Source organism: Pseudoalteromonas caenipelagi (assembly GCF_013140855.1).
Taxonomy (GTDB): Bacteria; Pseudomonadota; Gammaproteobacteria; order Enterobacterales; family Alteromonadaceae; genus Pseudoalteromonas; species Pseudoalteromonas caenipelagi.
In genome coordinates this window covers 115,344-346,029 of record NZ_JABBPG010000002.1, presented here as the reverse complement: position 1 = coordinate 346,029, position 230,686 = coordinate 115,344, and the positions used below count along the sequence as shown (strand labels likewise).

General features: G+C 41.4%; 215 protein-coding genes, 1 other RNA gene and 1 pseudogene (2 of these 217 only partly in view). 92 read left to right on the top strand and 125 right to left on the bottom strand.

Annotated elements, in window-relative coordinates:
* The 3 genes in view from HG263_RS06260 to HG263_RS06250 are tightly spaced (each overlapping or abutting the next) and all read left to right on the top strand, a layout consistent with a single transcriptional unit that may run on beyond the window.
* A protein-coding gene (locus tag HG263_RS06260) for a PqiA/YebS family transporter subunit (RefSeq protein ID WP_171625219.1) crosses the window boundary here: on the top strand, positions 1-225 show its end. It extends 984 nt beyond the left edge of the window; the window shows 225 of its 1,209 coding nt (coding positions 985-1,209); its start codon lies off the left edge, out of view; it ends in the stop codon at positions 223-225.
* On the top strand, positions 218-1,873 hold the full coding sequence (gene pqiB / locus HG263_RS06255; RefSeq protein ID WP_171625218.1) for an intermembrane transport protein PqiB: 1,656 nt from the start codon (positions 218-220) through the stop codon (positions 1,871-1,873). The genes HG263_RS06260 and pqiB overlap by 8 nt, the downstream gene beginning before the upstream one ends.
* The gene (locus tag HG263_RS06250; RefSeq protein WP_171625217.1) at positions 1,874-2,497 is read left to right on the top strand and encodes a PqiC family protein; all 624 of its coding nucleotides are present in this window, start codon (positions 1,874-1,876) and stop codon (positions 2,495-2,497) included.
* Here the strand turns inward: HG263_RS06250 and HG263_RS06245 are convergent.
* Both HG263_RS06245 and HG263_RS06240 read right to left on the bottom strand, forming a co-directional pair.
* A complete protein-coding gene (locus HG263_RS06245) occupies positions 2,463-2,969 on the bottom strand; it encodes a GNAT family N-acetyltransferase (protein ID WP_171625216.1) in 507 nt (168 codons plus the stop codon). The two genes, HG263_RS06250 and HG263_RS06245, sit on opposite strands and share 35 nt — an antisense overlap.
* A gap of 60 nt (positions 2,970-3,029) precedes the next feature.
* Positions 3,030-5,912, bottom strand: a complete 2,883-nt coding sequence (locus HG263_RS06240; RefSeq protein ID WP_171625215.1) for an insulinase family protein — start codon at positions 5,910-5,912, stop codon at positions 3,030-3,032.
* Positions 5,913-6,025: 113 nt separating this feature from the next.
* Here HG263_RS06240 and HG263_RS06235 point away from each other — a divergent pair, with 113 nt between their 5' ends.
* The 3 genes from HG263_RS06235 (at position 6,026) to ushA (ending at position 8,390) form a co-directional block, all read left to right on the top strand.
* Complete coding sequence (locus HG263_RS06235) at positions 6,026-6,451, top strand: MAPEG family protein (protein ID WP_171625214.1); 426 nt, start codon at positions 6,026-6,028, stop codon at positions 6,449-6,451.
* 100 nt (positions 6,452-6,551) lie between these two features.
* Entirely contained in the window at positions 6,552-6,737 is a 186-nt protein-coding gene (locus tag HG263_RS06230; RefSeq protein ID WP_171625213.1) for a hypothetical protein, read from the top strand.
* Positions 6,738-6,809: 72 nt separating this feature from the next.
* A complete protein-coding gene (gene ushA / locus HG263_RS06225) occupies positions 6,810-8,390 on the top strand; it encodes a bifunctional UDP-sugar hydrolase/5'-nucleotidase UshA (protein ID WP_171625212.1) in 1,581 nt (526 codons plus the stop codon).
* 133 nt (positions 8,391-8,523) lie between these two features.
* Here ushA and HG263_RS06220 read toward each other — a convergent pair whose 3' ends face one another.
* On the bottom strand, positions 8,524-9,450 hold the full coding sequence (locus HG263_RS06220) for a hypothetical protein (protein WP_171625211.1): 927 nt from the start codon (positions 9,448-9,450) through the stop codon (positions 8,524-8,526).
* A complete protein-coding gene (locus tag HG263_RS06215; protein ID WP_216628373.1) occupies positions 9,440-10,105 on the bottom strand; it encodes a PhnD/SsuA/transferrin family substrate-binding protein in 666 nt (221 codons plus the stop codon). The genes HG263_RS06220 and HG263_RS06215 overlap by 11 nt, the downstream gene beginning before the upstream one ends.
* Positions 10,106-10,559: 454 nt before the next feature.
* On the opposite strand from HG263_RS06215, the gene HG263_RS06210 reads away from it, so the two are divergent.
* The 7 genes from HG263_RS06210 (at position 10,560) to HG263_RS06180 (ending at position 21,899) form a co-directional block, all read left to right on the top strand.
* A complete protein-coding gene (locus HG263_RS06210; protein ID WP_171625210.1) occupies positions 10,560-11,420 on the top strand; it encodes a S1/P1 nuclease in 861 nt (286 codons plus the stop codon).
* Positions 11,421-11,449: 29 nt separating this feature from the next.
* On the top strand, positions 11,450-14,551 hold the full coding sequence (locus HG263_RS06205) for a TonB-dependent receptor (protein WP_171625209.1): 3,102 nt from the start codon (positions 11,450-11,452) through the stop codon (positions 14,549-14,551).
* Positions 14,552-14,741: 190 nt separating this feature from the next.
* Positions 14,742-17,954, top strand: coding sequence for a TonB-dependent receptor (locus tag HG263_RS06200; RefSeq protein WP_171625208.1), 3,213 nt, complete (start codon positions 14,742-14,744; stop codon positions 17,952-17,954).
* Between the two features lie 305 nt (positions 17,955-18,259).
* Positions 18,260-19,189 (top strand): Fic family protein, encoded by a 930-nt coding sequence (locus HG263_RS06195; protein ID WP_171625207.1) that lies wholly within the window; start codon positions 18,260-18,262, stop codon positions 19,187-19,189.
* 8 nt (positions 19,190-19,197) lie between these two features.
* Positions 19,198-19,902 carry a phospholipase A2 family protein gene (locus HG263_RS06190; RefSeq protein WP_171625206.1) on the top strand — a complete coding sequence of 235 codons (705 nt, stop codon included), beginning with the start codon at positions 19,198-19,200 and terminating at the stop codon, positions 19,900-19,902.
* A gap of 72 nt (positions 19,903-19,974) precedes the next feature.
* Entirely contained in the window at positions 19,975-21,459 is a 1,485-nt protein-coding gene (locus HG263_RS06185) for a hypothetical protein (protein WP_171625205.1), read from the top strand.
* Between the two features lie 2 nt (positions 21,460-21,461).
* Entirely contained in the window at positions 21,462-21,899 is a 438-nt protein-coding gene (locus tag HG263_RS06180; protein ID WP_171625204.1) for a hypothetical protein, read from the top strand.
* 51 nt (positions 21,900-21,950) lie between these two features.
* Here HG263_RS06180 and HG263_RS06175 read toward each other — a convergent pair whose 3' ends face one another.
* Complete coding sequence (locus HG263_RS06175; RefSeq protein WP_343043958.1) at positions 21,951-22,394, bottom strand: MarR family winged helix-turn-helix transcriptional regulator; 444 nt, start codon at positions 22,392-22,394, stop codon at positions 21,951-21,953.
* Between the two features lie 118 nt (positions 22,395-22,512).
* Between HG263_RS06175 and hmgA the strand changes: the two genes are divergently transcribed.
* A complete protein-coding gene (gene hmgA / locus HG263_RS06170; RefSeq protein ID WP_171625203.1) occupies positions 22,513-23,808 on the top strand; it encodes a homogentisate 1,2-dioxygenase in 1,296 nt (431 codons plus the stop codon).
* A gap of 68 nt (positions 23,809-23,876) precedes the next feature.
* A complete protein-coding gene (gene maiA, locus HG263_RS06165) occupies positions 23,877-24,503 on the top strand; it encodes a maleylacetoacetate isomerase (RefSeq protein ID WP_171625202.1) in 627 nt (208 codons plus the stop codon).
* 2 nt (positions 24,504-24,505) lie between these two features.
* On the opposite strand, the gene HG263_RS06160 is transcribed toward maiA, so the two are convergent.
* Complete coding sequence (locus tag HG263_RS06160; RefSeq protein ID WP_171625201.1) at positions 24,506-24,736, bottom strand: TIGR02647 family protein; 231 nt, start codon at positions 24,734-24,736, stop codon at positions 24,506-24,508.
* Between the two features lie 96 nt (positions 24,737-24,832).
* Between HG263_RS06160 and HG263_RS06155 the strand changes: the two genes are divergently transcribed.
* The gene (locus HG263_RS06155; protein WP_171625200.1) at positions 24,833-25,123 is read left to right on the top strand and encodes a DUF1496 domain-containing protein; all 291 of its coding nucleotides are present in this window, start codon (positions 24,833-24,835) and stop codon (positions 25,121-25,123) included.
* Positions 25,124-25,147: 24 nt separating this feature from the next.
* Positions 25,148-25,393: a VF530 family protein gene (locus HG263_RS06150; protein WP_171625199.1), complete on the top strand. Its 246-nt coding sequence runs from the start codon at positions 25,148-25,150 to the stop codon at positions 25,391-25,393.
* A gap of 18 nt (positions 25,394-25,411) precedes the next feature.
* On the opposite strand, the gene HG263_RS06145 is transcribed toward HG263_RS06150, so the two are convergent.
* The 3 genes from HG263_RS06145 to HG263_RS06135 all read right to left on the bottom strand — a co-directional run bounded on the left by HG263_RS06145 (position 25,412) and on the right by HG263_RS06135 (position 28,431).
* Positions 25,412-26,107 carry a substrate-binding periplasmic protein gene (locus HG263_RS06145; RefSeq protein ID WP_171625198.1) on the bottom strand — a complete coding sequence of 232 codons (696 nt, stop codon included), beginning with the start codon at positions 26,105-26,107 and terminating at the stop codon, positions 25,412-25,414.
* Between the two features lie 122 nt (positions 26,108-26,229).
* Positions 26,230-27,342, bottom strand: coding sequence for an arginase family protein (locus HG263_RS06140; RefSeq protein WP_171625197.1), 1,113 nt, complete (start codon positions 27,340-27,342; stop codon positions 26,230-26,232).
* 309 nt (positions 27,343-27,651) lie between these two features.
* The gene (locus HG263_RS06135; RefSeq protein WP_171625196.1) at positions 27,652-28,431 is read right to left on the bottom strand and encodes a DUF2189 domain-containing protein; all 780 of its coding nucleotides are present in this window, start codon (positions 28,429-28,431) and stop codon (positions 27,652-27,654) included.
* Positions 28,432-28,586: 155 nt separating this feature from the next.
* Here HG263_RS06135 and udp point away from each other — a divergent pair, with 155 nt between their 5' ends.
* A complete protein-coding gene (gene udp, locus HG263_RS06130; RefSeq protein ID WP_171625195.1) occupies positions 28,587-29,339 on the top strand; it encodes a uridine phosphorylase in 753 nt (250 codons plus the stop codon).
* A 68-nt stretch (positions 29,340-29,407) separates the two neighbouring features.
* Here the strand turns inward: udp and cdd are convergent, their stop codons facing one another.
* The 3 genes from cdd to ppc all read right to left on the bottom strand — a co-directional run bounded on the left by cdd (position 29,408) and on the right by ppc (position 33,592).
* Positions 29,408-30,274, bottom strand: coding sequence for a cytidine deaminase (gene cdd / locus HG263_RS06125; RefSeq protein WP_171625194.1), 867 nt, complete (start codon positions 30,272-30,274; stop codon positions 29,408-29,410).
* A 44-nt stretch (positions 30,275-30,318) separates the two neighbouring features.
* Entirely contained in the window at positions 30,319-30,687 is a 369-nt protein-coding gene (locus tag HG263_RS06120) for a hypothetical protein (RefSeq protein ID WP_171625193.1), read from the bottom strand.
* 271 nt (positions 30,688-30,958) lie between these two features.
* Complete coding sequence (ppc, locus tag HG263_RS06115; protein ID WP_171625192.1) at positions 30,959-33,592, bottom strand: phosphoenolpyruvate carboxylase; 2,634 nt, start codon at positions 33,590-33,592, stop codon at positions 30,959-30,961.
* A 120-nt stretch (positions 33,593-33,712) separates the two neighbouring features.
* Here ppc and HG263_RS06110 point away from each other — a divergent pair, with 120 nt between their 5' ends.
* The 4 genes from HG263_RS06110 (at position 33,713) to HG263_RS06095 (ending at position 36,422) form a co-directional block, all read left to right on the top strand.
* A complete protein-coding gene (locus tag HG263_RS06110; protein ID WP_171625191.1) occupies positions 33,713-34,096 on the top strand; it encodes a thiol-disulfide oxidoreductase DCC family protein in 384 nt (127 codons plus the stop codon).
* A complete protein-coding gene (locus HG263_RS06105; protein WP_171625190.1) occupies positions 34,089-34,811 on the top strand; it encodes an SDR family NAD(P)-dependent oxidoreductase in 723 nt (240 codons plus the stop codon). The genes HG263_RS06110 and HG263_RS06105 overlap by 8 nt, the downstream gene beginning before the upstream one ends.
* A gap of 31 nt (positions 34,812-34,842) precedes the next feature.
* On the top strand, positions 34,843-35,493 hold the full coding sequence (locus HG263_RS06100; protein WP_171625189.1) for a flavin reductase family protein: 651 nt from the start codon (positions 34,843-34,845) through the stop codon (positions 35,491-35,493).
* 191 nt (positions 35,494-35,684) lie between these two features.
* Positions 35,685-36,422, top strand: a complete 738-nt coding sequence (locus HG263_RS06095) for a tetratricopeptide repeat protein (protein WP_171625188.1) — start codon at positions 35,685-35,687, stop codon at positions 36,420-36,422.
* A 433-nt stretch (positions 36,423-36,855) separates the two neighbouring features.
* Here the strand turns inward: HG263_RS06095 and HG263_RS06090 are convergent, their stop codons facing one another.
* The 16 genes from HG263_RS06090 to HG263_RS06015 form a co-directional block, all read right to left on the bottom strand.
* The gene (locus tag HG263_RS06090) at positions 36,856-38,259 is read right to left on the bottom strand and encodes an aldehyde dehydrogenase family protein (RefSeq protein WP_171625187.1); all 1,404 of its coding nucleotides are present in this window, start codon (positions 38,257-38,259) and stop codon (positions 36,856-36,858) included.
* A gap of 89 nt (positions 38,260-38,348) precedes the next feature.
* Positions 38,349-39,797, bottom strand: coding sequence for an SLC13 family permease (locus tag HG263_RS06085; RefSeq protein ID WP_171625186.1), 1,449 nt, complete (start codon positions 39,795-39,797; stop codon positions 38,349-38,351).
* Positions 39,798-39,954: 157 nt separating this feature from the next.
* Positions 39,955-41,814 (bottom strand): M28 family metallopeptidase, encoded by a 1,860-nt coding sequence (locus HG263_RS06080; RefSeq protein ID WP_171625185.1) that lies wholly within the window; start codon positions 41,812-41,814, stop codon positions 39,955-39,957.
* A gap of 62 nt (positions 41,815-41,876) precedes the next feature.
* The gene (locus tag HG263_RS06075) at positions 41,877-44,069 is read right to left on the bottom strand and encodes a M4 family metallopeptidase (RefSeq protein ID WP_171625184.1); all 2,193 of its coding nucleotides are present in this window, start codon (positions 44,067-44,069) and stop codon (positions 41,877-41,879) included.
* A 524-nt stretch (positions 44,070-44,593) separates the two neighbouring features.
* Positions 44,594-45,700, bottom strand: coding sequence for a DUF1513 domain-containing protein (locus HG263_RS06070; RefSeq protein ID WP_171625183.1), 1,107 nt, complete (start codon positions 45,698-45,700; stop codon positions 44,594-44,596).
* 2 nt (positions 45,701-45,702) lie between these two features.
* Positions 45,703-46,896 (bottom strand): imelysin family protein, encoded by a 1,194-nt coding sequence (locus tag HG263_RS06065; RefSeq protein ID WP_171625182.1) that lies wholly within the window; start codon positions 46,894-46,896, stop codon positions 45,703-45,705.
* A 17-nt stretch (positions 46,897-46,913) separates the two neighbouring features.
* A complete protein-coding gene (locus HG263_RS06060) occupies positions 46,914-48,365 on the bottom strand; it encodes a di-heme oxidoreductase family protein (protein ID WP_171625181.1) in 1,452 nt (483 codons plus the stop codon).
* Entirely contained in the window at positions 48,365-50,110 is a 1,746-nt protein-coding gene (locus HG263_RS06055; protein WP_246239894.1) for a di-heme oxidoreductase family protein, read from the bottom strand. The genes HG263_RS06060 and HG263_RS06055 overlap by 1 nt, the downstream gene beginning before the upstream one ends.
* Before the next feature lie 30 nt (positions 50,111-50,140).
* Positions 50,141-51,577: an imelysin family protein gene (locus HG263_RS06050; RefSeq protein WP_171625180.1), complete on the bottom strand. Its 1,437-nt coding sequence runs from the start codon at positions 51,575-51,577 to the stop codon at positions 50,141-50,143.
* Between the two features lie 306 nt (positions 51,578-51,883).
* The gene (locus HG263_RS06045) at positions 51,884-53,893 is read right to left on the bottom strand and encodes a TonB-dependent receptor plug domain-containing protein (protein WP_171625179.1); all 2,010 of its coding nucleotides are present in this window, start codon (positions 53,891-53,893) and stop codon (positions 51,884-51,886) included.
* Between the two features lie 131 nt (positions 53,894-54,024).
* Positions 54,025-54,288: a CBU_0592 family membrane protein gene (locus HG263_RS06040; protein WP_171625631.1), complete on the bottom strand. Its 264-nt coding sequence runs from the start codon at positions 54,286-54,288 to the stop codon at positions 54,025-54,027.
* A 154-nt stretch (positions 54,289-54,442) separates the two neighbouring features.
* On the bottom strand, positions 54,443-54,694 hold the full coding sequence (locus HG263_RS06035; RefSeq protein ID WP_171625178.1) for a hypothetical protein: 252 nt from the start codon (positions 54,692-54,694) through the stop codon (positions 54,443-54,445).
* Between the two features lie 6 nt (positions 54,695-54,700).
* The gene (locus HG263_RS06030) at positions 54,701-55,105 is read right to left on the bottom strand and encodes a DUF1761 domain-containing protein (RefSeq protein WP_171625177.1); all 405 of its coding nucleotides are present in this window, start codon (positions 55,103-55,105) and stop codon (positions 54,701-54,703) included.
* 151 nt (positions 55,106-55,256) lie between these two features.
* Positions 55,257-55,787, bottom strand: coding sequence for a response regulator transcription factor (locus tag HG263_RS06025; protein WP_171625176.1), 531 nt, complete (start codon positions 55,785-55,787; stop codon positions 55,257-55,259).
* Positions 55,784-57,016 (bottom strand): sensor histidine kinase, encoded by a 1,233-nt coding sequence (locus tag HG263_RS06020; protein ID WP_171625175.1) that lies wholly within the window; start codon positions 57,014-57,016, stop codon positions 55,784-55,786. Before HG263_RS06020 ends, HG263_RS06025 begins: the two co-directional genes overlap by 4 nt.
* 83 nt (positions 57,017-57,099) lie before the next feature.
* On the bottom strand, positions 57,100-57,501 hold the full coding sequence (locus HG263_RS06015) for a nuclear transport factor 2 family protein (RefSeq protein WP_171625174.1): 402 nt from the start codon (positions 57,499-57,501) through the stop codon (positions 57,100-57,102).
* Positions 57,502-57,644: 143 nt separating this feature from the next.
* Here HG263_RS06015 and HG263_RS06010 point away from each other — a divergent pair, with 143 nt between their 5' ends.
* On the top strand, positions 57,645-58,709 hold the full coding sequence (locus HG263_RS06010; RefSeq protein ID WP_171625173.1) for a ketoacyl-ACP synthase III: 1,065 nt from the start codon (positions 57,645-57,647) through the stop codon (positions 58,707-58,709).
* A gap of 66 nt (positions 58,710-58,775) precedes the next feature.
* Entirely contained in the window at positions 58,776-60,242 is a 1,467-nt protein-coding gene (locus tag HG263_RS06005; RefSeq protein WP_171625172.1) for an aminoacyl-histidine dipeptidase, read from the top strand.
* A 191-nt stretch (positions 60,243-60,433) separates the two neighbouring features.
* Here the strand turns inward: HG263_RS06005 and HG263_RS06000 are convergent, their stop codons facing one another.
* Both HG263_RS06000 and HG263_RS05995 read right to left on the bottom strand, forming a co-directional pair.
* Entirely contained in the window at positions 60,434-61,801 is a 1,368-nt protein-coding gene (locus tag HG263_RS06000) for a leucyl aminopeptidase family protein (protein WP_171625630.1), read from the bottom strand.
* A gap of 63 nt (positions 61,802-61,864) precedes the next feature.
* A complete protein-coding gene (locus HG263_RS05995; RefSeq protein WP_171625171.1) occupies positions 61,865-62,230 on the bottom strand; it encodes a hypothetical protein in 366 nt (121 codons plus the stop codon).
* Between the two features lie 90 nt (positions 62,231-62,320).
* Here HG263_RS05995 and HG263_RS05990 point away from each other — a divergent pair, with 90 nt between their 5' ends.
* The 3 genes from HG263_RS05990 to HG263_RS05980 all read left to right on the top strand — a co-directional run bounded on the left by HG263_RS05990 (position 62,321) and on the right by HG263_RS05980 (position 66,943).
* A complete protein-coding gene (locus HG263_RS05990) occupies positions 62,321-62,482 on the top strand; it encodes an oxidoreductase-like domain-containing protein (protein ID WP_171625170.1) in 162 nt (53 codons plus the stop codon).
* A 260-nt stretch (positions 62,483-62,742) separates the two neighbouring features.
* Positions 62,743-65,370 (top strand): TonB-dependent receptor plug domain-containing protein, encoded by a 2,628-nt coding sequence (locus tag HG263_RS05985; protein WP_171625169.1) that lies wholly within the window; start codon positions 62,743-62,745, stop codon positions 65,368-65,370.
* A 97-nt stretch (positions 65,371-65,467) separates the two neighbouring features.
* Positions 65,468-66,943, top strand: coding sequence for a tetratricopeptide repeat-containing sulfotransferase family protein (locus HG263_RS05980; RefSeq protein WP_171625168.1), 1,476 nt, complete (start codon positions 65,468-65,470; stop codon positions 66,941-66,943).
* Here the strand turns inward: HG263_RS05980 and HG263_RS05975 are convergent.
* Entirely contained in the window at positions 66,891-67,805 is a 915-nt protein-coding gene (locus HG263_RS05975; RefSeq protein ID WP_171625167.1) for an alpha/beta fold hydrolase, read from the bottom strand. The two genes, HG263_RS05980 and HG263_RS05975, sit on opposite strands and share 53 nt — an antisense overlap.
* A 129-nt stretch (positions 67,806-67,934) precedes the next feature.
* On the opposite strand from HG263_RS05975, the gene rlmF reads away from it, so the two are divergent.
* Positions 67,935-68,789 (top strand): 23S rRNA (adenine(1618)-N(6))-methyltransferase RlmF, encoded by an 855-nt coding sequence (gene rlmF / locus HG263_RS05970; RefSeq protein WP_171625166.1) that lies wholly within the window; start codon positions 67,935-67,937, stop codon positions 68,787-68,789.
* A gap of 65 nt (positions 68,790-68,854) precedes the next feature.
* Here the strand turns inward: rlmF and HG263_RS05965 are convergent, their stop codons facing one another.
* From HG263_RS05965 to HG263_RS05945, 5 genes are all read right to left on the bottom strand, one after another.
* The gene (locus tag HG263_RS05965) at positions 68,855-69,763 is read right to left on the bottom strand and encodes a DUF808 domain-containing protein (protein WP_171625165.1); all 909 of its coding nucleotides are present in this window, start codon (positions 69,761-69,763) and stop codon (positions 68,855-68,857) included.
* Positions 69,764-69,819: 56 nt separating this feature from the next.
* Entirely contained in the window at positions 69,820-70,416 is a 597-nt protein-coding gene (locus HG263_RS05960) for a thymidine kinase (RefSeq protein WP_171625164.1), read from the bottom strand.
* 60 nt (positions 70,417-70,476) lie between these two features.
* Complete coding sequence (locus tag HG263_RS05955; protein ID WP_171625163.1) at positions 70,477-71,220, bottom strand: substrate-binding periplasmic protein; 744 nt, start codon at positions 71,218-71,220, stop codon at positions 70,477-70,479.
* 110 nt (positions 71,221-71,330) lie between these two features.
* A complete protein-coding gene (locus HG263_RS05950; protein ID WP_171625162.1) occupies positions 71,331-71,795 on the bottom strand; it encodes a methylated-DNA--[protein]-cysteine S-methyltransferase in 465 nt (154 codons plus the stop codon).
* A complete protein-coding gene (locus HG263_RS05945) occupies positions 71,792-73,156 on the bottom strand; it encodes a DNA-3-methyladenine glycosylase 2 family protein (protein ID WP_171625161.1) in 1,365 nt (454 codons plus the stop codon). Before HG263_RS05945 ends, HG263_RS05950 begins: the two co-directional genes overlap by 4 nt.
* 177 nt (positions 73,157-73,333) lie before the next feature.
* Between HG263_RS05945 and HG263_RS05940 the strand changes: the two genes are divergently transcribed.
* The 5 genes from HG263_RS05940 to bfr (HG263_RS05920) all read left to right on the top strand — a co-directional run bounded on the left by HG263_RS05940 (position 73,334) and on the right by bfr (HG263_RS05920) (position 79,298).
* A complete protein-coding gene (locus HG263_RS05940; RefSeq protein WP_171625160.1) occupies positions 73,334-73,681 on the top strand; it encodes a hypothetical protein in 348 nt (115 codons plus the stop codon).
* 133 nt (positions 73,682-73,814) lie between these two features.
* Entirely contained in the window at positions 73,815-74,966 is a 1,152-nt protein-coding gene (locus HG263_RS05935) for an efflux RND transporter periplasmic adaptor subunit (RefSeq protein ID WP_171625159.1), read from the top strand.
* Between the two features lie 14 nt (positions 74,967-74,980).
* A complete protein-coding gene (locus HG263_RS05930; protein WP_171625158.1) occupies positions 74,981-78,112 on the top strand; it encodes an efflux RND transporter permease subunit in 3,132 nt (1,043 codons plus the stop codon).
* A 240-nt stretch (positions 78,113-78,352) separates the two neighbouring features.
* Positions 78,353-78,820, top strand: coding sequence for a bacterioferritin (gene bfr, locus HG263_RS05925; protein ID WP_171625157.1), 468 nt, complete (start codon positions 78,353-78,355; stop codon positions 78,818-78,820).
* 13 nt (positions 78,821-78,833) lie between these two features.
* Positions 78,834-79,298 (top strand): bacterioferritin, encoded by a 465-nt coding sequence (bfr, locus tag HG263_RS05920; protein WP_171625156.1) that lies wholly within the window; start codon positions 78,834-78,836, stop codon positions 79,296-79,298.
* A 59-nt stretch (positions 79,299-79,357) separates the two neighbouring features.
* Here bfr (HG263_RS05920) and HG263_RS05915 read toward each other — a convergent pair whose 3' ends face one another.
* On the bottom strand, positions 79,358-79,552 hold the full coding sequence (locus tag HG263_RS05915; protein WP_171625155.1) for a bacterioferritin-associated ferredoxin: 195 nt from the start codon (positions 79,550-79,552) through the stop codon (positions 79,358-79,360).
* A gap of 403 nt (positions 79,553-79,955) precedes the next feature.
* On the opposite strand from HG263_RS05915, the gene HG263_RS05910 reads away from it, so the two are divergent.
* Positions 79,956-84,464, top strand: coding sequence for an EAL domain-containing protein (locus tag HG263_RS05910; RefSeq protein WP_171625154.1), 4,509 nt, complete (start codon positions 79,956-79,958; stop codon positions 84,462-84,464).
* Here HG263_RS05910 and HG263_RS05905 read toward each other — a convergent pair.
* From HG263_RS05905 to HG263_RS05895, 3 genes are all read right to left on the bottom strand, one after another.
* On the bottom strand, positions 84,461-87,157 hold the full coding sequence (locus HG263_RS05905) for a hybrid sensor histidine kinase/response regulator (protein WP_246239893.1): 2,697 nt from the start codon (positions 87,155-87,157) through the stop codon (positions 84,461-84,463). The two genes, HG263_RS05910 and HG263_RS05905, sit on opposite strands and share 4 nt — an antisense overlap.
* Before the next feature lie 250 nt (positions 87,158-87,407).
* The gene (locus tag HG263_RS05900) at positions 87,408-88,298 is read right to left on the bottom strand and encodes a cation diffusion facilitator family transporter (RefSeq protein WP_171625153.1); all 891 of its coding nucleotides are present in this window, start codon (positions 88,296-88,298) and stop codon (positions 87,408-87,410) included.
* A 134-nt stretch (positions 88,299-88,432) separates the two neighbouring features.
* Positions 88,433-88,912 (bottom strand): GAF domain-containing protein, encoded by a 480-nt coding sequence (locus tag HG263_RS05895; RefSeq protein ID WP_171625152.1) that lies wholly within the window; start codon positions 88,910-88,912, stop codon positions 88,433-88,435.
* A gap of 82 nt (positions 88,913-88,994) precedes the next feature.
* Here HG263_RS05895 and HG263_RS05890 point away from each other — a divergent pair, with 82 nt between their 5' ends.
* From HG263_RS05890 to HG263_RS05865, 6 genes are all read left to right on the top strand, one after another.
* Positions 88,995-93,800, top strand: a complete 4,806-nt coding sequence (locus HG263_RS05890; protein ID WP_171625151.1) for an ATP-binding protein — start codon at positions 88,995-88,997, stop codon at positions 93,798-93,800.
* A 47-nt stretch (positions 93,801-93,847) separates the two neighbouring features.
* Positions 93,848-95,071, top strand: coding sequence for an EAL domain-containing response regulator (locus tag HG263_RS05885; RefSeq protein ID WP_171625150.1), 1,224 nt, complete (start codon positions 93,848-93,850; stop codon positions 95,069-95,071).
* Positions 95,072-95,198: 127 nt separating this feature from the next.
* Complete coding sequence (locus tag HG263_RS05880) at positions 95,199-96,443, top strand: response regulator (RefSeq protein ID WP_171625149.1); 1,245 nt, start codon at positions 95,199-95,201, stop codon at positions 96,441-96,443.
* 33 nt (positions 96,444-96,476) lie between these two features.
* Positions 96,477-99,134: a PAS domain-containing hybrid sensor histidine kinase/response regulator gene (locus HG263_RS05875; protein ID WP_171625148.1), complete on the top strand. Its 2,658-nt coding sequence runs from the start codon at positions 96,477-96,479 to the stop codon at positions 99,132-99,134.
* A complete protein-coding gene (locus HG263_RS05870) occupies positions 99,124-99,474 on the top strand; it encodes an Hpt domain-containing protein (RefSeq protein WP_171625147.1) in 351 nt (116 codons plus the stop codon). Before HG263_RS05875 ends, HG263_RS05870 begins: the two co-directional genes overlap by 11 nt.
* A gap of 157 nt (positions 99,475-99,631) precedes the next feature.
* A complete protein-coding gene (locus HG263_RS05865; RefSeq protein ID WP_171625146.1) occupies positions 99,632-100,507 on the top strand; it encodes an AraC family transcriptional regulator in 876 nt (291 codons plus the stop codon).
* 215 nt (positions 100,508-100,722) lie between these two features.
* Here the strand turns inward: HG263_RS05865 and HG263_RS05860 are convergent, their stop codons facing one another.
* Positions 100,723-102,126: a YfcC family protein gene (locus HG263_RS05860; RefSeq protein WP_171625145.1), complete on the bottom strand. Its 1,404-nt coding sequence runs from the start codon at positions 102,124-102,126 to the stop codon at positions 100,723-100,725.
* Between the two features lie 454 nt (positions 102,127-102,580).
* Here HG263_RS05860 and HG263_RS05855 point away from each other — a divergent pair, with 454 nt between their 5' ends.
* Both HG263_RS05855 and HG263_RS05850 read left to right on the top strand, forming a co-directional pair.
* Positions 102,581-103,366 (top strand): hypothetical protein, encoded by a 786-nt coding sequence (locus HG263_RS05855; RefSeq protein WP_171625144.1) that lies wholly within the window; start codon positions 102,581-102,583, stop codon positions 103,364-103,366.
* A gap of 431 nt (positions 103,367-103,797) precedes the next feature.
* A complete protein-coding gene (locus HG263_RS05850) occupies positions 103,798-104,355 on the top strand; it encodes a TFIIB-type zinc ribbon-containing protein (protein WP_171625143.1) in 558 nt (185 codons plus the stop codon).
* A 57-nt stretch (positions 104,356-104,412) separates the two neighbouring features.
* Here the strand turns inward: HG263_RS05850 and HG263_RS22660 are convergent, their stop codons facing one another.
* The 3 genes from HG263_RS22660 to HG263_RS05835 form a co-directional block, all read right to left on the bottom strand.
* A complete protein-coding gene (locus tag HG263_RS22660) occupies positions 104,413-105,642 on the bottom strand; it encodes an NERD domain-containing protein (RefSeq protein ID WP_171625142.1) in 1,230 nt (409 codons plus the stop codon).
* Between the two features lie 126 nt (positions 105,643-105,768).
* A complete protein-coding gene (locus tag HG263_RS05840; RefSeq protein WP_171625141.1) occupies positions 105,769-106,752 on the bottom strand; it encodes a WD40 repeat domain-containing protein in 984 nt (327 codons plus the stop codon).
* A gap of 15 nt (positions 106,753-106,767) precedes the next feature.
* The gene (locus tag HG263_RS05835) at positions 106,768-107,757 is read right to left on the bottom strand and encodes a WD40 repeat domain-containing protein (protein ID WP_171625140.1); all 990 of its coding nucleotides are present in this window, start codon (positions 107,755-107,757) and stop codon (positions 106,768-106,770) included.
* 238 nt (positions 107,758-107,995) lie between these two features.
* Between HG263_RS05835 and HG263_RS05830 the strand changes: the two genes are divergently transcribed.
* A complete protein-coding gene (locus HG263_RS05830) occupies positions 107,996-108,478 on the top strand; it encodes a DUF1842 domain-containing protein (RefSeq protein ID WP_171625139.1) in 483 nt (160 codons plus the stop codon).
* A 40-nt stretch (positions 108,479-108,518) separates the two neighbouring features.
* Here HG263_RS05830 and HG263_RS05825 read toward each other — a convergent pair whose 3' ends face one another.
* Positions 108,519-109,397 (bottom strand): LysR substrate-binding domain-containing protein, encoded by an 879-nt coding sequence (locus tag HG263_RS05825; protein ID WP_171625138.1) that lies wholly within the window; start codon positions 109,395-109,397, stop codon positions 108,519-108,521.
* Positions 109,398-109,513: 116 nt separating this feature from the next.
* Here HG263_RS05825 and HG263_RS05820 point away from each other — a divergent pair, with 116 nt between their 5' ends.
* Positions 109,514-109,819, top strand: a complete 306-nt coding sequence (locus HG263_RS05820) for a hypothetical protein (RefSeq protein WP_171625137.1) — start codon at positions 109,514-109,516, stop codon at positions 109,817-109,819.
* 76 nt (positions 109,820-109,895) lie between these two features.
* On the opposite strand, the gene HG263_RS05815 is transcribed toward HG263_RS05820, so the two are convergent.
* Both HG263_RS05815 and HG263_RS05810 read right to left on the bottom strand, forming a co-directional pair.
* Positions 109,896-110,981: a hypothetical protein gene (locus HG263_RS05815; RefSeq protein ID WP_171625136.1), complete on the bottom strand. Its 1,086-nt coding sequence runs from the start codon at positions 110,979-110,981 to the stop codon at positions 109,896-109,898.
* 46 nt (positions 110,982-111,027) lie between these two features.
* Positions 111,028-112,401, bottom strand: a complete 1,374-nt coding sequence (locus HG263_RS05810) for a pyridoxal phosphate-dependent decarboxylase family protein (RefSeq protein WP_171625135.1) — start codon at positions 112,399-112,401, stop codon at positions 111,028-111,030.
* Positions 112,402-112,492: 91 nt separating this feature from the next.
* Between HG263_RS05810 and HG263_RS05805 the strand changes: the two genes are divergently transcribed.
* Both HG263_RS05805 and HG263_RS05800 read left to right on the top strand, forming a co-directional pair.
* A complete protein-coding gene (locus tag HG263_RS05805) occupies positions 112,493-113,893 on the top strand; it encodes an aminotransferase-like domain-containing protein (RefSeq protein WP_171625134.1) in 1,401 nt (466 codons plus the stop codon).
* A 74-nt stretch (positions 113,894-113,967) separates the two neighbouring features.
* Complete coding sequence (locus HG263_RS05800) at positions 113,968-115,344, top strand: MATE family efflux transporter (RefSeq protein ID WP_171625133.1); 1,377 nt, start codon at positions 113,968-113,970, stop codon at positions 115,342-115,344.
* Positions 115,345-115,399: 55 nt separating this feature from the next.
* On the opposite strand, the gene HG263_RS05795 is transcribed toward HG263_RS05800, so the two are convergent.
* Both HG263_RS05795 and HG263_RS05790 read right to left on the bottom strand, forming a co-directional pair.
* On the bottom strand, positions 115,400-116,380 hold the full coding sequence (locus HG263_RS05795) for an LNS2 domain-containing protein (protein WP_171625132.1): 981 nt from the start codon (positions 116,378-116,380) through the stop codon (positions 115,400-115,402).
* Between the two features lie 441 nt (positions 116,381-116,821).
* Entirely contained in the window at positions 116,822-118,219 is a 1,398-nt protein-coding gene (locus HG263_RS05790) for a hypothetical protein (protein WP_171625131.1), read from the bottom strand.
* Between the two features lie 286 nt (positions 118,220-118,505).
* Between HG263_RS05790 and dgt the strand changes: the two genes are divergently transcribed.
* On the top strand, positions 118,506-119,984 hold the full coding sequence (gene dgt, locus HG263_RS05785; RefSeq protein ID WP_171625130.1) for a dGTPase: 1,479 nt from the start codon (positions 118,506-118,508) through the stop codon (positions 119,982-119,984).
* 35 nt (positions 119,985-120,019) lie between these two features.
* On the opposite strand, the gene HG263_RS05780 is transcribed toward dgt, so the two are convergent.
* The 3 genes from HG263_RS05780 to HG263_RS05770 all read right to left on the bottom strand — a co-directional run bounded on the left by HG263_RS05780 (position 120,020) and on the right by HG263_RS05770 (position 123,272).
* Positions 120,020-121,195: a hypothetical protein gene (locus HG263_RS05780; RefSeq protein WP_171625129.1), complete on the bottom strand. Its 1,176-nt coding sequence runs from the start codon at positions 121,193-121,195 to the stop codon at positions 120,020-120,022.
* Positions 121,196-121,706: 511 nt separating this feature from the next.
* Positions 121,707-122,915, bottom strand: coding sequence for a cellulase family glycosylhydrolase (locus HG263_RS05775; protein ID WP_171625128.1), 1,209 nt, complete (start codon positions 122,913-122,915; stop codon positions 121,707-121,709).
* Positions 122,916-123,017: 102 nt separating this feature from the next.
* Positions 123,018-123,272, bottom strand: a complete 255-nt coding sequence (locus HG263_RS05770) for a hypothetical protein (protein WP_171625127.1) — start codon at positions 123,270-123,272, stop codon at positions 123,018-123,020.
* A gap of 983 nt (positions 123,273-124,255) precedes the next feature.
* Between HG263_RS05770 and nudB the strand changes: the two genes are divergently transcribed.
* Positions 124,256-124,687 carry a dihydroneopterin triphosphate diphosphatase gene (nudB, locus tag HG263_RS05765; protein WP_171625126.1) on the top strand — a complete coding sequence of 144 codons (432 nt, stop codon included), beginning with the start codon at positions 124,256-124,258 and terminating at the stop codon, positions 124,685-124,687.
* A gap of 449 nt (positions 124,688-125,136) precedes the next feature.
* Here the strand turns inward: nudB and HG263_RS05760 are convergent, their stop codons facing one another.
* Positions 125,137-127,203, bottom strand: coding sequence for a M13 family metallopeptidase (locus HG263_RS05760; protein ID WP_171625125.1), 2,067 nt, complete (start codon positions 127,201-127,203; stop codon positions 125,137-125,139).
* A gap of 347 nt (positions 127,204-127,550) precedes the next feature.
* Between HG263_RS05760 and HG263_RS05755 the strand changes: the two genes are divergently transcribed.
* The 5 genes from HG263_RS05755 (at position 127,551) to HG263_RS05735 (ending at position 130,775) form a co-directional block, all read left to right on the top strand.
* A complete protein-coding gene (locus HG263_RS05755; RefSeq protein WP_171625124.1) occupies positions 127,551-127,733 on the top strand; it encodes a hypothetical protein in 183 nt (60 codons plus the stop codon).
* A 130-nt stretch (positions 127,734-127,863) separates the two neighbouring features.
* On the top strand, positions 127,864-128,817 hold the full coding sequence (locus tag HG263_RS05750; protein WP_171625123.1) for an SPFH domain-containing protein: 954 nt from the start codon (positions 127,864-127,866) through the stop codon (positions 128,815-128,817).
* Positions 128,818-128,821: 4 nt separating this feature from the next.
* On the top strand, positions 128,822-129,274 hold the full coding sequence (locus tag HG263_RS05745) for an NfeD family protein (RefSeq protein WP_171625120.1): 453 nt from the start codon (positions 128,822-128,824) through the stop codon (positions 129,272-129,274).
* Positions 129,275-130,037: 763 nt separating this feature from the next.
* Positions 130,038-130,196, top strand: a complete 159-nt coding sequence (locus HG263_RS05740) for a hypothetical protein (RefSeq protein ID WP_171625119.1) — start codon at positions 130,038-130,040, stop codon at positions 130,194-130,196.
* A gap of 18 nt (positions 130,197-130,214) precedes the next feature.
* The gene (locus HG263_RS05735; RefSeq protein ID WP_171625118.1) at positions 130,215-130,775 is read left to right on the top strand and encodes a hypothetical protein; all 561 of its coding nucleotides are present in this window, start codon (positions 130,215-130,217) and stop codon (positions 130,773-130,775) included.
* A 97-nt stretch (positions 130,776-130,872) separates the two neighbouring features.
* Here HG263_RS05735 and HG263_RS05730 read toward each other — a convergent pair whose 3' ends face one another.
* The 3 genes from HG263_RS05730 to HG263_RS05720 all read right to left on the bottom strand — a co-directional run bounded on the left by HG263_RS05730 (position 130,873) and on the right by HG263_RS05720 (position 135,242).
* A complete protein-coding gene (locus tag HG263_RS05730; protein WP_171625117.1) occupies positions 130,873-132,273 on the bottom strand; it encodes a YHYH protein in 1,401 nt (466 codons plus the stop codon).
* A gap of 250 nt (positions 132,274-132,523) precedes the next feature.
* Complete coding sequence (locus tag HG263_RS05725) at positions 132,524-133,594, bottom strand: SGNH/GDSL hydrolase family protein (RefSeq protein ID WP_171625116.1); 1,071 nt, start codon at positions 133,592-133,594, stop codon at positions 132,524-132,526.
* A 187-nt stretch (positions 133,595-133,781) separates the two neighbouring features.
* Positions 133,782-135,242, bottom strand: coding sequence for an alpha/beta hydrolase (locus HG263_RS05720; protein ID WP_171625115.1), 1,461 nt, complete (start codon positions 135,240-135,242; stop codon positions 133,782-133,784).
* Positions 135,243-135,388: 146 nt separating this feature from the next.
* On the opposite strand from HG263_RS05720, the gene HG263_RS05715 reads away from it, so the two are divergent.
* Positions 135,389-136,951, top strand: coding sequence for a LytTR family transcriptional regulator DNA-binding domain-containing protein (locus HG263_RS05715; protein WP_171625114.1), 1,563 nt, complete (start codon positions 135,389-135,391; stop codon positions 136,949-136,951).
* Positions 136,952-137,249: 298 nt separating this feature from the next.
* On the opposite strand, the gene ahpF is transcribed toward HG263_RS05715, so the two are convergent.
* Together ahpF and ahpC are read right to left on the bottom strand one after the other, a co-directional pair.
* A complete protein-coding gene (gene ahpF / locus HG263_RS05710) occupies positions 137,250-138,824 on the bottom strand; it encodes an alkyl hydroperoxide reductase subunit F (protein ID WP_171625113.1) in 1,575 nt (524 codons plus the stop codon).
* A 67-nt stretch (positions 138,825-138,891) separates the two neighbouring features.
* Positions 138,892-139,461 carry an alkyl hydroperoxide reductase subunit C gene (gene ahpC / locus HG263_RS05705; RefSeq protein ID WP_171625112.1) on the bottom strand — a complete coding sequence of 190 codons (570 nt, stop codon included), beginning with the start codon at positions 139,459-139,461 and terminating at the stop codon, positions 138,892-138,894.
* Positions 139,462-139,720: 259 nt separating this feature from the next.
* Between ahpC and HG263_RS05700 the strand changes: the two genes are divergently transcribed.
* The 4 genes from HG263_RS05700 to HG263_RS05685 all read left to right on the top strand — a co-directional run bounded on the left by HG263_RS05700 (position 139,721) and on the right by HG263_RS05685 (position 143,002).
* Entirely contained in the window at positions 139,721-140,146 is a 426-nt protein-coding gene (locus HG263_RS05700; protein WP_171625111.1) for a DUF3429 domain-containing protein, read from the top strand.
* 89 nt (positions 140,147-140,235) lie between these two features.
* On the top strand, positions 140,236-141,051 hold the full coding sequence (locus HG263_RS05695; protein WP_171625110.1) for a GGDEF domain-containing protein: 816 nt from the start codon (positions 140,236-140,238) through the stop codon (positions 141,049-141,051).
* Between the two features lie 92 nt (positions 141,052-141,143).
* A complete protein-coding gene (locus HG263_RS05690) occupies positions 141,144-141,944 on the top strand; it encodes a class I SAM-dependent methyltransferase (RefSeq protein WP_171625109.1) in 801 nt (266 codons plus the stop codon).
* A 203-nt stretch (positions 141,945-142,147) separates the two neighbouring features.
* On the top strand, positions 142,148-143,002 hold the full coding sequence (locus HG263_RS05685) for an EamA family transporter (RefSeq protein WP_171625108.1): 855 nt from the start codon (positions 142,148-142,150) through the stop codon (positions 143,000-143,002).
* A gap of 170 nt (positions 143,003-143,172) precedes the next feature.
* Here HG263_RS05685 and HG263_RS05680 read toward each other — a convergent pair whose 3' ends face one another.
* The 3 genes from HG263_RS05680 to HG263_RS05670 are packed head-to-tail and all read right to left on the bottom strand — an operon-like array spanning position 143,173 to position 147,122.
* Positions 143,173-144,132, bottom strand: a complete 960-nt coding sequence (locus HG263_RS05680; protein ID WP_171625107.1) for a S41 family peptidase — start codon at positions 144,130-144,132, stop codon at positions 143,173-143,175.
* A 47-nt stretch (positions 144,133-144,179) separates the two neighbouring features.
* Complete coding sequence (locus HG263_RS05675) at positions 144,180-144,590, bottom strand: hypothetical protein (protein ID WP_171625106.1); 411 nt, start codon at positions 144,588-144,590, stop codon at positions 144,180-144,182.
* A 3-nt stretch (positions 144,591-144,593) separates the two neighbouring features.
* Entirely contained in the window at positions 144,594-147,122 is a 2,529-nt protein-coding gene (locus HG263_RS05670; protein ID WP_171625105.1) for a S9 family peptidase, read from the bottom strand.
* 299 nt (positions 147,123-147,421) lie between these two features.
* Between HG263_RS05670 and HG263_RS05665 the strand changes: the two genes are divergently transcribed.
* Both HG263_RS05665 and HG263_RS05660 read left to right on the top strand, forming a co-directional pair.
* Entirely contained in the window at positions 147,422-148,657 is a 1,236-nt protein-coding gene (locus HG263_RS05665; RefSeq protein ID WP_343043957.1) for a glycosyltransferase, read from the top strand.
* Positions 148,658-148,778: 121 nt separating this feature from the next.
* The gene (locus tag HG263_RS05660) at positions 148,779-150,005 is read left to right on the top strand and encodes a threonine/serine exporter family protein (RefSeq protein WP_171625104.1); all 1,227 of its coding nucleotides are present in this window, start codon (positions 148,779-148,781) and stop codon (positions 150,003-150,005) included.
* A 19-nt stretch (positions 150,006-150,024) separates the two neighbouring features.
* Here HG263_RS05660 and HG263_RS05655 read toward each other — a convergent pair whose 3' ends face one another.
* From HG263_RS05655 to HG263_RS05640, 4 genes are all read right to left on the bottom strand, one after another.
* Positions 150,025-151,038: a M48 family metallopeptidase gene (locus HG263_RS05655; RefSeq protein WP_171625103.1), complete on the bottom strand. Its 1,014-nt coding sequence runs from the start codon at positions 151,036-151,038 to the stop codon at positions 150,025-150,027.
* A gap of 1 nt (position 151,039) precedes the next feature.
* Positions 151,040-152,104: a YjgN family protein gene (locus tag HG263_RS05650; RefSeq protein ID WP_171625102.1), complete on the bottom strand. Its 1,065-nt coding sequence runs from the start codon at positions 152,102-152,104 to the stop codon at positions 151,040-151,042.
* A 118-nt stretch (positions 152,105-152,222) separates the two neighbouring features.
* Entirely contained in the window at positions 152,223-152,849 is a 627-nt protein-coding gene (locus HG263_RS05645) for a response regulator (protein ID WP_216628372.1), read from the bottom strand.
* Positions 152,830-153,975 (bottom strand): sensor histidine kinase, encoded by a 1,146-nt coding sequence (locus tag HG263_RS05640; protein ID WP_171625101.1) that lies wholly within the window; start codon positions 153,973-153,975, stop codon positions 152,830-152,832. The genes HG263_RS05645 and HG263_RS05640 overlap by 20 nt, the downstream gene beginning before the upstream one ends.
* A gap of 167 nt (positions 153,976-154,142) precedes the next feature.
* Between HG263_RS05640 and HG263_RS05635 the strand changes: the two genes are divergently transcribed.
* Positions 154,143-155,288 carry an acyltransferase family protein gene (locus tag HG263_RS05635; RefSeq protein WP_171625100.1) on the top strand — a complete coding sequence of 382 codons (1,146 nt, stop codon included), beginning with the start codon at positions 154,143-154,145 and terminating at the stop codon, positions 155,286-155,288.
* Positions 155,289-155,341: 53 nt separating this feature from the next.
* Here the strand turns inward: HG263_RS05635 and HG263_RS05630 are convergent, their stop codons facing one another.
* The 6 genes from HG263_RS05630 to HG263_RS05605 form a co-directional block, all read right to left on the bottom strand.
* Positions 155,342-155,800, bottom strand: a complete 459-nt coding sequence (locus HG263_RS05630) for a helix-turn-helix domain-containing protein (RefSeq protein WP_171625099.1) — start codon at positions 155,798-155,800, stop codon at positions 155,342-155,344.
* Positions 155,801-156,074: 274 nt separating this feature from the next.
* On the bottom strand, positions 156,075-156,464 hold the full coding sequence (locus HG263_RS05625) for a hypothetical protein (protein ID WP_171625098.1): 390 nt from the start codon (positions 156,462-156,464) through the stop codon (positions 156,075-156,077).
* Positions 156,457-159,270 carry a tandem-95 repeat protein gene (locus HG263_RS05620; RefSeq protein WP_171625097.1) on the bottom strand — a complete coding sequence of 938 codons (2,814 nt, stop codon included), beginning with the start codon at positions 159,268-159,270 and terminating at the stop codon, positions 156,457-156,459. The genes HG263_RS05625 and HG263_RS05620 overlap by 8 nt, the downstream gene beginning before the upstream one ends.
* A 167-nt stretch (positions 159,271-159,437) precedes the next feature.
* Positions 159,438-160,940, bottom strand: coding sequence for a trehalase family glycosidase (locus HG263_RS05615; protein WP_171625096.1), 1,503 nt, complete (start codon positions 160,938-160,940; stop codon positions 159,438-159,440).
* Between the two features lie 9 nt (positions 160,941-160,949).
* Entirely contained in the window at positions 160,950-162,212 is a 1,263-nt protein-coding gene (locus tag HG263_RS05610) for an MFS transporter (RefSeq protein WP_171625095.1), read from the bottom strand.
* Between the two features lie 108 nt (positions 162,213-162,320).
* Complete coding sequence (locus tag HG263_RS05605; RefSeq protein ID WP_171625094.1) at positions 162,321-163,328, bottom strand: substrate-binding domain-containing protein; 1,008 nt, start codon at positions 163,326-163,328, stop codon at positions 162,321-162,323.
* Between the two features lie 301 nt (positions 163,329-163,629).
* On the opposite strand from HG263_RS05605, the gene HG263_RS05600 reads away from it, so the two are divergent.
* The 4 genes from HG263_RS05600 (at position 163,630) to HG263_RS05585 (ending at position 167,298) form a co-directional block, all read left to right on the top strand.
* Positions 163,630-165,879 (top strand): TonB-dependent receptor, encoded by a 2,250-nt coding sequence (locus HG263_RS05600; RefSeq protein WP_171625093.1) that lies wholly within the window; start codon positions 163,630-163,632, stop codon positions 165,877-165,879.
* Positions 165,880-166,001: 122 nt separating this feature from the next.
* Positions 166,002-166,499, top strand: coding sequence for an MgtC/SapB family protein (locus tag HG263_RS05595; protein ID WP_171625092.1), 498 nt, complete (start codon positions 166,002-166,004; stop codon positions 166,497-166,499).
* The gene (soxR, locus tag HG263_RS05590; protein WP_171625091.1) at positions 166,486-166,953 is read left to right on the top strand and encodes a redox-sensitive transcriptional activator SoxR; all 468 of its coding nucleotides are present in this window, start codon (positions 166,486-166,488) and stop codon (positions 166,951-166,953) included. The genes HG263_RS05595 and soxR overlap by 14 nt, the downstream gene beginning before the upstream one ends.
* 150 nt (positions 166,954-167,103) lie before the next feature.
* Positions 167,104-167,298, top strand: a complete 195-nt coding sequence (locus HG263_RS05585; protein WP_171625090.1) for a damage-inducible protein J — start codon at positions 167,104-167,106, stop codon at positions 167,296-167,298.
* 143 nt (positions 167,299-167,441) lie between these two features.
* Here HG263_RS05585 and HG263_RS05580 read toward each other — a convergent pair whose 3' ends face one another.
* On the bottom strand, positions 167,442-167,852 hold the full coding sequence (locus tag HG263_RS05580) for a hypothetical protein (protein ID WP_171625089.1): 411 nt from the start codon (positions 167,850-167,852) through the stop codon (positions 167,442-167,444).
* Between the two features lie 201 nt (positions 167,853-168,053).
* On the opposite strand from HG263_RS05580, the gene HG263_RS05575 reads away from it, so the two are divergent.
* Complete coding sequence (locus HG263_RS05575) at positions 168,054-170,219, top strand: cation:dicarboxylate symporter family transporter (protein ID WP_171625088.1); 2,166 nt, start codon at positions 168,054-168,056, stop codon at positions 170,217-170,219.
* On the opposite strand, the gene HG263_RS22655 is transcribed toward HG263_RS05575, so the two are convergent.
* The 7 genes from HG263_RS22655 to HG263_RS05540 all read right to left on the bottom strand — a co-directional run bounded on the left by HG263_RS22655 (position 170,208) and on the right by HG263_RS05540 (position 176,626).
* Positions 170,208-170,591, bottom strand: a complete 384-nt coding sequence (locus HG263_RS22655) for a DUF1294 domain-containing protein (protein ID WP_171625087.1) — start codon at positions 170,589-170,591, stop codon at positions 170,208-170,210. The genes HG263_RS05575 and HG263_RS22655 overlap by 12 nt on opposite strands.
* A 76-nt stretch (positions 170,592-170,667) precedes the next feature.
* A complete protein-coding gene (locus tag HG263_RS05565; RefSeq protein WP_343043956.1) occupies positions 170,668-171,759 on the bottom strand; it encodes a tetratricopeptide repeat protein in 1,092 nt (363 codons plus the stop codon).
* The gene (locus HG263_RS22650; RefSeq protein WP_171625086.1) at positions 171,759-173,918 is read right to left on the bottom strand and encodes an exonuclease domain-containing protein; all 2,160 of its coding nucleotides are present in this window, start codon (positions 173,916-173,918) and stop codon (positions 171,759-171,761) included. Before HG263_RS22650 ends, HG263_RS05565 begins: the two co-directional genes overlap by 1 nt.
* A gap of 159 nt (positions 173,919-174,077) precedes the next feature.
* Positions 174,078-174,416: a hypothetical protein gene (locus tag HG263_RS05555; protein WP_171625085.1), complete on the bottom strand. Its 339-nt coding sequence runs from the start codon at positions 174,414-174,416 to the stop codon at positions 174,078-174,080.
* 14 nt (positions 174,417-174,430) lie between these two features.
* Positions 174,431-175,234 carry a hypothetical protein gene (locus tag HG263_RS05550; RefSeq protein WP_171625084.1) on the bottom strand — a complete coding sequence of 268 codons (804 nt, stop codon included), beginning with the start codon at positions 175,232-175,234 and terminating at the stop codon, positions 174,431-174,433.
* Between the two features lie 8 nt (positions 175,235-175,242).
* The gene (locus tag HG263_RS05545; protein ID WP_171625083.1) at positions 175,243-175,791 is read right to left on the bottom strand and encodes a phage tail-collar fiber domain-containing protein; all 549 of its coding nucleotides are present in this window, start codon (positions 175,789-175,791) and stop codon (positions 175,243-175,245) included.
* Complete coding sequence (locus HG263_RS05540) at positions 175,784-176,626, bottom strand: phage tail protein I (protein ID WP_171625082.1); 843 nt, start codon at positions 176,624-176,626, stop codon at positions 175,784-175,786. Before HG263_RS05540 ends, HG263_RS05545 begins: the two co-directional genes overlap by 8 nt.
* 111 nt (positions 176,627-176,737) lie before the next feature.
* On the opposite strand from HG263_RS05540, the gene HG263_RS05535 reads away from it, so the two are divergent.
* From HG263_RS05535 to HG263_RS05520, 4 genes are all read left to right on the top strand, one after another.
* Positions 176,738-177,142 (top strand): hypothetical protein, encoded by a 405-nt coding sequence (locus HG263_RS05535; protein WP_171625081.1) that lies wholly within the window; start codon positions 176,738-176,740, stop codon positions 177,140-177,142.
* A gap of 66 nt (positions 177,143-177,208) precedes the next feature.
* The gene (locus HG263_RS05530) at positions 177,209-180,937 is read left to right on the top strand and encodes a phage tail tape measure protein (protein ID WP_171625080.1); all 3,729 of its coding nucleotides are present in this window, start codon (positions 177,209-177,211) and stop codon (positions 180,935-180,937) included.
* A gap of 150 nt (positions 180,938-181,087) precedes the next feature.
* Complete coding sequence (locus HG263_RS05525; RefSeq protein ID WP_171625079.1) at positions 181,088-181,675, top strand: recombinase family protein; 588 nt, start codon at positions 181,088-181,090, stop codon at positions 181,673-181,675.
* Between the two features lie 8 nt (positions 181,676-181,683).
* On the top strand, positions 181,684-182,361 hold the full coding sequence (locus HG263_RS05520; protein ID WP_171625078.1) for a potassium channel family protein: 678 nt from the start codon (positions 181,684-181,686) through the stop codon (positions 182,359-182,361).
* Here HG263_RS05520 and HG263_RS05515 read toward each other — a convergent pair.
* From HG263_RS05515 to HG263_RS05500, 4 genes are all read right to left on the bottom strand, one after another.
* Positions 182,358-182,540, bottom strand: a complete 183-nt coding sequence (locus HG263_RS05515; RefSeq protein WP_171625077.1) for a hypothetical protein — start codon at positions 182,538-182,540, stop codon at positions 182,358-182,360. The genes HG263_RS05520 and HG263_RS05515 overlap by 4 nt on opposite strands.
* A gap of 377 nt (positions 182,541-182,917) precedes the next feature.
* The gene (locus HG263_RS05510) at positions 182,918-183,457 is read right to left on the bottom strand and encodes a hypothetical protein (RefSeq protein ID WP_171625076.1); all 540 of its coding nucleotides are present in this window, start codon (positions 183,455-183,457) and stop codon (positions 182,918-182,920) included.
* A 64-nt stretch (positions 183,458-183,521) separates the two neighbouring features.
* A complete protein-coding gene (locus HG263_RS05505; protein ID WP_171625075.1) occupies positions 183,522-183,668 on the bottom strand; it encodes a hypothetical protein in 147 nt (48 codons plus the stop codon).
* A gap of 38 nt (positions 183,669-183,706) precedes the next feature.
* Positions 183,707-183,988 carry a helix-turn-helix domain-containing protein gene (locus HG263_RS05500; protein ID WP_171625074.1) on the bottom strand — a complete coding sequence of 94 codons (282 nt, stop codon included), beginning with the start codon at positions 183,986-183,988 and terminating at the stop codon, positions 183,707-183,709.
* Positions 183,989-184,185: 197 nt separating this feature from the next.
* On the opposite strand from HG263_RS05500, the gene HG263_RS05495 reads away from it, so the two are divergent.
* Positions 184,186-184,374: a hypothetical protein gene (locus tag HG263_RS05495; RefSeq protein ID WP_171625073.1), complete on the top strand. Its 189-nt coding sequence runs from the start codon at positions 184,186-184,188 to the stop codon at positions 184,372-184,374.
* A 47-nt stretch (positions 184,375-184,421) separates the two neighbouring features.
* Here the strand turns inward: HG263_RS05495 and HG263_RS05490 are convergent, their stop codons facing one another.
* The 18 genes from HG263_RS05490 to HG263_RS05405 form a co-directional block, all read right to left on the bottom strand.
* Positions 184,422-185,678: a PIN-like domain-containing protein gene (locus tag HG263_RS05490; RefSeq protein WP_171625072.1), complete on the bottom strand. Its 1,257-nt coding sequence runs from the start codon at positions 185,676-185,678 to the stop codon at positions 184,422-184,424.
* A gap of 114 nt (positions 185,679-185,792) precedes the next feature.
* Positions 185,793-186,023, bottom strand: coding sequence for a hypothetical protein (locus HG263_RS05485; RefSeq protein WP_171625071.1), 231 nt, complete (start codon positions 186,021-186,023; stop codon positions 185,793-185,795).
* A 13-nt stretch (positions 186,024-186,036) separates the two neighbouring features.
* Positions 186,037-187,347: a phage head morphogenesis protein gene (locus HG263_RS05480; protein WP_171625070.1), complete on the bottom strand. Its 1,311-nt coding sequence runs from the start codon at positions 187,345-187,347 to the stop codon at positions 186,037-186,039.
* Positions 187,347-188,429 (bottom strand): phage portal protein family protein, encoded by a 1,083-nt coding sequence (locus HG263_RS05475; RefSeq protein WP_171625069.1) that lies wholly within the window; start codon positions 188,427-188,429, stop codon positions 187,347-187,349. Before HG263_RS05475 ends, HG263_RS05480 begins: the two co-directional genes overlap by 1 nt.
* Positions 188,395-188,802, bottom strand: coding sequence for a hypothetical protein (locus HG263_RS05470; protein WP_171625068.1), 408 nt, complete (start codon positions 188,800-188,802; stop codon positions 188,395-188,397). Before HG263_RS05470 ends, HG263_RS05475 begins: the two co-directional genes overlap by 35 nt.
* Complete coding sequence (locus tag HG263_RS05465) at positions 188,799-189,824, bottom strand: major capsid protein (RefSeq protein WP_171625067.1); 1,026 nt, start codon at positions 189,822-189,824, stop codon at positions 188,799-188,801. The genes HG263_RS05470 and HG263_RS05465 overlap by 4 nt, the downstream gene beginning before the upstream one ends.
* A 12-nt stretch (positions 189,825-189,836) precedes the next feature.
* Positions 189,837-190,061 (bottom strand): hypothetical protein, encoded by a 225-nt coding sequence (locus HG263_RS05460; RefSeq protein ID WP_171625066.1) that lies wholly within the window; start codon positions 190,059-190,061, stop codon positions 189,837-189,839.
* Between the two features lie 28 nt (positions 190,062-190,089).
* A complete protein-coding gene (locus HG263_RS05455) occupies positions 190,090-190,431 on the bottom strand; it encodes a hypothetical protein (RefSeq protein ID WP_171625065.1) in 342 nt (113 codons plus the stop codon).
* A gap of 6 nt (positions 190,432-190,437) precedes the next feature.
* Positions 190,438-191,358, bottom strand: a complete 921-nt coding sequence (locus HG263_RS05450; protein WP_171625064.1) for a hypothetical protein — start codon at positions 191,356-191,358, stop codon at positions 190,438-190,440.
* The gene (locus HG263_RS05445) at positions 191,358-191,840 is read right to left on the bottom strand and encodes a phage major tail tube protein (RefSeq protein ID WP_171625063.1); all 483 of its coding nucleotides are present in this window, start codon (positions 191,838-191,840) and stop codon (positions 191,358-191,360) included. Before HG263_RS05445 ends, HG263_RS05450 begins: the two co-directional genes overlap by 1 nt.
* Position 191,841: 1 nt before the next feature.
* Positions 191,842-193,023: a phage tail sheath protein gene (locus tag HG263_RS05440; protein ID WP_171625062.1), complete on the bottom strand. Its 1,182-nt coding sequence runs from the start codon at positions 193,021-193,023 to the stop codon at positions 191,842-191,844.
* 74 nt (positions 193,024-193,097) lie between these two features.
* Positions 193,098-193,433: a GPW/gp25 family protein gene (locus HG263_RS05435; protein WP_171625061.1), complete on the bottom strand. Its 336-nt coding sequence runs from the start codon at positions 193,431-193,433 to the stop codon at positions 193,098-193,100.
* 101 nt (positions 193,434-193,534) lie between these two features.
* Positions 193,535-194,149: a phage baseplate assembly protein V gene (locus HG263_RS05430; protein WP_171625060.1), complete on the bottom strand. Its 615-nt coding sequence runs from the start codon at positions 194,147-194,149 to the stop codon at positions 193,535-193,537.
* Positions 194,149-195,756, bottom strand: coding sequence for a phage terminase large subunit (gene terL / locus HG263_RS05425; protein WP_171625059.1), 1,608 nt, complete (start codon positions 195,754-195,756; stop codon positions 194,149-194,151). Before terL ends, HG263_RS05430 begins: the two co-directional genes overlap by 1 nt.
* Before the next feature lie 2 nt (positions 195,757-195,758).
* On the bottom strand, positions 195,759-196,280 hold the full coding sequence (locus tag HG263_RS05420; protein ID WP_171625058.1) for a phage protein Gp27 family protein: 522 nt from the start codon (positions 196,278-196,280) through the stop codon (positions 195,759-195,761).
* A gap of 3 nt (positions 196,281-196,283) precedes the next feature.
* The gene (locus HG263_RS05415) at positions 196,284-196,505 is read right to left on the bottom strand and encodes a hypothetical protein (protein ID WP_171625057.1); all 222 of its coding nucleotides are present in this window, start codon (positions 196,503-196,505) and stop codon (positions 196,284-196,286) included.
* The gene (locus HG263_RS05410; protein ID WP_171625056.1) at positions 196,502-196,657 is read right to left on the bottom strand and encodes a hypothetical protein; all 156 of its coding nucleotides are present in this window, start codon (positions 196,655-196,657) and stop codon (positions 196,502-196,504) included. Before HG263_RS05410 ends, HG263_RS05415 begins: the two co-directional genes overlap by 4 nt.
* Positions 196,650-197,159: a glycoside hydrolase family protein gene (locus HG263_RS05405; RefSeq protein ID WP_171625055.1), complete on the bottom strand. Its 510-nt coding sequence runs from the start codon at positions 197,157-197,159 to the stop codon at positions 196,650-196,652. Before HG263_RS05405 ends, HG263_RS05410 begins: the two co-directional genes overlap by 8 nt.
* 121 nt (positions 197,160-197,280) lie before the next feature.
* Here HG263_RS05405 and HG263_RS05400 point away from each other — a divergent pair, with 121 nt between their 5' ends.
* From HG263_RS05400 to HG263_RS05370, 7 genes are read left to right on the top strand one after another with little or no spacing between them, the layout of a single operon-like run.
* Positions 197,281-197,898: a phage virion morphogenesis protein gene (locus HG263_RS05400; protein WP_171625054.1), complete on the top strand. Its 618-nt coding sequence runs from the start codon at positions 197,281-197,283 to the stop codon at positions 197,896-197,898.
* Positions 197,895-198,635, top strand: coding sequence for a DNA-methyltransferase (locus tag HG263_RS05395; RefSeq protein WP_171625053.1), 741 nt, complete (start codon positions 197,895-197,897; stop codon positions 198,633-198,635). Before HG263_RS05400 ends, HG263_RS05395 begins: the two co-directional genes overlap by 4 nt.
* Entirely contained in the window at positions 198,632-199,165 is a 534-nt protein-coding gene (locus HG263_RS05390; protein ID WP_171625052.1) for a hypothetical protein, read from the top strand. The genes HG263_RS05395 and HG263_RS05390 overlap by 4 nt, the downstream gene beginning before the upstream one ends.
* 4 nt (positions 199,166-199,169) lie before the next feature.
* Positions 199,170-199,544, top strand: coding sequence for a phage tail protein (locus tag HG263_RS05385; protein ID WP_171625051.1), 375 nt, complete (start codon positions 199,170-199,172; stop codon positions 199,542-199,544).
* Complete coding sequence (locus HG263_RS05380) at positions 199,541-199,765, top strand: tail protein X (RefSeq protein WP_171625050.1); 225 nt, start codon at positions 199,541-199,543, stop codon at positions 199,763-199,765. The genes HG263_RS05385 and HG263_RS05380 overlap by 4 nt, the downstream gene beginning before the upstream one ends.
* Entirely contained in the window at positions 199,753-200,733 is a 981-nt protein-coding gene (locus HG263_RS05375; protein ID WP_171625049.1) for a phage late control D family protein, read from the top strand. Before HG263_RS05380 ends, HG263_RS05375 begins: the two co-directional genes overlap by 13 nt.
* A 3-nt stretch (positions 200,734-200,736) precedes the next feature.
* Entirely contained in the window at positions 200,737-201,861 is a 1,125-nt protein-coding gene (locus HG263_RS05370; protein WP_171625048.1) for a baseplate J/gp47 family protein, read from the top strand.
* On the opposite strand, the gene HG263_RS05365 is transcribed toward HG263_RS05370, so the two are convergent.
* On the bottom strand, positions 201,862-202,122 hold the full coding sequence (locus HG263_RS05365; protein ID WP_171625047.1) for a hypothetical protein: 261 nt from the start codon (positions 202,120-202,122) through the stop codon (positions 201,862-201,864).
* Between the two features lie 131 nt (positions 202,123-202,253).
* Between HG263_RS05365 and HG263_RS05360 the strand changes: the two genes are divergently transcribed.
* Positions 202,254-202,757, top strand: a complete 504-nt coding sequence (locus HG263_RS05360) for a hypothetical protein (protein ID WP_171625046.1) — start codon at positions 202,254-202,256, stop codon at positions 202,755-202,757.
* A gap of 196 nt (positions 202,758-202,953) precedes the next feature.
* Here HG263_RS05360 and HG263_RS05355 read toward each other — a convergent pair whose 3' ends face one another.
* From HG263_RS05355 to HG263_RS05305, 11 genes and pseudogenes are all read right to left on the bottom strand, one after another.
* Complete coding sequence (locus tag HG263_RS05355; RefSeq protein WP_171625045.1) at positions 202,954-203,202, bottom strand: hypothetical protein; 249 nt, start codon at positions 203,200-203,202, stop codon at positions 202,954-202,956.
* The gene (locus tag HG263_RS05350; protein WP_171625044.1) at positions 203,190-203,543 is read right to left on the bottom strand and encodes a hypothetical protein; all 354 of its coding nucleotides are present in this window, start codon (positions 203,541-203,543) and stop codon (positions 203,190-203,192) included. The genes HG263_RS05355 and HG263_RS05350 overlap by 13 nt, the downstream gene beginning before the upstream one ends.
* A complete protein-coding gene (locus tag HG263_RS05345; RefSeq protein WP_171625043.1) occupies positions 203,540-203,977 on the bottom strand; it encodes a phage protein GemA/Gp16 family protein in 438 nt (145 codons plus the stop codon). Before HG263_RS05345 ends, HG263_RS05350 begins: the two co-directional genes overlap by 4 nt.
* 52 nt (positions 203,978-204,029) lie before the next feature.
* The gene (locus HG263_RS05340) at positions 204,030-204,305 is read right to left on the bottom strand and encodes an HU family DNA-binding protein (protein ID WP_171625042.1); all 276 of its coding nucleotides are present in this window, start codon (positions 204,303-204,305) and stop codon (positions 204,030-204,032) included.
* Positions 204,302-204,574, bottom strand: a complete 273-nt coding sequence (locus HG263_RS05335) for a hypothetical protein (RefSeq protein ID WP_171625041.1) — start codon at positions 204,572-204,574, stop codon at positions 204,302-204,304. Before HG263_RS05335 ends, HG263_RS05340 begins: the two co-directional genes overlap by 4 nt.
* A 16-nt stretch (positions 204,575-204,590) precedes the next feature.
* Positions 204,591-205,055, bottom strand: coding sequence for a hypothetical protein (locus HG263_RS05330; RefSeq protein WP_171625040.1), 465 nt, complete (start codon positions 205,053-205,055; stop codon positions 204,591-204,593).
* A gap of 16 nt (positions 205,056-205,071) precedes the next feature.
* Positions 205,072-205,139, bottom strand: an RNA gene (locus HG263_RS05325) — hammerhead ribozyme type II.
* 80 nt (positions 205,140-205,219) lie between these two features.
* A pseudogene (locus HG263_RS22755) lies at positions 205,220-205,411 on the bottom strand (HU family DNA-binding protein); the annotation flags it as partial.
* An 11-nt stretch (positions 205,412-205,422) separates the two neighbouring features.
* Positions 205,423-206,133, bottom strand: coding sequence for an AAA family ATPase (locus HG263_RS05315; protein WP_171625039.1), 711 nt, complete (start codon positions 206,131-206,133; stop codon positions 205,423-205,425).
* A gap of 9 nt (positions 206,134-206,142) precedes the next feature.
* Positions 206,143-208,239, bottom strand: a complete 2,097-nt coding sequence (locus tag HG263_RS05310) for a Mu transposase C-terminal domain-containing protein (protein WP_171625038.1) — start codon at positions 208,237-208,239, stop codon at positions 206,143-206,145.
* 2 nt (positions 208,240-208,241) lie between these two features.
* A complete protein-coding gene (locus tag HG263_RS05305) occupies positions 208,242-208,463 on the bottom strand; it encodes a hypothetical protein (protein ID WP_171625037.1) in 222 nt (73 codons plus the stop codon).
* Between the two features lie 172 nt (positions 208,464-208,635).
* Between HG263_RS05305 and HG263_RS05300 the strand changes: the two genes are divergently transcribed.
* Positions 208,636-209,241 carry a LexA family transcriptional regulator gene (locus HG263_RS05300; protein WP_171625036.1) on the top strand — a complete coding sequence of 202 codons (606 nt, stop codon included), beginning with the start codon at positions 208,636-208,638 and terminating at the stop codon, positions 209,239-209,241.
* A gap of 246 nt (positions 209,242-209,487) precedes the next feature.
* On the opposite strand, the gene HG263_RS05295 is transcribed toward HG263_RS05300, so the two are convergent.
* From HG263_RS05295 to HG263_RS05280, 4 genes are all read right to left on the bottom strand, one after another.
* Entirely contained in the window at positions 209,488-212,802 is a 3,315-nt protein-coding gene (locus tag HG263_RS05295; RefSeq protein WP_171625035.1) for a PAS domain-containing hybrid sensor histidine kinase/response regulator, read from the bottom strand.
* Positions 212,799-213,986, bottom strand: a complete 1,188-nt coding sequence (locus HG263_RS05290; protein ID WP_343043967.1) for an ABC transporter substrate-binding protein — start codon at positions 213,984-213,986, stop codon at positions 212,799-212,801. The genes HG263_RS05295 and HG263_RS05290 overlap by 4 nt, the downstream gene beginning before the upstream one ends.
* 189 nt (positions 213,987-214,175) lie before the next feature.
* The gene (locus tag HG263_RS05285; protein ID WP_171625033.1) at positions 214,176-215,027 is read right to left on the bottom strand and encodes an alpha/beta hydrolase; all 852 of its coding nucleotides are present in this window, start codon (positions 215,025-215,027) and stop codon (positions 214,176-214,178) included.
* On the bottom strand, positions 215,017-215,616 hold the full coding sequence (locus HG263_RS05280) for a TetR/AcrR family transcriptional regulator (RefSeq protein WP_171625032.1): 600 nt from the start codon (positions 215,614-215,616) through the stop codon (positions 215,017-215,019). The genes HG263_RS05285 and HG263_RS05280 overlap by 11 nt, the downstream gene beginning before the upstream one ends.
* A gap of 313 nt (positions 215,617-215,929) precedes the next feature.
* On the opposite strand from HG263_RS05280, the gene bla reads away from it, so the two are divergent.
* Positions 215,930-216,646 (top strand): subclass B1 metallo-beta-lactamase, encoded by a 717-nt coding sequence (bla, locus tag HG263_RS05275; protein WP_171625031.1) that lies wholly within the window; start codon positions 215,930-215,932, stop codon positions 216,644-216,646.
* 65 nt (positions 216,647-216,711) lie between these two features.
* Here bla and bfr (HG263_RS05270) read toward each other — a convergent pair whose 3' ends face one another.
* The 3 genes from bfr (HG263_RS05270) to norR form a co-directional block, all read right to left on the bottom strand.
* A complete protein-coding gene (gene bfr, locus HG263_RS05270) occupies positions 216,712-217,197 on the bottom strand; it encodes a bacterioferritin (protein ID WP_171625030.1) in 486 nt (161 codons plus the stop codon).
* A 3-nt stretch (positions 217,198-217,200) separates the two neighbouring features.
* Positions 217,201-217,671: a bacterioferritin gene (bfr, locus tag HG263_RS05265; RefSeq protein ID WP_171625029.1), complete on the bottom strand. Its 471-nt coding sequence runs from the start codon at positions 217,669-217,671 to the stop codon at positions 217,201-217,203.
* Positions 217,672-218,143: 472 nt separating this feature from the next.
* Positions 218,144-219,721, bottom strand: a complete 1,578-nt coding sequence (gene norR, locus HG263_RS05260) for a nitric oxide reductase transcriptional regulator NorR (protein WP_171625028.1) — start codon at positions 219,719-219,721, stop codon at positions 218,144-218,146.
* Between the two features lie 145 nt (positions 219,722-219,866).
* Here norR and HG263_RS05255 point away from each other — a divergent pair, with 145 nt between their 5' ends.
* From HG263_RS05255 to HG263_RS05230, 6 genes are all read left to right on the top strand, one after another.
* Positions 219,867-220,091 carry a hypothetical protein gene (locus HG263_RS05255; protein WP_171625027.1) on the top strand — a complete coding sequence of 75 codons (225 nt, stop codon included), beginning with the start codon at positions 219,867-219,869 and terminating at the stop codon, positions 220,089-220,091.
* Positions 220,091-221,308 (top strand): NnrS family protein, encoded by a 1,218-nt coding sequence (locus HG263_RS05250; protein WP_171625026.1) that lies wholly within the window; start codon positions 220,091-220,093, stop codon positions 221,306-221,308. The genes HG263_RS05255 and HG263_RS05250 overlap by 1 nt, the downstream gene beginning before the upstream one ends.
* Before the next feature lie 20 nt (positions 221,309-221,328).
* Positions 221,329-222,492: an NO-inducible flavohemoprotein gene (hmpA, locus tag HG263_RS05245; RefSeq protein WP_171625025.1), complete on the top strand. Its 1,164-nt coding sequence runs from the start codon at positions 221,329-221,331 to the stop codon at positions 222,490-222,492.
* Positions 222,493-222,817: 325 nt separating this feature from the next.
* Entirely contained in the window at positions 222,818-223,132 is a 315-nt protein-coding gene (locus tag HG263_RS05240; protein WP_171625024.1) for an immunity protein CdiI family protein, read from the top strand.
* Between the two features lie 97 nt (positions 223,133-223,229).
* Positions 223,230-223,646 carry a hypothetical protein gene (locus tag HG263_RS05235; protein WP_171625023.1) on the top strand — a complete coding sequence of 139 codons (417 nt, stop codon included), beginning with the start codon at positions 223,230-223,232 and terminating at the stop codon, positions 223,644-223,646.
* Between the two features lie 1,163 nt (positions 223,647-224,809).
* On the top strand, positions 224,810-225,139 hold the full coding sequence (locus HG263_RS05230; RefSeq protein WP_171625022.1) for a helix-turn-helix transcriptional regulator: 330 nt from the start codon (positions 224,810-224,812) through the stop codon (positions 225,137-225,139).
* A 48-nt stretch (positions 225,140-225,187) separates the two neighbouring features.
* Here the strand turns inward: HG263_RS05230 and HG263_RS05225 are convergent, their stop codons facing one another.
* From HG263_RS05225 to HG263_RS05215, 3 genes are read right to left on the bottom strand one after another with little or no spacing between them, the layout of a single operon-like run.
* Positions 225,188-225,829 carry a TVP38/TMEM64 family protein gene (locus tag HG263_RS05225; RefSeq protein ID WP_171625021.1) on the bottom strand — a complete coding sequence of 214 codons (642 nt, stop codon included), beginning with the start codon at positions 225,827-225,829 and terminating at the stop codon, positions 225,188-225,190.
* Positions 225,830-225,867: 38 nt separating this feature from the next.
* Positions 225,868-226,314: a DUF2141 domain-containing protein gene (locus HG263_RS05220; RefSeq protein WP_171625020.1), complete on the bottom strand. Its 447-nt coding sequence runs from the start codon at positions 226,312-226,314 to the stop codon at positions 225,868-225,870.
* Between the two features lie 2 nt (positions 226,315-226,316).
* The gene (locus HG263_RS05215; RefSeq protein WP_171625019.1) at positions 226,317-227,051 is read right to left on the bottom strand and encodes an SDR family NAD(P)-dependent oxidoreductase; all 735 of its coding nucleotides are present in this window, start codon (positions 227,049-227,051) and stop codon (positions 226,317-226,319) included.
* A gap of 135 nt (positions 227,052-227,186) precedes the next feature.
* On the opposite strand from HG263_RS05215, the gene HG263_RS05210 reads away from it, so the two are divergent.
* From HG263_RS05210 to HG263_RS05200, 3 genes are all read left to right on the top strand, one after another.
* Complete coding sequence (locus tag HG263_RS05210) at positions 227,187-227,714, top strand: cyclic nucleotide-binding domain-containing protein (RefSeq protein ID WP_171625018.1); 528 nt, start codon at positions 227,187-227,189, stop codon at positions 227,712-227,714.
* 367 nt (positions 227,715-228,081) lie between these two features.
* The gene (locus tag HG263_RS05205) at positions 228,082-228,258 is read left to right on the top strand and encodes a hypothetical protein (RefSeq protein WP_171625017.1); all 177 of its coding nucleotides are present in this window, start codon (positions 228,082-228,084) and stop codon (positions 228,256-228,258) included.
* Positions 228,259-228,385: 127 nt separating this feature from the next.
* Complete coding sequence (locus HG263_RS05200) at positions 228,386-229,228, top strand: DUF3626 domain-containing protein (RefSeq protein ID WP_171625016.1); 843 nt, start codon at positions 228,386-228,388, stop codon at positions 229,226-229,228.
* Positions 229,229-229,257: 29 nt separating this feature from the next.
* On the opposite strand, the gene HG263_RS22750 is transcribed toward HG263_RS05200, so the two are convergent.
* On the bottom strand, positions 229,258-229,401 hold the full coding sequence (locus tag HG263_RS22750) for a transposase (protein ID WP_369334497.1): 144 nt from the start codon (positions 229,399-229,401) through the stop codon (positions 229,258-229,260).
* A 264-nt stretch (positions 229,402-229,665) separates the two neighbouring features.
* The gene (locus tag HG263_RS05190; protein ID WP_171625015.1) at positions 229,666-229,824 is read right to left on the bottom strand and encodes a YqaE/Pmp3 family membrane protein; all 159 of its coding nucleotides are present in this window, start codon (positions 229,822-229,824) and stop codon (positions 229,666-229,668) included.
* Positions 229,825-229,943: 119 nt separating this feature from the next.
* On the opposite strand from HG263_RS05190, the gene HG263_RS05185 reads away from it, so the two are divergent.
* Together HG263_RS05185 and HG263_RS05180 are read left to right on the top strand one after the other, a co-directional pair.
* Positions 229,944-230,402: an MgtC/SapB family protein gene (locus HG263_RS05185; protein WP_171625014.1), complete on the top strand. Its 459-nt coding sequence runs from the start codon at positions 229,944-229,946 to the stop codon at positions 230,400-230,402.
* Between the two features lie 38 nt (positions 230,403-230,440).
* Positions 230,441-230,686: the 5' end (the start) of a DUF2254 domain-containing protein gene (locus HG263_RS05180; RefSeq protein WP_171625013.1), read on the top strand. It continues 1,107 nt past the right edge of the window; the window shows 246 of its 1,353 coding nt (coding positions 1-246); the start codon lies at positions 230,441-230,443; its stop codon lies off the right edge, out of view.

Sequence of the window (230,686 nt, the reverse complement as noted above, 5' to 3'; positions counted from 1 at the left end):
CGAGCCAGTCAGTTATACCGATGGCTTGAATGGATGGGAAAGTGGTCGATGATCGATGTATTTGTCGTTATTATATTAGTATCTTTGGTGCAACTGGGCTCAGTATTAACGGTAGAACCACAAATTGGCATCGTGTTTTTCGCCACAATGGTGTTGTGCCAAATGATGGCCGTACATAGCTTCGATCCACGTATTTTATGGGACAAATTAAAAACTAATGAATGACCATGCTTATATAGAATCCAAGCCTAAATTTTCAGTGATTTGGTTCGTTCCCATCATCGCTTTGTTTGTAACTGCGTGGATGCTTTACCAACATCAACTCAACCAAGGTCACACGATTTTTATAAAAATGACCAACGCAGATGGCATAGTCGCGGGTAAAACAGAAGTACGAGTGCGCAGTGTTAAAATTGGTACTATCCAATCACTGCGTCTACAAATCGACCAAAACGCCGTGATTGCAAAAGTACAAATCGACAATATGTACGCTTCTTTGCTCACAGATGATGCAAAAATTTGGGTCGTAAAGCCTCGTATAGATGAGTCTGGGATATCAGGTATGAATACGCTACTTTCTGGTGTGTATCTAGAGCTTGAACCTGGTAGCAGCAAAATTAAATCTTCTTTATTTACCTTACAAGACGAGCCAGCCCTGATCGGCACAGATATTAAAGGAAAACGATTCAAACTCAAATCGCGTCATGCTGAGGTATTGGACGTTGGGACTGGCATTTACTTTAGAAACTTCAAAGTTGGTCAAATAGAATCAGCCAACTTCAATACCGATAATTTGGCGATGGAATATGGTATTTTTGTTTTCTCTCCATACGATGAATTGATTTCCAATAACATGATCTTTTGGGTGTCCTCAGGTGTGTCTGTTAACTTATCAACCGAAGGTATCCAAGTTTCAACAGGTAGTCTTTCTAAGTTGATCAAAGGAGGGATTTCCGCAGACTACCCTCCTAATCAAGAGCCAAATGCAGAAGCAATTCAAAATACAGGCTTTACACTTCATGAAAACTTTTCAGTCGCGCTTGAACAACGTTTTGATGATTTTGATTTTTTCCTTATCGAATTTGAACAATCTGTTAGAGGGCTTAGCACTGGTGCACCAGTAGAATACAGGGGTATGCGTATTGGTACTGTTGAGCAAGCACCAGCTCAGTTGCAGCATGATGGCCAACCTCTTTATTTTCAACAAGGTAGTACTTCTATACCGGTTCTTATCCGTATCGAATACGGTCGGATCTTTGAAAATAGTCAGCTTGCCAGAGAATATTGGCAAAAAAATATAGAAAAATGGATTAGAAATGGATTGAGAGCATCGCTAAAAAGTGGCAATATGTTAACAGGTGCGGTTTATATAGAGTTAGACTTCTACCCTGAAGCACCACAGGCCAGTGTGACAACAGCCTTGCTATACCCGACACTACCTAGTGTCTCAAGCGGCTTTACAGCACTGTCTGAGCAGGTTACTAAATTGTTAAACAAAATTAACAGCCTGCCACTAAATAATACATTGATACAACTTGACGGAACGTTGGAACAATATAGGCAAATGGCAATGGAAATGAATCAATTAGTTAGCTCTTTTAACCAAAGCGGTACGGCAAATAAAGTGAACGAAAACTTAGATGATATCAGCACAACGCTGACACAGCTTACCTCTAGCTTAAAACAATTTGAAAAAACCCTAACACATTACCAGCAGGACTCTTCTATGGTGGAACAATTGACCGACACCCTAGAAGAACTCGAAAGTTTGTCGAATACGTTAAAGCCTTTTGCTAAAAGTTTGAACGAACAACCAAATATGCTTATTTTTAATAAAAGCAATATTGCTGATCCAGAGCCTAGGAAAAAATAAATGCGTATTATTGGGGGTTGTTTAATCGCTTTGCTTCTTGTAGCTTGCAGCACAGCAAGCCACAATGAGAACAATTACTACACGTTTTCTATTCCACTTGCGCAAAAACACAGTAGCCAAGCTAAAGACAGTAACTTGGTTCTTATGCTTGACCAAGTGAAAGTTGTAGGCGTGGGTGATCAACAAGGCATAGTGCAACTACTGGAACAAAATAGAGTCTCTGTAGCGCAAAGCCACTTTTGGGCTGAACACCCCCGCTATATGCTTAGTAAAACGCTGTTAACCACACTACAGAACGACTTACCACAGTGGCACGTTATGAACGCCAATGCCCCAGCACCAATACTAACTCCTTTAGTGGTCAGTGTTGAGGTGAGTGATCTAGCAGGCCATTATCAAAGTGGTGCACTTATTAGTGGTCACTGGTTTATCTATCAACAAACAGAGCAAGGTAGAGAGTTACTTACTTACAAGCCATTCAGCCTCTCTACTGAGCTAAATGATAATGGCTTTACTGCGTTAGTTGAAGCGCTGCAAATGTCCTGGCTAAATTTAGCGCAGCAAATTGTGTTAGAACTCAATCAATATACTAAAAGTCCAAACGATAAAGATTCGATTCTTTAAGAGACGGATCCAACACTACTTTGGACTGATACATTAACCCAACAGCATTGAGAAGTTTAATACTTGGTTGATTATCTGGTGATGTAATGGCCAAAATTGAACTGAGCTCAAGCTTATCTTTGGCAAAGTTGAGTAACGATGAAATAGCTTCTCGTGCGTAACCTTGCCCCGTAAACTCATCAAGAAACGCGTAACCAATATCAGGCACATTGAAAATTGGTCGCTGATAGAAACCTGCTATCCCGATCGCAGTGCCATCTTTAAGCGTTACAATGTAGGGCGCTTTTTCACCTAATTCATAAGCGTCAAAAAACGCCCCTTTAATATAATTACACGCATCTTCCATTGAACGGATCTGCTTATCCGCTATATTGTCTATAAAACTACGTTGATTGAGTAAAGTAAAAATAAAGTCGCTGTCATTTAGCGTTGCCTTGCGAATATATAACCTTGGAGTTGTCAGTATGCTCATCTATCAGCCTTATTTTATTAGACCCAGCATGCACATAACGAGTACATGCTGGTCTTTTATTTATTTTTGGAATGTAATACGTTGATAAAAGTCCTTAACTGACGAAAGCCTCATTTGATTTGGTAGCTGAGCAAAGGGTTTGTCTTTAAACTTTTGACCGCGCATTTGTACGTTCAACCTAGCCGCCTTAGCATTGAGCATCGTTTGGCGGTAATAGTTTTGTACATCCGCTAAAGTAAGCGTCTCAAGCCCAGCTATCAGCAGCTCTTTAGAGTCAAAATTAAAGTTTTCCTTATACCAATCGTTAATTAGGGGGGTTATTTCGTCACCCAGATTTTTTGGCGTTTCTTTTAACGATACCATGACAGCATTTTTCAATTGTAAAAATGATTCATTCGATAATTCGTCTAGCACCTTTGCGTACTGTTGCTTATAGTCATCAAAACGCGCTTGTATAGCCTGAACATCCTTTACTGGCGTTTGAATATAAATTCCAATTCCAGAATAATCACCGATGGTCGCTGTGGTAGCGCCGACCATATACGCTAGCTGTTCTTCTGTGCGTAACGTTTCAAATATATGATTCCTTAAATGTCTGGCCAGCACACTCGCTGCAGCTTTTTGTGCAAACCCTGGTATAGGATGTACAGCTACATCTATCACAGCAGCATCAGCTAATTCGGTGTCTTCTTGCAATACATAAGTCTCACCTTCTTTTGGAAGCCAATATTGTACTTTTGCGTACTCGGTTAGCTTTTTCCTTTTTGGTAAAGCTTGCCTAACAGCAGTTGCGATACCGAGTAAGTCGCCTTGATTGTAGTTGCCAAAAGCAAATACTCTGATCTGATTATGAGTTAACAACTGTTCTTGAATTGCATAAAACTCTTTCAACGACATCTTTTGTGCTGAATCAATTAAGGAATTCGGATCATAGTTACCTGATTTAACTAACTTACTATATTTGCCAAATACTTGATGCATTGGTAATTGTTGCCCTTGGTTGATAACAGCACGGCGATATCTATCAACAGCTTGCTGAAACTCGACCTCGCTAACTTCAACTCTTAAACCATTCAGCGCTTGTGCAAGCAACAAAGGTTGTTTGTCTGTGAAGCCTGAAACGTTGAGCACTAAACCCACATTTTGCAACAAATTTAGGCTCATCCCACCGATAACCGCTTCTGTTTGCAGTTTACTTTGCGCAATAGCAAACAGATCGGTCCAAAGTGAGTACGCAACTTTTGTGTTTATATCTGAAATGACATCTGGGGCATTTATATAGATGTCTAAACTACCTTTAGGTTGATGTGTGAAACGCTCACTAGGCGCATGCCAAATAGAGAGCCCTGATTCGTCATATACTTTTTGTACACCTTTTTGCGCCTGCTCCGGGTTAGTCTTGATAGCAAAGCTTTCGGGTAATAACTTGTTTACGCTTGGTAATTGCAACGCAAATTGACTAGGTGATTGCCAACTGACAATTTCTTCTGCAGGTATACCTGTTATTTTGTATTCACCATCGTAGAACTGTAGCTCGCTATCTGCCGGTTCATCTTTGCCAATATACCAAACACGTAAATGCTCACTACTAAGCTGTGTGAGCACTTTTTCAATTGCGCTTTTATCAAATTTTGAGTAGTAATATGGCGCATTAATGACATTTTTTATTGGATAGTCTTGCATGCGCGCTGCTAAGTTACTGACGTATCCAAATTCATCCCCTTTTTCTAAAAACAAAAATTGATTATTTAAGGATGTACGAATTTCATCGAAGTATTTGCTATCAATCCCTTCTCGTTTTATTAAATCGATATATTGCATAACCGTTGCAACAATAAGCTCTCTGTTTTTTAACCCCTTATCAGTTAAGTCTATATCGACTAGTAGACTCCCATAATTTCCATATATGTTTGGCGAAGCGTGTGCTGTAAGCTGCGAAATTAACCCTTGTTCTTTCAATACTTGTGCTGGGCTACCTTGCATTTCGTTGCTTAGCAAATAGGTAATAAAGTAATTTGGTTTTAAAGCAAATTGGTGTTGATTATTCTCTATTGTAAAATCAAGCTTTAACTGTTTAACATCTTCATTTGATTTGTAGTGGACCCGTTTTTTGGCGAGTTTTGAAAAATCTATTTTTGCTTTTATTTTAGGCTTCTCAATATTTTTGTTTTCTATTGTCGCAAAATGCTTCTTTGCCTTATTTGCCATCTGCGCAATTGATTCGTTTGAAATCATTGCTACTTTCATTATGTTAGCGCTGTAATACTTTTTATAAAATGCAACTGTTTCCTTATGCAAATTACTATTAGGTTTATCACTTAGTGTTTGAGTATTACCAATCATAAAGCGGTTGGCAGGATGTCCACCTAGCATTTTTCTCGCTAGTCTAAATTGGCCAGAATAGTCGGACTCTTTTCTCATCGACCACTCTGCGTTTACAGCATTTTTTTCTTTATCTGCATATTGGGGATATAACATAGGGCCTTTGAAGAAATCAGAAAAACGTTCTAACGCCTCGTCATACGCATCATTATTCACTTTAAACATATAGTTTGTGATGTTTGTCCAAGTGTAAGCATTGTGCATACCACCATTTTCACTCATGAAATCCGAATAACCATTGGTATCTGGAAAGCGCTCAGTCCCTAAAAACAGCATATGTTCAAGATAATGCGCTAAGCCTTGCTGTGTAATTGGGTCTTGCAAAAAACCTACACCAACACTCAACGCCGCAGCTGACTTTTCAACACTTGGATCAGAAACTAAAATAACCTCAATACCGTTATCTAACGTCATTGTAAGATAGTTTCGATTATCATTTGGGCTGGCAACAAGTTTTTCGCTTACAAGTGAAATTGCACCGAGATTAGCATTTCTATCAGCACTGGTACATGCTGTTCCAAACAGCAAACTTAATACACTTATTATTAATAGCTTTTTCATTATTATTCCAATTGAAATTTGCTTATTAGGTACAATCATCTTTACTATAAGTAAAATTTGCAACCTTTATCATATTTTGATTGTAACACTCTGTAAACCTAGGACAATATACTATGCATATCACCCCCAACCTACTCGTTATTATCGCTATGTTCGTTCAAACTATGCTAACTTTTGCGGTAATGATCATTATGGGTAGAAGACGTTTTGCTGCCGCTCGCCACGGCCAACTTAAAAAAGATGACTTTAAAACAATGCAACTTAGCCATGCACCAGAGCCTGTATTGTTAGCAAGCAGGAACTTCGAAAATCAATTTGAAATTCCAGTACTATTCTTTGTTGTCAGTTTACTCGCCTTACAGCTAAATAATACTGGATGGATATTTGCTGTGTGTGCCATTTTGTTTGCTTTTTCACGGATCCTTCATAGCTTTGCGCATATCACTGGTAATCATGTAATGACACGTTTTAGACTATTTTTAGTCGGTTGTGGCCTGCTTTTTGCTCAGTGGATTACGCTACTGGTTACATTTATATAACCAAATGACATTAAAAAGGTTAGTTATGTAACATTTTAATCTTTCATTAACCGTACATTTTGCTAGCATGTATCGCCAATAAACATAGGGGACACAAACAATGAATAACGAAATGCCAATATGTGATTTTGGACTACATGCAGGGGAACCGTATACTAAATTGCCTGCTAGTTTTTTAAATTGGATGGTCGAAATAAACCACGATAAGTCGCAATTTGCCAAAAAAGAACTCCTTCGCCGTGAAGATGCGGTGCTTTCGGCATGTAACAACACTAAAAATTCATAATTTTACCTATTTCTCTTTAGAGTTTTTAGTTTAAAATAGGCGCATAGTTAGTTTTACCTATGTATGGTCTATATGCGCATTATTTTTACGGTACTTTTTTGTACCCTGCTTTCATCTTGTCAGCTTACACCTTCTAATTCACCCCATTATCTAACCGTGTTACACACCAATGACAACCATGGTCGCTTTTGGCACAACGAAAAAGGCGAATATGGGATGGCAGCACGTAAAACTTTAATCGACAGACTCCGCTCAGAAGCTCAACAGCAAGGACATGTGGTATTACTGCTATCGGGTGGCGACATCAACACCGGTATTCCAGAATCTGACTTGCAGTTTGCGGAGCCAGATTTTAAAGGTATGAGTTTACTTGGCTATGATGCAATGGCAATTGGTAATCATGAGTTTGACAACCCATTAGCTGTTCTAGATAAACAGCAAGCTTGGGCAAATTTCCCACTGCTATCAGCTAATATCTTCCATGAGAAAGACAACAGCCATGCGTATCAACCCTACACGATAATCAACAAACAAGGTCTTTCAATTGCGGTGATCGGTTTAACAACGACAGATACAGCTAAAATTGCAAATCCAGAGTATTTGGGAGACCTTGTCTTTGCAGAACCCACAAAAATCTTACCCTCAGTTGTTGAGTCTATCAAAGCGACTTACGCTGTTGATGTTGTAATAGCTGTAACACATATGGGCCATTATCATGATGCCAACTTCGGTATCAACGCGCCTGGCGATGTTACACTTGCAAGAACTATCGCCCCCAATACCATTGACATGATCATCGGTGGTCACTCGCAAGAACCAGTGTGCGTTGACGAGCAAGGAAATGAAGATACACAATTTTCGCCAGGCAAAGCATGTAAACCAGATCAACAAAATGGTGTATGGATCATGCAAGCACATGAATGGGGGAAGTATGTTGGTAAGGCAGAGTTTAAAATAGAGAACGGTAAAAAATCTTTGTTAAGCTATGAACTCATTCCAGTTAATTTAAAAGACCAAAATGGTGAATACGTAAATGAGTATATTCAGCCAGACCAGAAACTCGTTGATTTCTTAGCACCCTATCAGACATATGGCGAGCAAAAGCTAAAAGGTAGTGTTGGCTATGTAGACAGCTACCTTGATGGAAAGCGCTCAACGGTACGCTTTAAACAGAGCAAATTAGGTACTTTGATTATAAAAGCACAAATGGAAGCTGTTAACGCTGATTTTGGTTTGATCAGTGGTGGTGGCATTCGCCACAGTATTGAAGCCGGTGACGTAAGCTATAAAGATATATTGAAGGTACACCCTTTTAAAAATCGTATAACTGCAATGAATTGGAAAGGCTCTGACCTATACGACTATTTAAACACCGTTGCACGCTTCCCACCAGATTCAGGTGCTTACATGCAATATTATGGCCTTTCGTTTGATTTCATCGACGGCAAGATTAGCAATGTGACGATAAACAATAAGCCATTAGATAAAAATGCGAGCTATCGAATGAGTATTAATAGTTACAATGCAGCCGGTGGAGATGGCTACCCCAATCTGACAAGCTTAGTAGGATTTGAACCAACAAATGCAACGGATGCACAAGCTCTGAAAGATTATTTGCAAAAGCACTCGCCCATTAAAGTAGGATTACTATAATTTTAAAAGAGGCCATTGTGCCTCTTTTTATGTTTATATCCAATATCCACCTGTTTTAGATACAAGCAAAGCTTAGTAAGCTTTTAATTACTCATTATGAGAGGGGCTATCAATAATATTGAGATAATGAATGTTACCGTCCAATCACGTGCACGTCTTCAAAGCAAATATTTGATAACCCATAACTATGCAATTTAGAGCGAGAGCCCTCTCCATAAGCTTTTGGAGGGTAGTACTTTGACTTCAATTCTGGATGCTCTGTAAATACTTCATCTAACGCAGCACGGATCTCGCTTAGTGTCTTCTCTAAGCTATTTGAGAAGTTAGGCTTCTTTCTAACGGTATGACCAAGCACAGTCAAACGCTCAAAGTACCTGTTTGCAATGGCTATCAACTCTTCAGGTACATCTTTATTTGGATTAAGTACAATCTCTGAATTGCCATCACAAAACTCTACCAACGCAATATAAAAGCACAGTGGTTTATTTGCCAACTGAATGTGTTGCTCCTGATTTGAACTTAAGTAGATACACTTAGTATTCAAATCAAGTACTAATTTTGGCTTTTCAGCTTCAGGCTTCGTTGTCAGTGCTACTTTACTTTGAAAATTAAAAGTATAGGCCCTAAGATACATACCCCACGCTACAAATGCTAACAAAACCGGGATACAGTAACTGATAGCATCATGTGCTCTATTAACACGATAAGTAATGGCTGTTTTTTTATGAGCAGCCTCAAGAATTAGCTTATCTTTTACAGCGCTATTTTGCTGTGGTTCTGCACTGCTAATATCCAGTAAAACAACACGCGAATTGCTGGCTTTGAGCAGGTCGTTTATTTCATCAATATACTTCGTAACTTTTTGCTGATCGCCACTGTAATTGAATAACGGCTCCGCAATAGGTAACATTTCTAAATCTAATGCGACGCGCGTTGCTAGCTGACTTAAGTCATATTTTGCATCACGCTCAACGATATTACTTTGAGACCAGAAAAATAATATCAAAAACAATGCAACAAATAATGTTAAGCTAATGAACATCTGCAGTTTAGTTTTCACTTTCATCACCCCCAATAAACTTGTAAGGTGCACTATCACATTGCCAGTAATGTCTTAGCTTGTTGAAATAGCTCGACTGAACATCATTCACCACATCACTTATTGAAACTTGCAATGCACAAGCCAAGTCAGTATTTTCGTCGGCCATTTTTATATACCATTTACTGCCACTCACATTATCTGCAATTGCCGTGATGTAATTTTTAGAAAATCTTTGTTGATCTTGTTCTTGCCAATAAGACGCAATGATATCCACTTCGCCTTTAGAAAGCAGCTCTCGCAATGCGCTATGAGAACTGGCATACACAATTTGTAAAGCCGACAAGTCAATGTCTAGCTGCTTAAAAACTTGCTTAGGTAAAATATGCGCAGAACGGCTTGTGGGGTAGTCAACCAAGCCAATTGTTTTATCCAAAAAGTAAGCTTTGTTTATTCGAGGCTTCTCACGTGCAGAAATAAAAAACGCGGTATAACTTGGATAACCGATCAGAGGCATATAATTTTGTGTAGACTCTGCCATCATCGCTTCCATAACATTGTCTTTGCTTAAAATCACATCCGCTATCCCTTTTGCTAAGAACTCAATCTGCTCCGCAAGACTTCCACCCCAATATATTTCAATGGAACCATATTGCTTTGCTATAACTCGGTTCATACAAAGAGATTGCTCTAATTTTGCAGCAAGACTTTTTACAGGAACGTGCACTCTAAACACTGCCAAACTGGATGAATCCGAGGTTTTACATGTATACGAATATGAGCCCACTGGTGAAAGCTTATTTAATTCGCTGTTAACAAGCATGCTCGGCAAAAACCAGTTAGCGACTAATAAGAGTAATAGCACCACAAGAAACGTATATTTTTTATTCAGAATGAAGATTTTGTTCAAAACTTAAATATTCTTAGCTTACAGACAACGCCATTACAACAAGTTCTCTTACTTATTACAATAGGTAATTTTACTTATAGCCAGTAACTACTTGTAAATTAAACTTTATTAACAAGAAATTATGAATACCTTTGACTCCTTTTGTTTTCTTGAAAAACACGGACAATTGACCTTATTGAAATAGCGAATTTTTATCGCATTCTGCTCAGAGTAAAAAGACATGTTAACGAAAAAATTATCTCTTTTAGTAATCGCAGCAGCGGTTGTAACTTCATCGCAAGCCATGGCTTGGGGCGCAAATGGTCATCGCATCGTTGGCGAGTTAGCATCTCAACATCTTACCCCTAACACCCAAAAAGCATTAACTCCCTTATTGGAAGGTGAATCCCTCGCACAAGTTTCAACGTGGGCTGATGAAATGCGCTCGGACAGCAGTACATTTTGGAGAAAAAAGTCGTCAAAGTGGCATTACATCAATGTATCAGATGCTGAGAACATGGATAAACATGTTCATCACAATGTATCTTCCAAAGAACAGGTAAAGAATATTCTCGACGGCATCTATTATGGCATCAATGTACTGAAGTCTGATAAATCTTCTGTCGACGAAAAGCGCTTTGCTCTTCGCTTCTTAGTTCACCTTGTCGGCGACAGTCATCAACCATTTCATGCTGGAAGGGCTGACGACCACGGTGGTAACAAAATTAAAGTGACGTTTTTTGGCGACAGCACAAACCTGCATAGTACTTGGGATACTCGTTTAATTGAGAGCGAGCGTTTATCTTACACTGAGTTTACAAATTTCATAAAAACATCAAATAACGCTATTATAGAAGACTATCTAAACAGCGAACCGGCAGACTGGTTACTTGAATCTCATTATATTTCTGAAAAAATTTATAACTTAAATGAAACTGACATAAGTTACGGGTACATTTACAAATATATGCCAACAGTTAAGACTCGCTTACAGCAAGGGGGCATTAGACTGGCTGGCTTATTAAATCAAATTTTTGATAAAAACGCGCAGCCACTCAAAGAAGCGCTCAAGACTTCTAAAACTGCGACATTAAATAACTAGTAAGTTCTAAAATTACGGGAAACAACATAATGAAAACTCTTTTGCGCAAAACTTCGCTATCGCTGGCGATTGCAGCTAGCTTAGCGGCAAGTGGTGCAGCATTTGCAAACGACACAGCGTCAAGCCTAAAAGGTCAAGTAGTTGGCCCTATGGGTAACCCTGCTGCAGGCACGAAAGTTACTATTATCCATACCCCTTCTGGCTCAGTTAAAACAGCTGTAGTTAACGAAAGTGGTGTTTTCTCAGCAAAAGGCTTGCGTGTCGGTGGTCCTTACCAAATTATTGTAGATTCAGACAAATTTGAAGATACGATGCTTGAAGATATTTACCTTACGTTAGGTAAAACCTATCCAGTATCTGTTCAGCTAAAGTCACAACAAAGTATTGAGCAAATCGTAGTTACGGGTCGCGCTGTCACTGCTCAAACGGGTGGAACAGGCCCTGCAACACATTTTTCTCTAGCAGATCTTCAAGATAAGCCAGCAATTAACCGTGATATCAAAGACATTGTACGTACCGACCCGCGAATTTATATTGACGAAAGTGACGCTGGTGCAATTCAATGTGCTGGTGGTAACCCTCGCTTCAACAGCTTAACTGTTGATGGCATGCGCATGAACGACAACTTCGGCCTCAATAGTAACGGTTATCCAACTGAACGTATCCCGTTTTCTTTTGACTCTATTGCTCAAGTTGCCGTTGAGCTAGCCCCATTTGATGTGCAATACGGCGGTTTTACGTCATGTAACATCAACGCGGTAACAAAGTCTGGTACTAACGACTTAACAGGTGGCGTGTTTTTCGACTACACCAACGATTCGCTCGTGGGTGACAAAATCGATGGTGAATCACAGCCGACTGGTAACTATAACGAAAAACGTTATGGCTATAACTTTGGCATGCCTCTGATCAAAGATACTTTATTCCTATTTACGAGCTATGAGAAGCTTGAAGGCTCGCAAATATTCGCATATACCCCATACGCAAATGGTAAGATCAGTAAAGCTTCGATTGATGAAATCACGGCGATTGCAAAGGATGTATATGGTTATGACGCTGGCTCTATGGTACCTAGCATGCCAGTTGAAGATGAAAAAATTCTTGTGAAACTGGATTGGAATATCAACGATGATCACAGAGCAAGCTTCGTATACAACTACAATGATGGTTTTTCACTAAATCAGTCGGACGCCGATTCAGACGAACTCGCATTATCAAATCACGTCTTTGAGCGTGGCGCTGAGCTGCAGTCTTTTGTAACATCTATATACTCTGATTGGAGCGATGTATTTACAACTGAAGTACGTCTTGGCTACTCTGAACTAGATAACCGTCAAATATCTTTAGATAGGGCGTCTGGATTCGGTGAATTCCAAGTCAATGTTGATGATGTAACTGTTTACATCGGGCCTGATGACTCGCGTCAAGCTAACAAATTGAAGTACGACAACCTATCTCTTAAGCTCGCAGGTACCTACTACCTTGACGACCATGAGCTTTATTTTGGCTACGAGCGTGAAGAACTGGATGTGTTCAATATGTTCGTTCAGCACAACGAAGGCGAATTCCGCTTTAATAGTATTGAAGATTTACGCAATGGCGCAGCAGCACGTGTGTATTACGGCAACGCGACATCTCATACACCTGAAGATGCTGCAGCTGAATTTAAATATGCATTAAACACTTTGTATTTCCAAGATAAGTTTGATTTGATTGACTATGACATCACAATCACAGCAGGCTTACGCTACGACTGGTATACGAGCAACGACGTGCCTGCAAACAACGCAAACTTTAAGAAGCGTTATGGTTTTTCTAACCAGCAGAACTTAGATGGCGTTGACTTGTTACAGCCGCGCTTAGGCATCAACTGGGTATTTAACGACCAGCTAGAGCTGCGCGGTGGTATCGGCCTGTATTCTGGTGGTAACCCGAACGTGTGGATCTCGAACAGCTACTCAAATGATGGTATTCGTAATATTCAGACTGATTTAAAAAATCTTCAACTGTTAGGGCCTGATGCAGTAGCTTTTGTTGATAACGGCAAACCAGGTTTCGCTATTCCTACAAACCTGTATAACACCGTGAGCTCTGGTGGCGTAGACGACAGTACAAACGTAACAGATCCTAACTTTGAAATTCCTTCGGAGTGGAAACTGTCGTTAGGTGCAACCTATGTAACTGAATCAGACTATGTATTTACAGCTGATTACCTTTACACAGACAAACAAGACTCTGCCCTTGTTAGAAACCTTGCACTCTCATCAAAAGAATCCGCACCTGATAGACGCCCTATCTACAACGATTCTGTACACCCTAGTGAATCTGACTTAATGCTAACGAACGTTCAAGGTGATGACGGCTATAGCCACGTATTATCATTTGGCATGAACAAGTCATATGATAATGGTATTGACCTTGCTCTGTCTTATGCTTACACAGTAGCAAAAGACGTGCACCCAATGGGTAGCTCAGTTGCTTTCTCTAACTTCCACGGCATTGCAACAGCTGATCCGCAAAATCCAGGTGTTTCTACTTCTGATTACGAAATACCACACCGTGCAACTATGTCACTGTCTTATAAAACTGAACTGTTTGATGGCTTAGATACTAAGTTCAGCTTATTCGGTCAAGCAAGTGTGACTAACCCTTATTCTTATACCTTCGCAGGTAAACGCAGTAGCTTGTTTGGTTATGCCGACAATAACCGCGACCTCTTATATGTACCGGACGTGGATGCTGTTAATGTTGTATACGGTGAAGACTTTGATAAATCAGCATTTGACGCTTGGGTAGAACGTGAAGGTTTGAAACGCGGTTATATTCAAGGTCGTAACTCACAAGAGGGTGAATGGTGGGTGACATTTGATTTAAAAGTTGAGCAAGAGTTTGGTGGCTTTGCAGAAGGTCACAAAGGCTCAGCGTTCTTCGTGATTAAAAACGTTGGCAATCTACTTAATGACGATTGGGGCACATTGAACAAAGGCAACTATATGCAAAATGCCGTGACAGCTTCAATCAACGATAACGGTCAATATGTATTTGAAAGGTTCAACAACCCATCGGGTACTGACTTTGAGATTAAGCCATCGCTATACGAAATCCGCTTTGGTGTTAAATATAACTTCTAAGCAGTAACTCCTATCGATTGATTTTAAAATACAGCAAACACGGTTAGCCCCTGAAAAGGTGCTAACCGTGTTTTGATGTAACTTTGGCGGTAGGAACACAAATTTTTGCTAAATGAGACTGAACACAGAGACAGCCATTTAGCTTTATTTACTTAAATTGAAACAACCTAAACACACGGGAAACAACACAATGAGAAACGTTCGCTTAACTAAAGTAGCTGGCGCTTTAGCATTAGCTCTTGGCGTATCGGCAAGCGCATTCGCGGCTGACACATCATCGGCAATGCGTGGTAAAATTACGACGCCAACTGGAGAAGCAGCTGCTAACGTTAAAGTTACTGTTATTCACGAGCCTACAGGCACAATTAGCACATTTACAACAAACGAGTCTGGTGCATTCATCGCTAAAGGTCTTCGTGTTGGTGGTCCTTACCGAGTAGTGCTTGATTCTGACAAATATTCAGATGCACAGCTTGATAATATTTTCTTAGACCTTGGCGATACACACCGTATTGTTAACCAGCTTGAGCCTCTACAACAAGTAGAAAAAATTGAAGTAACTGGTTACAAAATCGTTCAACAAGCCGGTGGTTCAAACAGTGTATTTGGCGCTGAAACCATTGAAAATGCACCAAGCTTTAACAACGATATTAAAGATGTGGCTCGTATCAACCCATTAGCAAGCATTAATGGTGATGGCGAACTAACCATTGCGGGTAACAACCCACGTAGTAACAACTTAACTGTTGATGGTATCGGCCAAAACGATGACTTCGGCCTGTCAAAAGGTGGTTACCCGACAGTACAACCTCCAGTAGCACTAGATGCCATTGAGCAGATTTCTGTAGACGCTTCACCTTTCTCTGCTAAAAAAGGTAATTTTGGCGGTGGTACTATCAATGCTGTAACTAAGTCAGGTTCTAACGAATATACCTTCACTGGCTTTTATGAGCACAGCTCACCAAGTCTTGGTGGCAAAGTTGAAAATATAGAGCAAGTTTTTAATGATCGCGATCCTGTATTAGATGAAGACGGACACAGAACTTATGATTCTAAGAAAGTAGAAACTGAAGTCACTGAAAAGCGTTTAGGCTTTAGTACAGGCGGCGCAATTATTAAAGACGAGCTTTTCTACTTCGTTAACTATAACGCTTGGAGAAAAGAAAAAGAGCTTGGCTATGGTTTTTCAGGTTCTGGTGCAGAAAAAGAGTTTGTTGCTAGCCAAGAAGATTATAATGCCTTACTTACAACGTTAAACGACGTTTACGGCATTCAAGATACCGTTGGTGGTAACCCTGATGACAGCAGTGACAGCATTCTTGTTAAGTTAAGTTGGAACATCAATGATGCACACCGTGCTGATTTCACTTACCAGTGGCAAAATGAAGAAGAAGTTAGAGATTATCAGGAAGATGATAATGTAACGGTGCAAATGCAGTCAAGCCTGTATACCATGACCACTAAGTTCAACAACTTTGCTACAAAGGTTTACTCAGATTGGTCTGATGACTTTACCACTGAGTTTGGTCTAGCGTATAAAGATGTAAGTAACACTAGTGTGACTAATTCCGATCTGGGTGAAATCAATGTTTACCTAGATGGCGGCCGTGGTCCAGGTTTCCAACTTGGTGCAACTGAGTTCCGCCACAATAACGTAGGTGAAACAGAAACACTTGAACTTACGTTCGATGCAACCTACCTTTTAGGTGATCACGAACTAGGTTTTGGTGCTCAGTACAAAGACTTACGTTTATATAACCTATTCGCCGAAAACTCTCGTGGTTCATGGACATTTGCAAGTTTAGAAGACTTTGCAAATAAAAAGCTACATGTTGACCGTGATAACTACCAATTCACTTACGGTAATGCATATACCAACAACGCAAACGATATGGCTTATGATTCAACACGTAACCAACTTGCGCTTTATGTTGAAGATAAGTTCTACCCTACCGATGATTTAGAAGTAACTGCAGGTCTTCGTTATGAGCGTTTGTCTTCAAGCGACGAAGCTAAACTTAACCAGAACTTTTTAAATACTTACGGCTACACTAACCAAGAAAACCTAGATGGGTTAGACATTATCCTTCCGCGTATCGGCTTTAAGTACTATGCATCTGAATCACTAACCATTAACGGTGGTATTGGTCGTTTCCAAGGTGGTATTCCAAACATTTGGTATAACGCCCCTTTCCAAAATGATGGAATTACCTACGTAACTGCACCACAAAATGCAATTAATGATTACTTTACGGGTGTCGAGCAAGTAGACATTACGCGTGTACCAGATGAAATTAAGAATTCATTAGTACAAGGTGCTGGTAGTACAAACTATACCGATCCTAACTTTGAGCTGCCTTCAAGTATTCGTGCGCAACTTGGCTTTGAATATGAATTCGATTCAGAGCTACTAGGTGACGGCTTCAAATGGACAGCTGAACTTGCTTATCACAAAAAAGAGAACGAAGCGGTATGGCGTAACACTGCTATCAAACCTGTTGGCACCAGTGCCACTGGCCGTACTATCTACGAAAGCATCTACGAAGGTGACTTAAAAGATAACTTCGATATCATGATGACTAACTCAAAAGAGAATGGTCGTTCTGTTATCTTCAGTACCTCTCTTGCAAAAGAATGGGATAACGGTCTATACGTTTCAGCAAGCTACACGCATCAAGATGTTGAAGACGTAAACCCTGGTAGCTCGTCACGTGCACAAAGTAATTACCAATACGCAACAGTACACAGCCGTAACCAAGACCTTGTTGGTCGTGGTCATTACGAAGTTGAGCATAACTTTAAAATTAGCATGAGCTATAAAACAGAGTTCTTTGACGGTTATGCATCTAAGTTCAATGTATTCTTCGAACGCCGTTCAGGTCGTCCATTTAGCTACACAATGGGATTATACCGTGATGGAGATTTAGGTGATACTCGTGATTTCAATGGTGGTTCTGCCTATTTAGCTTACATTCCATCTGGTGCCGATGATACCAATGTAAACTGGGCAGAGTCACAGTTATCTTGGGCAGAACTTGAAACCTTATTAAACCGCGCAGGTATCTCTGCACGCGGCCAATTACTTGACCGTAATACCGCTACTCAGCCTTGGGTTACAACTATGGATGTAAGCTTTAAGCAAGAAATCCCTGGTTTCTACAAAGGACACAAGGGCGAGTTCTATGTAATGGTTGAAAACTTTGCAAACTTGTTGAACAGTGATTGGGGCATTGAGAAGAAACTTTCTTTCTCTGACCAAGCACTATATGACTTTGGTGGCCTTGACGATGATGGTAAACTAATCATCGAGCCTCGCTATAATGGCGCAGATGTTCGTAACTACACTGAGATCAGTGAAGCATCAGCGTGGAGAGCGAAGATTGGTATTCGTTACACGTTCTAATATCAATTTAATTAGTGTATAAATTAAAAAGGCCAACATCATGTTGGCCTTTTTTATACTACATTCCTTCATCACCTAAACATCACTCGCGTAGCATGCTCATTTTAGACAATATAAGAATAGCTGAAGTTTTGTTCACATTAGCATACATAAAATCATTTATATTTAGAGCACTTCTAAGTAGGTATAAAATCTTGAGTAGGAAGCGACAAGCATTAATTAAAACAATTTAGACACTTTAAATTCACATTTTACTTCCATTTCATATTAATTTAGGTACAATGCTTTTAATTAGGAGGTTAAATATGAATGGATTAAATTTTTTGAATTTTTTTTCTCGGTATTTATGCGGGGATATAGCGATGAGAGAAGCAAGTAAAATAACATGGAAACAAATTAAGCTAAACTCTCTATTTAAAGAAACCTCCTCGCTTACAGAAAAATTAAATAACAGCAAGCTTTCATATGAAAAAGCTGTAATTAAAGCTTCCACTATTGGAAAAGTAGATTTATATTTATTAAAAATGTTAAATCGAAATTTAAATAATCATCGAAGCGGTATAGTTAGAGATTGCCATATTACAGCTGGCGGTACATTACTGAAGCCAATGTATATCGCTCCTTCGCCAGATAAAGTTATAAATTTAATTAGCCAATTGTTAGATGATATAGAGAAATTATCTGGGTTTGAAAAGAAATTCTATTTATATTCACAGATAATCAATATACACCCGTTCTATGATGGCAATGGAAGAACTGCTAGAGCAATTTTTGATTCAACCTACATTGAAGGTGGTGAGTTCCTAAATCCATATTTTATTTATCATATATTTGGAGAGTCTAAGCGCCACTTTTTAACCACTCATTCTAAAAGAGTGTTTACAAGTCGTACATACAGAGATGACCTAGCCTATGTAGAAAGCTCTTTTAACTCGATAATTGAAACTATAAGGGAAAAAAGATTAAGGATAGAAGAAGAGTTAACACCGAGCTATAACATGCATGAGATAGATTTCTTTTTCAACAGACCCTTATTTGATGAAGGAGAATTAATATGCTTGTTGAAATCCAGAGAAAGAGCAATTGACTTTCTTAATATAAATTTAAATTCAAAGAACTTAAAAATAAAAAAATACAACGTAAAAAGTGGAGAAAAATTATTCTTTGAATTTAAGTGCACAATGAATTTTTATAACGAGGCAGAAGCCATTTTATTTAATAGGAAAGGAAGTTAAGGAAAAATATGAAAAGCAAATTATTTTTTGGTTCAATTTTGCTCAGTGGTTTATTAGTCAATTTAGACGATGTAGCGATTGATAATGTAATTGAGGACAGCGATTATACATATCAGCGCTCTCTTTCTGCCGTTTTTACGATATCCACTGCAAAAGCAAGCAATATAGAAGTTATAACTGTAACGGGAAACAGAATTCCAGCGTATACTTACCGACCGGAATTAACGAGGATCGCAACAAATCTAGCTTACACATACCTTGATGACCCAAGAATAGCATCAAGATACCCTAGTTTAGAAATTGCGTACAGAGATGCAGGATGTGACGCTCTACCCGGCGAAAAACCCGTTGGATGTAATCCTACAGAGGCTAGAGCTTCTTTGTTACCTAATGGCTGCTCTTCGTTTGGTGTTGGCGCTGGCTGGGATGGCTATTTTAAATCATCTTGCAACAAACATGATCTTTGTTATGGCTATGCGTCTTCCAATCAAACTGACTGTGACAACATGTTTTTTAGAGAGATGGAAATACAATGCTTAAATGCCCCTCCAAGAAATACTTCAACGCGCTTATGTAACCATAATGCGAATTTGTATCGTACCGCTGTTCGAAGCCTAGGCCACTCGTTCTTCAAAGACGCTCAATTAGATAGAGCATGTGTAAACTGGGATGAAGAATACAGAAGTTTTGCGTGCCCTGATTACCCAAATTAGACTTTAATTTCTATATATCAATTAAAACACTTACTATGGGCACTATTAAGTGCTCACTTTAATGAGAACCCCATGAAATACATTATTTTTTTTATAGTCATGCTTCAATCACAATTGGTATACGCAATTAATAGCTGCACAGAGTCACTTTTCATAGGCTATGATTTTAGCAGCAGTCTTAGTAGGGATGAATCTATATACCCTTTACACTTAAAAGATTTAGAGGATAAAAATATTGAAAATATAGATATTGATTCTGATCAAAACTTAATTCAACAACTAGGTATTGAAGATTATATTAAGCAGTCTTTAACTGGAAGTATATCTTCTAATTTTTCAATGTTTGGTCAAAAAATAAGTTTGCTAGATATAGCACTTGCTAACGATGCAAAATGGGATACTGTCAAATATATAGTTCACAAAGGAATTACACCCAGTTACACAGGGTGGATGATCGCAAGCATGACTTTGGACGATGAAAAGCTACTAGAATTAGCAACCTTTTTTCCAAGTGAAATCATTGGTTTTGACCAAAATGAACCATACAGCTTTAACAATCTCCTAATTAAATACCACAGATTCAATGTTATTGATAAACTAAATAAAATGGGAGCCATTAATAATGAATTATTTTACAAAGGCAAACTTATAGATTTAGATGCTTTTAGCATATTAGAAAAGGCAAAAATTTCAGATTATATAAATTTAGAAAAATACATAGAAAAAGCTAAGTTGCTAGAAAAAAGAGAAGAAGAAATAGAATATACAAAACGCGATTTTATTTCAAAATTTTCGCATCACAGACTTGTAGAGATATGTATTGCCAATGAAAAATCTGCACCGTTATTGGATAGTGCATTTGTAGTTAATAAAGATAAATTTATTGATTTTATCAAGGAAGCTGGTATAACCTTAACAAGCCCATTAGAAGCTGCACTTCGGGTTATTGATAAACCTCGTTACCAAGAATATTTTTCTCACTTAAAAACAGAACAAAAATTCAAGAATAAGAGAGTTGTCTTTTTAAAGCCTGGCGAAAATTTTGAGATGGATTCGAAAAATAACGACCTCAAAAAAAACAATCCAGATGAAATAGTAATTGATGCATATGGACTCACTCGCTTAGAGTACACTTATTTTACAGCTCCTAACCAACCAGACTTAAACTCACCCAATTTTCGTTTAGATGTTTTCGCGAAAAACTTCGAGAGATTGTATTCCACCTCATTGAAAGATAGGATGATAAATGATGCCTCATTTCGAAAAATCAAGCTTCATGGAAAAAACTTCTCTTTCTATGCTGCAATATATGTCGACGATTCAGATATACTAAGAATGATAATTAACAACTTCGGCCAGCCCTCATCTGATTATGGTTACAATTTTGAAGAGAAACTAATTAATATCATGTGCTTTTCTTCACGAGGTAGTGAGGATAAAAAACTTCTCAACAGTTTAAAGAAATCGGGTGTTCTTTTTGATTTTTCAAAAGTTCGCACAGATGTTAGAAAAGAAAGTGAGAAGTGTAATAACTTTAAAGCTAAAATTAGGGAGTGAGTATGAATTACTACGGAAATAAAGCAGCATATATTTTATTGTTACTTTCAATTACTTTTGTTATAGCTCTTGATTTTTCATTAATTCCGATTATGGGTGATGGCATTAATTACTCCAGAACCTCTGAGTTGATAGTTATTAGTATGCCGTATCTATTTAACTGTGCAGGGGCTATGTGCTTAGCGATGATTCTGGCAGGCAGATTGAGAGCCGCTAATTGTGGTTATGAACCATATATTAATTGCTGTTCTACCATTAGCATTACCTATTCTTTTGTAGTGTCCACTATCTTTGCTTTTGGACTAAGAGGTAAAATTAAAGGGTTTTCGCTTGATAGTTTTTGGTATGACTACGCACCACTAAGCAGCTTGTATTTTAACTTTTTAATTTTTACTGTACTGTATTTCGTATTTAGGCTTAGTAAAACACGCCCGCAATGATTACTTATGGGCTGGCATATTAAACGCAGCCCAATAAACGTAAATTTGACTCTATTGTTTATCTACTTGAAGTTCTATTTTGTCCATCACGCTTCTCAGCAGTGTTCGCTCATCATTAGACAATTCCACTAAGAGCGCCTCTTCCCACTTAAGTGCTTTTGGAGACAGTTGTGCATATAGTGCTTCCCCCTGTGTGGTTAAGCTCAGCAACTTAGCACGCTTGTCGTTGGGATCTGCACACAGCTCAATCAGCTGTTTGTCTGTTAGTTGTTTCACGGCACGCGACATGGTCGATTTATCTATTTCCGCTAGATCACATAAACGCTTTGCTGAACAGGTTTTTTGCTGAGCTAGATGTGCAATCACACGCCACTGGGGTACCGTCAACCCCGCTTCTTCAAAGTACACGCTTGAAAATGCCATACTCACTTTATTCGCCAGCTTAACAAGTCGATATGGTAGAAATTCGTCTATTTTTAGCAACACCTTGCTCACGCCCTGTACTCCTCTAATACATCCGTAAAAAATTATATACAAAAAGAATAGTTAAAGACACTTGATAATGCTCTCACATGAGAGTATCTTAGTTGCATCTACTAAGGAGTCAAAAACTATGAGCAACGAATTTCAATACCTAACAGGCTTTGGTAACGAGTTTGAAACTGAAGCATTACCTGGCGCACTACCTATTGGCCAGTTTTCTCCACAAAAAGTAAAATATGATCTGTATGCAGAACAATATAATACAACTGCCTTTACAGCGCCGCGTGCAGACAACCGCAGAAACTGGTTTTACCGTATTCGCCCATCGGTAGTACAAGGTGACTACCAAGCGATGGACAATGGCTTATTACGCACAGCACCGATTACTGAAGTACCAACGCCACCAACTATGCTACGTTGGAACCCAATTGAAATTCCAGCCGAAAAAACAGATTTCATTGATGGCTTAGTCACTATGGCAGCGAACGGTAGTGCCAATGGTCAAGCGGGTATTGGTATTCATGTATATGTTGCTAATGCTTCAATGGAAGGCCGCTACTTCTACAATGCTGATGGTGAGTTTTTATTTGTACCTCAACAAGGTGAGTTAGTGCTTCACACAGAGTGCGGTAAATTAGCACTGCGTCCTGGTGAAATTGCTGTTATTCCTCGTGGCATTAAATTCTCTGTTGAGCTTATCAGTGATCAAGTACGTGGTTACATTTGCGAAAACTACGGTCATCCGCTTATTCTTCCTGAACGTGGTCCTGTTGGTGCGAATGGCTACACTAACGAGCGTGATTTCCAATATCCAGTTGCTGCATTTGAAGACAAAGAAGGCGATTTTGAATTAGTTTCTAAATTTAACGGTAACTTATTCCGTTGTGATATTGGTCACTCACCACTTGATGTGGTTGCATGGACTGGTAATAGCGCACCTTATAAATACGATTTAGCACGCTTTAACGTAATGAATACAGTAAGCTTTGACCACCCAGATCCGTCAATCTTTACTGTACTCACTTCTCCTTCTGGCACGGCGGGCGTGGCAAACGTTGATTTTGTTATTTTCCCACCACGTTGGATGGTAGCAGAAGATACATTCCGTCCACCTTACTATCACCGTAATATCATGAGTGAGTTCATGGGCTTAATTGAAGGCGTATACGATGCAAAAGAGCATGGTTTTGTACCTGGTGGCATGAGCTTGCACAACTGTATGTCTCCACACGGTCCTGAAGCTGATGTATTTGAAAAAGCATCAAACGCCGAGCTTGAGCCGCAACGCTACGAAAACACACTCGCGTTTATGTTTGAATCTCGTTATGTCATTTCGCCAACTAAATATGCACTTGAAGGTAAAGAGCGTCAGCAAAATTACCTTGATTGCTGGAAAGGCATTAGAAAATACTACAAAGGCGCGTAACATAACGCTTAGCCAAAATAGATTGGGCACTCTTATGAGTGCCTTTTGTCGTGATTAAGGAACAACTAATGAAACTGTATACTTATTTTCGCTCATCCGCAGCATACCGCGTGCGTATCGCACTTAATCTTAAAAACATTCCACACGAATTAATTGGTGTTAACTTGCTTAAATCAGAGCAACAAGGAGAAGGTTACACCAGTAAGAACCCACAAGGCTTACTACCTGCGCTTGAAACTGAGCAAGGTGTATTGGCACAATCTCTTGCCATTTTAGAATGGTTAGAAGAAACCCATACAGACACCCAACTGTTGCCAAATGATCCATGGCAAAAAGCACAAGTGCGCAATTTCTGCTACGCAATTGCTTGTGACATTCACCCCATTGATAACTTGCGTGTGCTTAAATACTTAAGCCAAGAACTTAATGTTGACGATGAACAGAAAAATACTTGGTATTGTCATTGGGTAATTGAAGGGTTTAAAAAGCTTGAAGCTATGCTTGGTGACTCACCATTTTGCTTTGGCGAAACACCAACTCTTGCAGATGTATGTTTAGTACCACAGGTGTTTAACGCATTACGTTTTAAAGTTGATATGACGCCGTTCCCTAAAATTGCCGCTATTTACGAGCGTTGTAATCAACTGCCAGCCTTTAGTGATGCTGCGCCAGAGAATCAACCTGACGCACAATAATGTCATTGCAACGCGCAATGAACTTGGTCTAAATGAGAGATCAAGTCTAGGCCCAGATCGGTAAGGTAACCACCATCTGGGCTATCAATAATCCCCTTATCAAACAGCCTCTGCGCTGCGTCGATTAAGCTTTGTTCAGCATCTCTATGTAATTTTATACCCTGATGCATGCTGCTCCTTGGAAACTTAGCCAATAATGTCAGTTCTGCCATCATATTTTGATCAAACGCCATTGCGATCCCCTTCTTTTGTTTTTATCTTGTTATAGTTACTCATGCAAAGCGCATAATTGCTTTATTTAAAGATTAGCCAACTCTGGGAGTTCTGCCATGAAATCACGTGTTTATATCGCTTTAAGTGTTTTATTAATAACAGCAAGTTATTCTTTTGCTGTTGATTCGAATCATGGAAAAGTCACATTACTTGAGACACCACACCGAGTTTGTTGGTATCAAGGTGCCCAATATAGCGAAGGAGCTTTAATCAAACAGTTTGATTTACTCTTTATATGCAGCCACAAATATAGTAACCAACCGCAGAGTCAATTAGTGTGGTTAAAGGCAAATAAGGAAGGCCAACCTATTAGGCTAGACCCAGTTAAGACAATCAGGGTAAACTAAGGGTTTTGTAATCAGAGTGCTTTCATGACGCAACAGCAGCCAAACAACCCGTTACATGGTATAAAACTAGAAGACATCATTATTAAACTTGAGCAAGAACTTGGCTGGCAAGCAATGGGTAAAGCTATTAATATTCGCTGTTTTACCCATGATCCGAGTGTAAAGTCGAGTTTAAAGTTCTTACGAAAAACGCCTTGGGCACGAGAGAAGGTTGAACAGCTTTATATTGACACCTTTCATGGATTTGTGTGGCCATCAATTAAAAAGTAGCCACATACCTCAAAAGCCTTATTGGTACAAAGCTCTATATGCTTCAATAATTTTGTTTTTTGTTCGCGGTGCTAGCTCCTTGTTACACGCAAAGTAGAGCTTTGCACCAGAGTTAGGCAATGTGTACTTTTTTTCTAACAATGTGGTCATGCGTTCTGTTTTGCTTTTGTGCTCAAATTGCACATCGCTGAGAATAACTAGGTCTATAAACCCCTTTCTGGTCGCCAATAGCTCAAAAACATTGTCAAAACTTGAGATCATAATTAAGTGTCTGTCTTCTTCAAAGCCGCGTTCTTTGAGGTATAAATGACTAAAGTTCTGTCTAATGACCGCTGTTTTGTAGTTCAATGCGTCATCTAACTTTTTGATATTGTAACTTTTATCACGTAAACCATAAAAGGAAGTTGAAAAACTGCTGATAGGAAACAACCAATCAAATAGTTTTTCTCTAGAGTCTGAACGCGCGATAGAAAAAATGCAGCTATTGGGGTTTCTTTGCGCCGCATTGTAGGAAACAGACCACTGGTTAACACTCAATACATAGTCGATATTAGCCTTATTCAAAACGGCTTTGATTTTTTCCACCGCCGAGCCAACTAAAACCCCCTCTTTGTTGGTGTATTGAAAATCAGGAAACTCCTCTGTCATGACATTGAGCGAATTTGCCTCAGATATAAAGCATACAAAGCTCAAAACCACTAACCATAATCGCATTCAGTAACTACCTGTAACCATGTGAACTACAAAAAATATAGCGCACTTACATTCGTTATAACAGAAATCAAACAAAAACGGCCACTTGATTAAGCAGCCGTTTTTAGAATTACCACCAATGCTTAAGAGTTATTGATAGCATCAAGCAAGAATGCCGACAATTTAGCCCCTTCACGTAAGGTGGTTTCTGAACTTGTCTGTCCAACCAATGAACTATCCGTGAAAGGCGCTATTTCCATCATATCAGCGGCTGTAATAGGAAACTCTTTGCGTAGCGCTTTTAATATCGTCATCGCCTCATCAGGCGTCATACCATTGCCCTCAGGAGTACCTGTTGCAGATGCGAACTCTTCATCTAGTGCATCAATATCAAAACTGACATACAGCTCATCGACTTTATCCGCTTTTAATTGCGCAATAACTTGCGCCGCAATAGTGTCAGCACCTTGCTCACGAATTTCATGTGCCCAGTGCTGTTTTACGCCAAATGTAGATTCCCAGTGTGCTTTATCTTTACCACTGGAGCGAATACCGAACTGAATAAGGTGGTGAGGTGCAGGTAAAAATTCAAGGATATGTGTACACCAAGAGCCAAAGCACAAATCGATACCTAAACGCTCAACCAACAAGTCTGTGTGCGCATCAAAATGAATAATCGCTGTGCGTTTACCCGCATCGCGTTTAGCTTTTAAATATGATTTAGTTAACGGGTAGCTAATTGAGTGATCACCACCAATACCAAATATACCTTTATCTGGATATTGCTGATAAAAGCCATCGCAGACATCTTCCGTAATAGACAAAGGTGATACGTAATACTCACTATTTTCATTTTGGTAAAGCGCTTTTTGGCAATTACTAATAGTCGCTTCGTTTAAATACTTGTCATGGAGTAGATGTGGAATAACACGAACATCACCTAAATCAAAAGCACTCACTTGTGGCTGCTGCTCTATGAGTGTTGAACGCAAAAATAACGGTCCCCAGTTTGCGCCTCTTAAAATACCACCACCACAGTCAGAGCTGATCCCCAAAATTGCGGCTTTATAGTCACTATGTTCAATATTTGCCAATGATGCTTTCCAAAGCGCATCAACACCTTCAGTTTGACCATATAATTTGCTTCTTAAGGCCTCTTTTCTTTCTTTGGCGGTATTAACAGTAAATACACCATCTCCAGGTGGACACAAACAGTGCTCAAGTTTTTGTATAAATTGTTGTTTTGTATTCGCCATTTGAAGCCTCCAAAGATAACGATCTTGCATATTAATGCGCTTGGCAATTTTTTACTTGCCCTATTATTCAACCCTGCAAATTCTTTGGCTAATGACCAGCCTATTTGATTAGAGTGCCGAAAGATGAAAAATAAATCTTTTATATACAGCACCTTAATTACAAAACATAAGTAATAAGGTGTTACCAGCGCAGTGATAAGTTCACACTTTAGGGAGGTATAACATTGTGATGAGTAATGTCAACCACGGCGTACTGGGAAGGCCATCAACGCCGTGGTTTAATATTCATAACTAATGAATAGTTAAAGGCTATTCGTAATTTCGTGGTTTTTTAGTTTTAATGATTGCAATATAACCATGCCAACTTGCGTAACTCAGTAGTGGCATAATAACAATAAATCCTGCGGTACCGGTTAAAAACCCAATTAGTACTAAAAGTACTATCAAGGCACACCATACTAACATTGCACCTACATTAGATTTGACGGCATGCATAGAGCTGATCACGGCGGTCATAATATCAACTCGGCGCTCCATCATGATTTGTGGCGTAAATGCTGAAATAGCAAATACCGACGCCATTAGTACTCCACCAACTAAAGTGCCCAATGTTAAAAAGGCTGACAACTGCTCAAACGTTGGATCTGCCACATTTGGGTATAAGGCGTGGATCAGTGCGGCTAAACGCATCCAAATAATCATAATAACCATAAGTAGAATAGCGAATCCCCACTCTCCTGCAGGGTTTCTAAACATAGATTTTAGACTGTGCCTGAATGTAGGTTTATGCCCTTTCTCGAGCTCCCAAGCAACATCATACAGACCTGCCGCAAACGCTGGGCCAATCAGTGCAAAAGCAACCGCTGCGGGTAAAATAACAAGATGTGTTCCCGACTGATACACCAACCACATAATAGTGGCGGGAATAATGGTAAAAATTAGGCCATAGATTAAACTCAACATTGGCGCCCTTGTCATATCTTTTAAGGCAAGCGCAAGCCAGTGAAAAGCAGCAAAAGTACCAATTTTATTACTTTCAAAGCAACGGGCAAATTCTGTATGTTTATCAATCGATGGAGATGCTGGCATAATAAGTCCTCTTATATTGCTACACTTAAGGTTTAGAAGATCAACCTTAAAGATGCAAGTAAGCACTTAATTGCAACCATAAAATCGGACATCTGTCCTGTACTTTAAGGCCAGTAATAACAAACATTACGCTTTAGATAAAAATAAGGTTTACTATGGATAAGGTATTTCATTTAGGGCTAGATAAACAGGCACTTAATGGCGCAACTCTGGCAATTGTACCGGGCGACCCTGAACGCGCAAAACGTATCGCACACAAACTAAGCGACCCTATCTGTTTAGCACAAACTCGTGAGTTTCATGTTTACAGAGCCACGCTAAACAGCCAATCTGTGGTAATTTGTTCGACAGGTATCGGTGGCCCATCAACTTCCATAGCGGTTGAAGAATTAGCGCAATTAGGCGTACGTACCTTCTTACGTGTTGGTACAACAGGTGCAATACAGCCTCATATCAATGAGGGGGATGTTTTGGTCAGTACAGCATCAGTTAGGCTTGATGGCGCAAGTCAACATTTTGCCCCTTTAAGCTACCCTGCTGTCTCAGACTTTCATTGTACACAAGCGATGGTTAACGCATGTGAAGCATTAAATATTACTCATCATATTGGCATAACCGCTTCTAGTGATACGTTTTATCCTGGCCAAGAGCGTTACGATACCTATTCTGGTTATGTGAACAAAGCATTCCAAGGTAGCTGTGCTGAATGGCAAAAATTAAACGTAATGAACTATGAAATGGAATCAGCCACTTTATTTACAATGTGCGCTGCGTTGGGTTTAAAAGCGGCTTGCGTAGCGGGTGTTTTGGTAAACAGAACTCGTCAGGAGATCCCTACCGTTGACCATGCAAAAGTAGAGCACGATTCAGTTGCAGTGGTGATCAAAGCAGCCGAGTTGCTTCTCTAATCATTATTGTACACTTAAGGCCTCTATGTTTAGAGGCCATCTAAATACGCTGTTAAAATGGGGCTATATTACACATATTTAGCTGTTATATACTCAACCTGCAAATCAAGGCCATAACTGTCTAAAACAGCTTCAGCAACCGCCTTCTGATTCTCAAACCCCTCACTTTGTACCAAAGTAATACGGCTAACCTCAGCCTGCTCTAAGGTCAATCCCGCCAAAGCAAGTTGACTGAGTGCGCTTTGCATAGGAGATAAACTTGGGCTGTAGGCTGCATTTTCAGCGTAACGACCGTAAAAGCGACCACTAGAAACCGTACATATTTCTACCGCAGAGATGTTTTTAGAATAAGGTGCGTAGGCGCTTTGTAGGTGAAATTTCAGCGACTCACTTATCTCGCTAGACAGACTTGTAATTTGCGCTTCACTGCTTGCGAGTAAGCGCTCAGAGTTGTCTAACTCCTGCGGCCCAAATGCACTTGGCAACAACGTGCTAAGCTGAGTATTGAGACTTGGCAACATTATATTTAGTGCTTGTGCAGTTGATAACTCATTCATAAATTGCCGACAATAACCACATGGCGCGTCTGTAATTGCCATTGCACTTATTTCTTTAGCACCATTTAACCATGCATTGTTTATTGCTGATTGTTCGGCGTGGACGACTAAACTTAAAGCTTGATGAGAAAACTCTAGATTTGCCCCTAAATAAGCATCACCACTGATTTTATCATATGCAACAGCACCAACATTAAAATGAGAAATAGGTGCTTGCGAAAACGTGGCTGCAACAGGAAGTAAGGCTTTAAGTAGCGATTCCAAATTGCAATCTAGTTGCTTTCGTAAGTCGCTTAATTGGGCTTTAGAAAAATGACCGCGTGAAAGTTTGGCGTGCTCTTGTAATTGTTTTATTTGTTGCGGATTAAATACTGCCATTACGAAAATATGATTGATTATTGGCAGGACAGTGTAAGCAGAATCTACAAATTACACAACCATTGCTTTGCAGTTTTAAAGCATTCAAAATTTTCAGCATTAACGTTGTAACGCTTAGCTTTTTGTAAAATCAAATCGTGCATGTAACCTTCAAAGCCAACCACTCTTGCAATAGTAAAATCGCGCATGTAGTGTGCTACTTTTGGCATAAAGTCCACAATGTCAATAGCAGCAAAACGATGTTCCACCTCGCTCAAATCAATCAAAATTTTAGAGCTGTTGTGTGCTTTCGCGTAGTCATTAGCGATTCGATACACGCTCACAACATCGTCAGCGCTAATGCAACCACGCAACGTCATTAAAATTAGCGATGTTGTATCATCATAAGTGATACTTGTAGATAGTGTTGACATTGGACCTCAATTACAGCGACAGCGAATTCAAAACAGAAATTCGCCCATAAATCGACCTACTGGTATTACCAGCTGATCGATTCTTAAGTAAATGAGAACCGATGTCAATAAATTTAATCAAAAACACTTGTTTTAGTAGAATCAAACAATACTTAAGGATTAGTTTAAGTTCATTTTACGCAATCTAGCGCACAGCCCATTTGATAAGTTGTGCTAAACGAGCAACAAAAGATGGCAAAAAGGCTGATACTCTACATCAGGTCGCTAACCGCTATCCAGTATTACGCATACCCGCTGCAATGCCTGTCATTGTGATCATTAACGCATTATCAATGTCGTCACTGTGTCCTGAGCGAGCGCGATTCAGTAACTCAACCTGTAGTACGTTGAGTGGATCTGTGTAAGGGTTTCGCAAAGCAATTGACTCTTTTATCCAAGGCTGCGCCGACAGTAATGTGGAGTCAGGCGCTAAACGTTGCACTAAATCTCGAGCTTGGTTAAGCTCTTCTCTCAACTTTTTACCCAGTGGTTTATAGTCGTCCTCTACCAAACCTTGCTCATAGTGTTCGCTGAGCCAGCTATCCGCTTTGCAAAATACCATCTCTAACATTTCTAGCCTTGTTCTAAAGAAAGGCCATTGTTCGCTCATATGTTTCAGTGTTTGCTCCGAATAGGCTTCTACCGCAGCTTTTAATCCTTGTAATGCACCTAACCAAGCAGGCAACATGAGGCGGTTTTGGCTCCATGCAAAAATCCAAGGGATAGCACGTAAGCTCTCAACACCACCATTAGGGTTACGTTTAGCGGGTCTGGAGCCTAGCGGCAATTTTGCCAATTCAACTTCGGGTGTCGCCATTCTAAAATACGGCACAAACTGCGGATCTTCGCGCACAATACTACGGTAGTGCTCACAAGAGGCACTGCTGATTAACTCCATCACTTCTTGCCAGCTGCTCTGTGGTTGCGGTGGAGGCAACAAATTGCTCTCTATAATTGCACCACTGTAAATTGCTAAGCTTTGCACAGCGACTTTGGGTAAACCAAATTTAAAACGGATCATCTCGCCCTGCTCTGTGACCCGTAATCCATTTTTAAGAGAGCCAGGTGGTTGTGAGCGTAAAGCTTGCGCTGCTGGCGCGCCGCCTCGGCCAATAGTACCGCCTCTGCCATGGAATAAAATAAGTTCTATGTCTTGCTGCTCACAAATATCCACCAGCTTTTCCATCGCACTGTATTGTGCCCAACCTGCAGCCATCATCCCCGCATCCTTTGCAGAATCAGAGTAACCAATCATGACAAATTGCTTGCGATTAATATGCTGTCGATACCAAGATTGCGCAAACAGCTCTGTCATTACTTGTGCGCTATGATTTAAGTCATCTAGGGTTTCAAACAAGGGTGCTACAGGGAGTTTAAACTTACAGCCACTCTCTTGTAGCAGTAACTCAACCGCCAGTACATCTGATGCGTTTTGAGCCATTGAGATGATATATATCCCTAAAGCGTGCTCATCCTGTTCCGCTATAACTGCAAAAGTATCTAATACTTCTTTTACGTTGCTGCTAGGCTGCCAATGTTTGGGTATTAAAGGCCTACGAGAATTTAACTCGGCTAATAAAAATGCTTGTTTGTCTTGTTCTGACCAGTCAGCATACTTGCCAAGGCCTAAATACCCAGTTAACTCACTGAATACCTCTGTATGACGCGCCGAGTCCTGACGGATATCCAACTTACATAAATTAATACCAAAGCAATTTAAACGACGGATCACATCCAAAAGTAGCCCATTTGCAATGACTTCCATGTTTACCTTACATAAAGACCGATAGATGAGCTCTAGAGGTGCTTTTAACTGCGAAACATGGGTAATTTTGTCTTGTTTTTTGGTTGGTTCATTTTTTATTTTATGCTCTAGAGCAAAAATTGTTTCACTCACTTGAGACTTTAGTAGCTTTAATAAGTAACGATATGGTTCACTTTGCTCACCAATTTGCTCTTTAAGCTCATCACTTGCGCAATGCATTGATAACTCTGCACTGAGCTTATCTAAGTCTTTATAATACAAATCAAGTGCCATCCAGCGACCATGATCTAGCACAGTTTGAGTAATTTGCGCCGTCACAAATGGGTTTCCATCTCTGTCACCCCCCATCCATGAAGTGAAAGTGATGGGTGAAAAGTCATCAGGCAACTTCAGAGCGAGAATTTCCTCGCTGTAGCTGTGAAATTGGCGAATAAACTCAGGTACTGCATGCCAGAGGCTATTTTCTATAACTGCGAATCCCCACTTTGCTTCATCCAACGGCGTTGGACGCTTATCGCGGATATCATTGGTATGCCACGCTTGACAGATTAACTGCTCAATTCTATCTAATAGATAGGCTTGATGATGTTCATCTAATATATGTAATTCAAGTGCTTCTAGGCACTCACTTAACTCTACATGTTTGCTTATGATAGTACGTCTGGTTACCTCAGTGGGGTGTGCAGTAAGTACCAAATCCATCTTCAAGTTAGCAATTACCTGTGCGACTTGATTTAGATTCAACGACCCTTTATCAACGTTCGTTTTTAGCTGTGTTAGAGTGTTTTTTAATGTGCTAAGCATGCCATCAGGCGCGCCTTGCTTTGATATAGTGTGAAACTGCTCAGCAACATTAGCTAAGTTTAGAAAATGGTTAAATGCACGAGCTACTGGCAGTAATTCCTCATCAGTCAAACCATGAAGCGTGTCTATGAGTAATGCTCTGTCTTGCTCATTGCCATTACGCGAGGATTTAGACAACTTGCGAATTTGCTCAACTTTATCAAGCACTTTTTGGCCTTGGGCCTGCTGTATCGTTTTTCCTAGCAGTTCACCCAACATGCTTACGTTAGTGCGTAACGTTTGATATTGCTCAGTCATAATGCATCCTTTGTCGAGATTTTATACTACTCACTATACCGAGATTAATTCGATTTACGAGCGATCTATTTTTACCTGTTGACCGTAACCTACTGTATCAAAATTAAAGTTATACGTGACATGAAAATATTTTATGATAGCCGCTGCCCCCTGTGCGTAGCTGAAATGACAAACTTAAAGTCTCACGACACACTTAACCAAATTATCCTCGTTGACTTACATAGTGATAATTTCGCTCTTGAAAACCCTGACATTGATAGAGAAAAAGCGCTTAAAATACTACACCTACAAGACTCACAAGGTGTCGTTTTGCTCGGTTTAGATGCCACCTACCAAGCCTGGAAAACTGTTGGTAAGCACCGCTGGTTGAAATTATTACGTGTAATGCCAATACGCTGGTTTGCAGACAAAGGCTATTTGCTTTTTGCTAGAAATCGCATGGCAGTATCAAAACTATTCATGCGCAAGCAATGTACATCTCAAAGGTGCAATACCAATGAGTAAAAATGCCATCATCGTAATAGGGGCCAACGGCGCGATTGCCCAAGCCTTTATAAAAGAGCAAAGAGCCAGATATCCCAACCATCCGCTAATTACCATTAGCCGAGGCAACATGCCGCTGCTAGACGATTACCACACTCACATTGAGTGCGACTACTCTGAGGCGCAAATTAACCTTGTTGCAGAAAACATAAAAGCGTCTATTCAATTATCGCAAAGTATCAGCATATTCAATGGTCAGCTCCACAATGGACAGTTTGGTCCTGAAAAGCGGCTTGAAGACATCAACGAGCGCTATCTAACTTGGCTGTTAAAAACAAATACCATCACGCCTATGCTTTGGCTCAAGGCTATTGGTCAGCACTTAACGCATCAGAGCGCTTGTGTGATCACTGTCTTGAGCGCAAGAGTGGCGAGTATTGATGATAACGTGTTAGGCGGTTGGTATAGCTACCGAGCCAGTAAAGCCGCCTTAAACATGGCAGTAAAGACTGCCTCAATCGAGCTTGCAAGACGTGCCAAGCACTGTAAATGTGTGCTGTTTCACCCCGGTACAACTGACAGTCCACTTTCCAAACCATTTCAAAACAACGTGCCAGAAGGAAAGCTATTTCCTCCATCATTTGTCGCTCAACAACTCAGTAATTTAATTGACTCAAGAGAGCATAATACTCTGGTGGACTATATTGACTGGCAAGGTAACAGAATTAACTGGTGATATTAGGTAATTACTCAAAGGCAAAGCTAATATGCATTTTACAAAACAAGATATAGAAAACTTAGATAAACAAACTAGAGTACACTTCATCAATTCGCTGTCAGGGTTTAAAAGTGCCAACCTAATAGGTAGTGTTGATAATCAAGGACAAGAAAATTTGGCGATTGTGAGCTCAGTATTCCACTTAGGTGCACACCCCCCTTTAGTCGGTATGATAATCAGACCACATTCGGTACCTAGACATACTTTAGAGAATATCCTTCAAACTGGGCATTACACCATCAACCATATTAATGCCGATATTGTTGAAAAAGCCCACCAAACATCAGCACGGTATAACAAAGATGTTTCTGAATTTACGGCTGTGGGCTTAACCCCTCACTACAACGCCAACTGTATCGCTCCGTTTGTGAAAGAAAGTAAGTTAAAGATGGCCCTAGCACTTAGAAGCACTCAAACCATAGAACTCAACCAAACTGAGCTAGTCATTGGAGAGATAACAGATGTTTATCTAGAAGACGATAAAGCTTATTGCCAAGATGGCTTTCTAGACTTAGAGAAGCTAAATACAGTTGCTATTAGTGGCCTTGATAGATACCACACGACTTCGGGTTTAACACGCCTAAGCTACGCAAAACCTAATACAACGTTACAAACACTCAATGTTACCTCCTTAAAATAAAGTCTGAGAAAACAATTAGCGACACTGTTTCTGAGCGATTTAACTTATAAAAGCGAAAGAGCCATTCTTTTCTTGCACTTAGTTTACTAATAATGGTCCAATGTAATACATTCACTGTATTGTTTGCTTTATCTTTGTGATTCAGTAAATTATTACAAAAACTGACATTGTCAAATAATAGGAGACGTAACATGTGGCAAAACAAACTTAGAGTTGCCCTGTGTGTCGGTATATTGGCATGGGCATTACCAAGTAACGCGGGTCTTGAACAAGGAATTGAGGCTGCAAACAAAGGTAAGTTTGAAGTCGCGTTGAAAGAGTTCAGATATTTAGCTGATATGGGTTACGGCCCTGGTATATATGAACTGGCAAAAATGTATGAAGGTGGCTATGGCGTACCTAAGGACCTAAGGAAGGCAGCTGAGCTATTTCAAGATGCGGTGAATACGGGTGTTGCTGACGCTATGTTCTCTTTGGCTGTTATGTACGAACAAGGCAAAGGTGTTAAACAAGATAAGCAACGTGCTGTTGAACTATATACGCGCGCTGCAAAGAAAAACCTTGCGGCAGCGCAGTTTAACTTAGGTGTTATGTATACCAATGGTGATGGTGTAATAAAAGATTATCATGCTGCGATGGACTGGTATGAAAAAGCAGCCGCCAGTAATTATACATTGGCGCAGTTTAATCTTGCCTTGATGTACTATCAGGGTCTGGGTGTGAGTAAGAATATTGAAAAGTCTTTTATTTGGAACACGATTGCAGAATATAATGGTAGTCAGCAAGCGGCTAAAAGCCGTCAGCTTGATGAACAGCAGCTTTCTCCCTCTCAAATAGAGCAAGCCACTGAAAAGGCGACCGAAATATACTACAAAATTCAAGAGCGCAAATATATTCCGGAAGTAAGACCACGCCAAGCAGTTTACTAAACACACGTATAAGTCAAATTAGCTCATACCAACCTAGCACGCTATGCACAAAGCGCAGGTGCTCAAGTTGATATGAGCTAATCGTCATCAAACAAAATTAGTGTCATTACGAGTTAAGACTCTATCCTTCTATACCCAAATAGAGTTGAACGCTTGAATGACTTTACTAACGACAGTAGCTAGGTGGGTTTTCATTCCATACCCAGCGTCTTCTTGCTTCCTACACACATCGATTTGGATAATCGGTATAATAATGACATATAGTCACAGGATAACTTTGCTCAACCGAGCAGTTTTTACATAATATGTATAGTTCGTGTCCATTTATTATACTTTCGTCTTAATCAAAAAATTTATTAAGATAGTTAGATCAGCTCAAGCTTAACGTCATTACCAACTGAAGGGTAAGCGATAAAACTAATTGTAAGTTCGCTCACTTCAACATGAGCTTTTTAACAAAATGAGTAAGTATCTTAGATTGCTTAAGCATCAAATGGGTACGAAGTCTGGTTTTTTTGTCGCTATGCAATATGCTCTTAGCATGACTTAATGACACAAATCCCTCTTTCCCATGATACTGTCCCATCCCTGAATACCCTACTCCACCAAAGGGAATATCTTCTACCGTAACTTGCATGACCACTTCATTAATAGCCAAAGTGCCAGTACGTAGCGTTTTACTTACCTTTTCAATTAATGATGATTCATCGCTAAATAAGTAAGTTGCTAAAGGCCTTTCATGCAACTCAATATACTGTATAGCTTCTTCTACATTATCAACCACCACAATTGGCAGAATTGGTCCAAAAATTTCATTTTGCATTACTTCCATTGCTGCACTTGGGTTTATCACCAGATGAAGCCCCATACGTTGATCTGGGCATTGCTCTGGTAATGACGGCCAAATCGTTGCGCCCTTCGCTTTTGCATCAACTAATATATCTTGCAATCGAGAGAATTGCTTTTGGTTAATAATACTAGATATTTTTTCGTCGCTTTCTTGCTGCGGGTAATTTGCTGTATATTGCGCTTTTAACTCTTTAATTAGCGACTCAGACTGTTGCTTTGTGACTAACACGTAATCTGGGGCAACACATATTTGGCCGCAGTTTAGCAGCTTACCAAATAGAATTGTTTTGGCTGTGTGCTTAATATGCGCATCATCGGCAACAATAACGGGCGACTTACCTCCCAATTCAAGCGTTACTGGCACTAAGTTTTTGGCAGCCGCAGCCATTACTTTTTTGCCAATCTCGGTCGCACCTGTAAAAAATAAGTGATCAAATTTCAATTGCGAAAAAGCATCAGCCACATGGTGATCTCCTTCCACTATCACACAGTGCTCTGTAAGCTCTGCAAACAGCTTTTTAATCACCTGGTTAACTTTGGGTGTGAACTCGCTCAACTTGAGCATCACTCTATTACCAGCAGCAAATGCCGTTGCTACTGGCAAAAGTGCCAGCTGTATCGGATAATTCCAAGGAGAGATAACACCCACAACCCCTTTAGGCACATACTGCACAGTCGCTTTAGATGGCCATAACATGATACCAGTACGACGTTTTTGTGGTTTCATCCAAGATTTAAGGTTGGAGCACATATAATCCAGTGCGCTCACTGTAGGAATTATATCGCCAAATACAGAATCAAATTCTGTGCGACCGTTAAAGTCGTCGTTTGCGGCCATAACCAATTCATCTTTATTAGCCACGAGCGCTTTTTTAAGGCTTTTAAGCAATTTAATTCTTGCCTGCAAATCTTGATAAGGCTGATCTGAATAAGCCATTTGCAATGCCATGAGCTGCTTATTCAATTCTGAAATCGATTCTACCTGCATTGAATACGTATCCTTTTAAGTCGTTGGACCACTATATCAAGTGATAGCTACAACGAAAAGCTGTCGATAATGAGTATTTTCTTTGCGCTTTAATAGCCAAATAACCAAGCGCCCACAGTCAAAGTTAATGCCGTGATCAATAAAATGGCAATAATATTCATAGCAAAACCGGCTTTAATCATGTCTTTTATTTTTAGCTCCCCGGAGCCAAAAACAATCGCATTGGGCGGCGTTGCAACCGGCATCATAAACGCGCAACTTGCCGCAATTGCTGCTGGAATAACCCAAATGAGCGGCGTACCTGCAACTTGTTCAGCGATTGGGCCAAGCAAAGGCAAAAAGCCTGCCGCTGTCGCTGTATTACTCGTCAGCTCGGTTAGAAAGCAAATCAATGCAGAGACTAGCAATACGCCTACAATGATTGGGACTAATGATGCGCCCGCCAATGAATTTGCCACATAATCAGCAAGCCCAGAGCCTTTTATTTGCGATGCTAAAGTTAGTCCGCCACCAAATAAGAGTAATATTCCCCAAGGAAGCTTCTGGGCAGACTCCCAATCCATAATGCGCTGTTTACTCTGCCCAGAAGGCAAAACAAACAACATCAATGCTGCCACAATCGCAATGCCTGTATCGGTAATATCTAAGCCACTCCAAGTTGATAGGTAAGGGCGTAATATCCAGCTGACAGCAGCAAAGACAAACACTGCGAACACGTTTTTTTCTGCCACTGACATGTCACCCAGAGCACTCAATTGCCCTTTAAAAAGACTCTCTAGATCAGCATCACAAGATGTCGTTTTTACCTTAAAAGCGAACCGCGTTAACCATATCCAACAAAGCACTATCATTAATACACTAAATGGCACAGCCAATACCATCCACTGGGCAAAGCCAATTTTTATTTGGTAGTTTTCCCATAAATAAGCTGCCATGAGAGCATTGGGAGCCGTGCCAATGATTGTGCCAACTCCACCGATACTGGCACTGTAAGCAATCGCTAAAAGTAGTGCTTTGCCATAATTATCGCAATCACTGCCGTTGTCTCGCAGCACATGGATCACCGATAGCGCAATCGGCAACATCATCAAAGTTGTTGCGGTATTGTTTATCCACATGGATAAAAAGCCACTTACCAACATCATAGCTAATATTTGCACTTTGGCATTATTGCCACAACGCAGCATGGTATGCAGAGCGATACGCCGGTGCAGTTGCCACCTTTCCATAGCAATTGAAATTAAAAAGCCGCCTAAGAATAAAAATATTAATGGATGGGCATATAAACTTGTTGCAGACTTAATATCATTGATGCCCGCTAAGGGGACCGCGATAATTGGCACCAATGAAGTAACTGGGATAGGGACGACCTCGCTAGCCCACCAAATCGCCAGCCAAATTGCCAACCCTGCGGTACTCCATGCCTCTGGCGATAACCCTTTAGGTGCGTCAGTTAAGCAAGTGAGTAAAAATAAGCAAGGTGCTAAAAAAAGTAATAGTGTATTTGAATCTAAATTATTATTGGTTTTTTCGTTCATATAAATCGCCAAAGTGTTAAGCCTTGGCATAAAGGTAAACTAACATTTTGCATAGAGTATGAAGGAGAGCGTAAGCGACAACAAGAGTAAAGGTAAATAAATCGTTAAGTAGGGTTAGCACATCGGCCACTACCCTACTTAACAGACCATGAGCAGATTATTGTGCGTTAATGGTCAATGTTACACCACTGCTAGTGTTATAACCCTTAAGGCCAATATACCAAGTCCCCTCTGCGGGAGCATCAAAGCTACAAGTCTCTGAATTACCATTTTTGTAAGGGCGACAGTCATACACTGTATCCGATACTGGGGTTGCATGTTTAACATACAAGTCTACATCTCCCGTACCACCAGATATCGTCACCGATAGGTTAGAATATCCCGCTACTAAGCTTTGCTCAAAGTTGAGCCAAGCGCCACGGTTTACACTTAAGTTATTTTCTTGGCGATTAATCGGCGTAGGACCATCGCCCGCTGCTTGATAACTCCCCGTAAGACTAACACCACTTATTTGATTCCAAGCTTCTACCATTACATGGTAAGTCCCCACTTGCACATTTGAGATATCACAACGCTCATTGCTGGTAGAGGTGGTACTTTTGCAATCATAACTTTGCAAAGTTGGCTTTGAGCCGAACTTAACATAAAGGTCGGCATCTCCAGTGCCACCAGCTGTAACAAAGTTTAACGCCGTGCTATTGGCAGGTACTTCAAGCGTATAGAATAGCTGTTGTTTTGACGCACCAGATATACCTGTTTTAGCCACTCCGTTTTCTAATTTATTATCCGGTTCTGGGTCAACCGTACCTGCATCCTTTGCTAGTTCCGCTAAATATGTAACCGCCAATTTTGCAAACTTACTAGAGTGATTTGCATCAAACTCAGTATCATTGATGGTGTGTATTTTTCTGTTTATATCAGACATTGAAGATTCAAACGGCATAGATGCTGCGTAGCCTTGCTGATACCAAGAGGCATGATCTGAGCAACCATAACCACACTGATCATACCCATAGCTTATCGATGGCAGGTAGGTATCAATCAGCTGACCTAAAAACTGGTTTTGCGCACTATTGGTATAGTCGGTCATCATTACAATATCTTGCGTGCTACCGTTTCGACCTGACATATCAAATTGCACCATACCAACTACATTTTTATTCTGTGATTTATAGTCTTGTGCAATCGCTTTTGAGCCTCTTAAACCGACTTCTTCCGCAGCATATCCCATAATCTGAATAGTGCGCTTAGGTTTAAAATTAGTTGCAACAATTGCCCGTAATGCTTCAGTCATTACGGCAATACCTGAAGCATTATCATCGGCACCGGGTGCCCTACCTGAACTTGGGTTTGACGAATTGATAGAGTCTAAGTGACCGCCTAGCACCACAATTTCATCCGCTTTCTCATTGCCTGGAATTGTCACAATCACCGATGATTGAGACCAGCTGTGATTGTAATACTCTACTGTAATGTCGCTTCGAGAAGCACTGAGTTGTTCCCAGTGACCTTTTATCCATTGCGATGCATCCACACCTGTTTGCTGTGTGTAGTATCGGTTATGAAATCCAGTAAGCGTATTAACCGTGTTGGTTAAGTTATTAGCAGAAATTTGCCCTAGTAGAGCGTTTACTCTGTCTGGATTATCAATGGTATAGTCAACAAGAAGCGGTGTGATGGTACCTTGGTCAACCTCAGCTAACTGAGCTAAATATTGCTGGGCCTCTTGGTAAGAGCTGTGCGCAACAAACCCCCCACAGCGGTGATAGTTATCGTGCATAAACGCACTTAGCTCACCAACCATACCTTGATTTACTTGCATTAAATCTGCATTAAGTAGGCCACTTGCTTGAGTATTAACCGATAGACCACTCATCATATTTTTTAATTGGTAATGCTTAGCCGCATGTGGGTCTATTGTTACCCAAATTTTCTCATCGTCTAGCATATCCGCTTTTGCCACAAAGCCAGCGATCAGGCTGGCTCCAACTAAGGGCAATGTTATTGCTTTATACATGTTGCTTTCCTTTACTGTTGCATAAGAAAGGGAGCAAAGCTGCTCCCTTATCACTGTGTGGATTAATTTGCTTTGATATTAAGCGTTACACCACTTGCAGCGTTGTAGCCACGTAGGTCGATATGCCAAGTGCCTGCTTGAGGATTAGCGATAGTACAAGTTTCGTTGTTGCCGTTTTTGTATGGACGACACTGATAAGTCGAAGTGGTCGATTCTGAACCAAAGTTCACGTACAGATCCGCATCCCCTGTGCCACCAGAAATAGTCACATCTAATGACGAGTAGCCAGCGCTCAAGTCTTGCGTAAAGCGAGCCCAATCACTGCGTGCCACTGATATATTTGACTCTGTGCGATCAATTGGTGTTGGACCGCCCGTATCCGTTGAGAAGCTACCTGTTAGTGTTACACCTGAAATTTGGTTCCACGCTTCCACCATTACAAAGTAAGTACCAGCTTGCACGTTGCTAATTGCACAGTTCTCAGTAGAAGTTGAGCTTGTGCTCTTACAATCAAATGTATCAAGCGAAGGACGAGCACCAAACTTAACATACAAGTCAGCATCACCTGTGCCACCTGACGTTGCGAAGTTCAAGTTAGTCGCACCAGCTGGTACATTTAAAACAAAGAACTGCTGCTCTTTTGACGCACCAGATATCCCTGTACGAGGTACTCCGTTGAAGATTTCTTCATCAGTAACCGGACCACCACAGTTACCACCTGGACTTGCATTTGAGTTAACTCCAACAGCAGCAAGTGCAGCTTTAACATCATCGGTATCAAAACCTAGCGCACATGCAGCATCGATTGCACCGTTACCTGCTAAATCCCAGTTAGTATTTGCTGTCCAAAACTCTTGGTTTGCCTTAGCCATAACCAAAAACGCTTTTTTAGTATCCCATCCCGCTGTAGTAGCAAGGTTATAGAATGCCTTATTGAATACACCAGAACTGTGGTGAACATCCATGCCCGAAGTATAGTCAGCTTGATTATCAATTGAGCGACCGTCCTGCGTAGGGTTGTTCATATAACGAAGTGCACCTTGAGACTTAAATATTTCTTGGCCAACTAACCAATCGTTTGTGCCCTTCATGTAAAACTCTGCTGCCTCACCAGACATATCTGAGAACGCTTCGTTCAAACCGCCTGATTTACCACTGTACACAAGTCCAGAGTTTTGTTCAGTGAAACCATGACTCACCTCATGCGCAGAAACATCTAAGCTTACTAGCGGATAAAATCTGTCTTTACCATCACCAAAAGTCATGGCGCTGCCATCCCAAAATGCATTTTCATAGTTGTTGCTATAGTGAACTCGCATTTTTAGCTGGAACGACAAAGGTGCTGTACCTAACCAATCGTTATACATATCAAATACAACGTTACCGAAGTAGTGTGCATCGTTTAATGGGGCATAAGCACCGTTAATTTCTTTAACCGTATTTTCTGGACATGTAAAGCTATATGCAGTTGAGCCAGATGTACCATGGTTTAAGTTAATCGTTTTCACATTGGTGTTATTCATAGTACAGGTGTTACCTGACTGACTCACATTCAAATAACCGAAATCGGTGCCATATACGTAGCGACCAGTTTTTTGGTTTCCGCCTGGGCCTGTTCCATCAGCGTGTTGGAGGTTTTCGTAACTGAGCAGTAGCTCACCGGTATGTGCATCTATGATTTGATATGGGCGTGATGGATTGTCGCCATACACAACGTACTGTACCTCATAGGCTAAGTACGCCTTTTTGTTTTTTTTGTTAACCCATACAACCAACTTTGACGTTTCATTATGCTTTTTAAGCTTGTCGCCCTTGGCATTTAAGGCCTTCATTCCATGCGCTTGTTCAGCACGTGCTATTGCCATATCTTTATCTAATGTAGGCGTCACAGAGTATAAGTCAGCAGCAATATCAAACACGGCTGCACCGTGCGCAAATTTCAACTGGTCATTCTTATCAAATGATAAAATCACAGTGTCACCGACTACAGGCACACCTTTATACATCTGCTGATAACGACGCGTCACATCACCGTTAGGTTGCTTGAACTCTTTAAGCAAAACCAACTCATTGTCCGCGCTTAAGCCCACGATATCACGAGGCTTAGCTGAAAGAACCGATACAGCTTGTGAGTTAACCGCTGTATTAATGGTTAGATTTTGATTTAAAAATTGCTTGTTTGCAGCAGCTGCAGTGCCCATATGAGCTAAAGCTAATGCTGAAAGTGTGGCTAAAGTGATATTTGATAATTTCACGTTTACGCTCCAAATTGTTGTTTATGTTGTATCCGTCAGTTGTGCTGACTTTCATAGCAAAGATGTCCTATTACATAGCTCTTCGCTAAATCCAGCTTAGTTGAGTGGATAAAAAAAACGCAACATAAATTAACAAAAAATACACATCAACTTGAAAAATAATATAACTATAAAAAACATAATGTTAAAAAATCAAAAAGATGAAAATAGCTATACAACCCTTGAATTTGTAAAGAACTAGTTACAAATATTAACAAAAAACATAAACTGAACTAGCAAGCCAATGCACACAAGGAATAAATAAACCCTCATAAGTAAATATTTGGAATTAAAAATTTACACATAGCAACTCCAATGGTTCAATGTGACTGGGTCGTTACTTAAATATGGTGGGTACAAATGTAACAACGTAAAGTTTTGAGGACGATAATAGTGCAAGGTTATAATTGTCTGTTATAAAAAAGCGCAGTTAACCTAAAGAAATTCGGTTAACTGCGCTTTTTTATATGACCAATTTAATGTTTTTAGATATTGATCATATGGTTATCCCAGTGCAGCGCATGATTAATTTGTTGCTTTTTGGCATAAAGTGCGCCATTGCCTGTACTCGATATAAACGTATCTTTAAGGGGGGCAATCCCAGCGCAATCGATCTTAGTCTCGATGTGTTGCAGTGTTTTGCTACGCCTATTCCAGTGCCCAACCACCCCACCTCTTGGTGATGTAACCGCCAAGGTGTTTCCGTCATGAGAAACTGCCAAACTTGCGATGTACTGTTTAAATGAGCGCCACTGAGTATCATTGGCAGTTAACGCCTCCAACTGAGACCCTCTATTGTGTGAAAACACCAACGGCTGGATATGGTGTGCCGGCCCCTGATACTGACAGCCTACATAGACGGTATCATCGCCAGACAAACATAAGTGACGAGTACTCAGTTGATGATCTGGTGGCATCACTTGCTCAACAACTTGACCCGTCCCTATATCAATATAACTCAGGTTTGGTTTCATGGTGTCAATATTTAGCTTTGTTCTAGGGCTGGCAGGGTGCGTATGAATGCCACCATTAGCAACCACAAGCGTATCTTGATGCTTCAACATTGCCAACTGATGAGGACCAATTCCACCGCTATTAAATCGCGCTTCAACTTTATAGTCTCTGGTGTTTCTAACTACCACTAATCCCTGATACGCTTGGTAAGAATCATCAAAACGATTCTCAGTTGTGTATAACCGTTTGCCATCTGAACTTAAAACCCCATGGCCAAAAAAATGATGATTATCACCACTGTCAATTTGCAGCTTGATTTTCTTTGCTTTTATATCAATCACGTACATTGTGCGTCCGGGACGCCTAGAAAAAGCTAAAAGTGAATGGTCATGCGGCACATAACATAAGTCATGTGCTCGGCTTTCAATACTAACCGAGCCTAATACGTTACCATTTTGATCAAACCAGCCAACAAAGTGCTTACCTTGATTGTCAGTGTAAGCACTTGCAAATAGGTCTGGCGCATGCACGCTGCAACTACTCAAGGCGGGAGTGATACAAATGCTCGCACTGATAGCAAGTAAACTTTTGCAAAACCGTCTTCGAGACATTGTGTTGGTATATGCATTTGGTAACACAATTAATCTCCGTCGTTGGTATTAAACCCAGGAGCTAACCCGGTGATCTGTACGAAATCACTACTCATTAAGCTGCGTAAGTTTGCTATAGCTGTTGTCAGTGCTCTAAGCTGGGCACGGCCTTCATTCGTGGCAATCAACTCTTTCATTGGTTTGTATTGCGTTGTGTCAAGTGCATCATATACTGCTTTGAAATGTAAGCTAATTTCTGTATTTACGTCCTCCCTTTGATTCACTTGCACTAAATAATCATCAAAGCCAAAGCCCTCTGAACCTAGATATAGTTTTTCAAGAGCCTCAACATTGGCTTTGATATTGTTCACAGAAGTTTGACTGAAAACACTTTCGACCAACTCAATTTTACCCGGTATTTCAAGCCCTAATGGATCGTTAATCTTGTTATCTCTAACAATCTCTAGATACTCAAACCAGATAGTCAAAAGCTTTTCCAGTGCTTGCTTTTTACTTGAAAACGAACCGTTTCCTGCTTTGAAAGCATTACCGTAGTCAGCTTGCCATGCATTAATACTGTTGATTACCATAGTATCGACATTTTCAGCTATCGAACTTAGATACGCACAACGTTTAGTAAAATCAGTAGAGCCAATAAGTGGCATATCGGTATTGTAAATAATGTACTCATAAGCAGGTAAACCTTGTACTTGGTGCTTTAAAGCCGCAACACCCTGCGAAAAGTCAGTCTGCTCAACCAGTAAGCTTTCAACATCACTAGCAAGTTTGTCAGCCGATATAGGCCAGAACTGAATTCTGGAATAGTGGAAAGTCTCTGCAATCGGCCCCAATTTTATAGTGCGCGCTTGTTGCCATGCTAAGTTGGTCTTTTCCCATGCAGTTTGTAACAAAGCCAAGCTATTTTGGTCACGCTGTTCATCAGCACAAAACGCGATTGTTTGCGCCTGTAACGCAATTGCCTGCTCGTGAACGTGTTGATAAGTTGGAGTAATAACAGCATCAACCAAATTCGTGGTTAATTTTTCGTAGCCCTGCTCTGCGGTGAGTTTATCTTGCGTGCTAGAGTTGTCACCAGTGTTGTTATTGTTCTGCTGATTATTATTCTGTTGATTATTATCAACCTGTTTAGCATCAGAACTACCGCCGCCGCAACCACTTAATGATGTGGCGCTCATGATGGCAACACAAGCCAATAAAATTGCTGTTTTATTTGTATTTAACATAATCATTCTCATCAAGCTTAGATCTGTTTTAGAAAATAAATGACCGCACTACGCTGTTTGGCTGATAAGGTCATAAAGTGTTGTTTTATCTGTAGCGCTTCACCGCCATGCCATAGAATTGCTTCTTCCAAAGTGCGTGCTCTACCATCATGTAAATAGGCTTCAAACCCTTGTACGCGTTTTTGTAAACCCACACCCCATAGCGGCGGTGTACGCCACTGATTACCAGATGCGAGATTCTCAATCCCTTGGTCAGCAAGCTCTGCACCCATATCGTGTAGCGCGAAATCAGAATAAGGATAGATCTGCTGTCCTTGTAAGGCTGCAATGGGATAGTCAGACCGAGTCTTGTAGGTTGGTGTGTGACAGCTATTACAGCGCAATTGATAAAACAAAGTCCGTCCTTGTTGAGCTCGCTCACTGGTTAAATCTCGCGCTTTGGGCACGGCTAAGGTTTTATTCATGTAAACAGTTAAGTCGTGAAGCTTTTTGGGGATATCGAGCGTCCCTTGAGGGTCTACACTGGCAGCCTTGCGACACATCAGCTGCACATCCGTACAGACTTCTTCTGGGAAGATTAGATTAGTAATGCCAATATCATTAACAAACGCACCAGCTACTTGCTGCTCTAATGTGGCATGTAGTCCTTTAAAGCCAAAACGTCCGATTTGTCGTTGACCTGTTTGAGCATTTATGACCATATTGTATTGAGTTTTTATGCCATCTCCGTTGAGATCTTCAAGATCTTGTTGAGACAATAGATCTTGCTCACTGATCGCATCAATTAACCCCATACCATAAATTGCCGGCGCATAGCGCGCCGATAAAACGGTGTTTATCTCAAGCTTTCCGTAACCTAATTGCTCAAGATGATAGATAGGCTTTCTTAAGCTATATGCAGAACCATCTGGATATGTCCCATTGAGTATCTGGTACTCAACCCGCACCTTGCCCTCACCTATAACAGGCTTGGTAAGTTTGTGATGCGATAGCCGTATCGCATTGGGCTGCAATTGACCTCCATAGTGCTTATCAACGCCAACACCATCACTTTTTAGTAACCGAAACAGCAGTGCCGAAGATGCGAGTTCACCACTGCGATTCAATCGCCCTCTACCACCATCGTTATGACAAGCTTTACAAGAACGGGCATTAAATAACGGCCCTAACCCATCCCTATCGCTGGTGATAGCAGGTGATGCAACCCAAGGATCTCTGAAAAATGAAAAGCCATCCCAGAAATCTAATTGCTCAATGGTAGGAATATTACCAGCGGGATGGATAAACGTTCTTTTCACCATTCGACTTGCCGTAGCCTGGCCTCCAGGTAGCAATTCCAGCTCAGAAAAAACAGGAATTGCTGCTCTTGGTGATTGCACTGAATTAAACTCCAGAGCATTTTGTGGTGCACTGTAAAGCGTTGTTGCACAAGCTAGTAGCACAACAACTAACCGGTGTAGTAGATACATTAGAGCGAGCCTAAAAACGCTAACAATGCTGAACGCTGCACTTTATCCATATTGATAAATGCTTGCTGCGATGCTTTAGCTTCGCCGTCATGCCATAAAATAGCTTCTTGAATTGTCCTTGCTCTACCATCATGTAAAAATGTCGCTTTTGGGTTAACAGTTTGTACTAAACCAAGGCCCCACAATGCTGGCGTTTTCCATTCGGTTCCTGTTGCATCTCCTTCTGGGCGTCCATCGGCTAATCCTTCACAGCGTTGCACATAAATACATTGCTGGCCTTGTGTACATGATTGGCCATCAGCAAGCTCTTTAGTTACGCGACATGAGCCGCCCATATCATGTAGTAGCAAGTCAGTATAAGGATAGATAACTTGTTGTTCTAAAGCGGTAATATTGGTTCTTGACTCAGAAAGGCCAACCAAATCTACATCGCCTAATACACTGCCAGGCGCAACCCCTGTCTTATGACGAGGTACGTGACAAGCGTGGCATTTAGCAGCATAAAATTGCTCACGTCCTACCAAAATGTCCGCTTGCCAAGTTTGCGTACTGGCTTCAAATCCACGACGTTTAGGTACTGCGAGTGTACGGTTGTAAAACTCGACTTGTGCTAAATCAACATTGTTTAAATCAACACCATCGTGATGCTTATTATTTTCTAGCGCAGCCTGTGCAATACAAGCCTCTTGTGCTTCAGTGCAAGGTTCATCGGGGTTAATTGTATTTGTTATCCCCATATCCCCGCGATAAGCACCAGATATCTGTTGCAACACAGAGCCAGTAACTGCTTTTTGCCCAAAACGTGCTATTTGGCGCTCGCCAGTTACAGGGTGAGTGGTAAATGCTGCGCGTCCAGAGATCCCATCTTTATCATTGTCATTCGGATCCTCATACGCAAGCAAAGATTGTTGTGGAATGCTTTCAAGTAAACCAGAGCCATAAACATGAGGCGTTACGCGAGGAGAAAATTGTACATTTTCCATAAACTCACCATACGCTAAGTCTTTAATTTTATAGATAGGCTTACGTAGCTCATAGCTTTGACCATCGGCAAAAGAGCCAGTAATCGTCTCATATTCAACCCACGTATATGCCTCTGCATACGCAAGTCCTTCATCTAACGCACCGCGGTATTTGGCTAAGACTGCTGTGCTTTGTCCCTCTACAGTACCAAATACCTGTATTTGGTCCCCATAAATTGGATCAACATTGCCTAAGTTGTCTCCAACGCGCAAAAACATACTCATCATGGGCTCATCGATACTCGCAGGCACTTGACCTCGGCCATCTTTAATATGGCAACCTTGACAGCTGGTGTTATTAAACAGCGGACCCTGACCATCATGGTTACCACGGAATGTATGGTCACCAGCTTTGAATACGGCATCTAGTTGCGGTGTCTCGACAATCGCAGGTATGGCTTTGCTATAAGCGTTATTATCGATGATATTGGTTGTTGCTAAACCGGCACTGAGATGTTCGCTGTCATCCGGTTTATTGGTTAGTAAAGGATCCAAGCCATCTTCTACTGAGATGTTAAAAGCATGCGTGTCATTTGACACCTGCTCGCCGTTATCACTTGCATTGTTTTGGTTTTGATTATCCGAATCACTTTGTGAGCTGCCGCCACAAGCGCTTAAACTTGATAATGCTAAAAGTATAAATAGTTTATTAAATGAGTGTGTCACTTCAGTGCCCCTGCATCCGAGCATGCATCTATGCTCAGAAACTGAAATGGCTGGCATTGAGCCAGCCTAAATGTGTTATATAAATGGTTAAATATTTTCGTCAGTATCTTGTTTTAAATCTTCAGCTGATACGCCTAATGCATCGATCGCTTGCTGGATGAGATCAGTTTGCTCTGCTAAAGCGGTTATCGCAGCGTAGATATGAGCTTGATTCGCCGCCTTTTGGATCTGCACGTCAAACGACATACCTGCCTTCGCTGTTTCATCAATAACAAGTACTTTTTCCATGGTGGTATCAAGGGCCGCTTTTAGCTTTAATGCAAGCTCTTCATGGCCTTTAGTGATCAACAAATTGTGGATGCTAGGCCCGCTTTGTTCTAAACCATTCGCACGGGTGTAAAGGCCTAAATAGGTATTACGAATACCTTTTGCATTTAGGAAAATATCTCTGTGGGTATTATCAGAGAAGCATGAGTGCTCATCTTCTTGGCTGTCGGTACGCACCGCAATACTCATACGCTCGCCTGCCAATTCGCCAAAGCTCAGACGTCCCATACTTTCAAGCATTGCGCCTAAATTAGCAGCACTATCGTCTGCTTTTGTATATTCCTGATAATAGAAACCGGTTTCTGGGTGCCATGCATCAACGACCGATTGCAAATCTTCTACTAGTAATGCTGCTGCCGCTTTTAAGTAATCAGCACGACGCTGGCAGATTTCATCAGAAGAACCTTGCTCGCCCGACGTACAAGTACGGCCGTTTGCTTCGCTGCTTGGTATATTATTTGCTGTGTAATAATCGGTAACTGGACGGTGACCCGCTGTATAGTCACGTTGTGCAGTGTAGGTTAAATCGGCATTTAGATCTTGACCCCACAATAAAAACTCAATGGCATGATAACCCGAAGTGACGTTTGCTTCCTCTCCGTCCAATTCAAATTTTTCACGAATCAAATCAGCGGTGATCTGAGGAAAAGTAAAGCTGTCTTGAATAATGTTACCACCAGCTTGATAAACAGTAGCGTTGCCACGTGCTTCGTTACCGTCCATATCTTGCGTGTAATCAATCAGTGCTTCCGCCAATGGCCAAGCGTTTATTGCGCCTTCTGGACCCTGACCATCTTGCAACATCCAATTACCTTGCTCGTCTTTTGTTAAGGCATCAATGGGGCCTTCACGAAAACGAAATACTTCGCTTTGTCCATAAGACTCACGGGCACTTAACCAAGCTTCCTTAGCAAGCATAAAGTTTGCTTCGCTAGGCGTTGCAACAAATGTATCAATGGTTTCTTTTAACGCCTTGGCACTGGTTAAAGCATCAGAATAAACTGCAAAAGCATAGTCAGCATTTGCTATAACCACATTTTCAACAGTCGCAGCTGGGTGTACAACCACAGTTTGTTCATCTGGTGTCTGACCATTACCTTGATCAACAGGTGCTGCAACTTTGTTGTTATTGCCGCCACAAGCAGCTAAAACGCCAACACATACGAGCGAGAGTGCAATAGTTTTTATGTTTTTCACAGTAATCCCAATTTTTGTAAGGTTATTATAGCGATGCGAATATTAGCGAATAACAATGATGCATTCAATAACTATTTTCATTTAGATTTGTATACCCAAAAAGAACCCACCTGTGGATGACGTAAAAGCACACTGCGTAAAAACGATCAAGCCATTGATTTTTAAATTAATATTTTCAATATTATGATTTTAATAATAAATAAGCCGTCGTATTACCACAGTTCTTACTTAGTCAAAGCTAAGCTGGTACGCGCTTTTAAAAAGAGGAAGGTCACAATTAGTGAATGTTAGATTACATTTTAATGGTTAAAACTTTTGCACATACTGAAGTTGGATACTTCTACCTGAGCCTGGTATTTTCCCATCACTCATACGCGGCTCAAATATCACATAGTGTTTATCGAGTAAGTTCTTTATTTTCAGAGCAATAGATTTAGAATGGCCCAGACGCCATGACACACTTGCTCCCAATAGGCTGTAAGCTCGTTGGTCATAATTGTCCAAAACCGCGGGCTCAGGAGACTGAACAAATACACTGTCTCGCCATAGCGCATTGATGCTAATTTGTAACTTGTCCATATTATGTGTCACTGAAGCGGATGCAAAGCGCTTAAAACTCGGGTTAAAAGGTTCATCTAGTAGATGGGTATAAGCAAGTTCCATCCAAGTGCGATTCGTTACATTAAATTTGCCGTTTAGTTCATAGCCTTGCATATTGGTGTTGAAGATATTTGAAAATGTAAAGCGCCTTTGTTCAACGGGCAATTGTCTCGTATCAATCGGCACGAGATTAATAAAGTCTTTCAGTTGGTTATCAAATAGTACCAGGTCCAATTCCCAGCCAGTGTATTTACTATGCCAAACTAACTCTGTTGTTTTTACGTACTCTGAAGTCAAATTAGGGTTACCAACAGTGACATCGTCATTAGAATTTAACTCATTACTTACTGGGGTGCGAAACGATTCCCCATATTGCACTTTGACGGTATTGTGCTCTGAAAGCGCATAAGTTGCGGCTACTCGAGGTGATAATTTACTATCGATATCCTTAACATCGTCATATCTTGCACCAACAAATACTGTCGCTTGACTTGTAACTGAGTATTTTAGCTGTCCATAAACAGCTGTTGAGTCAAAAGATTGCAGCAGCGTATTAAACGGTTGATGCGGTTTAACGGTAATGATCCCATTTTGATAGAACTCTTCACCTAAATACACATCGCCGCGATTAAAATCATAATAACTACTATTTATACCAGCCTCAGACTGTTCTTCTTCAGAATATTCAATACCGAAATTAAGTGCTATCGAGCCATTAACTTGGTACGCACCATCAAGGTTAAACGTTAAATCTTTAGACTGCCAATCGGGCCCCACAAAGAAGTCATGTTCAAGTCCTAATTCTTCAGCTGAGGCAATTAAACCAGCCGAATAAATATCATGTTGGATATATTTGACCGTTGTATTCAAATTCCAAAGCTCGTTACGCAGTAATTCATAACCAATCGATACTGCACTATTTTGGCTTTTATGCTTATTCTCATCAGACCAACCCGCTAAATTAACAAATCCATTAAGCTGAGTTTGGTTATGCCACATTGAAAAACTTAAGTCCTGCCATCGCCCGCCTATCTCGATAAAGTAGCTGGCAAGTGGGTCTTTAACACCTTGAGTATATCTCTCGCCTTGCTGGCCTTGCCATGACACATTGCCATAAACGTTTAAATCATTTGCCAGTGGCTTGTTGAAGCTAGCAGCAGCTTGCGTAAATCCATGCTCCCCAACTCCGATACTGACCTGATTATGCTCTTTCAAGGTAACGATATTCATCACGCCCAAAAATGCATTGCTACCATAAAGCGCAGAACCTGGACCTCGAATAAACTCAACCTTATCGATGATATCTACTGAAATATGAGGCGTGTATACCGAAGCTTTACCAAAAGATGACTCATTTAATCGGTGACCATTTAACATCACGAGCACATTACCACTATCTAAGAATACACCGCGAGTATGTTCTTTTGGCACAGCCCCAACCCAATCGCCTCTCGTTGATTGAAAGCCTGGCACATAATTCATCAAGTCATAGACATTGTTTACGCCAAGCAGTGATATATGCTGACGGTTGAATACAGTGATGCTAGAGGGAACACTCGCTCTGGTTTCTTCTGTCTTGGTAGCTAAGTTAATGTTTACGTCTAAGAGTTCTTCAAAAGATAGGGAAAAGAGATCAGGTTCGGTCTTCGCATGGCATGTGCTAGAGATCAGCCACGTAGCGAGCAATATTGTTATTTTTTTTTGAATATTTATCATAGTTCAGCCAAGCTACATGTACTGGCTGAAACCAGATTATAAATATGACAACAGCACAGCGACCTTCACATTATATTAATAATACAAATGATCAGCAGCCGTGCAAGCTTTTAAGTGTAATTTATTGAAATTTATGTAGCTACGGGGCTTTGTTTAGCTTTTACGTACTTAACTAAGCCAATGATCGAGGCCGCTATCCAAAATAATTCGATAACAAAGCTAGCTAGGTTAAAGTTGTAACATAGGCTAATCAGCAATAGAATTGCGCCACTGAGATTCATTAAGTTATAGGTTAAACTTTCTGGCGCGGCTTTTCCTAACTGAAGCATAAAAAATGCACCAACTACCAAACCAGTTCCGCTCATACCTATTACATCAAAAAGAATGTCAATCATGTTTTTGTCCATTACAAATGCCAAAATTGGCTTATTGCTCACCCAAACATACTGGCCCATTCCATGGGGAGGGTGACTTTCAATCGTTGAAACAGCACAAACGGCTGTCATATTATCAGGTGCGTACCTCTGAAACAGGATATTTGTCCGCTATTTACTTAAACCTAACTTTGCCGCCAACAAATTTAATTGCAGGTGCTCCACGTATCAAGGTTGAACGCCCAAACTCTTGTTCACAAGACGGGCAATGGCAGTTGTTATTTGTGTGGTTTTTAACGATACGTTCTATAAAGCACTTTACCAATGCTCCTTTACCGCCTTTGCGATATTTGAAAAGAGCAGCACTACAGCCAGCACAGTAAATATCTACCGTCCGTACAGGCCCCTTTTTATTTGGTTTAGCCATTACATACTACCCTGTAATACTTAATACCGAAGCCATTAAAATAAACTGGCAAGTGTGGTATCCCCCATTGATAAAAAATAAAGTAAGTGGTCTTTGCTCAAAAATGTAGCTGATTCCCAAAGTCGGTGTTACCAGTCCTGCACCTATCGAGGCCCCTAAAGCAACGGCGTCCGATAGAAGCGGATCTTTGCCCAATAAGGCAGCCAAAATAGAAGCCGCTAGCAAAGCCAAAATAAATGCTCCACCATAAATAAGTTTAGGGTCGCTTTGCTGTAGGTCTACCTCTGTCAAACCACAGCACTCCATCCACCTGTGACCAAATAGCCAAGGAGAGTACCATATACCGCCAAGCATAAATGATGATAATGCTGCCAGCAGCACTGCCCAATAATTTAAATCGAAAGTCAGCATATAAAAGTCTTTTCAATATTTTAATTTAAATTTAGGCAATAGTTGAACCTTGAGCAAACTTCCCTAAATATTTCCTAAAATAGAAAATTCTAGCGCTAAATACAGCAAGACAAAATATCAAATCTTTTCGCAATTTGTCTAACTGAGGCGTTCATTTAAGTACTGGCCTTTTTTGAAGTTTGCGCTGCAAAGTGCGCCTGTGCATGTTTAGTTGTCGTGCTGTTTGAGATACATTCCCTTCATTGACTTTGAGAACTTGTTGAATATGTTCCCATTCCACTCGCTCTGCAGACATCGTATCGGTGTTTAACGTTGCTTCATTCATAGCGTTTTGGCCAAGTAGCGTTTGTACGATTAAACGTGTGTCTGCAGGTTTTGATAAATAATCATCAGCACCAAGCTTAACAGCCTCTACAGCTGTCGCTATGCTTGCAAAGCCAGTCAATAACACCAAGCGACAGGTTGGTAAATAAGCGCGTATATCAGCAATGAACTTCAGCCCTGAAATCCCATTTAAGTTCATATCTAGTAATACATAGCTAGGCTGTAGTTGCTGGCATTGTTGTAATATTTCACTCACTTCGTGCACTACAGATGGCTCAAAATTATGTTTCGCTAGTCTTCTTGCTAAAGTATTTGCAAACGCGATGTCATCTTCAATGATTAGTAATTTCTTAGTCATATTGTAATCTTCATTAAAGGCAACATAATTGTTGTTGTAGCACCACATTGAGGGTTATTTTCAATCGTCATTTTTCCTTGCAAGCGCTCAAGTGTCGCGTTAGATAAAACCAGCGCCATACCTAAACCATGTTCACTAGGCACTATATCGTGGCCTAACTTAACCAATTTATGTGGTTCAATTCCCGAGCCTAAATCACTAATGGTTAATATCCAAACATGATTTTGTGAGCAACTCTTTATCTCTATTTTAGTTTGCGATGTCTGCTCATTGGCTCTTGCTGCATTCGCAACCACGTTAAGCAAAGCAGGTATTAACAATGGGTCTGCACAGATAAGGTCTTGCTGATTACTCACCTCTAGTATTATTGATTGAGAGCTAAACTGCATGGCGGCAAGGCTTTTCAACTCACTTAATAAATCACCTATTTTTAACGGCGCTTGAGATGGTGTGTGCTTCAAGTATTCGGTTTGCGCTCGAAAGCCCTCTAACTGCTCCTTGCATTGAGTTAAAGCTACTTGTATATCTTGCCATGCTGGATGTTGAGGGTGTTCTTCTTGAACTTCCTCTAGCAACAAGCCCAAGGTTGCAATTGGCGTTGCCAATTGATGAGTCGCTTGCGCCGCAGCCGCCCCTAATGCAAGGAGTTGCTCGTTTTTAAGTTGCTTTTCTCTTGCTTTGGCAAGCTTTATTTCCCTCTGCTGTAGTTGCTTGGCTAACGCCATCACAACAAAGACTATCACCAGTACACTAAATACAAAGTTAACTAACATGCCAGCAAAGTGCTGAGTCATATTCATATGATGCACATGCTCACTGGGCATTTGCCAAAACAAGTAGCCATAGCTTGCGATTGCACTAACAGCTATAACTATCACAAAATGTTTTGGTAAAGTAACCGCACCGATGACAATGGGTAACAATAGTAATGATACAAATGCATTACTCGCACCGCCTGAAAGAGACAAGATAATGGTTAAAAATATTACATCAGCGAGTAGCTGCAGGAGCATGCCAGTGTGGGCTGCCTCATAAGTATTTCGATATGCGTAAACACTAACGAGCTGAAATGCCGACTCAACAGCAATAACTAAAAGTACAGGGAACAAATTGAGATCTTTGTAAAATACAAAAGACCCTGCAAGTACCATCAGTAATTGCACAACTATTGCTATGGTTCTTAATAACAATAAACGGCCAATAGCGGAATTAGGAGAGAAAACAAACATCGCGACTGCTATTAATTCAAAGCGCCTAATCTAACTTATTACACTCAAATAACAAGAGTAACTGTGGTTTTTTATGATTTGGATCAGTCATCCAAAGACAGTTTAAACTCGGCACATGGCGTACCTTGATGAAACACCAATCTCCATAAGTCATGTTCAAAACGCCATAAAGACATTCGAACAGAATAGTTAAGTTGACACTTCACACTTCGACGATAAGCCGCATGGTAAGTTAACTGCACAAGTTGCTCACTGAGCATACGACCTTTAAAAGCTTGATTATAAAACTGTGGTACTTTTTCATCGGGTAAGCGCGAAATAACATGCTTTTTGTCAAAGGTCAGGCCATTAGCCGATATTTCGTAAAAGTCATCACTGAGTAGCTTATCAAGCATATCACATGACTGACGAACACTAGGCTCAAGCAGTTGACGCTCTTGCTCTATAAGATGATCAAGTAATTCCGATCTAATTTTGTTGCTCATAATACCTTACAGATCAATGTGTACCATTAACATGAGTCTAGTCTACACTGAAGCCTGTAGGCAATATCAGCTGGTGATCACCTTCGATATTTGCTATAAATGCCCAAAATTGACCTCTGGTCAGACAAGAATAAGAGAGCCGCATGATTTACGCAAAAATTACAGGCTGGGGAAAGTGTATTCCACCAGCCAAAATATCTAATGACGAACTGAGTCAAATTGTTGATACTAATGATGAATGGATTAGCAGTCGAACAGGTATAAAGGAACGACGAGTAAGCCATGCCTCAACAGCTGATTTAGCGACGGTAGCAAGCAAGCATGCACTCGCATGCGCTGGATTAACTGGTGAAGATATTGACTTGGTCTTGTTAGCTACCTGTACTCCATCAACCATGGTTGCGAACACCGCATCTCTTGTGCAAAAAAATATCGGTGCAACTGGCGCAGCTGCATGTGATACCAATGCAGCGTGCTCAGGTTTTTTGTACGCACTACAAAATGCAACCGCACAAATTAAAGCTGGTATGATTAAACGCGCTGTCGTCGTTGCCGCAGAGCGTATGACTTGGTATGTCAACTGGGCTAAAAGAGACAGTGCTGTGTTATTTGGTGACGGCGCCGGTGCAGTTGTGTTAGAAGCAAGTGAAGAGCCATGCGGTTTGCTAGGTACCAAAACTGGCTGTGATAGTGGTGATAGAGACATTCTGCATATTGCCAATTACGGAACTGATATGAATAAATATCAGCCGACTGGACCTTCTGATCTGTTATTTGAAGGGAGAGAAATCTTCAAACGCGCCGTTAAAGGTATGAGCGAAGCGTGCGATGATGTACTTGCTCAAGCTAATTTACGCCTTGGTGATATCGATGTATTAGTACCACATCAAGCCAATCTACGTATTATCCAAGCCATTCAACAGCGTCTTGATATTCAAGACGATAAAGTTATGGTTAATATTGATAAATATGGTAATACGTCTGCTGCAACGATTGCGATTGCACTTTGTGAAGCAGTAGAAAACGGACTGATTAAGCCTAACAGTAACATTATGTCAGCGGCATTTGGTGCTGGTTTAACGTGGGCGGCAAGCTATATAAAATGGGGAGACCGAGTCACTCCTATAGGGCAAAGCGACGCTGCATTAGCACCTTGCACACAAACCGGGCTTGAGCTTATTGCACCCGCAGTTAAGGCATGCCAATAAAGCGGTCGCCATAGTCCCTACTTGAATGGTAAAATTTCATTTATTCATTCAAGTAGGGAAAACACCTTGTTTAAACCACATACTGAAATTAGCCAATTAGAACCAAAAGCAATTTGGCAATTTTTTGATCAAATCTGTGCTATTCCACATCCATCCAAACACGAACACGCGTTAGCTCAATTCATTGTCGATTGGGCGACAAATCAAGGCCTTGAAGTACGCCGCGATCCAACTGGCAACGTGTTCATAAAAAAGCATGCCACGACTGGGATGGAAAATAGAAAAACAGTCGTACTACAAGCACATATCGACATGGTTCCACAAAAAAATGACGATACCGCTCATGATTTTACGCGTGATCCTATCAAGCCATATATAGACGGACAATGGGTTACCGCCACAGGCACAACGCTGGGTGCTGATAATGGTATTGGTATGGCGTCATGTTTGGCTGTGCTCGCTGCTGACGATATCCCTCATGGTCCCCTTGAAGTTCTGCTCACCATCGATGAAGAAGCCGGCATGACTGGCGCATTTGGCCTGGAGGAAGGTTGGCTAAATGGTGACATTTTGCTCAACACAGACTCAGAGCAAGAAGGCGAAATTTATATGGGTTGTGCAGGTGGTGTAGATGCAAGCATTAAGCTCAGCGTTGAGCGCCAACCACTGACCGATATGAGTGTTTTTGAAATTGCATTAAAAGGACTAAAAGGCGGTCACTCTGGTGTAGATATACATACAGGTCGTGCAAACGCAAACAAGTTACTGGCGCGCTTTTTACAACATCATGTCTCCGATGTTAACTGGCACCTTATCACTATTAAAGGCGGTTCATTACGTAACGCAATCCCTCGCGAAGCTTATGCCAACATTGCTTTACCCAGCTCAGAATTAGCTCATTTTGAGAGTCAGCTAAAAGCATTTGAGACATTGTTAAAAGAAGAGCTAAAGTCAATCGAAACTAACTTATGCTTAAGCATGAAAAAAGATAGTTCGCAGCTCGAGCCAATGATAAAAGCATCACAAAACAGACTTCTAGCATTGATTAATGCATGCCCAAATGGCGTAGTGCGCATGAGTGATGATATTGCAGGTGTGGTTGAAACTTCACTAAACGTTGGCGTAATTGAAAGCTCAGATGAGTATGTAGAGATCCTCTGTTTAGTACGTTCTTTGATTGATTCAGGAAGAGAAGATGTCACAGGCACTTTGCGGTCACTGGCATCATTAGCGGGTGCTGAGATTGAACTATCGGGTGCATATCCAGGTTGGAAGCCCGATCCCGATTCGCAAATACTGCATATATTCCGCGATGTATACGAAGATATTTACGGTAAAAAGCCTGACATTATGGTGATCCATGCAGGACTTGAATGTGGATTATTCAAAAATCCTTATCCACATATGGATATGATTTCATTTGGCCCAACCATTAAATTTCCTCACTCTCCTGATGAGAAAGTAAAAATTGATACCGTTGGATTATATTGGCAACAGATGAAAGCCATCTTGGCAAACATTCCGAGCAAATAATTAAAAAAGCGGGTTATCGTAAACCCGCTCATAGTTAAAAATGCGAGTTGTTTAAGATACATAGATTCTGAAACAAGTTCAGAATGACGAAACGAGTTCAGAAAGACGACGGTGCTCCAATATACACATGTCGTCTTCCTTACGTATGTCAGACTCTGTTAACGAACTGCATTACTCATCTTTAATATGTGTTATTTAGAGTAACGATTAGCTAGATAGTTAAACGTTGCTCGCAAACCTAAGCCCTCACCGCCCGCGGGGCGACCAGGTAACGAACGGACATTCCATGCCATGACGTCAAAATGCACCCATGGCGTTTGCTCAGGCTCTACGAACTCTTTGAGATAAAGCGCTGCGGTGATGGCTCCACCAAATGGCGTTGAGCCACAGTTTGCAATATCTGCCACATCACTTTTAAATAAATCCTTATACTGATCGAACAAAGGAAGCTGCCATACAGGGTCTTGTGTATTTAAGCCTTGTTCAATTAATCCGGCTGCAACCGCTGTGTCCGTGCTAAAAAAGCCCGGTAACTCAGTGCCTAATGCGACACGACATGCACCTGTTAACGTAGCAAAATCAACTAATAAGTCTGGCGATTCGCTTTGCGCCTCTGTCAGCGCATCACATAATACCAAACGCCCCTCTGCATCCGTATTGTCAATCTCTACTGTAATTCCTTTGCGAGTTTTTATAACATCGCCAGGTCTAAATGCATTGCGTGACACTGCATTTTCAACAGCAGGAACTAATACACGTAAACGCACCGGTAAGTTTGCCGCCATTACCATTTGTGCAAGACCAATCACGTGTGCAGCTCCACCCATGTCCTTTTTCATGTTTCGCATACCAGAGGCAGGTTTTAAGTCTAATCCCCCTGAGTCGAAACACACGCCCTTACCCACCAAAGTAAGTTTTGGGTGTTTTTCATCACCCCATGTTAGGTCTAAGAGCCTAGGTTTGTTATCACTTGCCCTACCAACCATATGAATTGTTGGATAATTTTGTTCTAGAAGCTCATCACCGATATATTCAGAAAATTCACCGCTAAAACGCTCAGCCAACTCATTCATTGTCTCAGCTAAGTGCTGAGGCATCATGTCAGCGGCAGGCGTATTAACCAAATCTCGAACTAAGTAAATGGCTTCAGCACTGCGCTCCACGCGCGCCAACATAGCACCATCAGCTATTGCTAGCTGAGATTCAATTTTAGCCATCGATTTATAGGCTGAGAACTGATACGCCCCTAATGCAAAACTTAACGCCTGCTGTTCAACAAATTCTTCACTACCTTGAATTTGATAAACACCTTTTGGTAATTGTTTAGCAAGCTCACCCGCTAACCACATCGAATCAAGCGAATCAACTAAGCACACCACTGCTGTTAATTCGTCACCATTTTCATGGGGAATAAAAAAGTTCTTTGTATTGGTTGATTTAAGTGCTCCAACAAAGGACTGTGTGAGAGCTGATTGAGTTTTCAGCCAATCATCAAGCTGAGATTTTAAAACGAAGTGAATAGGTATGCCAGTGCTGGCTTGAACAAGTAATCCGCGCATCATAATTTGTCTCGTACTTTAAAAGTCTAATTTAAGAATAACAAGTTACGAGCTTTAAATCACTTATTTACGCGAAGCTTTACTGTTAGGAGAGAACGAACTAGGTAACACATCAACGCCCACCCACTGCCCCAATTTTACAATCAAGGGGATGGTAATAGGTGCAAATGGCAATAATGCAAAAACTCCCAGACCTAAACCTTTAAGCAAATCAAAAAATTGTTTATTTGCTACTTTTAACTCACTCTTATGCGCTCTTCCTGAGCTATATCTTTTATAGATATCTAGCATTTCTTTGGTTTCTTGCTTTTCCTGAGACAAAGCCAGCTTTAGCTCTATCATTGCACGTCGCAATCTGATTTGCTGTCTTCTTTTCGATATTTTGGCCACCCTTATAGGCGCCTTGTGAACTACTCTTATCAGCCTCATGCAATACCACTATCCAAATAGGTTATATCCGAGTTTAGCAAATTTTCTTTTAATGGTACTATGTGATTTTAGTCTTAATTATTTACAAATATGACAGAGTCACCAGCACAGCCAGTTACTGAACCACAAAAACCACAATCAGATGAATGCTGTGGAGGTGGTAGTTGTTGCCCCTGTGTTTGGGACACATACCGAGCCGCAAGAAAAGAGTGGTTAAAATACCAACAAACCACCGACAAGGCGGACAAATAACAACCAAACAGTTTGAATTAAAAATTTAATTTTCCTCTATTTACACCGCGTTTTTTAGCTGTAATTTACAGTTAACCCTCAGATTTTTCGAAAACTTATTTAAAAATTTGCCTTTATTTAAATCACTGCTACGGTTATAACGGGTGCAAAGAATGTTTGCATCACAAGTTAATGATATGTATATATAAGTTGCAATAAAAAGCAAACATGAGTTTTGTTTAAAAGCTTATGACAACAAAAAATCAAACTGGGGAAACAGGATGAAACTACAATTAAACGCGATTAGTCGTGCAATTACTTATGCTATCGCTTCAACTGCATCTGTTGGTTTATTTTCTACAACCGTAATGGCTGAAGAAAGTGGTGCCAAAAAAGAAAAGATTGAAAAAATAGCGGTCGTTGGTTCGCGTGCAGCACCTCGCTCAGTAGGCGACTCACCAGTACCGGTCGACATCATCGGCGGTGAAGAATTGAGTAAAGCAGGCGGTGATGACATGCTAGAGCTTTTAAAAGGATCAGTACCATCACTTAACGTACACCAAAACCCTATCAGCGACGCGGCTTCATTAGTGCGCCCTGCTAACCTTCGTGGTTTACCTGCTGACAGTACGTTAATCTTACTTAACGGTAAACGTCGTCACCGTTCGTCTGTTATTGCTTTCCTAGGTGGTGGTATCAATGACGGTGCGCAAGGCCCTGATATCTCAGTTATTCCAAGCATCGCTTTAAAGCAAGTAGAAGTATTACGAGACGGTGCTGCCGCTCAGTACGGTTCTGATGCTATCGCTGGTGTAATCAACTTTGTATTAAAAGATGCGTCAGAAGGCGGAAGCTTCTCTGTTAAGCAAGGCCAATTCTTTGAAGGTGATGGCGATACAACCACATTCGAAGGTAACGTAGGCTTACCATTTTCGGACGATGGCTTTGCTAACCTGAGCTTCCAGTATAAAAATGCTGATCCAACAAGTCGCAGCGTGCAACGCCCTGACGCTCAAAAATTTACTGAACTAGGTATTGAAGGCGTTAGAAACCCTGCTCAAGTCTGGGGTGCACCAGAGATCAAAGACGATATCACTTTATTTGGTAATGTTGGCTTAGATTTATCAAATAGCTCTCAGTTCTATATGTTCGGTAATTATTCAGAACGCGACGTTGAAGGTGGTTTCTACTATCGTAATCCAGAAACTCGCCCTGGTGTATATGCAAATCCACTTAAACTTGTAGACACCAACAATGACGGCGTCATCAATGATAAAGATGATGATAGCCACCGTCAGTGGCTGGTAGCCGATTTAACATCAGATGGCACGGGCGGTTGTCCTGAAGTGATTTTCCCGATTGGCGAACACTTAGTAAACCAGCCTGGTTATCAAGATGTGATGAATAACCAAAATTGCTTTGCATTCAATAAAATGCTGCCAGCAGGATTTACGCCAACATTTGGTGGTAACATTACCGATACATCATTGACAATTGGTACTAAAGGCGAGATTGAAGATGGTTTTATGAAAGGTGCCTATTATGACTTAAGCGGTTCTGTCGGTCGCAATGAGTCACGCTACTTTATGACAAACACAATCAATGCGTCATTAGGCCCAGATACACCAATGGAGTTCAGTCCAGGTAAGTACATTCAACTTGAGAAAAACTTCAACGCGGACATCTCTAAAGGTTACGACTTTGACCTAGCCTATGATGTAAACGTTGCCGCTGGTTTAGAATGGCACGAAGAAACCTTTGAAGTCATTGCGGGCGATGAAGCGTCGTTCATAGCCGGTCCATTAACATCTCTTGGGTTTGGCATCGGCTCAAATGGTTTCCCAGGCTTTAAACCTTCAGCAGCAGGTGAATTTACACGTCGCAACTACGCTGCTTACGTTGATGTTGAAACGCCATTTACAGAAGAGTTTTTAATGGGTTGGGCGTTACGCTTCGAAGATTACGATTCATTTGGTTCAACAACCAACTATAAGGTCACTGCGCAATTCCAAGCAACGGATGACTTATCATTCCGTGGCTCAGTCAGCACTGGTTTCCGCGCACCAACCGTTGGGCAAGCCAACGTAAGTAACGTTCAAACCAACTTAAGCAGTGGTGTATTGGTTGACTCTGCATTATTACCACCAACAAACCCTGTATCTCAAATTTTAGGTGGTAGTGAACTACAGCCTGAAGAGTCAGATAGCTACACGTTTGGTGCGGTTTATCAATCAGGTGATTTGTTCATGACGATTGATTACTACAACATTCAAGTAGAAGACCGTATTAGTCAATCCGATAAGATTGACCTTACAGCGGCTCAAAAAGCAGCGCTTAAAGCCGATGGTGTACCTAATGTTGATAGCATCGCACAGGTAAGTTTCTTTACTAATGACTTTGATACAACCACGCAAGGTGTTGACGTAGTTGCAAACTACTCAATGGACATGCTTGGTGGTTACTCGACTTTTGCATTTGCTTATAACTGGAATGAAACAGAAGTTGATAAATTCTCAGCAATCACAGGTGATTTCAAGGTTAAGCGTTTAGAAAAAGACTTACCACAACACCGCGCGACACTAACGTGGACGCAGCAGTGGGAAGATTTCACAGGCTTTGTACGTTATAACTACTTTGGTGAATATCAAGGTGTACACGTAGATTACGATGCAACTGCTATCATGGCTGATCCATCAGTAACATTTGATGCAGAGTTAACGTATTTTGCTACCGAGAACATCAGCCTAACTCTTGGTGCCAACAACATTTTCGATCAAGAAGCTGAAAAACTTGATTTCCAAAAAGGTACTGGTATTCCTAACAACAATTGGGGTGGTAAATACTATGAGACGTCTCCGTATGGTATCAACGGTGGCTTCTACTATGTGAAGGCAACATACACCTTCTAACTTTTTACTGTAACCCAGCAGTAAAGGCGAAATGGCATTGGCTATTTCGCCTTTTTGTTTTTATCATTTAGATACCAGAAGTAAACGATCCCATCGAATGTTATTAATAGATAGAGCCAACGAATTAATGGATGAACATAGACTCAGAGAAGCTGAGTTTATGTTTAAGGCCGTACTAAAAGAAAATAATCGCAACGGTGCAGCACTATTTGGTTTAGGCCGATTATGTATACGCCTAGAAGATTACGATAGCGCTATATATTACTTACGTAGAGCCTGTGAAAACCTTCCTAAACAACTAGAGCCTTTGTTCACTCTCGCTCATTGCTTTATCCAAGTTGGCTCACCAGTTGACGCTAAAACAGTGTTAGAGTACACCCTAAACGTTGCACAACACAGTGCTCGAGCGCATTATGAACTTGGTCAGTTTTATTTAGACTATGGCTTTATAAGCCAAGCAAAAACTGTTTTTTCACAAGGTATCACCTGTCAAAATGAAGAAGTCACGCCCTATATTTTTCGAGAACTTGTACAACTTGCATCCACTCATAGCTTATCCAGTTTCATAACTCCTTTAGAGAAATTACTTGAAGAATACGACGACAAAGGGTTAAACATTGTGACCTATTATGCACTTGGAAAGTGCCATCATCGCCTTGGGCACTACGACCAAGCGTTTGAATATTTCAAGCTCGCCAATAGCACGCAGTTACAATATTGTGATTTCAGGACCAAAGATATGTTGCCGTTGTTTGAGCAAATAAAACAACACTTCGATAGCGCTTTCTTTGAAAAGGCAACTGATCGTGTAACAACCACGTTCATTCCAACATTTATTATTGGTTTACCTAGAACCGGCTCTACATTGCTTGAGCAAATGCTGGTGCAGCACAGTTGCATAGGGTCTATCGGCGAGAATACTGCGCTAAGTGATACAATAGTGCCTTATTTGATAAAGCGCTCCGAAGCGCCGTTTCCGTACTGTTTTTCTAACCTAAGTACCTCAGCGTCAGATTATTGCCGAAGCTTATATATTGATGAAATTAAAAAGCATCGAGTTCCTGACGAAGTCGTCATTAACAAGTTACCCGCAAATTTCCAAAATATAGGCATGATTTACAGACTGTTCCCAGATGCGCGATTTATCCATCTCACCCGAGATTTTGGCGCAACAGCGTGGTCTGTTTATAGCAACCATTTTGATGCTAATGAACCATATTTTTGTTCTTTGAACGAATTTAAGCTCTACGCAGAGGCTGAAATAGACTTAATGGCGCATTTTGAAAAGTGCATACCCAAAAATATCTTAACGCTGAGCTACGAGTCTTTGGTAGCCCAGCCTGAAAAAATGATCAACCGTGTATTGAGGTTTTTAGGCCAAGAATATGAACCTGAATGTATGGAGTATTACGAAGACCACCGCCCAGTGAACACCTTAAGTAAAGCCCAAGTACGTAAGCCAATTAGTAAGGCGCCACTAACCAATTGGCATCATTATAAAAAGAATATGATCGAACTACTTAATGATGAGCAAACCGATCAAAGCGAGCAAACCAATCCAGTAAGTCCTTAAATTGATCGTGATGTGCTTGTTTGTGAGTTAGCATATCAATATGGCCGTAATTATGTTGGTGCCCATGTTTTCGGCCATAGACTCTAAGCTCTTGAACCCCCTCTCCTGACTCTTGCATAAACTTTTTAATATCAACGGGTTGGGCAAGAGCTTTGTCTTTTACACCCGCTATATGTAATGTTGGCGGGAGCTTCATCTCTTTCAAAGCAGCGGCATAATTAAAGTCGTCATCACTGTCTATCCAAGGTTGACGTTTGGCCCAATTCATACCTTGCAAGTGAGATTTCTTCGTCTCATTGTCACTGCCCCAATTAAGGCTTTTGGCAGGCAAAAATCCATGCTTTTTGGTATACAAAGGAGCTAGACCGTACCAAATAAGGTTTGCTTGTAGATATTTACTAATATGTCGATTATGCAATGAACGCTTAGACCCAAAATATGCGCAAGCGTCAACTTTCTCAATAGCTTCAGGAAAGCGAGCAAAGTAACTATTCATCAAAACGCCTCCCCATGAATGTGCCACCCAAAACCTCGCAAAACCACCACTGTGCTTGCTGATATAATCAAGCATTGCGGGTATATCTTCCATAATTGCTTCGGTTTGACCATAATTGGAATGAGCGGAGATTTCAGGCAAGCTCTGCCCCCTCCCCCGCAGATCGGCAACATAGCAGCGATACCCTTGAGACGCTAAAAAAGGCGCTAAACCTTTATTACTCTGGGTATAAAATATTTTACCGTTCTCAACCGCACCATGCATAAAAAACACGGCTGGGCCTTCACTATTTGGCTGCGCAATGTATCTTAAGTGTAACTTCTGATCGTCACTTAAGCTGATGAAAAGAGACTTTTGTTCTATCATTTTTTTTCTTATTATGAGCTTATCAACTCATCCTACCAGTTGTTTTGACAGCTCGCAATCTAACAAGGTTTGTCACATCGAAGTAGTAAACGATATAATGCACGGCCCTGACCAAAAATTTGAATATTGATGCATAGTAGAAACAAACATCGCCACGGCTACGATTTTCAAGCCTTGTGTAAAACACATCCAGAACTATCCAAGTACATAGTTATCACTCCAAGAGGTACTGAGAGTATCGACTTTAGTGATCGCAATGCCGTTGTGTGTCTAAACCAAGCTCTATTAATGCACCATTATGACGTGAAATTTTGGTCAATACCTGAAGGTTTTTTATGCCCCCCTGTACCTGGGCGCGCCGATTACATACATGCCTTGGCAGATTTGTTAGGACAACAACAGCCCAACGCTCAAATCAAAGCGTTGGATGTCGGCACAGGGGCTAACATGATTTATCCTTTACTTGGCTGCGCTGAATATCATTGGCAATTTGTAGGGAGCGACATTAACCCTATTGCCATTAAGTGTGCAAAAGCCATCGTGCTTGCAAATAAACTGAACATTGAACTCATTCATCAGCATGACTCGAACAATATATTTGAGGGGGTTATTGCACAACAGCAGTTCTTTGATGTCACTATGTGTAATCCACCATTTCATGCAAGTAAAGATGCGGCCGAAAAAGGCACGGCACGTAAGTGGCAAAACCTAACAAAACAACCTAGAAACAAACTGAATTTTGGCGGGCAAAGCCAAGAGCTTTGGTGTGATGGTGGTGAGCGTCAGTTTATCAAAAATATGATTAAGGAAAGTAAAGCATATGCCCATCAAGTAGGCTGGTTTACTTGTTTAGTATCAAACAAAGATAATTTAGCGCCCCTTAAACAGTATTTAAAAAAGCAGCAGCCAAATGAAGTCAAAGTCGTAAAAATGGCACAGGGTCAAAAATCCAGCCGATTTTTAGCTTGGCGTTATTCAGACTAAACCTCGCTTTGGCTGTACAACGTGAAACATTGGCCGCCACACGCTTAGCGGCCAACAGCTTAGGGTTAAGCTTTGCTTTTCAATGTCGACCCAGCCCAGAGAAAGCCAACAACAATAAGGCCTGCTAATAAGCCAAAAATAGTGCTGAAAATACTAGGTAGGATGCTTTCAAACCAAGAAAAGCTGTTATTTGCAATCGTGCTACTTAACGTATCTATTGCTTCTGACACGCTATGCCAGCCATGTGTTAAAATACCACCACCTACCATAAACATCGCGACTGTGCCTGCCACTGCCAGTGCCTTCATGAGTTTAGGTGCAATTGATAAAAGTGCAGAACCTATCGCTTTTTTAAATTGTCCAGCTTCGGGCTTAGACAGCAAATAGAGACCCATATCATCTAACTTGACTATCAATGCGACCAGTCCATATACGCCGATGGTCATTATTATTGCAATAACGCTTAACACACCAAGCTGTGTACTCAGAGTTTGAGTCGCAACCGTACCCAAAGAGATGACTATGATTTCCGCAGATAAAATAAAGTCCGTACGTATTGCCCCCTTTATTTTATTTTTTTCATAGGTAACCCGATCAAGCACTTCTATGTTCGCTTTGCTGTCGTGCTCGGTGTCTTTATGAAACAGCTTTTCAATGATTTTCTCTGCACCTTCGAAGCACAAAAAGAGCCCACCAAGCATCAATAAGGGAGTGATTAAAAAAGGTAAAAATGCGCTAATCAACAAAGCACTGGGAACGAGTATAAGCTTGTTAACAAAGGAGCCTTTTGCAACCGCCCACACCACAGGCAACTCCCTATCAGCTGTTACTCCTGTAACTTGCTGAGCGTTGAGCGCTAAATCGTCACCTAAAACACCTGCGGTTTTTTTCGCGGCTGTTTTGCTCATCAGCGCGATGTCATCTAACAATGTAGCGATATCGTCTAATAATGAGAGTAAACTTGCTCCTGCCATATTATTTGTAATCCATCATAATTACTATTCAAAACGCCCGATAGCGTAACGTAAAATCATTCTACAGCTTTAAGCGCAGCTTGTAATTGCGCTTTATAATGTGCTCTGCACATTGAAACATAACGGTCGTTACCACCAATTTCGACTTGCGCACCATCGGCAATAGCAACGCCATTTTCATCAGTTCTTAGCACTCGGTTAGCTTTTCTTCCGCAGTGGCACACCGTTTTTAATTCAATGAGTTTATCTGCCCAAGCAAGTAAGTATTGCGATCCCTCAAACAATTCGCCTCTAAAATCAGTTCTTAAGCCATAGCAAAGTACAGGGATCTTCAGTTCATCAACTACGTCTGTTAACGCATTCACCTGAGATTTGCTTAAAAACTGGCACTCATCAACTAAGATACAATCTACTTTTTGCTGATTATGTTCATCGCGAATGAGCTGCATCAAGTCACTTTGTGTATCATATACATGCGCCTGCGCCTCAAGCCCGATACGAGAAGCCACTTTACCCACGCCCGCACGGTTATCAATTGCAGCGGTAAGAATAAAAGGCGTCATACCGCGCTCTCTATAATTAAATGCTGATTGTAATAAAGTTGTTGATTTTCCAGCATTCATAGCTGAGTAGTAGAAATAAAGTTGTGCCATGGAATTATCTTGAAACTAAAAATGGCATTAGTCTAACCAAAGTTACGTGCGTTTACTACGTTACTTTGAACTAGGTTTATCTGTTGCATAGCTATCGATTTGTTGATGTTCTGATGCTAAGTACTCCATATACACATCTGCAAATGGAAATTTAGCCAGCTGCTGCCACAGCCGCTTCGCCAATGCTTCGTTGTTTTTATAAAACAACTGTGAGTAAGTTAAAAACCCAAAACTGGTGTCAAACGGAGGGTAATATGCTTGAAGTTTTGTCGCATATGGAAATGCTTTAACTGCTTTGCCATTTATCATACACAGCCCAATAGTGCCATCCACCACTCGCTTGTTTACCAGATCAAAAGCGTCAAGCTGCGAGAGCGTGTCGACCTTGATATATCGCGTGTCATCGAGACTCTTAGCAGACGAGTAACCTCGAGGAATTGCCAAATTAAAACTGTCTTTAGTTGTTCTTAATTCTTCAATAAACTGACTATCGCCCACCAAACAACGACCAAATTGATTCAGTGCCAGCTGTATATCCAACTCTCCTGATTCAGTAGTTGGAAACACCATATATGCCTTTCTTTCTTCCCGGTAACTGGCTATTACTGCATCGACTTTGTTGCGCTTCAGGTCGTGTAAACATCTTTGCCACGGTTCACGGACAAACTGAATATCCAATCCGTCAATCTCCCGCGCCATTGTTTGCAATACTTCGATACTTACACCAGGGCGAACCTTTGGAACATTAAGCCCGACTCCCATATACGAAGGCGCTAATTCCTTATCTTCATAGCAAAAAGTCATTGTTTTTGCGTAAATAGGAAAACACGAAATAGCAAAAATCAAACCTATCAGTGACTTCTGTCGCAACTGAGGCTACTCCAAATATTTTATTTATTTGCTGGTAAGTATATCTAATTTAATTTATTTTGCTGCTCATGTTTAAGTAACCACGCTTTTTTTTCTACCCCTGCGGCATAACCTGTTAAAGTGCCGTTAGCACCAATAATTCTGTGGCACGGAATAATAATACTAATTGGATTTTTACCATTTGCGCCGCCCACAGCACGCACCGCTTTAGGATTATTTAAACGATTAGCCATCCAGCCATAAGTGCTAGTTTGACCGTAGCGTACTTGAGTTAATAACTGCCATACAGATTTTTGAAAAGCACTCCCCGTCACATCTATCGCCACATCAAAGTCACGTCGCGAGCCTGAAAAGTATTCACTCAACTGTTGGTGTGCTTGGTGAGTGTGTTCATTACCATACTCTTGGTAGAGGGCTTTAGGCTTAAATCCTACGTAGGTTAGGCCCTTGTTAGATGATTGAATAACTAGCTCTCCAATCGGCGTATCCATCGTGTGTTGGTAAATCATAATTGTTGCCATAGCTGAAAAGTTAAATAACTACGAAATGGCGCGCAAGCATGCACATCCAATTCCCCATACTGGGCAAAGGCTTTTTTTACGCCTAAGTCTCCCGCTAAATATATATCAGGGTTACTTTGTCCACGCATTTTTGCATAATCAACGGTCCAAGGACCAACCCCTTTTATACTCAACCATTGATCAAGTTCACCATTAGGTTGTGAATCGAAGCAGTAAGTTGCAAAACTCGCCAACGCGTCTTTTCGTCTAGCCGGCATTTTAAAGAAGCTAAAATCGTTACTTTTCATTGTCTTTGGAGTGGGAAAAAGCCTTTGGCCCAAGTGATTAACTTCACCAAGCTCATTGACTAAAGTTTTGAGTAAGTTTCTTGCAGCAGCAACGCTTACCTGTTGCCCTAAAATAGCGCGAATGCCCGCTTCAAACTCATTCCAAATGCCAGGTAAACGCAGTCCCTGAGTAAACTTAAATGTGTTTGGCAGCACACTTTTAAAATGGTTTTCTATAAATAATGGATCAGCATCTAAATCCAGTATTCTTTTAATATTACTCACCACTAAGTGCAAGCCAGCAACATCGTTAATGGCGATCTCTACTTTGAACCTATGCTGCTTTGCTTCAAAATAAGCTTCAAAGCAACCATCGTAGGCATCTAAACAAAAAGTGCGCCCATAACTGTACGGAGTTAGCCATTCAACAGGCTCAATCAGCCTTTTAGACAAAAAATCATGTAGTACGTGCCAGTTATAAGGAGGCCTAAAAGGTAAATATAACGTTATATGGGATTGTGAGTTTTCTCCACTACCTCGCAATTGAGTTGGTGAGAGTTGATACAAACGAGCAAATGCATCATTGAAACGTCTTAGAGAATTAAACCCACTTGCAAAAGCGATATGGGCAACAGGTAAGGCTGTTTGCTGTAACAACTGTTTAGCAAAATCACATTGTTTGTACAACGCGTATTGCTTAGGAGTGGTGCCATAAAACTGTTTAAAAAGCTTATTGAGATAACGTTGGGTGATACCCAGTCGCTGTGCCAAGTCGGCTGTAGTTTGTGTTGATAACACACCTTCATCGATCATCTTTTTTGCCCGTACAGCGGTCGTTTGAATGCCAAGCCAAGCATAGCTGCCTGGTGCCGAGTCAGGTCTGCACCGAATGCACGGTCTAAACCCTGCTTCTGCAGCGTTGTGTGCGTGTTCAAAATATTCAACATTTTGTTCTTTCGCAGCAGGAGCGGGACAAATTGGCCGACAATAAATACCTGTCGTTTTAACCGCTACATAGAACAAGCCGTCAAAACGATGGTCACGGCTTTTTCGCGCTTTTTGGCAGATATCGGGAGAATACATAAACTTCGATACATTAGTCTCAATTAAAGTTAGTTTATCGCAAAATAGTGTTCACGATCGCCAGATTTGGAACTAAACCTAAAAAAGTCGTCAACTCTAATAGTCCCTTCTCATTGACCCTAAAAAGAATGTTTGCTAATTTGAGCGCGAATTCTATCCAAAGGCTATTTAATCACTGTGAATTTTAAAACGTTACTCTCTCTTTTCATAACCTTAGCAATTGCGCTGCAATCTGTTGGGGTGATGGCTGCGAGTACGCAAATTCATCAGATTGATATTGAGCATCTGCAAACCGAGCATACCCATAACCTGTCAGCAACAGCGTTGAATGAGCAATATGACCAAAGCGGCCATAACGTAAAAGATTGCCATCATTGTGGGCACTGCAGTGGTAGCCATTTATGTTGGTTTGTAAGCAAGCCAACCATAGCCTTATATATAAAACAATCACGTGACATCATGGATAAAGAGCGCACTCAAGCGCTGCTTCGCCATGAACCACAATATAGACCGCCAAGAGCGTAGTCTCTCTTTTTACCAGCCATAAAGGCTATTAAATCTCACATTAGTAGTACGCGAACTGCATACAAGCAGCGTGTCGCGCTATGTGTTTGTTTATAAAAAATCCATTAATCATATGGATGATAAAGAGATAACTATGTTTAAATTTACAACTGCGATAGTAACAGCTATTACCATGACCTTTATGTTTGGCCCTTTTAACATGGCCAACGCAGCTCAAAGCCACAAGCATGGCGATGAACAAACTAAACACACTGATTCAAATCTCCACAGTGACGGCCAAGCCGTAACGCTTAACCTACTGCAGCAACAACTAGCCAACGTAAGAGTTGTTAAGTTAAAACCTGAATTTTTGCAGCAAACCCTCTATGCCCCGGGTGAACTAAAACAAAATGGCTATACCAGTTACACCGTGTCTCCTCGCACTGACTCAGTGATCATGACTCGACATGTTGCGTTAGGAGAAAAGGTAAAAAAAGGCGATAAATTGGTTACTTTATTCAGCGAGTCAATGGCCGAAGCGCAAGCAGATTATATGGTCGCGTATAGCGAATGGCTGCGTGTAAAAAATATGCATCAACAAACGCTCAGCGAAAGCGAGCGTGTAATAACTAAAACTCGCTACTTGGCAAGTCTAGGAAAATTAACCGCGTTGGGTCTTAACGACAGCGCTATTTCTAAGTTAACGACACGCGATGATATCAAACTTGGTCTGTACGCTCTCTACGCACAAATCGATGGGGTAGTTTTACAAGATGACTTTGCACAAGGGCAACGTGTCGAGACAGGGCAAACTTTATTACTACTTGCTAACGAAAAAAACTTATGGGTTGAAGCTCGATTATCGGCAAATGATAGCGAACATATCAGTGCTCAAAGTACCGCTACTGTTAAATTTCAAGATCAGTCTTACGATGCCAAAGTTATCCAAGAGTCTCACACTATCGACCCTCTCACCCGCACTCGTACAGTGCGCTTGGCCGTCAATAACAACGATGACCGACTTCATGCTGGTATGTTTGTTAACGTGTATTTTAATCTTCCTACAGCGCAACCTGTCTTAGCAGTCCCTGAAACAGCATTAATTAGGCGTGATGACGGTGATTGGCAAGTTTTTATTACCCAAGATAGAAATCAATTTACTGCTTATGAAGTTAAACGGGGAAGACGATTTGGTGATTTAGTTGAGATACAAGGTCTGACGCCAAACACACAAGTAGTTGCTCAAGGTGCATTTTTCATCGCCTCAGAGTTTGCCAAAAGTAACTTTGACATTCATAACCATTAGGCGAGGAAACCACTATGTTTAATCGTTTAATTGACTGGGCTATTGATAATCGCCTAGTAATTGTACTGGTGCTTGTTGCCACTATGAGTAGCGCATTTGTTATGATCCCAAAGCTAAACCTTGATGCTTTTCCTGATGTAACTAATGTGCAAGTAACTATCAATACCCAAGCGCCTGGACTTGCTGCAGAAGAGGTGGAGAAACTGATCACCTACCCTATAGAAGCAGTCATGTATGCGCTTCCCAGCGTGGAGCAAGTCAGGTCAATATCTAAAACTGGCTTATCTGGTATTACCGTTGTATTCAAAGAAGACACTGATGTTTATTTCGCGAGGCAGTTAGTGTTTGAACGTTTACAAACGGCCAAGGAATTGATCCCAACAGGATTAGGAACGCCACAAATGGGCCCTAATACTTCCGGTCTTGGTCAAGTTTATCAGTATTTGCTTATTAGTGAACCTGACTCAAACATTGATGTGATGCAACTTCGCAGCATCAATGACTGGGTAGTTAAACTAATGCTGATGCCCATCGACGGTATAACTGACGTCTTGTCGTTTGGCGGAAAGGTAAAGCAATACCAAGTAAATATTAACCCCACTCAGTTGATAGCATACGGGTTGTCTCAACAGGATGTGATCCAAGCCCTTAGAAGCAACAACGAAAATGCCGGGGGCTGGTATATGCAAAGAGGACAAGAACAGCTTGTTGTTCGGGGAATGGGGTGGTTTGCCAGTGATCAAAAAGGTATCGCTGAACTGGCGCAAGTCCCTGTAAAAACAATCGATGGAACCGTGATCACGGTCGGCCAGGTAGCGTCTGTTGAACTTGGTAGTGAGATACGCCAAGGTGCTGTGACCATGACACGTCGTGACAAATATGGAAACGTGCAGCAACTGGGCGAAGTGGTTACAGGCATTGTTCTAAAACGCATGAATGCCAATACCAATAATACAATAGAAGGAATAGAGCAGCGGGTTAAGCTAATTGAACAGACATTGCCTAAAGGGGTACGTTTTGAGCCCTTTTACGACCAAGCGGACTTAATTAAAAAAGCCGTCAATACTGTAGTACAAGCACTGAGTATCGCTTTTGTGCTCATTATTATTATCTTAGCGCTGTTTTTGATGAACCTCAGAGCAACGTTTTTGGTACTTATTTCCATTCCCATCTCAATAGCTATCGCATTAATACTCATGTCTTGGCTAGGAATATCTGCAAATTTAATGTCACTAGGCGGTATCGCTATCGCTATTGGTATGTTAGTTGATGGCTCTGTCGTGATGGTCGAAAACATAGTTAAACGGCTACATAAAAATGACAACGTTGCTGCTCAGCAGATTGTAAAACAAGCCAGTAAAGAGGTTGCTCGACCAGTAATATTTGCAGCATTCATTATCCTGATTGTTTTTGCGCCTCTTTTTAGCTTTGAAGGCGTAGAAGCAAAACTATTCCAACCAATGGCGCAAAGTATTATGTTGGCGTTAGTCAGTGCGATAATCGTCGCCGTTATTATCGTGCCGGCACTTGCTAGTTATTTGTTTAAATATAAATTGGTCCCCCGCAAAAGCATATTACTGGAGCCCTTAGACCGTTGCTATCGCACGCTACTAAAAAGTGCCTTGGCTTTTCCCTCGTTCACCTTAATAGGTGTCGTGTCTTTATTTATTGCTGCGCTACTAGTCGCTCCAAAAATAGGCACAGAGTTTGTACCAGAGCTCGAAGAAGGGACTATTAATTTACGAGTAACTTTAGCTCCTTCAGCGAGCCTAGACACCGCACTTTTAGTTGCACCTAAGCTCGAAGAAGCACTGCTATCATTCCCTGAGGTAACCTACGCCCTCAGCCGTATTGGTCGCGCAGAAATTGGTGGGGACCCAGAGCCTGTCAACAATATTGAAATATATATTGGCCTAAAACCGATACACCAATGGCAAAGCGCAAACAATCGCCAGCAGTTACAAAACTTAATGTTGGATAAGCTATCTGTTCACCCAGGCTTGTTGTTTAACTTCTCACAACCTATCGCTACACGAGTTGACGAACTGCTATCTGGTGTAAAAGCGCAGCTTGCCATTAAATTGTTTGGACCTGAGCTCGAAGTCTTAGCAACTAAAGGGAAGCAAATCGAAACTCTGGTAAAAACAATTAACGGCACAGCCGATGTAGCCTTAGAGCAAATTGCAGGTGAGTCTCAACTTGTAATTAGCCCGCTGCGTACTGCACTGTCTCGGTATGGTTTGTCGGTGGCAGATATTATGTCTTTGGTCAGAGATGGTATTGGTGGCACAAGCGCAGGGCAAATAATCAAAGGCAATGAGCGTTATGATATTTATGTACGTTTAGGAGCCCAATTTAGGAAAAATGAGCAAGCCATAAATGAACTCAGACTGCTCACCACAACTGGCGCTTGGGTAAAACTTGGCGATGTTGCAGAGATTAAATTCAAATCAGGTCCCCCTCAGGTAAGAAGGGAAGATGTACAGCGCGTCATAATTATTCAAGCCAACGTACAAGGTAAAGACATGGGAAGTGTGGTATCCCAAATACGTGCTGCAATTGACTCTCAAATTACTTTACCGGCAGGTTATTCTGTGACCATTGGCGGCCAGTTTGAAAGTCAGCAAAGAGCTGAAAAAAGGTTAACGATTGTAGTTCCACTTTCGCTAGCATTGATTGCCCTATTGCTTTACCTCGCATTCTCTTGTGCACCGCAGGCCCTACTTATATTAGTCAACGTACCTCTGGCTGTTCTTGGCGGCATATTTGCTTTGTACTTTTCAGGGCAATATTTATCGGTGCCAAGCTCTGTAGGGTTCATCACACTATTTGGAGTTGCGGTTCTAAATGGTGTCGTTTTGATAGCAAGTATCAATCAACGTATTAGTGCAGGTGAAGACACCGACACAGCCGTATTTAATGGTGCCACATCAAGGTTAAGACCCATACTTATGACCGCATTAACATCCTCTTTGGGTCTTATTCCTATGCTCCTGTCCAGTGGCGTTGGTGCAGAGATCCAGCGACCTCTTGCAACGGTTGTCATTGGCGGGTTGGTCTCTTCAACTGCGCTCACATTGTTTGTTTTGCCTATTCTATTTAGCCGCTTTTCAGTTCAAAAAATCACGAAACTACAAAGCCAATAAGTAATAGGTGATAAGTACAAATAATGTGTGCTAAAACCTCTTTAAATTGTATCTTAGGCCCTGTTATAAGAGCCTAAGATACAACTCTAAACAACCACAATTAGCGCATAGAGATACAAAAATTAACTGTAATGCGAATTATAATCAATATTTAACCATCTGATTTTTATAGAATTTTAATTGACAGAGCACGCCTTTCCTATAAACTGGCTCCCAATTAGTTACTAGCAGGCAGATGTTATGAAAGGTAAGCAACGCGTTATTGATGCATTTAATGCACTTTTAGCCAATGAATTGGCGGCAATCGACCAGTATTTTATTCACTCTCGCATGTATGATGATTGGGGCCTAAACAAACTATACGAACGTTTAAACCACGAGATGGAAGAAGAAACCACACATGCCGATTGGTTGATCAAACGTATTTTGTTCCTTGAAGGCATCCCCAATATGACAAAACGTCGAGACCTTTTAATTGGACACGATGTTCGCTCGATGATGCAAAATGATTTAACGCTTGAATTAGAAGTTGTTGAGAGTGTAAAAGAAGCCATTGCTATTTGCGAAGAAGAACAAGACTATCAATCACGTGAAACGTTAGAAAAGCTTCTGTTCGATACCGAGGAGGATCACGTGTATTGGCTTGAACAACAGCTTGGCTTGATGGATAAAATCGGCACTCAAAACTATATCCAATCGCAACTATAGGTAAGGAACGAATATGAAAGGTGATAAAGACGTTATCGCTTCATTGAATGCGGTGTTGGCTAACGAGCTGGTTGGCATTAATCAATACTTCTTACATGCGCGCATGTTTAAAGATTTTGGTTTTAGCGCCCTTGATAAGGCTGACTATAAAACCTCTATCCAGAAGATGAAAAATGCGGATAGATTGATCGAGCGTATTCTGTTTTTAGAAGGTCTTCCAAATCTGCAAAGCCTCGGACGCCTGCGAATTGGTGAGAACAGTGAAGAAATGATTGCGGCAAATATGGCGTTTGAGCAACAAGCATTGATAGATCTGAAGGCAGCCATAAAACTAGCAGAAGAAAAACGCGACTATATCTCAAGAGAAGCACTAGACAATATTTTGAACGAACAAGAAGAACAAATCGATTGGCTTGAAACCCAACAAAGCCTAATCAAAACAATGGGAATTGAAAACTACCTTCAGTCCCAGCTTTAAATCTTTGTAATAAAAAAGGGCCAATCGGCCCTTTTTTGTTTGAATCTAATAAATGCTTATTAAGCAACTTGATCTGTTACATCTACGATCTCGATGAGTTTTTCGTTTAAGATCTTTTTAGTACAGTTTGTACATTTACCACATTGAGTGCCAACACCAAGTTCTCGACTGAGCTCTCGCATGCTAGTAGCACCCTCATCAATTGTTTGGGCAATCTTTTTATCAGTCACACCGTGACAAATACAGATGTACATGAATACAAACCAATCTCAATAACATTAACTGAGACAAAGTTTAATCTAAACAAAAATAGTTATCAACTAGATAAATATAAAAAATGATAATTATTGTTATTTGCAGGCCTTAATAGATTAGATTTCAATCACAACACCTTGTACACAATAACTTTTTTGCATGTATGTGTTCTACATAAAACTATACTAAAGTGTATATAAGGTGAAAAGTTAAGATGTTTCTGATTGTTCCTGTTGCGAACACTTTAATTATAGTGGCATTAAATATAAACACTGTGTTAAATTAGTGGTTTGACCTACTTTGTAATAGAAAATGGAATTACCTTACCCCTCACGCCACAAAGAGGAAACATGTCAGGAAACAGCACCATTTATAATTAGATAAACCACAAAGGGTTATTAGATGCATCGAAGCTGTGTGCTTATTATATTTTTTTGCTTATTACTTGTCGTTTTCCAAGGTGATGCAGTTGCACTTAATAGCAATACGGTCAACCGAATGTCCACCGAAGAAGGTTTATCTCAAGCAAGCATAAGTAATATTGTGCAAGATAAGTATGGCTACGTATGGATTGGTACTCACCTAGGATTAAACCGTTATGATGGCGATATTGTTGAAATTGTAAAGGAACCTATAAACTTATCAACAAAGCATATCTCACTGTTGAAATTGCTTGATAGTGATACCTTGTTTATCTCAACCGCCTTTAGTGGCGCGTACCTTTTAGATGTAAACACGCTTAATATTGAGCAGGTCTATTCTGGCAGATTAATTACTAACACAAACGCATTCTCAGAAATCACCGCTGCTATAAAAATAGGTAATTCGATATATGCTGGTATCGATAATTTTCTATATAAAATAGACTTATCCACTAAACGCTCTACGCTAGTTGCCTCGCTTGAAAGCCATAGTTATATCAGGTCATTGCTAAGAATCGATAAACAAATAATGATTGGCACCAATCAAGGCCTATTTGGATTAAACCTTGAGTCGTTACAGCTTTTAAAACAAGAGTTCCTAGATCCGCAAGTTAGAACCAGTCTAACTGACAACATAAAGTTGCTTAAGCTAGACCCCGCTATTGGGCTACTTGTAGGCACTGTACAAGGCTTGTATACAATACCATTAAACAACAATTCTTTAGAACTGAATGCCGCATATACCTTAGTCCCTGAGCTTAATATTTGGGATCATGAAATTACTCCTTATGGCGAACTTATTGCTACAGAGTTAGGCGTTTATAAGATAAACCGTAGTACCAAGTCAGCCGAAGAATTGCTGTCATTACAAGACAGCAAATATGAATTATCTCAGACCAGTGTCACTGATTTAATGTTTGATAAACACAGCAACATCTGGATGGCTACGCTAAATCAAGGTGCCTACTATTGGCCTATGACATCCTTACGCTTCCAAGTGCTCAAAGCAACCAATGAGAGCATTAATAACAATAACATATGGTCTATACATCAAGATAGTAAAGGCGAGATATGGCTAGGTACAGATAATGGTATGTTAAGGTTCAGCTCACTATTTGATGACAACCCAAAACATTACTTTAAAAATACTGACCCAAAAGCAGCCTATGCAACTAACTCGGTGTATCAAATCTTGGAGCCAAATAATCTCGAGTCTGACGAGCTGTTTCTAGAAACCTTAACCGGTTTAATGCTCTTGAACAAACACAGCGGCAATACCCGATTACCTCCGTTACGCTCAAAACTAATTACTAACCCATTTGAAACGATAAACTGGGGTGCTCATTTATTACCAGATCAGAGAGTTGCTTTCATCAGTAGAGCTGGCTTTTTTGTCTATGATGTTAAATCTCAACAGGCAAAACCATTAACTCACTTAACCCAACAGCTCGATATCGATACTGCGTATAAGTTTTTACCTCCTCTTCCTTCAAGGCCCAATGAATATCTTTTAAGTACCGAGCAGAAACTTATCAGTTATGATGAAGAAACTGGCACAATCAGTACAATCTATGAGTTTGTTAAGCAAGACTCAGAACGATACTCTGTGATCGATAGCTGGGTCGCAACGCCAGATGGCACCATTTGGCTCGCAAGCTCAATCGAAGGCATCATTGCTCTGGACGCAAAAGACTTATCAGTCAAATTCAAAATAGACACCTCATCGGGTAATGGCTCTCAAACACTATATCAAATACAACCTGATAACTTTGGTAACTTGTGGATTAGCAGTCAATCTGGACTGATTCAGCTCAATATTAAAACCAAGCAGATCAAAAAATTTGATGTCAATCATGGACTTCCCAATGGGGAGTTTAATGCCAATGCAAGTTCTGTAATTAAAAACGCAAAGCTTGCCTTTGGTACAATCAATGGCATGGTTTGGTTTTCTCCTGAAGACTTCGTCAAAACAGACAGCTCCGAAACAAACCTGTATATCACTGATATAAGCTTAATGACTAGAGAGTTGGAGTATTTCCCGAACTTTTTGAATACCTATCCGTTGGTACTAAAACAAGATGACTTGGGATTAAAAATAAAATTCAGTAACTTCGACTTTTCCAAACAATCGATTTATGAATACAGTGCAAACTTAGAGGGCCCCACCGCTATCAAGTTTGATAACTTAAAAGCGAGCTACCTGTTTTTTAACCAACTTAAACCCGGTTATTACACGCTGACTATCGAGCAAAAAACGTTAGGAAACGACACAACGGTTGATGTAGTTAAGCTACCTTTTAAAGTAGAAAACTCATTATTCAATTCTACTTTAGCGTGGGTGCTGTATTTTGTAATTGGATTTACAGCTTTATTGGCCTGGGTTAGACAAAATTACAATAAACGTCGAGAAATTGAAGCAGCTTTACATGAGGTAACAGTCAGTAAACAGCAGACGGAAATGGCATTAAATACCACTCGAAGTGGTGTTTGGCAGGTTGATCTCCCATCAAACTTGGTGACACAAAATAGAAATGTCGATTGCTCACTAAGTAAGTCCAAGACCGATAAAGTGCCGTTAAGGAAATACTTTGAGGTTATCCACCCTGAAGACCGAAGTAGAGTACAACTAGTGTGGGAGCAAATACTTAACTCAACAAAAAACAAACAGTTTTCACTTACATATCGTGTCAAAGGCAATACACAACCTTGGCTTTGGTACCATGATATCGGGCAAGTACTAAGTTTTGATGAACACGGTGTGCCGCAAAAGGTCATGGGGATCTATACTAATGTGACTGAACAAAAAGCGGTCGATTTACGTGCAACGATACTCGGTGAAGCATTTAGCCAAGTCAGTGATTGGATCTTAATTTTAGATGCTGAGCTCAACCCACTGTCTGCGAATACCAGCTTTTGCAAAGCCTTTGAACTAAATGAAGAAACTGCAATTAAAGAGCTGTCCTTTCGCAAGCTCGCGCATGTTGTAGGTCTAAATAGACTCAACAGCTTGTTAGAAAGAATGAGCAACCTTGAGCCAAACCAAAATATAAGACAAGAATTAACGGTTAAAACCTCCCATCAAAACGCTCATCCCATTCATTTAAGTATTAATGCAATCTCCAAAAATAACGAGCGCATTGAGCACTATGTAATTGTAATATCAGACTTAACAGAGCAAAAGCAGGCTGAAAGTGAGCTTCGCTACCTTGCCAATTTTGATACGTTAACTAAATTACCAAACCGAAGTTTGATGCTACAACACATAGAGTTTGCACTGCATAATGCAAAATCTTCTGGCAAATATTGTGCGTTATTATTTATTGACCTCGATAAGTTTAAGCCAATTAATGATGCATATGGTCATCACACCGGCGACCAAGTATTAATTAAAATCACGGAGCGGATCTCTGAGAAACTAAGTGATAACTGTATATTGGGTCGTCAAAGTGGCGATGAGTTTCTAGTGTTGGTGAAAAATGTACACTCTCCAAATAAGCTCAGTGAGCTGGCCACTTTATTGCTCGAAAGTTTACCGAACAAAATAGAAATAGGCGGTATATCAATGAGCATATCAGCAAGTATCGGTGTCGCAATGTACCCTTTTGATGCTAAATCTCCTGAGATGCTCATACGAAATGCGGATATTGCTATGATCCACGCTAAACAAGCGGGAAGAAATGGTTTTAAGTTTTTCACCAGTCAAATGAATTCACAATTCTCTCGAAAGTTAACACTGGAAAATGCATTAAAAACAGCCTACAGAGACGGCGAGATATACAACTGCTACCAACCAATCGTAAACATAATAAGTGGCAGAGTTGTCGGTGTTGAATTACTTATGAGATGGAAGCACCAAGGTGAATCTATTTCCCCTATGGACTTTATACCGATAGCTGAAGAAGTTGGGCTTATTGAACTTATGACTGAGCAAGCATTAAAACGCGCATTATATGAGTTAAACTCGCTGATAGACAGTGGCAAAGGATTTTATCTTTCATTGAACCTTTCAGCGGTGCACATTTTAAAATCAGATATTGCACAGAACCTGATAAATATTTTACAAGCTTTTGGTCTAGGTCCAGAAGTACTCCGTTTAGAGATCACAGAAAGTTCTCTAATGGAAGATACAGAAAAAGCCAAACGCTCCCTCCATGAACTTAAACGAGCTGGCTTTGTTTTGCTTCTTGACGATTTCGGGACAGGCTATTCATCACTGACATACTTAAACCAGTTTCCCATTGACATTATCAAAATAGATCAAGGGTTTGTACGAAAAATGAATGAGCTAAGCAGCAATAAATCTATCATTAAAACCATATACTTGCTGGCACAAAGCTTACATATGTCTTGTATTGCAGAAGGGGTAGAAACCAATGAGCAGCTCTCATTCTTAAAAGAGCTTGGTTGCCACTTAATGCAAGGTTACTATTTTTCTGTGCCTGTTAGCGCAAAAGAACTAGAAGATATCGTTGGCGTAAGCATGCACTAATTGTATTTTCTATCCGTTTGATATTGCTTCATCGCTTTGAACAACAACTCTTTGTCTATAGGCTTTGCAACGAACCCATCCATTCCACTGCGTAAACACTTGAGTCGGTCTTCGTTATAAACGTTAGCAGTGATAGCAATGATATAAGGCTGCCCATAAATATTAGGCATTTTTCGTATATTCTGAGTACACTCATACCCATCCATATTAGGCATCTGACAATCCATTAGAATAATATCGACGCTATGCTCTTTTAAAAATGCCAGTGCCTCAACACCATCCATCACTTTATGAACAATACAATGTGTGTTTTGCAAAGCTTTTGCCACTACAATTTGGTTAACTATATTATCTTCAACAAGCAACACGCTGACATCACTGAGGTCAAGATGAGTATCCATTGGCTGCTCTTCAACCAACAATTCAGTGCTAGGTGCAGGGATAGAGAGGGTAAAACAACTTCCTTGCTGTTCTTGACTCACAACCTCCAAATCGCCTTCCATTAAAGTGGCTAAGCGTTTTGAAATAGTTAATCCCAACCCCGTTCCGCCATAGCGACGCGTTGTTGATACATCTAACTGAGTAAACTCTTTAAATAAGTGTTGTTGTTGTTTTTTGCTAATCCCAATCCCTGTATCTTGGACGCTCACAATCAGCCTTTCACTTTCATAATCTACTTTTAACGTGACCTTTCCTTGCTCTGTAAATTTACTGGCATTATTTAGTAAGTTATTGGTAATTTGAGTAACTCGCAATGAATCTATCTGCAAACAAGTGGGTAATTTGGGGGACAATAGATATTCAAACTCAACATGCTCTTTTAGTCCTGCCTGCTGAAATAATGACGCTAAATTATCGAACATTTTAAGCACATCCGTAGGATGTAGATCCAGCGTTAAAGCGCCCGCTTCTATTTTAGAATAGTCGAGAATATCATTGAGTATAAGAAGCAAGTTTTTTGCAGAGGTATGTACAATATCCAATTGTTTTAACGTGTCCTCGTCACCTTTCTTCTGTTCCAGTAGTAGGCCAGTTAAGCCAATAATGCCATTCATTGGGGTGCGAATTTCATGGCTCATATTAGCCAAAAAGCGACTTTTAGCCTTATTGGCATTATTTGCAGAAGCAACTGCTTCTAAAAGTTCTTCTGTTTTTTCATTTACTTGCTGTTCGAGTGCACGATTGAAGTTGGTTAGTTTTTTATTAAGCTCTTGATTCTCATCATTTGCAAGCTGCAACTTTGAAAAACTCATTGTGAGCTTAAAAGCCAATTGATTGAAGTGCTGTTGCAGTGTTATAACCTCCAAGCAACTCACCTCTTCCCTTGCTGAGTTCTTTAGCAAGGTATTGGGTTCAAAACGATTAATATCTTCGCTTAGCGCATTAATCGGTTTCACTAAAAATCGCGATAACTGGCTTACAAAAAAGCTACTTAGAGCAATAATAACCAACGCCAGTAGTAATGATTTCATCCATGCTAATGCTGCGGCCAATCTAATAATATGCCCTTCAAGTAGCGTCACAACGGTCCAATTAAGCCCATCAACTTTCGTTGCATGACGATAGTATACTTCACCAGTATTAGTCGTGTACGATGCTTGCTCACCGTCAAACCAACTTGCTAAAATACTTGAATCAACGATATCGAGCGCTTCAAACGACTTATCTAGAGAGCTAAACACTACTTTATTGTCATTATCTAAGATAACGACATCTCCCTTATGAGCAAGGATATTTGGCTGAAAGCGAGAAAATGAACCAAACAGCAACGAGCCCTCAACAACCCCTTTAAAATGCTCACCTTCAAAAACTGGCGCTGAAATAGCTACAATGAGGTCGCTACCAAAACCTCGCCCCTGAAAGATGGATGAAACATAACCATCAGGGTAAAAAGGAGCTTGCACAAAATACTCTCGATCAACAACAGATAGTGACTCTCCAACGCGATTACTATTAAATACACTTGGGTAAAAATCGGTGATTAAGCCTTTTTTGTCTGCAAATATCGCTGTTCTAAGATCTGGCTGTAAGTCCACCAAAGTTTTAATAACCGAACTTTCATCTAATCCTAATTCTACCGACTTTGCAGCGCCAACGACGGCTCGGCGATATGACTGCAAATAATCATTCAGTTGAGAACTAATATTATTAGCTGACGAATTTAACTGTTCTTGCACTTCAAACTCTATTCTACGATAGCTATTATTCGTTAACACGATAGAGGTGATCAGCACCACCAAGACGATCAACAGGCTGATGGTATAATTCAATATGGAGTTTAGCGGGTGAGCTCGCCATAAATGTCTTATAAAAAAGAAACTGAGTAAGTCAGTAATGGCTAGGTAGAGTGCCGCATTTATAAAGTATTTTGCCAAAGCAGTGGCAATAACTAGATAGGATAAACTCAATAAGTAATAGCCAAAAAATAACAACATTGGCAGACCAACTAATAGCCAAAAACCGAGTCCCCTGACAAAGAAAGGTTTTCCTTTTGATACGCAAAATATTTGTAGCCAAATAATTTCAAGCAAAAACACGACTGAAGGCCAGCTATGCCCCCAACGATAAAAAATAAACCCTGCACCAATTGCCACTGCAACAAGCGCGCTTTGCCAACCAAATAAAACCAGACAGAGCAATACGAAAAATTGCCCGAATAGAAATTCCGACGTATCTAAGAAAAAGAATGGCAATAAATTCGCCCCTCCTCCCAATATACCAAAAAGTATTGTTAAGAGTATGGGCATATATTTGTGAAGATAACTCGGCACTTGAGATTCCTGAAATACTACCCTTTAAAGGTAAAATAAAATGCTCATAATGCCAACTATTTAGACACAATTGACGTTAAAAAAATCAGCACTGCAACTATCCGACCCTTAAGGATGAGAAGCGTGATTCATCCATGTGTGTTTAATAATTATCTCAACTTGTATGCTCGTTCTAATGTTCTGGGCATTGGTGGCTTTCAATTTGCAATACACACTGTTGTGCGTTGAAGTGTTTCTTTAATAAAGTTTCGACCTGTACTCTACAGGATGCATCGTGTAATTCAACAGTACAATGATGCTTCAGCACGATGTGTGCACCAATAGCCAATACACCGTCTACCTCACTCACAGTGATATTATGGACACTTTCAACATGCTCTGTTTTGAGAATTTCTTGTTCCACGGAAGCAATTTTTGGCAATGTAATACGCGTAAAAAATAGCCCATTAATGCAACTTCTGACTACTTTAACTCCGGTTATTAAAACAAACACTGAAATTAGCAAACTTGAGATAATATCTACTATTTCCCAACCTGTTACGTAGATTATCACCCCGGCAAGAAATGTGGATACTGTGGATAGTAAATCGAAGAATGAATGCAAAAATACCGCGTACACATTAATACTGTCTTTTCTGCCTTTATAGAGCACCCAAGTTGACAGGCCATGAAACAAAAAGCCAATACTAGCAATCACTGACATTAAATAGGAGTTCACTTCTAATTGATGCCCATCGTTGTGGTGTATGAACCGTTGTGCGCCCTCTGCAATTATCAGTACTGAAATGGCCAAATATAAAATGCCATTAATGAGTCCCCCGATATACTCCGCTTTCTTGTAACCATCGTTAAAGGTTTTTGCAAGATAAACGGCAATACTGGAGGCTATAACGGCAATAAATAAAGAGCTATTGTGTACAAATAAGTGCCCGGCATCAGCCAATACAGCTAAAGAGTTCGAGTAATACGCCCCAATTAACTGAATAACCATAAATGAACATGTAATAGCTAACGCAATCAGTAGCCTGCGCCTAGAGTCTTGGTGAGTTGTGATGTCAGTCATCGACAGATGGAAAACCTTTAAAAATGAAAAGCACCGCAAGGGTAATGATATAAAGTCACAATTGTAACGATTTTTAACTACAGACGCACCAAAAACCTGCAGGTAAGTAAGTAATTTTGCTTATTCTCCACTTTTTAGCAAAACTCATTAACGACTTTGTCTGCCACCTCTCTAAGTACTTTTATGTCATCTTCGTCAAAAGTGCGAGGCTCTATATCAATCAAACATAAGGTGCCAATTGCACTGCCATTTTCCAGAATCAACGGAGCACCTGCGTAAAATCGAATGTATGGCGGACCAGTCACCAGCGGGTTGTCTTTAAAACGCCCATCTTTAAGCGTATTTGCAACGACAAAAACACCAGGATCCAAAATAGCGTGGCCACAAAATGATATATCACGAGAGGTTTCACACGCATCCAAACCAACTTTGGACTTAAACCACTGTCGTTCACTGTCAACTAAACTAATTAAAGCGACAGGCACACAAAAAACGTGCGCCACAAATTCTGTCAACCGATCTAATTTAGGGTCAGGCTCGGTATCCAACAATCCTAGTTGATTGAGTGTTTGAATCCTTAGAGGTTCATTTGCTGGCTTTTCGGGTTTTTTCATATCGAAGTGTAATAGCAATTTTTAGACCTTGTTCTATAGTAGTTTATTAAAGCCTCTTAGTGACGAAAATATGCAAATAATCTTGAAGAAGCTATTATGTTTCACCCTTCTACTAGGCTGTTTTTACGTATTAGATAGCATCTCAGAGCAATACTATTTAGAGAGAGAAAATCTAAAAATGCACCAGCAAGTGCAAATAAATAGCGAACAATTTGTGCTAATTGGAGATGTTATTTTTTCCCTACAAAGGGAACGAGGAACAACCTCTGTATTCCATGTTCACAACAAATCAGCTCCCCCTCCCTTGTTACTAAAATATCAACATGAAACTGATCAGTATTTCCGACAAATCATTCGCTTTTATAATCAAGAAGAATATGTGATATCACATGGTAACACCATAGAAATACTTAATAGTTACCACCAACAAGTTGCAACAATAAGAGAACAAATCAGTACTTTGCAAATAACCAAGAGCGAGTCCTTTTCACAATACACTAATGTCATTGAATCACTGCTTGATACCGTATTGGCAATTAAGCACAAAACCTTTGTTGGCTACAACGAAAGTCACATATTTTACCCAGATCTATCTATTTACTTGAGCTTATTAAAGGCGATTGAACATGCCGGAAAACTGCGAGCTAACGTTGGCGTGTACCTTAACTCTCCTACAGTACAGAAAAATCAAATTATTCCAAAAATTTTCTATCTTAACGCTAACTTGAACCATGTACTCACTAACTTGTATGTAACCGAAAGTTTAAAAGAGAGTATTCAAAAAATTGAAAGTTCTAAGGAAAAAACGCAGATATTAAATTTAATAAACACCTTAAGAGTCAAAGGACAGGCGCATATGCCCCCCAACCTATGGTGGGAAGTAAGTACACGTTACATCAACGAACTAACTGCTTTGAGTGCTAAAATAATAAGTAGTGGACAAACCCTCGCGCGTGACCACATACGCACCACCAGCTTAAAATGCCAGGTCATTTTAATCACATTTATTGCAGTAACCGTTGTGGGAGGCATTTTGACCTACTCGATGTGGTTACTAATGAAGCCAAACGAAATACACAGAAATACCGCCGTGAGTTATTGGCAGCTATCATTTGTGCTATTTTCAATCTTGCTGGTAATGCTATTGGCACATAAAGTAAGTCAACGGGGGCTTGAGGGGCAACTAAAACGACAATTAACCGCTGAATTGCGTAACAACGCCGTGCATACCCTAAAAAGTGTTAAAGCTATTTGGTATAGACCTGCAAAAAATGCCTTAGCATCCGTTCAATCAGCGCTTTTTACTCTTACAAAAGCACAGATAGAAGACCCAACAATATTGTCAGGTTATATCTCAAATCCAAATGTTGCGATTTACGATACACTCAACCAAGTGTGGTTACATAACGGCAATGAAAAATTAACGCTTGCACTAGAGCAAACCAAACATCAGCAGAGCCTAGCTGAGCAAGGGAAAGTGATTGTGTCCACAGTTCTTTCTGACAATAAACTAAGTGCGCACTTTGCAACTCAGCTCTTAAACGAACAAGGCATATTACCCTATCAAGTTTGGTACTCTTTGGATAACATTAGCCCTTTGATATCTATATTGAAATCCCCATTTTTAGATTCTGATTCGAATATTATTTATTTTGATAAAAATAATATCATCACTCATAGAAGTGTCTATGCCAACCAACAACAGTCAAACGAAGATAATATCGCCGCATCAACAAAAGTATTACGCCCCCCCATGACCGAACGTCAATATAAAAACTACTTAGGCAAACAAGTACTGGGGGTTTTAGTGTGGGACAACGAGTTAAGCATCGGTGTAGGTGCTGAACAAGAAATCGTCTCAATCAATGCGGTTATAAAAAGTGTACAGCAAGAGTTTTCTATCCAGCTACTTATCTTGTTATCACTTGGAGGCGCCATATTACTCATTGCATACCGGGTGCAAAGCAAGGCTTTTACTCAGCTTGCGCACTCAGAACAACAGTTAGAAAAAGATAAAATACAACTCAATAATGCACAAAAAATTGCTAACATGGGATCGTGGGAATGGCGTTATGGAAATACACATGTAGATGTTTCAAAAGAGCTTTCCAACATGTTAACCCTACCTAGCGAGACACGCCACTACCCTGCTCGAAGTCTACTTCGGCTAATAACACCATCAAGCCGTCACGAATTATTGCAAGCAATAAAAGATCACAGCAGCTTAAAATCAATCACGTTGCAACTTACCACACAGAACCTACCCTATATTACTCATGTTGGTTTTGCCGCAAATTGGCAGCTATCTGAACAAGACAAACATGACCCCACAAACAAAACACTTGTGGGTATTATAAAAAATGTCACTTTACTAGTAATGGAGCAGAATCGCCAACAAAGGCAACAGACGGCCTTAAGAGCTGCGCGTGAGGCGGCCCTAGCCAAAATGGAAGAGGCTGACCAGCAGCGTAAAGCCTTAGAGATAGCATTGAAAGAAAATAAAGAGACAGAGCGCCTTTTACAACAAACCCTTGATAGCATACCCGCGTTTATTTTGTTATTGGACTCCAACGCAAATATAACCCTAGTAAATCAGTATTGGTTTAAGACTCAACATGCAGACCAATTCAGTGGCGGACTATTTTTAAACACCTTTTTTAATGTGGGTGATGACTGTATTGATGCGATTAATACTCTACCACTGATTAAAAAGAAACCCTTACTAGATGCTCTGCGAGAAGCAAAATTTCAGGATAACTATTTAGCAGAGCTTGAGTGTGAATACGCTATCACAGAGGGACCGATATGGTTTGAAGTCATTATTACCACAATCGAAACGCTTAACGGTAAGTCAATATTAATGTACCAGCATGACATCACTCAAAGAAAACAAGATGCGTTCCAGTTAGAAGACGCCAAAGCCAAAGCTGAACTTGCCAATGATGCAAAATCTCGCTTTTTAGCAACCATGAGCCACGAAATAAGGACCCCCATGAACGGTGTGGTCGGTATGCTTGACTTACTCAACCAAAGTAAACTCTCACAAGAACAAAGCCATTTGACTTCTGTTGCTAAAAATTCTGCTCTAATGCTGCTTAGAATTATTAACGATATCCTCGATTTTTCAAAAATTGAAGCAGGTAAAATGACAATCGATAGAGTACCGTTTAACTGGCGTGGTGTTATCAAAGAAATTGCGGAGCTGCTATCGCACCAAGTAAAAGAAAAAAACCTCCAAATGTACTTTATGTTTGAACCTGAGTTAGGGTACTGGCAACTCGGTGATCCATCAAGAATAAGACAGATTTTACTTAACCTCGTCGGCAATGCGGTTAAATTTACCAAAACATCATCAAGCAAAATAGGGGTGATCGAAATCAAGTTGTCTAAATCGCAAGTAGATCCAAAACAACTAGAGATTTCAGTAATAGACAATGGTAAAGGTATGAGCAATGAGCAACAAAAGTTGCTTTTCAAGCCATTTACTCAGGCTGATAGCAGTATTCAACGAGAATTTGGTGGCACAGGTCTAGGATTATCCATTACGCAAAAACTTGTTACCATGATGCAAGGTTCAATAATGTGTCAAAGTAGCGAGAATATCGGCAGCACATTTAAAGTTACGCTACCTTATAGCAAATGCTCCTCAAAGAGCGAACGCGAGATTGAGATTGTTTTTGATAGTGTTAGTGTCTGCATATTAGGTGATGGAGATATTTTTGAACAGGACTTGCATACTAACCTCCTCGCACATGGTGCCGACAGCAAGGTTGTTAACTGGATAAACATAAATGATACCAATGTTCAGGCGCTAAATGTTGACTATGTGGTCGTAACTCTTGAACGCTATCAACAGATCATCACCGCCAACTATCAATTTAAGCCTGACAACAATAAAACATGTTATATCATTTTGGTGAGTAATAACTTCACGGTTCCGCTACCCACAGAAAGTTGTTTCGACCCCATATATTACAACCCCTACTACAGCTTCAAAATAATAGAGCACATAGCCATTAGGGAAGGGATTATCAGCCCCGATATACCACTTACGCAACTGGTTAATAACGATGAACTGGCGTTACCTACCATTGAGCAAGCACAACAAAATAATCAGCTAATCTTGGTTGTTGAAGACAACGCTTACAATCAAGAAGTATTTAGGCGCCAACTGAGCTTACTGGGTTATCAGTGTATGATTGCCGAACACGGACAAATGGCCCTTGAATTTATCGAAACTCATTCATTTGCATTAATCATTACTGACTGCCATATGCCCATTATGGACGGCTACACATTTACCAAAAAATACCGTGAGCTTGAAAAACAAAACTCAGTGAAAAAGGCTATTCCTATTATTGCAGCTACGGCCAACGCACTTAGTGGTGAAAGAGAAAAGTGTATCGCTTGTGGTATGAATGACTATATATCAAAACCTATTGAATTGGCCTATTTTAAAAACTTATTGCTCAAATGGATGCCATCTGCCAGCGCTACCAACAACATACCACCTAAAGTGAACAATAAAGTCAAAAATAACAACCATAAAACGTTAGATTTATCCTTGCTATCAACCTACGTTGGAGACGACACGAAAATTCAGCAGGCATTTTTAGAAAGTTTTATTAACGACTCAAATCCGATGATGGACAAACTGTATGAGAGTCCAGAAGATATAGAGTCAGTTAGAAGCTTAACACACCAACTCAAGTCGTCCGCTAAGGCTATTGGCGCTGTAGAGCTTGCCAATTTATACCTTGAGCTAGAACTCGCAGCAAAAGAGCAACACACGGATAAAATAGCAGATATGCTTCCACACTGCGCATCTCAATTCAATGCGGTATGTTCTGAAATTACATCTATACTGAATCATAGTGACTTGCATTGATGTTAATTAAAGCAAGCTTCTGTGCGGCGTGAAGAAAAGGCTAGAAAATGAATGCCAATAAACCATTAAACGTAATTGCGATAGATGACAATGGGCTAATATTAACCCAACTTAGACTGTTGTTGTCGCAATCATATGACATCCATTTTTCAGGGTTTAATAATGGCCCTGATGCCCTAATACACATCAAAGATAACGCAGCTGACCTTATATTTTTAGATCTCAATATGCCACAAATGGACGGTATTGAGGTTCTTCGACATTTATCCGATTTAAATATTAGCGCATCTATCGTACTACTCAGTGGTGAAGATAACACAATAATAAAAATGGCAAAAAACCTTGCACACTTGAGAAATCTTAACGTCATAACGGGCATTGACAAGCCTGTGACCGCAAGCCAAATCAAACAGTTAATGGAGTCATTGTTTAGTTTGAGTCACCGACAAGCATCTAGTCTCCAGCCCCACTCTTTTCATGTTGATGAGCTACAACATGCTATTAAAGACAAGCAAATGTGTTTGTATCTACAGCCCAAGGTGTCTTTGTCAACTGAAGAGTTTGTTGGTGCGGAGTTTTTGATAAGGTGGAATCATCCTGACTTTGGCACACTTTCTCCTTACTATTTCATTGACCTTATAGAGCATTCTGACTTAGTACATGATTTCTCGATTTTTGTTGTTAACGAAGCGTTCGAGTTTATCGAGCAACATTTTGAGCTGTTACAAGACCTCGCTTTCAACATTAATTTGAGCGTTAAGAACCTAGAAGACCTGCAACTGCCTGAACGCCTAGCGGATTTGGCTAATAGCTACAATGTACCTCCCAGCATGATCGTCTTTGAAGTGACAGAAAGCTTATTAATTGAAAACTTAACACAATCGTTGGATGTATTGTTGAGACTACGTTTAAAAGGCTTCTCTTTGGCGATAGATGATTTTGGTACAGGCTACTCTTCAATAAAACAGCTAAGCCAAATTCCCTTCTGTGAACTAAAGTTAGATAGGTGCTTTATTCATGATTGTGCAATAGACTCAGATAAGCAAGCGATTATTGAAGCCACAGTGGCATTAGCTCAAAAGCTCAACTTGAAAGTGGTTGCAGAGGGCATCGAACAACAACAAGATCTGGCCTTTTTAAATAATTACAAGATTGACTACGGACAAGGATATTTATTTGCACTCCCTCTAGAGAAAGTACAATTTTTAAAAACATTAGAGCAGCAATCTGATTATGATCAAAGGAAAAGCCGTGGCAGGTTAAGAGGTTAGATATTCGATTGAGAAATTTTAGACTATATTAAAATTCAAAGGCCAACAAAAATATCTAGCCCTAACCGATTGAATAAAAGCAACGATAGAGCAAGATTTGCTTACCATGATGACTAGGAAGTGACACATGACGCGTAAAGAAGTTGAACATGTAGAGCGCCACCCAAAAGTTGTTCTTTTGTGTGATGATGTGGAAGAGCTTGCAGGTGTAACGGATGTGATCTCTTCTCAAATAACCGCTTTTAGAACACTGAACAACTTTAGTGATATGCACGAAGTAATTGTAGACTCCACACCACTGGTTATTATCATTGCCATGTCTACCGTTAGCAAAAGCGTTGAGCTTTATAGCCGCTTAGCTAAGGAAGGTGCGTTAGATTACCCTCATGAAAACATTCTATTATGTGAAAACAGAGAGTCAGGCATCGGCTTTAGATGTTGTATGAAAAATATTTTTAGAGACTACTTCATTTATAAACCTATGTATGAAAACTATCGCTTGCGTATGATTTTGCACAATGCTTTATTGCGCAGCAAAGAAGCACATGACATTACAAACATAAGAGAAGAGCATTTTGGCAGAATAGATGAAGACCTTAAGCAATTAATTGATGACGCGGCAGAGTATCATCAATCTGCAGAGCAAACCTTAAAAGACGCTAGAGAGAACTTACAGCAAGCGGCTGGAATAAACGAAGTACAAACTGCGTTGATCCAAGATCTCAAAGCACAGCATATTGACCCCCTTTTAGATAAGCTAGAATCGCAACTTGCCGACAGCGTTTCGGAACTAACAAAAAGGCTAAAAAACAAACAATTCTCTGTTGCTGAACTATCCGCGTTATTGACCGAAAAATCAATACCTCACACTAGCCAACATGCAGTTCAACTTAAAGAAAGTAAGCCTGAACCAAAAAGAGAAGCCCCTAGCAAGAATGAAGGATTTTTAGACTTGCCACCCATAAATGACAACAATATGGCCCGCTCAGAACAACGGCTGAAAAACTCGAAAATAATGGTGGTAGAAGATAATGAAATATATAGAGAAATGATTAGTAAAATCCTCCGAGACGAGGGCCATGAAGTTGAAAGTGTCGGAAGTGGCTTAACGGCAATAAAGATGCTGAGAAAGCATAAGTACGATCTCATTTTTATGGACCTGTTTATGCCTGAGCTAGATGGTTATAACACCACAAAAAATATTCGTAATATCCCTAATTGCAAAAGCATTCCAATTATTGCGTTAACAAGCAATAAAAACAAAGATTTAATTAGGAAATGGGCGTCCCTTGGACTTGCAGCCTATATTGCTAAACCGTCTACAAAGCAGTCTATTTTAAAAGCAGTAGAAAAATGCAATCTCGCTCATTAATGTAAACCGTAACCGGCTTAACTGGGATCTACTATGAAACTTGATATCACCAAAACTCCTGCTGTGTTGATATCTCAGAATCTGGCCATATTAGACCTAAATGATGCTGCGTTAAGTTTATTTAATAAACAACCTGACGCTTTAAGGGCGACCCCGATAGACCAATACATCAAATTCAGTAAAGAAATCTCGAATAACTTAAGCGACCAATGGCTCAATCACACTGTAGCAGCGATGGTAAGTAACAAGCAGGTCAACATTGCTTTTCTACCCCAAGAGCAAAACACTTATTTGCTGATGATTCTCGATCAACCTGCTTGTACTGCTGCAACACCTCAAAATTATGTGACTGGCAGTTGGATGTACAATATCTCTGAAAAAGCATTTCAACTTTCCAACACCTGCGCAGCACTACTTGCTTTAGACCAAAAAACTGCGGTCCCAATCGAGCGCATTTTAAATAGCTTTCGCGAAATAGATAGAGCGCTTGTATTAAACGCGTTCAAAGAAGCAGATTTAGACAAAAAACCCTTCTGTTTAGAAGTTCATACCGATCACTCTTTAGATTCATCAGCAATGCAATTCATTTGCCAAGGCCTCCAAGATGAATCTACACCTGACATCTTAAAAGGTATTTTAAAAAGAAATGTCTACTCTCAAGTATTAAACTGCAAACTGTACGAGCAAAATGAGAGAAGGCGCAGAGCACTTGAGGGCGGACGAATTGGTACGTGGAGTGCAGCAAAAAGTAGTCAAAGCTTGTATTTCCGTTGGGATGATCAAACATGTAAATTGCTTCACCTCCCTTTAAAGGAAAACCACGGAGACTTGGCCAGCTGGCTAGCTCAAATACATCCTCAAGATGTTCAATCAGTAAAAGATGCCATCGAGCATTCATTTAATACAAACCTCGATTTTGAGCGAGAATACAGGTGTATACTGCAAAATGGTGAAAGTATTTATTTATATGCAAAAGGTGTATTGAGTTGCGACAGTGCAAGCGGTACAACATTTTTAGATGGCGTCATTATAGATCATACTTCCATTTATGAAGCACGGACTAAACTTGAAGAGTCAAACCTACTCCTTGAAGCGAAAGTAAAGTCAAGAACAGCGGAGCTAAATCAGGCCGTAAAACATGCTGAAATGGCTAGTCAATCTAAATCAGAATTTTTGTCAATGATGAGCCATGAGTTAAGAACACCGATGAATGCAATCATCGGTGCGTTAGATTTACTCACCCACCAAGACAATAGCTTTGAAGAGCAGGAACTACTGGATACAGCCGCAATTGCTGCTAATAATTTGGTGTCTATTCTCAACGACATACTTGATATCAACAAAATTGAAGCTGGCAAATTAGAGCTTGATTGCTACGATTTTGACGTGTCGAAAATGCTCAACAACATCATCGTTATCTTTGGTCCAATTGCGGAACAAAAAGGCGTTAAGCTAAAAGTGGTTGAAGCCAAAGATATGCCAAGTGAGTTAAACGGAGATGAAAACCGTATTCGACAAGTCATGTTTAACCTTGTTAGTAATGCTATAAAGTTCAGTGTAAATGACTCTAAAGACAACGGCCTTGTATCGATAGAATTATCGTGCACAAAAGTGAACAGCCTAGTGAGTAAGCTTGTCATTGTAGTTAAAGACGACGGCATAGGCATCGACGAAGATACATTAAAAAAACTGTTCACCCCTTTTACTCAAGCTGATAAAAGTACCACTCGCAGATTTGGGGGGACCGGCCTTGGATTAGCCATTTGTGGTAGACTCGTTGAGCTAATGGGAGGAGGGATCGTTGTAAACAGTGAATTAAACGTTGGTAGCGAGTTTGCTGTCAACATTCCGATTTGGAACTTTAAAACTCGGCAAAAGGCGCTTTTATACCCCTGTATTAACATTTACTCAAATGAACATCACAGCGATCACATTGAACAGCTGCTAGATAAACTTTCATTTTATTGCGATAACGTCACACAGCAACCAATTGGCCACCTATCAACAAAAGCCTCTGGCAGCCATTGTTTAGATATACTTATTGTAAGGAGTATGACGGACATCCATGAGTTGGATACAAAACCCGTCATTACTCAAAAAGTGTTAATCTTATATCAACAAGATATATTGAGTCAGGTAAAAGAGCGTTTCAAAAGTGCCTTTAAGCTAGATATCGACACGCTGACATTCTTTACCCTTGAAAAATATTTAACTCAATTAAAAGAGCAAACAAGTATTGCACCTGAGACACTACAAGAAGATGACTTTATTGTAGATTTAGACACCAATCTAGAGCCAAATAATACCACTTCACACGAACTCCCTCTCCTTATAGTAGAAGATAACGAATTTAATCAAAAACTTATGGTTAAGCAGCTTTCTAGGTTAGGGTATAACTGTGAACTAGCCTCAGATGGAATACAAGGCTTAAAAATGTGGCAAAGTGGTGATTATGCACTCGTTTTAACGGATTGCCATATGCCAGGTATGGACGGGTTTGAATTAACTAAACACATTCGAAAATTAGAAGATAAAGATAAAAAACAAGCGATTCCAATCATTGCGGTTACTGGAGCTGCGATGAAAGGAGATCAAGAGTATTGCTTGTCGGTGGGCATGTCTGATTTTATTAGTAAGCCAGTTACATTAGCCAAGTTTAAAAATGCACTAGAGAGATGGTATGGAAATTAGCATTTTAGAAAATCTTCAGACTTTGAATGAAGATGTTATGCGCGAACTTTTGGGAGATGATATCGATGAAATCAAAAGTTTTAGACAACAGTTTTTAGTGCAAGCAAAGGGCAGTTTGCAGAAAATTGCGGGTCATTACAGACAAGACAATTTAAAGGAAATAAAAGAAGAAGCACATTATTTGAAAACCTCAGCTAAAGCCATTGGCGCAGAGCGCTGTGCATACTATTTACAAGCACTAGAGGACGCAGCCTTAGATTTAGAAAAACAAAAATGCAGAGCCTATATAGAGTCTTTAAGTATTGAAATTAAAAATGTTTTTCGAGCGTGCAATAACTAATACAAAATTTTACAAAGCCGTTTACCCAACCAATTTCAAAGTTAGCAAACATTATCAATAGCACCTGCGATACATTGTCTACGTTGTCACTATAACGAACATTAATTTTATTGGATACTATGCAGTACCAAGAAAGTTGCTTTCAAAGGGATACGCTATGACGCTCAAAAATACGACCAAACACAGCTATAGGCAAAGGTTACTTCAAGTGATTGATTACCTATACGAACACCTTGATATGGCACTGGATGTTAACTCTCTCGCAGAGCTTGCAAACATGTCAGCCTATCACTTTCATCGTATCTATAGAGAATTTACTGGCGAAACCATTAACTCAACGGTTAGAAGAATGCGTTTGTTTAAAGCGGCAACACTATTACTACACAGTAGTTTAAGTCAGGCCGAAATTGCAAAGCAAGTGAAATATGCCAGCGTAGAGGCTTTCAACAGAGCTTTTACAAAATACTATGGTGAAACTCCCAACCAATATCGCCAGCTTCGTAGCGCTAAAGAACTTGAGCAATCTGTGTTTTATCCAACCCATCCAAAGGAGTATAACCAGATGTATAACGTAGAACGTATCCACAGTGAAGCCTTAACTTTAGTTGCAATACCCCATCAAGGAGACTACATGCAAATAGGCCGAGCATTTGAAAAGCTTGGTATGTTAGCTGGTAGTGCAGGGTTACTCAATGAGCATTCGCGCTCGTTTGGTATTTACTACGATGATCCTAAAACCGTAGATAAAGACCAATTAAGGTCAATGGCATGTATGAGCATTGACAATCCTAACGTTGAGCTACCCGATGAACAGTTACAAATTGTTGAATTACCTGAAGGTGATGCCCTAAGTGTTCTATTCAAAGGTGATTACACCGAACTAGACAAACCTTATGATTGGCTATTTGGTCAATGGATCCCTGATAATCAAGTAGAACTGGCAGACTTTCCACCATTTGAAGAGTACCTAAATGATGTAAGAGAAACTCCTCCATCAGAGTTGCTAACCCGTATTAACTGCCTAGTAAAATAATCAAGGAGTGCATTTTTCTAAAGCAGCGCTCGGTTCATTTTACTTGCCATCGGTAAGTCTAAACATGCGCTTAATAAGAAAAGTGAGCTCTCTTGCTGGGGAAGGTTGATGAATAACCTGATTTAGAACAAAACAAGGAGTAAGTTCGCTAGACTTATCTCTAGATAGTGAATAGAAAAAGCGGGCTAGACCCTGCCCGCTCCATACATTGATTTTTAAAGCTGAGGCTGAACGTCTAGTCCATAGCCAAATACAACCGCAAGCACCAGCACAGTGCTGGCTGCAAACATGAGTTTTAGCATCAATGGTACACAAAACCTAAACCAGTGCGTATAAGGCACGCCCGCCATACCTAAGATCCCCATAAGGACCGCGTTTGTAGGCACAATCATATTTGAAAAACCATCACCAAATTGATAGGCCAAAACCGCAACTTGACGCGGTACCCCAACTAAATCTCCTACAGGCACCATCAATGGCATTGTTACGTACGCCTGCCCAGAACCAGAGGGAATAAATAGGTTAAGCAATGTTTGAATGAATAGCATACCTACCGCCGACACTTCCGCCGCCACATAAGACAGCGGTGTAGACAACCCATTCACGATAGTATGTAATATTTGTCCATCTTCTAATATCAGCGCAATCCCGCGAGCAACACCAATTAGAATGGCTGTTGTAACGAGATCAGACACACCCTCTATGAACTTGTGCGCGGCATCATCAGCAGATAGCTTACCTAAGATAGAAATTAATATACCCCAAGCAATAAACAACCCGCCTAACTCATACAAGTACCAATGCAAAGTTGCAATACCCCATACTGCAACCACCAAAGTCGCGATAAATGACAATAAAACGAGCTGATGACGTTTGTTAAGTAAAGGATAGTTTTGCTGAGTTTGACCTGCCAAAGGGCACTCAACATCTTTCATCATTGAAAGCGCTGAATTAGCTTGGACGCGTTTGGTATAACTCCACACGTGGTGAAAACCAATCAGAACAAAAGGCAAAAATATGGCTAACCTAAGCCAAATACCAGAATAAACCGGAATATCAGCTATTTGCTGAGCAATTAAAACAGTAAATGGGTTGAATGCAGACACCCCATAGCCAATGCCATAACCCGCAATGATCATACCCACAGCCGTCATCGCATCTAATTTCATGGCTTTGCATAACGCCACTAAAATCAACACAAATGGGATGTATTCACCCGCAGTGCCGATAGCACTGGATGCCAACGCAAAACAAAAAACCACCATAAATATTAATTTTTGTGGTTTATCTCCGTGTTTTTCTAACAATCTGCCAATTAATGCATCAACCGTTCCTGTCGCACGCGCAATAGATAACACGCCGCCCACAATCAGCACAAAGAATATGACATCCTGTGCTGCTGCAAATGCTCTTGGTATTGCCTTAAGTAAATCCCATGGCGTTAACAGTTTCGTGTTTTCAGCCAAATGATAAGTACCCGCAAGCACCATTTGACGACCCGATTGGGTTGTCGCAGTATCAAAAAATCCCTGTGGGATCACCCAAGTTGCAACGAGTGCTATAACCATCATACCTAACAGCAATATTAAGGTATGAGGCACCTTTATCATTTGTCCCATATAAGCACAGCCTCTGTATTATTATCATTTTAAAATGGCGACATATTACCGATAACAGGCTCAAACTTCATTATATTTAAGGAGCTTTTAAGGAACTTTTAAAGAACTTTTAAAGAACTTTAATGTGATATTTTGATGCAGATGAAAGAGGCATGTAGGTTAAGTAAGCTACTGAGCTCACTACTAATTAATACTAATTTAAGCAAGAACATAGCGCGCTTTTACTCGATGATGACGGGCGAGAAACCTTGCAAATATTTATGCTGCCTTCATATTTAATTCACCGAAAAGCAGCACGATTAACTTATTCATAAAACATTGATTTAAATCATAAAATGTCATTGAACTGTAATTGTCAGCGCTGTCATTTACATCTATGATCGGTTTGCAAACTAAAAGGGCCCTTTGCACAACAACCAGTACTTTAACAATGAACACAAAAGGAATCATTTGTATGAAAAAGTTCAGTATCATTGCAACCTTTATCGCTATTTCTATTTCAAACAACAGCTTTGCATTACCAGCTCAAGCATTTGATATTGATGGGTTTGAACGTGTAACAGAGTATAATGAAGGACCAATAGCAACAGCCGTCATCACCAGCGAGTTTGCCCACGACCTAAATGTTTATCTTCACCCGCGTAATGAAGGCGACTACTGTAGTTATGCGAATGTGTATGCACATTCAACTGGCGAGCATATTAGCCACGCTGATATTTCCAATGTACCAGCCCAAGTAGCGATTCAACAGGCCAGCGCACAAATTCCAGAACAATACTTAACTGAAAATAAAAAACTCAGAGTATCTTGTACAACGTCAAAAGGAGAAGACTATGACGTACTTGTTAATATCCCTGGTGCACCAATTATTGAGTGGCAAGTTGATGTAGAACCTAAAGGCTATTTCGTCCATAGACCAAATACTTACGGTTATCACAGCGCATATAAGGTCAATAGTCATTTGCGTATAAACAACCAAAGTAACGACGGACGCTGTACCACCCTCTCCAACCGAGGAGTCGAATTAAACCTATTTCATAACGAAGGCCGATTTGGCCCTTTTCATTCCGATGTGTTTTTGGCACACACAACAGTCGATAACTCACAAGCAGGTCAGCCGGTTTTATATCAAATGATTGAATGTGAAAATGCGGCAGGTAAAACACTTGCAGTGAAAGTATTTAGCCTGACTAATCCGAACGAAATCTATCTTATTGAAGAAGATTTAATCACTAAATAAGCATATTTATTAGATAGCGAGTACCGTTTAAACAAACGATGCTCGCATGTGATATCTAAACAGAGCGCTGCTCGCAGATAGAAAAGTACACATCAGCTTTTAACTCAGTTTTTATAAGCACATGATGCAAAATCATGTGCTCAATCTCGAATTTGTTTTATGTATCATATAAACGGATGATGTATATTACCGAAGTCTCTATCTGCATTCCTTTTTTGTAACCCCCTACCAACACCATGCTAAATACCCGATAATGCTATTCAAGGCAGCTAGAAAGTTCAAAACTCTATCACTTTTTAGTACATTCTCAAATCCCCATATGAAAGTAACTAAACTATTGAAAATTTACATTTTTGTAGCTCTTATGCTTGGAAGTCGCTAACATACGGCTGTATTTGTATTCATTAACAACTAATAGAGCTAAGGGATATATGAATTGTACAAGTTGTAAAAACGGCGCCTTGGTGCCCAGCTTTATTGATGGTTTATTTAGAGCACACACTTGCGATTACTGTGGCGGAAATTGGCTATTAATAGAAGACTACGTAGCTTGGAAAGAAAGAAATCCTCAATATCAATTTAAATGTGATGTAAGCTTTGAAGAGTCAGAGGTTACAGATACAAGAGTAGCTTTGTTATGCCCCGCCTCTGGAACATTCATGCGCAAGTTTAAGATCACTGCAGAGCATGTGCATAAACTTGACTACAGTTCTGCGACAGGCGGATTATGGCTAGACAAAGGCGAATGGGAACTTTTGAAACAAGAAGGTATCGCTGGTTGTCTCAATGCAGTGATAACCCCAAACTGGCAACGTTGGATCCGACAAGACAATACAAAACAGAGTTTATCTGACAATTATCGCGCTAAATTTGGCGATGAAGTATACGATAAAGTACAAGAAATCCGCACTTGGTTACTATCTCAAGAACAAAAAGCAGACTTACGTGCTTATCTATTGGCCGAAGACCCCTATTCAGCACAAAAGTAACGCTTATTCACAGGGAGACGCAAAAATCATTCTTCGCTGAGTTTTTTAGAATAGGGGTTATGGACCTTGAGTGACTAACTGGCTCACTCTGTGAGCAAAAGACATATCTTTTTGGTATAGCTTTATTTGCTCTTTAATCACATCGAGTTTTTGAGGTTCAAAATGCGCTACATTAAATTGTTTGATATAGCTTGGCGCATTTTTATAGAGACAAACTTGCTGTGGCATTGATGTGCGAAAAAATACGTCATTTGGAAACACAATACAGCTTTCGACATGACTTTCGATGTCTAACAACCCCTTCAGCCATTCGACTTTTTGTGCGACTTCAGTGATCGGGTTATCAAAATAATTCCTCTCGTCATCTATACTCTGCGTCCAAAGATCAGAATGCGCATCTTCCCAAATAGCACCTCCTTGATTTTGATACTGCACAATAAAAATACCGAACTTTGAAATAACTAATTCATCGATATGGTGCATTTTACCATCTGCCAAAAAGTGTACTTTACCAGCCAAAGCATAATCAGACTTAGGCAAAGATTTTGCTAAGAAAGAGCTCAACAATACGCGACTCATTTGATGATGAAATACCCGTCTTGTATAAGGCCAAACCGTACCTGTCACCACTAATATGCTGGCAATTAACAAAATAAACCACACGTAGCGTCCAACATGAAGCCATATTGATGTTTGTTGCTGGCTTTGCGAATAATGATCATATTGTTGCGTGTTATCAGGTTTAGGCACAGTCTGATTAGACTCAACCTGAGCAGCCTTTGGTAATTGAGTTTTGGCGTGCTCGCTCGCCTGCTGCTCTTGTTTTATCTCTTCACTTGAGGTGGCTACTAACTCTGCTGTTGACTGTTTTGTCCATTGCTGTTCAAACTCACGCTTTTGCTGTGCAATTTCTTCACTACAATACACATGCTCTTGCGTTGTTTTACTGGCTTTATTACAGCGTTCCGAAGCATTATAAAACTGCAACCATGCACTTTGCTTGTCTGCGTCTTGGTATTGTTCGCCCCCTTGCTTTAAAGCGGCCGCAGCAACTTGCAAAACGGGCTTATTATTGCTTTTTATGGGGTTTTTGGGTGCGTTAACAGTTTTTAGCGTAAAGTTAAAGTCAGGACAAAATAGTCTTAGCCGCTCTTCTAGGCGCTGTAATCGACTGAAGGAAGAATGACCTTTCTGGTTAGCACCTAAATTAACGAGCGTTTCAGCCTCAACCATAAAGCCCCGGCATACTTCGGCCGAAAGAGCACTTTGAGCTTGCACATTTATCACACAACACAGCAAAGGTGTACTCAGCAAGAGTCTGCGTATTTTGTTTGACTTAAAAATGCCAAAGAGGTGATTAAAAAACATCGCTAAATTTAACATAGTGCAATTATACAAATATAAGTGAATTGTTCAAAGGTCAGTTAACGCTGACATCAAGGGCCAAGTTTCAATCACCCCTTCGCTACTGAGTGTAATTAGCTGGTCGTTAATAATTACCATGTCTAACAAGGTGGTTCCCATACTATGAACCTCTATCTGCCAACTTAACCGCTCTTTGCCCGAAGAGGTATCCCAAATACTGAGCTCAGCTTTAGGTGTGGATGTTACTAAATACGTAGAACGCGGGATAAAAAGCGCGTGTCTAAACCATTTAAATCTTGTAATGTAATTTAACTCACTTAATGTCTCACCGTTACTTACTGATAAAACCTCTTGCGTTTTTAAGGCATCGGCTACAAATAGCTGCTGGTGGTCAGCCGATATCGTTAAGCTGCTAAGCCTAGTATTGTATTTACGCTGATAATAATTATCACCCGTCTGTTTATCCCACGCTTTTACTAGCCCATCATGCGCGCCCGTAACCATTCTATTGCCTTTAACAAAGTGCATGGCAATTATGTTACTAGAATGTGGCATAAATTGTTTCATTTCTTTACTTTTGCGTTTGAATAAAGAAACTGAACCGTCAGTAAACCCTATTGCGACCTCATCACCATCATCCGAGGTTGATAACGCAGATACTCTCGCCAACTCATCGACGCCTTTAGCTTGCAGACTCCCGATCAAAGCGCCTGTTAGTGAGTGCCAAAATTGCACTACATTATCGCCTGCTACCAGTAGTAAATTAGCCCGTTCATTTAAGTGGGTTACGCGTACATTCTTTGGTAACTGCGCCTCATTGAGGGATATTACCGTTTGGTTATCGTAGACGCGCCATATAACCAGATTTGGACCCTCTATCAGCAGCATAACTTGATCACCACTTCCAGATAACTGTCCATCAAGCACTAGAGCGTCACTAAATTGATACTGATTGGTAGATTTAAGCACTGCAGGCTCACTACATGCTAACAACATATAAAATAACAATCCTAGCAGTCCAAGTCGCATCATCAGTTGTGCCTATTTTCAAAGTGCTTTTAACGCATTTAAATCCCAACTCTCTAACATAGCGTCACTATTTAGGGTATATAGCATACCCGTTTGCGTCGCATGCATAGATACAATAGTTGCGCCTTCTCGCTGAGTTTTAATTGTCCAAGTTCCCAGCTCATCGCCCGTTTGCGTACTCCACAAACTTAAGTGAGATTTGGAAGACGACGTAGCCAATAACTCAGCGGTGGGAATAAATAGCGCTTTTCGAAATACTTTAAAGCGCGCTGTATAATTTAACTGAGTCACTTCTTCTCCACGAGTGAGCGTTTTTATATGTTGTGCGTTTAACCCATCCGAAACAAAAAATCGTGAAAAATCTTGGTTAACGCTCAAACTCGTTACCCGATGGGCAAATTCTTTTTCAAACAATGCTTTTGGAGAACCAAACTGCCATAACCCAACTTTGCCATCTTGTGCACCTGTCAGAAATAGTTCGCCTTGATTGCCAAACGACAGAAAATCTATCGGCCTATCGTGGGGCTTAAAGCGGTTATTTAGTCGCGAATTTAAATCTGCCATATTCACTGAACCGTCAGTCATTGCCACTAATGCCCTGCCATTATTGGGAGACAGCGCAATATGGCTAATCGCTGCCATTGGATCAACACCGCCAAATTGTACTTTATGCACAAATGTTTTGCCCGACACCGACCAAACTCCTAAAGTGTCATAATTGGCCATTATTAGCAGCCTATTATCTTTAGATAACAGTGCGTGTCGAACAGGTTTTAATAATTCATTTTGAGGTACTTGGTACTCAATTTCTTTTGAGGCTGTGCGCCAAACTTTTACTTGCTCAGACGCAGTGACCGTAAGCAACAACCTGCCATCGTCGGAAATTTGACCCAGTAGTAAAGGCTCGACTTCGAACTGATGAACAACACCTTCACTAATCGGCAACCCCTTTGAGCATCCCGATAAAAGCAATAAAAACAGGATAGTAAAAACCACATGCTTACGCATTTTACACCTCAATATCTTTTGCCATGTGACGCCTATTCCACATAGCTAAAACCACTCAGTTGATATAGCAAGCTTAGTGCCAGCCAGCTCCACAGTACCTCGAGGGTAACTGTAATATTAGTGTGTAATCCAGTGTAATTTACACATTTTAGAAACTTGCATAAGTTTTAATCAACCATGTTAGCAATTGCCACTTTAACATGATGCCCTGCTCACTACGACAACAAAGGAAAATGCAATGAATACTTTTATTGACGATAACACTGAGTTACTACCTGCCACCTATCTACTCAAGCCAAACTCACCACATCAACTTGGTGATTTATCCCTTACTTTACAGTTGCTAATCAACCCTAGTGCAAATCAGCTAAACGGTGTAAGCCAAGTATATGCAACCACCAGTACAAACACGAATGTACGATCTTGTGTATGTGGAGATTGGCAATATATCCCATCTGAAAATAAACCAGCCATTATTATTGTTTTAAACGGCATTTGTGCATCTAAAGTGCTTTTTAACGGGGAAACAAAAGAAGTTGAAAACCTCAAAGTTAGACTATTGCTCAATGAGGATTGGCAGTTTGGCTATGGCATGTTTGAATACAAACATGAAGGTACTTGGCATAAAGTAACTTCAGCCGTTGTGCAATGGGACAAACGCACCTGCAATGAAAAGCTTGATAAACTTTACACCCTAAGCCAAGCAGTTAAAACACACTGATTAATTCAGTATTATGTGCTTTTAAAGTTGGCCACATGGCTTAGCAAAAATGCGATTGTAGCCAACTTTTAAACGCGCCCACTTTGGGCCAAGAAAAGTGACTTTCAGGGCCAACCAAATAATATTTATAATCACACAATAACTCAAAGCCTGACCACATTTCTAGTTGTCGATGTTTTAGTTGGGGCTCAATGAGTCTACGACGCAACATACCGACCCCTTGCCCTGATAATACAGCTTGTACCACCAGCGCTGCATTATCAATCTCTAAAAAGCGAGGCTGTTGCGCAGCTTTAATCCGCAAGTCGTCAAATAGTAATTGCCAAGCCCGTTGGGCATCAGGACATACATCCATGATCAGCTGATGAGCAAGTAATTGCGCTTTGAGGGGCTTGTTTTCATCTAACATTCCCTGCTTATAAACCAATAGCATTTGGTCGCCACCTAGCAATTCACTGTATACATCCTGATAATTGCCTTGTCCAAACCTGATCCCTAAGTCTGCCTCGCCTTGCTCAAAATTAACAAGCCTATCGTTTGGGTCAATACGCAGCTTGATATCGCTATGCTTTTTTTGAAAATCATCGATTTTTGGTAGTAACCAACATGCCGCAAAAGAGGGTAATACCGACAAGTTTAAAGTATTTGGCGAAGGGTCCTGCTTGAGCGCGTTTATGCCCGTTTCAAATTGATTAAAGGCGCCCAACACATGGGGCAATAGTTGCTCCCCTTGACGCGTTAGTTTTACTTTACGTGTTTCTCTGATAAATAAGTCGCAACCAAGGTGAGCTTCCAATGCTCTTATTTGTTGACTAATTGCCGCTTGTGTCACAAATAAATGTTCAGCGGCTTGTTTAAAGCTACCTAGCTGGGCTGCATGCTTAAAATACAACAGGCTTTTTAGCGGAGGAAAATTCATATCCCACTCAAACACAATTAAGAAAAACTTAAGTATAGGGAAGTTTTTATCGTTTGTCTGCTGTCAAAAAAAGTTCAATAGTTAAGACATTCCAACAAGGCAACAGAGAGTACATCATGAAAACTTTAGCGACATTACTAGGTGCTTTATTTACCACCATATCCTATGCAAATACCCTCCCCGTGGCGCAAATAAATACCACTGAAGGTTACCCTTATAAGCATGTGATCTTCAAAGCGCAGCGTGTTGAACTACATTACAGCGAATTAGAAAATGGCATTGAATGCCGAGTCAAGGTGGTAGACGACAAACTACAGCACAGTAGTGACATTCAACAAGTAAGCCGCAAAAAATTTAAGCAATCGCCCATGGCCGCTTGCTTAACAAGAACTACCGCAAAGCAAATTTTGGCTAAGCTATAGTCATTCCTCTTCCCCAGAGGCGCCTTTTTGCCAACAGAGATTGCTGGCAAAAAGGCATTTTCCTGATACACAAAGCTTAGTGAGAGCGGCTATTAAGCGCTTGCCTCCAATCATAAAAAGCTTGTTCAAATGTAGGATAAGCGTTTTGAAGTATCTGATAAGTTGCATCACTGGATAACACATCACATGGATTGGTACTTTCTCGTCTTAGCAACTGGGTCATGGTGTTAACTCCTAGCTCGGTTCCCATCAAAAAGCTAAGCCACGACCAGCCGCTGTAATATAGCTTATCGGTATCTATGCTTTCCCATTGAGATTCCGACGCAAGCAAGCCATAAATATCGTGCGGTTCAGCCGATAAATATGCTTTTTTTACATCAAAGGTAAGTGCCCCATTTTGTATATCTATTCCAGAAAGTAGTTGAGCCATCCCCTCATTAAGCCACCTTGGTGTTAGTCCAATCAATCGTAAATTCATCGCATGCACCGCTTCGTGAACTGCGGTTTTTATTACCTGTTGGTCGTTTTTATACTCTACAAACGCTGAGTTGCTGCCATGAAAAAACACCCCTTGACTAGTTCTTGGGTCAAAACCATAACGAGAGGTATAGTCTTCATACTGAGTGCGGTCAGATAAAACCACTAAATTAAGCGTTACTGACTTGTTTTGGCTCGTCGGTAAAAACTTTGAGTAAACACCATGCACCAAACTCAAACGCTCGATTATCAAATCGAGCGTTAACTCTTTGAGGTCGGTGTAATATAACGACAACACTACAGCAGGCCCATTATTAGCACTAAACACATGTTGTATATGCTTAAACTCAGGGCTCAGCATCGCGAGGAGTTGTTTTGAGCGCTGCTGCTGGTTTTGTATAAATCCATTCATATCACAGTAACGCTCAACAACTGGGGGCTGGCTTTTGGTATCTAAGCTCGGTGATGGCACAGCAACATCTGGGAGGTGATCTAATGTAGCTAGCAATTCCGTCGATTCGTTATCAATTTGATGCGGCATCGATTGAACATGCTCAAGCACACCACTTGAAATAACAACCGACATCAACAAGATAAGCGCGATGATGCAATAAACTAATGTCCGAAAGCGTTTTTTAGCCAAAGATACACAACCGACAACCGTAAGATACAACAAACTTATCATTGAATACGTGCAAGGCAAACCTCTGGCGGCGCATAAAATAGGAGGTTTATACCTGACTTATCTTTGCAAGCACTGCTATCCCTCGTTCTACATCACTCATTTGCGTTGACCAATTGCTAAACGCAGCACGCATAGTTGCTTTATTTTGCCATTGACCCGGAGTCACAAAAATTTCGCCGCTGTTATTTATCGCTTTTAAACATTCTGCTGATGATGAAATCGGGTGTTGAGCACTGGGTGCAAACACCACCACATTTAATTCACACGGTTTGAGTAAATCGTAATAAGGACTGCTCTGTAGCCACTTGGCAAATGCCTTTGCCTGAGCAATATTACGCTCAATCGCAGCTCGAATACCTGATTGACCGTAGGCAAATAAAGTGCACCAAACCGGAAAAGCTCTAAATCGGCGCGAATTCTCAATACCTAATGACATGTAATCGTCAAACTCGTCGCTTTGTGCTAAATAAGCGGCACCAACATGGCATGTTTGTTTGAGCAAGTCATGATGACGAGTCAAAAACACCCCACAATCGTACGGTACATTAAGCCATTTATGGCAATCTAACGTAATGCTATCAGCAAGCTCTAGGCCACGTGTTTTACCTGTTGGGCCATTTATTAACCGCTCAAAAACACCAAATGCAGCATCAACGTGTAACCAAGCATTATGTGTTTTGCACAACTCACTGACTCGCATTAAGTCATCGTAATCAGTCCCTGTTACGGTTGCTGCACTGGCAAGTACAATCTTACTTTTGGCCTTACTGCACTTGAGTGCTTCACTTAAGGCATCGACATCCATTGCTTCACTATTGGCTAAACACGCTATCGGTTGCCAATTATTTTGACCAAATCCAGCCAATCCTAAACTTTTTATCATACTGGCATGAGGACAGGCACTAAACACTTGTACATCGAGTGCATACATCCCTTGCTTGGCAACATCGATACCTTGTTGACCACCGGCGAATTGCCTTGCCACAAAAGCACCGAGTAGGTTAGCTGACGTTGCACCTGTCGTAAACAACCCATTAAACTCCTTTGGCAAGGAAAACAGAGATAGCAGCCAATCAATGGCTTGACGCTCAAAACTTGATGCTATCGAATCGCCCCCCTTACTGACATTTTGATTGTAAGTTGTCACAAGCCAATCTGCGTAAGTAGCAATGGGGTTTGCGCCACCCGTCACAAAGCCCCAGTACCTTGGTCCATTACTGCCTGAAATGTGCTCACTTAAGTGCTCTTCAATCACCTGATTTAATGCATCTAAAGAGCGGGTATGCGCTGATAGTACTATGTCGGGTAGATGAGTTTGCTTACTTGCGACAGATAAAGTGTCGAGTTGCTGATGAAATTTTTCAAAAAAATAACCTAGCGATTTTAAGATTTTTTGGTTGTTCTGAAGATTAAACTGCATAGTCGCCTCAAAATGGTGAACGGTTACGCTTTAGTGTATGCTTAATGAAATTAGATAACAGATACAGATTTTTAAAAAATTTAGATAACAGATGAGTGCAACTCCCACCTATCAGCGTTTAGCGAATACCATCATTGATGACATACTTGGTGAACAATACGCCATGGGTGATGCGCTGCCATCGCTGCGTGTTTTTATGCAATTACAGCAAGTAAGTATGACCACGGCCTTAAATTGTTATAGGTACTTAGAGCAACATGGCTACGCGGTAGCTAAACCCAAGCAAGGATACTTTGTTACACGGCCTTATCACACTAACGGTCAGTATCACTTTCCAAGCTTTACCGCCACACCGACACAACCACAAAATAGCAACAGCGACTTTTTAATTCCTAGCCAATCATTTGCCACAGCAGAGTTAGACGAGCAGCTAGTTGATAAAGCAGGCTTTCAAAAGTGCTGGCAGTATATAGGCAAAGATCCATCGCTAACGTTTGGCTATGCGGACTTACGTGGTGAATCAAAACTCAGACACGCATTGTGTGCGCATTTCGTCAAACAAGGATTTACAACCCATCCTGAACAACTTGTGATCACCAACGGCTGCCTAGATGCGGTGTTACTCGCGCTTGAGACGGTCAGTAACAAAGGCGATACTATTTTAGTACCTTCTCCTTGTTATTCGGGTCTTTTGGATATGTTAAACCTGCTCGACCGGCGGGTATTAGAAATTCCAAGTACCAACGAGGGGCTAGATCTTAAACAAGTGGAACGCGCCCTTAAAAAGCAGCGCGTAACTGCGTGCATTATTACTGCTAATCATCAAAACCCAACAGGTCACAGTTTAAGTACTGTACAAAAGCAAAAACTGGCAGCATTGGCAGAGCAATATTGCACCCCGATTATTGAAGATGATGTATTTAGAGAGTTGAGCCACTCTCCTGTTATCCCTTTGCCAATCAAACATTTTGACAGTTCAGGGTGGGTTTTGTGGTGCTCAAGCGTATCTAAAACATTTGCTGCAGGCTTGCGAGTAGGATGGTGTTTACCCGGGAGATACTATGAGCAATACATTGCTCAACGCAAAGTAAGAACATTAGGAGTTAACTTACCAACACAATTGGCGCTAGCTCGATATATACAACAAGGTTACTACCAGCAGCATATAGCAAAAGTAAATCGCCAATTGGTTAATCAGCTAAAAACCTATAGCCAAGTTTTAACCCATGATTTACCAGCAACTTGTCAAACTTATATCCCGACAGGTGGACTTGTGATCTGGCTTAGCTTAGGCAAGCTCAATGCAGCTGTGCTCAGCGATTTACTCGCACAACAACACATCTTTGTGCGCCGTGGTGGCGATTTTACCACAACCAGTGAGTACCAAAACTGTATACGGGTTAACTTTGGAATAGTGCCCACAAGTGAAACTCTGGCAAAATTACACCAGCTCGTGCATATTATCAAAGCACAAACTCTGGCCCAGCATTAAAGCGCAATTTGAATCATGTGGGCACACATCAATGACAATACAATTATCGCCTTCGTTTATTACTAAGGATATAGATGCAAGACTTAACTAAAGGCCCAATTCATAAACACATTGTGAACATGGCAGTGCCTATTGCGATGGGGATGCTCCTACAAACCCTTTATTTTATTATCGATTTATATTTTGTCGGACATATCGGAGGGGCTGCACTTGCGGGTGTTAGCACCGCAGGTAACTTGTTCTTTTTTATCATGGCACTAACACAAATATTAAATGTAGGCTGCGCTACCTTGGTTGCCCACGCAATTGGTCGAAAAGACAAGCCACAAGCCAATAAGATTTATAGCCACGCGATGTTTTATGCCATTGTGATCACCTTGGTTAGTTTGTCATTGGGTTATGGTTTTGCTGATAAGTACTTTTTAGCAATTGCAGCTGATGAAGCAACCTTTAAAGCATGTCTTGACTATTTTTATTGGTTTTTACCCTCACTCGCTGTGCAATTTGTGCTCACAGTGATTGCATCATCAATGCGTGGTGCCGGATTGGTAAAACCTTTTATGGCAATGCAAATGTTTGCCGTCCTAGTCAATGCGATAATGTCTCCTGTACTTATCACCGGTGTAGGCGTTATTGCTCCTATGGGGGTCAGTGGTGCTGGCTTTGCAAGTTCAATTTCCGCATTTACCGCGCTGGCATTAGCAATTCAGTTTTTACGCACTCATGATAATACCTTAGAGCTTGAAATCACTAATTTAAAACACCACTGGCCTACCCTAAAACAATTGCTAAAGGTAGGTGTGCCAGCAGGCAGCGAGCTTATGCTAACCTTTTTTTATATGGCGGTTATTTATTGGGCTTTGTCTGATTTCGGTTCAGCAGAGCAAGCGGGCTTTGGTTTAGGCAGCAGAATTATGCAATCATTATTTTTACCAGTGATGGCGATAGCCTTTGCAGCCCCCGCAATTGCAGGTCAAAACTATGCCGCAGGCAAACTCAAGCGTGTTTATGTCACATACAAAACAACCACCTTGTTTACCATGGTACTGATGGGCTTGATTTCATTGCCTTGTATTTTGATGCCAGAAATATTCTTTAGCCCCTTTAGTGAAGACCCTGAGGTGATCCGTGCAGCCACGATATTTATCAGCATTATTGGCTTGAATTTTGTGCCTATGGGATTAGTTTTTTCAGCATCGGCTATGTTTCAAGCATTTGGTAATACTTTGCCTTCGTTGCTCGGCACAACAGTTCGAGTTGGTATTTTTTGTTTATTAACCGCTTTTTATTTAAGTCAACAGGCATTAACGATTACCACAATGTGGACTATCTCGGTGGTAACGGTATGCATTCAAGCCGTGCTGGTGTTCACAATGCTGCAAATCACCTTAAAAGAACGCATTTTTAGCAAAGCAACCAAAATGCGGCCAGCCAATACTGTTGCTTCTTAATGCGTATTTTGGGTCTGTAAGCATCATTGCCACAGACCCAAATATAAAAACCTCTTTATTCACACTGTGCTTGCGAAAAATCATCCACATACTGTGAAATGTGATCAAAGTAACCATCACTGAGAATAGCTGTAGTACCAAAGTGGCCTGCATCTTCCCCGATTGTAAAGCTGTTTTGACTGCCAATACCTGCTTTAATAAAGGCCTCAGCGTCAGTTTTAGCGTTGCCATAAGCACGTACAATGTTTAAACCTTGTGCTTTAAAACGGTTAATTTGATCAATTTTATATTCAGCTGTTCTGTACATGCTTGTTTCGTTACTCATTGTGGTGCGTAAGATCCCTTCTGGTAGCCCAAGCCAGTCTAGCCAGCTGCGGGTGCCTTTGGCATACCAATACACTCGTGCGGTTAAGTACAATGGCTGATAGCCTAAATCCATATAGCGACGTACTAAGCTGTAAGCGCCATCGCGCGCATCGGCTCGGTCGATACCGGAGTAATCACCAATGGCTTCTTCATCTGACAAGGTTAATGTACCATCAATATCAAATAAAACCGCTGGAGTATTTGGGTCGACTACCGTAACAAATCCTTCTGTGCCACTACCATCGGCAGGTACGCCCGCATAAATGCGGTATTGCCCAGCAGGTAACGCCGGAATGGTTACAAACGCTTTACCGTCACTGTTGGTGACTTTTTCTGATAAAAACTGCCACTGACTGTCTTGCTCACCGCGAATATAAAATCTCACTGTTTCGTACTCTAAATCTTTATGTGCCACCGCCCCATAATCGAACTTTGCCGTAAGCGTTGCGGTGTTGCCTGTTGCGACCACCACATCGTGGATCATATGAAAGCTAGGTAACCAAGTAATAAAGCGATTCAATCCGTTGCGGTAGCCACTATCTGGCAGTTGTGGTTTGGCATAGTTAATCTCCATCCATGTAGCATCTGCACACTTTGGAAGCGCAGCAGCATTAAAGGTTGAAAGTATTGCTAATGCAGCAACTGATTTTGTTAAGCACGACATTTTCATTTTTAATCCTTTGTATTTTTTGGAGTAAATACACTATAGATAAAAAATTAAACTTTTATTAACAAAAGATGAAAAATCAGCATTTCATATTAGTGTCATATATTGAATAACAAAAATGGCTGAGCCGCTGCCATCCTCCTCCATCATTCTAACGAACGCTATGACTCATCCCTCCGTCATCCTGACGAAGGTCAGGATCTTCTCAACATCAACGTGGCCCTAATACAAGTTCAAGGCAACGGCACATAACCCTGCGCGATAAATGCTAAGACTCACCCCTCCTGTCATCCTGACGAAGGCCAGGACCTTCCCAACATCAACTGGGCCCTAAAACAAAATAAGAGTGAACAAGAAACAACACGATATGACGAAAAGAGGTAACAATAGATAAATAAAGTGACACTGCTGGGGAAACAGTGCCACTAAATTGTTGGGAGAAAACTATTTTTGACCAGTTTTTACCCACTGCAAGTAGTTATTATAAATGTGGCTCACTTGCATAGTTGACTGATCTTCACTAGTCCCATGGCACGCAAAGCAGTTTTCTGGCTTAATTTGCGGGTTGGTGCCCGTGGTGCTGCTGAATGTTTGGGTGTAGGTTTCCATGGTCATATTGGCAACCGCTAAAGACCCACGTAATTTATCGTTTCTGTCTTTTCCAACGATATCTCCGCTAATGCCGTTATCAAAGTTGTAGCCTAAGGTACTTAGCCAAACTGAGCCTGCGTAAAAGTAATTGCTCCATACCGGGTTAGATTGGGCCAATTTGGTTGTCACTTCGCCATTTAAACGCGCAATGTTTTTGTAGTTTTCAACATCACGATCTTGCTGCGATTGCGGTGCTCCTAGGCTTGGGTCGGCGCTGTTGGTGTATGGGTAACCATTGGGCACGCCGTATTGATACAAACGAAAAGAATTAGTATGTTTTTCAGTTGCAGGATAGCTTAAGTGGGCATTTTGCACTTCAGTGCCCCCTTTATAAAGCAGGTAGTTATCACTCGTACTCACCACTTTATCTTGCTGTAAATATTCCTCGCTTTTTTGAAATTCCATGCCCGATTTATAATAATCTGGCGCGGTTAACTTGTGCTCAAACGTCGCCCAAATAAACTCAGGATGATCTTCAACTACCCCCACCACATGCATACCAATCATAGCCACATCAGTTGGGTCGCTATACTTGTTGTCGGTTTTATAAACAGCTTTGCGAATATAAAATTGCTTTGATAAATCAACACCTCTGTATACTTGTTGTAGATCTTCGACATCAATCCAGGCTACTTTCATCTCGACAGAGCCCACCGCAAACTCGGCTTTAGGGTCAGCTGTTGGATGCGCCATGGCTGATTTCATAAAGGTATCGTTTACATGAATTGAAAAGTAAACCGACTTACCGCCATATTTGCTGTAAATAATAGGGTCGCCACGTCCTGCCTGATTAAAGTCTTCTAAAATTAGGTGCTTGGTAGGCTTTAAACCGGTTGGGTTAAGTAGGTCGTTCCACGGCTCAAAGTAAGGCTTTAACGCGTTATCAACTTGCCAAAAACCTTCGCCAAACATAAACAGTCCGCCCGGCGCTTTAGCCGACTGCGTTAAATATAAAAACTTATTCCAAGACCATTGATGAAAGTCGCAATTGCTTGAATTGTCTTTGCCATCTTTAAACGCAAACGGACTGTTTGGTCCTTCGTTAGGGTTAGGAACTGGACTTGCAAACCAACTTGGCTCAAGGTTACATACTTCGTTTGAGTATGCGTGGGCTGCTGGTGCTAATAAGCACAGCGCAGTGGAAGCGATAACTAAGCTCAACGCCTGTGTTTTAAACTTTGACGGTAACATAATACTTTCCTTATAACGTATTTCACCGTGAACTATAGTGCCTAAAGTCTCAATAGGTAAATTACAGCACGTTACAACGTCCCTCTGCGCACCCTGAAGTTGTTTCAGGATATAACCATAGCCATGCATTCCCACCGTCATCCTGAACTTGTTTCAGGATCTAACCATAGCCATGCATTCCCACCGTCATCCTGAACTTGTTTCAGGAGCTCATTAAATCACATAAAATTTACAAGCCACCACATAACCCATACAATGCAAAAACGATGATTTTTTAAGCTCGCGTATGAACTTCAATACAAAAATTAATTTACTGCGCCCTCATAACCCCATGAAAACGCTACAAGGTAGCCTTGAAAGTGACCGAGGACGCATCATTAACAACGCAGCCTTGCGTCGTTTACAACAAAAAACACAAGTATTTCCGCTTGAACGCAATGCCGCAGTGCGCTCGCGATTAACCCACTCCCTTGAAGTTCAACAAAACGGCCGCTTTATTGCCCAATCGATTACTAAAGAGCTACAACGCAGGCAGTTGGCCCCCGAGTTACACACCGAGCTTGGTGCTGCACTCGAAACCCTCGTTGAAATGGCGTGCCTAATGCACGATATTGGTAACCCCGCCTTTGGCCATTTTGGTGAGGCCGCAATTAACGATTGGTTTAAACGTTATTTGTCACAACACACAAGTTACGCCGATAATCTGGCGCAGCTTTATCAACATGAACAGCCTAATCTGAGCGCTTTAGACAACAAGCTTTTGTATGATGTGTGTAACTTTGAAGGTAACGCCCAAGCCATTCGCATTGTGCATACTTTGTGCGGCTTAAACCTCACCTATTGCCAAACAGCCAGCATTTTAAAATATACCCGCTGTGGCACCGACCCCAAACCAAATAAAACTCAACCACTGAGCTATTTACAAAAAAAGGTCGGGTACTATTTTAGCGAGCAAACATTTGTGCATACGCTGTGCGACAAATTGCACATAACCCTAGGGCACAGGCACCCAGTGTCGTACATTATGGAGGCGGCCGATGATATTTCTTATTGCCTAGCCGATATTGAAGACGCGGTAGAAAAGGGCTTAATTAGTGTTGAAAAGCTAAGAGAAGTGTTAAACGAGGAATATCAAAGCCAGCTTAAAGCATTGCCAGAATGCCAACAGCCGTATGCCGACTTTATTGCACAAAAATGCCAATACGCATTTGATAAAGCCAGTGCCAATGCGGCCAATTTTAACAATGAATTTTTTATTTGGCTGCGCGTAAGCTTAACCCACCCGCTAGTGAAGCACGCCACACAGCGCTTTGTTGATAATTTAGAGTCTGTCTACCACGGCAGTTTTAATCAAGCCTTACTTGAAGACAACAGCTACCAATTTGCTATAACCCAAGCCCTTAAAAACGTAGCTTTTAAATATGTATTTAATCACAAAGAGGTGGAGCAACTTGAATTACAAGGCTATAAGATCACCTCAGGCATTTTAAGCGAATACCAACGCCTGCTGGATTTAAGCGCCGAACAATTTGCAAAAGTGATCAACAAAAGCAAAGACTACCCAGTAGAAGTACGCCTACTCAACCGCATCTCAGGCAAATTTGTTGCGGTATACCAACAAACCGTAAAAGCGCTAAGCGACGAACAACAACAAAACCCCATTTTTGAGTTTTACTACCGCTGCCGCCTTCTGCAAGACTTTGTAAGCGGCATGACCGACCAATTTGCGTATGATACGTATAGAGCACTGATGGTTGTGGATTGAGATTGGGCTATTATCTAACTAACATTTTAAAAGCATCACTCACCTAAAGAGTAAGAGCTCAAAAATTCTCGCAAATCTACCTCGTGATTTAAAATATCTAAATACTCGGATACTATTTTATGGAATTTTATATGGCTAAGAAAATACATAAAATTCTTATGCTTCCTCGCACTTTGAACCGACACCCCTAAGGTTAGCATTGGTTCTCCATATTTATTAAAATAATCTTTAAAAACTGCTGTCATGTAATCATTCCAAGTACCATTTTTAGTGTTAGGCGTTGAATAGTGGTACTCTAGATTAATGCTTTTAACTATAAAGCCATCTTGTTCACATGCCGCGGTTATCATAGATTTTTCATTTTTCGGTATGCTAACAACAGAGGAGGGCTTTTCGGATGATAGTGTGGATGCAATACATTTATATTCACCTTTGTCATTGACTCGAAAGTGTACTCTCACACTAGGATCTGAAAAAAGCCTATTTTGGATCTCGCTAGCTAATATTTCTAAAGAGTCCAAAATTAAATATTTATGCTCATCTTCTGTCAAAGAGTTACTATATTCATTTCTCAAAAATTCAAACTTCATACTAGAGCTATCTAAAAAGGCGATTATTCTAGAAAAGTAGTCAGGTATGTCTTCTAAGAACTCTTGATCTATTAAAATAGATTGTCCCAGAGGTAAAGTTATGGCAGGGTGATCACCGTTAGTAAGCTTCAATTGTTCTTTAACATCAGAAAGGTACTGCTCCTTCTCCTTTAATCTATTATGCTTTTCATCTAATCTATATTCGAGAGCATTAAGTGACCTCTCTCTTTCTTTTAAGACTTCATCATCAAGTTCATCTTTAACTTTAATATAGCTTTTATATACAGAGTTAATAGGTGGATCGTGTAGAATAGTGCTAGTTATCCCAGCACTGTACTTTAATATTTTATTAGCTCTTCGAACCGTTGATTTTAGCATTATATAGCAACTAACAATCATAACTGACAAGGTAGACACCAAATAATTAATATTTTCACTTAACTTTAAAAAAGTCAGTGTTTCATCAAGTTCGGTAAGAAAGCCAGCTCCAGATAAGAAACCAGCAGCCCCAATAATCCCCCAAAACGCTCTTGTTCTCGCCGCTGAAGTATGACTGCAAATAAAAGTAGCTAAAGCTACTCCCGCTATCAAACCAACTATAATCGAAATTAAATACATCATTTACACAGGACCTTGATTTATTTTTATACCCGTTTACTCACTTCATATATAAGTTCCAGCCATTGCTTTGAAAATAAACAAATACCTTAGTTTTAAAAAGATACGTACACAACACAAACAAAAGCTGCTAAGAAGGTAAAGCAAATGTCTCTGGTGCGCTAAAGCATATCCCTTGTCAACAGATGCTAGTACTCAAGCACTATAGTGCTCGTGATATTCACTGGCCGATTACAACATCCTTAACTTAGCATGAAGTTTTAAAGATTTAATAGTGATTTGCGTCAAAAAACACGGAAAAAGTTCACTTTGCGTTTACATAAAAGGTAAATCTTGCGAGTGAAAACTCGCCGTAAAATAAAGCAAACCAGACATAGTAACCGAGCTGTTTTTATGGATCGATTACAGTGCATTACAGCAATAAAAAGCAGCACATGGGTATGTGCTGCTCATGGTTTTAAACGTCCTGGTAAAGCTTTTATCGCTCCTTGGCAAAACTTTTAAACCAGATTGATTAGCTTGATGGATCGGGCTTGCTCGCCAATGCCGCTACAACGCTTGCGTAAGCTTTGCGTTTAACAAATTTATCTATGGGGTATTTTGCGCCCCAAACTGGGCTGTGATCGCCTTGAGTTGCAAACTTTGTTGGTGCTGCCGTTGAAAAAGTTTGAATACCAAACTTGGTTTCTGTGCTACCAACAGGCCCTTTCCACAGTTCGTCAGAAAACTCAAACAAACATGCGCCGTAGTAATAACTTGAGCTTGTCGCTTCAGGGATGGTGGTATTAAATTGGTCGTACACATTCTGTGCTTGCTCGGTTTCGCTGCCAATTCCTTCACTCCAGCCCAGTTCACCATAGTAAAACTTTAAGCTAGAGAAAACCTTCGCAAAGCCTTTGTAATAGTCTTTTAACTGCGAGCCTGTTTGATAAGAATTAATTGATGCAATAAAGCGATCGCTCAATCCCACGGCTGTGAATGCTGTTAACAACGCTTGGGTTGCACAGCCCCCCATCAAGGTATTGTATGGCGCTTTCGCACTGATGGACGAGTTGATGGGAGTTAAAGCCGTTGTTACAGGGCTACTGAATGGCAAAGTTTGCCCGCTAGGCACACCAAGTGATTGCTCTGCCTCTTGAATATAGCTGGCAATTTTTGCAATATCCTGTGCTTCACAATAACCAAATGTCCCCAAATTAGAGTTATCGAACTCGTTGCCTATTGCCCACATTACAACAGGACTTGGGTCTTTGTCAGTGCCGTAAACCTCGGTCACTATCGCTGTTATCCACTGCTTGAGCGTTGTATCCGTCACTTTATTAGTGCCCGAGCCCGTACTAGGGCCACCGCCATTACCATTGCTCTTTCTGATGTTATACGCCATGCCCGTAAAGTAGTTGCTAATAGGCACAATCACTTTTAGCCCGCATTGTTTTGCATAACTCAAAAAGGTGCTGTGATCTCGTTGCCAATAGCCTGATGGCGCGGGCACACTCCAGTTATACATTTTGACTGTGTTAAAACCCATATCAGCAATGTGTTTTAAGTCGTCCCTACCTTTTGTTGTGCTATCTCCTGGGCCCCATAAATATTTAAAGTCTTCATTGGCAAAGTCAGTATCACCGTACTCTGGTGGTGCTGGTACCTTATTATAATCCGAAGGACTGGGCTCCCAATTAATACCATTCAGTGGTTGAGGTAAGTGTTCAAAAACGTTAGACATAAGTCATCCTTAATTACTTTGGCGCGCAAACCTCGCTGAACCAATAAATAAGTGTTTGCGCTGTTAAACAGTTTGCTTATCCAAAGCTGAGGTTAAATAGCATTACTCTCCAATTGCTATCCAATTCATCACATAGCTTAGGCCCCAGTTGGTCGACTTGATAACAAAGTGGTCTTTGGTAACTGAGGTGATCACTGGTACATCATTATGCGGGTTATCATCGTCTCTTGGCCCTGCAGGACTAAAAACAACCACTGGCGGTATTGAATAAGGTGAAGGGTTACCGCCGCCAAATGGAATAATTAAGTCATCAATATTCGATTTTACTTGGCTACCCGAGGTGGTAATTTTTTCCATGGTGCTCTCCTGTTTTGTCAAATTGTAAATTTAATCATTCTTATCAATGAACTTTAACAGTGTAGAGCTAAGCCCTTAATTGGGACATTACATGAGATTACAAAAAAATTAATTCACAATTTCAGTTACTTACAACCTTCAGAAAGAAAAGGTACAAGCGAGTAAAACTAAAGAGCGCGCAAATTAGAGCGTTTTGGTTTTATCAACAGTGTAGTTAAATTGGCTCTGCAAAGTCATGTCATCTAACATTTTGAAAATATTTTGAGTCGCGCATGGTGCGCTTTACGATCACAGATTGTGCGCATTAGGGCCTGTTTATCTTTCAAGTTTTTTTGCAGCAGTTTGATTGGTATTTATACAAGGTAGAGCCAGATTACATCGTTATTCTATGTGAGTTTGGCGATAAAGACTTGTGCACCTGTAAAGTCACCTTACGCCAATACAATGTGGGGCATCAAAAATTTAATCAAATATAGAAAGAATGTACGCGGGGTATGTCGCTATTTTGTTGAGCCAAAGGCGCTACAACTTCTGTGCTTAAAGCGCTCGTCCATGAGCATTGGATTTGCAACAGCTTTGCTAATAAAAAGTCATTGCGTTGCATCAATCTAGCGTACAAATATGGATTAAAAATGGAGACTAATTATTACAACTCAGTTTCTGTAAAAGCAACAACGTCCCTTTAACCACATTGCATGTTAAATATTTTTAAATTATTTCAACCTTAATGTTTACATTAAATATACATAGATGTATTATCTGTATCGCATTTAAAGCATTATCTCCTTACACAAGTAGATATCGCTATAACCAACAAGGAGGTTGGTGGTGTTTTATCTTCCTTAAGCACACTGTTTAGGTGTTGTTATTACTGCGGGCCCACATGTTGGGCCCGCTTTTTTTTGCCTAAATGTATTTTTGTTTCAAAATAAGGTGATATCATCACAACTGCACTAATAAACATAGAGTTAGCGTAAGTTGCCATGCAATTAAGAAAACCTGTTTCAGTATTGGTTGTGATCTACAACGAAGCAAAAGAGTTTCTTCTCATACAGCGTGCTGATGACCCCAGCTTTTGGCAATCGGTAACAGGAGGCGTTGAACCAAACGAGTCATTGCTAGATACAGCCTACAGAGAATTAAAAGAAGAAACAGGCATTGATGCCCGCGCCCTTGGCATTCAAATTAAAGACCATCACAGTACTAATCAATATGAAATACGCCCATGCTGGCGACATCGCTACGTAGCAGGTGCCACAATAAATACCGAGCATGTGTTTAGTGTTTGCGTGCCTAACGATATTCAAGTCATATTAGACCCGAATGAACACACCGACTATCAATGGCTACCACAAGCTTGTGCGGTTAATAAAGCTTGGTCACCCACCAATCAACAAGAAATTTTGAATCTCTAAATGTGGCCGCTTTAATTAGCGCAATTTGCTCAATAAAGAAGGTATTACTTAACTTCAGATTTGATAAGCGTTTTGAAATAGAAAATAAACTGACCAAACGAGTAATCCAATGAAGTGATTTTGTTCAATATCAGGCGCTTTAAAGCAGTAATCGCTGGCTATTACAAGCGAAAGCAACACCCAGAGTGGGCAAAATAACTTTATTGCGCACATTTGCTTATCCGAAACTGAGGTTACTTACACAATGCTATTCTCGCAAGAGAACCTGAGCTAGGTCAGGAAGATGCCACGTGTTGTTTAGACATTGCCATCTTCCTAATTATGCTGACTCTATTTAGTCATTCTAAACTTGTATTAGAATCTCACAGTTTAAGCGAGTGGCATGGATGATTGACATGCCTTTTTTGGTTTTACAAGCCCATACTAGATGGGCCATGCTCTGATAATGATTACCAGATCTTCACTCGCTCATTGGCTGGCTTATACAACTTATCACCTTCTTTTAGCGCAAACGCTTCGTAAAATGGGGTAAAGTTAGTTAATGAACCATTAGCACGATATTCTGCTGGTGAGTGATTGTCGGTTACTAAACGCTCACGTAAAGCTTCTTCACGTATTTTGGCACGCCAAACTTGCGCATAGCCAATAAAGAAACGCTGCTCAGGAGTATAACCGTCGAGTACTTGACGTGGCTTATCTTGCAAAGATAACTGATACGCTTTATACGCAACCGTTAAGCCACCTAAGTCACCAATATTCTCACCCAAGGTTAGGCGACCATTTACATTTGCATCATCAAATGGCTGATAGCTGTCAAACTGTTCAACAAGCGCATCGCCACGCGTTTTAAACTTGGCTAAGTCTTCTTCATGCCACCAGTTACGAAGATTACCGTCGCCATCAAACTGTGCACCTTGGTCATCAAAGCCATGTCCAAGCTCATGCCCTATTACAGCACCGATACCGCCGTAGTTTACCGCATCATCCGCCTGCATGTTAAAGAATGGCGGTTGCAAAATAGCGGCAGGGAATACAATTTCGTTCTTCAATGGGTGATAGTAAGCGTTAACTGTTTGTGGGGTCATTTCCCATTGTTCTTTATCAACTGGCTTACCTATCATGCTGATTTGACGTTTGCTTTCAAATTCAGCAGCACGCATTACGTTACCCACTAAATCATCAGCTTTGATTTCAAAGTTATATTCACGCCATTTATTTGGATAGCCAATTTTATATCTAAACTTAGAGAGCTTTTCTTGTGCTGCTTGCTTAGTTTCGTCCGACATCCAATCTAAACCATCGATGCTAATGCGATAAGCTGCTATAAGATTTTTAACCAACTCTTCCATACGTGCTTTAGCTTCTGGTGAAAAGTGCTTTTGTACATAAAGCTTACCCACTTCTTCGCCCAAAGTGCCGCTGGTAAGCCTAACACCACGCTGCCATCTTGCTTGTTGCTCAGTTACTCCACGTAACGTTTTTGAATAAAACTCAAAATGCGACTTCGCAAACGGTTCGCTCAGCAAGTTAGAAAATTCATTGACGGTTTGATATGTTAAATAATCTTTCCAGTCAGCCACGCTTACTTGTGCAAAAAGCTCACCTAACCCTTCAAAAAAGCTTGGCTGGCTTACAATCACTTTGTCCATGTGCGGTAACTCAAGTGTTTGCGCAAACTTTTGCCAGTCTAATTGACCTAGGTTTTTGTCCCACTGCGCAGTGGATTGTGGGTTGTAAATTAAGCTAACCTCACGTGTTTTAGTTCTATCCCACATGATTTTTGCAATTTTAGTTTCTAACTCTAAAATTGCTTTGGCTTTTTTCTGTGCTTGTGGTTCACCAATCAATTGTAGTTTTTCGGTGACCATTGCTAAATAGGCAGCACGCAACTCAACAGATTTTTTATCGTCTTTCAGGTAGTAATCTCTGTCTGGCATGCCGATACCGCTTTGCCACATATACAACGCATTTTTTGTAGCATCTTTACCGTCTGGAATAACCGCTAAGCCAACAGGTACCGTAACGTTGTAGCGCGATAAGTCACCCATTAACGCGCTAAGTTGCTGATAATTTTGAACGCTGGCAATTTTCTTTAATAATGGTTGGATTGGCTCAAAGCCAAGTTCATTAAGTTGCTGCTCAGCCATGAAGCTTGCATAAAAATCGCCGATTTTTTGCGCGCTGCTACCAGGCTCTGCAACGCCCTCTTTCGCGTCTTGAATTAGCGCATTAACCGCTTTATCTGAGTCATCAGCTAGCTTGTAAAAGCTACCCCAGGCAGATTTGTCATTGGGGATCTGAGTGTCGTTTAACCATTTCCCGTTTACATGACGGAAAAAGTCGTCTTGCGCTCTTACACTTGGATCAAAGTTTTGTGTCTCAATACCAGATTGTACATTACTGGCTACAGCCGCCGCAGATTCTGTTTTTTGAGCATTAGTGTTTATTTGTTGGCTACAGCCTGCAAGTGTTGCAAGGCCAACGCAAATTGCCAGCGATAGGGTCGTTTTTTTCATTGTTTTCCCTGATTATTATTAAGTAAAAACTAATTTCACATAAGAGTATCTGGTAAACCAAAATAGAAACAAGACTAAAGTGTGACAATATGTAAATATCGGTAAAAAATAGAGATAAAAAACATGATTTTCAAATAGTTAAATAAAACAATATCTTCAACAAACGACATTCTGGCAATAGATTATTCTCACCTTATAGAACAAATCTTGACTTAGAAAACAGATACAGCCCATCCTGTTAGAAATAACAGTATTTTACTTTGGCTGTTATTGATAAAAACCGAATACTTTGCTCATTTCAGATTTTTAAATGCGTAAAGTTATTTTTATACTTAAAGGAGTAGTAAATGAAATTAACGTTAAAAACAAAAAAACTAAAAGCACTTTCAACGGCAAATGAATTGGGCGTAAACCAAACACCGAATATTGGTGGTGCTGCAGAGCAGCAAACAGGCCCAAGTAAATGTACAATGATTAACCAACCCAATGCCACAGATCCTTCGAAGCCAAGTATTTGTACTGCAGTGTAAAAACCTAAAATAATAAAAGGGCATTTAGTTTTCGCCCTTTTCTTCCCACCTTTATTGAACAATATCTAGCCGCGGCCTCAGTACAGTGCTAATCTGTTTTTAAGGAATTTTTTGCTAATTAAGGAACATCATGGATCCCGTAAGCCAAATTTTTGAAATTTTATTTAACATAGAAGTATTGTTACTAATTTTTGTACTGGTGGTTTTAAAAAGCGGTATAAAGTTTGTGCCACAAAACAGAGCGTGGTTAGTAGAGCGCTTTGGTAAATATCAATCAACTAAAGAGGCCGGACTTAATTTTATCGTACCATTTATCGATAGAATTGCCGCCGACAGAAGCTTAAAAGAGCAAGCCGTTGATGTACCTTCTCAATCTGCAATCACTAAAGACAATATCTCACTCATAGTCGATGGCGTGCTGTATTTTCGTGTGCTTGACCCTTACAAAGCCACCTATGGCGTAGATGATTATATCTTTGCGGTCACCCAGTTAGCACAAACCACTATGCGTAGTGAGCTGGGTAAAATGGAACTAGACAAAACATTTGAAGAACGAGATTTATTAAATACCAATATTGTTGCCGCGATTAATAGCGCATCTGAACCTTGGGGCATTCAGGTACTTCGATATGAAATCAAAGATATCGTGCCACCTAACTCAGTTATGGAAGCCATGGAAGCGCAAATGAAAGCAGAGCGAGTAAAACGTGCGCAAATTTTAGAATCTGAAGGTGATAGACAAGCGGCAATCAATGTAGCTGAAGGTAAAAAGCAAGCACAAGTACTGGCTGCAGAGGGTGAAAAAGCAGAGCAGATCCTAAGCGCTGAAGGTGAAGCGCAAGCGATTATCGCCGTTGCCGATGCACAAGCCGAAGCACTACGCAAAGTAGGTGAAGCAGCTAACACCGAGCAAGGCCAAAAGGCAATTCAATTAGACTTAGCCACCAAAGCAATTGCCGCCAAACAAGCTATCGCAAAAGAGTCCTCTGTTGTGCTGCTTCCTGATGCTGGCACTGATGCCAGTTCACTGGTTGCACAAGGTATGTCTATTATAAACTCAATTAATAAGCAGCAAAAAGGATAAGCATATGGAGCTGGTTTTAAACAACTTGCCGCAAGCCCTTATCATCATTGGTATTCTTGCTTTAATTATTGAAGTTGCCGTACTTGGCTTTGCCACCTTCGTATTACTATTTTTAGGGCTTTCGCTGATTTTTAGCGGCACCATGATGTACGCCGGATTACTTGCAAACGACTGGATGACCGCACTTTGGGTCAATGCTGTGCTTACCTTTGTGTTAGCGCTGACCTTATGGAAACCGCTAAAACGCTTGCAGCAACCAAGTAACAATGAACAAGTAAACAACGACTTTGCCGACATCGACTTTGTATTAGAAGATGATTTGAACAGCAACAGCCAAGTGTTTCATTCATACTCAGGCATTCAATGGCAACTAAAAAGCGAGCAGCCGCTAAGTAAGGGGACCCACGTAAAGGTAGTGAAAAAAACCGTTGGCGTGATGTGGGTAAAAGAAATATAAGAATTGGAGATCCTGACCTTCGTCAGGATGACTGTAAAGTGGAGTCATAGCATTTGTCATTCAGGGTCGTATGCCGTCACCCTGAACTTGTTTCAGGGTCCCGTTGATGGTGAGAAGATCCTGACCCTCGTCAGGATGACAGCAAAGTGGAGTCATCACATTCGTCAATCAAGGTTGTCTGTCGTCATTCTGAACTTGTTTCAGAATCTTGTTACGCAAACACACAGCGCTCAGCCACGCGCCATTGCTACATTCACAGCAAAGATCCTGACCTTTGTCAGAATGACAGTATGACGCAAATACGGATAAATTCGTCATTCTGAACTTGTTCCAAATCTCAAAGCACTTAAATACTCAGCACACCTAAAGGACGTTTTTCCAACGTACTGTTGCCAGCCTTTTCCCCGACTTAATTGATTAAATTAGCATAAACATACTTCTGGATGTATAGCCTACGGCATACATTATCTACCAGCTTAGCGAATACAATATATTTTATTATTGAATAAAGCTTTCTAATAAACATATCCGACGAGTACTACAAACTAACTAAATTATTTGTTCCATGCCGTCGAAAAAAGTACCATAACTTTACCAACATGCGGAATATGTTATCGCACTTGGTATGAGTATATAAATAATTTCATGCAAACCAAACCGTTAGCTCAAAATCAGGTTACTTATTTTGTTGCTATATTGTGTACCAACAGTTAACATTGGGCAGTGGGGTGAGGAATGTATACCAGAGATAAGGAATTGGATAATGAAAACCTCAATAAAATTAAATATCAAAGCTAAAAAATTAAAAGAGCTATCAAAAGATAAAACAAAGTTAATTGGTGGTGGTGGTGGTGGTGATGGAGCTAGACCACAGCAGGCTCAAGGCAGCTATTGGCCAACAATTTACACATGTAACTGTTAAATAATAAAAGGATTAAGCATGAATGAGTTTCTGTATATCTTAGGCTGGGTGTTAAAGGGAATTGAGTTTTTGATAGTTATCTTTTGGCTTCGCAAGTTTTCTAGAATGCGCTGGAAGCTATTTTTTGGTGTCAAAAAAGATCTAGCCTCAGTGCAGCATCATGAACTCTATTCTTGCTTCCTATCCTCATTTTGCTTTTTAACGTTTCACCTTATTGGTTCTGAAGTAGATCAGTTTATCCTCTCTTTAGAAATGGATAAGTTAGAACAAATTAAGCTATTTTATACTAGTGGTGTTATTGTACAATTTTCATTCGCCATGACTCTAATGTGCTCACACTTGATCAGAGGTTGCACTTTCTCCCCAACAGCACGTATATGTATGTACACCACCCTTGTCTATATGATGTTGCAAGGCATGGAACTAATATCTCGCGCATATTACGACTACCACAATTTAGGCCTTATTTATCAAGTAGGGGTGTGGATTTGTAACTTTATAGCCGTAGGCGCTCTATGTACATACCCCATCCGCTCTCTTAAAGACTATTTTCAGCAAAGACGTGCTGCCACTGAGTAATTGATTTTCAAAACTAAAAATTTCATTCATGCAAAAATGGTGACCTTGGTCGCCATTTTTATTATCCGTAGATTTATTACACCACAACCAATAAATGTTAATGACTATGGCTTACGCCACTTAAGTGACTGTGGTCATGCAATAAATTATCTAGTGCTTGGCCCGACGGTCTGAACGAGCTATTGACTTGCCCTCGATAACACCCCACCACCCAGGGGAAGCTGTCGGTAATGTAGTAACCATATTGGCCGTTAACGACCATGCCATTACACTCATCAAGGTCGCCTATGCCGCTCACATATTCCCAATCAGAGCGAAACTGCCCGTCGTAGTTGTTGCTGGCAATCTCCCCAATCCCTGCTTGAGGCGTTTGATAGCCTGAGACAGCTTGTCTTGGTCCACCATTATTTTTCAGCTGGTAACTGACGCGTGCAGCTCTCACCTCGCCATTTACCTCAATACAAGGGCCAAAAATAGGAAAGCCATCGGCTGCAAAGCCAATTACCGGCGACACCACTTGGCAGTCAAGATTAAACAAAGCTTTTGGATTGCCATGATAATGATAACGGCCGTTGGGTTGCGGGTGGGCATTATGGCTATCGGTGCCAAACGAGTTGAGCGGCGACATAGGATCATAGCGCCATGGATGGTCTTTTTGATTTGCACCACAGCCTATTTTTTCTTGTCCAAGCGGTTCATTGCCCACCCCGTAACAGGCTGCGGCCATAATATCCACGCTCACGCCATTAAGAAACACGCCGTTCGATACGCCAATTTCAACGTTTGTTGTAGCCGCCAACATAACCGGATTGACTGGTACCTTGTAGCTTGCACTTTGGGTACTTACATTGGTAGCAAATTGTGCTTGCTCATCGTTAAAATCATGATTTGGGATCTCATTCACCGCAAAAGTGCATTCACTACCATTACTGGTAATTGAAATCTGACCGTTAAAATCCAGTCCTCTTTTAATATCGATAACATACGATTCGTAATCGCCAGCGTAGGCTGCACAAGAGGCATCACTTTTGACCAGTATTGCATTGGTAATATCTTGGCTGCCCACTGATGATTGTAACGCATTGATAACCACCTCATCTTGCGCACTATCGGTGCCGTCACTCACAGTGAGCATAAATTTATATACGCCTTCAACATCCGGTGTAAAAGATGCCGATGCCGCGCTGCTGTTTACAATCACCGATTGGCTGTTGGCAGGGGCGTCACTTTTTGTCCACTGATAACTAAGAACATCCCCATCAGCATCTTGGCTCGCATTACCATTGAGCACCACTGATTGCCCCACGCTAATGTTTTGATCTTGCCCAGCATTAGCCTGCGGCGGAGTGTTTACAGCAGTAACAGGTTGGTTGGCATTACTTGACTGAGAACTTGTACTGCCATCACTTGAACCACCACAGCCTCCGAGTATAAGGCTCACGGCTAACATCGTTATCTTTACGCCGATTCGTTCTCTATTATCAGTAAAAGCGAGCATGTATCCACCTTTGTTGTCATATGTAGCTGGTTGTTAATTGTAGGCTAGTCATACAATGAGGAAATAATATGAAAGTACATAGCTCTAATAAGTTGTGTGAGCTTATATCCGATTGGCTAACGCTTAAGCATACTAAAAACACGCCTCGACAAGCTCGCTTGCCGTGCTTAAAAATGACACGTCGTTTTTCACTTTTAAATCGATAGGTCCCCTGCTACTGTTTACAGTAACAGGGAGAGATAACAGCAAACTACATAATCTTATTTGAGTTTATAAAGTTAACTAGCTGCTCGGCAATTTCTTTTTGCTCTTGTTCTGTTGGATGCCAAACACAACCACTTAATGCGGAATAAAAAGTATGGCTATACAAATCTGACTCACCTTTGACTTTGAGCTTTGAGATTGCTTCATCGGTGGCGGGAATAATAAAGTCATAAGGGTAAGCTGGACGAGGCATAAATACGATGGGTTGTTTTGGGTAGCGAGCGCGGATCATGCCAACAAATTCAACCATGCGTTTTATCCATGCTTGTTTTACTTCTTGAATATTTTGCCATGGCTCATGGACTTGAGGGTCGGTACTAAAGTCGTTCGTGCCCACCTCGATAACTATTAAATTCGGAAACCGGTCTTCAAATTCGCGATTATCTTCAAACAATGCGCCCGCTTTATCCAAATAATGCGTTATTGTGTGATGTGGCTGATTGCCGCTCCAGTTACGGACCAACCCAAGCCCAGACATAGACACTTGCGTTAAAGTCGACTCTAACATTTGCGAACTAATATAGGGAAACGCTAATCGCGCATTGCTGGTTTGCTGTACTTCTTGCCAAGTACATTCGCGCTTATTTGACTCACTGCCAAAACCGGCACTGATAGAGTCACCAATAAATAAGATATGCTTTTGTTGCTGCCATATGCCTTCCAGACTTCCCTCCACATCAAAGCTGAGTATTTCGCTAAAATTGCTGGTATCTTCCGAGCGTTTAACCACTTCAATTTCAACTATTTTAGGCTCCAAAGCTTTAAATAGCTCAAACTTTTGCGGCTGACCACTATAGTCGGTGACTATTTTTTTGTGCAGTACACCGTCAATCATTACATCAAACTGATTACCTAAACCTATCATCGTGACATGTAAGCTATTGCCATTGAGTTTTGTTTTAAAATTACTCCCTGGCCAATTAATACTTACATGTCCTTGTTGGTATTGTTTTACTACCCTGCCCTCATAGATAACGCCATGATGCGTAGCAGGGACTGATCCCGCAAACGATATGGCGCTAAACAACGCGCCGAGTAACATTATTGCCTTGTACATGCTGCTTTCCTTTGTTTCACTTACAAAAAACAAACATAAGTTTAACCTTTCAACAAGGCAATGGAGTTTTCTTCATATTAAAACAATATGACAATAGTTACGCATTGAGAAGCTAGTGAAGCTTTGCCAAACGAACAGTGCAGAATTTGTTCTGCACTGTTTCTCAACAATACGAAATATGGTTACTTTATTGATTGAAGCTCAAATCAGGTGTAGGTAAATCTATATGCGATTGGGTTACTTTTTCGCCAGCTAAAAACAACTTCATAACATCAAGTACTTGTTTTGAAGAGGTATATAAGTTATGACCAGCATTTTTTACCATCACCTGCGTCAAATTGGTTAAGCCTCGCACTGCTATTTTTTGCTCGTCAGGGTAGGTTCTGCCATCAAGCGTGCCGGTGAATAACAAAGTAGGAATATTATTTTTTGGTGCAGCTCTGAAGGTGTCTCCGAGATCTAAACTTGCGTCAAAACGGTTTAGCATAGGCATCGGAAAGTTTAACTTATCTCCAAGTAAAGATGTTTTAGCTTGTTGATTTATAAACTTAAGTCTTGATTCTGAAATACCAGAGGCAACATCCATCACTAACGGCATTAGCTTAAAGCTGATTACGTCGTCTTTAAATATACCGCGCTGTAAAACTTTTACGAGTAAGTCGGTGTTACCCCTATCAAGCCCTAAATAAATATGTATTAGCATTGCCAAATACTGGTTAGGATCCGCAATCATCATGCTCGCTAGCATTCTCATATGCTGTTTTTGAAACAACATAGTTAACTTGCTGCCGTCTTTGCTTGGTACTTCCAACGCGATTGGTGTGTTATCTAATTTATGATGTACTCGCTTGATCAGAGCTGGTAAGTTTGGCACCAAGCTCTTCAATGGTTGTTGCGCTATAACTGCCTGTATATCTGAAAAATATTTATCGGTCATTGCGGGGAGCTTCACTGTTTGGTCTAACCCTTCTACGCTAGCAACAATCACTTTATCAAGACGTTCAGGAAACAACTTCATCGCAGCAAGCGCTAAGTGACTACCATAGGATATACCCCATAGTGTTACCTTGTCTGCTTGTAAATGAACACGTAAGTCATCAATATCATATGCGTTTTGAACCGTATTATAAGCCTTTACATCAATACCTTGTGATTTCCAGAAGGCCAAACATTGATTAGCAGCTTGGTGGTATTTAGCCCCCAGCACAGCTTCATTGACTTTTGTATCTAGCGGAATTTTTACATCCGAGGTACATGCCTCTGGTTGCTGTGATGCACCAGTGCCGCGTTGATCAAGTGCAATCACATCACCATATTTTCGAAGCGCCATAAATAATGGAAAACGACGCCACTTAGCCGTCGCGATACCGGAACCACCAGGCCCCCCAGCCAAATATATGATTGGTGCTCCTTTCGTATTGCCCGTTGCAGTAAAACGCACATAGTTTATTCTGATCATTCGGCTATTTGGACTGTCGCGGTTTTCACGCACCATATAATGACCTGCTACAGCCTGTGTTTTTTCACCGCTGTTGGCTACAAATTCAATGGGTTTTTCATTTTTAAATAAACTTGGCTTGGCCCATACACCTTGACTGATACCTATTAATCCAACACATACTATAAATATGGCTAATTTGATTTTCATAAAATATCTCCTTAATTGACATGTAGTCTATTAAGTCGAGGTTTAGGCACTATCACTAGCTGTATTCTTTAAACGGCTTAAAAACACTGACTTACGAGCTAAACGGTAGTAATATTTCGACAAACGGGTCAGCAGGTATGTTACAAATGAGCAAATTTACACCAATAACTCTGTTATGTTTGATGGTGTTTTGTGCGCTTTCGTTTTTGGTAACAGCCCAAGACGATTTAGCATTTTTATCCTATGACCACAGCGCCACGGTTTGCCAAACAAAGCCGCAGGCTCAAAAAGTTGATAGCCCAATCCCGTTATTTAATCACACTGATTGTAAGCAAATAGCCCTCAAAGATATTGATCCCCAGTCAAAAAGTATCTGGGTGAAAGTTAATTTTGACTCCCCAAACCAGTGGCAAAGCGTGCCAGCGCCTTTAGGTTTTTATATTTCAGGAAAAGCAGCAAGTCAGGTGTACTTAAACAACCAGTTACTTGGCTATAACGGGCGCCCAGCAACAATCATTTCTGGCTCGCATTCCAACGAGCTGGCAGGAAAAATGGATAGTGTATTCTATGTGCCAAACGAATTGCTAAAGCATAAGAGCAATGAGCTCATCATGCACCTTTCGGGACATCACAGCATCATTGAGCTTGACAACCCCATGCATCTGTTTGCATTCGGTCAATATGGTTCGCCAAAGCGTTTTATACAAAACTACAGTGAGTTAGGGCTCATTTTGGTGGGCGCGTTTTTTGTCGGTGCGCTGTATTTTTTTATTATGAGCCTTGGTGGCACAGATGTTCCCACTTATAGAATTTTTGCTGCTCTGTGTTTCATTGCTGCGTGTCAATTAAGTGCGGAGATATCTCGAAAGCTCTTTGATTACAGCTATATGTGGCATGACATTCGGCTGATATCAATTACAACGCTATCATTTATATTTGGTACGCTTGTGCTGTTGTACAGCTCTAAAAAGCTAGCCAAGAAACACGCTGTTCATTGGGTGTATATAGGAGTTTTAATAACCGCCGTTGTGCTTATTTTTTCGCCGGGATTTGACACAAAAACAACTGCCGCTATTTTCATCCCTTTATTGATTAGTTTAATTCAGCTTATGTATTACTGGCTCAAAAATAAAAGGGTCCAAACACTTCGTTGGCTACTCTTTCAATTTGCCGTGGTCATCACCATTGTTATAAGCGCAGCAAGTTTTCACGAAATAATTCACTTTGTTATCATTGGCTTGTTACTTTGCTATTTATTTGTTCAACAAGCGAGAGACATTAGTGAGCAACAAGCTCAACTGCATCAAGAGCAAACAAGGCTGGCAAAATTAGAGTATAAACTAGCCCAAAACACGCAAGCTAAGGCGCCAACAAAATTAGAGATTTCGATAGCGGGTAAGATTGAATACGTTAATACAACCGATATCGCCTTTTGCAAGGCCTCTGGCGACTATGTCGAAATATTCCTCAAAGACAGCTCAGAGAAGCTTTTTTCAGGCTCTCTAAAGCATCTAGAAACGGTATTGCCCGACACGTTTTTGCGCGTACACCGCTCTTACTTAGTGAACCTCAACGAGGTGGTGTCGCTATCATCTAATATGACAAAAGAAGGAAGCGTAAATATGCTCACTTTGACGACACAACATACGGTTCCCGTTAGTCGACGATTAATGCCAACCGTAAAAGATACGCTTAAACAACAAATTTAATGAACTAAATTGTTTTTGCGTTGCCTACTAATATGATGCTACTAAAATACTAGTTTATGAGTTCAAATGCCAAGGTTTGCCTTGGCATTTTTATTTGTAAAAAAGTCACTCCAGAAGAAGTGTAACTCGTTTAAGATGATTGGGTTTGAAACTAGCTCACAATGATGAGACGAGTTAAACATGTCGCCTTCCTGACAAAGGTCAGGAACTCCCAAATTAGTTACCATACGCCTAAAGAAGTGACTTTACATTGCTGGGTGTTGCCAGCTACCTAACAAGCTGACATGCAATGTTTGCTTTACGCAGCTTGCGCTGATTTATCTTCGCTATGGCGAATAAGGTAATCAAAAGCCCCCAAGCTTGCAGTGGCGCCAGACCCCATAGCAATAATAATTTGCTTAAATGGTTCGGTTGTCGCATCGCCAGCTGCATAGACTCCCGGTACTGATGTTGCGCCTTTGTTGTCAATTTCAATTTCGCCAAACTGAGTTAAGGTCACTGTCGAGTCTTGTAAAAATTCGGTGTTTGGCACTAGGCCGATTTGTACGAATATCCCAGCTAAGACTAACTGATGCGTTTGTTTTGACACTCTATCTGTATAACGCAAACCTGTTACGCGGTTACCATCGCCAAGCACCTCTGTGGTTTGTGCATTTTTAATGATGGTGATATTACTCAAGCTGTTCGCTTTTTTAACTAACACCTCATCAGCACGCAAAGTATCGGCAAACTCCAATACAGTCACATGTTCAACAATATTTGCTAAATCAATGGCAGCTTCAATACCTGAGTTACCACCGCCAATAACGGCAACCGGTTTTCCTTTAAATAGTGGACCATCACAATGAGGGCAATAGGCAACACCACTCCCCTTGTACTCAGCCTCTCCTGGCACATTCATGTTCCTCCAGCGTGCGCCGGTGGCTAAAATAACTGACTTAGCTTTGAGTGTAGCGCCACTTTCTAACTCGATATTGATTAACTGATCCGTGCTGAGTTTTGCAGCACGTTGGCCTGCCATTACATCTACATCGTATTGTTTAACGTGTTCTTCTAATTGTGCTACTAACTTTGGGCCTTCTGTGGCTTTTACTGAAATAAAGTTCTCAATACTCATGGTATCGGCCACTTGCCCACCAAACCGCTCAGCAACAACGCCGGTATTTAGTCCCTTACGAGCAGCATATACAGCGGCAGATGCACCAGCTGGGCCACCGCCCACAACGAGCACGTCAAATACCTCTTTATCGTTTAGCTTTTGTGCCTGCTTAGCTGCAGAGCTAACATCGACTTTATTTAGAATATCAGTTAGTGTTACAGCACCTTGCGAAAAAAGCTCTCCATTTAAGTACACCGCTGGTACTGCCAACACGTTGCGCTCGTTCACTTCCTCTTGAAACAAGGCACCATCAATCATGGTTGTCTTAATCAGCGGATTTTGCGCCGCCATTAAATTTAAGGCCTGAACAACTTGCGGACAGGTTTGACAACTCAAAGAGATGTATATTTCAAAGTTCAATGATGAATCAAGTGCCTTTATTTGGTCAATCTCATCACTTGATGCTTTAGCTGGGTGTCCACCCGTTTGCAATACAGCAAGTACCAGCGATGTGAACTCATGTCCCATTGGCACCCCTGCAAACTGAATATGGGTATCGCGAATAGGTGAATGCACAAGCAAGCTCGGCTTTCGTACACGGGTATCAGGGTTATTGGTCACAGTGATTTGCGCACTCAACGAGGCAAAATCATTGGCTAGATTTTCCAGCTCCTTTGACTTGTTGCTGTCATCAAGAGCAATGACCAGCTCAACTGGGTCTGTTAAGGCGCTGAAGTGGCTTTTTAATTGGTTTTTTAAGTTTTGGTCTAACATAATTGGTCATCCTCACAACAACATAGATTCAAAGTAAGCTGAGGGTGGCAACGCCACCCTACCGTTATTAGATTTTTCCTACTAAATCTAATGAAGGTGCTAACGTTTCTTCACCTGGCTGCCAAGATGCAGGGCATACTTCTCCGTCGTGGCTTGCAATGTATTGTGCTGCCTGTACTTTGCGTAGTAACTCTTTAGCGCTGCGACCAATACCTAGGTCATGAGTTTCTACTACTTTGATCTCACCTTCTGGGTTGATAACAAAAGTGCCGCGTAATGCTAGCCCATCTTCTTCAATCATTACACCGAAGTTGCGGGTAATACGCCCTGTTGGGTCGCCAATCATAGGGAACTGAATTTTCTTAATAGTGTCTGACGCATCGTGCCAAGCTTTGTGTGTGAAGTGCGTGTCAGTTGATACAGAGTAGACTTCTACGCCCATTTCTTGTAGCTGTGCGTAATGGTCTGCTAGATCACCAAGCTCAGTTGGGCACACAAAAGTAAAATCAGCAGGATAAAAGAATACGATTGACCATTTGCCCAGTAGGTCTTGTTCGCTTACTTGTACAAAATCACCGTTGTGGTAAGCAGTTGCGTTAAAAGGTTGAATTTTTGTGTTAATCAATGAAGTAGTCATAGTTTTCTCTCTTAGTAAAAATGATTAAGTTATGAATTTAAGCAGCGTCATGCTGCTCGTTTTCCTTGACTACTAAGATAGTGAGAATGGATTAACAAATAAAACAGATTGTTTAGATTGGATTAATCAATTTTTTGGATTGCTCTACCTTTTTAGTCACCAAAGTGATCTTTTATAAAAAGTTTCCCATAGAAATTATTACCCGAGTCTTGGCTAGGTTATACTCGCTCTGATATTACTAAAGAGGAATGAGAACGCAATGCATCCATATATGAATCACATCCAACTAGGCTATTATGGCGTACTCCCTTTCTTGGCATGTGTGTTTTGGCCGTTATTATTAGGCTCATCGCCACAAGCGATTGATGCATTTAGTTTATACAGCATGGGAATATTAGCGTTTATGGCCGGCACCTTGTGGCGAGCGGGAGAGCAGTCATACACCCATGCAGTTATGGCTGTACTCGTTGTTATTCCTTTTCCGTTACTGGCCTTTGCATCGGCAACCACCACGCTTATTTACTTGGCTGTATGCTTCCCTACTGTATTGCTGTTTGAACGGGGTATGCCTACTTGGCAGCAGTATCACAAGGATTATCACAAAATGCGCTTTATCCTTACTTCTGTCGTGTTTGTTTGCCACTTATTTATGATTGCGCAAAGTCTTGAGCTTGCCAGAGGTTAAACTCAGCACCACTTCTGCTATACCTTATTACTTAACCTAAACTAGTGAGTGATAAGCAAAATATGATAGCACCACAATAAGGACTGGGCATGATCCAAAAATTCGTCATTGCATTCATATGGTCTATTGGAGCACTGTTTCTATTATGGACTTTATTGCACGATGGCATTGGACTTGAGACCATCGAAGAGCTGCTATGGTTTTGTTTATCAGCCACCACTATAGTGATTGCTGCTCCGCAGCTTAATAGTAAACCCCTATTTTACGGTTGGTCTTTCTATTGTTTAGGCCTATTGCTTGACGTACTCGATGGTTATTTTGAATTTGCGCTAGTGCCTATCTTGCTGCTTGATACCTCGCTCAAAAGCATTGGTTTTATTTTGGTGTGTTACGGTATGTTGTTGTTGCTTGCCTCAAAAAAGGCCACCATTGCTAAACTCAATTTAGAAATTGCTGCAAAACAACAACTTGAAGAAAAGCTAAGATATGATGCACACCACGACCCCTTAACAAAGCTAGGCAACCGCAAAGCTTGCTTTGATCGATTTGCCCAGTTAAGTGAGCAATACTCGTGGCTCTATTATTTTGACTTAGATAACTTTAAACATGCTAATGATGAGTATGGTCATCATGTAGGTGATAATGTGCTTACACTTTTTGCAAATGCTTTAACAGCGCATTTTCAACACGACACGGTATTTCGCTTAGGAGGAGACGAATTTGTGGCTTTTAGCAATGAAGGTCCTGAGCAACTTACAGACTTACGCACTAATTTAACCACACCACTTAAGCAATATCAGGTTGATACCAGTATAGGCGCCACAAAAACAGACGCAAAGCAAGCTCCAGACAAGATACTATGTCAGGCAGATGCCAAAATGTACCGTGATAAATCCAGACATTAGCCATATTGACGCTCTTTGTTTTAACTAACTGGTGTCACCGCTGGTAGCCAAAAAATGATACAATCCGCGTAATTTCACTTATATGTAGCACTATGATTATAGAAAAACACTGGCGAATATTAACGGTTGGCGATGGCGACTTAAGTTTTTCCCATGCCTTGCATTCACTTATATCTAGCGGACAAGTGACAGCCAGTACGTATGACAGTGAACAAGTCATTCGTAACAAGTACCAATTTCATGCGCTTGATTTACTTGCTCAGCAAAATATCCCTTACTTAGCCGAGTTTGATGTAACTGATTCACACGCATGGCAACGTTTGGCGCCTCAAAAGTACGATTTAGTTATCTTTCAATTCCCCCTTATCCCTGCATTTTCAAGCCACAAAGAGTTTGAACAGTCCAAGTTGTCAGTTAACACCTTAAATAGAGCGCTACTTCGCCAATTTTTAGATAATGCTTATCACTTTGCACTAGACCCAAATGGTCCCATGCTGTGCTACATCACCTCAAAAGATGTTAAACCCTATTGTGAGTGGGATTTAGAAGGGACACTTACCAACAACTCAATAGTACAATATTTAGGCCAGCACCCATTTAATATTGAACAATTTCCAGGCTATAAAATTCGCAATGTGGACCGTGACAAACACGTTAAAGATACCAGTGGTATCACCTATGCATTTTCTGCAAAACCAAATCGGTCGCTTGAAAAACAGCTCCATATGCCTCAGTACCTAGGCGACCACCATTGTAGTATGTGTAGAGCAGGACCATTTTACAGCGTGGCAGACGCGCAAGCGCATCTCGACTCTAAAAAGCACAAAGCGATGCAAAAGCACCAGCAAGCATGGTTAAATTATCTCGCTACTTATAAAAGCCATTACACGTAGCGCTTATCACTTGTTTACCCTTCTGTTAGGAGTGGTTTTAACAACAGAGGTAGCTAGAAAATCGCAATAAAGTTACACCTTGTAAACAGAGGGAAATTATCTCGTAAAGACCATGAATAATGTATACAAAAAACTTGATAGCCGTTATCCAGCCCTTTAGACTAGCCACCTTCGTATGATCTACCCATAGAGACCAACTCTGGATGAAACTCGCTAATAGAGACTTTTTATTTGCCGTATTTTGTTTATTAATTGCAATGGTGACTATTCAGTCTGGTGCCTCTATCGCGAAGCAACTATTTCCTCATGTTGGGCCTGAAGGCACGACAGCATATCGACTGGGATTTTCGGCATTAATTTTGTGCTTGGTGTTTCGTCCATGGCGTTATATTCCTGCTAATAAAAAGTCTATTTTGGTTTATGGCCTGTGCTTGGGCGGCATGAATATTACGTTTTACTATGCGATAGAACGTATTCCTCTTGGTATTGGTGTTGCATTAGAGTTTACAGGCCCATTAGCTGTGGCATTGTTTGCTTCAAAAAGAAAGCGAGATTATATCTGGGTACTATTCGCCTTGCTTGGGATCATTCTTCTATTACCAGATATGAGTGCTGCGGATGGACTGGACCCGATTGGTGTGATTTTAGCTTTAGTAGCAGGTGCATGCTGGGCCGGATACATCCTGTTTGGTAAAAAAACGGGCAATCAGGGCACTGGAGGTGCGACGGTTGCCTTAGGTATGAGTGTGGCTGCCATTGCGGTAGTGCCTTTAGGTGTTGCATCACAGGGGAGCGCTTTACTCAATTGGGAGCTTATTCCTTTAGGCATTATGATTGGCGTGCTTTCCAGTGCACTGCCTTACAGTTTAGAAATGGTGGCTCTGCGTAATATGCCAGCACAGGGCTTCAGTATCATGATGAGTTTAGAGCCCGCTATTGCGGCTTTAGCTGGCTTTATCATTCTTGGTGAATTGCTAAGTATCTGGCAGTGGTTAGCTATTTCTATGGTGATCATCGCATCAGTAGGTAGTTCAGTGGCTAGTAGCAAAGCGAATTAAAGCACATACCATTAAAAAATACTGTCCATGTTCTAAAATGGCTAAGTCACTTAGCAAGTCTTGTGGATAATAACTCAGGTGGAATTGCTCATCAGGGTAGCGCCTATGTACGACGTTATCCTACTTTAATTGCAACCCTGTGACAGCATGCCGCCACAGGGTTATACCACTTACAGGTTATTTAGCACCCAATCGAGCGCCCCTTCTTCTGCCATTTCCACATCGGGTTTAACACCAACCCGTTCCCAATTGGTTTTGGTTATAGGACTAATTGGGCGCATTAAAGGCAATCTCAATATTAACCACTCATTGACTTTTCGAGCGCCAGTTGCGTGGGCAAGACCCTCGGTTTGTTCACCAACAATACGGGCCCGACCCAAGTGCTTTAAGGTATATGTAAAGAACTCTGCTGCACTTATCGACCCCTTTGCGGTTAAGATGGTTATGGGAATTTTTTGTAAGTAAGGCTCTGATGAGACTTCCACGCTTGCTACACGATAAGATAGCCCCTCTTTGTCATACATATCCCATAGGTGTCTATCTGCTTGTACAAAATGACTCACAAGATGTGTTACCAATTCCATTGACCCTCCCGTGCTATCACGCAAATCAATTACTAGGTGAGAGGTGTGGCTTAAAAAGTTAAGTGCATAGCTTGCCAATTTTTTAGCTCGCTCGTCAGGATGAAACTTATTAATTTTGAAATAACCAATATTACCTGGCAGTACTTTTGCCTGCTCTAACGCAAAGTTATTAATACGATTTTCTTTTTTCTCTGTGAGAATATGTGTGACATTTTTATCAATAGGCATTGGGGTTAAGCCTAGGTGGCCGTCTTTACTATATGCTCGCAAAAATTTACCCACCTCATTTATAAACTGCTTTTTGCTGTTTATATGAGCAAACTGACCTTGCTTTTGAGCATCATAAAGTGCGCTTTCAACTTTTAGGCCCATGTCTGGCAGCACATAGTTAAGACTAATAAGTTCTGCTATTTTTTCTATCGCGGCTATTTGCTCACGCTCTTGAAGTAAATCTGTCTGGCCTTGTGCATACACCTTGCATTCAGGCAATAAAATTAAACACCATACACACAGCATAGTGCTTAAAAATAAGCGAATTGTTTTCATTGTGGTTTCCTTTAATTTGTAATTAATTGATTGAATTAAAATACAAATTAAAGACTCAGTGAGTGGCTCGTTTGACGAGTCAAAATGTTACTGTCATGCCATAGTGACACTTTTAACTTACTCGGAGGATGGCAATAGCAGTACCATGGTAATCGCTGTAAAAACGCCAGAGCTAAATATGGCAGCAATCTCACGCTCAATAAAGCAAAAACAAACAGCAAAACAAGTTCTGGACTACTTTGTAACACATGCAAAAACAGCTGTGCGTTACCTACTTGCCTAGTTTGCACAAAGCTTTTTGCATTATCAGCTTGATAATGACTCAACGCTACTTTAACTATTGCAGAGTTATCGTTCCTTAATTTATCCGCAGAGGTTATTAGCAAACCACACAATACCAATACTGACGCAACGCTCAGTACGATATTCGTTTTTGCAAATAACCACTTTAGTAACATAATCTATAACGCCCCAGACATCCCACTATCATGATCCTGTAAGTTGATATTCTCAGGGTTGGTAGTTTGTACTTCATCTAACGGCGCTTGCAAAGGCGATTGCTCTTGTACTGGGCTATTCTCTGGAAACAAATAGCGATTAAGCCATTGTTCTTGCTCCCAAAGAACATGCAAAATACTTTCACGCGCTTTGTAGCCATGACCTTCATTAGGCAGCATCACTAAACGCGCTTGTTTACCTAAACCATTTAACGCTGCAAACATGCGTTCAGACTGCATTGGAAAAGTGCCAGAGTTTGGATCGTCCTGACCATGGATCATTAACATAGGCTCGTTAATTTTCTCAGCATGAAAAAACGGCGACATGTTGGCATAGACATCTGTGGCCTGCCAGAAGTCACGTTCTTCTCCTTGAAACCCAAACGGTGTTAAAGTTCTGTTGTATGCACCACTGCGGGCAATTCCTGTCACAAACAAGTCAGAATGCGCCAGCAAGTTAGCGACCATAAAAGCACCATAGGAATGACCTGCAATCGCGATTTTGTCTTTATCTGCAATCCCTTTTTCAACTAATACATCAACAGCCGCTTTAGCGCTAGCAACCAGTTGTTTTCTAAAACTATCGTTTGGCAATGCATTGCCCTCACCCACAATTGGCATTTTGGGGTCATCGAACACGGCAATACCGTTGGCAAGATAAGGCAAGGGTCCCCAATAGCCAAAATAAGGAAATTCATACGGCGACTCTCGAACCTGAGAGGCAACCTTTTTATCTTTGTACTCCAGCGGGTATGCCCACATAAGTACAGGGAGCGGACCTTGAGTGACATCATAATTTGCAGGCAAATATAAGTTGCCTGTTAGTTCAACGCCATCATCTCGCTTATATTTAAGTTGTTCTTTTTTAACGCCATTAAACTCAGGGTAAGGGTGAGCAAAACGCGTCAATTGCGTTAGCGTGTCAAAATTCAAATCACGGATAAAAAAGTTAGGCTGCTCTGTTTGTGATTCTCGAATCGTCACAAAGCGCATCCCTTCGTCATCGAGTAAGCCTTTAACGCGCTCATAATAAGGTGCTTGAGATTGCCAAATTCGTGTTGAACTGTTGGTTTTTATGTCATACCTATCTAAAAACGGTTTGCTGCCTTCTTTTGAAGCGCCTTTACCGTGTAAAAATAAATAACGTCCGCCTACCAATTTCAGCACTTTAGAGCCAAGATCACTGCGGGTAGTGATAAATTTACCTGGGTTTTTATACGCGTCGTTATAGCTCCGCTCAGAAAATACCACTCTGTTTGAATCCGCAGCTCTGGGGGTGATCACTGACGTGCGCACAGAGCGAGAGCTAAAGCGCCATTCTGTTAATAATGCAACTTCGTCATCGGCCCATTGAATGGATGAAAAACGATTTTCAACTTTGGCAAAGAGTTCTGGTTCACGTTTAAATGGCGCGCTAATAGAATACAAATAATCATGATGTTCTACATCATTCTTCATATTACCTTCATCTTGTGCTTGAACCCAAACCACCGTCGCGCCTTCGTCAGCTCTCCACTGAAACTCCCTAGGTCCAACACGAACACTATCAAAACCTTGCGGGATATTGTCGGCCAAAGGTTGTCTTGCCAATTCATAAAGAGGGAAGCCAGTCATCCCCCACACTTGCCAAACACTAGCAAAACGCTCATAAGGCACTTGATAAGAAAACGGTTCTGCTATCATTCCTACAATTAAACTAGTTGAATCAGGTGACACACTAAAAGATTTCACCAACGTTGGCTTACCAATCGCTTTTGCTTTTGTATTTAAAGATATTTTTGCTAACTGGCCTTGCGCGTAAAACTTAAACTGCGCCTCATCAAAGGGGCTTTTTAAAAGATTTTGGTAGGTTCTTGCTGGGGACTTTTCACCACGACTTTGTTGGATAATTGGCACAGTTTCTTGTGCCTTTGGTTGCAACGGTGGTTGTCCATGGTTGACTGCAAAGTTAACCACTATCGCTTTACTATCAGGCAGCCATTCATAGGGGGTTTCAGTAACCACGCCATTGAGTGTTGATTGAGTCAGCTGTTTTGTTTCGCGCTCTTTAACATCATAAAGCCAAAGAGTAGCCTTATTATCTTGCTCAACCACAAAGCTTAAATAACGGCTGTCAGACGACCACTGCGGATAACGTATTACCCCGTTTTCGGGCAAGCCAGTTGGACGTAACACAGAACCGGTATCAACATGTTTAAACTCCAGTGATACGTAGGTGTAACGCGACTGACGCATAAACGTTTGCGGGTTGAACTTTATACCTGCAAGTGCCTTTTCTGGGCGGTTAAGTTCACTTAGAGGTACAACCCGTTTTCTGTCTAATAAAGCTAACCACTTTCCATCAGCACTTAAAAAGCTACTGGGAATGAGTTTTGCATCAACTAACTTTGCAAGTGCTGGGCTTGGGATTTGATATCCTGTTGCTTGCTCCGCTTTACTCAACGCAGGCATTAAAGTAACAATAATTAGTCCTAACAGCCAAATTTGCTTCATTATTTTTGTCGTCCTAACTTTATTCGAACCGATATACCAACGCTGCATAATATACCTAAAAATCACAAAATTCAGCCCTTTTAAATACTTTAGCCTAAACTTACAACTTTTTCTGACGCGGTGTTTGCGCTACTATATGGACTAGCCAAGCACGCTCTAGAAAGTGAATGAATTCACACTGTAATGCTATACTGGCTGGTCAAACATCACTTCTTTGAACGTTATCGTCAGACTAGGTGTTATTTTATATAACCTAAGTACGCGCTAGATGTGTCGTAGTAAATTAGAGAATCATCACTGTGTGTAAACAAGTTTTAGTCATTGGCTACGTGTGGCCAGAACCCAACTCTTCAGCCGCAGGTAGCCACATGATGTCGCTGCTACGGTTTTTTAAATCTCAGCAATGGCAAGTTGAGTTTGCAAGCCCAGCACAAACGACTGAGCATATGGTGGATTTATCTCAGCACGGTATTTCCAGTCAACATATCCAACTCAATTGCACTAGCTTTGACGAATACATACAGGCATTACAACCCGACATTGTTATGTTCGACCGCTTTATGATGGAAGAGCAGTTTGGCTGGCGCGTAGATAAATATGCGCCTAATGCACTGAAAATACTCGACACCGAAGACTTACAATGTCTTCGCAATGCTCGCCATGAAGCGCACAAAGCAAAACGTGCGCTTGCACATGAAGATTTGCATTCAGAGTTAGCAAAAAGAGAAATAGCCGCCATCTTACGTTGCGATTTAAGCCTCATTATCTCTAGTTATGAAATGACCTTGCTAAGTGATATATACAAAGTCGACCCTGCTTTATTGCATCACCTGCCATTTATGGTTGAGCTGGACAGTCTGCCAAACATGTTACCAACTCATAGCGAACGCCAGCATTTTATTACCATTGGGAACTTTCGCCATGCACCGAATTGGGATGCGGTACTTTACTTACAAGAAATATGGCCGCTAATACGCAAGCAACTCCCCAAGGCTGAGCTACACATTTATGGCTCCTACCCACCGCCAAAAGCAACAGCACTTAATAACCCCAAAACGGGTTTTTTAATTAAAGGCTGGGCAGAAGATGCGCTGCAAGTAATGAAAAACGCGAGAGTGTGCCTTGCACCTCTTCGCTTTGGTGCTGGCATCAAAGGCAAGTTACTCGAAGCGATGATCACACAAACCCCTAGTATCACCACTGCTATCGGTGCAGAGGGTATGCACTGCGACTTACCATGGCCAGGCAGCATTGCAACTAACGCACAAGATTTCGCTGATCAAGCTGTGGCGCTTTATACTGACGAACAAGCGTATGTTCACGCACAAATTGCTGCCAAAACTATACTCAATCAAATCTATGATAAAACCAACCTTGAATCACAGCTACTAAAAAGAATAACCAGTATAATCAAAAATATAGAAAGCCACCGACAAGGTAATTTTGTTGGCCAAATGCTTAAACACCATACCATGCGCAGTACGCAATATATGGCACAATGGATTGAAGCAAAAAATGTCAATAAAATTCGTTAAATAGCCTAGACTTTGCAATGAAAGCGATTAGAATGCGCAGCAATCCAATCGCGCCATTTATTGCCTTTTATCTCATAGATGATAAATGGTTGGTTATTCTTTAATTTTAGGTTTCACGCAGTTGAACACAGCTACCTTTACTCAAAAGCGCAAGTTTATTGTTAAACTTGGTAAGATGTTGCACAAATATGGTACGCCAGCATACCGTCTTGAGGCGCATCTTATGGAAGTTGCAACCCACTTAGGCTTAAAATCGTCATTTGTTATGTCGCCAACATCTGTGACATTTGTGATTTGGACTGAGGGCCATGAGGAAGAATATACTCATGTGGCGCGTGTAGAACCTGGCGATCACGACCTTGGTTCATTGGCAGACACCGATGACGTAGTTAATAAAATGCTTTCTGGTCAACTCACTGTTGAGCAAGCAGATGCCGATTTAGAAGCCATAAGTAAACAAAAAGCACCATATAGTAAGCTAATGACAGGTTTTGCTTTTTCGGTATCAGGTTCAGCATTTGCAATGTTAATGGGCACTAGCTGGAATGATGTGCTTTGGTCAGGTGTATTATCTATCTTAGTATTTTTATTTGTACTTTGGTCGACCCGCTCAAAACGCGTAACACACATGCTCGAGCCTTTAGTCGCAATTGTTGCCTCCATTGGTGCTTGCGCCGTCAGCAGCTATGTTGACCCAAGTGTTAATATCCGTTTAGTGGTGCTATCCGCCATTATCGTTTTTATTCCTGGTCTTGCATTAGCGCTTGCTTTTGCTGAGTTATCATCAAGGCATTTGGTCTCTGGCACGGCTCGTGTTATGGATTCTTTGATGCAACTGTTTAAGTTATACTTTGGCGCATTCCTTGGTATCAGCATTGGCTTTTCATTATTTGGGATCACAGACTTTGTTCAGCCTACACCGCTTCCCAAATGGACAGCTTGGTTAGCCATTCTGTTATTGTGTTTAAGTCTAATTGTCATCTTTAGGACTAAGCTAAAACATGCAAGTTGGTCAATCGCTTCTGGATTTATCGCTTATGCAGTCAGTATTAGTGCTGCGATATATTTTGATTATTCCATTGGTGCATTTGTTGGCGCCTTTGCGGTTGGGGTGTTCAGTAACTTATTCAACCGTATTGTCAATGCGCCAGCTTCCATCGTAGCGATGCAAGGTCTGATAGTGCTCGTTCCGGGCTCAAAAACCTATATCGGCTTAAACTCGCTTATTGAGGGGCAAAGTTTTGTGCATGCAGATCATATTGGGCAACAAACATTCTTGATTTTTATGTCACTCTTAGCAGGATTAATTTTTGCCAACGTCGCACTACCTCCGAAAAAAGCCCTTTAAATAGGGCTTAAAATCGCTATTACGGATGCTTATATGTCCGAGCTTTTTCGATTCTTGATTTTACATGTGGATGCGTAGACAGGTATTTTGACCACGATTGAGAATCATCATCGGTGCCCTGTGAGATAATCTCAAGTGCAGTTGCAAAATGTTCTGGCTTATACCCAAGCTTTAGTAAGTTTGACAACGCATAATCATCAGCTTGGCGCTCCATACCTTGTGAAAATTGTTGTTGCATTATGGCTGTACCAACCCCTAGAGCTAAATCAACAATACCTTGCAAGTCACCAAAAACAATTGCCAGCGCAACCGTGGTACCCGCTGTTTGTGCAGCAATTTTAACACTATGGCGATGTTCAACGTGACCAATTTCATGAAGCAACACCGCTCTGAACGCATCATCATAGTCAGCCAGTTTGAGGATTAAATCATCTGTCACAACTATCTGGCCGTGGGGTAACGCGAATGCATTCGCCCCAAAAAACTCAGACTGATAAAAGCCTAAACGGTACTTTTGCTCATTCAGCTGCAACTGATTAATGAGCTCAAGCCAAATACGCTCCGCATTAGCGACTTTTTGTTCATCCAGCTGTGTTGGTTCAAGCGCAGCCTTTTCTATTAAGGTCATAGACTGCTGACCAATTGTTTCTATCACACTCTGAGGTAGGTGCCCTGCGCTACTGGCAGCAACATGAGGGATGGCAATAAAAAATAACCAATACAACAGCAATGGACAAAAGAAAATAGCACCTATGACAAGCCCTTTGTGCTGCTCACTGCGTTCTATAAAGCTGCTTGTACTGTGCTGATTGAGTCTAAATGTCTTATCATCACATAAAAAGCGACGACCATCTGGCAAGGTGATATCTTGAGCTTGGCCTTTGATTGCCATACCCAAAACCAATCGTGGCTTTGGCAAACGCTCGTGCAATCCTTCATCATTACTAAAAACAACACATTCATCACTCAGTGATAATTCACAGTATATAAATGTGTTGCTATGTGCGTGATATAAACGCCCTGTAGTTTTCATATCAAGTAAGTGAAATGTCTATATCAAACACATTTGCCGCTTCCTCTGCAAATGATGATTGACTCTCAAGTTGAACATTAATGACGTGTTCAGCGCTGGGGTATACACATACACTTGTTGCCGCAGCCAACATTTTTGCTTTACGCACTTTAGCCCAAGGTAAAGCTAATCCGAGCGAGCACACAATGGCTAGCGCATTGGTAAAAACGAGTACCACATAATCGACCGTTGCTAGGTTAGATTCAAACCGAGCAACCTGTTCAAATTGGGCATTATTGAAAATATGATTGCGTATCATCGCTTGATACATTCCCGCTACTACGGTGATCATTAAAAAGTTGAACAACACAATAATACCACCAAGTAGCTGTGGTTGCTGAGCAAGATCATCGATACTACCAAGTACAACCGTAAAAACGCCGATGACAATAGCGACACCAACTACGGTAAACAAGCAGGCAAAGGCAATTCGGAAATACTCTGATGTCGTCAATTGCACAGTCAGTTTCTTGTCGCCATAAAAGATGTTGTTGTGAATATAAGTATCTATACGTTTTAGCACCCAAGGCATTGCTAAATAAAGCGTAAAAATACTTAAAAATGGCAGCACTATAAAATTAATAAATGCATCTTTATAGTTTCCCGCGAACGAGAACTGAACATTTCGATAACGCGTCATACGCAAGTTAAAACGCAACCCTTGGTTAATCACCCAAGGGACAGCAAACATCCAAATAAACAAGAATAACGCGGCGATTAATGGAAAATAACTACTAGAAACAATATAAAATGTAAAACACATGGCTGCTAGAATGCGGCCTTTTAGAATTTGAATTGGCGTTGCTAAATAGTCAAATCTATGTCCATCAATCGAGGTATGTCCATAAAAATATTGCTTATTTCTTACTGTTGCCCAAGCTGAGTAAATGCCTAGCGTAAGAATAGTAAAAAGAATATTGACTGCCCAAAGACTAAAATAGCTAGCGGCATCACCGCTAAATTGAACGGTGTGCCTTTGTGCCTTCGGCGCGGCATTTTCTATGTGATTTACAGACTGCAAGTCCATTTTAATATAGCTCCAAATGTGATTGACGCCCTAAAAAGGGAACGGGTCAGGAGTATAACTAAAACTTATCCTCTCTAACAATGGAAAACCTTTCATTTTTCACAATTATTCATCGGTGCTATATTAGACATTCGTTAATGGCTTTCACCACAGCCTGAGTTCTATCACTGACGTTTAATTTAGCCAAGACCGTAGAGACGTGATTTCTAATTGTGCCTTGCGAGTTATTTAATTGTTCAGCAATCGCTTTATTAGATAGCCCAAGTGACATGCACTTGAGCACTTCATGCTCTTTTTTTGTCAATGATTCTGTCTTTGCAACGGTTTGCTTCAACATATACTGAGTGATTGTATCTTGCAGGATTAATTCGCCGCGGTGTACCGCCTTAATAGCCGAGATTAAGCTTTCAAGCTCTGCATTTTTCAAGATATAACCACGCGCGCCAAGGTGTATTGCTTTAACTAGCACGTCACAATCTTCAAAAGTGGTGATAATTAATACTTTGGTGGTGTTGTGTTGACTTTTCATCGTTTGCAACACTTCAAGCCCTGTTTTTACTGGCATTCGCATATCCAGTAACACTAGATCATAGTGGTTGTTCTCTAATAAGTTTAGGCAGATTTCGCCATTTTCAGCACTATCTGCAACACAAATACCATCATCTAGCTCGAGCAAATTTTTTAACCCCATACGAACGAGCGTTTGGTCTTCAACCAACAAACATTTAATGATTTCGTGACTCATCGCAGTCCCCTGTCGGAATTAGTGGAAATGAAATTTCGCTGAACAACCTGTCTTCACAAATATATTGTTTAAACGAGCCCGACAACAGTTGTAGTCTTTCATCTAGCCCTTTTAGCCCGTTACCCGGCTTGGGTCGCTTAAGCTCTTTTTGATTATGTAACGCACTGGCAATTAACCAAGGTGTATTGTCACTTGATTGTTTGACTTGTACATTGAACTGAATTTCAGTTGCTTTAGTATGTTTTAGGGTATTGCTGATCATTTCTTGGCAAAAACGTACAACACATATGCTCTGTTGCTGTGTGAGCGTGCCAAGTTCATCTGAGATAGACAATGTGCAGATAAGTTGAGGCGTGGCAGCAAAAACTTGGTGTAAGCTATCATTGAGCAAGGTATTCTTTTGACGTTGTTTTGACACAATTTCTCTGACTTCTTCGAGTATTTCCTGACTTAAGCTATGACACAACGAAATGGCTTCTATCGACTCACTAGAAGCTTGGCGTTTGGCAAAGTCTAAGTTGATGCTTAACGCTGTTAGCTTATGCCCTAGAGTGTCATGTAACTCTCTCGATAAACTTAGCCTTTCTTGTTCTGCCCCCATTGCTGTCACCAAACTTTGAGTCGCTTTTAGCTCTTTATAGTTTTGTTTAGACTGATAGTGAATGTTTAAACTTTCAACAATTCGTCTACTGACAAACCAATTCATCACAGAAAAGAAAAACCAAACCAACAAAGTAACCCATGGAATGTCCCCCTCCCATCTTTGCCAATGTGTCATACTGTATGCGGTTAAAATAGTAATAACACACAGCAGCATTTTACCTGCAGGAAAATGGGCACTGAAAATGGCGGTAAACATCACCAAATGAATAAACACTAGGCTAGTTGTCGTCAACTGCATCAATAAAACAAGCAGCACAAAGTAAGCGCAGGCAGCCTGATCCACATAATCATTAGGCCTTTTGATAATAAACCACAACAAGCCTAGCAACGCTAAGTGTATAGGTATTTGCATCCATATGTTTAGTTGCACATTGGTATAATAAAAACACGCTATCGTTACTCCCAACCAAGAAGCTATCGTCGAGTAAGTCCAGTCTGTGGTGTGTCTTATGGTTTGTTCCATTATTTTTTCTTATAACCCATGCGAAAAGCGTGACTTAATATTATCGCAAGCCATCAGCCTCTATACCAGTGATAAATGTCATAGCTAAAAACATGATAAGTGTCACATTTTTTACCATGTCCAGCTCGATATACTAAATACACTTTCAATTTTTATGGGTGTTTTATATGTCTAATGACACGAGATATCACTTTATGGACAATTTACGCGCTCACGCGTTACTGCTTGGTATTTTTTATCATGCGGCTTTAGCTTACAGTCCGTTTATGCACAACCTTTGGTTTACGTCAGATGCTCATCCATCCTATGTATTTGACTTATTCAGCCACTGGCTCCATCTGTTCAGAATGCCGGTATTTTTTGTTATTGCAGGCTTTTTTGCTCATTTTCTGCTGAACGCAAAGGGCAGCAAAGCATTTTTATGGCACAGAACAAAACGCATCGCTTTGCCATTTTTGATTTTTTTACCTCTACTTACGCTCGCTTTTGTCGTTGCGCTAAAGTGGGCAGCATCCACTGTTACAAATTTGCCAGCCATTTTTAGTGCCTTCAGCCATATGAAAGACCCCCAATTAAGTTCCATGCATTTATGGTTTTTGTGGAATTTATTCGGTTTTTGCCTAGTCTTTGCGCTGCTTTGGCAACGTAAAATGATACTTGATTATCCCTTCAAACTGTTGAGCAAGCCAATTTCAATCATTGTGCTGTTGCCCTTTATCATTTCATGTTCTCTATACTTTCAATACGTGCCTTTTAGTTCTCCCGATAAACTCAGGATTGAATTATGGTCCTATGGCTTTTATGGAGTATTCTTTTTATTTGGCGCTAGCCTTTATACAAACCTAGAACTATTAGAAAAACTAAAACCCTATGCCAAATATTTATTTATCATTGGGGTAGTTAGCTACAGTGTATATGTACATCGATTACCTGAACCAATGAGCATTGAAAAGGTTATTCACTTCATACAGTTAGGAGAGGCTACAGCACAAGGTACTGAGCACCTTTTGACTGTGCTGGTACAAAGTGTATCTGTGGTGAGTTGGTCTCTTTTGGCTATTGTGCTAGCGTATCAGTTTATGGCACAGACGAATGCCCTTTGTCGTTATATTAGCGATGCATCTTACTGGGTTTACCTCATTCATTTTCCAGTATTAATGTTCGTGCAAATACCTCTGATAGATGCATCCGTCTCTGTATTTGTTAAATATACGATAAGCGTACTGATCACTTTACTGATTTGTTTTTTAAGCTATTTTCTCTTTGTAAGGCACACCTTTATCGGCTTATTCTTAAACGGAAAAAAATACTAGTTCACAGCCAAATTTAGGTGAGGCACCCTCACCTATCATACTTTAAAGTTCCCTTAATCTAACGGAGTATCATACCAAATCCCATACTTATCCCCCTGATATATCAAGATATTAAAAAGATAAGCACTGGCCAGTAAAATCAACCCGCCAGCCAACGCAGCTTCACTGACAAACCCCAAACAACAGAATAAGAATCCGCTAACATGCGCCATAAACTGAACACGACTCGCCGATCGCCTTGTTGGCCTATTCTGCAAAAAGTTAAATACAAACCATACTTTTAAAAACAGTGGTAAAGCTCGCCAGTTATCTTCGTTTTTACTGATCATAAATTGCTCCTGCTGTAGCTCTTCTATATCTACGTCAAGTGCGCTGGCTAAACATTTTAATGACTCAATACTGGGCTTTTGACCACTCTCAATGCGTTGGATAGTCCTCACATTAAGACCTGCCATATCAGCGAGCTGGTCTTGTGTTAAATGCCTACTTAGGCGTAGTTGTTTTAGAATCATGTTGTTTACCCTTGCACTTTACTTTTCACAGCTTGGCATAAAATTTATGGATTGCTGACGACTTTTTCCCGACATAGCACCAAAATAAAACAATAAGTATATTTATCAGAATATTAGAAAAGCCACACACATTACAGCTCACATTTAAAGAGTAAGCCATCACAATTTTTTTACCTTTTAAATAGGCTATTTGCACCAAAGTGGGGGAGCTCGCAGAGCTAAAGGCATGAAAGATTAAACGGCCAACGAAGATTGGCCGTTTAATTTGGCGATGTTAGGGTAAACACTTAGATTCCATATGCATGTTGAACTTTGCAGCAAATGCTTGCAATGCTGCAGCTTGTTCACGTTCACTATCGTTATTAAGCACATCATTTGACGCAGCTATTAGCCAAGTTTGACAACCTGTTTTTAAATTTAAAGGACCTCTTGCCATGCCTACTTTTGGATAAAAATACCCTCTTCTGTTAAGCGCTATCAGGCCAAAAATCTGCTGCGCTTCATGTGCTTCAATCACTTGTTCAACTGACGTACTCACAAACCAGTCCATCGTCCTTTGAGCATTTACCAAAGATGAAACAGGTTTATTTTGCTCGCTATCAGTTACCATTTCACAACTACTTAAGGTACTTACTGCGAGCAAACCAACCATCAAGCTACGCATCCCCTTCTCCTTTAACAAAACGCCTAAACATTAAACACAAAGACAATACGTATATCCAATAACCGAACGACCCTCCACCACCTGAGCCACTGTCCAAATTGTTTGTGGGTGGCGCAACTGGCTGAGCTTGAACATTAATCGTCACGGTTGCTTGTGCCATTTCTCCACTTGCATCAGCTATCGTATAAACAAGTTGTTCTTGTCCTGTAAACCCAGATGCAGACTGATAGCTAATCACGCTACCGGAAATTGAAGCAGTCCCTGTTCCTTCATAAATTATGTCACTGATCGTTAAGCTGTCACCATCAATATCTGAGTCATTGGCTAACACATTAAAGGTGGTTGATGTACCTGAAACTGCACTAACGGTGTCGTTGCTTGCAACTGGTGCATCATTAACGGCCGCTACGGTTATTTGCGCCATAAAGCTTGCATTAGCCCCTTGTTGGTCACTAATTGTAATAGGCACTTGCAACAAACCATTAAAGTTTGCTTGTGGGCGGACCACGTTCGCTTCTAATGTATAATTATCACCGGTCTCGATGGTTAAGGTAAATACGCTGCTATCCACATCCACAACTTCAAATTGTGCAACACCTAAAGTAATGGTTTCATCTTCTTTTACTGACAGTGCTTGTTGCGAGACAATTTGGGGGGCGTCATTAACTGCGGTAACGCTCACTTTTGCGGGGTAGCTTGTCGTAGTTGTGCCGTCCGTTAAGCTAATGTTTACACTCAATTCGCCGTTAAAATTAGACGCTGGTGTTACGGTATTTTCAGAAAAAGAATAGTTACTACCTGAGAGCACAGTTAAAGTCAGTTGCGAACCTGCTTGTTGGTTCACCACCGAAAACTGCGACGCTTGCAAGGTGACACTGTTATCTTCAGCTACTGAGATGGCTTGTTGTGAGGTAACGGCCAAAGTTGTAGCTAACTCAAATTCTTTAGACAGCGCATAAAACACACTCGAAGCACATTGTACCATTACCCTTGCTTTGTTGCTTTCACTGCCGAATAAAGTCACTTGCTGCTGTCCATCGTTAGGGGTGTTTGCAACTAAAACTTGTGTTTGGGTAGCATCGCTGTTTGTTTGCATGATATTGACACTGCTACACGAAACAGGCGTTTGATCTGTGTTAGCAACATTCCAGCTGACCGTGATCTGGTTATTGTCACCTGCAGTGGTATTTTCATCTGGGGCAGTAATTGTAAAGGGACCCGCGGCCGATACTGTAGTGACCTGAGCCGTGTCAAAGCTCACGCCACCTTTGCCATCTCTGACTACAAAACGGAATGTCATTGTTCTATCCGTTGTTGGGTAGCCGTCACCTTTGGTCACTTGCCCAGATATCACATCCGCGAGTAAAGGAAAGTAACGAGTCGCTGATGCGCTTGGCAAGTAGGGCCGAAACATCGGGCCATTACCATTATCTTTAAGATCTGTACTATTTGAGGTTTGAGAGCCAAGATCCAATTGCTCCCAAGCATAAGAGAGCGTATCGCCACTATTTGCATCCGTTGCGGCTCCTGTGAGCATAAAAGGCGTATTAATCGGAATAGTATGATCATCTTTTGCATCTGCGATTGGTGCTTTATTGCCATTATCAGTCAAAGTACCGCAGGTAGCGCCAGAGCTTTGTGTTAGGTGTGTATTTATTTCATCAATGCTACGAGAGTGAAACATAGCAATTGAATTAGAGGCCAAATTTTCGCTGCCACAAATGCCTGCATAGGCCATGATAGTAATACCACTACCTGGCTCGTATGCAGAATCCGCAGCTCGCGTTGTGCATGACCCATCCGACCCATTATATGTATGGTTTGCGCCAAACTGGTGGCCTAGTTCATGGGCAACATAGTCAACATCAAAGGCGTCTCCCTGAGGTGTTGCTATCCCCGTCATTCCCTGAGCTTTTGCACCATTTGCGCAGATAACCCCTAAAGCTGCAAGCCCCGCCCCAGAGGTTGCCATTAAGTGGCCTACATCATAATTAGCAGAGCCAATTAAGGTATCAATTTGGCTTTGCACCTCTGACAAAGTGTCATCCAAGTTGCCATTGTCATAAGGGTCATTTGCAGTAAAAATTAGAGTATCGTTGTTTGCAACCAGTTCAAGTTTTACTGCGATATCTGTTTGATAAATCTGATTAACGCGGTTGATGGTCGTAACTATCCCATTCAAAGCTTGGGTTTTACCACCATAGAAGGTGGTATACTCATCACTCGTGGTGACCGCTAAACGGTAAGTGACCATTTCCACCGAGCCACCATTACCAATAAGCGGCCCCCTTTTTTGGCCGTCACCCAGTGGCATATTACTTTGCGACAAAATGCGTACTTCATCTTGCCAGAGTGTATTGTTACTTGCTTTTTGGTAGAGCCTATATAAATCGTTAGAAGGGTCTAAGTACAGCGCAGTATTGTTAACATGATAAAAAGCAAAAAAGCCATTTGGACCGAGATCAAAGCGCCCCGTATTGTGCGTTGCATTACTTTGATAACCTGCAAAACTTCTGATCATCGGGTATTTGCTTTGTAATTGCGGCGCCATTATGGAGTCATGCCAAATCAAGTATTCAACATATCCACCTTGCCCATCGGGCAAATTCACTCGAAAATGCTGCTGTGTGTCGACCAGCGTCATTAAATCAGAGGCTGCTCGCTGGGTATCTAATTTAAAAAGTGTTGCTTGCTGAAAATCATCAGACTTAGTTTTGACTTCATGCCATTGCCAATTATTCACATTAGCAGCATGAGTAATGAGAGGTAAAAATACAAAGCACAGAAAAAGCAGGACACGATTCATAATCAGCTCCGCAAAAAAGACATTAAAGCTGAGTATAGACGGGCCTTTTAGGTTTGCTTGTTTTTCATGCAAAATCCATTTTATGAATTAGCATGTCATTTTCAATTTTTTTGCAGGCTGATGTATTCTATAAATAGCAACAGCCTAACCACAACATACAGGCTTGCTTACTGCTTATTGTTATATAAAACTTGTAATCGACTTGTTACCCCGTTGGTCCAGCCAAACCCTTGCTGAACTTGGTATTCGCCACCGCCGGCTGTTTTAGCAGGGTCACACACATTGTATTTTTCTAGCAAACAACCGCGCTTGGCAAAGTCTTTTTCGAGCATATTTAACCAACGCTGTGCAATATCTTCAGCCAAGTCGAATTGTCCATAATCGCGCAGCCCGCTAATAGCAAACCACTGTAAGGGTGCCCAGCCATTTGGTGAATCCCATTGCTGTGAGGTTTCACTTAAGCAACTTACCAGCCCACCAGAACGTAAAAAATCACACTCAAGTTTGCTTGCTATTGCCAATGCCTGTGCTTCATCGGCAATACCTGCAAACAATGGCACACATCCTGCCAAACTAAGTACCGGCGAAACCTGCTTTTTAACTAGGTCAAAGTCGCAAAACCAACCGTGTTTATCGCTCCAAAGTAATTGTAAAATTGCTGTTTTACGTTTTTCAGCACGTTGCGAAAATGCCTGAGACTGGCCTGCCTGTTCTAGCGTGATTAAACACTCACTTAGCGTTTTTTCTAACAGATAAAGCAAGGCATTCAGATCAATAGGAACGCGATTGGTTGTATTAATGCTTAGTAAGCTTTTAGGGTCATCTAACCAACGAGCGCTAAAATCCCATCCTGATTCGCAGGCCGCGCGTATATTCCTAAAAAATGCTTCTTGTTGCTCTGCTGGCAGTCGCTTTGCATCCGCCACATCCTCAGCGTAAGACTCAGGCCTTGGTTCTGGTTTATCGTCCCAATAGCGATTAAGCTGCATACCGTTGGTAAACTTCACAATACGCTTAAGTTCACCACTGCTACTGCCCAGTTGCTGTTCTCCTTGATGCCAAAATGCGTGCTCTTTCGTCATCGCATCAACCATACGTTTGAGCCACTCAATATCGGACTTTTTGTAAGGCATTAACAGCTTTACCATCAAAGCCAATACTGGTGGTTGAGAGCGGCTAGTGTAATACACTCGATTACCATTGGGAACGCAACCTATACGCTCTATTAGACTGACAAAGTTGTCTACCATTGACTCAATGAGCGAAATGTTGCCACTATCTTCAAGACCAAGCGCGGTAAAGTAACTATCCCAGTAATAAATTTCATTAAAACGACCACCTGGTACCACATAATCATGTTGCAAAGTCAGTAATGAATTATTGCTTGCCGTGAAGCCTTTACGTAGCAACTTTGGCCATAAGGCCTGAATGTAATCGTTAACGCATGTTACTTTTTGAAGTGCTTGCAACTCAGGCTGAGGCGCAAATGAAAAATGCTCAGCAACAAAACTTGTTAGCTGACTGGTGGTCAGCGGCAAATCGGCTTGCTCATAAGCTTGCTGTGCAACTTGCCAACTTTGTTTAGGAATTGCATCAGCAAACGTTTTACTATCTGTGAAAATACCACTGAGCTGCACATCCTTAAACAAGGTACAGTATTCAAATTTCATTTAGACCTCTTAAGCTGCGACAGCTTGCGCAGGGGTGCTGCGCTGTTTGAACAAATAAACAGAGACAATCAATAAACACAAGGGGACCAACGCACAATAAAATGCATGTTGGCCACTAAAGTGCTCAAAAATATAACCAGTAAGAATTGAGCCTGTTGTGCCGCCCAAAGCAGAAAAGATAACGATCATACCTGTCATCGATGCTTGTTGATGCTTAGCAAGACTACTGAGAATAACCGAATTAAGGACCGGATAAATCGGCGCCATAAACAACCCTATCATCGGCATCAAATAAGCCGCTAGTGGTGCTTTAAATACCGAGGTAATATCCTGAGCAGACACGTTTTTCGTTAACGGTAAGGTAAGTAAAATCAGTGCGCCCATCGCCAATAAGCAAACGTTCAAAAGCGTATACCAATGACACACTTTTAATATTTGTCCTGCAAGCAAACGCCCTACAGCTAAACTTGCGGCAAAGATACTGGTAAGCTGAACACTCACATCAACTGGCAAATGTAATATCTTATTGTTAAACGTGGGTAACCAAGTCCCTACGCCCTGCTCAATTAAAACATATAAAAACGCAGAGATTATAAACACCAACACCAATGGCTGATAGCTGAGCTTAAGCATGGCAGTAAATTCACTTACAATGCTGCTTCCCGGTGGCAAAGCTTGTTTTTTAATTGGCGCTAAAACAATGCTTAAGCAGCAAACAAGGCTTAGCAAGGCCAAAATGTAATACACATTTAGCCAGTTTAGCGCTGCAGGTTCATCGGTGATGAAAAAGCTAAAAATCCAATATCCGCTCAAGACTCCCACCATAAACATCCCTTCAATGGTGTTCAGCAGTGCTGAGTGTGAAGAGGGAGAATCGCTAAGTTGCCCCACTAACGCATAAACACTGATTTTTACCACGGCAAAAGCACAGCCTACTACTGCAAAAAGCAGCTTGAAGGCATAAAACTGTCCTAACTGAGGAGTGATTAAGCAAACCAACGTTACTGCAGCCAGTGCGCCTAGCAGCGCTAGTTTATAACCAAAGCGAGGGATCATGGATGCGACTAAAAACGACATTATCGCGATAGATAAGTCTTTAAATCCTTCTAAACCCGCGGCTTGCGTTTTACTTACGTCAAAGGTGTTTATTGACTGTAATATAACGGTTCCGACGCTATTTAGTAGAACTGCAAATAAGAAATAACATGCCATCATGGCAAATATAATACGCGCTCGCGATGCATTGGTTAGTGTAGTTGGTGCACCCGTCATAAGCAGAACTCGTTAACTGTGAATGAATTTAAGTCTAGCCTCGCAAAAATTATTTTGCAATCGTTTGCATTAATAATTTAATCCCCAGATAGCACTCAAACTATGCTATCAACTAGACTGGCGGCAACATAGCTGAATCGCTATTTCTTGCGAATCAACCTCTTCATTGTTGAGCTGCGCCAACAATTTATCGACCAGTATTTTAGCTGCTAATTGTGTATTTTGTCTGATGGTAGTTAAAGATGGGTGGCTCACATCTGCCATAGCGATATCATCAAAGCCAACTAGACGAACATCATTAGGTACGCTCACATAGCGCTCTTTTAAGGCTTTAAGCGCCCCTAACGCAACCATATCACTACATGCAAAAATACCATCAAAGTTGAGGCCTTGTTCTCGTAATAGGTGATTTATCGCATCGTAAGCTGCATGGCTCGTGATATCGATTTTGATGGTTTGCGGCTGCGCCACTTGTTGAGATTGCGCAATGGCAGCGTTAAAGCCGCGGTAACGTTCACTGATCTCAGCATGACCTGGATCGCCTAAAAATAATAATTTGGTCGCGCCTTTGGCAATCAAATGTTCGGTTGCCTGCAAGCCACCAAGGTAATTATCACTGCCCACTATTGGATAATCACTCGGCGTTTTAGGGTCACCCCACACCACCAGCGGTGCGCCCAACTTTGCGGCTAACTCTATACGGCCTTGGTGTTTGCCCTGACCCACCACGATTAACCCATCAGCACGTCGGCCATCGATAAAATAACCATGCCAATCATCACCTGCCATGTAAGAATTTGATAGTAAAAGCTCATACCCTTGACGGTTAACAGCTTGATTTATATCGCTTACCACCTTTAGCAAAAATGGATCGTCAATTGACTGCTCAGTGTTAGCGTCTAGGTTGATCACCACAGCTACCACGTTCGTTTTTTGCAGTCTTAAACGACTCGCAGCGGTATTTAGGCTAAAATTATGTTGTTTAGCAAGCTGTTGCACATGCGCTCGGGTGGCCTGCTTAATAACAGGATTATTGTTAAGCGCACGAGATGCCGTTGACGTTGAGACTCCAGCAAGTTTGGCTAAATCCGCCAGCTTTAATTTTTTTTGCGCCACAAAAACCCCTTTATCACCTTACTCATAGAACCCAAAAAGCATACTAACTCTCTGAGAAAATAGCATATTGCCGAACCAAACATGTTATTTAATTGCCATCAAAACGAAAAGCAATAAAACAAAATATGTAAAAAAAGTTACATTAAAATTATTGCAAACGTTTGCAATAACCTCTATTTTAATTTCAGCGCCATCTGCAAACTCCCCTCTGTTGGGTTACAAACTTGGTTATTACAGCTAAGTTTTGGGGAGTGGCGCAACACAATGATATGAACCATATGACAACAAAAGGGGCTTTCCCATGCGCAAACTCAAGCAATACTCACTGCTCGCTTCAGCCATTGCTGCAGTTTTAAGTAACCAATCGATAGCACAAGACACTCAAGCTAAAGAACAAAAAGTCGAAACTATCGTTGTATCAGGTACCGCCGGTGGTCGCGGAATTAGAAAAATCGATGCAGGTTTTGCTGTAACTAATATTGACGCTGTTAAAATCGATAAACTGGCACCTAAAAGCACCGCCGATCTACTAAAAGCAGTACCAGGTATTTGGGTTGAAAGCTCTGGTGGTGAGTCTGGCGCTAACGTGTTTGTTCGTGGTTTTCCTGGTGGTGGTGATGCACCTTTTCTAACCGTAAGCCTACAAGGTTCACCGGTTTACCCAGCCCCCACACTTTCATTTTTAGAAAACTCTTCAATTTTTCGTTTAGATGAAACAATCAGCATGATGGAAGCTCTGCGCGGTGGTCCAAACCCAGTGGTTTCAAATGGTCAACCGGGTTTAACAACCAACTTTCAACTTAAACGTGGCCATGAAGACACCGAAGGTACTTTCAAATACACCACCAGTGACTATGGTCTTCAGCGTTTAGATGCTGTAGTCAGTGGCGAGTTAAGTGACGATTTGTATTACATGGTAGGTGGGTATATCAAACGCTCGTCGGGTATTCGTGACGCGGGTTTTACATCTGAACGCGGTCAACAAGTGACCATTAATGTCACCAAAGAATTAGACAACGGCGAAATTAACCTTTATACCCGTCAAACCGACGATACGGGCGCATGGTATTTGCCTACCCCCCTGAATGTTGACGGTGTAGATGCCGAATACACACAATTAGGCACCCTCAACCGCCAAGCAACCATTTACGCAGGCACCAGCGCGCAAGCAATGGAAATAGACCTTGGCGAAGGCCGTGGTTGGAAGGGCCATGTATCAGGCGGTAGTATCAAGTTAGAGTTAAAAAATGGCTGGCACCTTATTGACCGCTTTAGCCTTACTCAAGGGGATGCCAATACCTATGGCCTAGTGCCTGCTGGGACTGCAACATCGCTAGGTGACGTGGCAGACAATGGTGTTGATGCCACGGGCTATGTCACCGGCACACGCTATTCAGCAGACACCGCCGTACAAAGTATGGGCCGCTGGGTGGTATTAAAAGACATTGAGTCATTTACCAACGATCTGGCCTTTAGCAAAACCTTTAACAAGCTAGATAGCGCATTTGGTATCTATAGTGCTTCAACGTCAGCAAAAGACTGGTGGAGCCTAGGTAACGCGGCCTATTACGTGCTTGCGCCTGGTGGTGAAATGCTTGAAGGCATTGAGTGTAATTCAACAGTTGAAGGCTGTGCGTGGAATTACGATATCAATAGTACAGGTGATGCTAAAACACTCGCCTTTTATACAACCCAAAGCTATAAAGCAACCGATACATTAACCCTAGATTTAGGACTACGCTCTGAACGTCATCAGGTAGATTACTCAGTAGATGAAGACCTTAATAGCAGCATTGATAAAGTAGTTGATTACAGCGAACGAAAAACTTCTTGGACTGTGGGTGCTGACTATAAACTAGCCGATGATATGGGCGTATTTGCGCGTATCAACAAGGGCTACAAAATGCCTTACTTTGATGACTTTAGAGACAACTACGGCACTTACCAAGCCGGTGACCCGCTATTAAAAGAAGTCACGCAAGCAGAACTTGGTTATAAGTTTATGGGTGATAACACCGACTTCTTTGCAACGGTATTTAAAAACGAAGTAAAAGGCGATACCTTTGTACGCCGACCTGGTGCGCCTGCGGAGATCTTAACCAACGAAGCGTTAGGGTTAGAACTTGATTACAACTATAACCATGAGTCAGGCTTATCGGTAAACCTTAACGCAACGATACAAGATGCAGAGATAACCGACAGCCCAACCAATGAAGGCAATGACAGCCAACGCCAACCAAACTGGCAATTACGCATTACACCAAGCTATGAGTTTGAGCTTGCGGGTATGTTTGCAACCGTGTATGGCACATTTTCGGCCGTTGATGACCGTTTTGGTAACAACGAAAACACCGTTGTGTTAGAAGGCTACGAGAAACTTGACCTTGGCTTGATTGTTGAACCGGCAGAGGGCGTAAAACTACAATTAGCCGCAGATAACTTAACCGACGAGCAAGGGATCACTGAAGGTGACCCGCGTAACGTTAATTCGCCTAACGGACGCTATATTATGCCTCGCAGCATAAAATTCAGCGTAAGCTACAGCTTTTAATTAACACACTCCCTAAGATCACAAGCCCAGTTTATCTAACTGGGCTTTTTTCATTTTGTTATCTGTCATCGCTACAAAAATTCGATTAAACTCATGGTTTAACTTGTTACAACTTGATGTTCATGGACTTAGTAACCTTATTTAGTATTGCCCCACTTCGCTGGCCTGATATTGGCGCCGCAATTTTAACTGGCACCATCGTCGGGTTAGAACGCCAACTACGCGGTAAGCCGGTCGGTATTCGTACGTCATCACTCATTGTGTTAGGCACGTATGCGTTTATCATGTTGTCTATTCAAGTTAACAATGAAGTAGCGGATCCATCACGGATCATTGGGCAAGTAGTCACTGGTATTGGCTTTTTAGGCGCGGGTGTGATGCTTTCAAAAGAAGGCGTGGTAGTGGGTGTTACCTCTGCCGCAACCATTTGGATGCTCGCTGCAATAGGGGTATCTATTGCCGTTGTGGGACCGTTAGTGGCGGTAAAACTGTCCATCATTGTGGTAGGTATTTTGTATGGCGTAGACATACTAGAGTCTAGCTTTACTAATCTTACCCGAGGTGTTCATGGCAAGTATACAGGCTGGAAAACACGAGTAAAAAAAGATGCCAACAAATAATACAAAGCGCTTACAAGATGCCACCCTGACACCCGGTTATGTTGCCAAACGCAGCGACGTAAGAGTGTCTGCTTTGCATTTTTATGAACAAAAAGGACTGATCCGCAGCTGGCGCAACAGCGGTAACCAACGCCGCTATAAACCAGACGTGCTGAGGCGCATCGCGGTTATCAAAGCGGCACAAAAAATGGGGGTCACCCTTGAAGAAATCAAGCAAACCCTAAGTACGCTCCCCGACAGCCGCACACCAACCAAAGAAGACTGGGCCAAGCTTTCAAGAGCATGGCAACAACAGCTAGATGAAAAAATTGCCTACATGCAAAAAATCAGAGACCAAGTGGAAGGCTGTATAGGCTGTGGTTGTTTATCTATGAAAAATTGCCCCATTTATAACCCAGACGATGTATTAGGTGAAACTGGCAGTGGCGCATTGTTGCTTGGCAAAGACTGGTAATGAATACAGCCAAAAACAACATATCTCCTGTGTCTCGCCGTCAACCTAGCACGAGTCAGTGCTCTCTAGAAACCGCACTGTCATCCTGACGAAGGTCAGGATCTTTCAAATATTTTCACCCCTATCAAAATGTGACGTTCAGCTTAGCAAATGGCTGAGCAACAACGAAAAGAATTATTGCATGACACTTGCTTAACTAAACAAGTAAATCGAGCATTTGAAAACTTAGACTCACGAAAATCTTCGTTCATCGAACATGAAACAGCCAAAACAACAATGGCTGAACGAAAGGCAAAAATCCGTAGCAAAGGCCAACGACTATTTTATGAGAAGAAGAGTCGTTGAATGATCGAGTTCGAAAAGCATATTAACTAAATGACGGTTACACAGAATCTGTTACAGGGTCCAGGTGCGTTTTTCACACTCCCCCCCCGCAAGTAAAGGCATCAGCAATTCAACAACCAAGCCCTATTTTCACGACCATAGTGTCAATCAATCCCATTATTCTCATTTTTGTTTTTTTTAGCTTTGCGTTTGGCTTCTTTGGCTTTACGACGCGCTTCTCGCTTTTTCTTTTTCATATCATATTTACTTTTTTTGGCGTCTTTTTGAGCTTGGTGTGCCGCTTGTCTTGCTTTGTGTTCAGCTTTGTTCAATTTATCGTCCTGATCTAATTGCTCTCGAGCCGCTTCTCTTTTTTTATCTGTCAACGCGTGTTTCTGCTCCCGCTTTTCTTGTGCAACTTCCCGCTTTTGTGCTGCGGCCTCACGTTGTGCTAGCCCTCTTTCCTTTGCTTGTTCACGTACTTGCGAAGCCCCCTGTTGCTGTTCTTGTCCGTGCGCACTCACCATCCCCATACTGGTTATAAACACACATAAACTCATTAGTAACTCTTTCATCAGCTTGCTCCTGCTAATAACTTTACGCCTTTACTTTAACTATAGGTGATTACAGAAAACTTCTCTGGTTATAGACATTCAACTAAATTGACTACGCTTTTGTCGTAGATTCACCTTCTAGTCAGCTTTAACACGTAAAATCCCCGCTCTTTTCATTTTCTATTATGCTTATAAGCACAATAAGTTACGTTACTATCAATTATGAAAGCGCTGTTAGAGTTTATAAAAAATCGCAACTGGATGTTATGGGCCTTAATTTTAGGTATTGCAACAGGCCTTATTTTTGGTGAACGAGTGGCATTTTTACAGCCAATTGGGGCTGGTTTTGTCAAACTCATGCAAATTACCATTTTCCCTTATATTGTTGTCAGCCTTATTGTGGGGTTAGGTAAGTTTAATCCAGAGCAAGTACGCAGTATTTTACTCAAAGCGGCAACGGTGATGGTGTGTTTGTGGGCCGTGGGTTTATTTGCTATTTGGTGCTTTACCTTTACTTTGCCACATCATGATGCCGGAACGTTTTTCTCACCAACTTTGGTGACCTCTAATAGCGAGATAGACTTTGCTAAGCAGTATATCCCTGCCAACCCGTTCGCATCCTTAGCCGAAGGCAATGTGCCCGCTATCGTGATATTTTGTATCGCTTTAGGTATGGCCCTGATTGCCAACAAGCGTAAAAATGCGGTGTTAGAGTTTCTTGACGTGATTGGACAAGGCCTGACGGTTATCTCAAAAAAAGTCATTGGTATTTTTCCTATTGGTATATTTGCCATGACAGCAAGCACCGCAGGCACGCTAAGCGTTGAGGAACTAAATAATCTGCAGGTGTATTGGGTTTTGGTATTGTGCCTAGGTCTTTACTTGATGCTGGTTTTACTACCAATGTTAGTGGCTGCGCTTACTCCAATTAAGTATCGCGCATTGATCATGGTAATGCGCAATGCTTGGATCACGGCATTCAGTACCGGTAATGTCTTTATCGTGTTGCCTGTTATAACCGAAGGCATAAAAGAGCACTTACGCAGTATCAAAAAAGCTGATGAACAGGCCGACCATATTGCTGAAGTATTGGTGCCCATTGCCTATACTTTTCCGAGTTTAGGTAAATTAACCACGTTGATATTTGTGATGTTTGCGGGATGGCTCACGGGCAACCCTGTAGGGCTTGCAGATATCCCCAATGTAACGCTGTCAGCTATGTTGAGCTACTTTGCTAACGTGCATTTGGCCATTCCATTTATGTTGGATAGCCTTAAAATTCCCGCCGATAGCTATCAGCTGTACTTATCCATGTCAGTGTTAACGGCAAAAGTGGTCTCGCCTACAACGGTGGTTTACATCTTTGCTTTTGTATTACTGAGCATATTTTACTGCCGTAAACAGCTACATCTAAAACGGTTGCGCTCTGTGTATTATCTAACTTTGTTTAGCGCTTTATTACCTGCTTTTATGCTAGCCAGCTTTACACTCAATAGTCATTTAGCTAAAAATACTCAAGCGGCAGATGAAGTCATTGCCAATATGGTGGTTGCAGATAAAGTGCCGGGGCATGTACTAAGTTATGTGCCTAAAGCCTATCAAAGTGGCGAATTGTCCTTAACTAACATCGATGTGATTAAGAGACGCAACCTATTACGCATTGGCTACCTTATCGACAATGTGCCTTTTAGTTATTTTAATCAAAAGAACGAATTGGTGGGGTTTGATATCAGTCTAGCTCACCGTTTAGCGTCTGATCTTAATGTACAAGTTGAATTTATTCCGTTTAAAAAGCATCAACTCAGCGAGTATCTCAATAAGGGCTATTTTGATATTGCCATGTCTGGGCTTGAGATAAACGTAGCAGACTTAACTAAAGTGCGCTTTAGCGACCAAGTACTGCAACTGCAATTGGCCTTGCTAGCTAAAGATCATCAATTAGATAGGTTTGCCACCCTCAGCCAAATTGAAAAGCAAAACCTAACGTTTGCACATGTTGAGTATGGCCCTTTACTTGCCAATGTCAGCAAAGATATGCCCAATATCAAGTTTAAGCAACTGGCTAACCTTAAAACTTACTTTAATCAGCCTGAAAAATATGATGCCTTGGTGATCAGTGCAGAAGCAGGCTTTGCTTGGAGCATGTTTTATCCCGAGTTTGGGGTAATTGTGCCCCAAGGCGGAGTGAGTAAATATCCGACAGGCTTTGCTGTTGCCAAACGTAACTACGACCTGCTTAACTACTTAAATGCATGGTTAGATATCCAACACGCTAATGGTCAGGTTAACGCTAACTATCGCTACTGGATCTTAGGTCAAGGAAGTAAAAAAACCACTAAGCGGTGGTCTATCATTGATGAATATGCGCCCGAGTTATTAAATGAATAACCAGTAACACAAGCTCAGCAGCACAATGCTTTGTAATAGCGTAAACACACATAATTTAGCGTTGAATGCCTGTTTTTGTGTTTTATGATGTAGCAGCTTTTGCGCTGCAAACATGCTAATGTTTGCAGCGAGTCCAGATAAACATAATAGCTGGCCTTCACTTATCCTTTGTGCTGCGTGTTGTGCTCGGCGCTTATCTAGCCAAAACACCCATATAAACAACACATTGATAATCGCTAAGTAAGTGAGCGTCGCAGTCGTTAAAAGCGCAAAAAAGTGACTATCACTTGCCAAAGATAACACAACTAAGACAATTAATAGCCAGTTACATCGAGATAGCGAGTAGCTAAGTGCTTTAAATAGCACATTCACAGAGAAAGCCGACAAAATGGATCAACCAATAATAATTTGCCGTTATTTTACCTTAATTAGTATGAATATATTAGCGCTAGTCCCAATTACACGCTTCAACCACACTAAACCAACTCGCCTCAAAGCGTTGTCTTGCTGGTAGTAGTGGTAGGCTCACATCAACATTCAGCTTTTCTGCCAAGTACTTGTGCACTTGCGCTTTTGCTTTGTCACTTTGTAACTCTTCATACGCGACTTTAAGTGCTAGCTTAAGTTTATCATCAGGCTCATTCCCTTGCAGTTGCTCAAAGCGCGCGTTTAGCCATAACAACAATGCCTGCTTTGATTGATTTGGAAATATAGCGGTTAATTTAGAAGTAGGTCCGATCAAACGCTGATAGTTTACCACTTGCTCTTTAATTACAAATACAAACAATAGATTAATACCTGCCGAAATTTTCCCCGAACGTTTATCAATTTCTTGGTAATCGCTTAATGCTTTACGAAACAGTTGCTCTGCTTCGTTAATATTGCCTTGATCTAACGCTATGACGCCAAGGTTATTTTCTATCATCGCAAGCACCGGAGTTTGTTGCATCTGCTCAGCTAACAACTTAGAGCGCGCATACAGGTTACGCGCTTTTTTGTAAGCGCCTTGCTCGCGCGCTACCAACGCCATGCTATTGGTTAAGGTCAAGCGCTGTCGATCATTTTGTGCGTATTTAAACGAGCAATCTAAGCTCGTTTGCGCATCTTGATAATATCGCTCCCTGCGTAACCAAATACCGAGCGCACTGGTTATTGAAGTAATATTATTTTTAAAGTAAGGCGTGCTTTGTTTAGTAAAAGCTTTTTCCAGAGAGTCCATCAATCTGGTCAGTTGATTTGTAGGCACTGAAGCTCGCATCATAATCAAATGCCACCGTAGAAATAAGTTATCTGGGAGTTCCTCTGGTGCTTCTATTTGCTCAAGCAATACGATTGAGTTAGCAGGATTAACGGTTAAGTAATCTTCCGCCTCGTTCATTATGCCTACAGGGTTTACAGTGCGAGCAGCAACCGTAAAGGTAGCCAACACTGCCACAATGAATAATAGTAAGCGCAATACAACCTCACCACATGGCTTATCAATACCCTTAACTCTAGTTGCAAAATATTGAATATACAAAACGCTTAGCGAGTTACTCACTAAGTAACGGTTTGCTCAGATAACCTTACATCATTTATCAAAAGTAATATTTGTGCAGCAGCCAAAGCATCATCTAATGCTCTGTGGTGCTGGTGTAAATCTATATTCAAAGCGGCACATAAATTCCCTAATGAGTAGGATGGGTAACCAGGTAAGTATTTACGAGCCAGTTGAACAGTACATAATTTAGGTTTACTAAATGCAATATTTAAACGTTGAAATTCATGTTTTAAAAACCCCATATCGAAGTTCGCGTTATGTGCCACAAATATAGCATTCTCACAAAACTTACTCACAGTGGGCGCTATCTCACTAAAACTTGGCGCCGTTGCGACCATTGCGTTGTCGATACCAGTAAGTTGCGTGATGTATTTTGGAATGTGCCGCTGTGGATTCACTAAACTTTGCCACTTAGACACAATTTTACCTTGCTGCACTTTAACAAGGCCAACTTCCGTTATTCGGTCACTCTCTTTTTTACCTCCCGTTGTTTCCAAATCAACCACGACATATACTTGGTTTGGGTCACATTGCCATAGGGTCCTTTGTACCGTAACAGCAAACCCACACAGCGTTAGTCGATTAATCGATACTAATTGATTTCGCCGTAAAGCGTCACCAGGGGCTTTAACTTCTTCAAATCTTAAGCTGCTACCCTCAAGCACCATCAAATCGGGATAACCATCTTTGAGATTATGAAAGTCTTTGCTCATTGCTCGCAACAGTTCAGTAATTGCAGTCATACTTGAGTGCTTAACAAGTATCAGCAATTGCTCCAAAAGCGCATCGCTCCAATTGAATATCAAACCAGGTTTGCCAAAAGATAAAGATGCTTGCTTTAGCAACCATTTTGAAAAGTCTGATAGCTGGCAAATATAAGTCAGTTTATGTTCGATTGCGCTCCCAAGCACCTCATAAAACCGATTTAACTTGAGTAATTGGGGATAACGCTCAAACTGATTGCTAGGCATGCTCAGCTTGTTCTCGTAAATTTCTTGCCAAAAAACCAGCGAAAATAATGCCAGCCATAACTGGTTTTCGGTATGCCATGCTTGTTGGCCTTTGTTAGCATAGTGGGCAATGACCCCTTGCTCTGTATTACCTTTATAGGCCTCATCTATCGCAATGAACTGCTCATTTTCACGCAGTAAATCAGTCAAAATAGAAGTGCGCTTTTGGCCGAACTTGCGCAGTAAAAAGTCCTTAGCAAACAGCAATAAGTGCTCGTCATTTGGGGTAGTTAAAATCGTTTCAAGTAACGATTTGCAGCACGTCGTTTCACCTTCTAAATATAATAAACGCGCACGCTTTTCTTGTGCTTTTGCACTTTGGCAACATTCAAGCAATGATAACGCCAATTCGGGATGTGGTTTTTCCAACATACAGGCAAGTTTGTACATTACCTTTTCTTTTCTCAGCAATGCGTGCTCACCAAGCTCAACACCTTGGCTCTGCGACAACAGCGTTTTTGCCATTTCAATGCTTTGTGGAGTATTAATGTTTTCTAGTTGCTGTGCCTGCTTAGCATAGTGATAGGCATAAAGAGCATGTTGTTTATGCTCAAAATAGCTCGCGCCATTGACTGTGTCGTGAGTTTTCATAACCCCTAAATCACGCATCGAAAAGTGGCTTAAATTGGACTCTAAACGATTAAAAAACAAAAATAAAAAATACTCGAATTGCGCTGCAATACGCACATATAAATAGCGATTTAATACATCGTGATGCGCAACATCAACATATGACAAGTGCTCACGAGCAAAATCCAGCCACAGAGACTTTTTTGCACTACGGGAGGGCTTTTTATCTACCTCACTTAACTCACAAAGCAACATAAGTTCAGGTTTGGTAATGATACCTAACCACTGCGTAAATTGTTCAGGTTCAATACGCTCCACCAAACTGTGCGAAAACAATATCGCTAGTGAATGCTCGATATTATTGATTTCTTCATATTGGATCGACGAATAAGCAACAAAACTCGATTTACGATTAAGCAGCCTTATAACTAAACACTGTTCGTCTTCTGTTAGCCTATCTATTTGTTCCAACAGAGCTTTATGCTCATCATCTAGCAAATGCATATTATGCTTGCTTGTAAAAGCAATAAACTCATTAAAATGATCAAGGTAGTATTTTTGCGGTAGTTGTTTTTGCACAGACACACTCAACTGTTTTTTTATACAGTATTACATGCGAACCTATTTTGTGCCAGATGCTTTAAGCGTATAGGGCTGGACGGGATTTTTATAAACCCGCAATCGGACTTTTGTAAATCCAATTACGGGACTATATGAGCTTAGGCGGGACTACATGAATCACGTACTAATTTTAGGATACTGAGCTCTTATCTCAGCCTTTGCGTCCAACCAACTTTGTAAAGGTTCCGCGATATCAGAGAACGTGGGATCAGCTACAAGACGACTAGCGATCAATTCCAGTAAATCTAGTCCTTGTCCATCAGTTACTTTTTTAAACGCTTCCTGGCGAGCCCTTGTAACCTCAATTTCGCTTAACAGAGTTCGAAATTGTGGAGCGTTTCCATTTACCTGCCAATTCTCCTTTATGAATGCCTCTATTTGATACTCAGGCGTATCTGACGGCATATGGTTTTCAATAGTTTTCCACTGTCCATTTATATAAATTTCTAGTTTCATTTTGCCTCCTAAACTTAAATTTCGTCAAATGCGCTTTCGGTGGCGTCACCTAGATACGCAAACTGCCCCCATGCGTTGTTCGTCAAATCGACGTAACCACTTACGGCGGCTGGTAACGCAATTTGAATCACAGTTGTTTCAGATAGATCTTTTCCTTCCCCTCGGACAAATGGGTGCATATGTATATAACCATGTCTATGGTTTGTTATTTGGTATTGTCTACCACATAACTTTGCTGGCTCATTAGCTCGCAATCCATGGCAATAGAAAGAGTCAGGCACTATTCCAGTAATGTGTTTTACGATAGCCGCAATCGTTACAACAGAACTCCATTTCAGATGCTGCCAAAAAAAGGATGCGGGTTTTGTTGCTCCATCAATATTTGGGTAAATCTCTAGTTCCCAGATGTTGAAATTTGTTGCAAAGTGTTGACGGTCGGAATTAATGGCTGCGAGAAACTCCCTTGCTAACGGGGATCTTTGCTCTGGTTCAATACCAGTCGTTACCGTTTCCAATAACGTCGCTGTTTTTATGTAACCTGCATTCCAGCCATATGGAAAACTTTCAGAATCTTTTACTTTAAGTAACTGATTTTTAGAGAGTCTAAAATGGCTCTGCTCATCACGAGCACCAACTACATATTGGTTTACAGTATCTCCAAGTTGGTCCATTGTGCTCTGAGCGTCATCTTTAACACTTTGTAGCGCGCCTGATATCTCACCCATTTTCCCATTAACGGTGTTTACGACTTCTCCACATGCATCAACGGCTTTGGTGCATTCATCAGCCACTTGAGACAGGATTTGATCAGTTGACATACAACCTCCTAATTTTGATTGATTATTTGTTTTACTTCCCGATGTAGGATGCTAATCTGTACACGGGATGATCTAATTTGTGCGAGAGTAAATCGAGCTAGCTCGGGGGTGAGCACTAGATTTAGGTTATCTCCAGCCAATGACACGTTAATCGCTTCTGACGGGATTAGGTCAACTGCCATACCAAATCGGGGCATGAACCTACCTGCATTAGTTTTTGCGCCTATTAGCTTGCCTGGACGGCTGTAGACAGCAAAATGCACGCCTTCTTCAGTAACTAAACTGATTTCGCCTACGTTGTAGGCTTTGTCTGGGTTGTCGAAAATTGCAGCCATTTGCAGTGTCTTGTCGACCCTTTTAAATGATCGCACTTCGGCCCTGTCTACTTCAGATACCAGCGCAGTCTGATTTACTTTGGTACTAGGGTCATAGCTCTCAGTTCCTACCGCGATGTGAGTCAATTTCACTTGAGAGCCGCCGAATTGAGCATCTAGCAACAGGCTTTCCCCAGCTTCTGTTATATAAAAGTTGTATACTTCGAACGTTGTTTCACTCATGCCTGATCAATCTCCCGCTTATAAATACACAGGCTGTGTTGTGCGCTGTAAGCACCGTTTTAAACCCACCACTAATGTTCGGTTGTCTGGGCCTTAAACTGCCTGTAATGTTTGTTGTGTTGTCACTTAGTCCAGCGACTGCCTGAGTCATGCCACCATTAACTTTTGGTTGCCTCGGGATCAGGCTTCCCGATGATGTTAAATGGCTATTTGTATTGCCTGTGACCGCCGCAACAACGCCCCCAGAAACAGATGGCTGACGAGGTACTAAACTGCCAGATACATTACTTGCATTACCTCCAAAACCTCCGACACCGGTAGAAATGTTCTTACTCATTTCTAGCCCAACAGTTATGGTGTAATGTTGGCTTTTACGCTTAACCCCCTGTATCAACGCATTTAGCTGGTCGATTAGCTTTACATTGATAGCGCTAGGTTGATTTGGCGTAATATTGCTGTTTGTATACGCAACTACATCAAATGTACCAGGCTCTTGCTGTGGCTCTGCTTGCCACCATTCAACTATTTCGGCTGTTACTCCAACAGCAGCCAGTGCTAGCTCTACGGCATATACAGTGCCTTTAGTTCTATGAACTTCTAGAGCTGTTTTTACAACCTTGCGCTTAACGTCTGTTGGCCAGTTTGAACTCCACACGTCGACACGAAACTGCCACGCCAAAAATGGTAGAAACTCTGCTGGCACGCTATCAACGTCGAAAATATTCAATCGACTCGCCACCTCACGCAATTGCTCGAACTCAGCAGATGCAGACTGCGAGATGGCGTTTAGTGCTTTGGTCTGTACAGACGCTGGTATTAAGTTGTTTGCTTTCATGTTGCTTAGACTAGCAACTTACAAATTCGCGTGTTGCTGTACGGCAACAACAAACTCTGGGGTTAGATAAGATTGTTTAGACATTTAGTTAACTAATAAACGGAGCCCGTTATGCTAACCACAGATCAGAAAACCCAGATTGACAACAACTTGCTTGCTCTTAGTGAGCCGTTATCCATTGATGGTAAAGACTTCACTCATGCGCGAAAAACCACTGAGCCAAAAGTCGTCCATCGAATTAAAGCAACTCGCTTTAGTAAGTCAGAGTTTGGTGAAGAAAACTCAGATGCCGTTTTGATTGGTGTTACAGCTCAAGTGGTTGAGTTTGGCTGTGTTAACGATGAAATGGAGCTGATCGAACCTTCAAAGTTTGACCCAATGAAACTGTGTGAAAACTTACCTTACCGGGATTTGGTTTCGCTCCAGTATCTGCTGGGAAAGCCGCCGAAAATCTCGTCTACACCTCAGAAGAACAGCTCAAGTCAGCCATCAGAACAATCAGCAAAAACGGCTTAGCCAGCGCAACAGAGCTATTTAACTGTGATATCGACGAACTTACTTTTTTGCTTGAGGTGATTACGGATGAACGCGACGGATGAGTTTGCGCTACAGCTAGCAGTTGGCGTAAAAGATATGTTTGGCGATAAAGTCGATGAGATCGATGTCAAATCCAAAGAGCTGTTAGCAACATCTAAGCAGCTCCAGCAAGGCTTAAGCGATATCACAGCTTTTCAATCTGCTGAGAAAGCAACAGAGCGGCTATCAAAGCGCAAAACTGACCTGACTGAAAAGCTTGAAGCACAGCAAGACCAGCTTGTGAAGCTTCGCAAGGAGCAAGCAAAGCTAAGTGACGCTGAGAAAGAGTCAGGCGAGCTAAGCGAAGAACAAAAGCAGCAATTAGCAAAGCTAAACAGTGAAGTTAAGCTGGCTAAACGTAACCAAAGCCAGTTACAAGTTGAGTTGGCCCAAACAGGTCAAGACTTAAAAGACCAGGAGCGAAACACTAAACGTTTAAGCAAAGCCCTTGAAGCCGCAGGCATTGATACACGTAAGTTTGATAAAAATTTAGAGCAATTAGAATCTGAGCTTAAAGACGTAAATAAGGAGCTAAAACAAACTGAGCAATTAGCGGAAGGTTTAAGCTTCAGTGATCAACTTAGCGGCGGTGCCGTGGGGGTTGGTTTAACTGCGGCCTTGGGCGCTGGAGCTGTTGCGGCGTATGAGTGGGACAAGGGGCTTAAGCAGCTACAAACCACAACTAAGTTAACCGAAGAACAAGTACATCAACTTAAAGGGCCTTTAATGGGTCTCCAAGCTAAATTGGGGCTAGATACAACCGAGCTGATAGGTGCAGCGGCTAAAATCAACCAGCAAACTGGGCTCATTGATGCAGAACTGGCTAACGCCGTAGAGTCGGCTGTTACGCTACAGCGCGTAAATAGTGGTTTAGGCATGGACATTGACGCATCTGAAATCATACGGGCGCAAACCCAGATGCGTACAGCCTGGAATGTGTCATTTGACACCAGCGGCGACCTGATCAGCACGATTTACCAACAGGCCGGAGACCGTGCCGACGATTTGTTAGACACCTTTCATGAGTATTCACCGCTACTTGCTGAAATGGGCCTAAGTGCGGAGCAGGTATCAGCCATCTTAATAAAGGGCGCGCAGGCTGGAGTTTACAACTATGACTACTTAGCCGACACAATGAAAGAAGCTCGCGCCCAATTAACCGACGGTGGCAACTGGGAGAAGTTGGTCGGAAAAGGCAATAAAGCCGGATTGATAGACACTTTGCTTGGCAACGATAGCGCTAGTGCCAATCGTATCAAAGCGCAACTCGCGCAATTTAAACAAGGATTAAATTCAGACAATAAAGCTTTGCAATCTGAAAGTTTTAGTAAGCTAATGCTAGAGCTAACCAGCGTTTATAAAGACGATGCACAAAAGGCTCGGGGGCTCATTGAGACGGTATTTGCAGCGAAAGGCGCGGACGATTTACCAATAAAGACCCTTGAGGCAATGGCGCTTGGTATGCGTGATTATCAGGCTATTCTGGGCAATTACCATAACAAAACCCAAACACAACTACAGGAACAATTAACAGGTTGGGATCGCCTTGGTATTGCTGGCCGTAAACTAACGCAGGCATGGGCCAACGGTGTGGAGCGACTAGGTGTCGTTGCGGAGCCGGTTATCGATATGGTGGTCCATTTGGCTGAGGGTATCGCTGCATTTACAGAGCAACACCCGGATGTGGCCGCATTTGTTGTTGCACTTGCTGCCGGTGCTGCGGTGGTTGCCTCTTTAGCTGCAGCCGTGTCTGTATTAGGCTTTGCTGCAATTGGCATGAAAACGGGCATGGCGAGTTTACTAGCCGGTGCTCGATGGTTGGCTCCTGTATTCACTGGGCTAGGACGTGCCGCGCTATTCTTAGGACGTGGACTATTAGCACTCGCTGCTAACCCCGTGGGGCTCACTATTATGGCCATCGCGGGGGCTGGCTATTTGTTATATGACAACTGGGATGCCCTATGTGAAATGGCTGGTAATTTATGGGATACGTTATCAGCCCCCCTAAAGCTGCTATGGGATATTTCCCCTCTAAAAATGTTGTGGGATGCAGGGCAACACCTATACGACTGGTGGCAAGGCTTTGATCTTACAGATGCTGGTAAAAACATAATTGGGTCTTTGCTCGATGGCGCTTTGTCGATGCTGGGTAGCGTTGGGCGCACTATCCGTGATGGTATTTCAGAAATATTTAGTTGGGGTGAGAATGAAAACGAGCCTATAGAACCAGTTGTATTACAACCATCTCAGCCGCGTACTAACAACAACGTAGCAACCGCATTAGCTGCTGGTTTGGCTGTCAGTTCGCCTGTTGTGGTGAGTGCCGAAACTCCTGAGCCCATGCTCATTGATACACCTCAGATCATGGTACCAAATGTCGAACCGGTTGCTTTGACAGCTCCAGATATTGCAGTTCCAGCACTTCAACCATTGAACGTGACACAGGATGACCCAGAGCCGATAAACTTAACACGGCCAGAGACTGTGATCACAATGCCGGAGGCGGTGGCCATTCATGCCGATTCACCAAAGCCATTGATAGTTACTCCACCTGAAATTGCGGCACCAGGTATTGAACCAATTGCTTTGACAGCTCCAAATATTGAAATACCAGCGCTTCGACCATTGAGCGTGACACAGGATGACCCAGAGCCGATAAACTTAACACCACCAGAGACTATGATCACAATGCCGGAGGCGGTGGCCATTCATACCGATTCACCAGAGGTTGTGGTACCTGGTATTGAATCAATTGCTTTGACTGCTCCAAATATTGCAGTACCAGCGCTTCGGCCATTGAGCGTGACACAGGATGACCCAGAGCCGGTAAACTTAACACCACCTGAGACTATGATCACTATGCCGGAGGCGGTGGCCATTCATACTGATTCACCAGAGGTTGTGGTACCTGGTATTGAACCAATTGCTTTAACTGCTCCAAATATTGCAGTACCAGCGCTTCGGCCATTGAACGTGACACAGGATGACCCAGAGCAGGTAAACCTGACACCGCCAGAGACTATGATCACTATGCCGGAGGTGATGACCATTTATGCGGAGTCACCAGAACCATTGATTATTAATCCACCGGAGATTGCGGTACCAGATATTGAGCTAATTACTTTAAAGGCCCCAGAAGTTTCAGTACCAGAGCTTCGGCCTTTTAGTGCAGAACTAATCGAACTTAACACTACAAAACCCGAATTTGACACTTTGGAGCAAAGATATAACACCAACTTGCCCAAATTTAACACAGCAAACTTAAAATCTAACATTGATGTTGCACACCATGATCCTTTAGATTCTCCACTGCCAGTAATCACAGAGCCTGATCCTATTTTCGTTTCAGTTGCAGACCCTGATCCACTCATGCTGAAATCACCCGATGTTATAGCGCCTGATACGCCGACATTACGACTTGAACAGCCAGAGTATCGAGTACCGGACATTTTATCACCATCAAAACAACCGACGGAGTTGCCAGCCGTTTGGCATCATATGCAGCAACAAGATAAGAGCCAATCAGCTATAAAACAGCAAGTTAGCAATGTATCGGTTGAGTACGCGGTAAACCCCGTGATTCATATCACCAACCAAAAAAACCCAGCAGGCGTAACTGAGAGTGATGTACGTCGGACAGTCATCACTGTTTTTCAAGAGCGTGAGAGTGAATTGATGCATGCGCTAGACGATGCGCTTAGCGACTTATATAGCCGTCGTGAATACCTCAACTAGCTAAAATCAGCGTCTCATAAAACGGACGTTTAACGAGATATTTGATCCGCATGTTAGTTTGAGTACAAATTCATCATATTATTTGTCTTAATAACCTATCTCAACTATCTTAGTCTCATTAACTTATGAATATGAAAGGTAAGTGAGATTATGCCCAGTAAAGAATCTAAACAAGGAAAATTGATCGGCTATGCGCGTGTTAGTACCAAGGATCAGGATCTGAGTCTGCAACTTGATGACTTGAAGCGCTTTGGTGTGTCGGAGCGTGATATTCATTCTGATGTAGTGTCAGGGGCTAAAGATAACCGCCCAGGGCTTGAAGCTTGTCTAACAGCATTAGAGCCGGGAGATACTCTCGTCGTATGGCGATTAGATAGATTGGGCCGCTCAATGACTCACCTAGTCAATACGATCCAAGAACTGACCGAACGAGGTGTGTTCTTTAAATCTTTAAATGATGGAGCGATAGACACAACAACGGCCAGCGGCGAGCTGGTATTTAATATATTCAGTGCGCTTACACAATTTGAACGCCGATTGATTCAGGAACGAACCAACGCAGGGCTTCAATCTGCCAGAGCAAGAGGCCGATTTGGTGGTAGGCCTGCTATATCGGCAGATGACCCAACAGTTGTGATGGCTAAGCAAATGGACCAAAATAAAAGCTTAACAGTTGAACAAATTTGTAACACACTGAAGATTAGCAGAGCAACTTACTATCGATATTTAGCTTTATAAGGAAGTAAATGAAATCTATTATTGAAAACGCTGTAATTATTTTTGTGACTGTCATAACACTCATAATATTGTCCATACTAGATAAAGTTTATGCCTTACCAGCCATAGCTAAATATGTAATAATTTTACCCATTATGGCTTTATCTTTCACTGCTTTATCTAGAAAGTTTCGTTATTCAACCCGTTTTCGGGTTTACTATTTTATGTGTGCATGCGTCATATTGCAATTTCTATTGTATCTGCTAGATGACAGCTTTTTTTTTCGCTCAATTAGTATCCAAGAACTCAATGAGAACAGAGAAGCTCTTACAGTAGTCAATTTGGTCTCTGTCAATTTTCTGTTTTTATGCCAACTTTTTTACTTTTTTAACGGGAAAATTAGTAAACAGTATTTAGTATTAGAATTTGCCGCGCTGATATTGTTTATTAGCTTAAACATTGTTTTATTTGCAAACTACTACTACAACACTGGCTTGAGTTTTAAGGGGGATATTGTTAATGATTTCAATATTTCTCTGTATTTTTCCATAGTGACTTGGACCACATTGGGTTATGGTGATGTACTTCCTCATGACAGCAACAGGCTCATAGCATCTATTCAAGCGCTTGTTGGCTATGTATATATGGCAATTTTAATCGGGCTTATACTGAGCTTTTCCCACAACCAAAAGACAAGCCAAAACTAACGGCTTGTCTTTACATCTGAACTTAAGTATTCCCCAAGTACAACCAATAGTATTGCAACTTCATTTTGGGTTTTAGGGTCCAGTTGTTGAGAGCTTAATAAGTGCGAAAGGCCATTTAGGCTAGCAGCTACGTTATTGGCTCTACGCTCTGCGTCTTCAATCTCGTTGTCTTTACTCATTGGCCCTCCGAGTATTGCTGGGGCGTAAATAAGTATGGGTATATTCTTGGAAAGGTTTCATGTGGGCTCCGGTATTTTTTCGAATAAATAAAAGCGCTGTTGGGCGTTCGAAAGACGTTACCGGAAGGTTGTCCGCGTTTATTCGCGCATAATCAATGTATGCCTTATTTCACGCCACCCAACACACAGAAGCGTATCGTAGCTGATCGCAGTAGTCAATGCAGTCAATGTCTGAAAAGTGTACTAATTCCGGTTGCGGTTTCGACGCCGCTTTCGCAGCATAGCGTACTCGAAAATTGATTAGCAATAGTTGGATTTATAAAAATCCAATACAAAAAAGGCCAGCAATCGCTGGCCTCTACACAACTTAAGTTTTATTATTTTTTGGTTGGAGCCTGCATAAATTTGAACGTCATTGAGTACAGCGCAAACAACTCTATAAACATAAATGCCGCTTTAGTTTGTGGGTGAATGCTATACAACCAACGGGCATTTTCATACCAGTACTGAACCGTATCAGGTGCAATACAGCCCTCACAAACAGCATTTATAACATCCAGCCTGCGTAAGAAATGTTCCCCTAAAAAAAGCACATCCATAATCGTGGCTATGAATAAAATGAGGATCATTAAGTGGTCCTGTTTACGAAAGGTAAAATCTGTTTTGCCTGTGATCTTGTGTAACAGAGGCACACGTAACGTTAGTACTACGAGAAAAGCTAAATTAAAAATGGCGTTGTATGGGTAAATGACCCAACCAGTGTATAAGCTTGGAAAGTGCTGCGGTAAAAACTGCATGGGTAGGTCTGACACTCGTGCAGCAAGCAGAATTAGCGCAAGCGCTAAGGTATCAGTATCTTTAAGTTTAGTAACAGCTATATAGGCTATTGCACCTATTGTTAGCAGTTGGAAGTTCAAGGAGTCCTGATATATTTGGACCCCATACCCAATGATAAGCGCAAAGATTGCCAGGTTTAAAAAACTAAGGGGCAACCGGTGGTGGAGTCTGCGTTCCTCGTTGTAGTAGCTCATTTATCTGATATTCCTGAATTTGTCTTGCTGCTGGTGGTGGAGTTATAGTGCCGCCTCCTGCAACCGCAGCCAATTGTTTTTTACATAGCTTTTTCATAAGAGTCTCTTCCTGTTTGTTGAGTTCTTATGAATATATCACTCGTGTTTTGTTTGATCTACTTTGTCTATTTCTTCTATACCTGCTTGCTCACCACCACGCACTAAGGCTGATAAGGACGGTATTAATTGCGAAGGTTCAACAGACAATTTAACACACAGTTGTACGTACTTGTGCAACGGGACATTGCTTACACCAGACTCCCAGTTTTGGTAAGTTCTTAGGCTAACCTCTGCCAACTTAGCCATATCGGTCTGTGAGCGCTTTTTCCCTCCAGCAGTGCGCAGCATTCCCAAAATTGTTGTAGAAAGTAGCTTCATTTGATGTCCGTATCCTGATAAACAGCATCAAGACTTGTTGAGTCATTGTATGTTATTAATATGTAAAATATATAACAATAAGTAACAACTGAGCAAGGATAGCATCTTTGAATATCAAAAATTTTTTATAATACGAAGATTTTTGCATACTCCTCTGTGTAGATTGAACGTAATAGGTCAATAAGGAGATTTATAATATGCGAATTGAACACATTGCTGCTTCACTAGAGACACTATCGGCTCTGCTATGTGACTCTAATAACAGCATGCAAGTTGAACAAGTAAATGCTCTAGGTGAGACGTTAGCAGGAATTTTGCTTGATTTGATGGAGGTTATACATAAAAGTGATTCATCAATTCAACAGCTTGAAGACAGACTTGATTGAACGTTGTTTGGGAGACCTATAACCTCCCAACCATACAAAAGACTTACTTAATCAGTCTTATTTGGCGGTGGCGGTATTGGGTTATCACTTATATATCTCATAAATTCATTGTACCGCTGCTTTCGTATTTTTTCGACACTTACTTCGAATGTTGATAATAAATCACGTTTCTCTCTTAGAGATAGTTCAACGTTTGAAATCCGTACCTTGAATTCCTCAATCATTGTGTCAGGTATTGTTAATGCTCCACTCGTTTTAGCTTTCAATGCCTTGAATAACGCCTCTTGTAAGTCATTTCTAGTTGCATTAAGTTTATTTATTTCAGACTCAATTTGCTCTTTACGTATTCTCAAATCTTCTTCTAGGATAAAATCCATATCGGCAGTTGCATTTGCCAAACTTCGCCAATTGACTTTAAATCGTCGTCCAATTTCGCTTCTTGTTTCTCGCACTTCGTCCACTATTTCACTGCTCACATTTTCGCCTAAGTTCTCTTTTGCAAGCTCAAGAAAACGAGCGGCTTGATACATGTATAGTGATTTATTTGTCTTATTTCTAAACTCTTTTACAAGGTCTGGATGGGGGCCCAAAGTCTTTCCCTGAAACTTTTGCCACCAGTCCTCTTTTGCATCATCGGTAATCAAAACAATGTTTTGCTCTATTTCGTTTGCTTTATCTATGACTTGTGACCAAAAAATATAATCACCGTATACTCTGCACTGTTCTCGAAGTGAACTTACGTCTTTTGCTTTAGATGAATCTTTAAAACCAGGAGGTACTTTTTCTTTATATCTTTCTTCTCCCTCAATTATTAGTTGCTTTAAGCGTTTATCATCGTATGTTGGACCTACTTTATTATCGAAGATATGGGCAATAGAGTCTTTTATCTCATCATTGCTTATACGTGCTGTATGTACTGATTTATTATCGCTTAGTTCGATACATAACTTTTCAAAAACACTGTTAGCTTCGTCCATAGTATCCGAGTTAACAAAAGGGTGTTGTCGAGAGTTTTTCAATGATTCTTTCAATTTTTCAATAGCTCTGATAGTTTCCTCATAAGACCTTTCCTGATCCGATATTACTTTTGTTCGATTAACGAGATACTCTTCGGCAGTCCTGTTTGACAGCCACACCCTATCTCCTAACTTTTCGAAAATACGTAGTAGCTCAGTCCTTGTAACTTCAGAATAACGATAAAGGTTAAGGAGAATATTTGCGTCGAATACAAAAAGTGAAGAGTCCCAAATTTCGCGTAGATTCTCTATATCTTCTTTAAAGTATCCAGGAAAGAGATCTTTCATAATGTTTCACCAATTAAAGATTTTTTTACAGTTTATCTTGTCGAAAAAAGTAAACAAGAGTTATATGGGTTTAAACAAAAGGTTACTTCCTTTGATTTAGGCAGTTTTGGAAAACTAATCTGTAATACGCTCCCACGGCTGATACCACCAAAAGTGATTTAGCTCAGGGCGCTGGCTCAGCTCTTCTTTGCTTATATAGAGTAGTGCTTTGCTTTTGAGTTGATTAGCCAACCGTTTTAACTGGCTATCTGTGATCTGATTTTGGCTGTAGAGGTTGTCGAGCATAGCAAGGCCGTCGCGCTCATCCGCCCAATTGTCTGGCTCTAGCAGCAGTGTTAGTGCCATGCTTAGCGACTCTTCACTTATCTTTGATGTATATTTGCTGTGCGCCATGTTGCTTTAGAGCCTCGTACTTATCCTTAGTAATAGTGTAAAACGTATGGGCTCCGCCAGCAAACGCTCTAAAGCCTACCGCCATGCCAGCTTGTTTTGCTTTCTCTTGCCACTGAATGACCACAATAGATGCGTCAAACTCACCGTTTTTTCGGGGGCTGAATGCCAGCCAAGCTTCATCAGGCTCATTGATAGCCGCTTGCGCCTTGTCGACTAAATCAGCTAACCAAGAGCGGCGTTCTATAGCGTGGTTGATGGCCGCTTTGCTTAATTTGGATTTTGTTAAATCCTGCATTCGGGTCGAAAAAAATCCGCGACTGCTGCTAGCACTGTATTTGAGTATCGCTGGACCTAATTCATATTGAATTGAACGCATAGCCAGTGAATTTGGGATAGTTTTTAGCGCGGCTCCGGGGTGTGCTTTGAACTGGTGTTCACGCTTTGCGGTCTGATTTTGGTAAATATCGGCTGTTTTAATGCCGCTTGGGGTGATTTTACGCTGTTTTAGCTGCTCTCGGGTTGCTGCGGTAACAATGGAACGGCAACCATGATGATTGGTTGGGTGAAAGGTATTCCAGAACTTATCTCTTTTGGGCTTAACTGTACCGTGTAGCTTTTTGCATAGCTCCGTTGTGTGACCATCTAGAATGGCGTTGTAAATCAAAAACTCTATGTATTCGTTTTGTTCTATCTGGGCCCAGCGCCCAGCGTTATACGCCGCCATCATGTTGTTGCGATAGTGCGTGTGTAACCAACCAGGGTTAGCCTCTGTTACTCCGGCTGCATCGAGCAGTTGATTCAGGTTTTGCAGCAAGTATTCAGGGCTATGACCTTCTTTTAGCTGAGCTTGGTACATATCCTTAATTTTGACGATGACCGCTTCCTGGCTTACTTTGGCTATTGTGAAGGCGCGGAATTTTAAATTAGCCTCCAGCTCTGTGTACTCACCTTTACTTATGGGCACTTGAGCACGTAGATAGTCTTCTGCCTCAACAAATGGCACTTCATATTCATATATAGAGTTGCTAAGTTCAATTGGGTCTGGACTCTTACTCTGCTTATATATGTGGTAGTTGCCGTACAGCCAGGCCAGAGCCATAGCTGAAGCATACATTTGAGCAAACCCCTTAGCGTGTGTCTGGCCTAATGGTGCGCGTTTGGTAAACCGTGCTGTAATTTCATCTTGGAGAATACGAGCACTGTGCCGCGCGTACTGCCCCTCTAAATCAATCATTTGTTGCAGCAGCACTGCATCGGCTAATAATAGATCGTCCATTATAAATACAGATTTAGTGTGGGGTCGGTGTAGTCGGTTCCTGGGTTACTGAGTTGCAACGACTGTTTTGTTTGTTTGGGTGTTTGTGCATCTTTGTATGTCTGCTCATCAAATAATAGCTGTGCTTTTAAATGACCATAGCCGTTGAGCTCTAATATCCAGCGAAACAGGGTTTTGTTTAGCCGGTTAAGTAGTAGCTTGATATCCTCTATTGCATAGGCTTCAAGGGTATTCTCGTGTACTTTACCTAGTGCTTGCGTACCGTATTTGCTCTCGCCTTGTGCCAACGTCTGCCCAGTGATCACTTTTGATATAGCCTTGTTTTTAGCCTCAATTGTTTTTTCAATTTCTTCTAATTTGCCCGTTACTTTTAGCGATTCGATAGATTTAACCCCAGACAACGCGATGCCTGTTGCGCTTTCCAATCCTGCGAGGGCTGCACTGATCCGATCTAACTCTGTTTGGTCTTCAGTTTCTGCTAACGCGATTACAGGTGGAATACTGTATTTATCACCCAATCTGGCCATTTGAGCGATGGCTCCCCATTTCATTTCCCAGTGTGGATAACAGCTTTTTAAAACAGTTTCACCATATGGGTTTTCACGGGTGGCATTGCGCGTGAACAGAATGACTTTTTTATCTGGCACTGCTTTAAACTCATAGCTTTGATTGCTGTATAGCAGCTCACCGCGTTGGCCAATGCGAAACTTTTCCGGTGCGCGCTTTTCTATGGAGTCGACCCACCAGTCAGCCCCCGCATTACCCCATTGAATTTCGCAAGGGTTAAAGCCGAGCTCCAAAGCGCTCAAGCCATCTTTTTGGTCTTGGGTAAATGTGAGATTAGCGAGCACATCTTTAATCAGCGCAATGGCCCGTTCATCACCAACCCAAATAGTGGGTTTTGCTAATGCCCGGCTTTTGCGTAAATCCAACGAGGCGATTACCTGATCGTCTTGCAACATAGTATGGATAGCACCCCAGTAACTATTAAACGTGGGCACATCGTAAATTTGCCCAGGTTGCGGGTAGTAACCAATTAATGGGTTATTAGAATCTAAAGGGGTTGTAAGAGAGTTTTGCATCTTGATGTACACTTATTTTGCTGGACTTTTTAACGGCTTGCTCATCGCTTTGCATACCTAATAAAGCATTAAGGATCACATAGGCATCTTTACGTTTTTCTTCACCTGTCCCTTCAAACTCACACAGGCTATACAGTTCGTAAATAGCCATTTTGCTTAACGCCTCGCTAAGCAACGCCCGTTCATCGTTATTAAAGTCGTTATTTTGAGCCTTACCTGCGATCAGCTTCGAATACACCCAAGTAGCCGCCTTATTGATTGCAAGTGGCACCTTATCCGGTGAGTCATACGTAAGAGTCTCAAACAGTTGACTATCGAGGCTGCTCTGCACAGCCTCAGTTGAGACCAGGGCTTTGATCTCATCTAATGTCATGGCGTAGATTCCGGTGCAGGTTCCGGCGCAGGTTCCGCTACAACGTCAGCCCAGCAAATGGACTTAACGACCGGACCGGGGAGCGGTTTAGAGCGCCCAATGATGTTCATTTGACTTGGGTTTTTAATGATTTCTTGGCTTGGAAAAAACGGCAATGCAACCAGCCCAGCCTCAATGTCATCTAATGCCAGCCACCAGAAACCATGACCGGCTTCAACATCAGCGGCCACAATTTTATGATCCTGGACCTTTTTAGTGACAGCTTTATTTGCCCCAATGTACGTGCCACTTTCCATGGTCACCGCAATACCACCGATATAGATAGTGTTTTCTTTAATTTCGACCTTGATGATTTTGTTGCTGGCCTTTTCAGCTATAGCAAGCAAAGCCGAATATGCTTTCTTACCCGCTTTGAACTCGACTTTTGTGCCAAAACCTTGCTCTTCAATGGCTGATTTCATGTCGCTAAGATCTGTGAAAATCTTAGTGACTGATGCATCTGATGCGTCCCATTTAGTAGTAGGTGTGTGCGTCAATGTTTCACCAAATGTGATTTCGTAGGTATCCATACCTGAATCTGTTTTCATTGGATATGCAATCTGGCCTGTTAACGCCTGGGCGCATAATGCTTCAGATGATTTAGTGACAATCTTCATCATGCGATCTGTCTTTGTATCGACCATTTGTTGAATTGAAGATGTAGTTAGCAGCCGCATATTGTTTAGATCTGTCGCTGTTAACGCATCGATCATGTCGATACCCTGAGGCTCGATCAACTCCAGTGATTGGCCGTTGCTGCCGATGTTATACGCTGCTGTTCCTCGACGGACAACTGGCACGTTTTGAATCACAGACTGCAACTCAGAGGTGGCTATATGAGCCAGTTGGTGCTGTACTGCATTATTAAATAACCAGTTTCTGATAGTCTGACTCACGGGCTTTTGCTTAGCGATACGCTGAGCTATGTGCTGTGGAGTTAAAAACCCTTGAACGGTTTTAATGGTGTTTGAAATATGGATCATAGCTTATTACCCTTACTTATCTTTTGTAGACGCAGGCTTTAGCGCTTCATCAAACGCAACACCGGCTTTTTTTAATTCAGTGAGCGAGGTTTGCACATTTTTCAGCAGTTCGTCTCTGTGCTCACTGTGCAGCAGATTGTAAGCATTGCCGCCCAACTTACTGACGCTTGTTAAAAGGCCGTTGTATGCGGTGCTAAACCCTTCGCGAGCTGCTTTTTGATTGGCTTCATTTGACATGGTGTTCTCCTTAATGAGTGGGCCGGGGTTAACTTAACCAAATACCCGCAGCTTTGAGTTTCAATTCCTGTGCTGGTGTAATTGCATTACTGTTCACGAGTACGTGTTCACGAACTGCAACACCGTGCTCAATGACTGGTCCCGTTTCAGCGTTATCAGTATCTACGTTTTCAGTCGCAACCCCTTCGATGGTGCCGTTAGTACCATCCCAAGTGACTAAATCAGCGCCGTTTTCTGCTACAACGGTGCCAGCAGGAATAACCCCTTTACCGGTTGCAAAACGGCGATTACGAATAATCGGCGGGTGGCTTGGTTCAACAATACTTTTCTGTGTAATAGCAACACTGCCTAAGTTAAATGTGGTCATCATTCGCTCCTAAAGTTTGTTGGCCAAGTCGCTTAGCTCAAAGGCTTGACCGTTATCGCCAGGGTTTGAAAGCTCCAGGTTATCTAGCAGACCTGCGTTACTTTGTGATTTGCTGTCTAGTCCATTAATAAAAGCCATGGTTGATTGGTACAGGCCATCAGCGCTGTTATCTGCCAGCTCGACAGCTTCTGCGTTGTTTAATCGGCCAAGTAGCGGCTTAAGTTGGTCATCGCTTAAACCCTTGCCTTGTGCAGTGGTGGTAATATTGGCAATGCGATCCGCTTTGACAGTATCCAATACGGCAGACAGCTCTTTACTTGGTTTATCGGTAGTGGCATCCGTGCCTTGCTGTCCGCTCACATTGTCCTTTTTGGGGTCGTCCAGATCTTGTCCTTTGTAGACCTTCGCTTCTAGCGCGTCCACTTTTTTTGTGATTGGCGTTAGCTTTTCATCCAGCAACGCCGCTAGTTCTTCTTTGGTCACGTCGATTTCCTCTTTGATTATTTCAGCAGCTAGATAAATGATGTCGTCCGTGGTGGTGCTCAGTTCGACTAGCTCCAGTGTTTTGGTGTCAGCAGCCGGTGGCAGTTGGCCACAGGCTGCTACATGATGTAAGTAATACTCGCCCGTTTCCGGGTGTGGGGGGATTCCGGCACTGAACCCTTCAAATTCGCCTGCATCCTCACGCTTTTCAAGCTCAGGCGTATAGTTTATGTTGAGAACCAGTGCCCCTTGCTCATCTATTTCTAGATCGCTGGCCCTACCAAACGCAGGCACTTGATCAGCTCCCTTTTCTGGGTGTCCTAAAGTAATGGGGGGCCTTGTTTCCGCCTTATAGTTCTTAACGACTTGCTTTAGATGTTCACTTGTTACAACCTGGCCATTCGCTTGCTTGCCAGGTGTAACTAAACGCAGCTTACGGACTCGCATTACGCCAGCTCCTTGGGTTCAACCAGCCCATTAGCTAGGTCAATGAGTAGCACAGTACCGCCGCTGTCTTTCATCTCAATAAACTGCACATTGATAGTGAGCTCAAATTCAGACTTGCCCTCATCGTTGGGGTTTTGTCCTGGTATGGTTTCAGACCAACCACGAATTGTGGTGTTAGCAACGTTGTCAAATGTCAGGCCGCTTTTTGAGTCCAGCGCTTGGCATTCACCAGCAAACACAACATCAATGTAACCATCGTTATTGATGACTTTTCGCCAGTCACTGGGGGCGATGTTATTGAACTTGAGTTTGCTTGTGACCGCTTCAAAATTGCCGTTCGGTACTTTTGCCGTGCCTGGCATTCCCATACCTTTTAGCTCGACCATTTCGCGCTTAATCTCGAGTTCGCCAGATTCCAGTCGACCCACATAGTCAGTACCACCGATTAACACACGATTTCTACGCCAGTTTACAGCCGCCATGTTAGCCTCCTAATAATTGATTTAACGCGATTTCAAGCCCAGGCACATAGACCTCTGCTTCATATGTAACGTGCTCAATGGGCACAGGTGGAGTGGCTTGGATATGATATTTAACCTTGCCGTTTGCCAGGTTGATAAGTGGGTTGTCCTCAATGCGCAGTTCACACTTTCCGTACACCAAAGCCGTGCCCACTTTAGAGCGCAAAAAGTCGTTTACGCTTAACTCGATTTGCCCAATCATGGATGTGGCTAAATCGTTGGGACGAGTAAACATGGGTTTATCCAAGAACTGACGCGTAAAAAACTGGATCGATTCCTCGATGATATCCATGGTTCTGCGCCAAGGAATAAAGGTGAGTGAATCTGATTTTGATGGGAATGCAGTTGAACGATTTCCCCAAGCTCTAAAGCCTGAGCCATCATTTAACACAGAAACAATACCTTGGCCTGCTAGGTAATTTAGCGCATTGTCGTTATCGCGTGGGTTGTACTGAATCGAGCGTTCAACCCCAACAACCCCTTTTAAAACGTAGTTTGACGGACTACACCAATACCCGGTGTGGTGTGGTTCACCCGTTTGGTTTTTGTCTACTTGGGCCATCAATGCCGCATAACGTGCCGACAACCAAGTCGCTACGACTTGCCCCGCATTATTGAGGGTTTTTACGCGCGGATAAGTAACGATTGCGCGGTAATCGCTAAACGCACCTTTAAATGTGACCGCTTGCTCTGGTGTGGCAGTTTCTGGCGCATCAATCACAGACACAGCACCAATTTTATTGCCAATGGCTATCATCTCAGCACCCACACCAATTTTATGGCTAAATCCGGGGGCAATGATAATCTTCGGGAATAAGCCATACTCGCCGTAAGCGTCTTCAATACGTTTTAGCCCCGCAACCACATTGGCGATTTGGGTAGATTCGGTGCCATCTTCAGCAACACGTATTGCGACAACCGTTAATGTTTGTACATGGTCATATATCGCATCGAACGCTTCACCCAACGTGCCATTGGTGCCGTACAGCGCTTCAGCTTCATCAGCGGTTCGTACTATTTTGATTGCATCTAGGTCGCCCATATCCGCCGTGCCAACCACGGCGATAATAGCGCTCGCAACTTCGTTAATTGGGATTGGGCCTGAAATCGTTTCAATGATCTCAATCCCTTTTTGTAGTGACATAGTGATCTCCTAGTCGGTTAACTAGGAGTGAGAATAAGCTTTTTAAAATTTTAACTTTGCTGTACAGCAAACGCTTAGCGGTTAACAGTGAGTTGGTAGTCGTACTGTTGGCCATTAAGTATGTAGTTGAGCTTGATGTGTAAACGGCCATTGGCCGCTTGGCTAATATCGGGTTCTATGCTCGTTAGCGTTATCCTGGTCTCATATTGATTGATAGCGGCGGTTACTTCAGCAATGAGCCGAGGCATGGCAGTCATGGGTTGGTCTAAAAAGTCCCACAGCGCACAGCCAAATTTATGATCAGCAATGCGACTACCTTTAGGAGTAGTTAAAATCACATCAATACTTTGGTTAATATCGTCGATGATATCGCTGTGGCGAGACTGGCCGTTTAAACGCATCGCATACATATCAAATTGCTCCTGAACCTATCTTAATTTTGATGCACATCACTTTAATAACCCAATGGCACTAATCCACATTTTTAAACCCGTAAATCGCTTTACAGGCGTTATTGTGTTTTAGCAGGTGGTGGCACACTTTTATCGTGGTCATGAGTATTGTAAATATCTCTATCACCAGACATAGCACGAACCGCGTCTGACACCTCTGCATCGCTGTGAATATTGCCGGTTGTATCTAATGTGCCGTCCATTATTGTATTGCCGTTGACCTGTACATCACCATTAATCGTGGTGTGCGGTGCGGTAATAACGAGTGTACCCGCTGGCATATTCAGCTCGCAGTGGTGCTGATCTTGGTCATAATGAAATGTTGTGCCGTCTTCAAACTGCATCCAGGTTTGAGCGGGGTTGTCTATTGGTGGTGTGTCTGTGTCGTTGTAAGTGGCACCTAATACCACGCCGCGTTCCATCCCACTGAATGGAACGAATAGCGCCCAGCATTGTTCGCCCATCTTGGGTATAGTGTAAATTTGTACACCTAATGCACGGCGACTAATTACAGGTAGCCAATCGGTTTGCACGTTATCGTGTCCTGGCAACACGAGTTTTACTCGATGGCCAACGGGGTCTAAATCAACGACCTCACCGCAGGCCAGCAGACGTTCCAGACGAGACTGAATATCGGTAATACGCTGTGCTAGTTTGATGAGCCTATCTAACATTACCGATACCCTCCGGTGAATGCGCTGATTTTTTGCGCGATGGTACGCACAGCGGCGTGGCCAACGGTTGACCCCCCGACAAAGCCGCCGCTGTTTTCCAATTTTGAGATGCACATTTCTAGCGCGTCTGGTCCGTCGTCGTGATCCTTGGGGTAATTTAGGATTTGCTGAACTAAACGTGTTTGCTCTTCTTTAAACTGTAAAACACCATTTTCGATATAAGGGGCAAGACTCTGGATACGTAGGTCTTTATTACCCCCTTTAAAGCTCTTTAACGGCAGTCGAATCGACATTTTTGCGGCTTCTCTGGCAACCATTTTTTTATAGATCTTTTGAAAGACCACATCTTCAAACCAAATCGTTTTAGGTTTCCACACTTTGAATACTTCTATGATTTTGTAAGCCAATTGCAAGTCAGACTTTCGCTCAATCCACGCATACAGCACATAATAAACGCCGGTTTCTGGGTCATAGCCCACCACAACAATGGCACTAAAATCTCCGTCTTTGGTGCCCGTTGCTGGGTCTACGGCCATAATAATTTTCAACCGGCGCATGACATCGATGGGGAGCTGGGCGTAGTACTCGATCCATTCCTCGTGAAATTTTCGTTCTTCATCTGACAATGGCTGGTTAAGCCATTCAGTGCTAAATATGGACGACCCCAAATCGCGCGCTTTTTTAATAATGTCACGGACTGACCAGCGCTCTGGCCACAGCGGTGTTATATGCTCATTGATGTCTTTATGTTGCAGCGCATCACCATTTTCATTGGGAACAACAGCAGAAAAGCGCAGACCTAACCAGTTTTCGAGTTGTCCTTCAGCTATTTCATTGAGCAATCTTGAGGGTAAATCATCCGGGTGCATAATGGTGTTAGCGATGATGGTTAACGCGCCTTTACCAAGGTTTAAAATAACGCGCTTAAACCATTTATAGATTTTGTCTCGCTGTGTTCTACTTTCGACTTCATCATCTTTTAACAAGTCATCACAAATAACATGGGTTGGGCGTTGAAACTTGTTTTTTATACCGCGCAGTGTTTGGCCTGCGCCGACTGCCGCAATGGCTGAGCCGTTAGCTAATTGGATCTTTTTCTTTGACCAGGTATTGCCCTTAACTTTTTGTACTCCGTAGTCGTCAATGATCGCATCGTTGTCTTCTAATGCGCTTTTTATTGCATCCAGCATATCCGTTGCGGAGTCTTTAGACGCGGCACATAACACGGGAAATTCACCGGGGAAGTTCAGTGCAATCCAAAGTGGCAGAGCCTGCGTGTTGCGGGTGGTTTTACCATGGTCTCGCGGCTCTATATCAAGCACGGCTTCCAATTGCTCGCCGGGATTGGGCATCTTGATAAAATCATGATCCGTTTTTGCGATTACGGACTTAAACAATTGTTCATGCTCCGCGCTAAGTGTACGTTTGGAGACAACATCAATTAATGCCGTTTGATACTCAGCAAATTCCAGTGGGAACGCTTGTGGTAGGTAAGTTTTACAAAAATAAGCAAATGAGCCTTTGGCTTTGCGTCGTCGTTCAGCGCGACGCAGTTCTATATCTTCATCGTAGTTCTGATCAGCTTCGGCCAACAATTCTTCTAGCATAGTTAACCTTTTGCGCTAATCCGGCTGACGATTTCACGTAATTTTTGCAGCAGCTCAGGTTCACTTTTAAGCTGCCCAGCAAGCTCTTTTAGGAACTTTGATTTAGCAGCTTCAAATCCCTTCTCGTATTCCATACGCAATCGCCCCAGATTGGCTTGCGCACGTGATAAATCTGCCAGAGAAGCAATGAACTTTTCAGGGCTCGTAAAGTCCAGACCATCCATAGATTTAGCAAATTCCAAAAACTTGCCAGCCATGATGGAATTCACTGATTCAAAAATATCTGTGTTGGGTGTATTTTTGACCGTTTCCATGAGTAGTTTAGCTTCATCAAGTACTTGCTGGTGTTGTGCTGCAACTTCTTCATAGCTCTTGAGTGAGCGCTGGATCGAGCTTTTACTAACGTCAAAGCCCTCAGCCTTAAGAACCTGCTCAATTACACGGATCTCCATCTTGTCTTCCGTGTACATGCGGATCACCCGTTCAAGCAACCCCAACATTTCAAGCTTTGGACGTGGTGGCATGACTCAATTTCCTTTTGGGGCATATAAATCAGAATAAATTTGATCCACGCGCGCTTTAAGTTCGTCATGTTCCTTCTGACCTGCTTTAGTCGCTACTTGTACTTGTGTCTGTTTGAGCACTTCAGTTAGACCCTTAATCTGGCCACTGAGATAAATAACCGCAATGATTGCGCCTCCGTTCAAACACAGCTTTATGGTTTCTGACAGATTTAAATTATTGATCATGTCCATTCCTTTAAATTCAATTTTTTGCGCTGGTCGTTCCAGCGCTTAATTGATGACTCAGCCTTTTTCTTTAGCTCTGCTTCTGAGGTGGTATCAGGCTGTTGTAATGACATTTGCCACATGGTGGCTTCTAGCATGGTCATGTTATCCATGGGTCCACTCTGGATATTCATCGGATGTCATCATTTTGGCTAGTGTGTAAGCCCGTTGCCCCAAACAGTCGCCAACTTGCCGAGCCCAACGAGAATTAAGCATTTCGAATGTGGCGTCGACCCAATTTCCAGCCTCGATAGCCGCTCGCATTTTTGTAAAGTTCGCTAGGCCACTTAGTCCCAAATTAAATGCCATATCACGCAGCACATCACGACGTGTGTAACTGATCTCTGACCAGTTGCTAAACATCTCTGGTAGCTTTTCATTAATTTTCTCTATGTCATTGGCGAGCAAGTAATACGCTTGGCTCTCTTCAGAAAGCCGCATCGCTTTTGGTTCGCAGCACTTCACACCCATTGATGAAAGTGCGTCGATTTCATCCACAGACAATGGATTGTCTTCCAAGTTTCGGCCTATACCAATTGTCCATTTACCTGCGCTGCATTGATACGCTGATAATCGCAGTCCTTCATGTCGTTTTAGTAATTGATAAATACGCATCCGGTTTCCTCGTAACCATGTAATTAACTTATTGGCCAGTTTAGCTATTACGACGTGCGCGCATTGCTGTACAGCAAAGCAGCGCGGAGCAATCTGTCACACTTGCAGCATGAAAAATTTTTTGAGTTCGTTACATAAATTTGAGCGACTAGCGCATGGTTTGCCTGAGGCTTTGGGGCCGTTGGTTGTTGCTGGTGTGCAGCAGGTGATCAGTGATTTTAGCGAGCCTGGCAATAGTGCATTAACTCGTCGTTTGAAAGGCAACAAAGGGCCACTGAAGGACACGGGCGAATTACGGGCAAGCATTGCCTATACAACTCGTAATGACTCGTTATTGGTGGGCACCAATAAAGCTCATGCGCCATTACTTAATAACGGCGGAGTGATTAAGCCGAAAACGGCCAAGATGTTGACGATACCAGCCACACGGCAGGTGAAGCTACAAACAAATATTAGAGGCGTTCGCGGTTTTTTAAGCTCGCTGGAGTCTCGGGGCTGGTCAATCGTCTGGCGCGGTGGCTCAGTGCTTGGTACGCCACCAGTTGGCCAGAAAGGGATCGGACTAAAGTTGCCAGCCAAACTAGACAAGAACGGTAAAAAGCAACGTCCAGCATATTTGCTGTTCTATCGTAAAAAGCAGGTTGTGGTACCTGCGCGTCGATTTATGAGGCTAACCAAAGCGCAAAAGTTAGAGCTGAGACAATTTGTGAAAAGCTATATGTCGGGAGTAACCAAATGAGAATCATAGAAAACCAAGAACAAAAATTAGTTAATGGAGAAGCGCTGAACTTTTTGCAGACATTACCGAGCGAAAGTATAGGGTCATTGATCACAGATAACCCTTATAGCTCTGGAGGTCTTCATCGTTCTGACCGAGTGCAAAAAACTAGCGCTAAATATCAAGGCACGGGATTTAAAGACCTTTACCCAGAATTTGTAGGCGATAACCGAGATCAGTTTAGTCAACTGGCTTGGATGAACTTGTGGTTGACCGAAGCATACAGGGCGTTAGAAGTTAGCGCATATGTTCTGCTGTTCAGCGATTGGCGGCAGTTGCCTTTAACTTGCACAGCATTACAAACAGCCGGATTTATTCAACGTGGCATTGTGCCATGGGATAAAACCAAAGCGTCGCGCCCTCAAAAAGGACAATTTAGGGCACAGTGCGAGTATGTGGCTTGGGGCACTAAAGGGCCACTCGATGCAGGTGCCAAAACGAGACCCGCATTACCAGGTTGTTTTACACATTCTCCAATGAAAGGCGGGAAATACCATATCGCAGGGAAGCCAGTCGAATTAATGAGAGATTTAGTCGAAATAGTTCCACCGGGTAAAATCATACTCGATCCATTTATGGGGTCTGGTTCCACAGGTGTTGCGTGTAAGGGAAGAAACCCATTTGTAGGTGTTGAAATAACTGCGGATAACTTTGCTGTTGCATGTGAACGGTTGGGCGTAAACGAGGATGCTGCATGAATGAACATCTAGACCATCTCAAACAACAGCTAACTGAGCTGTTGAATATGCCTGGTGTTATAGAGCCCAGCAAAGCAGGATCTAAAAGCCACTTTAGACTTTTACCAGGAGAACTTACCCTAAACCCGCTAGCGCAGAGCTTAGAGCAAACAGACGTACCCTACGAGGCACAGATAAAAATTGTGTTTAGCTGGCGTATTGAAGGCGGTAACGAAAAGCTGATTTTAACGGATAAGGCACTCGCTTTGTCTATTCGCGTTGCTGAGTTTATGCACCAGGATAACGACATTAAAACACAATGTACCGCACCAATAACGTTAGATACGGGGCTGTCGCTATCTGAATATGGGCGCGTTAACAACATTAAAAAAGTAAAAGGCGAATTTGCCAGCTTAGAAGACGACAAGTTGTTTTTATACCGTGAAGACTGGCAAATGGAGCTATGTATACGAGTACTGCGCCATCATACACCACCGACCTTACAGCGTATCACGTTATCAAGTGGCGATAACGACCTAATCGTGGAGTAAATTTATGATTTGGGGGAGCTGGGGCGCAATCATTTTTGAAACAACATCGAGTCCAGACAAGCTCACGAGCACACAGCAATATCGATTGGTTGCTCATGCGCTTATTAATAGATACCCAAGCCATGAATTTATGGGTGAAGACGAGCATTCGACCATTATGTCGTGGACGCTAAACAGCCGTTATTGTGATCCCGATAGTATTTATGGCCAGTTGAGCGACGCAGCAAGCATAGGCACCTACGCACCATTGGTGATTGGCGGTAAACAAGTTGGTCAATTTGCAATCCGTGAGATAAAAAAAGATTTGCTCAACACATCCCCCGAAGGCCACACGCGCGTGATTAAGCTCACTGTTAACTTAGTAGAGGTTCGCCCATGAATAGCACAGTTAGTAGAGATGGGGAGCGCTGGGATCAGCTTGCGGTGCGTACGCTGGGCCGCTCCGATATGGATACGGTGAACAGTATTATTGCCGCAAATCCTCAATTGCTCCCCTCAACGCGCTATGCAACTACGTTGATAGCTGGGCTCAAAATTAATTTACCTAGCATCCAGCAAATACCACAACAAACCGTAGGAACGGCACCATGGCGACGCTAAAACAACCCAAATTAGCGTTAACCTGGGCAGGCCAAGATGTAAGCGAAGATCTAAGCGCATTTGTTGAAGAGTTTACGTTTACTGATTCAATCGAGGGTGGTCGAGATGAAATAACATTGCGCCTAAACAACAAAGATGGGCGATTTAATAACGAGTGGTTCCCTGACTATGGCGATTTAATTGAGCCGGTGATCATCTCTGATAGTGGCCGCTGGGCACTGGGAAAATACGCAATTGATAAAGTAGCCCCTCGGTTTAACCCCAGTGTATTCGTGGTATCAGCACTTGCACAGGAAATTAACCGTGACGCATTGGAGAAAGTGCAAAGCCGCGCATTTGCCAATACTTCATTGCATGCCGTGGTTGGCACATTAGCAGGTGAAACGGGGCTTAATCCAAATGTTGATGGCCAAGACCAAAATCTGAAGCGGTTAGACATGCGCCAAGAATCAGCACACCAACTATTACAGCGGCTCAGCAAACAGTATGGTTATTACTATGCAATCAAAGGCGACCTGTTGCTGTTTCTATCCAAACCACCTGTTACAGATGTCGCTATCGATATAAAACAAGATCCGCGTTTAAAAGCGGCCAGTTTTGAGATAAACCCGCGCAAAGCCTACGCCAAAGCGACGATACAGTTTTATGATACACAGCAAAAAAAACTGATCACACATACCGAGACCGCTGACGGAATACCAGGCGATAAGACACTAAAGCTTTATGATATTGCTAATGATATCAGTGATGCACAGCATAAATGCCTGACACAGTTAAAAGCGCAAAATAAAGCCGCCGGAGGCACTGGTACCGTAACTCTGACTGGTTCAACCATAGATGCAGGTTCGACTATTAAACTGAACAATGCGGGAAAACTGCCTGAGAACTGGCTAGCTGAGAAAGTTACAACAACGCTAAACAGCACAACCGGTTGGACGACCCGAATCAACTTAAAAGTAAAGGAGTAAGTCGTGGATATCTCATTACTACAGGCACCTGAGCTAGACAACACCACTTTTCAAGAGCGTCTAGCCAGGTTAAAACAGCAATATCAAGCAGGCACAGGGACATACCCAGCGCAAACATACCCAGAAACATTCTTGCTTGAACAAGTCGCTTATGAGGGCGATTTATTACGCCAACAGATCAACTATGAGTCATTACAAAACTTGCTGGCTTTTGCTGTAGGCGAACGACTAGATCAATATGGTCAATTTATGGCAACGCCAAGATTACCAGCAGCCTCAGCATTAGTGCGAGCGGTATTTAAATGCAATGGTCATGCACAGCCATTTACGATGCCAAGTGGTACAGAAGTACGCGCAAGCGACAATAAAACCATTTTTGTAACACAAGCCGCAATTACTGTGATGCCGAGTCAAAACCAAGTAGATGCCATTTTGATGTGCAGCACCGCCGGTACTGGTGGCAATGGGTTTTTACCTGGTGAGATCAACCAGCTCACTCAGCCGCTGGCATACGTACAATCTGTCAGCAACATTGATACGTCATCTGGTGGGATAGCACCAGAATCGGATGATGCATACCGAGTACGTTTACAACTGGCCCCCGCTAAATTCTCGACCGCAGGCTCTGAGGACAGTTATATTTTTTATACTCGTTCAGCCCATCAAAATATCGTTGATGCAAAGGTAACAAGCCCAGCACCCAGTGAAGTTGAAGTGATTGCGCTACTACGCGGTGGGCAAATTCCAGACGATGCTATGCAACAACTGATCATGAATACAATCAGTGATAAAAAGGTGCGCCCAGTGGGTGACAGGGTTACATTAAAATTGCCTAGCGCTGTTAATTTTAGTGTGGAGATAGTGCTGCAGTTTTACCGCAATCAAGCGACAATGACGGACCCAAGCGAGCAAAGCGCTAAAGCAAAAGTAGAAACGATAGTGGATGATTGGCGTAATCAACTTGGACGGGACATAGTTCCTGAGCAATTGATCACAGCTTGCCAGTCGCTACCGGGTGTATACAGAGCAACTACAACGCTTGGGTTTCAGCAACTCTCTAATGATCAATTTCCGGTTTGTACTGGCGTAACAATTACTAGCGCAATTGTAGATGAAGCGGCGCGTTAGCTAGCTTGGTTTGTTTTGAACTTCCCAGCTCGTGACTTTTTTCGCTGCTAACCACTGCCCGAGATTATCCAACCGCCATGTACGCAGTTCGTCAACTCGACCGTGGCGGATTGTATAAGCTGTTCGAGTTTCTGGCGCGATACCGATTAAATGGTATTTGTTTCGTTGGCTGCTTTGTTGTGCTATAAACTTACGCATAACACCAGTTTCAAACAACCTCACAAATTCCCCCTCAGTGACCCTGTGAAATACTAAGCTCATACATTCCCCCATAATGTCGGTTACATTTCGTCGTTTTGTCGTTTCATTCTATTTGAGCTGAAAAATTTAGGCTGCTGTACAGCAAAGCGTTTTTTAACTTTTGCATAGACTTTGTGTAAAAGGAGGACGCAATGAAACTACTAGATACATTCAAAGATGTTGCCCCAACGCTAGTAACAGCGATTGGTGGCCCATACGCAGGGCTTGCAAGTCAGGTTATTAAATTGGCTTTTGGTGATGATGATGATGCACAAGTGGAACATCGTTTAAAACAACCTACAGACGCAGACATCGCCGCATTACAACAAGCCGAGTACGATTTTTCGGTTAAGATGAAGGAACTTGGGATTACCCATGATCAGCTATATTTTGCGGATAAACGTGATGCGAGAATGATGCAAGTGCTGACTAAATCTAATATGCCAGCCGTGTTAACTCTATTACTAACCGTCGGATTTTTTGGAGCTATGACAGCAATTTTGATTATTGATCTGTCAACAGAGCGGCAGCACCTCGCCATGTTTATGTTGGGTACGTTACAAACATGTTGGGTCGCATGTGTGCAATTTTATGTTGGTACGAGTAAATCAAGCCAGGATAAAACGAATAAGTTAGCTGAGGCGTTAAAACGTTAATTGTTAATGTTGAGTGAGTCTGGAAAGTTAAAAATCTAGTTCTAACTGGTCCCCAGACTTTGGGGGCTGGGGGTTATGGGCACTTTCAACAAACACATACCAGCCGTGAAAGCGGCAAGCGAAAAAATGTAGCTCTTTGATTTTAGAGCGTCGGGTTCGAGCACAACCAACAACGTGCTTGCTGGCTGGCACCAAATTAGTTTGCAGAGTCTGCTGCGCCATAGTTCGATCTATCCCAAATGAGATCAGCGACATCAACGAGCTTAAATACATCAACGCAACCAAGTTCCGACTTGATCACGTTTTGGTCAATCCGACCAATACCAAACTTTTCAAAAAACTCGCTTACAGGTATCCAACCTTCAGGCCAATGACTTTTTAAAATTACCTCAACATCTTCCACTGATTGAGGGCTAACTATCGCATGGTTGTTTAGTTGTTGCATAGCTGATAAATATCCTCTAGTTCAAATACAACCAGTTGTAACAGCTCGCGTGTGTGCTCTGGACAGTGGTTAGTGATGGTTTGAACTGTGCCTTTGAGCGCTTCGACTCTGCTTACAATATTGCGGGGGATTGTGAGCCGTGATAGTGACTCTAAATCAAGTTGGAAGTCCAAATGATCAGCATTAAGCTGTGCATTAATTTTTTCAATATGTGGCGCTATATCACCCGTGTACGTGCCGTTTAGTACTCTGTATATAGTGGTTCTATCCATGCCGCATTTATTCGCGAGTTTGGCTAAAGAGCCGTACTTATCTTTTAACTTTTCTGCTGAATCTTTCATACTTTCCACTTCTCCAACCCGGTGATCACGTTTGACATTTGGCGTCTATCTAGCTGATAGACTGATACACATTGCTGCTGCGTTGTGCGTTGTATAAAACCAGCTAACTCTGGGGCACCTAAACCCGACCAACCCTTTGACTTAACGACTGCGGTCAGTTTTTTATATTGCTTGTTTGTAGGGTTGTTATTCTGTCTCGTTTGCTGCTGTGCCTTTGCAACAGGTTTCGGTAACGCGCCTTTGGCTTCTAACAAATTTTTAAGCGCCTTTAGCTGGGCATCGGTTAAGTCTTTGCAACTAGTTTTGCTTGTACGTTGCTTTAGCCAATGCCTATAAACCGCGTCAGCATCGTCTGGCAACATTTGGTTTAAACCAAGCAAACTTGCCGCACCTTTGTGGATCAGGCCGTAATAAGCATTTCTGTTAATTTGCATAACAACTCCAATCTTAAAAAGGGGCCGAAGCCCCCTGAGGTACTCAATTTGTCTAACTGTTAACCGCGTCTTTTAACGCTTTTCCTGCTTTGAACTTAGGCACTTTAGCTGCTGCAATTTGGATCGCCTCTCCAGTCTGCGGGTTACGGCCTGTGCGTTCAGCTCGTTCCGTTACTTCGAAAGTACCAAACCCTACTAGGGCTACCGGTTCACCTTGTTTAAGTGACTCAGTTACAGCGCCAATAATTGCATTTAGCGACGCTTCAGCATCTTTTAGTTTAATGCCTGCGCCTTCTGATACTTGTTGAATAAGTTGTGCTTTGTTCATGATTTTTCCTGTTCTTTCGTTGATGTTTTAGTGCCACAAAATGGGCAAAATGTTGGAACCATATAAATGTGTTCAGTCGTTGGGTTCTTGTATGGCTTGCCATCCGCTTTAGCTTTTTTGTAAGTCGTCTCTATAGGAATAATCAAATTCCCTTGAAAAGAAATATTTGACCAGTTCAACTTGAGTGTTCCCGTTAAAATACGTGGGTTTCTTTTTGCAACACGTTCAGTAGCGCTTTTAAGTAAGGTGTTTAAACAATCACAAGCCATAATAGATCCCTTATTTTCAAGCAGGTTTTTCAGCGGTCCAGCGGACACTTGTAGAGTAATCAACAGAGACACAAGCTCTCACCGAATCACATAGCTCATGCTCAGGTGTATTGCAGATCTCTTTGAGTTTCGGCGTTGTCTTGTGTTTGATATCGACACTTGTTAAATCGTCAAAACGTTCGCCTAACGCCTCTTTTAGTGAGTCAGCATCTGTAATGTTGTAGCGCGCTGTTTCACTTGTTGAAGCACGGCTAACACCTTTGATCACAACAGATACGCCAACCCCCGCAATATCAATAATTTGTTCGTTCACTTCTTTTAGCTTTGTTTGTAGGTTTTCAATTTGTACTTTTAAATCCCAACCATTTTTCGTTAAGCCAACAAGCTTTGAGCCTGCGCGTTTTTCTGTTTGGTTTTTTCCTTTGCCGGTTATAACTACCACCTCGGCTTTAGAAGGGTCGAAAATAGCTTGTGCAGTCATAATTTAGTCTCCTGTAGTTTGGCTGCTCATCAGTACCGGGCAACCACACCCGGCAGACCTCTGGTTTATTCAGAGGTTTCGCTTTGTTTGTTTCGGATTGCGCTTACTTCCGCTTTCATTGCACTGCTAGCTTGAAAACAATAAACAGAGTGGCCTGAAACATAAGCATTAGTTGAGCTTCTACCAGCTGGGCCTTTACGAGCTGGTACGTGTCTAACATGAAATGTTCCAATTTGAGGCCACACTAACGGCTCATCTTTTGCGTAGCACTCACCCAAAGTTGAAGTCAGAGACTCTAAAACTCGTTTTACGTCGTTTTCATTTACACCTGACTTGTTTGTAATTTCAGAAACCATTTGTAAGAAGTTCATTTGATGCTCCCTAATGTGCTTGCCGCTGTACTGATCACTTCTTCTGTTAATTCGCTAAGTTCGCCTTCACGCACAATTCGCGCGCATTGAACCACCAGGGCGTTTGCAATCCGCCAATTTCCACGCTGGGTATATTGGTAGAAGTGCTTGGCCAACTCTTTTGATATTTCATGATTAAAGTTAGGTTTGAGAACATAGCCTGCAATCTCTTTCACGTTCATTGGAGACAAAGCAAGCTGTTTAGTGCCAATGCGCCCAGTAAGCTGCTCCAAATAAATTGAACTACGGCCACATGTGAACTGTTCTTCAAATAATTTGGTGCCAGATAAGATTAGTGTGGCCTCACATTCATCCGATAGATAACGTAGTAACTCTAAATGCTTCCAATTCAAGTGATTGCACTCGTCGATAACCACAACCATGTTTTGACCTCGTAAGAACTCGCTGAGTCGCAATATTAAGTTGTCTTTTGACAGCATTCCTACGTGTATACCTATTCCTCGACAGACAAGCTGCAACAGAGCTTTTGCACTGATATCCTTCCACGGGGCCACGCGAACAGCGCCCATTTCTCGTTCTAGATATTTAGTGATGGTTGTCTTACCTGTTCCTGGGTTGCCAATTATTCGACCAACCCGTTCATCGGCTTTTGCAGTGGTATTTACCAACTGCACCGCGCGTTTTATATCATTGGTTTCAATTGTCATGGTCTTTCCTTAATTAGGTAAATCGTCATCGTCCCACTCAATGTCATCGAGTAGCACATTATTAGGGTCAGTTAGGAACTGGTCATAAACACGTTTCTTAGGCTTTTTGACTTGTTGATCTTGTTGCTTCATAGCTTCCAATGCTTGGCCTAGTTGACTGCTTGGTGCAACGGTCACCGTTTGAATTGTTGGCGCTTCTGGCGCATCTGGAATACGTTTGTTCCAATCAGCCATTTCCTCGACGAGATCTAATCGGTCACAGTGTTTACGGCGTGCAGTAATGATCCGCTTTAAGGTCTGAGCTCGACGGGCTTGCTCCCTAGCGCCTTTACTCTCAAGAACACCATATTCTGGCTCGTATGGTGCGATACATGTAAGGTTGCGGCCATCTGCATAAACCAACACTTTTGAAGGGTCGTGACGGGCCCAGCGTGCAGTAACTTTGCGACCTGAATAAGGCAACAAGTCGTCGTGATAATAATGATGCCCGTTGATTGGTATTACACCGCGATCTGCTTTTGGTTCGTATGTTTCAGCAAATGCAAACAGCAAGGTTTCTTGAGTAACAGCAACTTTGCCCCAGCCCTTACTGACAAAGTCAGCATATTTTTGATTAGGTGAGCGGTCTCCTAGGGCACTTTGGGCACGTTTATGGTAGCGCTCTAATGCAATGTCACACTGAGCATGAAAATCGTCCATCGTGCCGGGGAATGCGACAGGCTCTTTGCCCACATTTTGCTTTTTCTGGTCCTGACGATTACCGCCCACATAACCAGTAATGTCACCGAAATACTGTTCAATGACTGAGAACAAACCTTCAATTGCTTTAGCTGGTGCATTATAAGGACGACTGCGTAGGATTCTGCCTAATTCGCGCTCAGCATCCATAAGCGTGACACTCATTTTGCTGCTAAGCTCTGCAATCTCAAGAAAGCCTTGCATCATTTCAGCCCATTTATATTCGTTACCATTATCAAGGTACAAACGAACTGGTAAGCCCCATTCTTGAGACATCGAAGCAAAAGACATGGCAACGTGTTCACGTCTAACACCTTCGCCTTTTTCCAGCATGATCAATGTAAACCACATGCGGCCAGTGCCTACGTCGTGCCATGCAATTGCTCGAGGGTACACAACCGAACCATCAGGGCGACGACATTTAATGTCTATTGGGTGAACGTCACCCACAATTAGGTCCATGGGACGTAGGCCATCTGTGTGGCGTGTAATACGCGGGATATAGCGGTCAAAGAACAATTTCGCGTCGCTATCATGTATCGCTACTAATTTATATTCACATCTAAATCGTTCAACATAAGCGCGGGTAACAGCACATCCGCTTTTTGTGGCTTTAATTTGTTCTTGCGTTACACCAGCTTCTATTAAAAGGTCGTGTAGTCGGCCTGTTGCGTATTCAGTGATTGTGCGCCAGCCTTTGGCATTATTAGCCCATAGCGACTTCACGTAGCGCTCTATCACTTCTTCGATTTTTTTATGTGCGCGTTGTGACAAGACACCTTGTTTTACTAAGCCGTCAACGTCACGTATAAAGTTCTTCTTACGGCCCGTATCTTCACGAACCTTGGGCATTAGGTCGCGTACATTGCCCGAACCGTTTTCATAAGCGCTGATCCAACGGTAGAGCATATCTAAAGTAACTTTTTTAGATTTGCCGTTAGGCATTATGTAGGTTTTACCCGCAACCCGTTGAACCTCTGCGCCACGTTCAGCACTATGGCGATCAAAATCTAAAGCCTGACGAATAAGTTCAAATCGCCAAAGTGCAGTACGCATACGCGACTCGGTATTGTGTGTTGCTACGTCCCCGTGTTCGATAGCATCAGCAACAAGGGGAGATAACTCCGTAGATGTACTGCCAACTTGAGATAAATAGTATTTTTCGCGAAGTTCAGGCGGTAGGCTGTTTACATCGACGAGCAAACCTTTACCACCATGACCTCGTACACCAGTAACTTCTTTAGTTTTAATGATTTGTTTGGATATTTCGCCAGCAGACAGAATCGTTCTTGCTCGGCGCTCGCCGACACTCATTAGCTGAGCTAGGTCTGCAGAGTTAATCCAGTTTTTTGAACTTACTTGCTGCATAACTAAACTCCCTGACTATTCAATCCACAGTCTTCAAGAATTTGGTCAACACATTGCTTTGCTTTTTCTCCAGCCCAAGCGCCATGAAGCGCCTGTCTCGCGTTTTGAGGTGCTACACCAATTTTCTCACATGCTTTGTTTAGTGAGTCGCCTTTGAAGGCGTATGCAGCTCTTACGGTGTTGTACAGCTTCTTAGAAGGTGGACAAATTTCCAGAATAATCATTTTGTTTATCCTTAATGCAACGAAATACCTAATATGTTTATATTTGTATTAGGTTTGCATATGGATGTCAACTATAAATACTAAATATATTTATTTTTTGTACTAGAAATATTTATTTTTTATATGTATCTTTTATATTAGAATCTAATAACGAGTAAAAAGGATACGAGTTATGAGCACTGAATTGAATCTGAAAAACGACATTATACCGAGGCTAAAGGAGCTATTAGGTGTTACAAAAAACACTGAAGTTGCTAAGGCGTTGGATACATATCCACAAACGCTAAACGGTTGGATGGATAGGAATTCGGTTCCTTATACTCAGCTATACAAACTCGCTAAAGATAGAAACGTATCCTTAACTTGGATTTTAGATGGCCAAGGCGAGCAAGTTAAAGACGTAAAGAGTGAAGATTGCAATGTCAGCTTGAAAGCAGTTGACTCGAATGAGTCTGTCACTGTTAGCAATGAATTTCTCAAATCAGTTCTCAAAATGGACGCGCAGAACTCTGCATATTACGTTGTGCAAAGCGACTCAATGGAGCCGTTGATCTCAAATGGTGATACTCTGCTTTTAACGACTAATACAGAGAACGCAGGTGATGGCATTTACGTTATGAAGATTAACAGCCGTATTTCAGTGTGTAGATTACAGTTCTTACCAAAAAGCATTAAGGCGAGTAACGAGAATAGCGCATATGAACAGTTTGAAATTAGTTATGATGATAAGTTTGAATTACTAGGAAGAGCTGTACGCAAACTAGGAAAAATCAATTAAAAGTAGATCCGTAATAGATCCGAATTCAGCACATGATCAGATCCGAATTAAGGATCATACAGTACATTAATACCGCTCAATCACTCTAAACTTCTAATAAATGGCACATTAGACAAACTTTGTGCCAATTTTGAATAGCAAATTCATCAAAAAATTCTGATATCATTATTTTTCAATTAGTTACAATTTTTAAGGTTTAAAAGCCGAAAACTTCTTAGGATTTTCATTTCATCCGCTACTCTAGATTTATAAAGATCTACTCCAGGGCAACCACTGCATCAGTTTTTCAAGCAATATATCCTGAGCAATTGGTTTGGCAATATAGTCGTCCATGCCTGCTTCCAAACACTTGTTTTTATCTCCAACCATCGCATTGGCAGTCATTGCAATAATATTGACGTGTGCATAGCACTGCCCTGCTTGTGCCTTTCTAATTGCCCGAGTGGCTTGATAACCGTCTAATTCTGGCATCTGACAATCCATTATCAATAAGGTGTATTTATCGGTGTTTTGACGCTGCTCAAGCATGCTCAACACTTCTTGCCCATCTGCTGCAACATCCACCATTTTAAGCCCCAGCTTTTGCAGCATGCTAATTGCTACTATTTGGTTCACTTGATTATCTTCAGCGAGCAAGATACGGATCGACTCATCCCACTCAATTTGTTCAGGTTCAATCGTTGTATTTTTTTGCAGTGCCTTAATATAACTAGATGTCACCAAAGGTTTTGCATGTGCTAAAGCTTTGCCATTATCTGCAACAATGGATAGCGCAGCAAATAAGTCTGACGTTGTTGCCGGTTTTGGAAAATATGCTGCAAAACCCAGCTGTGCAAAGTAATTTTCATCTCCTTGAGTACTCATCGACGTCATCATTACCAGTTTCATATCGTTAAAACTGGGGTTGCCTCTGAGTATTTCACCTAATTGCGCGCCGTCCATGTTAGGCATTTGCATATCTAAAAACGCAATATCAAAACAATGCCCTGTTTTTTTGACACGCTCCTCACATCTTTGTAATGCTTGTTCACCTGACTCAGCTTCATAGGTATGCGCGCCCCAATGCTGAAGCTGTGCCGTCAAAACCTCTCGGTTCGTGTCGTTATCATCAACCACTAAAATATGCAGCTGCGACATGTTTACATCAGGTATAACCTGCTCCGATACAGCACTTGTCTTCATTAATACCTCAAAATAAAAACAACTCCCTTTACCTGCCTCACTGGTTACCCGCACTCGCCCGCCCATCAGTTCGCATAGTTTTTTAACGATGGCTAGGCCTAATCCAGTTCCGCCATATTTTCTGGTTGTTGACGCATCTACTTGAGAGAAAGACTGAAACAGCTTTTGTTGCTCTGTTTTGGAAATACCGATCCCGGTGTCTTTAACTTCGCAGCAAAAACGCAACTGCTCGTCGTCGAGTTTGTGCAAACTAGCCGTGATAACAACCTCACCACACTGCGTAAACTTAATTGCGTTACCCACTAAATTGGTAAGAATTTGCCTTAACCGCCCGGGATCACCTCGAACAACAGACTCCTCAACACCAGTCATATCCAATATGAGTTCAAGATCCTTTTGCTGTGCTTGCATGGCAGCAGACTCTGCAAACTCCCCCAGCATACCTCTGAGGTCATACTCTAATTCTTCTAGCTCTAGTTTTCCTGCATCGACTTTTGAAAAGTCTAAAATATCATTGATTAAACCAAGTAATGACGTCGCACTATTTAGCGCAACTCGCGCTCGATGATGTTGCTCTTTATCCAGCTCACCGTTCAATAACAAATTGAGCATGCCGAGAACGCCATTCATAGGAGTGCGAATTTCGTGGCTCATTGAAGCTAAAAACTCACTTTTTGCCTGACTAGCTTGTTCTGCTGAAAATTTAGCCTCTTCAAGCGCCTCCTCAAATGCAACCCTATCAGTAATATCTTGCTGGATCCCTACGTAAGCCTTAAGGCTACCTGAGTTATCAAATAACGGAGATAACTGAAGGCTATTCCAAAATTTGTCGCCATTCTTTTTGTAATTAAGCAACTTAACCGACAGTTTTTGTCGGTTGTTAATTGCCTCTCGCATTTGTCTCACAACATCTTGGGCTGTCTCTTCACCTTGCAAAAATCGACAATTGGTACCAATAACTCGCTTGTCGTATCCTGTAATATCGCAAAATGCTCGGTTAACAAATACAAGTGGCAGATCTGGCTGGGTTGCATCGGCGATAACAATACCTACTGTGCATGACTCTATCGCCTCGGCGAGCATGTCATTGTGCGCTTTTGCTTCTTGTAAGGCTCCCTGAAACAAGCGCTGTTCTGTGATGTCGGTCAACGATCCCGCCATCCGCAGTGCTCTACCGCTGTTATCTTTTAGCGCCACCCCTTTGACTCGAAAAAATCGAAACTCTCTAGAAAATGTTTGTATCCTTAGCTCAATATCAAATGGCTTGTTGTATTTAAAGTGATTCTTTAATTCTTCTTTTAAACGGGGTAAATCTTGCTTGTGAATTCGCTCTTCAAGTACAGATATCTTGTTCGCAAAACTATCTACATCATCTCTATCAAATCCTAAAAGTTCTCTAAAACGCGGTGCAAAATAAATTTCATGATTTTCTAAATCCCAGTCCCATAGTCCGTCGTGACTACCTGTTACAGCCAATTTGTATCTCGCTTCATTGGCTTTAGCTTGGTACTCAGATTTTTCAAGGCGTCTAAAAGGGTTGAGTAACAAATGATAACCAAACATAAATAGCAGCCCAAACGAAAGGCTTAAACTCACTATAATTGCCCATCCAATACGTTGCTGAAACAGCATAACTTCGTTTTCAAGCCAACTCGTTTTAACGAAGTATTCGTAGCTGATCCCTGTTTCTCCAATCACTTCTTTATTAATGCTGATGTAACTACTTTGAGGGTCAAGATTACTAAAATCCACCCACTCACCACGTAATGAAATGGCTGTAGAATAATCTTGTTTTGTCGACAGTAGAACGTCATTTAAGTTTATCTCGAACCCTGCTATCAAAACGCCTTCCGTAAAGCCGTTATAACGAATAGGCACTGCTATTTTAAGGAGTTGTGAATCCGTGTTTTTTACCAACACTATCGCTTTACTATATTCCGCACTTAACACCTTTTGTAACCACTGTGCTTGGTTATCTACAAAGTAATCATTAAAATTACTGGTATACACACTGTCACTGAGCACATTAACGATTCTAATCGGCTCTTTTTTTCCTAACAGGGTTTGTCCATTAAGAAAATCTGACAAAGACGCCCTTGATGTACCATTTCCCATAACGCCTTGAACTACCAAAGGTTGATTAGCGAGATCAAGCAGCAATTGCTGTCGTGTTTCAATAAACTGCTGCAAATAGTTTTTTGTCAGTTTTGCTTCAACATAGCTGGTGTTTATTTGTAACTCGGTAACAGAACGACTTGCCTGCTGGCCTACTAAAAAAATGCTAACGAGCATAGAGAGCAGTAAACTCATAATGAGAAATGTATAAAACAGCTTATTTGACCTAAGCCTCTGCCACTTTCCAAATAACGGATTTGTCATTTTGCTCCTGCTTTTGGCTCTGAGAGTAAGGTAACGCCACCATCATCCGCATACTGTGCCATACAAAAGTCCTCTAAGCCTAAAGCCTCATGCGCATCATCATGCTCTTGGGACCAAGACGAAAATGGCACCTGATAGGTTTTTATGAGCCCTACTACTGGTGTTTTAATGTTTTCCAACGCACGGCGTAATGCTGCGCGATTTTGCTTAACATCGGCTGATAACGTGATATTTGAAATCGCTTCAACAAACAGCTTGCCAAGATCATAACTGTGAACGAACCCTGTCGGTGCTGGTAAAACCTCAATCCCCTCAGCTAGCGTTGGATAAATCGCTTTCGCAGACTCAACCGCTTTTCGAGCTTGGGGGTGTTGTTTATAGTCTCTTAGCGAAAAGCAGCTTTGAATAAAGTGCACCCTTACCCCTTGCTGTAGTGCATCTTTTGTTGATGTGAGAAAATCACCGCCGGTGATCCCCCAGTGGCTTACAATGGGTATACGAGAGGACTTAGGAAAGCTTGCCATTGCATTGACAAAATGGCTCCCTTCCAATGCATTGCCTACAAATATGACACAATCGGCATCGCTATTAATAATATCTCGGATGATAATACGCGCACTACTTAATTGAGCATTCCAATTAAACCAAGTCACTTTCATCTGATTGTCAGCAGCGGCTGCTGATAGCGTTTTATGATTAGATTTACCCCAAGGGGTGTTTTCTAAAAGTGCGTGCATAGATTCACAATGCAAATCTTGGCGCGCATGTTCGACTAACTTAAACCCTGCTTTGGTATCATCAATCGATAAACGGTAGACCCAATTTTCGCCATCAGGATATCGAGTAATTGATCCACCAGCGGCCCAAGGAATAAGCAGTATAATGCCATTTTCGTTAATAAAATTACGATACTTAATATAGGGTGGAGAGTGAAGCCCCCCAAGTACGGCAATCGCATCTGGGTCTTCTAAAAACTGTCTCATATTTAACAAACTACGATTGCTGTTACCTCTGTGGTCTTTTTCAACTAACTCCAACTGATATCCTTGCACTGTAAAATTAACGTCTGCCAACGCTGCCATGAAGCCCATTTTCATAGCTATTGCAGACGCCTTGTGATTAGAGTAATCAGAGTCGTGATATATTTTTAAAATCCGAGTACTGTCATCTGCATTGGCGTACATACAAATAAAAAATAACAATAGAAGCCAGTATCGAAGTCTCATATGCGCAAAGTTCAGTTAGCAGTAACTTTAAAAGTAGCGCATATTTTTATAATTTGTAGTAGATACATGGTTTTGTATGTGCATTGTATAACCTAATAAATCACCAGTGGATGCAACATTTACACCCACATCGATGCTTATCGGTTATTACGCTACCAACACCGTTAACTGTGTTTTAATAGATTGCCAAGTGAGTTCATCATTAATCACACGGCTGTGACCAAGACCTTGAGTACTCACCAGTTTCAAGTGCGGGAATTGCTTAACTACTTTTTCGCTAAGGTGATGAAAAGCAAATTTATCCTCCAAGTCATGTACCATAAATATGTTTTTATGCTTCGAAAGGTGGCGCTCTGGCAAGAGGCTTTTAAAAGGCATACCATGTTCGCTTTCTACTGATTTAATCAACTCTTCAAACAAGCTTTTGGATATTCCAGTTGAAAGAATACGTTTTTCAAAACTGGTATAAAAATCAAAGGGTGGAGCAATTAATATATGCGCCTTTGTGGTTACCTTATTAAGAGCTGCAATACACCCCATCGAGTGACTAATCGCAGCTACGACAGGTGCACCAATATAGTTTTGAACAGCTTCAACACCCTTAACAAATAGCGGTAGATTTGCCTGCTTCCCAGCACTGTTACCATGCGCATAATGGTCAAAGGCCACCGCTTTAAATCCTAAAGAAGCCACTTTTTCCATTAATGGGTAAAATTGGCTAGCACTTCCTGACCAGCCGTGAGTAAACAACACAACCGGCCCACTACCAAGTTCATAAACATCGATATGAGCGTCCAAAAAATCCAGTTTGTGCGCTAGCATTGCTGATGGTTTTGCAACTTTAGACTGATGACGGACCGGTGTCAGCAATAACGTTTTTACCAATTTTTTACCTATACTTGGGGCAATACGAGCTATCGAACCTGTTACTAATTTAATGGTGTAGTAGCTTAAAGGTTTGCGCCCTGACTTTTTTGAAAAATATATTTTACTGCTCATTCTTCTCTCCTTTGTGGCGCTCAATCAATTGTTTAAGAGCCAAATGAAATCGCGAATGGGTATTGTCTTCAAAACCAACCCAGGTCATATGCTGAGACCCCAGATAAAGGGAATATAATTCGTAGGTAAACTGTTTTGGGTTAGTTTGAGCATCCAGCTCTTGCTTTGCTATCGCTTCAACAACCAGCTCATTGAGGTAATGTAACAGCTCCAAAAGCTGTGATTTGACAAGATCTCGTACAGCACCTGGTTGGTCGTCAAACTCTACTGCAGCACTGATAAAAATACATGCATATGCTTGCTCTTGGTACCATCCCTGCCAAAGCTCGCAAATTTTCATTAATTTAGCCAAAGGAGAAGGCTCCGCCTTGGTCGGAATAACAACTGTTTCAATAAAAATTTGCTCGGCATAGTCCAACACCGCTAATTGTAAATTTTCTTTGGAGTTAAAGTGCGCAAAGAGCCCTGACTTTGACATACCCGTCGCTGTCGCTAGGCGACCAATCGTTAACTCGTTAAAGCTTTTACTCGTTGCAATTTGCAATGCTGCCGCTAGCACTTGCTGCTTTGTTTGCTCACCTTTATTCATAAATACACAAAATAGAACGAACGTTCGGTTTATAATACAGTGGTTTTCTCGCATTGCAATCTATGTTTGCTATACCTGATGTGCTCTGTATTACTAAAAATCCTGAGTCATACGATTAGTTGATACATATGGTGTTCATACCTATATGATTAAATTGACGTTTTAATCATATAGGTATGGATAAGATTTTGAGCCAGTAAAAGCTTTGGGAACTTGCATTACCCTCCCTCCAATGAAGGTAATATGTTCAATATCAAGACACTTTTATGCTCCAATTTTACTTATACAAAACTAAGGTCAATAAGGTTTATACATGTACGTAATAGTGTTTCTCGCGCTGCTTTTTCCTGCTTTGGCTACAGCCAAAGACATTGCACATGAAATTTCTATATTTAAACTCTCTGAAAATGTTTATCAGCATGTTTCTTATCAAGAAATAAAACCTTGGGGGATGGTAGCTGCCAATGGTTTAGTGATTGTTGATAAAAGTGATGCGTATATTATTGATACGCCATGGACTGAGGAACACACTAAACGGCTAGTTAAGTGGGTTAAAGCGCATAACCTAACGCTAAAGGCCGCGATTATCAGCCATTACCATGAAGATGCCAGTAGTGGTATTGAGTATTTGAACAAAATAGGCATTACTACTTACGCAAACAAAGCAACCAATCTGTTACTTGAGAAACACAAGCGAACGCTAGCAAGTCACTCTATTGATAAACCAAGCTATAAGCTCGCCAATGATCAGATTGAGGTTTTTTATCCCGGCGCAGGCCACAGCAAAGATAATGTCGTTGTTTGGCTCATTGACCAGCAAATCCTGTTTGCTGGTTGTTTTGTCAAAAGCCTTGAAAGCACGAACTTGGGCAACCTAGCTGATGCAGATGTTAACCAATGGCCCAAATCCATCGCAAATTTAAAGGCGCACTATCCGAATATTAAATTGGTTGTACCAGGACATGGAAAAGCTGGGGATACAAGCTTGCTCAAACATACCCAGCAGCTTGCTCTGAACAAAGCACATTAAAAAAAGCAGCCTAAACTAGGCTGCTTTTGGTTGTATGGTACACACCATACAAAGGTACACTTACTTTAACCTACAGAGTCGTCGCCCATTTGGCTTTGAATGTAGTTTGGCAATCCAATAAGCTTAATTAGCCCTAGGTGCTGCTCTAACCAATAAATGTGGTCCATCTCTGTATCGTCTAATAGTTTTTCAAGCATCTCACGCGTCACATAGTCATGCTCTTTTTCACACTCAGCAATGATTTTTTTCAAACTTGCAGCTACTGTCATCTCTGCCGCAAGATCATTTTCAAGCATTTGTTGAACGTTATCACCTACATGAATGGGTGCACGAGACGCAGTATCCGGCTTACCTTCTAAGAACAGGATTCGCTCAATGATATGTTTAGCGTGATCGAGCTCTTCGTCATATTCGTGAGCTAATTTATGACCAAGCTTGCCAATGCCCCAGTCTTCATACATTTTTGAGTGTGCTAAATACTGGTCCATTGACGTTAACTCGAGTGTTAACTGCTTATTGAGTAAGTCGATAATTTTTTGATTGCCTTGCATGAGTTACTCCTCAATCTGCGATTGCAGATAATTTTCAATGCCGGTGTGTTTAATTAAAAACTGTTGCGCTTCAATCCAATCAACATACTCTTCTTCGTATTCCAAAATATCTTCGAGTAGTTCACGGCTAACAAAGTCATGCTCTTGCTCACAAAGCGCAATTGCTGACTTAAGCTCAGGAATTTGCTCCATTTCAAACGCTAGATCACAACCAAGCATTTCTGCAGTATGCTCACCAATTTGCAGCTTTTCTAGGTGCTGCAAATTAGGCAATCCCTCTAAAAACAAGATCCGCTCTATCAGGTCGTCGGCTTGTTTCATGTCTTTAATCGACTTTTTATAAGCTTTTTCGTTGAGCTCTTGCAACCCCCAATTTTTGTACATACGGGCATGTAAAAAGAATTGGTTTATCGAAGTTAGCTCTAAAGTCAGTATCCTATTTAGTACATTCAGTACTTGCTTGTTACCCTGCATGGGGCCCCCTAAAAAACAAACACACGCTCTTTAACCCTAGTTCAAAACACCGAGCTCGCAAGACTGATTGGCACTAAATAAATATTTAATATATTCTTTTAAAATAAACGACTTATAACATTATTGAGAGTGATTCACATTGTCAATCGCAGTTGTGATTGCACTGCGTTTATCGTAGTGATTTAAGGCTAGTCACTGAGTCAGGTTTTTGCCACTCGTTGGAGGTGATGAGATTCTGAAACAAGTTCAGAATGACACAATAGAGTTAGAATAACGCTATGGATTTAGAACGAACTAGTAAGTTCAAAGAATAATGTCCGTGGTTCAAAACAACAAGACCCATTAGCAAGGCAGCGCTTCCCAAGCATTAACATGTCGTCTTCGAGGCGAAGGTCAGAATTTCTTGAGCAAATTATATTATTTTACGGCGTTACTTTATTACCCCCAAATATCAGCGATAGGTGCTCGCTTTTTACAAATGCTTTTTAACTTGAATATTTAAACGTTTCGCTAGACGCACTAAGTTTGCGCGGTCTAAATGTAATTGACGCGCAGCCGCAGACCAATTTAAATGGTTTTCTTCAAGCGCTGCTATAATTTCAATACGCTGAAACTCATCCACTGCTTGCTTTAGTGGTTTGCCGTTTGAGTGAGCAACTTTGGCTGATTGCGTCATATTTTGCTCTAACTTGCCTTGTTGTAATTCACAGTATTTGGGCTCAATACTAATGATATCTGCAGGCCATTGTGCTTGCTTAGCTCTTAGTGCACTGCGACTGATCACATGCTCAAGCTCTCTAATATTTCCCGGCCACTCGTACTCTAATAGTATATTTTCAAGCTTAGAATTGAGCGTCAGCTGCTTGAGTGCTAGTTTCTTTCTTACTTGCTCAATAAAAAAGCCAGCTAACAATAAGATGTCGTCACGCCTAGCCTTAAGTGGTGGTACAGTGATTGGATAAACACTTAAACGATGGTAGAGATCCGCTCTAAAGCGGCCTTGCTCAATTTCTTGTTCTAAATTGCGGTTGGTTGCGGCAATCACTCGCACGTTTACTCGTGCTGTTTGATCGGCTCCTACAGGTTGGATCTCGCCATTTTGGAGTACGCGCAGTAACTTACTCTGAATGCTAAGTGGCAGTTCGCCAATTTCATCTAAAAAAATAGTTCCGCCATCAGCCAATATGAATTTACCTTCACGATTTTTATCTGCGCCCGTAAATGCACCTTTGCGATGACCAAAAAATTCGCTCTCGGCTAAGTTCTCTGGCAACGATGCACAGTTTACTTGCACAAATGCTTGGTCGGCCCTGCGTGAATATTTATGTATATTACGCGCAACCAGCTCCTTGCCAGTGCCTGTTTCACCTTGAATAAGCACACTAAAATCTGAACTTGCCACCAGCTGGATATCGCTCTTAAGTGATTGCATAGGCGTACTTTGGCCCACCATATCGTGAGTTGATTGGCTTAGCTCCGAAACCAAAGCATGACCATGCTGGGCCTTGCGCAACAGCTGCTCATTGTATAACGCACATTTTAGCTGCTCGGCCACAATATCGTTTACATGCTGCAAGAACGACTCGCTATATTTTGTAAAACTGCCGGGCGTTAAGCTGTCGAGCGTAACTATCGCCATCAGATCTTGCTCATCAAATAATGCAAACCCCATACATGAATGCACTGGTAAATCGCCGTCATTTGCAAGCAACAAGCCGTCATATGGATCGGGTAAATTACAATGTTCATCAAAACGCAGTGCACCACTAGAATGGCTAATTGCAGCTAAACGCGGATGTGCGCCCAGTTCAAAACGACGCCCAAATGTATCTTTGGTTAACCCCTCAAGTGCAACAGGAGTAAGTGTGCCATTTTGATTGAGTAATAAAGCCACTGCATCTGCGTTGATACAAGCCTTAACAGCTTGAATTAAGGCACTGTAAAACCCGTTTACAGTATGAGACAAATGCGAAGGTTGGGCACGAGTTAACGTCACACTTAAGGTAAGCAATTGAGAGAGTATTTGTGGCTTCAAGTCAAAGTGACTCATATGTTTATTTTTGAATAACAAAAGAGTAAGTCAAATTGACTCTAATCTCAATAAGAAATAATTAAACCACTGATTTTTATATAAATAAAAGTTGGCATATACGCTGCTATACCCTTCTTATGATAATCACTCATAGAGGTATTCTATGCACACACCCACTGAGCTATTAAAAGTTGCCAATGTTGCTTTAGGTTTTTTTGCACTTAGTTTTACGGCCACAATTGTAGCCAGTTATCCACTGGCTGGGCACTTTGCTTTACCTTCGCAAGTTGCGTTTCATATTTGTTCTATCGTAACGGCTGGCTTGTTCAAGCTTAGCTACGTTATTCGCTGCGTTTGCCAATATCAACTTGGCATGGAGGTAAAGTGATGCGCACCATAAACCTCGCTGAACCTATTCCTACACAAGCACCATGGTATGACGTTAGACAGTGGCCTATCTTCATGCTCGCATTTAGACCCATGTTTTTGGGCGCGGCTACTTGGGCTGTGGTCAGTATTGCACTTTGGGCGGGTATCCTATCCGGTACGCTGATTTGGGATAGCGCAATCCCCGCGACCCTTTGGCATGCACATGAAATGATTTTTGGTTTTGCCGGTGCCGTTGCAGTAGGTTTTTTGCTCACTGCAGCACAAAACTGGACCAATGTACCCAGCATCAATGGCGTTAAGCTTGCGCTGTTAGTCTCCTTTTGGCTGGCCGCACGTTATGTATTTTTTGCGCACCCCACCCTACTGGCTGTGACACTGACTGTCCAAACTGCGTTTTGGCTGATAGCCATCATTTGCTTGAGTAGCATGCTGCTGCGAGCAAGGTCAAAAAACAACTACGTTTTTATAGCGATTCTATGTGCGCTATGCACATTTAATACTTTGTTTTTTATTCTTTTATTGCAACAAAACTTTGAGCTTGCACGCAGTTTTACGCACATTGCAGTGCTGTTGTTTATGCTACTCATAGGTATCGTAGGTGGTCGCGTTATTCCCTTTTTTACCGCTCGCGGTCTGGCGCTCAACGAACAAGTACGCACACCCAAATTAGACCGTTTACTGCTATGGACGAGTGTTTTAGGCATTATCGGCTTTGTGTTAAGTCAAGTTTTTATGCTGCCACTTAACCCCGGATATCTAATCGCGCTGGCCGCATTGATGCATCTAGCACGCAGTATTTTGTGGTTTCAAAAGCGCGTTATTTTCGTTCCGCTGCTGTGGTCTTTGCATTTAGGCTATGCACTGAGCGCACTGGGTTTAGCGCTTGTAGCCAGTAGTTTATTTACAACACATGTCTATTTTAATGATGCGCTGCATTTAATAACGCTAGGTGGCATTGGCCTTACCATCATGGCCATGATGGCGCGGGTATCTTTAGGCCATACTGGTAGACCTTTACATGTGCCTGTAATCATCAATATTGCCTTTATAACAATCACCTTGGGCGCATTGTGTCGAACGTTTTTACCTTATTTTATCAGCCCTCATCAAGCATGGCTTTACAGCGCAGCGCTCTGGTGTGCGAGCTTTAGTTTATTTGTATATCACTACTTTAACGTGTTAACGCAAAAACGCGTTGACGGTCGTCGTGGTTAATTTTTATCTTTGGAGTTTATATGTTATCTGAGCGCACTATTAGTTTAGTTAAAAGCACAATCCCATTATTGAGTAGTGCTGGCAGTGCCGTTACCGCGCATTTTTATCAACGACTGTTTACTCACAACCCTGAGCTTAAACACATTTTTAACATGACCAATCAACAAACGGGTAAACAGCACTTTGCTTTGTTTAATGCCATTGCCGCTTATGCGACACATATTGACAACCCGTCGGTGCTGCAAGAGGCCATAAGCCGCATTAATCACAAACATGTGAGTTTGAACATTCAAGCTGAGCATTACAATATTGTGGGCCATCATTTGATTGAGACGCTTAAGAAGCTGGCACCCAACGAATTTACACCTGAGATAGCACAAGCTTGGCGCGAAGCTTATGCATTACTTGCTGATTTGTTTATTACCCAAGAAGAAGGACTGTATCAACAGGGTGAGCAACAAGTGGGAGGCTGGCGTAATCAACGTGCTTTTATCATTAGTGATATTGTGCAAGAGTCTGTTAACGTTAAAAGTTTTTACCTTACGCCTAAAAATGGTTGCGCTATTGCAAGCTATCAGGCTGGTCAATTTATCGCGTTGAGCGTACAACCTCCACTCAGTGACTATACACAAATACGTCAGTATTCACTGTCACAATCTGCGAATAAAAACACCTACCGAATTAGCGTCAAAAAGCAAGGTTTAGTGTCTACTCACTTACATCAGCTAGTAATTGGCGACACCGTGCTACTCTACCCGCCTGCTGGTGATTTTGTTTTGCATAATACACCCACTGACAAGGTATTTATCAGCGCGGGGGTTGGTATTACTCCTATGATGGCCATGCTTGAACAGGCACTAAACTCGCATAAAAACAACAAGCTGTTGTTTATTCACGCCTGCGCCAATGAAAGTGAACATAGTTTTAAGCAAGTGATTGAGTCAAAAGCGCAACAACATAAAAATCTAAGCAAAGAAATTTGGTATGAAAACACCCAAAGTGGCGACCAATCAGGGCGCATCGAACTATCACAAAGCAAGTTAGCTTTACCGCTAGAGCATGGCGAGTTTTATCTATGTGGTCCAACAGCGTTTATGGCAACGATAAAGCAGCAATTACTCTCGCTAGGTGTAGCACCCGCACGCATTTTATACGAAGTGTTTGGCCCTCATGAAACCTTGTAACGCTTAAGTATTTAGCCCGATGCGCTATCCAAGTTAGGTAGCGCATATCCAAATACACGGCAGTACATGCCGCATAGTCGCAGGGCATGCGCAAGCAGAACAAAACCCTGTGAAAATACACTGTTTTTACAGCCAGCAGTTTGTAATTTGCCCGATAACATTATTACGGCCCGTTTTGTCCAATTTTGACGGCCAACGTTTTTGAGTGCTGCTTAAGAATTGTTTACATTGAACTTTTTGCGTGGGAAGATTGAGATACGTAATATAACCCGTTTTGTCGGTATTTATTCCGACATTTTGGGGGGAGAATAAGCTGTTATGTGCGATGAGTTCGATTAAGGTGATGACGGATTATCAATGCTTTCCAATTTGGCACTATGGAAGTGACAATGTTAGGGAAATTGATCCAGCCACTCTTCCAATTTCAAAAGAGTTGGTTGCATCGTTACTTGAATGGGCTTCAATCTATGATGCAACTTTAAACAGTGAAGACCCAATAAATTCAGGCTTTCTTAACGAACCAGCTCACACTGACTTTATTGAAAAAGGATTAGAGCTAGCACAAAAGCTAAAATCTGAACTTAAAAGTACAGAAGTTTATTATTATTACGAGGGAATGAGGCGAGATGTTCGCATATAACAAGGCGCTCAAGTTCACTCACTTCGTTCGTTGGCTGGCGCTTCGCGCAGTATAGCCAACTCAAATTGCCCCTTAGCTTTGCGTTAGGTGCTCAATAGTGCTGAGTAAATCAGAACAATACGAATACATAGAAAAATATAGTTATCGAGAGTTATGTGAAAAATACGGGGAAAGTAACCTTGCCTCTATATTTAACTTATCTCTAGAAGAATATGTTGAATGGGAGTCACAAAGACCTCTAAGCTCTTTCGTAAATACATCACGAGATGGCTATGATGGACTTTATTTACTTCATGAAGATGGAGTCTGGAAAGTTTTTTGGCAGGAACGAAAAATAGCGCATGATTTTGATCTTGAAGTATTCGATAAGTATATAGATGCACGCAAACATCTAGCTAATATTCAAGCACCATCTTTTATGCAGCGTCGAAACAAAAAAGCACCTAACAAAACAATCAAAACGGAAAAAACTATCTGGCTTCGCCAAATCGCTAGATTTTTCCACTTATCGTAAGCTTTATATGCCATGGATGATGTGACAAAGTCTAAGAGTTATTTAATCCAAGCTCTGCTAAATATAGTTGCAGGTCCATTCGGACTTTTTTATTCCAATTTAAGTGCAGGAATTTTTCTGAGTGGATTGTGTATTTTTTTAGCTCCAATGCTTGGTTTAGGCATTTATTTAACTTGGGCTATTTCACCTTTTATTGGTGCATTTTGCGTTTATAAATACAATTCGCGAGGCTATTAGCTGCTCTGAATTGGCATAAACAAGCCAATTATGGCAGGGACGCAAAACGCTTGGCTTGCACTCCTTCGTCGCTTATTTTAGCCAACAATTTTTTGCCTGTTAACATGTTAGCAATCTAGGGAAGTATGCTATGTTTGTTCATGTTAGCCTCTGCTGTTTAGTTATATTGCAAACTAATTATGGCTCTCGTGACGCTTTGCTGGCTTTTAACTAACCAACGAAAATGGAGCTAATACCTTATGGTGAGTTATTATGTCTGAGTGCACGGGTTAGCTCAAAAAGTTAAATACCTATAAGGATTTATATGAATCATAAGTTTTGGATAGTAAGATCAATCAAAGTTTTTTTAGCCGTAATGTTCATACTTATTGGCGTTGAATTAATTAAAGGGCATGATATTTATGATTCGGTAATATTTTCGTTAACGTGGGCATTTTTAACTACCATTGTTTTTAATATCATCAGAGTTTACCAATCGCGTAGACGAGTTAATTGTGCGCTTTGCGATGACCCACCAAGGTCAGAGAGTTCAGACAAATAGCTTAACTTCCAAGTAACGATTGTAATTTAAAATATTGCAATAGGTCGTTAGAGTAGAGAAAAAAGCGATTAAAGTGCAACTAACGAGCTGATCTATCGCCTATAGGCATGGCTTACTTACAGATGAGCGCCTTCCCTACTTTGCTTCTTATTGTACCTCGAATTACCTTGGGCAGAAGATGCATAACAAACTGTTTAAAGTAGGCAAAATCATCTTGGTTCGGTTCCGCTTCGCTTCACATTTTAGAGAACTATTAATCAGCCCCCTATGCGTTCGCTATACACTCATGACACTATAATGGCGTTAAGTTGTCATATGAATGACGTATCAAAAAATAGGATTTTTCCTGATAATAAAGTGAACTCTTTTATCGGAGGAAGTAGTAATGGATATGAAATTAGATAAAGTAAAACTAAAACAACTTAGAGAGTCTAAAGCTTGGAGTCAGTCCCACCTGGCTGAGGTAAGTGGTCTCAGTTTGAGAACAATTCAACGTATTGAAAAGTCAGGCATTGCTTCACCTGAATCCGTAAAGTCTCTTTGCGCTACATTCAGCATTCAAATAAACAACCTTTCAATAAATGAAGAGTCTCAAAAAGAGGTTAAGCCTGCTCTTTCAAGTGTGATTAGTCACAAGCTCTCTAGTATGGACAAGAAAGCGACTGTTATCTCATTTAGCCTTGCTTTCGCCATCGCTTTTATCTTAACGATGTAGCGTGTATAACAAGAAGAACATTATAAAGGACAGTCACAAACATTTTTCTTATGTCCTTATTCTTTCTAGCTTCATTCTTCTTCTAAAAAGTAACCAAGCAGCCCAAAATAAACCGGTCAACCCTATTGCTGTATAAATAGCTGGAGAAGGATTGTCGATTGAGCTTATAGACCCTGCATAGGATGCAATGAGTGAATAAGGAACCGTACTGATCAACCACAACACTATAAAGTTATTAAACGGCATCTTGCTCATCCCAGCCATACAAGCAGAGATTTCAGGCAGAATAGGTGTAGCACGAGACAACAAAATGACTACCGCCCCGTGATTATTAAACATAGCAATAGCTTTTTCGCGTTCCTCCGTGTCTTTTATTAAAAAGTTAACAAGAACATAGCCATACCTCCTGCTAATTCCATATCCACAGATCCCAGCAACGAGTAGCCCCGTAATTGATGCGATAGCTCCGTTCAATGGGCCCAAGAAATAACCGCTCAGTAGCATCACTGTTAAAGTTGGGATTGCTATAAGCAAATCAGCAAAGAGTAATAAGGAAACAATCAAAGCAACATATATAGGGTCTGCAGATTTCGCCAAATCGAGCCATATCTCGATTTTTTCTACAGTTACAACCCCCGTTGATTTCAATATGATGAAGGTGCTAGCGAAGCACAAAGCTAGAAACAACATAATTTATATCAAAGATTTCATAATTTTTAGCCTTGTTATTACGGGTAAATAATTGGGATGATGACTTCATCTTTAGTTTCTTTAAGCTCTAAATAGGCATCCTTGAAACTAGGAGGGCCAGTCCACCCAAGTTTTGCTCCATTTGTAAATCCAAGACCTTCAGATGGATATATCCCAGTCCAGTTTTTCGAAGTTTTACCGTCACCGTTTTCATCATGAAGCACTTTAATCGCGTACTGCTCTTCTTCTACGAAAAAGCTTAGTGACAATTCACTTGCATCTGCTTTTTCACGCTGCACCACTAATGCTTCATTGTGAGCTTTTGGAAATCCCTTTTTTGTAAACAACATAACAAGAATAAAACCCGGTTTACTGGTATCAATATTGACAACTTTGACCGATATCTCCTTTGCACCAACGGCATTAGAAATGAGCATTAATACAGCTCCCAAAATGAACAAAAGAAAAAATGTGGTATTTTTCATGGCTAAAGTCCTTTCATGATTTTCTTTGCAATAAAAGGGGCGACTAAAAGTAAAAGCCTTAGGAGCTTAACTTTCCCGATGTTATTGATGGTTGAGGCGTTACTAATTCCATCTAAGATATCAGTTGCAGCTTTCTTTGCCGTTAGTTTCCCCTTGCCTCTTTCTGCTGTCATGGGAGTATCCACAAGAGGTAAAAAAGCTTGAATGACTCTGACATTGGTTTCCTCCAATTGATAATTTAAACTTTGAGAAAACACATTCATTGCTGCTTTGGTTGCACAATAGACAGCCGAGTTGGTTTTAGGGGCAAGAGCTAAACCTGAATTAATATTGGCAATGATGGCTTGTTGTTGGTTGTTTAGTAGAGATGGTAAGAGTAAATAGCTAAGCGAACAAACGGCAGTTAAGTTCACATTAATCTCCGGCGAAATGGCATCGTAATTAAAATCGTCGTCCAGATAAGTTGGAGAGCTTTGTACAGCAGCATTATTAATTAATAAATCAATGCTTTCGTAATCTTTAACAAGCTTGTCAGCAGCTTCTTCATAGCATCTAGGATTTGAAAGATCACATGGGTATACGTCAATGCTAGGAAATTCATCCTTTAGTTTGTCTAACCTATCGGACTGCCTAGCGATGACAATAACTTGATTTGAGGAATGTAATAATTTGACCATTTGGTAGCCAATACCAGATGTCCCCCCTGTTATAACGATGTTTTTTTTAACTAATTGCATTTCTCTCTCAATTGATTTAACTAGCATTGAATAGAAATTTAATGTTAAAAAAGGTTTGACGCATTAACCCAAGTTAAGATTAAGGTTGAATTGAGAGATTATAATGTTCGTAAGAACACCTAATGGAGACCAGTAGTGTATTTAGATGATTTTTTAAAACAATACGGTAGCTCGGTCAACCTTAAAAAAGGAGAGCATGCATTCTATCAAGGTGACTCAAACAGCTCTCTTTATTTTGTGGTAGCTGGTTTGCTTAAAGCATATTACATTTCTTTAGATGGGAAAGAGAGTATAAAGTCATTTATTAAGCCAAAAAATATCATAGGTAGTTTAAGCGTGCTCCAAGATAATGGGGTTTGCAGCTTTAATCTTGTAGCATTAGAACAGACACAACTTATTCGCTTGCCACTTTATATGCTGATTGAAGCTTCAAGTCAGTTCCACTCTTTGTCACAACAACTAGTCAATATACTGATAGAACTTTCCATGAAAAAGGAACAGCGTGAATATGATTTTTTGACGCTTTCTGCTGAAGATCGCCTTCTGAAGTTTAGAAATGCAGAACCAGAGTTATACGAGAAGTTAACTCAAATAGACGTAGCCAAACACATAGGCATCACACCTGTTGCATTAAGTAGAATAAAACGAAGATTGCAAATATAGTATCTAAGTGCCCAGCGTAAAACATAGCTGCTAGTTGTTGAACATAAGTAGAACTGCTGAATTAATCGCTAAACCGTGTCTAAAAACCTAAGGCTTAATTGGGGCTCATAAAGCAGTCAATCGAATATCTGCAGTACATGCAGTATCGTCGTTGAACATGCGCAAGCAGAACAAAAATCTGTAAAAACACACTGTTTTTACAGCCAGTAGTTTGTAATTTGTCAAATAACATTATTACGCCCCGTTTTGTCTAATTTTGACGACGACTATTTTTGGTATTCAAATAGATAACCTTTCAATAAATGAAAAGTTTCAAAAAGAAGTTAAGCCTTCTCTTTCAAGTGTGATTAGTCACAAGGTCTCTTGTATGGATAAGAAAGCGACTGTTATCTCAGCGACTGTTATCTCAGCGACTGTTATCTCATTTAGCCTTGCTTTCGCCATCACTTTTATCTTAACGATGTCGCGTGTATATCAAGTGCAGTCAAAACGGACCCATACTCGCAGGCTGATTTTTACTAATCACTTCGCTGCAAAAACATAATACACCAAGAGGTGCAGCCCATTTTTTACCTCAAAAAGCCACAAAAATCAGCTAAGGTTGATACAATAATGGGAAATGTACTAAAAACGAGTAATTCTACAGGCGCTTTGTCGAAACAGGAGATTTAATGATCAAAAATGCAGTAGAACAAGCAATCGAAAATATCAGACTCAAGTCTCAAGGCATTGACTCTTCAATGGTTAGTGCTGTTACAATCAATTTCCATCCCGATCGCTTTACTACTGAGAATAAGCCAATACTTCAAGCTATCGCAGCAGACGGCTATCTGAAATCACAATTTGAAACGGGCACAAGCAATGGCGGCTTGACCGCTTATGCTGGCGGTGAACGTTGGCTATGGGAACAAAGGGTGTTTGATGGGGCATACGACGATGCTTCAAATTGCCTTCGACCAAAATATGGTGCTCTAAATTTCAGAAACTACGAAACAGGTGCATCTCCACGGTTTGGATCAGCGTACTTTCAACTTAAACCTCACGTTTGTGCTCGAACAACATTTTGCTATCCAGACAGCTATTTTGAACCTGAAGACTTTGCTGTTTTCAATCGAATTAGCTCTTTAATAGATAAAGCATTAGCTTCAAACTCAGACTTGTTAGACGACTATATCGAAGCACATATACACGGCAAAATCTCAATAAAAGACGACATTGAATGTCTTGTTCTTGATCCAGTTTTTCGCACAAGCCGTATTGAGCAACAAGCTTTTAACTTAGGTGTCCCAGTCAAATGGCATAATGGTTATCGGCTTAGTCTAGAAGAAATGAGCCGCTATCCTGACTATCGCGGCCAGAAGTATATTGACCTAGCTAAAGAGCTAGCTCAAAACGGACACATAAATGCAAAGGTACTGGGTTTAGCGGTTACAAAGCAAGGCTACAATGAGCAAGATGTGAAAAAAGTATGGCATTACTTGGCTAGGTTTGGCTATAAGTCAGCACAAACATAACAAAAGACTATAGCGTGAATAACCAAAACTCATATATGTCCTTTAAGCTTATCCCTATTAGCTAAACAAGTTTCAATTGCAAAGTCTGAATAGTGATTTGAGCGACCACGCCCACCGAGCTTTTCGGTATTTTTCCACTTTAAAGATGCGCTACCGCTTAGCCAGATATTGATATTACCGCATTGTGTAAAAGCTCGATTGTATTGTGACCAATTTCTTATTTATCTTAACCGTTGGACAGGTGTGTTGGATGATCAGATCGCTCTACGTCTGATAAGTTTCATAATTTAGGAGACAACACCGTAAATTAATGAGCAGTTTAGTGAAGGGAGTAAGATTTACACAGTACAGTAAAGCATACACGGTAAATTTTACTCCAAATAACTTATTTAACCTCAGGTTTAGACATATTCACTTATCCAAAACGGAGAAGTTATTTACCTTCTCGCTATAATCCAAACTGCGTGAATTATTCCAGGAAGGTAGCCAAATAACGTGAGAATAATGTTCAGCCAAAAGGCCCCGCCAAGGCCTACTTGTAAGAACACACCAAGCGGTGGTAATAAGATTGAGAAGATGATTCGAATTAAGTCCATTAGGGTTCCTTATGTGTTAAGTCGTACTTAAGTCACAGCAGTTTTCATGCCATTAAGTGGAATTGGAACTAAACTTGCTTTTACTGTATACCTTGAGTAAAGATTAAGCTGATTAGTAAATGATAGATTTCGAAATCAACATCGCCTTAGTGTTATTTCATCTTATACAAATTGCGACTGCTTTTTTGTTAACTTTACCATTGGCGATTAACCGCGAATATAAGTCCGATAGTGCAGGCTTAAGAACATTTCCATTAGTTGCCATTTCCTGCTGTGCGTTTGTACTGGTTGGTATTGATGTTTTTTCTGCAGGTGATGCTCAAGCGAGAGTCGTGTACGGGATTATTACTGGCATTGGATTTATTGGTGGTGGGGCCATTTACAAAAGCGATGCCCATATTGAGGGAACGGCAACGGCTGCTGGAATTTGGCTCACTGGCGCTATTGGGATTTCGGTTGCGTATAGTCGTTATGAAATTGCGTTGGTGCTAAGTGCCGTTGGATACTTGGTTTTTCAATTACTTGAACCTTATAAACATAAGGATGAAAAACAGAAAAAACATAGCATAAGTCAGTAATAATATACATCTAGCCTGACCAGTTTGTAAGGATAAAAATGATAAAGTTTCATAGCCTAAACCAATCATATCGCAAAGTTATTAACAGCATTGCATTTTACCCCTCTTTAATTGCCATTATATTTTTAATTTTTGCGTTAATTACATTGTTTTTTGAGTACTTGGAACCAGTTAAACAGTTTGAACTGCGTTTCTCTTTTGTTCTTGTTGATAGTGTCGAAAATGCCCGTACGATTCTAAGTATTTTAATCGGCAGTATTATATCACTCACCGTTTTTAGCTTT

Excerpts from the sequence above, each read along its gene's own strand:
- pqiB (WP_171625218.1), top strand. The coding sequence starts at position 218 with ATGAATGACCATGCTTATATAGAATCCAAGCCTAAATTTTCAGTGATT.
- HG263_RS06250 (WP_171625217.1), top strand. The coding sequence starts at position 1,874 with ATGCGTATTATTGGGGGTTGTTTAATCGCTTTGCTTCTTGTAGCTTGC.
- HG263_RS06245 (WP_171625216.1), bottom strand. The coding sequence starts at position 2,969 with ATGAGCATACTGACAACTCCAAGGTTATATATTCGCAAGGCAACGCTA.
- HG263_RS06240 (WP_171625215.1), bottom strand. The coding sequence starts at position 5,912 with ATGAAAAAGCTATTAATAATAAGTGTATTAAGTTTGCTGTTTGGAACA.
- HG263_RS06235 (WP_171625214.1), top strand. The coding sequence starts at position 6,026 with ATGCATATCACCCCCAACCTACTCGTTATTATCGCTATGTTCGTTCAA.
- HG263_RS06230 (WP_171625213.1), top strand. The coding sequence starts at position 6,552 with ATGAATAACGAAATGCCAATATGTGATTTTGGACTACATGCAGGGGAA.
- ushA (WP_171625212.1), top strand. The coding sequence starts at position 6,810 with ATGCGCATTATTTTTACGGTACTTTTTTGTACCCTGCTTTCATCTTGT.
- HG263_RS06215 (WP_216628373.1), bottom strand. The coding sequence starts at position 10,105 with ATGAACCGAGTTATAGCAAAGCAATATGGTTCCATTGAAATATATTGG.
- HG263_RS06210 (WP_171625210.1), top strand. The coding sequence starts at position 10,560 with ATGTTAACGAAAAAATTATCTCTTTTAGTAATCGCAGCAGCGGTTGTA.
- HG263_RS06205 (WP_171625209.1), top strand. The coding sequence starts at position 11,450 with ATGAAAACTCTTTTGCGCAAAACTTCGCTATCGCTGGCGATTGCAGCT.
- HG263_RS06200 (WP_171625208.1), top strand. The coding sequence starts at position 14,742 with ATGAGAAACGTTCGCTTAACTAAAGTAGCTGGCGCTTTAGCATTAGCT.
- HG263_RS06195 (WP_171625207.1), top strand. The coding sequence starts at position 18,260 with ATGAATGGATTAAATTTTTTGAATTTTTTTTCTCGGTATTTATGCGGG.
- HG263_RS06190 (WP_171625206.1), top strand. The coding sequence starts at position 19,198 with ATGAAAAGCAAATTATTTTTTGGTTCAATTTTGCTCAGTGGTTTATTA.
- HG263_RS06185 (WP_171625205.1), top strand. The coding sequence starts at position 19,975 with ATGAAATACATTATTTTTTTTATAGTCATGCTTCAATCACAATTGGTA.
- HG263_RS06180 (WP_171625204.1), top strand. The coding sequence starts at position 21,462 with ATGAATTACTACGGAAATAAAGCAGCATATATTTTATTGTTACTTTCA.
- hmgA (WP_171625203.1), top strand. The coding sequence starts at position 22,513 with ATGAGCAACGAATTTCAATACCTAACAGGCTTTGGTAACGAGTTTGAA.
- maiA (WP_171625202.1), top strand. The coding sequence starts at position 23,877 with ATGAAACTGTATACTTATTTTCGCTCATCCGCAGCATACCGCGTGCGT.
- HG263_RS06160 (WP_171625201.1), bottom strand. The coding sequence starts at position 24,736 with ATGGCGTTTGATCAAAATATGATGGCAGAACTGACATTATTGGCTAAG.
- HG263_RS06155 (WP_171625200.1), top strand. The coding sequence starts at position 24,833 with ATGAAATCACGTGTTTATATCGCTTTAAGTGTTTTATTAATAACAGCA.
- HG263_RS06150 (WP_171625199.1), top strand. The coding sequence starts at position 25,148 with ATGACGCAACAGCAGCCAAACAACCCGTTACATGGTATAAAACTAGAA.
- HG263_RS06145 (WP_171625198.1), bottom strand. The coding sequence starts at position 26,107 with ATGCGATTATGGTTAGTGGTTTTGAGCTTTGTATGCTTTATATCTGAG.
- HG263_RS06140 (WP_171625197.1), bottom strand. The coding sequence starts at position 27,342 with ATGGCGAATACAAAACAACAATTTATACAAAAACTTGAGCACTGTTTG.
- HG263_RS06135 (WP_171625196.1), bottom strand. The coding sequence starts at position 28,431 with ATGCCAGCATCTCCATCGATTGATAAACATACAGAATTTGCCCGTTGC.
- udp (WP_171625195.1), top strand. The coding sequence starts at position 28,587 with ATGGATAAGGTATTTCATTTAGGGCTAGATAAACAGGCACTTAATGGC.
- cdd (WP_171625194.1), bottom strand. The coding sequence starts at position 30,274 with ATGGCAGTATTTAATCCGCAACAAATAAAACAATTACAAGAGCACGCC.
- HG263_RS06120 (WP_171625193.1), bottom strand. The coding sequence starts at position 30,687 with ATGTCAACACTATCTACAAGTATCACTTATGATGATACAACATCGCTA.
- ppc (WP_171625192.1), bottom strand. The coding sequence starts at position 33,592 with ATGACTGAGCAATATCAAACGTTACGCACTAACGTAAGCATGTTGGGT.
- HG263_RS06110 (WP_171625191.1), top strand. The coding sequence starts at position 33,713 with ATGAAAATATTTTATGATAGCCGCTGCCCCCTGTGCGTAGCTGAAATG.
- HG263_RS06105 (WP_171625190.1), top strand. The coding sequence starts at position 34,089 with ATGAGTAAAAATGCCATCATCGTAATAGGGGCCAACGGCGCGATTGCC.
- HG263_RS06100 (WP_171625189.1), top strand. The coding sequence starts at position 34,843 with ATGCATTTTACAAAACAAGATATAGAAAACTTAGATAAACAAACTAGA.
- HG263_RS06095 (WP_171625188.1), top strand. The coding sequence starts at position 35,685 with ATGTGGCAAAACAAACTTAGAGTTGCCCTGTGTGTCGGTATATTGGCA.
- HG263_RS06090 (WP_171625187.1), bottom strand. The coding sequence starts at position 38,259 with ATGCAGGTAGAATCGATTTCAGAATTGAATAAGCAGCTCATGGCATTG.
- HG263_RS06085 (WP_171625186.1), bottom strand. The coding sequence starts at position 39,797 with ATGAACGAAAAAACCAATAATAATTTAGATTCAAATACACTATTACTT.
- HG263_RS06080 (WP_171625185.1), bottom strand. The coding sequence starts at position 41,814 with ATGTATAAAGCAATAACATTGCCCTTAGTTGGAGCCAGCCTGATCGCT.
- HG263_RS06065 (WP_171625182.1), bottom strand. The coding sequence starts at position 46,896 with ATGTTAAATACAAATAAAACAGCAATTTTATTGGCTTGTGTTGCCATC.
- HG263_RS06060 (WP_171625181.1), bottom strand. The coding sequence starts at position 48,365 with ATGTATCTACTACACCGGTTAGTTGTTGTGCTACTAGCTTGTGCAACA.
- HG263_RS06055 (WP_246239894.1), bottom strand. The coding sequence starts at position 50,110 with ATGCCAGCCATTTCAGTTTCTGAGCATAGATGCATGCTCGGATGCAGG.
- HG263_RS06045 (WP_171625179.1), bottom strand. The coding sequence starts at position 53,893 with ATGATAAATATTCAAAAAAAAATAACAATATTGCTCGCTACGTGGCTG.
- HG263_RS06040 (WP_171625631.1), bottom strand. The coding sequence starts at position 54,288 with ATGATTGACATTCTTTTTGATGTAATAGGTATGAGCGGAACTGGTTTG.
- HG263_RS06035 (WP_171625178.1), bottom strand. The coding sequence starts at position 54,694 with ATGGCTAAACCAAATAAAAAGGGGCCTGTACGGACGGTAGATATTTAC.
- HG263_RS06030 (WP_171625177.1), bottom strand. The coding sequence starts at position 55,105 with ATGCTGACTTTCGATTTAAATTATTGGGCAGTGCTGCTGGCAGCATTA.
- HG263_RS06025 (WP_171625176.1), bottom strand. The coding sequence starts at position 55,787 with ATGACTAAGAAATTACTAATCATTGAAGATGACATCGCGTTTGCAAAT.
- HG263_RS06020 (WP_171625175.1), bottom strand. The coding sequence starts at position 57,016 with ATGTTTGTTTTCTCTCCTAATTCCGCTATTGGCCGTTTATTGTTATTA.
- HG263_RS06015 (WP_171625174.1), bottom strand. The coding sequence starts at position 57,501 with ATGAGCAACAAAATTAGATCGGAATTACTTGATCATCTTATAGAGCAA.
- HG263_RS06010 (WP_171625173.1), top strand. The coding sequence starts at position 57,645 with ATGATTTACGCAAAAATTACAGGCTGGGGAAAGTGTATTCCACCAGCC.
- HG263_RS06000 (WP_171625630.1), bottom strand. The coding sequence starts at position 61,801 with ATGCGCGGATTACTTGTTCAAGCCAGCACTGGCATACCTATTCACTTC.
- HG263_RS05995 (WP_171625171.1), bottom strand. The coding sequence starts at position 62,230 with ATGAGGCTGATAAGAGTAGTTCACAAGGCGCCTATAAGGGTGGCCAAA.
- HG263_RS05990 (WP_171625170.1), top strand. The coding sequence starts at position 62,321 with ATGACAGAGTCACCAGCACAGCCAGTTACTGAACCACAAAAACCACAA.
- HG263_RS05985 (WP_171625169.1), top strand. The coding sequence starts at position 62,743 with ATGAAACTACAATTAAACGCGATTAGTCGTGCAATTACTTATGCTATC.
- HG263_RS05980 (WP_171625168.1), top strand. The coding sequence starts at position 65,468 with ATGTTATTAATAGATAGAGCCAACGAATTAATGGATGAACATAGACTC.
- HG263_RS05975 (WP_171625167.1), bottom strand. The coding sequence starts at position 67,805 with ATGATAGAACAAAAGTCTCTTTTCATCAGCTTAAGTGACGATCAGAAG.
- rlmF (WP_171625166.1), top strand. The coding sequence starts at position 67,935 with ATGCATAGTAGAAACAAACATCGCCACGGCTACGATTTTCAAGCCTTG.
- HG263_RS05965 (WP_171625165.1), bottom strand. The coding sequence starts at position 69,763 with ATGGCAGGAGCAAGTTTACTCTCATTATTAGACGATATCGCTACATTG.
- HG263_RS05960 (WP_171625164.1), bottom strand. The coding sequence starts at position 70,416 with ATGGCACAACTTTATTTCTACTACTCAGCTATGAATGCTGGAAAATCA.
- HG263_RS05955 (WP_171625163.1), bottom strand. The coding sequence starts at position 71,220 with ATGACTTTTTGCTATGAAGATAAGGAATTAGCGCCTTCGTATATGGGA.
- HG263_RS05950 (WP_171625162.1), bottom strand. The coding sequence starts at position 71,795 with ATGATTTACCAACACACGATGGATACGCCGATTGGAGAGCTAGTTATT.
- HG263_RS05945 (WP_171625161.1), bottom strand. The coding sequence starts at position 73,156 with ATGTATTCTCCCGATATCTGCCAAAAAGCGCGAAAAAGCCGTGACCAT.
- HG263_RS05935 (WP_171625159.1), top strand. The coding sequence starts at position 73,815 with ATGTTTAAATTTACAACTGCGATAGTAACAGCTATTACCATGACCTTT.
- HG263_RS05930 (WP_171625158.1), top strand. The coding sequence starts at position 74,981 with ATGTTTAATCGTTTAATTGACTGGGCTATTGATAATCGCCTAGTAATT.
- bfr (WP_171625157.1), top strand. The coding sequence starts at position 78,353 with ATGAAAGGTAAGCAACGCGTTATTGATGCATTTAATGCACTTTTAGCC.
- bfr (WP_171625156.1), top strand. The coding sequence starts at position 78,834 with ATGAAAGGTGATAAAGACGTTATCGCTTCATTGAATGCGGTGTTGGCT.
- HG263_RS05915 (WP_171625155.1), bottom strand. The coding sequence starts at position 79,552 with ATGTACATCTGTATTTGTCACGGTGTGACTGATAAAAAGATTGCCCAA.
- HG263_RS05910 (WP_171625154.1), top strand. The coding sequence starts at position 79,956 with ATGCATCGAAGCTGTGTGCTTATTATATTTTTTTGCTTATTACTTGTC.
- HG263_RS05900 (WP_171625153.1), bottom strand. The coding sequence starts at position 88,298 with ATGACTGACATCACAACTCACCAAGACTCTAGGCGCAGGCTACTGATT.
- HG263_RS05895 (WP_171625152.1), bottom strand. The coding sequence starts at position 88,912 with ATGAAAAAACCCGAAAAGCCAGCAAATGAACCTCTAAGGATTCAAACA.
- HG263_RS05885 (WP_171625150.1), top strand. The coding sequence starts at position 93,848 with ATGAATGCCAATAAACCATTAAACGTAATTGCGATAGATGACAATGGG.
- HG263_RS05880 (WP_171625149.1), top strand. The coding sequence starts at position 95,199 with ATGACGCGTAAAGAAGTTGAACATGTAGAGCGCCACCCAAAAGTTGTT.
- HG263_RS05875 (WP_171625148.1), top strand. The coding sequence starts at position 96,477 with ATGAAACTTGATATCACCAAAACTCCTGCTGTGTTGATATCTCAGAAT.
- HG263_RS05870 (WP_171625147.1), top strand. The coding sequence starts at position 99,124 with ATGGAAATTAGCATTTTAGAAAATCTTCAGACTTTGAATGAAGATGTT.
- HG263_RS05865 (WP_171625146.1), top strand. The coding sequence starts at position 99,632 with ATGACGCTCAAAAATACGACCAAACACAGCTATAGGCAAAGGTTACTT.
- HG263_RS05860 (WP_171625145.1), bottom strand. The coding sequence starts at position 102,126 with ATGGGACAAATGATAAAGGTGCCTCATACCTTAATATTGCTGTTAGGT.
- HG263_RS05855 (WP_171625144.1), top strand. The coding sequence starts at position 102,581 with ATGAAAAAGTTCAGTATCATTGCAACCTTTATCGCTATTTCTATTTCA.
- HG263_RS05850 (WP_171625143.1), top strand. The coding sequence starts at position 103,798 with ATGAATTGTACAAGTTGTAAAAACGGCGCCTTGGTGCCCAGCTTTATT.
- HG263_RS05840 (WP_171625141.1), bottom strand. The coding sequence starts at position 106,752 with ATGATGCGACTTGGACTGCTAGGATTGTTATTTTATATGTTGTTAGCA.
- HG263_RS05835 (WP_171625140.1), bottom strand. The coding sequence starts at position 107,757 with ATGCGTAAGCATGTGGTTTTTACTATCCTGTTTTTATTGCTTTTATCG.
- HG263_RS05830 (WP_171625139.1), top strand. The coding sequence starts at position 107,996 with ATGAATACTTTTATTGACGATAACACTGAGTTACTACCTGCCACCTAT.
- HG263_RS05825 (WP_171625138.1), bottom strand. The coding sequence starts at position 109,397 with ATGAATTTTCCTCCGCTAAAAAGCCTGTTGTATTTTAAGCATGCAGCC.
- HG263_RS05820 (WP_171625137.1), top strand. The coding sequence starts at position 109,514 with ATGAAAACTTTAGCGACATTACTAGGTGCTTTATTTACCACCATATCC.
- HG263_RS05815 (WP_171625136.1), bottom strand. The coding sequence starts at position 110,981 with ATGATAAGTTTGTTGTATCTTACGGTTGTCGGTTGTGTATCTTTGGCT.
- HG263_RS05810 (WP_171625135.1), bottom strand. The coding sequence starts at position 112,401 with ATGCAGTTTAATCTTCAGAACAACCAAAAAATCTTAAAATCGCTAGGT.
- HG263_RS05805 (WP_171625134.1), top strand. The coding sequence starts at position 112,493 with ATGAGTGCAACTCCCACCTATCAGCGTTTAGCGAATACCATCATTGAT.
- HG263_RS05800 (WP_171625133.1), top strand. The coding sequence starts at position 113,968 with ATGCAAGACTTAACTAAAGGCCCAATTCATAAACACATTGTGAACATG.
- HG263_RS05795 (WP_171625132.1), bottom strand. The coding sequence starts at position 116,380 with ATGAAAATGTCGTGCTTAACAAAATCAGTTGCTGCATTAGCAATACTT.
- HG263_RS05790 (WP_171625131.1), bottom strand. The coding sequence starts at position 118,219 with ATGTTACCGTCAAAGTTTAAAACACAGGCGTTGAGCTTAGTTATCGCT.
- dgt (WP_171625130.1), top strand. The coding sequence starts at position 118,506 with ATGAACTTCAATACAAAAATTAATTTACTGCGCCCTCATAACCCCATG.
- HG263_RS05780 (WP_171625129.1), bottom strand. The coding sequence starts at position 121,195 with ATGATGTATTTAATTTCGATTATAGTTGGTTTGATAGCGGGAGTAGCT.
- HG263_RS05775 (WP_171625128.1), bottom strand. The coding sequence starts at position 122,915 with ATGTCTAACGTTTTTGAACACTTACCTCAACCACTGAATGGTATTAAT.
- HG263_RS05770 (WP_171625127.1), bottom strand. The coding sequence starts at position 123,272 with ATGGAAAAAATTACCACCTCGGGTAGCCAAGTAAAATCGAATATTGAT.
- nudB (WP_171625126.1), top strand. The coding sequence starts at position 124,256 with ATGCAATTAAGAAAACCTGTTTCAGTATTGGTTGTGATCTACAACGAA.
- HG263_RS05760 (WP_171625125.1), bottom strand. The coding sequence starts at position 127,203 with ATGAAAAAAACGACCCTATCGCTGGCAATTTGCGTTGGCCTTGCAACA.
- HG263_RS05755 (WP_171625124.1), top strand. The coding sequence starts at position 127,551 with ATGAAATTAACGTTAAAAACAAAAAAACTAAAAGCACTTTCAACGGCA.
- HG263_RS05750 (WP_171625123.1), top strand. The coding sequence starts at position 127,864 with ATGGATCCCGTAAGCCAAATTTTTGAAATTTTATTTAACATAGAAGTA.
- HG263_RS05745 (WP_171625120.1), top strand. The coding sequence starts at position 128,822 with ATGGAGCTGGTTTTAAACAACTTGCCGCAAGCCCTTATCATCATTGGT.
- HG263_RS05740 (WP_171625119.1), top strand. The coding sequence starts at position 130,038 with ATGAAAACCTCAATAAAATTAAATATCAAAGCTAAAAAATTAAAAGAG.
- HG263_RS05735 (WP_171625118.1), top strand. The coding sequence starts at position 130,215 with ATGAATGAGTTTCTGTATATCTTAGGCTGGGTGTTAAAGGGAATTGAG.
- HG263_RS05730 (WP_171625117.1), bottom strand. The coding sequence starts at position 132,273 with ATGCTCGCTTTTACTGATAATAGAGAACGAATCGGCGTAAAGATAACG.
- HG263_RS05725 (WP_171625116.1), bottom strand. The coding sequence starts at position 133,594 with ATGTACAAGGCAATAATGTTACTCGGCGCGTTGTTTAGCGCCATATCG.
- HG263_RS05720 (WP_171625115.1), bottom strand. The coding sequence starts at position 135,242 with ATGAAAATCAAATTAGCCATATTTATAGTATGTGTTGGATTAATAGGT.
- HG263_RS05715 (WP_171625114.1), top strand. The coding sequence starts at position 135,389 with ATGAGCAAATTTACACCAATAACTCTGTTATGTTTGATGGTGTTTTGT.
- ahpF (WP_171625113.1), bottom strand. The coding sequence starts at position 138,824 with ATGTTAGACCAAAACTTAAAAAACCAATTAAAAAGCCACTTCAGCGCC.
- ahpC (WP_171625112.1), bottom strand. The coding sequence starts at position 139,461 with ATGACTACTTCATTGATTAACACAAAAATTCAACCTTTTAACGCAACT.
- HG263_RS05700 (WP_171625111.1), top strand. The coding sequence starts at position 139,721 with ATGCATCCATATATGAATCACATCCAACTAGGCTATTATGGCGTACTC.
- HG263_RS05695 (WP_171625110.1), top strand. The coding sequence starts at position 140,236 with ATGATCCAAAAATTCGTCATTGCATTCATATGGTCTATTGGAGCACTG.
- HG263_RS05690 (WP_171625109.1), top strand. The coding sequence starts at position 141,144 with ATGATTATAGAAAAACACTGGCGAATATTAACGGTTGGCGATGGCGAC.
- HG263_RS05685 (WP_171625108.1), top strand. The coding sequence starts at position 142,148 with ATGAAACTCGCTAATAGAGACTTTTTATTTGCCGTATTTTGTTTATTA.
- HG263_RS05680 (WP_171625107.1), bottom strand. The coding sequence starts at position 144,132 with ATGAAAACAATTCGCTTATTTTTAAGCACTATGCTGTGTGTATGGTGT.
- HG263_RS05675 (WP_171625106.1), bottom strand. The coding sequence starts at position 144,590 with ATGTTACTAAAGTGGTTATTTGCAAAAACGAATATCGTACTGAGCGTT.
- HG263_RS05670 (WP_171625105.1), bottom strand. The coding sequence starts at position 147,122 with ATGAAGCAAATTTGGCTGTTAGGACTAATTATTGTTACTTTAATGCCT.
- HG263_RS05655 (WP_171625103.1), bottom strand. The coding sequence starts at position 151,038 with ATGAAAACTACAGGGCGTTTATATCACGCACATAGCAACACATTTATA.
- HG263_RS05650 (WP_171625102.1), bottom strand. The coding sequence starts at position 152,104 with ATGGACTTGCAGTCTGTAAATCACATAGAAAATGCCGCGCCGAAGGCA.
- HG263_RS05645 (WP_216628372.1), bottom strand. The coding sequence starts at position 152,849 with ATGAGTCACGAAATCATTAAATGTTTGTTGGTTGAAGACCAAACGCTC.
- HG263_RS05640 (WP_171625101.1), bottom strand. The coding sequence starts at position 153,975 with ATGGAACAAACCATAAGACACACCACAGACTGGACTTACTCGACGATA.
- HG263_RS05635 (WP_171625100.1), top strand. The coding sequence starts at position 154,143 with ATGTCTAATGACACGAGATATCACTTTATGGACAATTTACGCGCTCAC.
- HG263_RS05630 (WP_171625099.1), bottom strand. The coding sequence starts at position 155,800 with ATGATTCTAAAACAACTACGCCTAAGTAGGCATTTAACACAAGACCAG.
- HG263_RS05625 (WP_171625098.1), bottom strand. The coding sequence starts at position 156,464 with ATGCGTAGCTTGATGGTTGGTTTGCTCGCAGTAAGTACCTTAAGTAGT.
- HG263_RS05620 (WP_171625097.1), bottom strand. The coding sequence starts at position 159,270 with ATGAATCGTGTCCTGCTTTTTCTGTGCTTTGTATTTTTACCTCTCATT.
- HG263_RS05615 (WP_171625096.1), bottom strand. The coding sequence starts at position 160,940 with ATGAAATTTGAATACTGTACCTTGTTTAAGGATGTGCAGCTCAGTGGT.
- HG263_RS05610 (WP_171625095.1), bottom strand. The coding sequence starts at position 162,212 with ATGACGGGTGCACCAACTACACTAACCAATGCATCGCGAGCGCGTATT.
- HG263_RS05600 (WP_171625093.1), top strand. The coding sequence starts at position 163,630 with ATGCGCAAACTCAAGCAATACTCACTGCTCGCTTCAGCCATTGCTGCA.
- HG263_RS05595 (WP_171625092.1), top strand. The coding sequence starts at position 166,002 with ATGGACTTAGTAACCTTATTTAGTATTGCCCCACTTCGCTGGCCTGAT.
- soxR (WP_171625091.1), top strand. The coding sequence starts at position 166,486 with ATGCCAACAAATAATACAAAGCGCTTACAAGATGCCACCCTGACACCC.
- HG263_RS05585 (WP_171625090.1), top strand. The coding sequence starts at position 167,104 with ATGGCTGAGCAACAACGAAAAGAATTATTGCATGACACTTGCTTAACT.
- HG263_RS05580 (WP_171625089.1), bottom strand. The coding sequence starts at position 167,852 with ATGAAAGAGTTACTAATGAGTTTATGTGTGTTTATAACCAGTATGGGG.
- HG263_RS05575 (WP_171625088.1), top strand. The coding sequence starts at position 168,054 with ATGAAAGCGCTGTTAGAGTTTATAAAAAATCGCAACTGGATGTTATGG.
- HG263_RS05555 (WP_171625085.1), bottom strand. The coding sequence starts at position 174,416 with ATGAAACTAGAAATTTATATAAATGGACAGTGGAAAACTATTGAAAAC.
- HG263_RS05550 (WP_171625084.1), bottom strand. The coding sequence starts at position 175,234 with ATGTCAACTGATCAAATCCTGTCTCAAGTGGCTGATGAATGCACCAAA.
- HG263_RS05545 (WP_171625083.1), bottom strand. The coding sequence starts at position 175,791 with ATGAGTGAAACAACGTTCGAAGTATACAACTTTTATATAACAGAAGCT.
- HG263_RS05540 (WP_171625082.1), bottom strand. The coding sequence starts at position 176,626 with ATGAAAGCAAACAACTTAATACCAGCGTCTGTACAGACCAAAGCACTA.
- HG263_RS05535 (WP_171625081.1), top strand. The coding sequence starts at position 176,738 with ATGCTAACCACAGATCAGAAAACCCAGATTGACAACAACTTGCTTGCT.
- HG263_RS05530 (WP_171625080.1), top strand. The coding sequence starts at position 177,209 with ATGAACGCGACGGATGAGTTTGCGCTACAGCTAGCAGTTGGCGTAAAA.
- HG263_RS05525 (WP_171625079.1), top strand. The coding sequence starts at position 181,088 with ATGCCCAGTAAAGAATCTAAACAAGGAAAATTGATCGGCTATGCGCGT.
- HG263_RS05520 (WP_171625078.1), top strand. The coding sequence starts at position 181,684 with ATGAAATCTATTATTGAAAACGCTGTAATTATTTTTGTGACTGTCATA.
- HG263_RS05515 (WP_171625077.1), bottom strand. The coding sequence starts at position 182,540 with ATGAGTAAAGACAACGAGATTGAAGACGCAGAGCGTAGAGCCAATAAC.
- HG263_RS05505 (WP_171625075.1), bottom strand. The coding sequence starts at position 183,668 with ATGAAAAAGCTATGTAAAAAACAATTGGCTGCGGTTGCAGGAGGCGGC.
- HG263_RS05500 (WP_171625074.1), bottom strand. The coding sequence starts at position 183,988 with ATGAAGCTACTTTCTACAACAATTTTGGGAATGCTGCGCACTGCTGGA.
- HG263_RS05495 (WP_171625073.1), top strand. The coding sequence starts at position 184,186 with ATGCGAATTGAACACATTGCTGCTTCACTAGAGACACTATCGGCTCTG.
- HG263_RS05490 (WP_171625072.1), bottom strand. The coding sequence starts at position 185,678 with ATGAAAGATCTCTTTCCTGGATACTTTAAAGAAGATATAGAGAATCTA.
- HG263_RS05485 (WP_171625071.1), bottom strand. The coding sequence starts at position 186,023 with ATGGCACTAACACTGCTGCTAGAGCCAGACAATTGGGCGGATGAGCGC.
- HG263_RS05480 (WP_171625070.1), bottom strand. The coding sequence starts at position 187,347 with ATGGACGATCTATTATTAGCCGATGCAGTGCTGCTGCAACAAATGATT.
- HG263_RS05475 (WP_171625069.1), bottom strand. The coding sequence starts at position 188,429 with ATGCAAAACTCTCTTACAACCCCTTTAGATTCTAATAACCCATTAATT.
- HG263_RS05470 (WP_171625068.1), bottom strand. The coding sequence starts at position 188,802 with ATGACATTAGATGAGATCAAAGCCCTGGTCTCAACTGAGGCTGTGCAG.
- HG263_RS05465 (WP_171625067.1), bottom strand. The coding sequence starts at position 189,824 with ATGATCCATATTTCAAACACCATTAAAACCGTTCAAGGGTTTTTAACT.
- HG263_RS05460 (WP_171625066.1), bottom strand. The coding sequence starts at position 190,061 with ATGTCAAATGAAGCCAATCAAAAAGCAGCTCGCGAAGGGTTTAGCACC.
- HG263_RS05455 (WP_171625065.1), bottom strand. The coding sequence starts at position 190,431 with ATGATGACCACATTTAACTTAGGCAGTGTTGCTATTACACAGAAAAGT.
- HG263_RS05450 (WP_171625064.1), bottom strand. The coding sequence starts at position 191,358 with ATGCGAGTCCGTAAGCTGCGTTTAGTTACACCTGGCAAGCAAGCGAAT.
- HG263_RS05445 (WP_171625063.1), bottom strand. The coding sequence starts at position 191,840 with ATGGCGGCTGTAAACTGGCGTAGAAATCGTGTGTTAATCGGTGGTACT.
- HG263_RS05440 (WP_171625062.1), bottom strand. The coding sequence starts at position 193,023 with ATGTCACTACAAAAAGGGATTGAGATCATTGAAACGATTTCAGGCCCA.
- HG263_RS05435 (WP_171625061.1), bottom strand. The coding sequence starts at position 193,433 with ATGTATGCGATGCGTTTAAACGGCCAGTCTCGCCACAGCGATATCATC.
- HG263_RS05430 (WP_171625060.1), bottom strand. The coding sequence starts at position 194,149 with ATGTTAGATAGGCTCATCAAACTAGCACAGCGTATTACCGATATTCAG.
- terL (WP_171625059.1), bottom strand. The coding sequence starts at position 195,756 with ATGCTAGAAGAATTGTTGGCCGAAGCTGATCAGAACTACGATGAAGAT.
- HG263_RS05420 (WP_171625058.1), bottom strand. The coding sequence starts at position 196,280 with ATGCCACCACGTCCAAAGCTTGAAATGTTGGGGTTGCTTGAACGGGTG.
- HG263_RS05415 (WP_171625057.1), bottom strand. The coding sequence starts at position 196,505 with ATGATCAATAATTTAAATCTGTCAGAAACCATAAAGCTGTGTTTGAAC.
- HG263_RS05410 (WP_171625056.1), bottom strand. The coding sequence starts at position 196,657 with ATGGATAACATGACCATGCTAGAAGCCACCATGTGGCAAATGTCATTA.
- HG263_RS05405 (WP_171625055.1), bottom strand. The coding sequence starts at position 197,159 with ATGCGTATTTATCAATTACTAAAACGACATGAAGGACTGCGATTATCA.
- HG263_RS05395 (WP_171625053.1), top strand. The coding sequence starts at position 197,895 with ATGAGAATCATAGAAAACCAAGAACAAAAATTAGTTAATGGAGAAGCG.
- HG263_RS05390 (WP_171625052.1), top strand. The coding sequence starts at position 198,632 with ATGAATGAACATCTAGACCATCTCAAACAACAGCTAACTGAGCTGTTG.
- HG263_RS05385 (WP_171625051.1), top strand. The coding sequence starts at position 199,170 with ATGATTTGGGGGAGCTGGGGCGCAATCATTTTTGAAACAACATCGAGT.
- HG263_RS05380 (WP_171625050.1), top strand. The coding sequence starts at position 199,541 with ATGAATAGCACAGTTAGTAGAGATGGGGAGCGCTGGGATCAGCTTGCG.
- HG263_RS05375 (WP_171625049.1), top strand. The coding sequence starts at position 199,753 with ATGGCGACGCTAAAACAACCCAAATTAGCGTTAACCTGGGCAGGCCAA.
- HG263_RS05365 (WP_171625047.1), bottom strand. The coding sequence starts at position 202,122 with ATGAGCTTAGTATTTCACAGGGTCACTGAGGGGGAATTTGTGAGGTTG.
- HG263_RS05360 (WP_171625046.1), top strand. The coding sequence starts at position 202,254 with ATGAAACTACTAGATACATTCAAAGATGTTGCCCCAACGCTAGTAACA.
- HG263_RS05355 (WP_171625045.1), bottom strand. The coding sequence starts at position 203,202 with ATGCAACAACTAAACAACCATGCGATAGTTAGCCCTCAATCAGTGGAA.
- HG263_RS05350 (WP_171625044.1), bottom strand. The coding sequence starts at position 203,543 with ATGAAAGATTCAGCAGAAAAGTTAAAAGATAAGTACGGCTCTTTAGCC.
- HG263_RS05345 (WP_171625043.1), bottom strand. The coding sequence starts at position 203,977 with ATGCAAATTAACAGAAATGCTTATTACGGCCTGATCCACAAAGGTGCG.
- HG263_RS05340 (WP_171625042.1), bottom strand. The coding sequence starts at position 204,305 with ATGAACAAAGCACAACTTATTCAACAAGTATCAGAAGGCGCAGGCATT.
- HG263_RS05335 (WP_171625041.1), bottom strand. The coding sequence starts at position 204,574 with ATGGCTTGTGATTGTTTAAACACCTTACTTAAAAGCGCTACTGAACGT.
- HG263_RS05330 (WP_171625040.1), bottom strand. The coding sequence starts at position 205,055 with ATGACTGCACAAGCTATTTTCGACCCTTCTAAAGCCGAGGTGGTAGTT.
- HG263_RS05315 (WP_171625039.1), bottom strand. The coding sequence starts at position 206,133 with ATGACAATTGAAACCAATGATATAAAACGCGCGGTGCAGTTGGTAAAT.
- HG263_RS05310 (WP_171625038.1), bottom strand. The coding sequence starts at position 208,239 with ATGCAGCAAGTAAGTTCAAAAAACTGGATTAACTCTGCAGACCTAGCT.
- HG263_RS05305 (WP_171625037.1), bottom strand. The coding sequence starts at position 208,463 with ATGATTATTCTGGAAATTTGTCCACCTTCTAAGAAGCTGTACAACACC.
- HG263_RS05300 (WP_171625036.1), top strand. The coding sequence starts at position 208,636 with ATGAGCACTGAATTGAATCTGAAAAACGACATTATACCGAGGCTAAAG.
- HG263_RS05295 (WP_171625035.1), bottom strand. The coding sequence starts at position 212,802 with ATGACAAATCCGTTATTTGGAAAGTGGCAGAGGCTTAGGTCAAATAAG.
- HG263_RS05290 (WP_343043967.1), bottom strand. The coding sequence starts at position 213,986 with ATGTACGCCAATGCAGATGACAGTACTCGGATTTTAAAAATATATCAC.
- HG263_RS05285 (WP_171625033.1), bottom strand. The coding sequence starts at position 215,027 with ATGAGCAGTAAAATATATTTTTCAAAAAAGTCAGGGCGCAAACCTTTA.
- HG263_RS05280 (WP_171625032.1), bottom strand. The coding sequence starts at position 215,616 with ATGAATAAAGGTGAGCAAACAAAGCAGCAAGTGCTAGCGGCAGCATTG.
- bla (WP_171625031.1), top strand. The coding sequence starts at position 215,930 with ATGTACGTAATAGTGTTTCTCGCGCTGCTTTTTCCTGCTTTGGCTACA.
- bfr (WP_171625030.1), bottom strand. The coding sequence starts at position 217,197 with ATGCAAGGCAATCAAAAAATTATCGACTTACTCAATAAGCAGTTAACA.
- bfr (WP_171625029.1), bottom strand. The coding sequence starts at position 217,671 with ATGCAGGGTAACAAGCAAGTACTGAATGTACTAAATAGGATACTGACT.
- norR (WP_171625028.1), bottom strand. The coding sequence starts at position 219,721 with ATGAGTCACTTTGACTTGAAGCCACAAATACTCTCTCAATTGCTTACC.
- HG263_RS05255 (WP_171625027.1), top strand. The coding sequence starts at position 219,867 with ATGCACACACCCACTGAGCTATTAAAAGTTGCCAATGTTGCTTTAGGT.
- HG263_RS05250 (WP_171625026.1), top strand. The coding sequence starts at position 220,091 with ATGCGCACCATAAACCTCGCTGAACCTATTCCTACACAAGCACCATGG.
- hmpA (WP_171625025.1), top strand. The coding sequence starts at position 221,329 with ATGTTATCTGAGCGCACTATTAGTTTAGTTAAAAGCACAATCCCATTA.
- HG263_RS05240 (WP_171625024.1), top strand. The coding sequence starts at position 222,818 with ATGAGTTCGATTAAGGTGATGACGGATTATCAATGCTTTCCAATTTGG.
- HG263_RS05230 (WP_171625022.1), top strand. The coding sequence starts at position 224,810 with ATGGATATGAAATTAGATAAAGTAAAACTAAAACAACTTAGAGAGTCT.
- HG263_RS05225 (WP_171625021.1), bottom strand. The coding sequence starts at position 225,829 with ATGTTGTTTCTAGCTTTGTGCTTCGCTAGCACCTTCATCATATTGAAA.
- HG263_RS05220 (WP_171625020.1), bottom strand. The coding sequence starts at position 226,314 with ATGAAAAATACCACATTTTTTCTTTTGTTCATTTTGGGAGCTGTATTA.
- HG263_RS05215 (WP_171625019.1), bottom strand. The coding sequence starts at position 227,051 with ATGCAATTAGTTAAAAAAAACATCGTTATAACAGGGGGGACATCTGGT.
- HG263_RS05205 (WP_171625017.1), top strand. The coding sequence starts at position 228,082 with ATGGATAAGAAAGCGACTGTTATCTCAGCGACTGTTATCTCAGCGACT.
- HG263_RS05200 (WP_171625016.1), top strand. The coding sequence starts at position 228,386 with ATGATCAAAAATGCAGTAGAACAAGCAATCGAAAATATCAGACTCAAG.
- HG263_RS05190 (WP_171625015.1), bottom strand. The coding sequence starts at position 229,824 with ATGGACTTAATTCGAATCATCTTCTCAATCTTATTACCACCGCTTGGT.
- HG263_RS05185 (WP_171625014.1), top strand. The coding sequence starts at position 229,944 with ATGATAGATTTCGAAATCAACATCGCCTTAGTGTTATTTCATCTTATA.